The organism is Stygiolobus caldivivus (assembly GCF_019704315.1).
Taxonomy (GTDB): domain Archaea; phylum Thermoproteota; class Thermoprotei_A; order Sulfolobales; family Sulfolobaceae; genus Stygiolobus; species Stygiolobus caldivivus.
In genome coordinates this window covers 1,901,012-2,126,307 of the sequence record NZ_AP024597.1, presented here as the reverse complement: position 1 = coordinate 2,126,307, position 225,296 = coordinate 1,901,012, and the positions used below count along the sequence as shown (strand labels likewise).

The following is a 225,296-nucleotide window of genomic DNA, read 5'->3' as shown; positions in this document are numbered from 1 at the left end:
TTATCGGTAGTTCTACAGACTCCCTAATCACCTTCTTTACCTCTTCTAGGTCTCCTAAGTCGTCCCATTTTACGTCCGGCACACCGAAAGGCCTCTCCCCCAGTTTGTGCCTGGAGTACTTTTTAGCGAGGTTTTCGAACTTAATGACTGTAGAGATAGGTACTGAAGGTTTATAACCCTCCAGCACCGTAAGGAAGTCCTGGGTGGTTGGTGCCCTCCCCTCCCTTTCAGTCCTTATCATCACCTCTTCGACCACCTCCTTAATGTCGGCCGGGGACAGCCTGTTGCTCTTTTTAGCGAGGAGTTTACAGTCCACATTGAGCCCTTGTGTGTAGCCCCGCCATATCTCCTCTCTGGCGACCTCGTCCGGTAAGGGGACGTAAATTACCTCGTCAAACCTACCGGGCCTTAGTAAAGCCTCGTCGATTTCTTGGGGGAGGTTCGTAGTACCGACTACGAGAACCGGTATTTTGTTGTCATGGAGTTCCTGTAGCCTCATTAGTAGTATGTTGATCACCCTGTGGGTCACCTCGTGGACGTCTCCTTCCCTCTTCATTGTAAACCCGTCTATTTCGTCTATCATTACTACTGCAGGTGCATACACCTCTACCGTGTCAAAAAAGTTATTTACTAAGAACTCGCTCTCGCCGTACCACTTACTCAATACGTCCGTAGCCCTGAGCTCAAAGTAGTTCCACCTGAGTTTATTTGCCAACGCCTTCGCTATGCTCGTCTTACCAGTCCCGGGCGGGCCGAAGAGGATTACACCGTATGCTTTGCGTTTGTCTATGACGTACTTAGCTACTTCTTCCAACCTCTGCTTTACCTCCTCCATGTCGTATATTTGTTCCCACCTTATAGCAGGTATCATCGTCATCCTCTTCTGCAGTTGCTTTGTCTGTGACGACCCTACCCTCATCACCCTCATATAGTAAAGGAATATGAGGAGGGGGATTACGAAAAACATAACTTGTATCCCGAGTTCCAGTAGGCCTATATAGGTCGACAGCGGTGAGGGAGGTGAAGAAGTAGTCGTCGTATTACTATCCATAGTTAGATTATCGTGTCGGTGGGATAAAAATATGTCAGGAGGCCTTAAGGTCTATCCAAGTGTCCTTAACCCTCTGTCACTATGGGGTAAGACGAAGCGGTTGGCCCTCCGAAGAGAAATAACTGAGTGTGACTACCGATAAACCGCAAAATTTAACGGGGAGTGCTACACCTCGACATTGAGCTATAAAACCTCGTCTTGCTACTTAAGGTATATCAAGTCCTCATCACGTACCTTAGCTCTAGGGCGAGGTCCCTTTAATGCCCAGTTTACAACTTAGCAACTGCACTATGGGGGGTGTCCGCTAGTCTCTAGCTTACGGGCGTAGACCGATAGGGCAATTAAGATAAGCGGTACGGCTGGGGATAACGCCTTGTCGGGCTTTTAACGACAGTCTTATTACTTACTTGACCGGGGGTTTTATGTGGCCTCATGGTTTTGACCCTTGTAGGGGATAACAAAGGGTAGAGGCTTATGTCCCGTTTTGCCGTGTTTGCTTCACACCTCTTCGGGCTTCGCCACAATTTTTAAATTATACACCGCTAAGGACTAAAGGACAACGTTAATTCCCTTGCTTAACGATTTTTTTGGCCCTACACTAACGACACAGTTACCCTTTATTAACCGGCTTGTACATCTATATTTAAATACACGCTTAGTATGCGTACTCTCAGTCGCTTCAAAAGCACATTTACCGAGCCCTAAATTATTTGGGGGAGTACTTAACATAATTTTTAATGATGAATGACTTTGCTCCTGAGTAGTGAGGATAACGCAGGGGCTGAACCTTTTTCGTATACGTAGAAATCCTTTTTGTACTATTTCAAACCCTGTCCGTGGTAAGAGCGGCCCTCATTGTGATGTGGGCTATGCTCAAGATGGTGAAGGCGGTGGAGGTGCAAGCCCGTGCAGTTAGGCTCGAATGAGTCCCATGACCCGTTACAGCTAGGTGGTTGAGGACTAAACATTACGTTCAGCCACGATCGAAACGAAAGTGTAGGTAAAACGGCTTATAAATATGTTTTAAGAAAAACAGTTGGGTTTTTATTTTTTATTCCTTTTCCTTTTTATTCTTATTTTTTATTTATTTATCTTTAACTATAATTAATAAATAGGGAAAATATACATATTTTATAAAAAGAAAGGTGAAAAATAGGTCATGACTTAATAACTCCGGACTTTATTAAGTAATCCCCTATCTTAAACGAGATGAGCCCCATGACAGCACTCTCCACAAAATAAATGACCGTGAAAACTGCATAAGCTATCAGCAAATCGTTAAACGGTATAGTACCGTATAACCCTACCATAAGTATACCAAAGACCACACTGAGGATCCCCACCAGCCCACCTACTATAGTAGTGTTTGTCATTACTGCCTTTAATCCCCTGTACCCCACTACCCATGACACCAACTCATCTATTACACCCGCGACTACCAAGGTTGGGACCATAAAGAGTAGCCCGGTCAACGCGTAGAGTACGGCGTTAACCAATGTCAGGAATATTACGCTGAACTTCTTGTTCATAGCCTGAAGACCAATAGAGATCAGGATAAGCGGCACTGTTAGTGTCACTAACGGGTCTAAAAAGGAGCTTAATGCATATGCACCTACACTCAGCGCTAGCACCGCTGCAGAAGCGTAAGAGGCTACCGAGAACACTATACCGTATATGGCTGTCCTCCTATCTATATTTAATTTCCTACTTGCCATAATTTTACAATTAGCGTGCTCGAATTTAAAATTATATTATAGTAGTAGACTGAAAAACGACATTAAAAAGTTAAACAGTGTCAATATAGAACGTCCTAGAAAGACAAACCCACGCCGGGCCATACACAAACGTTTAAACGAACAATAATAGCGCGGGGTGACAAGCCCAGACCTTTTGGAGACCTACTAAAAACGTGGCAGGGCAGGAGGGCCCCAGCTTTCATTCACTGGAAAAACAGTGACCGCATACTGTTACACCAAATACTTATTTTTTAGTATATATACACAGTCTTGCGTTGGATCCCGAGGGCCCAGAAAAGGTTAACTTATACCATGCCGAGGAAATATGTTAAACACCTCTAGGTCTTACACATTATAACCACCCACTAAATAGGAGCAGCTAAGGTAAATCTAACAGAATATAAGGAATAAAGATAGAACGTTAACTGCGGATAGAAAAATATATATAGACAAGAAAGCCTAAATAAGATCGATGTCACTCAGAAAAGCCTTAAAGGCTAAAAGGAGCAAGAAAGGTTTAAGCGGTGCAGTAACTGCTCTAATCCTCGTGATCGCCAGCGTGATCATCGCCCTAGTCGTAGTAGGTTTCGCCTTCGGTCTATTCGGTGCTTTAGGCGGCACACCTACAGTCACACAAGTAGGGAGCGGGTCCATGGAAGGCGTGACCAATACTAACGGTCAACTCCAGTATTACCAAGCTACTTTCACACTACACACTAGCGGCCCGGTCTCAATAGAGAGTGTATCCCTAGTAGGCACATCTGACAGCGGGGTTGTTGAGGGCTCCACATCACTGACAGCTGGTGCTAACACAATAACCGTGACATTCCCTACCGGAAACGGGTTTAACCCACAGCCCGGTACCACATACCAGATAAGCGTTGGGCTGAGCGATGGTTCCACAGTTCAAGTAGCGGTACAATACACGGGCTACACCGTATTGTAATTTTAACTGTATCTTTACGTCGTGCAACAACAGAGATCCTTTTTCTCTATTCTACTCCATAATTCAGCTGACTTTTTTAACCTTAAATACTTAATACTCACCATTAAATATATGGAAACAATGAAAAAGAGGGCGTATGTCGAGGCCTTATCGGTAGTACTCCTCGCAGCCCTGAGCACTTTTTCAATACTATGGAAGACTATCTTATCACCGGGCTTAATATACGTAAGGGACTCCTACCCGCAACTCATAAGTACGCCACCACAGTTAGTCTCAGACGGCGTCATCAACCTCCTCTTCATAATGGACAACCCTGACCTGCCGGTCTACTTGTCCTCCTACTTCTTGTCCTCAGAAATAGTAGACAAGCTAAGTTACGCCTACCCGGTCTTTTTAGGATTCATCTCCATTTACTTCTCGGTAAAATACTTCGTCAGGAAGCTCACGGGTAAAGTAAACATCACGACCTACGTGGTATCCACCGTAACTGCGTTCATGTTCGTCGCCTCACCCTCGTTCATGTACTTCACTTACTGGTTAGACTACTCAACCTTTGTAGCCCTCTACCCGTCACTCTTAGCAACACTAGACTATGCCAGTACCAAGCCGGGGTACAAAAGCGCTATACTCCTCGCGCTGGTCGCCTCACTGACCACTACAGACCCCAGGGGGTTTGCTTACACCGCACTCACGGCCTTAGCGTTTGCCCTCTATAAGGTGAGGGACTACAAGTTCGTCAAGACCTTCCTCCTCGCTATACCTATATACTTCGGGCTGAACATAAGGACTTTCGTTAGCCTCTTCCTGCAGGGTAGCGTATATAACGGGCTGGGGACGTCCATCGAGGTACAGCAACTCTGGTTAAACTACTATACTTACCCGTTCCTATACAACTTGAGGGGAGTAGGCGTCTTCAGGCCCTTGGTCACCTTCTACTTTAACCAGTACATTTACTTGTTCTCTTTGTTACTACCCGCGTTCGTAGTCCTCGGTGTAGCGTACTACTTCGGTAAGCTGAGGAAAAGTTCAATACCTTTTATACTGTTAGTCTACATGGGGGTCGTAGTCGTCGAGTCTTCTACTATAACCCTTTTCGGCAAGACCTTTACCATGAACTTAGTGTACTTTATCAATAACGCCTTAATAAACACCCCAGCCTTCCCTTACATGTGGATATTCCTGCCCACATACGTCGAAGAGGTCATACCGGGGGCGCTCTTCCTCTTAGCAGGTACAGTAATGGGGGTCTTCATAGACGATGTATTCACACACCACAAAAAGTCCCAACTCTTGGCAGTCCTCTTCTTAGTGTTCATAGTCACCGCGCAACTCACCTCCTCTTTTACCTCATTTAACGGCGGTGACTATTCAGGGAACTATGTACCTTACCCGGTAGCCCCACCCCTTTACAAAGTGGCCTCATACCTCGAAGGACACGCCCAGGGGAAAGTAGCCTTATACGTCCAGCCCATAGTGTATGACGGGAAAATATACCCAGAAGAACCATTCGCCGGGCTACCGGGCGCAACATTATTACCTTTCTACAACACGACTAACGTAAGTACAGTCCTCTCATTTTACGGTGTACAGTTCGTAGTGACCAACGAGCCAGACCTCGTTAAGTTCTTCGGACACGTAGGGGGGTTTAAGGAGGTGTATTGCACAAACGGGATATACGTGTTCAAAAACACACAGTTCAGCGAAGAGTTCACCTCCCACGGTGTCTATATCCTGGCCTCATACCCAGAGAACTTGTCCCTGGTTCCGCCCCACACTGCAGTAGTCCCACCTTACGTCCACGTTCCCCCTAAATTCCTCGCGGGCGTAATAAACGGTGGGAAACAGTACTTACTATGGGACATCTACAACAACTACTCAGTGGAGGTACCCGTGCAGAGGTTAGGGGGCTTCTCATGTACCATCACGATCACGCCTTATTCGCAGTCTATCGTTAACACCTTCCCCGGTGCACCACTAATCCAAGTCTCACCTCCGGCTTCTGAAACAGTAGAGGTACCTTGGGGGAAAGGGTATTACTGCGTCATATTGTCTTACGTCCAATACCCCCAAGGTGGGGTGATCAGTGTAAGTAACGGGACGTATACTAAGGCTTTCTCTACTGTAGGGCCCCTGAGGGTAGTAGACTTAGGGGTTAAGGTGTACCTTAACGGTAAGTTGACGGTGTCCAGTAGCGGGTCTGGCGACGACTACCTGCTAGGGATAGAAGCAATACCTTATGAGTTGGCACAGCAGGATATACACCTTTCTCCACCACATGACGTAGAAGCGGTCTATTTCCCCGTCGCCAACGTCACCGTACCAAGCATCTCCTATAACATAGTCGCGGGAAAGGTAGTAAAGCCTAAAAACCCCGACCTCCTCCCCTTAATATTACTTAACTTTGCCGTCTTCCTTACGGTACTTTTTGAATACTTTAAACGCGAAAAGTAAGGGGACAGAAACAACCAGTAGCGAGGTAAAGACATCGTCAATTAACGGGTAACCGAACGCATAAGAGACCCTCCCTATACTCAAGTTGTTGCTCACTCTAGTGAGGCCCAGGGGGAAGTACAGCCCCTCGTTAGGGTTGATAATGCTCGAAGCTATGAGTACGTAAGTCGTGTTCCCTACCAACTCGCCGTTAGAACCGTACTGGAGGAAGACTATCTTATACGGTACACCGGTCTGGTTGACATAGTAGTAAGTCACCACTTGTACTCTTCCTTGGTATTGTACGTTTTTGTAGACATAATAGTTACCGTCTTTTCCCGAGAGGGTGAACTCACCAGCACGGTATACCGTACTATTACCCACACCGTTAAAGAGGTATAAAGAGGTGGGCTGTGACAAGTTATTATAGACTATTAGGGGGCCTATATACTCTGAGGCGTTTAAGTCTATGTTATAGTACTCAAAGCAGACAGTTCCGTTAGGGAATACTCTAGATATGTTCTCTATTACTAGCCCGTAGACGGTCTCACCGACAGTGTAAAAGTGTATAATCTGTTGGTATTCCACGAAGACCGGGTGGGTCAAAGAACCGTTATGGAGTAACAATACGGAAAATAGCACGAGGGGTAACATAATATAGAATGTTGATGTTTAGGTTTTTAATTTTACTCTAAACCGTCTTCGCCGTTATGTCGGCTGAGCTTGGAGGTTTTTAAGGTCTCCCGTAGCTAGTCCTGACCACCGTCCTTTTCACAGATTAACGTGGAGGCGAGACAGCAGCCGCTCTTCACGCACATAGGTTAGCGTTTTATCAAAACCCTCGCTACGGAATGTCTTTGCTGACCCGGTGTACGCTATTACATAGCCACGGATAGTGTTTGAGTCCTTAGGTATTTGATGCAAAACGGATGTAAGCGGTCTCGTAGTGTTCAGGTAGCTTTTATCGGAAAATCCTGACAAGGTTAGCGAACCGTGAAAACATTTTAAGAATTATGGCGATTAATTTTGGTATGACCAAGGGGAAGGTAAGGGGGGAGTACTACAAGGCACTTGAGGAGGCAGTCAACGAGGTAGTCCAGTCTTTCACTGGGGTAAGAAAGGACGTCGCAAGGAGGCTAGTGTTGGGAGCTGTCACGGGAGGGAACGCCACAGAGATAGCCCAAGAGGCGGGGACGCACTACGAGACCGTGCTGAAGGGGTTAGACAGCTAGTACAAGCTTGACCGAGGTAGTGAAGGACTTGGTGGGGGACCACCCTGTCCTCCTCATAGTGGACGACACCCACGACCACAAGCCCTACGCCAGAGCTATGCCGGTCTCAAGGGACGGGACACAAGCCTTCTACTGCAGGGCCCACAAGAAGTTCGAGCCCTCGACCCAGCTCCTTGTAATAGGGGTCAAGGACTTGACCAACAACGAGTTGTAGTCAACACCACCCCTTACGTACCTAGAAAGGTGGAGGAAGAGCTCAGGAGGAGGGGTGAGGAGGTGAAGTTCAAGACTAAGATCGACGCCTTCCTGGAGTTTTTGCCCTCCCTCGCTGGCTTTAACGTGAAGGCTATAGTCTTCGACTCGTGGTACGTGGACTCTAGGACTCTTTTGGAGAACATTGTGGGGGAGCTCAAGTCCAACGCACGGGTCGTCGAGGGTGGCAGGTCCGTGCCCGTTGGCGAGTTCCCCCAAGGGGAGTACCTCGTGGAGTACTTAGGCACTCCCATCAAGTTATTGGTAGTAGGCGGTTATAGAAGTCAAGGGAGGGGGTACTCCTCCTCGACCGACCTACACGACACACCAGAAGACGTCACCACGGCGTGGGGGGACCGTTGGGACATTGAAGCCCTCATAAGGGAGCTCGAATCGTTGGGGTTGGAGAGGGGTTCCTTCCTAACCTGGGTCAGGAACACGGGCTTCGTGGCCCTGAAGGCCCTCTCCCTCCTCGCGGTCCAGTGCTTCAAGTACTCCACGGGTCTGGACCTCGGAGCAAAGAGGTTGTCCAGGCTCATAAAAATTATCTACCGTGAAGCAGGTGGTATCAAAAAAACGTTCAGAAGGAAGAGAAAACCGTAAAGTGCTATTCAGGTTAACTTCTATTGCTACGGTTTTTGCAATAAAACCTTGATCCGTAATTCGCTCTACTTAACTCTTTCTCGACATCGGTAAACTCAGGCGGTTTATACATGACCCCTTTGCGATTATAACATATACTATGAGCCAAACCCCCTTCTATGACACGACAAAAGTTGCGGTGTAAGCTTAGGGTTCCGCTAATAAAGGTTTAAATGGAGGCTTTCAGGAACTCTTTAGTTGATCCTTGTAGCCCTTATAGTAGTCCCAATAAGTTAAGGTATTTAGTATAGGTCCTAATCACGTCTGGGACGAGTAAGTTTTACCATTTGACTATATACCCGGTATAGTGTTCATCTAAAAGTCACGTCAGCTGAACAATACAATGAAACGCTACGTATAACCCCTATACCTTATTTTATGTCTAGTTTTTGGGTTCTGAGCCCTTTAATCGTAGAATAATGTCACACGTCCAAGCCGGTAAAAATATGCCGACATAAGGTCTTAGGTAAAACGGCGGTATAGTTAAAAGTAAGACCGCCTCTAAGTTTAATCCTTTATACTTGTCATAGCACCGGTCGATACTATTTTGTAGTTTAGGTGCCTAAAGGAGTGTACCTCCCAGCCATAGCCCTCATAAAGCTAAGCCTAATAGCTACGACCTATTACTCCACATCTATTTCCTAAAAAGTAATATCAACACGATCAAAAACACGCCTATAAATATTATATACTTGTAGACCTCGAGCAACTTTTCTTGAGCCAAGACTAAAAAGTTAGATACACTATAAGTGACCACATTAGCCTTAGTATAAGTAGAGAGGAACTTTGGGATCACTACGCCCTTATTATAAAGGTTAGATAACCACAGTACCGCAGTAGTATTACCTACTAACCCCCCGCCTGCACCTATCTGTAGGGTCTGAAAACGACATATGACACCGGTCTTGTTGACCCAGATAATGTATATAAACTTGACTCCTTGTAACGCGTAGGCATCATAGTACACATAAAGCCCGTCTTCCGTACCGTTATATATCAGATCACTACCGTCTCTGTAAATCGCCACTTTACCTAACAGGCTCGGGCTGATATACATGAAGACCTTGGGATGCGAAGCATTATCGATAGACATTACCGGGGGAAGGTAAGAAGAAGTGTTCTCGTCATAGATCGTCGTGTTCACCAGCATGGAACCGTTAGGGAAAACCTTGACGACCTGCTGTAAGTAGAACTCGTAGATGTGGTAAACGGTACCGTTAGGGAAAACACTTGTCACAGTCTGGTTATATAGTAGGAAGTCACCCGGAGTAAAAGACGGGGAGAGGGAATAAGCTAAATGAGGTAAGAAAGGGAACGCTACGAAGAGGAGGGGGAACATTAAAAAAACAGATACTAACTTCGTGCCTATCAAACCCCTAGTGTGCTTAACCTGTGTAGCTTACAGCTACTTGTACAGTAGCACCGTCGCTTAAACCTAAGCTTATCTGGTATGTGCTACCGGGTTGTGGGGTAAACCCGTTTCCGCTAGGGAAAGACAATGTTATAGTGTTTGGACCAGCAGACAGAGTATAGGTAGCACCAGTAGCACTTACGTTAGTCCCTACTATGCTAGCTGACTCAATCTGTACGGTACCGGTCGAGTGTAACACTATAGTGGCAGTATAACCAGTACTGGGTGATCCAGTTAGTGACCCAGTCCCTACTTGTGTGACTGTGGGTGTCCCGCCTAAAGCACCGAATAAGCCGAAGGCGAAACCTACTACGACTAAGGCGATGATCACGCTGGCGATCACAAGGATTAGAGCAGTTACTGCACCGCTTAGACCTTTCTTGCTCCTTTTAGCCTTTAAGGCTTTTCTGAGTGACATCATGTTTTTCTCATACTAATAGGGGATGAATATCTATATAAATTTTTTGTTTATTTTTCACGTGATATCGTCTTATCCTTTTTTGGCAATGTTTAATAACTTTTACGTTGTGGGTTTAAACATCTATCCTAAATTTATATATAACTAAATGTTTAAATAGAAATATCCCTCTTTAAAAAGAGGCCTATTAGAGCACCCCTTAACTGAGAACTGTATGAGCCCCCCCCCCCCCCGCACTACCACGTATAACATTTATCGGAAAAATCGTAGCAGTAGAAGTTAACTTGTACACTACGTGACTACCCGTGTCAATTTTACGTTAAATACCTAAGGGCCCAAACACCGACCGTGGGTATGTAATAGCGCACGCAAGGTCAGCAAAGACATACCGCGGCGAGGGTTTTTTGCGTAAGACCATTTGCGTAAGACCACACCACTGTCATTTTTTATAATTATGACTTATGACGTTACATATTTTCTGTGGGGAGATAAAGGCGTCTTTCGCGAGTTTGCCTTAACCGGGAGGGCTAAAGTCCCCATACTAGGTCGTGATTGGAGGTATAGCCTTTATTCATAATAGTCTAGGGACGAGTCTTAACTTAAGGTATTAAAAGTGGGCTAAGTTACCGAGGCGACTAGGTACGCTATGTACCCACAGGCGTCATCCACCCTCCGCGTTTACTGTGGGAAAGGCTATAAAACGGCCGAAATAGAAGCGGCAAACGGGCTTCGCCGATATGTGGCTGGACGGCTTTTCCGTAACGGTTATAAAGAACCGAAAGCGGTAGCTGCGGCCGGTGAGTTAAGCGGTGTGGCTAACTGTTTGTCCCTACACTTCCATTTCGACTATTTACTAATCATGACCTAGTGGGGATGGGGGCTTAGTCCTCGACCGCTCGGCTGTAGAGGTCATGTGACTCCTTTAAGCCCAACGACATCGCCCACATTTGCGTAACCACCCTTAGGGCGTTACCCGCACCGGTGGGGGCGGGGACGACATTTTCGTAATGGAGCTCGACATAAAAAGTTATGATAGTCCCTATCAGCGTTAAAAAAAGACCCGGTGGGCGTTAAGCCAACCCCTCAGCTTATGTAGACTATTAAATAAAAAACAGAAATAAAAAAGGGAAAGGAAAGCCTTATTAACGTAAAATAGCCCACCCACAGCCCCGACACGGCCGCGTCTCAAAACCTTTTTTACCTCGGAGTCGCTTTACCACAAGATGTTTTACTTCTCCGTCTTGCTGTTAATAGCAGTATACATAACAGTGCTGTGGCTAGCTGTGAAGCTCGGCTACGGGGGGCTTGCGGAGCTCACACGGTACGGGGGGACCCGGCTGAAAGTAGACCCATTAGTGAAGCTGCTGGCCCTGCTTACCTTCTTTATCGTTTACAGTACTATAAGGTTGAAGTTTCATTCCGACACTTTGTTGGGGTTTGCCCTCCCCTTGTCCTTCCTCGCCCTCGGCGTTATAGCCCTCAGGGACAAGGTCAAGCCACTGTTGATGTACGTCGGCTTCTACGTGGTGGTCACGGCGTGGAGTACGATGAACACCATCTACTACCCCGGGCAGGGCTCACCAGTCCTCTATGTGTGGCCCCCTTTCATAGTGAAGGTGTTCCACTATTACCCTGTGGTCTCGTTACAGGACTTAATGATCGGCCTGTTGTTCGGCCTTAACGACCAGGTCATCTACATTACCATGCTGGGCTTCATCTTCATAAGTACTACGACGACTTCGGAGGTAATGAGGAGTTTCAGCAGGCTGAGGGTGCCGCTGGAGCTCACGCTTATCGTAGCTGTGTTCCTCAAGGCGATACCGCAAGCTCTGAGGCAGATGGACGACTCCTTTAAGTTGCAGTTAGTGAGGGGGTTGGGGTACAGGAAGAACGTGGTCCTAAGGCCCTTCTATTACATATATGCTATGTTGCTGGTGTTCCTCCCCGCGATAGTCTACCTGCTCAGGAACTCGAAGAGCCTGGCTATATCGCTGGACACTAGGGCTTTCAGGGCTATGAGGGGTAGGACGAGCGTGGTCAGGGAAGGGTTAACGTGGCTAGACGTCCTCCTATTAGCGATATGCGTTTTAGCCTTGGTGTTAGCCTACGTCCTCCAGTCGTGAGCCGGGCTTTTCCCGCGTCGACAGGGGCCTTCTTTGCCGTGGGGGCGTTTTGACGGTAAATGGCTTTTCGTGGAGGGTTTATCGGAGAGGAATTGACGGCTGGGTTGGGGTATTACCCCAAACATTAACGTGGGTACTTTACTTAATTTTTGCTGAACACTCAGAGTCCCGGCTCCCGACCGCGGAGTAGGTAATGGCCATACAAAGTTTAAGACACGCCGACGGGGGGGTCTTACGTAAGACACTGTCAGTGGTAAAGCTAGCTCCCTTACATATACTCAGTTAGCGTATCCTTAGTTGGACGCTAAAGGGGAGCTCCCGCCCTCCTGTGGCGTGTATACATACCGGCCTTAAGGTAACGTGGTGTCGCCCTTTAAAAACTGGCCGGGTATAAAACGTATTAGCCGAGCTGGTAATACAGACACGGCCGGTGCAGGAGCCGTTAACTCACCCGGGCTCAAAGCTCGACGGGGACTTGACCTCCTCTAACCCGTACTGGGAGTAGGGCAAAAAGTAAAGGGCGGGCTTTAGGCCTTTTAAAACACTTGGTGTATGTATTGGGGAAGGGGGCAAAAGTAGTATGGACATGAGCCCATAGATCCGAGGTATGGAGGGCCACTGACCCGTTCGTAATGTGGCTGTCCCCGCACTAGGTCGTGATGGGGGGGGGGGGGGAGTAAAATAGCCTAAATGGGGGCTAAGGCTGTCCGGTCGTGTACTTTCGATCCAGTCTAATTTTTAACTTAGTCTACTGATCTGAATAAATATGGGAGAGGACATCATAAATGAGATACTTAACAACCCACAGTTACTCTCATTACTCGCCGAGAAGGTCTACGGGAAGCTTAAAGACGAGCTGGTGATAAAGAAGCTGGAAGAGCTCACTGGGAGTGTCAAGTCGTTGCAAGAGGAGGTGAAGAGACACACTGTAGCAATTGAGTCACTAGGGACTACGGTAAACAAACACACGGAAACATTACAGGCACTGACAGAGACGGTAAAGACGCAAGGGGAAGCGATACAAAAACTCACCGAGACAGTACAGAAACACACAGAAGCAATAGCGTCACTACAACAAGAAGTCAAAGGACTACAACAAGAAGTAAAAAGACAAGGAGAAGCAATAGCCTCACTACAAGAGACAGTAGACAAACACACCAAAGCAATAGAAGCACTACAAGAGACAGTACAGAAACACACAGAAGCAATAGCGTCACTACAACAAGAAGTAAAAAGACAAGGAGAAGCAATAGCCTCACTACAAGAGACAGTAGACAAACACACCAAAGCAATAGAAGCACTACAAGAGACAGTACAGAAACACACAGAAGCAATAGCGTCACTACAACAAGAAGTAAAAAGACAAGGAGAAGCAATAAAAAGCCTGACAGAAACAGTCAACAAACACACAGAAGCCATCATATCACTACAGCAAGAAGTAAAAAGACAAGGAGAAGCAATAGCCTCACTACAAGAGGCAATACAGAAACGAGGAGAGGCTATTGAACGGCTCCAGAAGGCTGTTATCAAGCTCACTAGGAGGGTCGATAGGCTCGGTATAGAGCTAGGAGGCTTTACTAACCGTGCAGGAAAAGGTATAGAGAAAGCTATGTTACACCTCTATAAGAAGAGCCTTGAACTCCACGGTATAGACCCTAAGAAGGTCGTGCACGGGACTATGGTGGACGACGAAGGCATAATAGATAAGGGTAAGGAATTTGAGGTGGACTTCTATGAGACAAACGACCACGTCTACGTGTTCGAGATCAAAAACTTCGCAGATAAGGGGACGTACGACCAGGTCATAATCAGGAAGAAGCTGTTCTCCGCAAAGTACAAGGGCAAAGAAGTAAAGGTCTTCGTGGTAGCCAACTTCGTGGACAAAAAAGTCTGGAGGAAGCTCAAACAGGAGGGCGTGGAGGTCATAGCGTCCCACATCGTCTGAGTCATGCTGTACACCTATATAGAGCACTGCCCGGCCTAGCTCGACGGCGTATGCTAGGCCCTTACGAGTACCTAAAAGGGGTTGTAAGGGGGGGACTGAAATGTCCCTACTGCGGTCAAAAATAAGTCAGCTCATTTACAGCGTCCTTTAAGCCATATCAGACCGTAGCTTTTTTATGACGCAACTATTTTTAACTACTTCTCGATATTATCGTAACCAGTTTATGTTCATGTAGTATTACCCCGTGTCGTGTACCTGCCAGGGTTTGTTGAGAAATCACGATATCTCAGTGTCACCTTGAACACTCTCCTTAACACTAAAGCCTAATCTTACGTTAAATCTTTAAAATCTGAAAATTTAAACTAGAAAATATGGGATATTTTTTTTTTCATTCCTTTATTTATTTACTCATTCTATCTATAAATCAATAAGAGACAACACATAATATTACACTACGTAAGGGTTGACCGCGTACGGCCCCAATAGCGTGTACTTAGCAGGGCTAAAAGTAAGTAGAAATAAGGGTAAGTCAAGACACGGACGAACACTTCCACGGTTGCAAACACAGCCCCGCTATAGGCGGAAGCGTATGTAGCCTCTTAACCCTCTTCATAGCTCAGCACTCAAGACCCTAATCACCGGTCATGTATTTCCCGAGGTCATCACCTTATACTCCTTCCACTTGATCTTATCACCCTCCCTATATAAAACACCAATGTGGAGTAACTGCTTTACCACACTGTCAACCCTGTCGATTTCCTTCCCGTAGTTCTCCCTTACGAACTCACTTAACCTCAGCAGGTAAGGGGTACAGTAGGTCAACTCCTCGACGGCCATCGTAGTAAGTACCCTCTCCACCTCCTTAAGGCCCGAGACCACACAGAGCTCCTCCGGGCCCTTGACGCCCATTGCCAAGAGCTTCATCACTACTCCGCGGTGGAGCTTTTTCTCAGCTAAAGGTATACCCGCAGGGGGTACGCCGTATTTCAGGCTCATATAGAGGTCCCGTACTTCGTCGGTCTTCTTGTGCAGGGCTTTTAACACTCTGTACAAGGCAAACGCTATCCACCTAGCGTTAGACAGGACTTCCTCGATGTCCTTAGCTGTAAGCTTCTTACACACGTCCAGGATGTCCTCGCCGTTAGCCCACCTCCTGAGGAGCTCCTTGCCTTCATTACACCCCCTTAAAGCTTGCAACACTTCAGGGGAAGAGGATATGACAGAGAGGGGGTCAAAGTCGTCTACGTTTACCGGGAACCCCTTAAGGCTCGCCACGTCTATGTAGCTGAGTGCCACCGCCCTCCCTAGCTCGGTGAGGTAAACGCTACCCGCTTCTTCCCTTACCAAGTTCTCCTTCTCTAAAGTCGACAAAGCGGGGCTTACGTCACGGTCGTGGAACTTCAGGCTCCCCTTTACCACCTTATCGATTTCGTCCTTGCCCATCCCCTCCCCCCACGCGATCACCCCTAAGGCTAAGTTTTCCAGCGTGTAAGGGGTAGTGACTACGCCCCCGTTTACCTCCTTGGAGAAATACTTCTGCCTTATCCTTTCCATTTCCCTAGCGCTCTCGGCTATGACTATAGCATACCCTTCGTTGTCAAACCCCCTCCTGCCCGCCCTCCCCGCTATCTGTTTAAACTCTGAGGGGTCTAAGTCCCTCCACCCCTTAAACTCACCCTTTTCGTCACTCTCCGGCAAAGAGACGTCGTAGAAGATAGCAGCGTAGACGGGTAAGTTTACGCCCTGGCCCAGTGCGGTAGTCGAGACGAGTACTTTCACTTTATTGTTTGTGTAGTCGTTGAGGACTTTTTCCCTGGTCTCATAAGGTAGTCCTGAGTGGTAGGGCTGGGCCGGGACATCGAACTTGGTGAGGGTGTCTGCGAGCCTCTCGGCTGAGGCCCTGCTCTTTACGAAGACGAGGGCGTTCTTATTAATGGAAATGACCCAGTCTAAAATACCCAGCAGGAGGTCCAGCTTGACGTTTCTCAGCCCCCTCCTACCGAGGGAGAAGACCCTGTTGTCGTCGAAACACCTCATGACGTAGGGGTAGGCTATACACTCGTGTAGGGGTACGCTCCTCTTATCGTATTTCAATAGCGTAGCTGATAGCCACTTAGCGTACTTGTCCACGTCGGGTACTGTAGCACTCAGGGCGACGATAGGGACACTATTAGCCTTTGCCCAGAGTACTATGTTCTCGATAGCCAGCCCCCTGTCAGACTCCACGTTATGGACTTCGTCTACGATTATGAGGCTTACCCTCCTCAGCCACCTGTAGTTATGCCTTATGGTAGAGTCCAGCTTTTCGTAAGTCATAAGCAGGGCCTCAGCGTCTACGTTGGAGAGGTCTTCTTCATAGACGTCTGAGTCAACATATTTGGCCTTCCTCTTGTCCTTTATCGCTTTGTACACCTCCCTAGAGAGTGCCTTTAACGGGGAAGCGTAGACTACGACCTCATCAGTATTAGTGAGTAAGTGCTTGGCTATGTGGGTCTTCCCGGTACCCGTGGGGGCGGTGACCAAGTAGTTGTTACCGTAAGTGTAATTCTCAAAGAATATGTCGAAGAGTGACTTCTCCACATGTTATAGTATAAGGGGGTGTTAATAAGGTATATGGGCTAGGACCTTCAGGGACACGCCGAGACGGGCTGAAGACGGTGGTAAGGAGACTGTTATCGAGGACTGGAGGCGTCATAACCACTGTTAAGTAAGGGGTAGAAGGTAGGGCTACTATGACTAGTTAAACTACTGGTACTTGTTGAAAAATAGTGTAGCGTTACGCTAAAACCCTTCCGTCGGCATACTCTAAATAGGGGTGCAGTAGCTAAATTGATGACTTAAGCTTACTCCTGAGTATTTAACTAGGAGGAAAGGATAGCGAGGATGGAGTACACGTGTATACATGAGTGTCCAAGGTAAATTCAGCTGTCACAATTCTTCAATAAATACTAATCGTGGTAGTGGAGTATTACCCAAAAACTTACGTCTCTACACACACCTCGTTTTATATTAAATACTTTAGGACTCAGGGCTTGAGCTAAGAATTAGATAGTAGTGTACTGCTGATTAGCTAAGGTATATCAGACACAACTATTTTACGTAAATCGTTGGTCGGCTTTTCCCATGGTATCGTATTAAGCTATAAACCAGGGTGCAATATACCTTATCCCCCCCCCCCCCGGACTACGTGTGTGACAAGGGCTAAATATGCCGTGAGTACTGTGGAGATACCTTATAGCTCAATGGCGACACTCTTACTTTTCCGATAAATGTTACTAGAAATATATTTTGTCGTGTATTTAGATAAGTATACCTTCTTAATGATATACCGCGGGAAATGTTTATTATGCGGGAAGGGTATTACCACTACCTCAGCCCTGAGTCAGCCCTGAGGCACTTCAGGTCATGTGATAAGGTGAAAGAGGTACTTAGCGGAGAATTAGACGGGTTTATATTGCATATAAAGGACAATTATTTCCCCCAATACTGGCTGTACATAGCAGTCCCATCATCGCTTACCTTAGAAGACTTGGACAAGTTCCTCAGGGACATCTGGGTAGAGTGTTGCGGTCACCTGAGCGAGTTCGAGATAGGCGGTGAGAGCGTCAGCCCTGACGGAGAGGCGGACGAAATAACGGACAACTCGTTTGGAGACGACGAGGGAGTTATTACGGCAAAAGACAAACTCTCCGATATCTTACATAAGGGCCTTGAGTTCGGCTACACGTATGACTTCGGTATCAGTACAGAACTCACGCTACGTGTGGTAGACGGGGCTAAGTAGAAGGGCGAAAACATTTATATTTTAGGGAGGAACGATAGGCCTGAGTACGAGTGCGTCAGTTGCAGGGAAACCGGCGGAATACCTATGTTATGAGTGCTTAGAGTCAAGAAACGAGGTAGAGAGGTCGACTTACTGTAAAGAATGCCTGATAAAACATAAACGCAGGGACAGGAGTTCCGGGTTTATCCCGAACTCACCGAGGACCGGCATCTGCGGTTATGTCGGGAACCAGGATATGGAAAAGGCGACTGTATGACCCATCAAGTCCGGTGAGTCTTTACACATGTCTAAGGAGGAGTGACCGCTAGGAGGGACTAAACAGAGTAGAGTCAGGCGCAGGACTATCGATAATGACGAGGCTACTTACCAGTGACGTAAGCTACCAGCTCCCTTACGTCCTCTTTCAGCTTTCTCACTTCCTTTTCGCTTAAGCTCATTTCGTGAAAACCGTCTACGTGAAGTACCCACGCACTCCTCCACCAGTTGGCGACGCGCGGGTCCCTGCCCCGCAATAATCTGGAGGCCTTAAATAAGTTCCCGGCGTCCCACCTCCCCTTAGTCTGGACCTCTTTTATTACCTCTTTCAGGTCGTTCTCAACGACCAACAGCTTTACAGCCTCCTCAGCAGCCTTATAATACTTCTCACACGCTTGTACAATGTCACCCCTAGATAACAACTCATCAGCCTCACTTAGGAACCGTAAGATTAAATCCCTGCTTGGCTTTCTCAACTAACATCTTGATAGACCTTTTATAGTATTCTATTAAGTCTTTGTCTAAATACTCCCTCGCAGTAAACAGCACCACTGCTGAGGACCACATGTCTATTATATCGTCCCCGAGCTTATAAGACAGTTCTGTAACAGCGTCATTTAAGGACTTTGAGTCCCAACCTTGTTCTTTCACCTCTTTTATTACCTCTTTCAGGTCGTTCTCAACGACCAACAGCTTTACAGCCTCCTCAGCAGCCTTATAATACTTCTCACACGCTTGTACAATGTCACCCCTAGATAACAACTCATCAGCCTCTTCGTAATAGACTTCAGCACTTATACTTATCTCCATGTGATAAAGTAGGTAAAACGGGGATTAAACCTTTATAGTACACTCTCCCCGCCCACCGCCTATTAACGCTCTACAACGAAAAATAGTAAACGTTATTTGACAGCGGAGTCCGGTATTTCTCCTCTCCTCTTTTCTTCTTTTTTTGGTTTTTGGTATTATACACTGTAAACTCCGGATACTTTTTGGATAACGATTTAACCGCACTCTAATGTATAGGTATAAAATAAGGGCTAAACACATCACGGCAAACGGGTGAGGCAAACGGGGGAAATACCTACCCCTGAACCTTTGCTTGGAAAGGCCTTTAACAACGATAACGGGTTTCCGTGAAATTCCGGGTGTAACCTATGGCAGGGTAATATGTGACACTACGGGGTCGCTCAAGTTTCCATCGCAGATTAAAATCATCTCTCTCAAATTACTACAATTCTATGAATAGATAACCAGATGCGGGTTAGACATCCTATTTAATTAGAGTAAAGTTATAACCCCCTCGTTGTCCGCCTTACTAGCCTTTTTTGTAGTATTTAATTTTATCCGATGTGTATAATCAACAGTTAAAAAGCTCAATAAGATAAACTGAAAATGCAGCGGGTCTGTAAACGTTCCACACTACCTTCTAGCCCTCTCGCCTTTGGATAAAACATAAATAAGTAAGTAAAAACGGTCACCCAGCTATGGCAGTTGGTGAAGCCTCCCTTTCATCACTAATAAGTGCAATAAGCGCCGCGGTGGGGGCTAATATCACACTAACGACACAGCAAGAGCAGTGCCTCAAATACGGCCTAAGGAAATACTACCAACTCTTTGTCCAGAGGTCAAACCAAAAATACGGTGTCTACCCGGCATTAGCTTCAAGCGATAGAGTTCTAAAAGAGGCTTCCAACTCGCCTGAAAAAATCTTCAGGCAAGGGATAGTGGTACAGACCACAGATACTGGAGAATGGTACTATATCGGCGGGATATCAAAATACTGGACCTACGGGAATTTGATAGTATACCGAGGCGGGTCTAGGGCCACATCACAAGGCAAACTAACAAGGGGGTTAATAGATTCATTCGTGGAAAAGACCGGTGGGCTAGGTGTAGTACCACTATACAAGCAAAGAGTCTGGCCTATATGGTATAACTCAGAGAGGAAAGTCCCGCAAGTGTGGTATAACCCACCTCTACTCCAAGACTGTCAAGGCCGGTCCTCACTTTTATGGGACTCACTCTCCTCGATCGAAGTAGCATATTACGTAGCAGTGGTGTCAGAGGCACCGCGCTTACTTTTTGAGATTTTATCAAGAGGCGGTTCACTTACTTACTCGAGAGAGGGTGACTATAGCTTGTCCGCTGCAGCTAAAGACTACATCGATTCTGCTTCAGACACTTACCCTTTTATCTATTTTGCTACTGCTACAGCCCTTACCGTGGCACAAGCACTTAACCTTAAAGACTACCCTTCGTTTACGTTTAACGCCCCTACAGCAGAGGCCTTATCAGAGTGTAATGATATCATGCCACCTGGTGCGTGCGCCTTGTTGGGTGTACATGACCTCGTCAATTTTAACGATATTAATATTGGGGCCCCGGTGTTTAGCGTGATCTCGTGCGGTGACTCTTGTTCCCAGTTCGGGTTAATCGGGTTCGTCTCAGGGTACTCCGCGGTGAGCTTAAAGGAATTAAAAGTCCAGCCGCTCTATTTGAACGTTATCCCCCCTCCTTCAAGTTTTACTTCCGCTGCAATTAAGGAGTGGGCAGGGCGAGTAGGTATAACGGACTTGTTGCAGAAGTTACTTGAAGCGGGCGAGAAGTTTAGGAAGGCCGTTTCAGCCCTTTCCACCACTTTCCCGTGGTTCATCGCTACGGCCGCTTCCCTATATGTGGCTTGGGTCGAGGTCTCTTATGAGGAGGGTTTGAAGGAGGCTGAGGAGAGGGCAAAAGAGTTGAAGGAGATATATGAGAAAGTCGTAAACGAGTTAGCCGGTAAGCAGCCTCCAATGACTGAAAAACGGTCGTACAAAAAGTGGTATAAGTATAAGACAGTAGTCGAGAAGTGTGTGCAAGAAGTAATGGTAGACGACCCCGGCGCGACGTATGAAGAACTTGCAGACGAAACAGAACTGTGTATAGAATACTCACACGTTGAAGCTTACCCCCGGTTTTAACACAACCCTTGACAGTATTATAGCCGGTTAGCATGTATTGAAAAATCGTGACAACGCAATAATTACCCTAAATATTTACGTCTACGCTTATACTTGATTTTAGGTAAGATCATAGAAAATTTGGGTAATGGCGAAACATTAGCGGACAGAATAAAAGACGTTGAGGCTAAATACGACCAACTGGTTAGAGGAGTAGAGGGAGTAGGAAAAAGACCTTAACATTATTCCAAAAACTCCTGAGGAATCACAGAGTTGCCAGAAGGTCTAAGTTAAATCAAGAATAAATTACGGGCCTCGGTGGTACGATAATGAACGGTATAAAAAGATCAGAACCTTTTAGATTTCCGTGACTAGGTCCTTAAAGTAAGACCCGGACTATTTACCTTTTTTAAAGTAATACGAGATTTTATACTTGGTCACCTATAAATGACAAATGTAGTTCTAACTCAAAGCATATAATACCAGCATTGCGATAAACTTGCCCTTTGGTACTTGACCAAGTATAGTGTCCTTACTTGCTATTTCAGTCTAGGAATTTTTCACCACGTTCTTTCAACTGCACAACTGATATAGTAGTTATCACGTCTTTTAACTAACGCCGCAATAAAAGGTCGTAGGTAATAAGGCTTTCACACTTAGTGATAACAAGGGTCCGTGAGGTGGGGAGGAGTATTATGTTTACTCAACGAAAAAGGCTGAAAGCAATGAGAGGAGGGACCGTTACGTGGGTACTTTAGACAAGGTCGTTAAGGTAGATTGGGGGTATTAGGGGGGTACCCCCTAAGTAAGGTAGCCGGGCCCGGATTCGAACCGGGGTCCCAGGGGCCAAAGCCCTGGATACTTGGCCGCTATACTACCCGGCTAAGATCAAAATCATATACCTGATTTAAAAACCTTATTCCAAAGATCTACGACAAAAACTCAATAAGCTAATTAAAGGCCTCTAATACACTCTAGGTTATAAAGCTCCAACTCTTTATCCACATTGCACCGATACCGCCATTTACTTTAGCCTAACGGGGCGTTATCATAGGGCAGTATACCGAGACCGGTAGGCTCATAAGCCCTCACTGAGGACTTCTGTAGGCAGGAACGACCTTGGCTCTCTGGAACTATGGTTGGTGTATCTACGCCACCCTCTAGTGTTGCATGGGGTGCTTAAGAACAAACTCCTTACAGTAATTACCAGTGCGAACATTATAATGTAACCTGGTGGACGTTAGGGACTCAAAAAGGAATTAAAGCCTATACCACTATTAATGGAATTCAGGTAGGTACGGTACCAAATGCTAGTAATTACTATAATGCCAATATTTTCTATATTGCAGTCCATATACATTGTATCTATTTAGTAATTAGCATCCAACAACAGATTGCGGTACCATCTCTGACTTATCCTTCATCGGTTCCAGCTCTTTAACGAAAGGTTTTATAAAGTTTTTTTTTCTTTTTACTTCTGATAAAAAGAAGGCTACTGGCTATAGCTTGTGCCGTCCTCTTAGGTCTGAGTTTCTACTTACACTCTGTAGGCTACCGAGGTTAATTTACATTAATGCACCGCCTCCTAGACCTTTGGTAGTGGGATTTTGTCGTAGAAAAGGTTTGAAGTTGTCCCTACGCCATGGTATGCAAACCTATGGCCGGAATCTCTGACGACCAGAGTGGTGTTACTTCCTAATATTAGCCGTTCTATCAATAAGGAGTAAAATCCTAAAACAGTCGTTAACAAACCCACACTCTTCTTGTATCTTAATGAAAGTGGGCACTACTACTCTTCCTAACACTCCTAGTCCTACACGTCTTCTCAACATTCTACCGTTACGGTGGTGGAGGAGGCTACAGCTACTTTAAATAATTCCAGACCGTCATCGTCAGTCCTCATCTGCACAGACCGAGACCGTGGAAGATAGCAAGGGAAGCCCGGAAAACACACCCTAGCTCAACCCCCACATAAGCGTCTGCAATACCTACTATTTATAAGTCCTGCCCGACTAAGACTACACAACTAACAACGTGTACCTCCCGCTTAACACCTTTAACGTCACGTAAACGCCACCTTCCTCTTAGCGTCTTCAGCGAACAGCGGGAGTCACGGTAGTATAGTGCTGTAGCGTGAACTTCCCCTCAGGCTTTACGGGTAACTACGGGCCCCGAACCGCCTTACGACCCTTACGGCATAGCGGTCTGCTTGGAACACGGTACAATGCAATAATACCGCCTCTTCGTTTACTACAGTTTGCTTCGTACTGATTGCAAAAGCGTGAAAGGGGCGACCTAACGGTGACAAATAAGTTAAGCCACACCACTATACCGCACTTTAGGGTGCTAGGACACGTTCACAGTTATTATGAAAAGGGACTATAATATGAAGTGATACCCAATTTTAGTATCGTCAATTATTCCAGTCTAGGAGTTCTTATCGTAATGTTTTACTACACAACTGATATAGTAGTTATCACGTCTTTTAACCAACGCCGCAATAAAAGGTCGTAGGTAATAAGGCTTTCACACTTAGTGATAACAAGGGTCCGTGAGGTGGGGAGGAGTATTATGTTTACTCAACGAAGAAGGATAAGGACGGTCAGAAGAAGGACTGTTACGTCAGTACTTTATCTGAGGTCGTAAAAATAGTATTGGGGGGTTAAGGGGGTGTACCCCACAAAGGTAGCCGGGCCCGGATTCGAACCGGGGTCCCAGGGGCCAGAGCCCTGGTTAGGGGAAGACTCCCCTAAAACCCCTCGTAGTTCTATCATTACAAATACGTCAGTTATCACAAAGGACTTGGACTCGAGGCGTGATAAAAAGATTGAAAATTTACCGTCAGAAGCGGGACTAATTGCATTTTATAACGATTGTGTAAAGAAAGTAAGTAAAGAAACTTGTAAACAATATGTAAATTATCTTAGGAAACCTCTGGACGTAAACAATAAAGGCTCAGTGTTAGCCTGGAAGAAGTACTACAAGTGGAAAGGCGACCTGGACAAGTGGAAAGCTATCAAGACTAAGAAGAGCGGGGTAGACCTCAAAGTCCCAAGCGAGGCCGAAATTAAGGAGTGGCTTACGAAAGTGAAGGGGACTAAAGTAGAGACGTTATTTAAGCTTTTGTTGGAAAGCGGGATAAGGCTCACGGAAGCGGTCAAAGTCCTCAACGAGTACGACCCTAAGGACGAAATGAGTGAAAATTCATATTATATATATATATTGAACTGGAGTAGGGGCTCAAAACGCGTGTTTTACGTTTTCCATACCACGCCGTTACAAAGACAGGGCATTACGTATAATTACGCAAAGAAGGTGTTGCACCAGTTAGGCGTTGAGCCGAAATACTTGAGGAAATTCGTGGCGACAAAGCTCTTGGAGTTAGGAGTACCGGGTGAAATTGTAGACTTTATTGAGGGTAGGACTCCTAGTCAAATCCTCACAAAACATTACTTAGACCTATTAACATTGGCGAAAAAGTACTACCCGACCTACGTGAGTTGGTTGAAACAAATTGAATTTTTCTAACGCTTGGAAATGACGGGAAGTGCAACTCCTCAAAACCTTAACAATTTTTCAAAATTCAATAAGACAAAAATGGAGTTATCAAAAAGTATATAATTTCCGGAAAGGCTATATAGCTTATGGGGTCACACGAAAACACACACTCACAAATTATGGAGTATATCAAAAAGGACCCGGATTTGCAGAAGGCTATAGAGTTACTGAGGCGTGAGGGGAAGGTAACACGTGTGGCGCTACAGTTTGAGTTTGGTTGGAGTGAGTGGAAAGCACGGAAAGTGTATGAAGCTTTGCGTTACGTCTGTATGAAGGGTTTGGCATATCCCGTAAGTGAAGGGGTAGAACTGGTATGCCGTGCTTTCCACGGTGAGGTGAGGTTATTAGAACTTCATAGGGAACTGGACATGGAAATCGATGAAGAGGCCTCACAAGAGCGGGTGGAAGAGGAAGATTGGGAAGAAGAGGCTGAAGAAGGAGTTGAAGAGGAGTAAAAAATCACGGGTCACCTTTTGGCGCATGAGTGGGATAGAAAATTAGGCTTTCTTAACCCGTTTATAGCAAAGCGTGATTTCCCCGTCTTTGATTTCTGTATTAAGCACGAAATCGTCTTCTGGAGTTATCCCTAACGAGTCTACTATGTCTTTCGGTATTAACAAATAATATGTGGTATGTCCAGGTCTTCCGCCTTTATATACGCGTGGTTTCATAGTATCTATTTTGCGTATGCATTATATAAGCTTATTGTACGCAAAGCTTATAAACTCGTATGCAAAGTGTATAATTGGCGTATGCAAAATGAACGGAAAAGTCCAATTCGGGGAAAATTGGGTTAAGGTAAACGACTCTATTTTTTACACGACCCCTTACGGGGTACAAGTCCTAAAGGCGTGGTACGGACGTAAAAAGAGGTACGACATAGACGCGCCGGAAGAGTACATTATAGAGACGTTAGAGTACTTGGCTAAGGCGTTTAGCCTATTAAACCCACAAAACCGCGGTGAGGCTGAAAACTTCTTATCTATCTTAGAGGACGCCGACGCATATACGGACTTCAGGATTAAGGAAGTAATCGATAGGATATACGCAAACAGGAACGCCAACACGTGGGTGAGGGAGTTATGATAAGCCCGGATAAGGTGTTTGCTAACTTGGAGTCGGTACTGAACTCTAATGAGCAAATGTTAGTGAACAAGAGGGAAGTGGAAATAGTGTGGGCGGTCAGGGTGACCAATAAGACGGCAACGGGTTTTGCAAAAATCGATAACACGCTATTACCGTTTAGGGTGACCGTTGAAGACGGTGTGGGGGTCAGGATAGGCGATATCTCGTTTACGCTCAAGGAAAAGACGGTAGAGGTAGCGTTAGAGGAAATAGAGGCGGATAAGAGATGAGGGTACCCGTTTACGTCTCACACCGTGAACTTGAAGAGCTATGTAGGGCTGACGGCGAATACGCGATATGTGACGACTACAATACAGAGTATGAGTACACGGTAGACGAGGTAGAGTTTGAGAGAGCTGACTTAGAAGAAATTGTGGACGAGTACTTAGATGACGTTTTGGACATACTCCTAAAGGGCCACCGTGATAAGCTGATGAAGGCATTAGCAAAAACATGTTAGCTATACGTTACATATACACTACACATACAATATACATCTGTTAACAACTGTTTATACATACGCCATATATCTGTTAAAAGTATTAGCAACGGCGTAAACCCATCTAACAATATATATGGCTTTCTGTCTATCTCTCTCTTCACTCTCTCTATACACTATCTACATGTAATATCCACGTGTCTTAGTACGTTGACACTTAACGGTTATACCACACGATAAGGTTTAAAAGTGTTCAACGGGTAAACTACAGAATGGTGAGCAAAATGTCGAGTAAAACTATGGCTTTTGTAAGGCTAAAGGAAGAGGATAAGGCGGTAATAAAGAAAATTGCAGAATACTATGACGTCTCGGAATCTGACGCGGTAAAAATAGCGGTAAAGCATTTGGCTAAGGAGTTGGGACTCCTCTCTTCATAAGTTAATCCGTTTTTTCTCTTCTCGTCACATAATCGGAAAAAAGAGGCGATATGTGTGGTTAGTTTAAACTCTGTTAGACAGATTAAAAAACCTTCTTGCCCGTTTGGAAGGCACTGCTTTAGCGATAGCAGTGTTTGTGGAGATATAGGCAATTATGCTGAATGCCCGCAAAGAATTGAGGACAAAATCCACGTGGAAATGAAGGAAGGAGTATACAGAGGAGACGACCCCTATACGCTCTTCAGGAGGGTGAGGAAAGGTGAGTGAGAGACTGCAGTGGGCTAAGCGGTTTATTGAACACGGCTTTGCCATCTTCCCTATTGACCCTCAAAGCAAAAAAGCCGTGATTAAGGAGTGGGAGAAGTATAGCAGTCAACCGTTAAGTGAGGAAGAGAGGCAGAAGTTCCTAAAGATGGTTGAGGAAGGGCATAACTATGCAGTACCGGGCGGTCAGCACGGTCTGGTCGTTTTAGACTTTGAGGATAAGGAACTATTGAAGGCATGGATTAGTGAAAATGAGCTTAACAAACTGTGTAAAAACACGCTCTGTGTCAATACTCCCCACGGCGGTATTCACGTTTATGTTACCGCTGACGAAATTCCAGAGCATAAGTTTAACCCCGTATTTACCAAAGACGGGAAAGGGATAGCAGACTTACAGAGCTTCAAGAGTTATGTATTAGGACCCGAGTCTTGTATTAACCATAAGCAGTGTAACACTGATAAGTGTAAATGGAAAGGCCAAGACTACACCACGTGCTATACCCCTATTAACAATAACAAAATAATGAAGGCTGACCTCAAAGGCCTACTGAAGTTTTTGGCTGAAAAGGGTAAGAGGTTAGGGATTGAACTAAGCAGTTCAGCCCGCGCGTGGGTTAGTGGGGGTACAAGTAATGAGGTTGAGGATGACCTGGAAAAGCTCAAGGAAGAAATGGCTAAATACGACCGCTTTAAGGGTAAGACAGTTGAGGCGATAAGGGAAGAAGTCTGCAAAGAAATATCAAAGGAGTTAGAGGAACTGAAGGGGAAAGATGATAAGAAGAGTAAGAAATGGTCTACAATACTCACCACGGCTAAGTCAGTGGTCTGTGACGGGAAAACCTATGCCGATATAGGGATTGATAGGAGTAGAGGAGATTGGGCATTTTTCAGAGCGTTATTAACCCACGGTGTGACTAACCTGGAAGTTTTTGAACATCTCCTTCCTTCAGACAGTAAGGTCTTTGCACCAAAATGGGACAAGTACTATATCCACACTCTGAAGAAGGCGTGGGAGTTAAGTAAACCCGCACTAGAATTCCAGGCTAAAGCTAAGGGGAAGAAGGAGAAAGAGGCTAAGAAGATAGCAAAATCAATAATCACGGGCGCTATCCTTAGACTCCACAAAATCAAAACTTTCTACCAGGTCACGGGACATAACCAGGCAGTGATAGGGGTCTTCAAATGGGACAAGAAGAAAGGGGTCTACACGCCGTTTGACAAAGGGTTGAGGAAGGAGATAAGGGAAATAGCAGAGATGTTAGAAATAAGGTCGTTTGATAGGACATTAGCACAACTCAGCAAACGTGATGTCGACGACATATTTGACGAGATAAAGGACTTAACACTCACGCCGTTACCCAAAGAGCCATTAAGAATTGCCTTCAAGAACGGCACTCTGGAATGGACTGATAAAGGCATTATTTGGTATGACGCAAAAGAGAGGAGCCCTAAGGTTTATTCTTTCTACTACCTACCGTGGGAAGTCAAGTTTGAGGAAATTGAGAAGTTCATGAATAAGGAGATAACAGTAAAAGACATTGAGGAATTAGCATCACGGCTCTGCCCTAAGAACCTAGAGACCTTTAAGCAGTGGGTTGACGATAAATGGGTACTCCTATTTGAGGTTATAGGCTATACGTTCTACCCCGAAATTAAGCTCAGAAAAGCGTTTATGTTGGTAGGTTCCGGCGGTAACGGTAAATCGACGTATATCAACCTTATAAAAAAGATATTAGGAGATTATGCAGTCAGCATTTCGCCACGAGAGCTTTTTGACCCGCAAAATAGGTTTATCGTGGGGAACCTCTACCATAAATTAGCCAATGCGGTGGCCGAGTCAAAAAACTATACGATTGAGGACATGGACAGGTTCAAGAGGCTCACGGGCGGGGACTGGATAACTGCAGACGTGAAGTTCAAAGACCCGATAACGTTTAAGAGTATTGCGAAACTGGTCATTGCCTCAAATAATATGCCCGCAGTGAGGGACACAGACGATAAAGCGTTTTGGCATAGGTGGGTATTGGTAGAGTTCCCTCACGAGTTCAAAGACAACGACATATGGGTTGACAAAATATTCACTGAAGAGGAGATTAACGGGATAGTTACGACTTCAATAGTGGCAATATCACGGGTGTTCCAGGTGGGGCATTTCGACTTTGAGCAGAGTGAGAAAGAGGTCATGGACTTATGGCTATCACATATCGACAGTGTATATAGTTTTATGAAGACTTATGCTGAGAGGGGGATACTCACGGTTGACCCGAGAAACGGTGATTTGATAGTGGAGAAAAAGAAGCTGTACAAGATGTATAGGGGCTATTGCAGTGCAATGGGCTTTAGAGGGGTAGGGCCTAACTCCTTTTCGCGTAAGCTTAGGGAATATTTCAACATTTCGACAGACCGCAAAGTAGTAGGCTATGAGGACGGCAAACCAATAAGGAAAAAGTTCCTAGTGGGGATCGGGATAAACGAGTTAGAGGCTTATAGGCAATTAAACCACGAGGTGACTGTCGATGAGGTTAAGGTATTCCTAAATTATATTAAGGAAAACAATAACGTCATAAAGGAGTTTAGGGAAATAGTCCAAGACTTTGGGGACCGTGATAAGGCAAATAGGTTCATAAAGTTCTGCCAAGACCATAAGTTCTGTGAACCGAGAGGGGTAGAGGCTTTCGAAATTCATCTAGACTAACACGGCGTGCTTTGGATTTTTTGAAATTCAATTTTTCAACTGTCATGTACATTTTATGGCACGGTTTCCCAAAAAAATGTTATAATTTCTTTTCGTTTTGTACGCCGTGAGCGAAAAAATAATATAACAAAATTTTGGGAAATCGTGCCATAAGTAATCAGTCCCGTGATATTATTACTATGCTCTTGTTAAAATTCAATGCAAAAAATTGGATTTATCTAACGACCCCACACCGTGTCTAAGACCCCGTGATTTTTTGAATTTTTACCACTTACAGTGGGTGACGAAATCCAATTTTTCCCACAACTGAGGAGTTTTTATCACTTTCTTTCAAACCCACGCGTGGTATGATACTTATCACTCCTTAAATACCTACACGTGATAATTATAAACCGGGGGAAGGTATGGGTAATAAAGTTTTCACATTTGGTGATATCAGAATACGTGAGGTTAAGGGGAAGTATTATGTTTACATTATAGAGAAGTTTCAAGACGGTCAGAGGAGGGACCGTTACGTCGGTACTTTAGACAAGGTCGTTAAGGTAGCATTGGGGGTCTTAGGGGGTACCCCCCTAAGTAAGGTAGCCGGGCCCGGATTCGAACCGGGGTCCCAGGGGCCAGAGCCCTGGATCCTTGGCCGCTAGACTACCCGGCTAAGATATAATGATAAAACTCAGTCTAAAAAACTTTACCTGCAAAGGGACGCAAAAGAGGACGTAGTTGGGGGTTTGGGACTCTCCCGCTAAAGGTACCGAACCGGTTTTGCCCCCAGTTATCCCCGCAAACGGCCGCATGTACTGTTATTTTTAGTGATCATTAGCCTTTACGGCCTGCTATTCAGTAGAACGGGGTTCATATCGGACATCGGGTGCCAGACGCAAGTGGAGGTGACATTTGGTATAGGTGATCGAGGAGCCCACTGCTACTGTAATGACATTTTATACTGGTCAGGGCATAGAGGACGAGAGGCCCCATCCTAAAATCACCTTAAAGCTTCTAACGGGTAGGGAAAAGTCCTCGCTCTCCTGACTCTAACCGAGTATAAAAGCCGTACTTTTTAATTCTTGGTGACGGGATCAGGCGTATACAAGGTTTTATGAAAATAAAAAGGGAGCAGTAAAGGCTGAGAGGCCGTGCCGGCTCACCAAAACGCCTCAGGTCTTACTACCGCGGTATTCCTCGCCTATCCGGTTCCAGTTATTTTTCCTGGATCAACATTTTTCTAGCTAAAGTTGGGGTTTCAGTTAATGTTTTATTACCTACTATTACCATAGTCTTTTAGAAGGGTATAACTCCCTCAATACACTACTTTTAAGGGGCTCCGCCACACTTCGGAGTATATCGTTTTGTGTGACTTTTAATTTGTTATTTTTATATACTCTGTCAGGACTGAGGGTAAGGCCTTATTCTCTCCCTTAGTAATTTTCTAGCTCTACGCTAACTGCGTCGTTGCCCTTTATTAACTGACCGGGTATAATCACTCACAGCTACACTTTGTCAGACATTAAAGGGTAAAGGCCTTCCCGTCAATAGCCTCGATAGTTTTAAGTTAAATCGCCCTCTAAACTTGAGTGAGTACATTATAGTTATGTTTACACAAGTGGCTGTAAAGGGCTAAACATGATGTCCGTTTTGCTACACCGAACAAAGGCTTGCAAGAGTTTTTAATCTTACAAAAGAAAATACTATTTGTGTTTGACCAATTACTACAAATAATTCATTATATTGATCAAGACAAGTTAGTGGAGGCAGCTTCTAAACTCCTTGAGATGATAAAAGATAAAGAAGATGAGGACCTAATGAAGATAGGTGCGGAACTCGAAAAGGAGGTCAAAGAGTTAAGGGAAGAAAAGGGTTTATTAGACGCTATATCTCCCGCTTATATTACGGAGTTTAAACACCTTTTAGACGAGATGGAGGTTTTAAGGAAAAGGAAGATAAAGCTACTCTCCTTAGAAATTGTAAATAAGCTGAGCGGGAACAACTATTTAGTGAAAGAGCTTTTAATGCAAAAGAGGGCGGAAGTGAGGCCGCACACGTTTATATGAAATAATACATCTGGTTTTCTTCCGCACAAAGGAGCAGATATAAGTCGCGTCACTCTAAATGGAGCTACTTAGCAAAGGGACAAGGTGTGTTAAGGCTGGGCCTATGTATAAGGCTGTTGGGGAGCATAGACCCCCAATAACATGGCCCCCAATAATTTAATGTAAAATGTTTACGGTTTTTAAGGTCCTAAAGGGGTTATGTTTTTACCAGTTGAAAAATCGTGACATGGACATTGGCCTAAATAGTCTTCCCCCCCCCCCATACTTACACTTTTTATGTTAAGTACTGAGGGCGTTAGCTCTACTTATAATCTATACGGTGCCTGCTAGGTCTGTAAAAACACACCAAACATAAGGGCTTTAGATGAAATGCTACGTCTTCCTCATGACGTGAGTGTTTTATAGAGTTTTAGTGTGAAAACGAGAAGGATATCCGCTAGGCACTCACTAACTCCTTATTCACAATAAACGCGGACATGGCCTAGCGTCCTAGCGCGTAGCGGTGTGGCTCAACTTATTCGCCACCACTGGGTCGTCCCTTTCATGCTTTTGGGAAACTCCACGGTTGCAAACCCAAGCTGTTAGAGGCGAAGCATGTGGTGCCTATTATGAATAGGGTATAATCACGCGTGTGGTGTTGCCAAGTTGACGGTTTAAGCTCATAAGCCTTAAGTGCTTAGCACGAAACAGGTGTGAGTGTGTATATACGTTTTAAGTAATACTTTATTGACACGTTTTTTCAATAAATGGTACTGGGCTTCTCATAATTTGGCATAGAAAGACGTGTTCCCTTTTCTCCCAAAATTAAGGGTGGGGTATAGCGGACCCGGTGGGATTCGAACCCACGACCACCGGCTGTCACCCGGCCTCTTAGGAGGCCGGCGCTCTATCCTGGCTGAGCTACGGGTCCACACTAATTATTAGTGGTTCTGCTTAAAGGTTTTTCGGATTAGGAGGAAAACACGGGACTTTGATCGAACTTATTTTTAGGATATCACCTAACAAGTCGTAGACCTTATTGGCCTTCATGACGACCACGAAGTCGTTTGATACTACTACCTTACCGCTCACTATGACTTCCATATCCGCCTTTTTAGCAGTTATAGCGTTTACCCCTATCTTCCTTAGTTTATTTGACAGCTCCCCGCTCTTGCTCACTTGCGCGTCTAATACTATCTGAAAGGCTACCCGTTTAAAGGATAAGAACTCCGCTATGAGGACGATCGAGTCAAAGACTTCGTCCTTCTCTTTCCTTTTACCCAGGCCCAAGTCCCTCACGAGCCCGTCGTCACAGATAAAGACGTCATCGTTATAGATCGCCGAGAGTAAAGTAAGGGATATGTTATAACCGTCTACCATTACTTCTTCAGGGGCTTCGACCTTCTTTTGCCTTATTGCCTCGACCTCTTCGTCTGTGTGGGTACAGCGGTAGAGGAGTAGCCTCTCTTTCTTTGATAGGCCGTATCTGGCTGAGACTAGGTCAAGGGCGGGCTTCCTGTTATAACCCCTGTTTATTAAGAACTTGTAGTCCTCATAGGCCCTCTGCAATAGCTGATTTGACAGCATTGACTATGTTCTCCTCTGAGGAATTGATAGTGACGTTACCGTATGTCCCCTTACCCCCTCCTCTACCGCCCATATTCCTGAGCTTCTCTATGACCTTGTCTACCTTCATGTCTTTACTTACGCCTATCTCGACTACTTTACTGCCGCCCTTTGACGAGATAGCTAAAGCTACGGACCTCTGGGAAGAAGTTAACTTCCTCATTGCATCCCTTACCAGCTCTTCATCAGGGACGTCCCTTACGACGTATAGTATTATATCGCCTACTACCTCTTTCGTGGCTATCCTCTCTATTTCACTCAAGACCATACGTCTATAACTGCTCAGCAACTGGTCTTTCTTTTCGTCCTCTTCGACGAGCCTCTTAACCCTAGCCTCTAACTGTGACGGAGAAGTGCTTAAAGCCTTTGAGACCTCCTTAATTTTTTCTTCTTGGGATCTCGCGTACTGTGCTACTACGTCACCGGCTACATACTCAAGCCTTATTACACCGTCTTGTAGTTTTTCGACGTTTATTATTTTTAACGCGCCTATTTCGCTAGTATTAGCTAGGTGTGTCCCACCGCAACCTTCAATATCCCAGTCTTTGATCTCGATCAACCTTACGTCCGCACCTTCGGGTACTCCTCCGGCGTAAATCGAGACGCCGTACTTCATTTCCGCCTCTATCCTGTTTATTGTGAACGGCTTTACGGGTCTCCGGTCGTTTATGACGTAATTCGCTAAGTCTTCGATCCTCTTTATTTCCTCTTCAGTAGGCACCTTGTAGTGGGTGATATCCAGCCTCGCTTTTTGCGGTGTCTTTTCAGCCCCTGCTTGCCACACGTGTTCACCGAGGACTTTCCTAGCGGCTGATAAAATGACGTGAGTACCCGTGTGGTGCTTCATAATCCTATACCTCCTCTGCCAGTCTATTTCACCGTAGACAGTAGTACCCTCGGGGATGTTGACCTCTTTGTCCAAGATGTGGACTATATAGTCCCTGACTTTCTGGGTGTCAATGACTCTGTACTCCGTATCTCCTACCCTGATCACTCCCGTGTCCCCTACTTGGCCCCCACCCTCGGGGTAGAAAGTAGTCTGGTCTAGGACGAGGAAGTTCTTGTATGAGAGTAAGACTTTGCCCTGAAATGACCTCTGGTACTGGTCTTTATAGTATAGCCTTTCCGTAGGTGGTAGTTGGGGTTGTTTTCCCTCAATTACATTTATGAGGTCTTGTGGAAGTTTGTCTTTTTTTCCTCCTTTTATAGGGGCGGACTGGTGTCTCTTAGCTACTAGTGCGTAAAAGTTATGGGGTACTTGGACTTTAATGTCTTTATTTAACTTATGTGCTTCTTCAGCTACTATATCTGGAGGTATCCCGTTGGAGTCGTAAAGCCTTACAAGGTCTTCTACTGTTATTTCATTACCCTTCTTCACTAACGAAGATATCGCGGAAGTCGCCTTGCTCATAGTCTCCTCAAACCTTTCCTGTTCCAGTTGGACTACGTCGAGTATATAGTCTTTATTTTTCAGCATCTGGGGGAAGTCCTCTTTCCAATACTCTATCTGGTCTTTTACTAGCTCGTAGAGTTTGACATCGCTCCCTAGTAATTTTAGGACCCTCAGGGCACGCCTAATGAGCAACCTCCCCAAATACCCTTCACCGGAATTTGACGGGACCAACCCGTCCGCGAGCATTAGGGCTATCGTCTTGGTGTGGTCTAGTACCTGAAAGACCCTGGCGGCTCTCGTGAGTTCATTGTTAACGTAGTCCAGTTTTAACCCCATCTTCTTAGCTACTTCTTCTCTATGCCTTGCTATCGTCTCTGGCTTGTCCGGGTCTATTCTTCCAGCTAATATTGCAGCGGTTTTAAGTAGTTCGTCGTCTACTTTTGCGACACCGATTTTGTCAAAGAACTTATAGACTAAATTCCCGTAGATTGCGTGGAATGCTGTGGGCGTTTTTTGAGTAAACCACGCTATCCTTTCAACCCCGTACCCCGTGTCTACTATCTTAAGTTTTAGCGGTATGTATTCTTCTCCTCTTATTTCGTACTGCATAAACACTAGTGTGGCTAATTCTAGACCACCTATTGTGACTTCAAAGGAAGGCCCTGCGTTCCCTCCTCCTTCCCACCAAGACTCTTTGAAGTTCAATTGTTCCTCGGGGATGCCTATTTCTTGCGTGAAAAATTCCTTAGCTAACCTTACCGTTTCTTCTTTCCAGTAAACTTGCTTGTCCGGGTAGTTAAATGCGTGGTGGGCAGCCATTTCGAACGTGGTTAAGTGCCTGCCGAAAGTTATCCCCACGTTGTCTACGTCCTCGAGTCTAATGCAAGGCTGGGAAAGGACTAAGGGGTTTGCGGGTGGGGGTACGACCCCACTCGTGACAAAAGGTTGAAAGTCTACAATGCTGGCTATTGTGAGGTATAAGTCTTCCCTCCACCTCGCCAATACCGGCTTGGGTGGTATTATCGTGTGCCCGTTCCTTTCGAAGAACTTCAGGAACTTGTTTCTTGCTTCACCTACGGTGAGGGGTGGAGACTTTATGTCTAAGTCGAAGAAATAATAGTCCGTGCAAGGCACGTCAGCACATACTTCGCGTGTCTTGTCTTTTGCCCAAAACGGGGTAGAACACGATTTACATATTTTTCTTTCGTAATTATTAGATAAAAAGAAATTAAGCTTGTACTCACTTTCGTTTACTTTCATAGATAAAAATGGATTAGAAGGTGTTAAAAAGAGTTTTTATTACCCGAAGAGTGAGGACAGACCGCCACCGATCTCCTCTTCACTCGGCCCCTTCTTCTCCTCTTCCTCCTTCTTCTCCTCCTTCTTCTCAGCAGGCTGAGCAGCCTGAGCAGGTGCTGCGGCAGCCACGGCTACGGGCATCGCGGTAGCGTTCTTTAGGACCTCGTCTATGTTTACTTCTTTCAGCGCGGCTACTACAGCTTTTAGCCTTACGTCATCTACAGCTACTCCTGCAGCTGAAAGTACATTCTTCAGGTTGTCTTCATTTATCTCTTTTTTAGCTGAATGTAACAAGAGACTTGCGTAGATGTATTCCATACTGTATCAATCCTCTTTTACCGGTAAAGGAATATATAAAATTTTCATTACCCGAAGAGTGAGGACAGACCGCCACCGATCTCCTCTTCACTCGGCCCCTTCTTCTCCTCTTCCTCCTTCTTCTCCTCCTTCTTCTCAGCAGGCTGAGCAGCCTGAGCAGGTGCTTGTTGAGGGACTTGTATCCCTAAGTCTACTTTCCCGCTGATTGCACCAGCTAACGCATAGGCCTTAGTCATAGCTTTAGATATTACTGCCTGCACAGTCTCAGGGGTAATGTACGCTATCTCGGCAGCTAAAGATATAGCATTTCTTGCAGCCTTCTGTGCAGTAACCTTTAATACTTCGGGTTCTGGATAGGCGATTTCTACGGCAAGACTGAAAGCGTTAAAGTGGGCTTTCATCACTTCGTCCTTATATTCATCCAAGTTAATTTCTAGTTGTTCACCGGGGATAATTACTCCGCCTTCATAGGCTACTTTAATACTGAGCTTGATGTATACTGGCATTATCCCTAGTTTTTGTAGTATAGGGGCTGCCTCTGGTGGGATGGGGTCTCCGGGTTTAGCTATTACCGTGTCTTGCAGGACGTAGACTTTACCGTCTTGTACTTTGGTCTTTACTTTCAGTTTCCCGAAGGTACTGAGTATGGGGCCTGCAGGCATCCCGGTGTCTCCGGCGGGTATAACTACTTCTTCGTCTGCCTTATCTCCGGGCATCGCGTACCTCTTTAGTTTAAACTTAGCTAGAAAGAGGTGGAGCTCAAAGGGGTTCATATTAGTAAAGATATAAGCGTTAGAACCGGTTAGATAAGGCTTGAATTTGGACTCGTCCAGACCGGCTTTCTTTAATGCAAGTTCGAATAAACTGTTCTTCGTTACTTTAATTTCGGCCTTTCCCCTCAGTTTCTTTCTGATATCGTGGAGCTTATCCGCTGGGAAACCTTCAATATTTGCGATGACTATCGTAGGGTATTCCTTTAGTTTTTGGGTAAGTTCTTCTACTTCTTCTATTTTCCATTTCGGGATTTTGTGTTGTGTTACTACGGCCATTTTAATCACTTCAAGTTAACTTTTACCACTTTACCCATCGTGGTTTTTACATATATTGCTCTTAAATTAGCTTCTACTCTAGCTTTATTCTCGATAGTATTTAATACTGCTATCGCATTATCGGCTAGATCATCTGGCTTCATATCCTCTGTACCTATAAAAGCTTGTACGTGGGGTTGGTCTTTGGTTTTAACCAATGTAGACCTCTTAAACCTGTTTACGTATTCGGTAACGTCCGAAGAGTTGGGTAGGGGAACGGGGAACTTCCCCCTAGGTCCTAAAGCAGGTCCTATAATCCTACCGGCTAATGCCATTGAATCTTGGGCTATTAAGAACCAGTCGTTCTGCCTAGCTAGTTTCTTTACAGGCCTCTTCTGGCCTTGTAGTTTCTGTAGTTCTTCTTTAGTCAAGATCATGTTAGGGGACGCCCTTTTTACTGACTCCAGTTGCTCGAAGGAGGGTACTACAAGCACTCTTCTGGCTTTTGTAGGCGGTTTGGGTAGGGGGACTATTTCCCTCAGTTTCAGTTCTCCTTTTTTCATATCAACCCCTTTGAAGGTCACTATAATATCTACGCTCTGCGTAAAGCCTCTCTTAGGGTTGTTAGAGGGGTCGAGGGCTTGTTTTAATGCTTCTACTAAATTATTCCTTTCAACGAGCATAAAATCACCCTTCTACTTCATTCCATTTTTGTTCATATTTAGTTAATAAGTCATCGTATTTACCTTGTTCCACTTCCTTAACGAGTAGTTTGGGGTCTCTCCCCTCTACTGTTATACCGATAGACCTAGCTGTGCCCAGAATACTCTTGACTGCGGCCTTAAGGGTCTTAGAGGTTAACTGGGGTTTCTTCTTGACAGCTATGTCGATAATTTGATCCATTTTTAGGTTTCCTATCTTTTTGTGTTCAGGGTCACCTGAAGGGGCATCTGCACCTACTGCTTTTAACAGTAGAGAAGTAGTAGTTGGCACTCCTACTTTTATTTCGTATTTCTTAGTTGACGTATCAATTTCTATCGTTACTGGAACTGACATTCCTTTGAATTGGGACGTAGCCTCATTTATTTTCTTCACTACTTCTCCTACGTTTAGGCCTAGTTGTGATAGGGTTGGGCCTAATGGGGGGCCCGGTTTTGCGTTTCCTCCTTCTACTACGATTTTTATTGACTTTGTAGGCATAAGCTTATCACCTTACTTTTTAACAGGTTTCACCTGGTCAACGGGTACTGTAACCTGAAGTGGAAATGATGATTCTAAAATATTTAAAACTACTTCATTCTTTGCACTGTCTAACCTCTTTACTTCGGCCTGCATTCCCCTAAAGGGACCGCTGGTTATCTCTACTATTTCTCCTTCTTTTATAGTAGGTAGGGATACTGTCTTGGATACGAATTTAACGACGTCTTCTTTCTGGACTAACCCGTGGGCTACACCTTTGACGTGCCTGATACCGGTCACTACTAACTTAACGACATGAGGGCCGGAAGCCTCTACTATAACATAACCCTTCACACTAGGTGGTACGACAATTGAGTAAATTTCCTTTACGTTATTGGTTTTTATCCTCTCCTCGATCATAAGGGCGACATTTATTTCTTGTCCCGCGGTGACCCTAACAGCATAATAATTCCTGAATTTAGGAGCTTCCAATACGTCCACCTTAATGTACGAGGAGCGTAAAAGTTAACTGTATAATATATGAGAGCACCCCTACTACTGCTATAACGAGTAACGTGAGTTTTATACTATAACTTAGCATATCTTTATCTGGTTTTTTAGCAACACTGGTAATCAGCTTCCAGTCGTCCTTGAGTTTCCTGAGGGACTTATCAATTGACATATTTGAATATTTTGAAAGCGTGGTTTTAACTTTAACTACTGGAATATTCTCTTTATAAACCAGTCAGGACTAAACGGGATTAGGTTGTCGTAATCCTGACCTATACCCAAGTATATTACCGGTTTTTTCAGTTCATAAGCCAGTGACAATACGATACCGCCTTTTGCATCAGCGTCTACCTTAGTGAGTATTACAGCATCATATCCCACATTGTTTTCAAAATATTTTGCTTGTTCTAACGCGTCATTTCCCGCTAAAGAGTCTAGTACTAACACCCTTAAGTCAGGTTTAGAAATCCTCACTACCCTCTTTAGTTCCTCGACTAGGTCTGAGTCAACGTGCATCCTACCTGCAGTGTCTACTAGGACTACGTCAATACCCCTACTTTTAGCTGAAGAAATAGCGTCGAATGCAACAGCCGCGGGGTCTCCCCCGTATTTTCCTTTAACTAACGGTACTTCAAGTTTTTGAGCGTGGTAAGCTAATTGCTCTTGTGCGGCAGCCCTAAACGTGTCTGAGGCTGCAATTATAGAGCTTAAGCCTTGTTTCTTTAACATGTAAGCTACCTTAGCTATTGTGGTAGTTTTTCCTACTCCGTTTACCCCGAAGAAAACTATAACGTAGGGTTTCTTTCCTTTTTGCTTTATTTCTTCTATTAAATCGAAACCTCTGTTTTTTGTCAGGATTTCCTCTATCGATTTTTTTAGGGAGTCAAGTACTATTTTTTCTAGTTCTTCACTCCTACTTACCTTTTTTCCAACTAAAGAGTTCTTTAAGTCCTCTAGGATCTTCTCTGAGACTTCATATGATACGTCAGCTTCAAGTAATTGATAGCGGAACTCCTCTATCAGGTCAGTAATATCTTCTTCCTTTATGGTCTTATACCTGAGGAAATCGAAAAAGGAGAAGCGGGATTTCGGTTTTTCTTCTTTTTTCTGTTCTTCAACCGGTTTTTCTTCTGTTTTAGGCGGTGCGGTTTGCGGGAGTTGTTGAGGAGGCTGTAGGGGTTTAGGTTGCTCGTTTGCGTGTTTTTCCTCTGGTTGTTGGACTTTAGTAGGTTGCGCTACTTCAGCTGGTCTTGGTGCTTCCACATTAGGACTTGCTTGGACATTCTGTTTTTGGGCTTCCTGCTGCTGGGGCCCTTGTACGGGAGGTTGTTGGGGAGTTGGTTCACTTTTTTTCTCTTGCTCCCCCTCTTCTTTACCCGTTACTTTACCTAAAAAATTTGAAAAAGCTTTCTTTAATTTATCGAAACAAAATTATCCACCTTTCTGTGCTTGAGCTTGTATAGCCGATAGTACCTGCGCGAGTTGGTTATAAGCCTCAACTGACTTGGCTAGTTCATTTTGTAGAGCCTTAGAATAGTCTGTTAGTTCTTTTTCCTTATCATCGAGTAGCCTTTTCGCTGTCTGAGGGTCTACCTCAACAAAGTACTGCATGCCCAGGTGGACTATGACTTTTGTATTACCTATATTACTCACTCTAAACATTATGTTACCCTTTCTGTCTCCCAATAGGAGGTATTCCTGGTTTTGTTTTCCCAACTCATCAATAGCGTTTTTAGAAGATTTTACCGACTCTATGGAGTCAAGGACTTCAGCTAGCGTTTTTTGGAGTGTTTCTATATAATCTTTTAGCTCTACCGCTTGCTGGTAGATCGCCTCTAAATCTATCGCCATTTCTCCGCTTTCTTCTCTCCCGCTCATATCTCTCACAATATTATCTTTTCTAACTTTGCTAAATCTCTTGCTGTCTTGTCGTTTATCTCCTCTACTTTTACTTCTTTTATTTCCTCAATTTTTATGTTATACCTCTTTATTTTGTTCTTACCCCCAAAATCGCTGTATATTTTTTCTAGTGCTTGTTTTTCATTTAAGGCTCTTATATACCTTACAAATTTTTGTCTCGTAGGGAACTTTGCTTCGTTAAATAACGCTGTGCCTCTGACCATGAAAACTTTGATCTCAGACATCAATCATTAAATGCTCTTTGGATTCTTAAAATCTCTGGTCCGGTGGTTGACGAACCTACTAGAACTCCGTTCTTGTTTGCGACTAAGCCACTCCTTACGAAGACGCTTCCGAAGTTCACTGTCCCGGTATCAAGCCTAACCCTAAAAAACTCAGAAAGTTGGTTTAGCTCTTCGTCAGTTACATCTACATGGACGAGTCCAGCTTTATCTGTTACAACACCCACAGAACCTACTGTAATAATGTTAGCTATACTCCCTTTTCTTATAGCTTCTACTTGAATAATTTTCTTTATTTTTTCTACTTCTACATCACTTAACTCTTTATAAACAAGAGCTGCATGCGAATTCATTAATAATATGTTTCCTAATGCAGTAGGTTTAATGTCTAGGACTTCCACTCTCGCATCTTTAGCTTGTTGCTTTATACTCTGGTACTCTTCATCAGTTACTGTTTTAGGTAGAATAATGACGTCGTTATTGCCCGAGGTTAAAATACCTACTAGAACGCTTTTTGCGACTGTCGTCTGGATTATCTCAGTCTTTAGAATTTCCTGAATTTTATCTAGGACTTGCCTATCATCGATCTTAGGTAATATTGTATATTTATCGTTGGTAAAAATATATATACCTATATTGTCCGTTCCGAAAATTGAAAGTTTATCTACATTCATTCACTTTTAAGTGCGAGGGTAACTAAATATATCTTTTCCCCTACCTTTCTAACATTTATCCTTATTTTCCTTACGATCTTATCCCGACCGTTAACAGATACAGCCCTAGCCAATATAGGGTCTATAATTACTTTTTCAGCTCCGAAATGCCTCCTTACTGTGTACCTTATTATGTTAAGTGCCCTCCTGGTCCTTACCGTGCTCCTTCCCATAAACGCCCTTCTGAAATTAACTACCATTTCATAGTTATCTTTCTCTTTTTTAGTCTTCTTTTTCTGCTGTTGGGTCTTTTGTTCTTTCTTTTCCTCTTTTTTAGTTTCCTCTTGTTTTTTCTTCTCTTCTTGTTTAGTTTCAGTTTGTTGCTGTTCTGATTTCGCTTGTTGACTGTCTACTTGCTGTTTTACTTCTTGCTGTTGTGGAGCTTCTTGTTGTTGTGGAGCGTTCTGTTCAGCCATCTACTTACACCTTAAGGTTACTCCTTCTCCAGTTCCTTTTAAGGGGGTTAAATCTTATTTTGGCGTTTGTTTTTAAAACTACCCACGCAGGAATAGCTGAGTTACTTTTTATCGCCTTAGCTAACCTTAATTTTTTACCTAATGGCTTATGCTTGCTCATTTCCAACCCCTTTCTCTGATCGTTATTTTGAAATCTTTTTTAGTCTGAGAGGTAAGTTGGGCTAATATCTCCTTCAGTTCATCGTCAGTTATAGGAGCTTGGATCCTTCCCGCTTGTGCTAACGCAATGAGTTGGTTTTCAATTGCTTCAGCTATTTCGGGCTTAACAAGTTTTACGTTGGTTAACCTTTGTCTTGCCTCAGGCGTTAATATTGCCCTTAAAATTGCGTCTTTCCTAGCCTCAAGTTCAGCTTTCCTCTGCTGTTCTTCTAAAGCCCTTCTTTGCTGTTCTGCTGCCTTTCTTCTCAAAAGGTCTTGTAACTCTTCATCGTATTCATCACTCATGATTTATCACCTAATTTTAATCCAAATATTTTTTCAAATCTGTTCTTTTCTCCGCCAACTCTTTAAATATTTCGTATGATAATTTGTCCAAAATTGACCTCCCTTTAGGCGATAAGATCCTGCCTTTTTTAGTCCTTGAAACTAGGCCTGCTTTTTCAAGTTGACGGAATATAAGCCTATTAGCGTGCCCCGGAGCTTTAACCGAAATCGGAGGCCTGGTTCCCCTCCTTTTCATTCCCCCATAAATTCTTCTAGTCTCACCGACTCCTAAAGGTTGCTCTATATAAATTCTTCTAAGTAATGAGGCGGCCCTTATATACCACCAGTCCCCAGAATTATCGGGGGTCCTCTCCTTAAAGCTAGCTGTCTTAGCATACAGTGACCATTCCGCTGGTTGTACTTCTTTTACGTTCTCTTTTAAATACTCGCTCAACCTCTTAATGAGCTCGTCCGCTGGTACCATATTTACTGTTATCATACGTCTACTAATCACTCATTTAAGGTTTAAAAGTTAATCTTGCTTTCTAAATTCGAGGGTTAATGAGATTTTATATTGCAAATGAGGAATCGATATTAAAGGGGGAAATAACAGACATTTATTTTAACAGGACTCTGAAGACCCTTGAGCATTTAGGGCTCAAAGAAATAAAAGTCAGGATGGAAATACACTCTTACGGTCTTCCTAAGAATTACCAGTGGGCAGTGTTTACGGGATTGGAAGAGGTTCTAAACTTGCTCGAGGGTAAAGATGTTACAGTTTATTCTATGCCTGAAGGGACTTTGTTCAAAGAAGTTGAACCGGTTATGATTATTGAAGGGAACTACTTGGATTTTGGTGTATACGAAACAGCTCTCCTAGGTATCCTCAGGCACTATTCAACCATATCTACTAAAGCAGCTAGGATCAAAAAACTAGCTATGGACAAAACAGTCCTCTTCTTTGGGCTAAGGGCTCTCCATCCTGCGATAGCTCCAATGGTAGATAGGGCAGCCTATATTGGTGGGTGTGACGGGGTCTCTGGGGCTTTTAATGAAAAGACTATAGGTGTTATACCTTCTGGTACTATGCCCCACGCGTTAATGCTCTCGGTGGGGGATAATATAAAAGCGTGGAAGGCCTTTGATGAAGCTATGCCACCTGATGTAGCCAGGATAGTTCTAGTCGACACTTTTGAGGACGAAAGGACGGAAGCACTAAAAGCGGCCCAACTCCTTAGAGATAAGTTATATGGGATTAGACTCGATACGCCTTCGAGCAGGAGGGGTAATTTCAGGAAAATAATTCAAGAGGTTAAGTGGACTCTAAATATCAACGGTTTTAGTAACGTTAAGATCTTCGTTAGCGGTGGAATAGATGAAGATGATGTTATCCAGCTGCGGGATATTGTAGATGGATTTGGCGTAGGTACTAGTATAGCCGTACCGCCAGAAGGAGTGGATTTCAGTGCAGATATTGTAGAGAAATATGATCAAGGAAAATGGATACCGTTTACTAAAAGAGGTAAATGGCCCGGGGCTAAACAAGTATATAGGTGCGGTGATAACCCTGAGAGTGACGTTATAACTTTACTTGACTCTCAACCGCCTAATGCAGATTGTAAACCTTTATTGAAAAAAGTGATGGAGAAGGGGAAGATAGTTACTACTTTACCTACTGCAAAGGAAATAAGGGAGTACGTACTCGACCAGATAAAAAAGCTACCTGATTAATCTATAATGATCTCCTTGCTGTTCTCCAAGCTCCTATTGAATGCTATTTCTACTATAGGTTCCATTCTTCTAATAGCGTTATAAAGCCTTAAATTGACTGACCTGACCGCTATCAATATCCTATAGTCTTTTATGTTCGACGTAGAGTTTTCAATACTAGTTGCTTCATTAATTAGGACTCTCCTTAGTGTCCTTAACTCCTCCATAGTCTCGTTTATTAGCTTTGAGTCTTCTTTAGTGAGCACTTTCATTGTGTGATCGATAATTACAGTAGACTGTTCTATTAGGTCGAACATATTATTCCAATAGTTCTTGACTTCTTCAAGTTCTTGGGGAGTTAATGTCAACAAGTCCGTAGCTGCTTCGCTAATCTCATCCGCCGACTCTTCTATTGCCTTGATCAATATCCTATTCCCTATTAACTGGATCCTCTTGACTCCTATCATATAAGCAAGGCTACGGTTAGATTGGGAGAGTATTAATTGCCTTAAGGCTAAGTAGTAAAGTCTGTCGACCTCTTTTTCTAGTTCCACTGTCTCTTGGAGGAACGTCCTGCTCCCTTCTTTAATCCCTAGGCTAAGGTAATGGAGCATCTGCTTCAGGTTATTAATTAACCTGTTTAATAGGCTAGTCATAGTGTATTTGGTAGGGTCTAGGAACGATTGGATTTGGATATAGTCCACGTTTTGGACTGTTATTTCGTAACCGATTAGGCTCCTTACTGACTCTTTCAATTTCCTCAGAATGTCTTCACTGAACATTTTATCTTTACTTTCTATCTCTATTCTGTCAAAACCTAATATGTATAAACCGTATATTATTCTTGTTACTATTTCGGGCATTATGTTGTTTGACAGTATGACCTTTACTTCCCTTGAAGCGTTCTGTAATTTCATATTAGGTGGGTATACCTTTAGGCTACCGTCTTCATCTACCTCAAGGTATACACTTTCTCCTGGAGATAAACCTACTTCTTTGACCCACTCTGCAGGTAATGAGACCATAAGTGTTGATTTACCAAATTTCTGAACTCTACGAACCTCCATTTTTACTCACTGACCTATGTTATATATATTTGTAAAGTTTATAAAAGTAGTTTAAATGTGTATCAGATTATTTTAATCTCGGGTATTTTGCCATACTCTTTAAGGTAAATTTCTCCCTCACCACTCGACGGAATTATTCTAATACCATAAGGTCTTCTTTTAGTAAACTGTATAGCTATTGAGTCCTTGATAATTTTTTTGTATAATTCTAAGTCCCTGTTCACGGCGACCATATCAAGACCTGCCACACAGACAGAAGTCAGCGCCATGAGCTGAGATAATTTAAGAAAACCTTCCCTAACTCTTTCCATAAGGACATTGTCTTCAGCTACGGGTAACATAACTTCTGAAAAACCTATAGGAGTAACCTTCAATTTCCACACTAGATCGAATATTTTCCTATTTAAACTAGACACAGTAGAGAGATGCCCTAATGAGAACAATTTCTCACCACTTACGTCTTCTATTATCTTACCCACGCTTTCTTCCATCCATGGGGATAAAGACGCATCGATCCCTAAATACCGGAGCCCCATTTCCTTACCGGTCTTCTTTGTAAACTCATCCGCAAACGCGAGTGCCCTTTCAGCCCTATCGTCCGAGAACTCTTTCACATAAATTAATGAAGAGGAAAGTGAGTCGTTAATTGTATTAGCACTCCCTACGGGAAAGTAGGGAGTAGTGAGAAAATCGTCATTTATAAGGACTGCTATACGCGTTGCCATCTCGGGGTCTAATGAGTATATGAACTTGGCTACATCCTCTGCATACTTAGGATCGTTGAGCAGAACCGAGCCATAAAATGACTTATCAGTGGACAGTGTATCGACTATCTTTTCTAATTTATTTTTAGCCTTTAAATGGATGACAGAATAAATAATACCTTGTACTGAAGGGATTTGGCTTACCCACTTATCGACGCTCTCCACCTCAGGGGGGAAAGCTACTCTCTTGGTCCATACTATTTCTTCTTTTACTTGCTGGAAGTACTGAACGTATTTGACTAGGTTATCCGTACTGCCCGATACGAAGAAAATCGTAAGGGCCCTTAACTTCATATTGTTCATTTACATTTGACAAATATTTTAGTTTAGTGTAGCATGATCTATTTCTGATGCCTAAACTCACAATTTTACTGTCGAACAATAACCTAGATGCCCTATACCACGCACTTACTTTAGCTATATCCGCTAAAGCCCTTAGCTGGGATGTTAAAGTTTTCGTAGTATCACAAGCTGTAGCCATGTTTCTGAAGTCTTCAAAGCCTAAATTCGATATGCCCTTTTTTGCCAGACTTTACATTAAGTTACAGATGAAAAAGCTCAAAATTACTGACGCCGAAAAAATGTTAGACGAGGCAATTAAGGAAGGGGTAGAGTTTTACGTTGATGAGGTAGGACTTAAGGTAATAGGGGCTGGAAAAGAAGACCTTAAGGAAGGTGTTAAACTATCCGGGAGTATTACGTTTTTAACCGAGGCTAGAGAATCGGATGTGGTGTTGTCACTATGATAATTGATAGTGAAGATGTATGCCCCGTAGTACTAGTAAACGTTTTGAGGGCTTTTAGAGAAGCTAAAGACGGAGAGGAGATAATAGTTAAGACAAAATGGGAAGCTGCTGTAACGGAACTAGAAAAGTGGTGCAGAGAGACCAATAATGAATATCTAGGCTGGAGTAAAGAGGGAAATAAGTTCGTGATTAGGATGAAAGTTGTAAAGAGAGATAATAATGCTTAAATTTGACATTCAAATTAAACATAATTGGCGGTCAATATTGTGTCAAAGGAGTTCCATGTTTTCACAAATGCAATAGAACTAATGGAAGGGATGTGGCCTACTCCGTTACTTAAGTTAAGTATAGGGAAAAACGTGTGGGCAAAACTCGAATTTTACAACCCGCTGAGCCACAGTATTAAAGATAGGACAGCACTCTTTCTCTTCAAGGAGGCGCTAAAGAGAAAGACAGAGCATCTGGTAGAAGCGACTTCAGGAAATACTGGAATAGCACTATCTGCACTTTCCGCCGTCTATAACGTAAAATTTACGGTTTTTGTACCTTCTACCGCACCTTCAGTATTCCCAGTGATGATGAAGCTATTAGGCTCTGAAGTGGTCTCAGCAGGCTCATCCACCAATGACCTGCTCCCCTTGGTAAAGAGGTTGAGCGGATTTGGAGGATATACCCACCTTGACCAGTTTAATAACGAGATAAACGTAATGGCACATTATGAAACTACGGCTAAAGAAATAGACACGCAATGCCGAAATTCCGGGATAAACTTAAAGAGGATTATCGCTACGGCTGGTACTGCTGGTCACTTGGTCGGTATAGCTAAGTATTTTAAGGAAAAATATACTGACATAGAAATTATTGGTGTACACCCTGCAGAGGGAGAAAGGATCCCCGGGATAAAGAGGGTTACGCCAGATAATAACTTCTTTAAGATGGCTAAAGTAGATAGCCTAATAGACGTCTCTCTTAAGGAAGCCGTAGAAGGTGTAAAGGAAGTTGCAAGAAAGAACGGGATTTTGATAGGTCTAAGTTCTGGTGCTACTGTAGCTGCTTTTAAAAAATTAGGGCTAATAGACGACCCCGAGGCTACAGTGCTTATCTTTCCAGATGACGCGTTTAAGTACGTGAACGAACTCTCCCAATATACGTAAATAGTTTTTTAAGGAAATACTAATGAATATATACTCCGTGACCGAAGTAATATTAATTTTAAACAAAAATGGAGATATATTGGATTTTTCGCCTAGAGATATCAATATTAAAGAGATTTCGAAGCTCAAACAAGAAGAAGTTTACGATGACGGCGAATTAATAAGAATAAAAGCCGTAGTCTAAATCATAATGAGATTGGAGGACTTCTTCAGGGATATTTACGTACAGACGAAAATCGTCGCTGTAGAGGATAAAAAACTAGTGATGAAGTGCTATAACTCTTCAACTAGCTTTAAATGGTATTTTATATCTCCTTCTTTTAGAAATTACCCGTATAGTTCAGACCCTAGAGAGAGAATGAACAGGGAAATAAATTTTTTAACCTATAGATGGGACAGTATCAAAACCCCTAGGATAATAGATTTCGATCTAGAGCAAACTTGCTTATATAGAGAGTTTATAGATGGGGAAGAAATTAAGGAGATTGAGCAATTTGAGAAATTAGGTAAGGCAATTAAATATATACATGAACAAGGCTTCGTCATGGGAGATACAAAACTGGAAAACTTCATAGTATCTGAGGGTAGGATAACAGTGATTGATGCAGAACAGGCAATAACTTCAAACGATATATCTTATAGGAGTTGGGACCTGTTAGTCTTATCTTTTTCTATTGCATACACATTCATTAAAGACCCCCTTATGTTCGGGAAAGCTATAGACAGTGTTTATTCTAGTTATGGGCTGTCAAAAAACCAGGCAGAAGAACTTCTCGGGTTAAGATCAATAGGATTGATCAGCTTAATACCTTTTCTCCATTTCTCTACTTTTAGAAAAGTTATTGAGAAATACTTATAATCACACCTTGTGTACTATCTTTTGTTATTACTATTTCTTCATCGTTTATCCTAGTACCGCATGCAGGACACCTATAAAAATATCTCACGACCTTTTTTCCGTCGCTACTATTTTCAGCTTCACCTATAAAATCCATTCTAATATTACATCTAGGACATAATAGTTCCTTCATCCTAACTTATTAGGATTAAATCAAATAAAAAAGTAATGAAAGATAGATACGGGAGACCAATCGAAGACCTCAGAGTAACACTCACTCACGTGTGTAATTTCTCCTGCTTTTTCTGTCATATGGAAGGAGAAGGTAATAATGGGGAAGGGCTGAACGCTGACGAAATAGCACTAGTAGCCAAAATAGGAAAAGAGTTCGGGATTACCACAGTTAAGTTAACAGGGGGAGAACCTACATTAAGGAAAGACATATTTGAAATAATAAGCAAACTTAAGGAGGTAGGGATTAGCGAAGTGTCTATGACTACTAACGGGTTTATATTGGATAAAATTGCCGGAAAGCTGAAAGAAGCCGGGCTAGATAGAGTTAACATAAGCTTACACGCGTCTTCGCCCGGATTATTCAAGGAGATAACTGCCGTAGACGGTTTTGAAAAAGTAATAAGAGGGATAAGGGAATGTAATAGGGTAGGCCTAAAACCCGTTAAACTTAACTTTGTGGTCACTAAGAGGAACGTAAACGAAGTCTTTAATGTAATTGAATTGGCAGAAAATCTTGGAGTAGATGAAATACACTTAATCGAATTACACCCTGTAGGTCTAGGCAAAGACTCATTTAATTACCACATATCTCTGGATTCAATAGAAGAGATCCTAAAGAAAAAGGGTGAATTTTTAGGCACTAGGAATAAGCATAATAGGCCAAGATATAAGTACGGAAATATTAAGGTAGAAGTAGTTAAACCTTATGCAAATCCGTTCTTCTGTGCAGGATGTAATAGGGTTAGGCTGACGGTAGATGGTAAGCTAAAGACGTGCCTTTACAAAGAAGATAGGACAGTAGATATACTCGATATATTGCGTGGAGAGTATGATGAAGAGGAGAAAATAGAGGGATTAAGGAACGCATATAGGTTAGCTATATCAATAAGAGAGCCTAACTTTTTATTTAGAGTGGAAAAGGATGAGGTTGCACAAATTAGATAAGGTCATGGAAGAAGAAGGACTGCAGTGTAGTGTGGTATTAAGCGGTGCTACGATTTTTTATCTCACTGGGTATGATTATATTACTACCGATATAGGAAATGCCGTAGCACTGGTGTACTGTAACGGTATCCCTACATTGATAGTACCAGTCCTAGAGAAAAATAGGGCAGAGACAAAGGTAGGAGATAAGATAGAAGTACTTTCATATAGTTATACCTTGGCTGGTGATAAGATATTTAAAGGAAGTCTAATCGAAGCAATCACTAGTAGACTTGAACCTGACAAAAAAATAGGGGTCGACATTGTCAATTCCTCAAGCTCCTTTTATATTTCATTTAAAGATAAAGTGAGTAGTTTCGTTGATATTTCTAAAAAATTAGCCGTTATGAGGGCTATTAAAGAAGATGATGAGTTAGAACTAATAAAGAAGGCTGGGAATATAACCACGTCGGCGATGAGAATAGGTAGTGAAAAGATACAGAACTCAGGGATTACAGAGAGGGAAGTGGCAGGTTTGATAGATATGACAATGAGGAACGAAGGAGCTGAAGACTACGCTTTTCCCTCCATAGTAGCTTTTGGAGAGAACTCAGCTTTTCCTCACCATGTCCCAAGTGATAAAGTAATAAGGGATAACGACAATGCAGTCGTAGATATAGGGGCAAGATACCGTAACTACTGTTTTGATAGTACGAGGACTTTTATTAAAGGAAATTCTGATGAAATAAAGAAAATTTACGAGATAGTACTACAGGCACAATTGGAGGCTATTGATACAGTAAGGGAAGGAGTTAAGGCATCGGATGTGGACTTAACAGCTAGGAAAGTAATTGAAAGAGCCGGTTATGGGAAATACTTTGTTCACTCTACCGGGCACGGGGTCGGGATTGAAGTCCACGAATACCCTGCTATCTCGCCTGCTTCAAATGACATATTGAAAGAGAATATGGTCATTACCGTTGAGCCTGGGATATACATTAAAGGAAAATTTGGTATTAGAATCGAAGACACTATCATAGTTACGAAGAGGAAACCTATAGTCCTCGAAACAACTTATAAATATATGTAAATCTAGCTTTTTATACCTTAACAAATTTTTTTGAACCAAACTTTTTATTTCGACACACGCTATCAATCTATTGTTATGGAAGAAACCCTGAACCAAGAAAAGTTAGTAGAGGAAATAGCAAAAAGAGTAAGAGAGATAATTGAACTGCTTGGTGAAGACCCAGACAGAGAAGGACTGCAAGAGACACCAGTAAGAGTAGCTAAGGCACTACTAGAGATGACATCAGGGATAAGGACGCCTCAGCCTAATATTAAGGTGTTTTCATTAAAGGATAGGAGCAGGAGTAGTGAAGAGGATCAAATAGTACTTGTAAAGAACGTGTCTTTCTCTTCATTATGTGAGCACCATATGCTACCTTTCATAGGTAAGATACACGTTGCCTATGTAGTAGGACCTAGTGGAAAAGTGGCCGGGTTTAGTAAGATTATCAGGATAGTTAATTACTATGCATCAAGGTTACAAATACAAGAGAGATTAGTAGAACAAGTGGCCGATGCTATAATGTCAAGCGATATTGAGCCAAAAGGAGTAATGGTTATAGGAGACGCTATCCACATGTGTGCATACGTTAGAGGAGTAAAGGACAAAGAAGCAACACTGACCTCTGTAGCTACTAGAGGAGTATTTAAGAATAATGCGTCCTTGAGGAACTATGTTTTCAGACTCTTAGAGACATCAAAGAGATCAACTTTATTATAGGGAAGAGAAAATTTTTTATGTTAAATGAGTGAGAAAAACACTCTTAACAGTAATAGTAGTTATTCATTAATTTTAGAACTTATTAAAAAATACGGGGAGTTACGCCAATCAGATCTAGTAAGTTTATCTGGTATTTCTAAGAGTAGAGTGTCGGAAATTCTTACTGACTTAGAGAGAAAAGGTATTATCGAAAGGAAAAAGTTAGCTGGTAGAAACCTGGTGGTCAAGCTTTCACCTAAGAAGTTCCTGACCATAGGGATAATAAAAGCTGCAGAGTACCCGTTCATAGTACCGTTTATGAAAGTACTAAGAGAGAAGGGCTATCACGTAGAAGTGAGAGTTTACAGTAACGGTCTAGATGTTACAAAGGATTTGTCTTCTGGGAAAATAGATATAGCCCTTTCACCTGTTATAACTCAAATTCTATTCCAGAAGATCTTTAGTAACTTTAAAATTATTGCGGGGGGAGCTAAAGGAGGAGGGGCGATAATAGGGGATTACTCATGTAATACTATAGCTTCAACTTCATTATCTAGTATGGAGCTCTGGTCATTGCTTTATGACCCAGAGGCAACATTAGTAGAGTATTCGAGTCCAGATGATATGATAAACGCACTTGAGAGAAGAGAAGTAAAAAAGATATCGATTTGGGAACCTTATGCTACTATCTTAGCTAATGAGGGTTTCAGGATTATACACAGATTTGAACCTTTACACTGCTGTACACTTGCTATCAGAAATGACTTAGATCCCGAATTCTTTAGAGGTATTTATGAGCAAGCATTCACAAACTTTCTATCTCAAAAAGACAGATGGATCCAGGATTATTCAAACGTAGTTAATATAGATTACTAAATACTTAAAAAGTCAGCCGAAAATTACGTCTTCGATCCCTATCTCGATCTTAACGAAATAAGGAAAAATATGAGAAAAAGTGGCATATATCTACCTTAAACGTCTAGGTAGTAGTATATTTCCATGGGATGCGGGTATTGTTGCATTACTTTTGCTTCTTCTCTCTTTAAGTCTATATAAGCACTTAGAATGGACGAATTAAATACAGGCTTTAAGAACTCGGTGTCACTTTCTAATTCGTCTAACGCTTCGTCTAGCGACCTAGGCAGTTCTCTGATCCTTAACTGTTTCTTCTTCTCTTCACTCATATGATATATGTTCTCGTCTATTGGATCGCCGGGGTCTATCTTCTTCTTTATACCATCTAGTGCTGCCATGAGCATTGCTGAGAACCCTAGATACGGGTTAGATGAAGGGTCTGGTGGTCTATACTCTAACCTTTTAGCCTTCTCCATTCCTCTATAGTAAGCGGGTATCCTGATTGCTGCACTTCTGTTAGACTTACTCCACACCAAATAAACTGGGGCCTCATAGCCCGGAATAAGTCTCCTATAACTATTCGTGGTAGGAGATACAATTGCTGATAAAGCCCTTCCGTGCTCTAATAACCCACCTACGATATACCTGCCTATCTGGCTTAGTTCCGCATATTCATCATTAGGATCATACATTAAGTTTTTCTTCCCGTCTTTTGTCCACAGGCTAAAGTGAGTGTGCATCCCGGTTCCGTTATCTCCGTAAATAGGCTTGGGCATAAAAGTAGCTACCATGCCGTGTTTCGCTGCTACATTCTTGACAACGTACTTTAAGGTCTGAACTTTATCAGCTGTATCTACTAGAGTTGAGAACCTGAAATCTATCTCCCCTTGCCCTGCTGTGGCTACTTCGTGATGTGTAGCTTCAATATAAAACCCGAAATAGTCAACTAGAGTATTTATTGCTTCTAATCTTACATCCATCACTTGATCCACTGGTGGAGCAGGGTAGTAACCTTCTTTATATCTAATTATAAAACTTCCATTCTTGGACCAGGGAGCTTCTTTAGCGTAGACTTTATACCCAGTCCCGCTCTGCGGTAAAGACGCATCAAGCTCAACCTTATCGAATATAAAGAACTCTAATTCAGGACCAAAGAAGCTAGTATACCCTTCTGATTCTTGATGTTTCTCTGCTGTTTCTGCGATATTCCTCGGGTCTCTTTCAAACCTGCCCTTTCCGCCTCCCCAATGTACTTCAGTTATAACTCTAGCTACTCCGGGAGTCCAAGGTATAAGTGACATAGTTGTAGGAACCGGTCTTAGTACCATATCGCTTTCATAAATTGAAGTAAAGCCCTTTATACTACTTCCATCCAGTTTACCGAAACCTGTCTTAAATGATTCCTCTGAGAAGTCTGCTGAAGGAATAGTTATGTGTTGTAGTCTGCCAGGTAAGTCTGTGAACTGTAGGTCTACCCATTTAATATTATTTTTCTTTAAGAAATCCATTGCTTCTGAAGGCGTTTTAGGAAGTTCTGGCATATTGTCCACATATTCAATAAATCTGTTTAAAAAGATATTGCGTCATTTTATTAAAAGTTTTTAAAAGTTTATATACATTTCTTCATTACGAATTGTGTAAGTGTTAAAAATTAATTCATCAGTTTTAAAACACCATTCTCCATCCAATAACTCCTCTCAGCGAATTCAGCGTCAGATATATCTTGTGAAACAAATATTATGTTTACTCCTCTCTCTCTTGTAAGGCTTATATACTCGTTCATGAAATCCTTCTTATTATTGATATTAGCAAAAGATTCGTCAACAAGGATATACCTAGGAGATGAGAGAAGAGCCGTAACTAAGGAAAGCCTTTGCCTCATCCCTAAACTTAACTCTTTGGCTTTTTTCTTAAAGGTCTCTTCATTGAACGAAAGCAAGCCTCGTATTCTGTTGTCCTGCAAGACCTCATTGAGTTTATCTTTGTTTTTAATCCCCCATAACAAGTGTTTTTTCACTACCAAGTTAGGTAAATAACTTTCAGGGGTAACTAGCACTATTCTCCTTTTCCACGGGGGGTATTTTGTAACATCTTGATTATCAATTTTAATATAGCCTTCATCAGGTTCTAGAAAGCCAGCTATCAACTTAAGGAGTGTTGACTTACCACTACCGTTTTTGCCGAATATCGCTATTACTTTACTTTTCTCGTTAATTTCACTATCTAAGACAAAATTATTTAACTTTTTCTTAATTTTAACGTCAAGCATTTATATATTTCCTCACATAATCTTCTAGCATCTCCTCCTCTACAGCACCTATAATCTGGTCTGCTAACTTCCCATTGACAAATATTAAAGTAGTAGGGATGTTCATTACACCGTATTTATCGGCGGTCTTTGGGTTCTCGTCCACGTTAAGCCTGCCAAATGTGGCTTTATCCTTGTATTTGTCGGCAATTTTCTTAAATATAGGTTCATAAAGGTGGCACGGGGCACACCAAGGAGCCCAACAGTCGATAAAAACCACATTGTTTTTAGATAGGATATCATCTATGTTTGAATCGGTTATAGTAACAGTAACGTCCTGGGGGTTTATAACGTTCTTAGCTTTTTCTTCTAACTTCTTAGATAATTCTTTTACCAATTCATCGAGTTCACTCAAGCCTATCCACAATATCTATTCTCTTAAGCCTCTTATAAAATGCTACTTTACTATTTACGTAGTTTAATAGTTCGTTCTCTATGTCAGGTTTCTTCTCTTTTACAATTACTTTACCCACGGGCTGCTGTCCAGCAGTGCCCGCATCTTCTCCTACGACCTTAGCGTCAATAACAAGGGGATGGGACTTTAAGATAAGTTCTAGATCTCTAGGAAATATCGGATACCCTTTATATTTGATCATCCTCTTCTTTATACCTCTAAAGAATAGGAGCCCTCTCTCATCTGAAGTGACCAAATCACCGGTCTTTAACCAACCGTTGACAAACACCTTAGCTGTCTCATCAGCGTCCTTATAGCCGAGCATCAGCCAAGGTGCCTTAACCCACAGCTCGCCCACCTCACTCGGCTTAGCTTCATTTCCGTCTTCTTTTACTATCTTAATATCAACTTCTGGTAGCGGCTTTCCTATACTTATAACGTCTGCAAATTCTTGAGGCTGAAAAGTAAGGACGAACCCCTCGGTAAACCCGTATTGTTGGACTATGTTTTTACCGTATTTCTCTTTGAACTTATTTACCGTAGGTGGGAAGAGGGGTGCAGCCGTACTTACACATAATTCAAGGCTGCTTAGGTCAGCGTTTTCCAGTTCATTAAGAGCGTCATAAACCATAGGGACTGTGGATAGGTAATTGATGGAGTATTTTCCGACCGCTTGGACCATTTCATTAGCGTTAAACTTACGCATTATATACATACTGCCCCCAGCCTCTAACACCACTCCCAATACACTATTACCGAGTACATGAGCCAACGGAACAGTTAACACTCCCCTTACGTCTCTCAGTTTAGATACTCTATATAGAGAAAGAGCATTCAGCTCCATCCTTTTTGCACTATGTAGTACTTGCATAGTCCTTCCAGCTATGCCTGCGTAGTAATAAACTAGACCTACTTCAGTTTCGGTATAATCATAAGGTGGATTAAACACCTCATTCTTTTGGAGGGACTCTACTACCTTATAGCCTTCGAATGTTTTCCTTTCTCTTTCTATTATTTCTTTGTCAGCGACTACTATATCTGGAGCTGTATCTTCTAGGATAAACCTTAAATCTTCCGCTGATGTTAAGGGGTCTACAGCTACTACTTTAGCACCAGCCCAGAAAGAGGCTAGATAGGTAAGAGTAGATTCGACCGAGTTGAACATTATGTGGACTACAGTATCCCCAGCACTGATGGAAGACGCCCGCTTAGCTACTTCTTTAGCTGTTTGCTCGTATGTTAATTTATTATCGCCTTCTATCAGGAACGTCTGGTTTGGCTTCTCCCTATACCATTTATAAACTAGCTGAGCTAAGCTCATAACTGTCAAATATTAAGTGATCACAAATGATAAAAATTATTGGGTTATCCAGAATACATATAACTCTCCTCGACCTTGAGGGAAAATACGGAAGGATAGACGGGGGAGTAGGAGTAGCACTGAAATACCCGAAGATCGTGGTAAGTGAAGGTAATTGTAAAAAAGAAACTGAATTCCCTTTACCTTATCCCTTACCGGGCTATTGCGTACACGAAGACTATGAAGAACATATAGGGTTAGGCCACACCACACAATTCAGGCTAAGCCTAGCAAAATTATCTGCCGAATACAACCTAAAGAACGCTGATGTGGTAGAGTTAGCCAGAGCGGTGGGGAGGGGTGGGACTTCAGGAATAGGAGTTTATGCGTTTAAGTATGGTGGGTTTATTGTAGACGGCGGACATTCACTAAAAGTAAAAAAGGAAGTAGCTCCTTCTGACTTTTCTACTGCACCACCGCCCCCTCTTATTGCGAGGTATGATTTCCCTTGGTACATTTACGTTAATATCCCAGCTAGAGGGAGGAGGATCTTCGGAAAAGAAGAATTAGACGCATTTAAGAAAGAGGCGAAAGAGATAGACAAATTAGTTAGGGTCGTATATATGAAATTAATCCCCAACATAATAGAAAAAGACCTGGGAGAAGTATTAGAAAGCATTAAGTTAATTCAGCAGTTAGGGTTTAAAAGGGTCGAGGTGTCCTTACAGACAGAAGAGGTTAGGGAATTAATGAAAAAACTCGAAACTAAAGGATTTCCAGCAGGTATTTCTTCTTTCGGACCAGCCGTTTATACATTTGTAAGTAGTAGGACTGAGGGGGAAGAACTAGTGTCTTATTTTGGCGGTTTTATATCAGAACCTAATAATGAGGGGGCTAAAGTAGTTTGGTCGAAAGACTAGACTACGACGATTTCGTAATTGGGGAGCTGAAAAAAGTATACGGTACCAAACTCAACGAGCTTTTGAGCTCATTACTAGTCCCTAATTCACGACTTTACGTAAGAGTTAATACATTGAAGACCTCTACCAGTTCACTATCTGAAGAAATGCCCTTTCTGAGGCCTGATGAAGACTTCGAAGAAGCTATGTATGTAGAAGTAAGAGGTCCTAATAAAATAGTTGAGCACGATACAAAAGTAGTAGTAGACAAGAGGACGGCGGAAAGCGTTATGACAGGGGCTAACGTATATAGACCGGGGATTAAGAAAATCCTTGGAAACGGAAAGGAAGTCTCAGTAATAAGTGAAAACGGAGTACTAGTAGCGGAAGGAATATTGACCCCGGATGGTATGGTTAAAGTCACAAATACACTATATACAGCACCTCAACTTTCTGAATATGAGGGGCTTAAAAAGGGCTATTTCCTACTTCAAGGTAAAGCCTCGATGTACGTAGCACATATTTTAGACCCTCAGCCAAATGAACTAATAATAGATATGACCGCATACCCTGGCGGTAAACTCACCCACGTATTTCAACTCCAACCACGCAGCAGGGTAATTGGTTTTGACCATACTACAAAAAAGGTCGAGGAGTTGAAAAGAAGGCTAGATACGTTAGGAATGAAAGGTATTCAAGTATACAAGGCGGATTCACGTTACTTGTATGAGGACTTCCACTTACAGAATGTGGATAAAGTCCTGATAGACCCACCTTGCTCCGCCTTAGGTCTAAGGCCCAAAGTTTATGACAAAAAGAGAAAAGAGGATCTATTGAACTTAAGTTCATACCAAAGACAATTCATAAACTCAGCCTATAAGATACTTAAAAAGGATGGAGTGGTAGTCTATTCTACCTGTACGATGACCTCTTTAGAAAATGAAGACGTAGTCAATGACTCGAGGTTTGAGGTAGAAGAGGTCATAAGGTTCCACCCAATAGTACACGATATGACTGGGTTTTTTATTGCTAAACTGAGAAAGAGAAATTAGTATGCCGATTGAAGAATACATGGGCATAAAGCCCCGGGTTTCTGAGAAGACATACGTTCACCCTACAGCCTATATAATAGGAGACGTAGAAATAGGTGATCTAACTAGTATCTGGCATTACGTAGTAATCAGAGGTGATAATGATTCCATTAGGATAGGTAAAGAGAGTAACGTCCAAGAGAACACTTCAATCCATACGGACACAGGATATAAAGTAGAGATAGGTGATAGGGTGAGTATAGGCCATAATGCTGTAATCCACGGGGCCAAAATAAGTTCTAACGTAATAATAGGTATGGGTTCTATTTTACTTAACGGTTCTAAAATAGGTGAGTTCTCTATAATCGGTGCTGGGTCAGTGGTAACCCAAGGTAAGGAGATACCGCCTTACAGTATAGCTGTAGGTGTCCCAGCAAAGGTGATTAGAAAAGTAAGCGAAGAAGAAATAAGGTTAATTAATGAGAATGCCGAAGAGTATCTAAGACATACAAGGAGGTTTTTAAAACGTGAATAGAGATTTAAAGGCCCTAAAGTGGTTTTTTGACACACAAATTTTAAAGGACCCGTTTAAACCTGGCTATGCTACATTCAAGGTCACGTCCAGATGCAACTTGCATTGTACTTTCTGTTTACCTGCATATTATTCTGGGGAACTGGGTGAAGCGCCAACCGAAATAGTAAAGAAAATTATAGACAATATGAGGGACTCTTCAATAGTAGTCCTCTCCTTTGAAGGAGGAGAACCTACTATAAGACCGGATATATTAGAACTTTTAGAATATGCACACGACGGTTCGTTCTACGTTATGCTCACGACCAACGGGTACAGACTAAGCGATGAGGGCTTCCTCGCAAAGCTCGCTGACAGAATAGACTTCCTTCACTATTCAATAGACGAGTACCATTGGAATGTGAAAGCGTACGACACGTTATGTAAGTTTAGGGAATACGGACTAAAGGTAAACGTTCAGACAGTCGTGACTAGATATAACCTAAGTAAGTTAGAGGAAAAGGTAAAGAAAGTCCACGAATGCCGTTATAAAATAGTCATCCTTCCTGCCATTGACTACCCTACATCAAAGGTCAAATTGGCACCAGATCCAGAAGAACTATATAAGGTTTTATCAGATTTAAAGAAAAAATATGGGTCTACTCTAAATAACTCATGGGGATTTATAAAAGCGTTAAGAGGAGAAAAAGTAGCTGAAAAAGTGACGAGTTATGCTATAACCGTATATCCTAATGGCGACTTGCCCTATCCTGACGACATTAACGGAAAAATTGTAGGTAATTTGTCTAAGGAAAAACTGAACGATATTATGAAAAAACCGGTAGTTAAAGACTTACAAAGGTATATGCTCTCTAACCAGGCTAAGTTTGAGTACCTACACTTGCAGACTTCTACTTTTAACAGTCTAACAGATTTGCTGAGTTATGCGGCAGAAATGGCTAAGTGGAGGTTTTTAGGGAGAGGTTAGCCGAATATTTTTTTGTACATTTCCTCAATGTCTGTGTTGACCAAGTGAGTATATATCTGTGTCGTCCTTATGTCTTTATGACCCAGTAGCCTCTGGACTATGGGCAACGGGACACCTTTCCTTATAGCATTAGTAGCGAACGTATGCCTTAATATGTGAGGTCTAAGGTCGACCCCGAGCTTCTTTCCGAGCCTTTTTAATTTTCTATATAGAGCATAATAGGATAAGTCGAATAAACGGTCGTCTTTCTTGGGCCTATACTTCTCTAAATATACTAAGAGTAACTTAGCCGTCTTCTCCGTAAAGAAGACTACTCTGGTTTCACCGTTCTTAGTATTCCTAACTACTATACTTCTGTTACTCAGGTTAACATCAGATACCTTAACCGAAAGTAACTCTTTAGCACGTAAACCCGTGTCCAGTAGTAAGGAAATTATAAGCTTATCTCTAGTCCTTCTCAAGTTTTTCATAAGTACTTCTATCTGATCTTCGGTTAACGCCTTAACTTCTAACCTCCTTACCCTAGGAATAGTGGGTTTAACGTCTTTCCCCAACCATTTTAGGAACCTTAACACCGCGATCACATACAACCTAGCAGTTACTGTCTTTTTACGTCTCTTCTCGATACTGTTATCGGCAGATTTATCTCTAGTTTCTCGCCTCAAAATATTCATAATCCAAGAGTTGAGGTCGGCTGAAGTCACCTCTCTGGGATCTTTTTTAATAAAATCTAGAAAATCTTTTATAGCTATAGAATATATTCTTATGGTGTTATCACTCGCACCCGATATAGTTAGAGCGTTAATAAAGTCGTTGAACGGGTCGGGAGTATAAGGGTCAGCACTCCCTAACTGGAGTTTCATTACCTAATGTCTTTGTGAACTGAATTTTTAAAAAATAGGGCTTAAACTGGAGTAATATCATTTTTCAATAATTTTCCTTACATTTTTATCAAAAGGTGGATATATTACCCCTTTTTCGGTTATAATTGCTGTAATATATTTAGGCGGTGTCACATCGAAGACTGGGTTGAAAACCTTTACGTTTTCCGGTGCTATTGGGACCCCTCTAACAGTCCTGACTTCATCAGGATCTCTTTCCTCTATCTTTACATTATCTACCGAACTCTTCAGGTCGAAAGTGGACACGGGGGCAAGGACGTAAAAAGGTATACCCATTTCATGGGCTATTACAGCCTCTTTAAAGGTACCAATCTTATTGTATACATGACCATCAGCTAAGATCCTATCCGCACCTACCATAGCACTGTTAACCATTTTCTTATACATGACCAGACCTACAGCTGTGTCCGTGATTAGTGTTACCGGTATCCCTTCTTCCATCAGTTCGTAGACTGTTAACCTACTCCCTTGTAACCAAGGCCTCGTCTCAGGGGCTATCACGGATACGTCTATCCCGAGTATATGTGCGAGCTTAACCGGGGCTAGAGCCGTGCCTAACCCAGTACCTGTAGCAAGTCCCCCTGCGTTGCATTGGGTAAGGACTACATCTCCGGGGTTGAGCTTTTCGAGCCCATATAGCCCCATCTGTATTTCAGCTTCTAGCTCGTCATCAAAGATCTTATTAGCGTCTTTCTTTAGGAGGGTTATTAGTTCCTTGACGTCTTTAGCTTCACCCTTTTCTATATATTCTCTTGCTCGGTTTAGCATATATGACGTAGCCCAAGATAAATTAACAGCTGTTGGTCTAGCCTTATCCATTACCGATTTAGCGTCATGCATGAGTTTTATGACGTCGTTTAGGTTTTCAGCCCTTAAAACAGCTAATACCATCCCATAAGCAGCTGTTATACCTATTGCGGGTGCACCTCTGACTTTCATTAATCTTATTGCGTCTGCAACGTCTTCTGGAGTCCTTAGCTCAACAAATACCTTTTGAAAAGGTAGTACAGACTGATCAAGGACTGTTAGTTTGTTTTCATTATCATCCCATATTATTGGTTTAAGCTTCGGTTTGAACATCTCTTTAACTTCTTTTACCGATACCATCACTCACTAATCTGTCTTAAAATTAAAAAATTAGAAGTTAGTACCAGTATCCGCATAAGCCCCTTAATCTGGAAAATATAACGTCAGATACCTTTACTATAAAAGCTTCATTACCTTTAACTATCTTATAAAGCCCCTGCTTATTTTCACTGTCAGCTATGGGGACTACCATAATACCGCGGTCTCTGAGTTGCGCGTATAGGGCATAAGGAAAAGTGGGAGAAGCGGCCCAAACTACGATCTTATCGTAGGGTTTAGCTTTTTCATATCCAATACTCCCGTCACCTAATATTAAGTTAATAGCGTATCCTGAAAGGTTTGCCCTAGCTAACGAATAAGCTTCAATATCATATTCCATGGAATAGACATTTTCACCACCCACGACCTCAGCTATCAATGCGGTGTAGTAACCACTCCCAGTCCCTATCTCCAAGACTTTATCCCCGCTCCTTAATTGCAGGAGGTCTAACATCATTATACCTAGAGATAGTGCGGTAGTGTTGTAATTTTTCGTTATTGGTATTGCTTTATCTAAATAGTCTTTAGAGTAAGCTAAGGACTTAAACGGTTCGGGGATAAATTTAATTCTGTCTACTCTTTTAAACGCGTCAAGGAGTTCTTTAGAATTGATAAGCCGAGAAAAGTAGTTAAATACTTCTTCCTTTTCACTCACCGGAGTACCTTAGATAAATTTTCCCTAAGCTCGTTTATATTATTATCCGCATAAAACATTATAGGTATATCTTCCTTTAAGGCTGCTTTAAAACTAACAAGCAGCCATTGCCCTATATCAAAGTTTAAAGTCCTGTCTATAAGTGAATCTGAGATCCCGAAAGTCTCCGCTATTAACTGTCTGTCATAAGGCCTCGGGAGTGTGCTCACGAAATACGTATGGATTTGTTGCAGGACGTTCGTGTTTAGATACGCTAATCTTTGCGTACTAATTAGGGCATGGAGGTGATACTTTCTTCCGTGTCTTAATAACTTTTCTACAGCGAGTGAAGAGTACTCACTGTAGTCTTTCTGCCTAGACTCGAATGGTATAAATTCTTGTGCCTCATCTAGTACGAACAAAATTACGGGTGATGAAGAGAAAGACCTTTTCCTCCTAAGGAATACTTGATCAATGAGGAGAGAAACTACAAGCCTTGCGTCGTCCATATTAGGAGTTTCTACAATAAAAAGTCTGGGTGACAAAGGGTCTTGGTCAAGCAGTTCAATTGCTAGGTTTTCAACATCATATTCATCACTTTCAACCGGTTTTAGCTCGATATACGACTTAATTGCTGAAATAAAAGAGAAAATAGTAGCATTTTCCTTTACACCAGACTCTCTAGCTTTCATCTCTATTTCGTTTAGGGAGGAAATTACGTTTTCGTCAACAATATCATCTTTACTCAGTTTATTCTCTCGCATAAGTCTATCAAGTTCGTGAAGCAGCATCAAGAAAAATGGCTTCTGAGCTGTAGCAACGTATTTGTCCTCAGCCTGGCTCCTCACCATCTCGATCAGCATTCCATAGGTCAAGAAAGTGACCCCTTGAGGAGGTATGTATAATCTCCGCAATTTACCTTGACTAAACAGTTTTTCGAAAGCAGTCTTAAGCTGTTCCCGTTGATCCATGAGCTCTTCAGGGATTACATGAGTCCTTAGGAGCCTTTTCCCAGCATCAACTTGGTTATTAGGCAGTCTGTCGAGAGTTATCAGACGTGATTCGTAGGCTAGGAGTTGGTCTAAAAGTAATATACCGTACTCCATGGATACATCAACGATAATGACCTTAAGGTCTTTTATACTACTCAAGGCCTTTCTTATCAAAACAGAAGTTAAATTTGATTTCCCAGAACCTGTATAGGCAAAAACTCCTATATGATATTTTATAGCTTTTTCTATATTAAGCTTGAGTTCGACATTTTCGTTAATTAGTTTTCCGATACTCACCCCATTTTCATAGAATACAAACCTCTCAAACGTCTCTTGGGTAAAGAGCTTAACTTTTGACCCAAGTAAAGGGGGGATATATCCGCGTCTGAATTCTATGTCCCCATCAACTTTCATTACGTACCCTACTGGTGATGCAAAAACTTCTATCCATGCTTCCTTACTCTCCCATTTTTCTTCTACTCTCTTCATTATCTCCTCTCTTAACTCTGGAGGTACCGTGCCATCTAGGCTTACCATACCGTAATGTTGGGGAAAATAATCAGTAACCTCTAAAAGTAAGTAATAACCTCTCTTTATTGTCTCTACTGCCAAAAGTTTTCCAGCATCTATTGGACTATCACGTGAAAAGGGCATCTCGATAATAAAAACTCTAAAAGTTACTGAACCCCTACCGTCAGCCGTGGGCCTTGTGAATGATTTAATTTCTCTTAACCTTCCCTCTACCTCAGAGAAAATAATACTCACCTACCCCCTTCTATTCCTTTCCATTAGGCTGCGAAAAGCCCTATAACTAGGGTTTTTGTTCAAAAAGTTTAATATTCTACTTCCTTTATCTCGGTAATACTTAGCAACTTTATCAGCAAGATATAGGGGATAATTATATCCTAACGCTTCAGGTATGGGTTCCGTCCCGAGCACATAAAGGATATATAATATTTCACTCCACGGTAAGTTACTAGGAGTCTCTACCAGAAAAACCCACGAGATATTGACAAGTTTGAAATAAGCGCCCCTGATCTTACCCTTACTATAAGCTTCTATCAACCAAGGTTCTTCTTTATCTACATTGACATTTACTACTGAGGGGTCTTTTACTATCGCAATGACGTTATCCGGTACGTCTAGGTTGTCATAACTTAACTTCCTGTCCATGAGTATAATATCGACTTCGTTCCTGCTCTTTCTGGCTTCTTCGTACTCCATTTCCCTCATTGCTTCCTCAGGGCTACATTTCACGCAGATAGCTTCATCGTAGTTTATTTCGTCTATGACAAACGCTGAGTCTAGTATTTTTCCTTTTACTATTCCAAGCGTTATATAACCTGAATCACCTTCTCTAGTCTTTAGCTCGTGGAAACTACCATCTATTGCTTTAAAACTATACTGTTTATTTTGTATTCCTGGTAATGTGATAACCGTGGTCAAAACACCATTATCATTGATCACTGACGAGCTCACTCCTACAATTAGGATGTTACTAGCTAAAAAACTTAGAGAATATGGTATGAGCCAGAGCAAAATATCGGGACTATTAGGTGTTACCCAACCCGCTGTAAAACAGTACTTGGATGAAGATGAAAGTAAAGGGATTGAAAAGCTAAACGAAATGGGGATCTCTAGCGAAGAAGTCGCGTCTTTATTGAATACTCTCGTAGACCTCTTAACTAATAACGATGTAAAAGGAGCTATGTATTACCTGACCGATTTCGGCTTAAAGGAACTAAGTGAACTAAAACTTTGCAAATATCATAAAGAGAAGGATAAGTATATACCTCAAGACTGTGAAATTTGTAAAAACCTATATAGGACAAAAGAAGAAGACCAGATGGAAATAGCATTATCTATGGTTCAGAATACACTCGTGACACCCCTTATACCTGAAGTCTTGAGTAACTTGGCTTACGCTAGGCAAAACGCGAAAAGTGAGAACGATATTATTGCCGTAGCAGGGAGGATAACTAAAGTGATGGGCTTACCTACTCCTGCTTCTAGACCTATGTGGGGGGCAAGCAAGCACTTGTCTAAAATCTTACTAAATGTGATGATAAGGAACAGTGAGATTAGGTCGGTGATGAATATAAAATTCGATGATAAGGTAGACAAAGCAATAAAAAAAATGGGTTTAAAAGTAGCTTACATAGGACCTAAAGACTCAATAGTTTCTGACGACGAAATCGTCAACGACATATTGAGAGTTTATAGCCCAGAACTTGACTGTGTGGTACACCTGGGCGGAAAGGGAATAGAGGCAAACACTTATGTATTCGGGAAAGACCCAATAGAGGTAGTAAAAAAAGTTATAGAAATTGGAAGAGCTTACAGGGAGATAACCGAAAATTAATTAGGTGTTAGTAATACTAGTTGTAATTTTCAAATTATTTAAGTAGATGTTGTTGCTTATTTCTTTTCATGCCTGATCTAAGTGAAGTGGTTAAAATATTAGAAGAGGTAGAGCAAATAATAAAAACATCAGAAGTAAATGAAAAAGATAAGGAACTAGTCCAACTTATATTAATAAAAAATATGAATATTGAAGCTGAATTATATGCAAAGTATTTAAACGGAAACTCAAAATAAAAAATATTGTGAAATATGAAGCATACATAAATAAAATTGAAGGTGACGCTAAGTTTCTATCGGAAGATAACAACGTTATAGGGTTAACCCGTCACGTGATAGAAGAGTTAAGAAAAGTAGGTGTAAAGCCGAAGGCTTTTGTAAATTCTCTGTCTGAATTCGTAGAAGAAAAAACACCTTATTCCACTTCCTACACGAGCGGAGAGCATCGAATGATAGAACCGTGTAATTTAGGTACAATTTTTGAGCTTTGGATCCTAAAAGGAAACGATGAGATACATACCTTCGTAACTATAATTAACTACGGTGATACCGCGCAAGTGACTTTCAGTAAACCAGAGTTCTTCGACACAGCTATGTTGACTACTATGAAGAACATGCTAAGTATAAACTGTGTAAAAATAAATATGCCGTACCCGTACAAGTTTGCCGTCTTTGAAGCATTTAACGCCTTCAAGAAGTTATCTAATGTCAGCTTTGAGGGGATTGTCAGAGAAAGAATGATATCGATGGACGATAAGAAAAGAGGTTTGATCTGGCGTATAGAATCGCCTAATTTCGAATATTCAGCAAATTTAAAGATTCAATAAAGTTTTTAGCTACGGCTGAGACTAGTTTGAAAGATGACTCTTGAGCTTTATTAACGATCTTGAACTGAGATTTAGAGACCTAAATGAAGCACTATCTTTCGTCTTAGCTATTCTCTCCCTAGCTGTAGCATTTCTCTCACTGAACCCCTTATATTTCGGTATCTCGGTTCTGACAGCGACAACTGCAATAGTCCCACATGAGATAGCACACAGACAGAGTGCACGTAGTTATGGCTGTAACTCAAGGTTCGTATTAAGTTTTAAGGGATTTACTGTAACGCTACTTGTAAACTTGTTGAGCAGTATCCTTCATATAGGAATCCTGATCTTCGTATCAGGTTTCACCGCGATATTTTGCAGGTTTGGGTATATGGGCCAAGAACTTGAAGGAAAAACAGCCTTTTTCGGACCGCTAACAAATTTGATAATAGCCTTTTTAGCTTTAATAAGCCTCGGTTTTATACATAATGATTCGATAGTTGAAACTATTCTATCCCAGATATTTGCTTTTAACGCTTACGTAGCGTTCTTTAACTTAATCCCAATACCACCCCTAGACGGTTTTAAAGTATTTAGGTGGAACAAGACCGTATGGATAGCTGGAGTGCTGATATCGTTCGTGTTGACGTTCTTGTTCGTGTAACCTGTTTTATGCAGGAGTGGTTAAATGGATGGAAAGCTCTCCCTACCAGCTACAATAACAATAATGATCTTGGTAGGTATTGGATACGCTATAGGGCAAATACTGTATTTCCTGAACCCTTTCTATCTGGTCTTTCTTATCCAATATAACGAACTAATAATAGAATACCACTTTTACTGGGAACTAGTCACCTCAATTTTGGTAACACCAAGTGTAATAGATTTCTCGTTTAATGAAATAGCGCTATATCTAATCTACTACCTCTTTAGGTCTAAAGAAGGGAAAATAGAATTACTGATATTCTTCCTAACCGGTATATTTGGAAACATCTTATACCTACTAATATACCCTAATGGCTTACCTTCGGCTGGAGCATCAGGGGGGATATTTGGAATACTAGCTTTCTATGCACTTTATGAGTTCATGAAAGAAAGAGAAAAAGGAGGAATTATCCTCTTAGTTGCAGCACTATTATTAAGCGACTTCTTCCCTTTTCTTCAAGTTAATATACTAGCGCATATAGGGGGCACGCTCTCAGGGTTATTACTTTCTCTATTACTTTTTAAACTGAGACATGAACAAAGATCTATTACGTGAATATAATAGAATTAATATTATTCTTCATTGGACTTGCCATGTTCCCTTACGGGATATATGAGATATGGAAAGGAAGCGGAGATAGGGATATAAAACTGCTCTTAATAGGCATATCTATAACGCTTTATGTAGTAGAAACAATTTTAGCCTTCTGGTGAAATATTTTTCCTTGTTGATCATAGTAGTTTCAGGTACACCGGGTGTAGGTAAATCCACAGTAGCTAACGCCCTCGCCAAAAAACTTAATATTAAGTTAATCCACCTTTCTTCTTTTTTAATCCAAAATAAAGCGTATTCTGAATTCGATGAGAAAAGAGAGACCTACATTATTGATGAAGAGAAAACAGAACTGCTTGTGAACCAACTTCTCCTGAAAGAAAAAGATTTAGTAATAGAGACAATTTATCCAGCCTTGGTTACTAGGGCTGACAAAGTTATAGTCCTTCGTAGGAACCCATTAATACTCTACGAAGAGCTCAAAAAAAGGGGTTGGAACGAGTTAAAAGTAGCTGAAAACGTTGAGGCTGAAATATTAGGTATTGTAAGTAGAGAGGCTAGTGAAAGTTTTAGCAAAGTATGTGAGATAGACACTTCTAATAAAAGTTTGGACGAAATTCTTGATAAAATTGAAAAAGAAATGTGTGAGAAAATCGACTGGTTAGGAGATGAAAAAGTACAGTTATTACTCTTTGAATTAGATAAGGTTATTAGCAAAAACGAAGATTATGAAACTAGTGAATAGGATTTGAGTAGCGGAAATAACCCGTTCAGGATCTCTTCTCCACAACCTAGTAGACAGCCGAGAGACTTGAGAAAAACGGCACCACAGGCTCCTCAAGCTGCTGACCTGAAAATACAGATGAAAATGAAAACAGTTAAGTATAAAATAGCGGTATTAAGCGGAAAGGGAGGAGTAGGTAAGTCATTCGTTTCATCTAATCTTGCAATGGCGTTAGCTGCTGCAGGAAGAAGCGTAGGAATAGTTGATGTCGACTTTCACGGTCCCTCAGTCCCAAAGATGTTGGGAGTAAGAGGACAATACCTTACTGCTGATGATAAAGGAGATATAAACCCAGTCGTTGGACCTTTCGGTATAAAAGTTGTTTCAATAGATTTCCTCCTACCTAGAGATGATACACCAGTAGTATGGAGAGGAGCTATTAAACATACGGCAATTAAACAGTTTTTAGGAGATGTTAAGTGGGGAGAGCTTGATTACCTCATTATAGACATGCCACCTGGCACCGGAGATGAGGCTTTATCAGTTGCCCAATTAGTCCCGAACCTCACCGGGATGATAATAGTTACCATACCCTCTGAAGTATCCACACTAGCGGTTAAGAGGTCAATTACATTCGCAAAGACCATAAACGCGAAAATCTTAGGTGTAGTAGAGAATATGAGCTACTTCCTGTGTCCTAGCGATAACAAACCTTATTACATATTCGGAGAAGGAAAAGGAAAGAAAATGGCTGAGGAAATGGGTGTACCATTATTAGGGCAAATACCTTTAGACCCGGTGGTAGCACAAGCTAATGACTTAGGTGAACCCTTCTTCCTAAAATACCCTGACGACCCCGCATCAAAGGAGTTCATGAACATAGCTGAAAAAGTAATTCACGTGGTAGAACAAAACAGCAGTGATCAGCCTTCATAGAAAAACTTAAACTTCTTTGATTGATAGTCTGGTATTTTTTTCACCTTACCTTCCCTAGTTAGGTCAGCAAGCACTTCTCTAAATTCAATCATATTGAACTCTACTCCTTTGTCGATTAAAATATTTCTAATTTGAGTTGATGTCAAGCCCTCATTTTTATTATCTTTCAATACCTGAAGTATTACTGCCTTCAATTCCTCCTTATTCATACTACCGGATTATACAATAATTTAAAAATAATAAGTGTAAAGCTAAAATAGTAGTTAAGTTTAAAAAAATGAATATTAAATATAAAAGATGAAAGGTGTGAAAAAATGAGTATTGAAATTAATGAAAAAATTACGATTTTCAAAAGATTCCTCGCTGTAGCTTACGGTCTATCGGAGGCCGAAATTGATGCATTCTTAAAAATCCTTGAGAGCAAGGGAGGTAAAGACGTAGACACTATATCTGCTGAACTGGGGATAAGTAAAAGTAGGACTAGCTTAGTCTTAAAGAAACTTGCGGATGCTGGATTAATAGAAAAAGAAAAAGGAGGAAACAGCAGAGGTGGAAGACCTAAGTATATTTACAACGTAAGAAGAGAAGAACTTAAGGAAAAATTAGCGAAAAAAGCTGAGGATTTATGCAGAGAACTAAAAGCTGTTATTAGTATTTCTCTGACTTAGATATTTCTTTAAAAAAGGCGTCTCGTTAATCTTTTCTTTAGATAAATAATTTAAGAGAAGTCCTTCCGGTTTCTTTCTTAACCTTTTAACCCTTATTACCGTAGTAGGAGTAGCAATTAAATCTAAGGGGACATCATATGGTTCAACTGGTATTTCATCTACTATTTGGATGTCATGAACAGTAGTAACGACCGGCGTATACTCGTCGACTTTACCCAGTTCTCTCAGAATAGCGAATTCCAGTTCACTATACCCCTCACCCTTCCCTACTCTATCTCCCGTTAAAGTAACTGCCACGCTCCCTACTACTACCATATCTATTTTAGGGATACTATAGATATCTGCTACTTCACCGTACTTTGGGAAGCCAGAAATTTTAGACGCTGCCTTAAAATTCCCTATCTTAGCAGGGTCTAATAGATAAAAATCTCCTCTAAGCCTTGGTGTCGGGACTAAAACAATTTTCCCTGCCCTTAATGCAAGCTCCCTAAGGGGCCTCTGGGGAGAATCAGGGTTAATTTTTACGAATTTTGCCTCCTTAAACTCATCAGTCCTAGATAAATTCTCTGCGGCCTTTTCTGCCCCTTTAAAATTAGGTATTCTGCCAAAAACCGGCCTCGGGAATGCGGCTATATTCCTTTCTTCCATTAAACTCCATATCCTTTCCCTTATTTCAGACTTTGATTGCATATAAGGCACCTTGATAAAGGAAATATACTCCAAAGAATACTAACACAATAAGGGAGAAAAGCTTAACGTACAGCACGTAATTTTTACCGAATCTACTAATTACTGCAGGGAATAAGAAAATCCATATTAAAATCCCGAGAAAGAAGCCAGGAGCTATATATACGGAAAACTGGTCTAGCATTGAAATTCCGAAAGTCAACCACCAACCTATTTGGTAAGGGTTAACTATGGCCGTAGTTAAACCTTTTATGTAACTACCTTTTACAGTGACATTCATAACCTTAGCTTTCCAAACCCCATACGCAAGATATAACATATAAACTCCCCCTACTAAGTAAAAGATAAAGAGGTATTTTGAAGGAATTAAAGATTTAAAGAAAAAAGTCAGCAAGAAAAAGATAAAATCAGCCGTCATAGCCCCTGCCCCTACGCTTGTACCATGTAGTGGGGATTCTAACGACTCGTGTGCCATCATAGCATTTATAGGACCTGGAGGAGCAGCTATTGATAGACCCATCAAGGTTCCTATTAATACGATGTAAAGGGTGTCCATCAAACTAACTATTTATCAAGACCCTTTAAACTTAAAGCGATTACGGGCAAAAATAATTTGTTATAAGGGTTCACTTCTTTTTTAACCCCTACAGTTTTCTCTACCTAGTTAACACACGATAAATCTGGAAAAAGTTTATTTTAAGTGGTATTGGTCTAATCATTATGCAAAGTGAAATAGAAGAAAAAATCAAGTTGCTTTATGAACAAGGTTACTCTATAAGAAATATATCCTCTCTTACAGGGTTAAGCTACGGGAAAGTTAGAAATGTCTTAATTAAGTCTGGAGTAAAACTCAGGAACAATAAGGTTGATGAGAGTAAAATTATAGAGTTTGCAAAACAAGGTAAGAGTGCTAGGGCTATCAGTAAAGAACTCCATGTAAGTGAATCAACAGTCCTAAGAATATTGCAGAGACATAATTTAGGAAGGAGGGTCAGGAAACTAAATAGTGACGAAATAAAAATGATCGAAGAAATGTATAAGAGAGGCGAGTCTATATATAAAATTGCAAAACAGTTAGGAAAATCTACTAACCTAGTGGTCTACCACTTAAAAAAGATGGGATTATATAAATCTATTCATGAATCTTCTTCCACATCTCTCTAGCTAGCTCTCCCTCGTACTTGAACGTATTCACTAACTTTTTAGCTTCCTCCCTTTTATTTCTATGTTCTATAAGGAAGTCATTTAATTTCTCTACCAATATCGACTTTAACTCTCCGGTAAGCATCTTACCACTCCTATACTCCTCCTCAATCTTCTTTATCTTACTGTCATCAGGCTCAAAGAACATATACAGCCACTGAAAAGAGACGTCAATATCCGGGTTCCCACCGTACTTTCTGTGAAGCTCGATAGTGGGTTGGCCTCCTGAAAAAGCATACTTCATAATTTTATTCTTAACAGTCTCAGGGCCATCTGTTAAATAAATCGCAGATTCAGGCTGAGAAGAACTCATTTTACCCTCAGGCCCGGTCAAAGGGGGTAGAAACTTACTGTGAATTTGAGCTGCTTTATAATAGCCCAGGCTTTCTGCTATATCCCTCTGTAATCTCCAGTACGGGTCTTGGTCAATACCAGCTGGGATCAAACACCTCTTATGCTCAAACATTGTTGGGGCAATCTGTAATGCAGGATAAAAGATAATCCCTATGTTCGATGAAGTATCTAGACCGAAAGTAGCCCTTACTTCATTAAAAGTCAATTTTTTAGCTATTTTTATTGCAACAGGGTACATGTTTTTAATGTATTCAGTGTCCTGAAATATAAACGTCTTATCTGGGTCAAAACCTACAGCAATAATATCGAGGATATTGTCGTAAGCCCACTGCCTAGTTTGGTCTAATGAATAATCTAAATTCCTCATAAACTTTTCGTCATCAGTCAACTCTATATACACGTTAACCTTGAATTTATCTTGTAACCACTTAGTAAATATAAAGGGAATTAAGTGACCAATGTGCATACCTAAAGAAGGCGCTCTACCAGTGTAGAGGAAAAACCCTTTCCCCTCCTCATAATCTTTTAAAATTAGGTCGTAATCTCTGTGGGAAAAAAACACGTTGCGCCTCAGCATTACATGCAGTTCGTCGTTTATCAGCCTCCTTGTCTTTTCTTTCAATTCCTCAGTTAGTTTCTGAGTGCCAAACTGGACGATTAACTTGTCATAATCGACTTTCCCCTTGACCTCCCAAGGAGTCACGTTAAAGTCTTGTGCCATAAATAAATAGGGTTTAGATTAATATAAAAAGGATTAAATTAAAAGGGACGGATAAACTATCAACTTTATGTCTTCTGGTTCTGGACAATACCTGAAGCAGGTAACTCTGGGAATTGTTCCTTCATTCTCTGCTCTGCTACCATCGCTGCCTCGTCCAATATCTTTCTTGCCTCTGGCGAAGAAGCTACTCCAGCATTACTCACTCCGCCAAATTCACCCGCCTCAATTACTACTTCTTGTAGACCGTCACCTAACTCTGAGAGTTCTATGGATAGTTCAGGCATTACTCCTTTTAAGGTCCCCTTTAACTCGTTAATTACTCCCATTACTGGTATCAAGTTAACGTACACATCTCCTAACTCAGTCACGGTCTCCAGTCTCAAAGAGACTTGCTCTAAGGCTATCTGCGTAGTAAGTAGCTGTTTAGTAATTTTCCTTATTTCTGCGACCTCATTTGCATACATCGCTGCCCTCGTGTAGTCTTTTGACATCTGAGCCTCTACTACCCTTTCGAATAACGTCCTATCCCTCTCCTGCATCCTAGCAACATAAGCGTCAAGCCTACTTATCATAGACCTAACTCTATACTGTGCTTGTATTAACCTCATCTTCAAGGGGTCCTTGCTCTTGGGGATCTTTTGCTTCTCATTGCCATTCCACATTTTTTGGAACTCTTTACCCAACATGGGCAATTAATATATTAGCAACGAAAGATTTATAAAGGGGTTGACTAAATAATATGCCTTTAATAGGGTTTAAGTAAATAAGATCTGTTGGGATAGGTGTTGCCTACAGTTATTGATGATGACCCAGAAGTAGACATATTACTTGGAAAAGACCAACTTACAGTAATAATAGACTTAAGGGGAAGGGATAGTAATAAGCTCCTAGTAAAAGCCAATAAAAGGCAGCTTTATGTTTATGATAAAGAGACAAACAGCGTGATTAAAATAATATCACTGCCCACATATGTTGAGCCTGAAAGTATTAAATATGAAACTTACTACGGGACGTATATAGTCTCCTTAAAAAAAGTGAGGACTTATGAGTGAAATTTTTCCTCCTTCAAGCCCATTAAACAAAAAGTTATACCTCTTCGACTCGTACATTAGGGAGTTTGACGCAACAGTAGTAGACATAACCCAAGAAGGGATAGTCCTTGATAGGACAGCATTTTATCCAGGTGGTGGAGGGTTAGAGCCAGACAAAGGATTTATCCAAATAAATGGAAATAAATACGAAATTTTAGAAGTGAAAGAGATAAATGGGGAAATATACCACAAACTCAGTGATTATCAATTTTTTAAAACAAACGTGAAAATAAAAGGGGAAATAGACTGGGCTAGGAGGTACAGAATGATGCGACTTCACACTGCCTCACATATCATAGCTTCTATTGCATATACAAAATACGGTGCAAAAATAACCGGAGGGAACATCTCACCAGATTACGCTAAGGACGATTTCCCTATAGAGAGTAAAGAAATACTTCAAAAAATAGTTGAGGAAGCTAATGAGATAGCTAAACAGTCGATTCCCGTTAAAGTATATTTTCTGAGGAGAGATGAAGCCCTGAAAATCCCGGGGGTGGTAAAATTAGCCGAACGAATGCCGCCAGACCTTGAAGTATGGAGGATAGTAGAAATAGAAGGAATCGATATCCAAGCCGATGGCGGCCCTCACGTTAAAAATACCTCAGAAATCGGGGAAATATCGTTATTGAAGGTAGAAAATAAGGGAAAGAACAGAAAAAGGATATACTACACAGTGAAACCTTAAGCCCAAACATATTTTATACTCAATATAAACCTAACTCCGAAACCTGCTATTATCCCTATAAAGTTCATTACAGCAAGATAAAATGAGGACAAATGTACTGACGAGAAAAATAATAGAAAGAGCAAAGAAGTAAAACTAGCATAATGGACAAACAATATAACTAAAGCTATCACTACGGCATACTGTACCGCACCACCTATTATAGATGAAAAGTGGAACTTCAACATCCTTCCTATAAACGTGCCTACTCTTTCTCTTCTGAACGTCCATATATCGTTAAGTAGAAAATTAGAGAGTATTGAGACTTCTATAGCCAGAGCAAGAGATAACGCTATTGGTAGTACAGGTTTAAGTGCTAAAAGTATACCCTCGTTAACGATTGTCCCTATGCCACCCACAATGGAATATTTTATGATTTTTTCAAGCACATGTTTAAATCTTACATTACTATTTATAAAACTTTTCACTATTTAGAACTTCTGAAATAAGTCTTAACAAATATGGAGTACTGTTATTAATTGCGACTCTACCGTGGGTCTTCCTAAGCCCTATAAAACCTTCTGGCTCTCTAATCTGGTACCCAAGTGACCTCAACCTGAGGTTAAGAATAGAAGTTTCAATTGGAAATTCAACTAATACAAAACTAGTAGTAGTCCTATACCACCTAAAGGGAGAAGAAAACGAATCTATAAGGCTCTTTACATAAGAACGTGATAAGGATAGAAATTTCTTCAATTCCCTTGAGTCTATATTCGAAAATACATAGTATGAAATACTATTTATCCTCCATGGTGGAGCTCTCTTCTCGAGATCTCGTGACAAATACCCTATACTAAAACCTAATCTCAAACCTGGGACTGATAGGGACTTAGTAAAGGATGAAATTACAGTTAAATTCTTAAATTCTTCTGCAAGTTTGAAATTGTTTTCTAATGTACTTAAGTCTATAAAAGATTCGTCTAGGAATAACCTATTACCCCTTTGCAGGTACTCGATTATTTCCTCCTCCTTTATTGCGCTACCCGTAGGGTTCACCGGGTTACTGGTGACCACACACATTTCATCTAGAGGTAGATGGTACTCAAAGCGGTCTTCTAATTCTTTAGCGAAATAACTCTTTAACCTCTTATACTCAGAAAAATTTGGCTCAGGCACTGAGCAGGCTGGGAGCAGAGAAATAGCTTCCGAAGAACCGTTAAAGACTCCTACCAGCTCCGGATCCACACCGTAAATCTCCGCAACTAGCTCCTTAATATTTCGATAATCATCAACGGGGGGATAGTAAGTATAGACCTCTTTCCTTACAGCTTCCTCTATTAGTTCTCTTATAAAATCAGGGACTCCCAATGGGTTGAGGTTAACACTAAAGTCAATTATGTTTTCAGGACCTCCCCTTCCCCATCTAGTCCCGCCATGCCTCATAGTCCCTTCTCCCTTAGATATGTCTCAATTATATTTTTTTCAGCCCTCCTGAGGATCTCATCGAGGGTAGAAAGACTCACGTTTAATTTCTCAGCGAGTTTCTTGAGCGTTACTTTACGCGGATAATCGTAGTAACCAGCTTCTAGAGCGATCCTCACAATCTGCTCTTGCCTAGCAGTTATAACACTCTTAGACTTAGCTTTAACTACTTTTAAGACTTTGACATCGATCCTAGAATCTATGAACTCTCTTAGTAATTTTCTTAACTCCTGATACCCTTCCAGGACTAGCACCCAGACCAACGAATCGTGTATCCCATAACCTTGAATAATAGTATATTTAGATAAAATTTTACCAATTTCAGATTTTACCCTTAGTGTCCCTAAATATACATCTTTATCTACTTTGGTAAATAAATTTTGAAATTCCTGAGGAAAAGTCCCTTTTAATTCAATAAATAACTTAACCTCTTCATTATCTAATTTTATATCAAGAACGCTAAAAGAACTCTTACAATAAACTAAGTTTCTCGCCCATTCTTCTATAGGCGTTTGTAGTTGGACGTGGAGTAGCATCCCGAAATATTTAGGGGTTTAAAATATTTTAAACTAATTACAATTAGTAATCGGGGATTAGAATGGGTATAGATCCGAATTACAGAACGAGTAGGCAAGTCGTAGAAGAACATAGTGGGCATAAAGTATACGGGCCTGTCGAACCACCTAAAGTACTGGGAATTCACGGGACAATAGTAGGAGTAGATTTTGACTTGTGTATAGCAGACGGTTCGTGTATAAATGCTTGTCCCGTAAACGTATTCCAATGGCTAGACACGCCAGGGCACCCAGCATCGGAGAAAAAAGCAGACCCCGTTAATGAACAAGCTTGTATATTCTGCATGGCTTGCGTAAACGTATGCCCAGTAGCAGCAATAGATGTAAAGCCACCATAACATACTTTTTCTTCTTTTAACTAAGGACAAGAAACCACGAAATTAAATTCTTATATGAAATATATTAATGTTGTAAAATAAGTTATGTAAATATATCCAAGCAAAGAACTATATAAGTATGAATACCACCTCTATTATTTTTATTCTATACTTTCTTTCCTCCTCTTCTTTCTCCCTTACTCTATAATTAATATGTTTGATTCCGGATACCCCATCTTAGTAAGTATTTCCTTTACCCTATCCCTATGATCCCCTTGTAATTCTATTTTCCCATTTTTTACCGTTCCTCCAGCCGCTAATTTTGACTTAAGTTCAGAAGCTATCTTCTTGAGATCCGCATCAGTCCCATTTAACCCTTCTATTATCGTTACTTCTTTCCCATACCTTCTTTTTTCAACTTTTATTTTAATAAATTGTTCTTCTCTATTTAACTGCTCACATATATCTGGGGGTAATCCGCCACAGAGATCAGACATTCTCAGAAACTTTATTTTTAATACGGCTTTTTCAACTTTTCTGTTAACAGTTAGGTTTATATTTACGGATTTAAGATATGTTAAAGATGGCAAGGTATAGGTGCGGTAAATGTTGGAAAGAATTTGATGATACACAGCTTAAGGCACTACCAGGTGTAAGGTGCCCTTATTGTGGGTATAAAGTAATATTCATGGTTAGAAAACCCACAATAAAAGTAGTAAAAGCAATTTAGCCCCCCTTTATAAGCTTTGCAACAACTTTTTCAATAGACTCTCCCATCCCTTTCAGTTCTTCAAAGTCTCCCATCCATTTTAGAGCCCCGTTAGAAAGCACCATAGCCTTATCAGTTAACTTGTTTGCCACAGACATTATATGCGTAGAGACAATAAAAGTAGAGTCCCTTAAAGACTGAAAAAGGTCGATTACAAGGTCCTGTGTAGGGATGTCGAGGTAGTTTAATGGTTCATCAAGGAGTAAAATCTCTGGAGAATGGAGAATAGTCATAGCAATAGCCAATTTTTGCTTATTCCCTCTAGAAAGCTCAGCTGCTTTATATTTCCTGAATTTGTCCAACTCTAAAACTTCAATCAAATATTCCAGCCTTTTCTCGTCCTTGATACCCCTTAACACCATCATGAACCTCAAATTATCCTCTACAGACAAGGCAGGAAAAGGGTCTGCGTCCTCAGGTAAGTATCCTATACGCCTCTTAGAAGAAAGGGAAGTAGGATCATCACCCTTTATCTTAACTTCACCAGCGTCAGGTTTTATCAAGCCTGCAAGTATCTTCAGTGTCGTACTCTTTCCGGCACCGTTTGGACCTAAAAGGGCCCACTTTTCGCCGCACATTATCTTAAACGAAACTCCGTTTAACGCTATAGTGTCCCCGTACCTTTTGACTAAATCTCGAACACTAATACATTCCACAATATTTAAGTAGAAAACATAAAATAAAAATTGAGTTGTCGAACCGCATAAAATTTATTAAAAAATAAGGAAAGATGGGGAAAAAGTAAAAAAGTATGAGATACTACTGGCTGGGTATCTGGATCTTTAACTCCTGAGTTAACTCCTTATACCTATTCCTTACCGTAACTTCTGTGACCCCCGCTACTTGTGCTATCTCCTTCTGAGTACGCCTTTCGTCGTTTAACAAAGCCGCGATATAAATTGCTGCAGCAGCTAATCCCGCAGGGTCTTTACCAGCAGTGAGACCCATGTTCTTGGCCTTCTCTATTATTTCAGCCGCAGTCCTCATTGTAGCCCCGCTTAAGTTAAGCAAAGTCCCTATCCTCGTCACATAATCCTTGGGGTCGCTGACCGGGACGTCGATATCTAATTCCCTGAGTATTAGCCTATAACACCTAGCTACTTCCTTCCTATTAGCCTTTGTAAACTGCGCGATCTCGTCTAACGTCCTCGCCATTTTCATCCTCCTACACGCGGCGTAAATTGAGGCCGCTACTACGCTCTCTATTGACCTACCTCTAACTAGGCCTTTCTCTACAGCTTTCCTGTAAATTAGAGCAGCCTCATCCTTTACGGCCTTAGACAAATTGAGTAAGTTCCCTATCCTCTCAAGTTCATTCATAGCTTGTGCCAGGTTTCTATCGATAGACGACTGTATCCTGGCCCTTATCTGCCACTTCCTCCACCTGAGTACTTCCAACCTCCTCTTAGGGTCGAGGCTCCTGCCCATTGCGTCCTTATCCTTCCAATCTATGACCGTAGAAATACCCATATCGTGGATGGTCTGGTTAAGAGGACCGCCCACCCTACTCCTCTTCTCTTTCTCTTCAGGAGTGAATGCCCTCCATTCAGGACCTTGGTCAATAATCCTCTCCTCAATTACCTCTCCAGTCTCTGTACAAATATATTCTCCCCTTTCCTCGTCAAAAATAATCTTATCGGGTGGACAGATCGAGGAAGAAGGCTGGGCGTTAGCTTGCTTTTCTTCTACCATTAAATCACCACCAGATACACAAAAATTTAAAAACCCTTTAATGTATGACGATAGAAACATTTATAAACTTTTCGGTCTTAAAAAGTGCATAGATTCCGTTAAAAAATCAACTGATATAATCTATCATATGAAAGCTTTTATTGTAGGAATGAGTCTAACTTTTATTGGGATACTGTTTATAATTGCTAGTGCTGTTTCCACTACTAACATATCTAGTACTAACACCGGTTTTGCAGGCGTAATAATGTTAGGCCCTGTCCCAATAGTGATCGGTGCAGGTAACCCTTCAATAATGCCTATGATGTTCGCTTTTGCATTAGCGTTCACAATAATTGCATTACTCTTCTATTTGATACCCATACTACTTGCGAGGAAAGCTAAACAATGACCTAGTTTATCTATCCAGACAGAGTTTTTCCCGAAACGCACTGCATGAAATCTCAGAGTAAGCCCAGTTCCCTTGATATAAGGGCTCTATACACCATTTACCTTCTTTTAGTATTGTAACATAAAAAACGGAGTTAACAATAACTGGCTACTTATTGCTTATTTAACACCATACTTATTTTTAACCTACGACCTTATGTACATTAGGTTCAGATAAGTTACTAACATCAGCTAACGAGGTGTTAAAGGAGGTATTTACGGGGTTAAAAAGGAATAAATAGAATTACGATACTAGCTGAAGAAAGGGTAAAAGCGACCATTCCAGATCGGGAGATAGCTTAAAAAGTAGTAGGAGAAAGCGTCCAATGCGTAATAAATATAATTTACTTTATTAACAAAATTTTCATATGAAAGTAAATATACAAGCCCTAACAGTCAAGATAATGTTTTATATTGGCTACGTATAGGTCATATTATCCATTAAACCCCACATTAGAAATGTACATTAAGGGCTCTCATAGCCCAAATTTAGTAAGATTTCGAGGTTATTTGCACTTATATTTGATAAACTGGTTTATATTATCAGACTCTTTATAATTAAATGAACTTAATTCTAGATAGATAGGCATTATAACTTTTCGTTTTATATTACTATTATCGAATAAATAATCAGACAAGCTATTTTATTCAATTTTTAATTTCTACAGTTAAATTTCGGAATAATGAATTTGCGGTCTACGGAAAGAGCCAGCCAATTAAAAATTGAATAACTATAATCTACCGTTAAAGGAAGAGTTCAATGTATAGTTAGCATTCACATTGCTCTTATAAATTAATAGAGAATAGTCAGATTTTGTAACATTATAATTTAGGGTAATATTCTCTATATAGAACGTGTAATTATAACTAAACGATATATTAGTCCTGTTATTACTTATGTTCAGCAATTTAATATTTCCATGAGAAGGGATATACAAAAGGTATAAATAACCAATTGTCGTACCATTCGACGAGCTAACTTCCTTACTTTATATTAATCTTTTTCTAGTCTGCTTATTTTTCTCTGTTAATGAAGGAGTTATTTCAATTTTTCTCACAACAAAATTTGACGACTAGTGCATATCCTAAAAGCCTTTATATTTTTTTTTCAAAATTCAATGAGAATAATCAGCATATCCTTTTTTAATGTCCTTAACAAACATATACTTATGAGAATTGAAGATAAGGACGAGAAAGGTGAGGGTTATTTAGTTATTGAGAGTAAGGAAGATTTGGAAGAGTTTAGGAAAATGTTAATTGAAGCTTATTACGAGCTTAACCCCGACCGTAAACGTCCTTGTGAGACCCGATCTCCCAAATGAAAACTATGCAATTTTTTGTATCCATACTGTAAAGTATCCTTATATCTCCAGTAACCTCTATTGAAAACATATTATTACCATACATGTCTTTTCCTAACTTCTCTCTGGAGTACTTAACAGGGTCTTCTTTTAACAATTCTAGTTTATCAACAATTAGCATCAAATATTCTAAATTAGAAAATTCTCTAGCAACAAATCTAGCTAAATCTCTAGCTTCCTTAACTTTCCTCATCATGAACTTTATCTCCCACTTCTCACAAACCACGATAAAAGATATAGAAGAGAGATTTAAAAATCTTTCTATTTTCGTATATTATTTCATTAGAAATAATAATTAAATAAATAGTAAAATCGCCTATCCAAAAAGCTTAATCTCTTTTTCGGAAATGCCTAAGTCAGAAAAGTACTCCTTACATCTTGGATCACATAGATAGATTTTCATGACGAGAATGGAGAATGATCATGACAAGAAATTGAGTCTTCTTGATAGGTTAAACAATTATTATTCCCTTCATAAAAAAACCTAAATTACATCTCTACAAAGAGAGATGTAACGATGTTAGCCCTCACAATTATAGTGATTTTGCTTACGTTATTTAACTACAGACTTGTACTTTTCGACATAATAGCGATCTTAGGCTACTATTTCATGCCTAAATATGCTTTTCGATAATAACGGTATGTGGAGGATAACTTGAAATAAGATGAAGCTTTACTTTTTGTAGAAAGACGTTAAAGAGATCGACCTTATTGGTGATAATTTATACTTTTTGTTAAAAATGGCAAGATAGTTAAGATTGATGGGATTAGGGACACATATAGAATATTTATCGTTATAAAAACAAGATTTGAGCCCGATTAAAGTCATGGAATCCCAGTGTTTATTAAAAGCATCATTTGGCCGAGTAACCATAAAAGGAAGTAAACCCCTCCGAAAATTAGCATTATTTTTAATATAGGCCACACTACAGAGCCTTTCCTTGACGATTTCATTGTTTTCTTCTTTTGTTGTTTATAATACGATGGAGGACTCATTCCAGCGTTTTTAACCCACCACTCCTCATTTCTTTCCGCTATTTTTCTCTGATAATACTAGTATTTAGATAACTCCTTAAAGCGGCTATCATATAACAGCCTTTCATATAAGTTCATATCCGAATATTCTGGACTTGCATGAAGCGTTTCTTTCTCTTTCTTACTCACAATCATAAAAATGGTTATAGAATAAAAAATATTTTCACTTAAAGTTTAAGGGGTTTGTACTATATCTTGCCAGAATGCACTAAAATTCGTTGCTTGTAATGATGCATCTGCTGCTTGTCTATAACTCATTCCAGTGTTTAACCCTGTCTTTAACGCCTAAAGAACCTGAATTTAAAGTTATTTATTCTAAAACATAGAATACAGAATACGTAAAAAAGTTATAGCTTTGGAAGTTTATATTCAATTTAATGCTAACTAGCGTTAAAGTAGTGAGGAAGTATTATGCAATAAACTATGATAGGAGGATAGCTGCTGAAGCTGATTCAGAAGAAGAGATAGATAGGATTATGGAGGAAAAGGGTTACAAGAAGGGTACTTACGATATTTTGGTTTCAATAAAGTATGTGAAAAGTTAGGAGTTGGTAATGCCTCAAGTTGAAATACCTTTTGTTAAGGTAAACGATACATATTTACCATTATTGAAAGCTAAAATGGGGGATGCCCCAAGCTCAATAGAGAGTATTTAGTTTATGCACTTCCAGAGATTCATTTATACCGTTCATGAACTCTATAGAGAAGAAGTTTATCGATACGGGTTCGATAAAGCCTTTCTTCCCCTTCATCAGTAGTGAGGAGATAGTTGAAGAAAATGGCATATTTCTGGGCGTGAGCGGAACTGGAAATAAGATAATCTATAATCCTTACACAAAGATTAACTACAATATTGTAATTTTAGGAGAATCTGGCTCAGGGAAGTTAATGACTAATAAGGTCATCCAGAGGAGGTTCTATCAGATTCATCAGGACTGGCCCTTAATCGGCTTGGACCCAGAAAACGAATACGTCAAACCTCAAGTAGCAAGAGCATTAGGTGCAATTCCAGTCGAAATAGACCTAAAAGAGCTTGAAGCCTCTGGAGGGAAGCTCACAGCAGACGGACTACTCACCGCAATGCGTTACGCGTCAAGAAAAGTGTTTGGGCCGGCATCCAATCATAAAGCATAAAAGCGTAGTAAAGACAAAAAGTAGAATAATAGTGCAAAGGCAAACACTACAATACTTTGAATGTCTAGATTATGAATTTTCGGTTTATATTTCGATATAAAATAGACTGATGCAAGAATGTAACTTGCTATCATGAGTAAATAAGTTAAACCAGCTATGAGTGTTGGTAATTGAGATATTGAAACTACTGAAATATTAGCAATCATAATATAAGGTATTAATGAAAGGAAATAGACATTGTATTTAATTATTAGTCGATGTGTAAATAATATATCCGTAAATATATCCGTAATAATTATAATTATAAAAATTGGAAACTTCATTAGAATAATAAAGCTGATATCAGTTATAAAATATACAACTACTAATAACAAACCATATCTTCTAAATATTTTCTCATAATACTTGTCCATCATTAATCACCAGAAGCCATGCCATGGTGGTGAGTAGGGAGGCGATGGTGGAATTATTGAAGAGTGTGGTTGTTCATATAAGAAGTAACCAAAATTATAGTTTGGAACTAGTAATAATGTAAAGCTATTTGTAAATGGATAATACTCACCATTATAATACACGCCAGTCTCCCCATAGCTTCCAGCAGGAATACAACCACTCCAGAATAGTATATTAACTTTCTCGAATGATGTTGCATACAGTAGATATAACGTGTCAACTCCATTCTCGCTGTATGTCTCGAGAAGATATTTATATTGTATAGCATTATAAGTTATATACATACCTATAACTAAACCAATCATACCACCGGCAAGTCCACCTATTGGAGTTGCTAAAGAAGCTATTGTCTGAGCAATATCAGTAGCAGAAGTCTCTGAAACATTGCTTAAAACTAGTATTCCTTCTACATAGCCCCATGAATAGGAGCATACAAAATGAATAGGGTCTATGTTTATTGTCATTGGATCATTACTATTATTTGAGTATATCGTGATTTCATTATCATTTATAATTGCAGTAATATTATTATCATTTCCTACTATATTCATTGAACCACTCAATAATGTAATACTGTTTACGCCAGGGTCTTCTACAACGTAACCCGTTGCTTTAATTCCCCCGACATAACCGTTAAATGATATGTTGTACTCGTTATTACCTACTTCACTTTTAGTATAATTAAACCAGTAGAATTGTGTGGTTGTAGTCTTTCCTTCCGGTTCTATTCCCTTAATATTCATGTAAGTTCGTGTGATTTTAGCAACACTATCCATACCATTCGGTTCGGGAATATCAATTAAGGTTATATTATACGTAATCTTAACTAATATATCACCATCAAGGGTAGTATTTACTAAGGAAATAGTGTCAAATGTGTAATTATTATAACAAGCTTTCCCGAAATAAGTAAAAGTATAATTAGTATTATTCATAACAACCCAACCATTAGCATTAGATATTACATAACCACTATAATTACTAGTACTAAATGAGGATATATATTCTTGCGAAACGTCAAAATGTAAAATAACGTGGAAAAGTGATAGAGTACAATTTATAGGCTCAGTAGTGAGGTTAGTAGTAGAAGACGAACTGGCTAAAGCATTTACGTTTCCAATTCCCAAACCATTGAGTGTATATTCTATTGGTAATAGTAAATTGAGAAGAGTTATAATAATTATAGCCCTAATACTACGAGGCAAATAAAATCTATTTAAGAGAATATCTTTAAAGACTCTATACACAATAAAAATTGAGAAGAGTTAAAAAAAGGTTAACTATAATCAATTAGAGTGTAGAGCTTCCGGTATAAAAACCCTTTCCATCAAAAATCAAGCATAGTCCATACTACTTATGAAAAACAAGGCTCTTCTTATCACTCGTTAACATTGAACGGTTTATTATAGTACAGCACAGCCCAAGTAATAACAGCAAGCTTCCTAGCACAAGCAATAATCAACTTCTTACCCTTCAACCTACCCTTATGCTCCACACACTCTAAGATAAAAAGTTAAATATAATCAGTTAAAGCTACTCTCCTACTAATATTTTGCTATAGAATTATCACCAATTTTCCTCCCTTAATTAAGCACTTTCACAAATAAATGCTAACTGTTTAAGAAGACGTAAACTGCTACTCGATTACACTTTAAATAAGCCTTCAAATTGCATGAAAACCTTTGTTTAGAAGGCAACACATGCCTCTAATTTGGGTTCGTAACCGTGGGAAAAAATATCTTGTCCTTTAAAATCTCAGAAAGTAAGTTAATCTGATATTACAGCCCAATAGTAAACCTGGTTGTTCTGTGTTCTGCTACACAGCCTTATTGTGTAGTTATATAATTCGTCTTCATTTAATGCCTCATTACCGAGTTGGGAAATTGAATCTGCAACACATTCATCAACATAACTTAACAAATCATATTGGCGTGTTGAGTTTAGGTAATTCCTCACCCTATCTATCACGTTCTTAGCAGTATCAGCATACTTCCTAGCCTCATCATAAGTCCTCTCCCAATCCTCATACCAGATAACAATAGCAATAATTGCAGAAGCTACAGCAGCTGATAAACCCAGAGCTGATATTAGCGTAACCTCAGCCTTACTGGCACTAGAAACATACTTCTTACTTAGAGAAAGAATATCACCAACATCCAACATATTAGCATACTCCATGATAGAATCATCAGTATACTCACCACCAACAGTCTTAGGGCCGGGAACAAGAATCATAGATGTAAAGGTATACTCTCGAATACCTATGCAGAAATGAGATGTAGGCCCTCTTTGTGGCGCTATTTTTCATTAATTTAATTATACCATTCTCCAAGTCTACTTGCTCGACGCTTAGAGAATAAACTTCCCCCATCCTTAACCCTGTTTCAGCTAGAATGAGGAAGAACGTCTTCTATTCTCGCAATTTCGTCAGGGGCTAGAAACTGCAGCACTTTCTCTAGGACCTCTTTCGGGATCTCCCTCAACCCTTTCTTATATCGCCACCTTGTAGCTTTTGAAATTCCTAATTGTTCATACGTTATTTCCTTTTCTTCAGTTGCGTATGTAAATAATCGAATTTTCTGTTCATTTGTGAGCTTATCTATATCTATTATTGGCATATCATTAGTTTCCAGTCTGGGTTTAAGATGGTTTCCAGTTTTTCCTAGATGGTTTCCGACCTAAATCACCCCTCTTTCAATTTAAGGGAAAAGAAGTGCCGCGGCCGGGATTTGAACCCGGGTCACAGGCTCGAAAGGCCTGCATACTTACGGCGCGTAGAGCTTGACCGGGCTATACTACCGCGGCATTTATATTTTACTATCTAAGTCGGTTAAAAGATTTACGTAAACACTTATAAACATTCATCTTATAAATCACTGATTAATAACGTTGAAATAGTTGTCATTTTACAGATTATACAACAAATATGCTTAATAATTACATACCGTTTAATCTTTAAATCTTAAGAAAAGCGTGAGTTCCCTAAATCCTAACCGCGGTCTGTGCCCGGTGCCTTAACCTAAGATAGCCAAATCTTATAAAGGTATAAGCGGTTAAGCCTCAAGGTCACACTAAAGTCCCGCCTTAGTGTTTATTACAAACCGCTGTAACGATAAGCTCATTAGCCCTTATCACTGTAGGTACGGCTAAGAACACGCAGTGTATTTCTTGAATATACAAGATATTTCGTTAATTCCATCTAAAAAGTCCTTTACGCCTCTCTAAACTTTAATGCCGAGCACAGTACTGAGTTTGTGAGGCCCTTAGGGCTTATAAACTGTAAGCGGCCGTTTAGTATCGGAGTTAGCCGAGCTAGAGCCTCACCTAAATGGGTGTAGAGTTTACGATCAAAATTAACTAAAATGTTATTGGTGCAAAGTCAGGTCTACCTGCCTATTACCTCTAGTATAATTCACGGCTATGGGAGCCGTAAAAGAATATGACATGTAGAATAGTAAAATCACTGAGTATTATACCGTGCTTTTCTCCTATAAGCTAAGCTAGAATTTTTACTCAGTGAGGTTAAGTACCAGTAATGCTATAAAGTGTCTAGAAGTAAGCCCGTTTACGTGTATAGTGTATCGACAATGGTATGAGACGTTACAGGGGGCCTAAAAATTTCACTATAATTCTTTTTTTGATAAGAGATAAGCAAAGGGTAAGTAGTCCTAATTTTGTGACACCATTAGCGTGTTAAGGCCAATAAAGCCTTAGCTGTGCCAATCGTGTTAGTCGTAAACCTAATCAATAAAAACTCCCTTTTATACCCATGGGACGATGTAGCTTGGCGCTTAGTTTCCCGAATGTTCAACATAGGAATAGTTACACGTAAATCTTTTAAACGGCATAAAAAAGTATATAAATGCCGCGGTAGTATAGCCCGGTCAAGCTCTACGCGCCGTAAGTATGCAGGCCTCTCAAGCCTGTGGCCCGGGTTCAAATCCCGGCCGCGGCACATGGGGGATTCCCCCATACCCCCAATTCCATCTTTCATTTTTAGATATGATTCTACAACGTCAATTAAAGGACCTACGTAAGTTTCCCTTACGTCACCGTTCACGTTCTCTAGTTTGTAACATAATACCACCCTTTCCTCTCACGTATAATTATATCCCCGTATTTATAACGCGTCTTATCTCTCGTCATTTTCCGTTGCGTATTATGGTTGCCAAAACGCCTTTATAAGTATAGGCAACTTGTTAATTTTTGCCGTAATAACGCGTTGAGTTGAAAGAAGACGGCAAAGATCCCATTGCTTTACAAAAAATTCAATCTAGAAGCAGTTATTCTACTTTTCCTTGGTAATACTGAACTACTAGTAATACTAATAAAGTTTCTAGGTCTACGTCTGGGTTGTTGAAAAAAGTGAAGTACTAGAAGGGGCTGGCACTACAAAGGGCCGACCCTTAAGTCAGGGATCTCACCAACCTGATGGGCGTGGAGGAGCTCCTCCAATTCGTCGAAAATTATTTAGGAGGTGTATTGTCCTTGATAAAAACCTTTAAGTAGCGTTAAAGTAGAATAACTGCTAGTATAAGGTAAATGAGGGTAGTATAGGTTATGTTGCATTCCTTAGATAACTCAGTTCTCTTTTGTCTCCCTTTTTTAGCTAGATTTAGGAGGATCTGGATTTCAGGTTCTAACAACTTATCCATCTTTCCTCAATGTTCGATTATCGAATAATTTGGCTTAAACTTAATCTATCGATTATCGAATAAGGAAATAATGCCGTTATCAGAAACCGAAAGCAGAGCGTTATTAGAGCTCCTAAAGGAAAACGGACTGCCTATAAGTGAGCTACAAAAACGGTCTAGGATAAGTGGTAGTGTTATCGCAAAAATTATAGATTCCTTAAAGGAAAAGGGATTAGTTGAAGACAAATATGAATTAGAGGGAAGAACCAGAAAGAGGATTATCTATTTAACAGGCAAGGAAGAAAAGTAGCAGAGTTATTATATCAAATAGAAAATTATCTATCTAAGCCCAAGTAGGTTTCTTTTAAAATCTAGTCTATATTAACAAAACTCGGCTTTTAACAGAAGAGTGTACCAAAGGTGATGAGTTAAAAGAGAGATAAATAGAAAGTATTAAAAGTAGAAGCAAAGAATTGAATATATTGGTGTAAAAAGATGGCGAAAGTTGAAGAGGGTGTAATGATTATAGAAACAAAGGAAGAAGCTGAGAAGATATTGAAGGCTATAAGGAAAGAAAAAGTTGATGAAGAGCTTCTTAAGGAAGCGTCATCATTTAGAGGAAAAAGCATCCTGTCTAGCTCTTAACACGTTTTTATATAACGAGTAAAAGTAATTTGTGCCTCTCTTACTCTCATAAATCTTTTCGAATCCAAGCTTCTCGTAAAAGTCTTTAGCCGTTCTAGTATAAACTAAAAGCCCTATACAGCTATTCTCGATACAGTAGTTTAACGAGTACGGAATTACGAAACGTTTAACTAAAGCTGACCCTATACCCTTACCCTGATATTTCTTGTCTATCCCTAGTTGTCCTAAAAGTAACACGGGGAGCTTTTTGAAAGATATTTCGATTTCATGAGGGAGACCTCTATTAGTGAACTCCTCCTTTAACCCACTTATCATCTCATTTTTAGCCTCACCTGTAAATTCAAAGGAATAGCTAGAAAATGATACGAAACCTACTAGATCGTTACCGCAAACCAGAAGGAACGTATGGTTAATTCCTGCTAAGTAATGCCCTACTGCAAGCCTCCTTATGAAGTCATTCTGTTCTTCTTCACCACAATCAAACCTTTTAAACTTATCTAGAAAAGATGACTGAATTGTGTAAATGTTACAGTCCCCTAAAGGTGTCTGAATAGTTTTGTAAGGTCGTGGGTATTCATTCAATATCTACTCGATATGAGATGATAAACCAAATAAATAAATCTTGATATTCGAAAATCGATAATAGAATATTAAGGAAGATGATTTCCACTCAAATCTCCTCAAAAAGTTACGTAAAATGGGTTTCTGTTTTTTACACACTAAGAGAAGGAATCGTAGTAGCAGGAGTGATACGGCCGTTCGCAGGTCCATTGCGATTTTAGTTTGTCTTATTGAGCTATTTTAACTGTTAATACATTGAGTAAAACTAATACTAATAAAAAGCTAATAGGTGGGGGTAAGAGGGTTTATAACTTTAATTAGACAAGGAGTTCAAAGGGTATTTGGATCATTTATACATAGAATTATATTAATTCGACAGAGAGTATTTCAATTTGCAATGGAGACGTGAGCGAGCCCCGTTATCTCTTATAGGTAAACATTACATTACTTTTGAATTTATAGTGAAAAAGACTATATTCATAAGTATAAAACGTAGAGGTTCAAAAATAATACCGTTATGCAAAGGTTTTTAGTCATAAATAAGGATCAAGTTGACCTCCTTTTTGACCCGGCCAATGTTAAAATCTTCGAACTACTAATAAATGGCGATCTAAACCCGACACAGGCCTCCAAAAAATTAACAACCCATTAGTTTGGCGGAAGCCGAAGAAGGTGAAAGATAAAGGGCTTATGAAGTTGTAAAGGGCAAAAGAAAGGGGATTTTCAAAGCAAAATATTCTAGGGCTAAGGCTCTATACCTTACCCCGCTACTAGACCTAGAGATCCTATAGCCGTGGAAATTTACCAAAAAGTTTTGAAAACCCGTGAAAAGGTGCGGGGAAAATGAAGGAATTAAATGGTATACCGCCCGGTATAAACGCTGTGGACTATGTGGTCGTATTGGATACCATATTAAACTTCGAGACTATCCTCGAAAATGAAGATGAAGTAAGTGATATAATAGAAAAAACGAGGAATTTTCTCTTTTCATCTATGAAAGGGAATCTTAAATAAGCACGCGGTAATGTAATCATCATGAACAGCCTAATATTAGTCCTTGGCTTAATCTCCTTAATCATAGGTGTGGTGCCCCTCTTTCTGGTAAAGAGGAGTTTATTAGTCCTGGGAATTGCAGCTGCGGCGTATTTTTCAGCAATCATTACTAAACTAGTTATCCAGACATCTTTTCTACAGTTTTTCCAGACCCCTCAAATACCCACTTATCTCGCTTACGGGGCCCTAACTGCGATAACTGAACCGGGGTTTGCATACCTATTCGCTAGGTTTGTTAAACGGTACCCCCAGACTTACGGGGTATCCTTAGCCTTTTGGGAAAACGGGTTTTTAGTAGGCTTCCTCACAGTATTAAACGGTATATTACTTCCCCCTGATTTTAGTATATCCTCGCCCCTTTTAGCTGAACCGTTGGCAGTAATTATTTTAGGGAAGACAATGGACAGGTTGAGCTCTCTATTTCTCCACTACAGTTGGGGAGTTTGTGCGTACCTATCTTTCTGGAAAAAGGACGTGAAGTATATACTTTCTGTTGCACCCTTAGGCCTTTTAGACTCATTAACGGCATATATGAGCCTTGCACACGTTAGTAACTATTTAGAGATTTCATTCCCTGCCTTCATTGTAGGTGTTGTCGGGCTCTTGGTTACATCATACTACATGAAAAGGATGACTCCCATGCACCCCGGAGAGCTATAGGCTCACGTCAGCTCTGAACTATACTTGAGGGTCAGGGAGGCAATAGAAAGGTCGTTCATGTCTCCATTGCGAATTCAAAAATTAGTTCTAGAATTAGTATAATCTAGTGTAAAAATAGTTAATACAAGTCAAACATTATGTACATAATAAAACTATAAACTTCTATTCAAATCGCTCCAAAACGAAGTAGCATATCTCTTCCCTAAAGGGTTTCCCGTCCCTTTAGGTTCTCGTTTAAATAGCTTAATATTTACTGCCTCGCCTTCCATACCATCGCAGCTGTCTCCATAATTATCTTCGCGCCTAAGACTGACGTAATCCCAGACGGGTCATAAGGGGGAGATACTTCGACTACGTCGAAACCTACTACCCTTTTATCTATTATTAATGACATTATGTCAAGGACGGTAGTAGGGTCGAGCCCTTCAGGCTCGGGTGTCGCAACACCAGGTGCATAAGAGGGATCTATCCCGTCCATGTCATAGGTGATGTATATTTTTTGGCATTCCCTCAAGGACATTACGATCTTCTGGGCTACGTCCCTTACTCCGAGTAGTCTTATCTGCTTGGGGATGAAGTATAATATCCCTTTTGAATTAGCGTATTCTATCTCCTCTTTAGAGACAGCCCTAGTCCCTATCTCTATTATCTTTACACCTTCTTCTGATATCCTCCTCATCACACAAGCATGGTCATATTTATACCCCATGTAGTCGTCCCTTAGGTCTAGGTGGGCGTCGACACTTATTAAGCAGTCCGGCCTGATCCCTCTTGTAGTCCCTACTGTAACTGTGTGCTCTCCGCCTATTCCTATCACTACTTTGCCCTTTTCAGCGTAATAAGATACTACGTCACTTATCCTTCTTACGTTTTCCTCAGCATTCGAGGGGTGCATGACTACGTCTCCTACGTCGTTAAACCCCACTTCGCCCATGTCTATCCCGCTCCGTATAGAATAGAACTCTATAAACTGTGCCGCATCTCTTATCGCTGATGGGGCAAACCTGGAACCGGGCCTAAAACTGCTGGTTATGTCCATGGGTAGTCCTAAGACCACAAACGGAGATGAGGGTCTACTGAAGCCTGCGAAGGATCTTACGTTCTCGTTCAAAAATAATAGTCTAGTATCAGCCATGAGTAGAAGTTTTTTATCCCGTTTATATGCTTATCTCGTATGAGTGATCTCCAAACTAAGGTAATGGAACTTGCTAGAAGGAGGGGAATATTCTGGTCTTCTTATGAAATCTATGGCGGAGTAGCGGGGCTTTACGATATAGGGCCTATAGGGACTAGGATAAAGAATAGAATTGTAGAAACATGGAGGAAGTTCTTCATAAAAGACAACTCGGACTTCGTAGTAGAAATAGAGACCCCTTTAGTTACTCCCTATAAGGTACTGGAAGCCAGTGGTCACGTAGAAAATTTTACAGACCCGATAGTAGAGTGTACTAAGTGCCATAATGTTTATAGAGCTGACCACTTAATTGAGGAGGTTGCAAAGGTTAATGTTGAGGGTCTGAGTACATCTGAACTCGATAAGGTTATCAGAGAAAAGGGGATAAAATGTCCTAAATGTGGGGGTGAATTAGGGGAAGTCAGGCTGTTTAACCTCTTATTTGAGACCAATATTGGACCTTATAGTGGGAATAAAGGTTTCATAAGACCGGAGACCGCGCAGGGCATGTTTACGTCTTTTAAACGTGTTTATGAATCTTTCAGGCAAAGACTCCCTCTAGGCATCGCACAAGTGGGTAGGGTAGGGAGAAATGAGATCTCACCGCGTCAAGGGCTAATTAGGATGAGGGAGTTCACCATAATGGAGGTAGAGTTTTTCTTCGACCCGGAGTCACCTGGAGAAGTACCGTTAGATAGAGTAGAAGACTTGACGTTAAACATACTGAGGGGCGAGTCTAAAGTTAAAGGTGAGGGACCTTCCTCATATAAGCTCAGAGAAGCTGTAGAAGAAAAGGTAATACTGAGCCCTTGGATGGCTTACTGGATGGGTGTTGCCGCTAAATTTATTTCAGCCCTCGGGATACCATCTTCTTCGACATACTTTGAAGAGAAGCTACCCCATGAGAGGGCACATTATTCTAAACAGACATTCGACCAGATGGTCATTATAGGGGACGAAAAAGTAGAAATATCAGGACATGCTTATAGGTCAGACTACGACCTTTCTAGGCACATGAAATATAGCGGACAAGACCTTACCGTGTTTAAGAAATATGACTCACCGAAGATCGTTAAAAAGAAGACTGTTATAATCAACAGGGACGAATTAAATAAGGAGGGGAAGGAATTCGTAAAAACTTTTATGCAATTTATTAGCGGTAAGTCACCTGAAGAAATTGACGAGATGATAAATAAGGGTGTTAAGTTTAATGATAAGGACCTTTCTAAGTACGTGAAAGTGCTGGAAAGGGAAGAGAAAATAACGGGGGTCCATTTCATACCCCATGTCGTTGAGCCGTCTTTCGGAGTTGAAAGGTGCCTTTATTTGACAGTGCTAAATGCTTATAGGGAAAAGGAGGGGAGGGTGGTGTTATCTTTACCTAAGGGCCTTGCGCCCTATGATCTAGCTGTATTTCCACTTCTGGAAAAGGAAGAGCTGATAAAGAAAGCTAGGGAGATATACGAACACTTGAGAGAAAAATATGATGTAGTCTTTGATGATGTGGGTAGCATAGGGAAAAGGTATGCCAGAGTGGACGAGATTGGCGTGCCTTACTCAATTACTATAGACCCTACTACTTTGTCTGATAATACGGTAACGGTTAGGGATAGGGATAGCTGGAAGCAGATAAGGGTCGAAATCGAAAGGCTGGATGAGGTAATAGAAAAGTTGTTCAAAGGTGAAGAGTTTAATAAGTTAGGAAGAGTAGTTGATAATAATGAGTAAGGAGCATTCTGATAAAGTTGAGGGAAAGGAGGAAGAGAAAAAGGTAGACGTCAAGTCCCTTGTGAACATAATCCCTCCAGCTTCTGCACTTAAGAAGACGAAGCAACAAGTTAAAGAAAAAAGGGTTAAAATGAAGAAGAGGGCGGACATAGACCAAGGGGTTATATTAATGTCCTCAAAGCTAGCTTCGGAATTAAATATAAAGGACGAAGCAGAAGTATCAGTAAAAGGTAGGAGGAATAAGTTCAAAGTTATAGTACAAGACGGGTTGCCCGATAACGAGATCTGGGGTAACGACGCTGACATGTTAAAGTTAGGGTTGGAGGATAATAGTACAGTGAGTGTTAGGGCGGTCTGATGAACCAGAGCGAAATTGAGGTTGGTAGGGTCTTACTCCATTTCGAGCAAGTAGTAGAGGAGTACCATAACGTCCTAGACGAACTAGAAAACTATCTTATATTACCAGAGGTAGAAAGCGAGAAATTAGATAGATTACTTAGGAGATTAAGGAGAAATAGGAGACAGTTGCTTAACGGTATCCAGACTATAGTAGATAATATTAATGGCCTGAACGATAGTAAGATGAAGGAAGAAGCTTTAGGCCTTCTTAACTACTTCTATATAGTGGGGCTAAACGACGATGAAAACGTGTTGAAGAAAGCAAAAGAAATTGCACAGGGGTTGTCTGAAGAAATAGACAAGGATCTCGAAATAGTATCTAAAATACGTTCATTAATTTTGAAATTCGTTTATTAACCATGAGAGCATCACTATCTTAGCAATGGGTGTTCCTGAGCTTAACATTGAAGAGCAAATACAAACTATATCCAATTCTATATTAGACCAGCTTAGAATATTGTACCAGCAATTTACAGAATCTAACGTAAACCATATGCAGGCATATTCTAAAATAGACGGTATAAAATCGTCTGTAGAAGACTTGAGATATAAGGTCGGAGAATACGTATTAAAGGTAAGTGAAGGTTTACTGTACAGTAACTTGTACTTGGATGTAATCATGCAACTTGAGAAAGTTTCACAAAATATCGGGGCCGCTTCATATAGGTTTGGAGTGCTCAGCAATAAGGTTAAGAACCAAGACCAGACTCTTTTAACTCTAGCTGTTTCGATGGTAGAAAAGCTCATAGCTGCTACAACTAACATTATGGAGGCTGTGAGGCTCTTGTCTGTTAATGCAAAAAAGTCATCTGAAAAGGCTAGAAACGTGATAAAGATAGAGGAAGAAATAGATGATCTATATAGAAATTTTGAGTTAAAACTTTTTGAGAAACAAAATAGCGATATGGCTTTCTTGATGTTGAGTAAAGATATCGCAGATAGGCTGGAAGATTGTGCAGACCTACTGAGAGATGCAGCAAATGACCTTATGTATTTAAGTTTTTTAAGGGAATAGTAAATGCCACCGAGAGGGAAACTTATAAAGGACAAAGTCCTTGTAGAAGACGTTACTGATGCTAGGTCTATCTATTCGTTTGGATACTATGGTAAACCCCTAGATATTCTAAAGCCAAAGACCCCAGACGATATAAAGAGTCCGCTTATACTTTCTATAATAGAAGCGGTATATTTGTTGAAGAAGGGACTCATAGAAGTACAAGGGGATATTGACGGGAACGAGAAAAATCTCAGTTACGATGAATTATATAAAATTGGGGCGGATACGCTACCTAGGTTTGGTATACTATATTCAGTATATGAAGATTTGAGAGACAAGAACTATGTGGTCAGGTCTGGGATAAAATATGGGGCTGATTTTGCTGTATACACCATAGGTCCAGGTATCGAACATGCCCCCTACTTGGTCATAGCTTTAAAAGAAGACGAAGATATCTCGCCCAATGAAATATTAGGTTTCGGTAGGGTCTCTCACAGTACAAGGAAAGAGCTAATACTGGGAATAGTAAATCCAGTGACCAAGAATATAAGGTACATAATATTTAAATGGCTGAAAATCTAAATCTATTTTAAGTACTTGCGTTAAAAACTGGGTGATACACGGTTTGAGCGGAAGAGAACTAAGACGTGGCAAACAAGACTTTGGACTTGATGAGCCAAAACCTATGCCGTTAGGTGAAAAATGTAATTATTTATGCCCGTTCTTCAGATGTAATAAAAAAGCTCTAAACATACAGAAGAAATATATTAAAGGGACACCGCAAAAAGTAGGCTACTGCATGTGGGTAGGTGACGTGTGTATAACCGGTGAATGCCAATACGCATATTGTGAGAAAAGGGCATTACTTCCAGGGAATAAATGTGCATTTGCCGTTAACAAGAAAAACGGCGGTACAGAAGATATGGAAAAAGAACTAAAGCATGACGAGTATGACAACAAAGTGAAAGAGTTACTATCTAAGAAATACGGTCGCAGAGACCTTGACTTTGTGTAGAGTCTTCACCCCAATGTTTATAAATATTATTTTCTACTTCTAACATATCAAGGATTTTCCCAACTACAAAGTCAATTAAGTCTTGAATGTTTTTAGGATGATGGTAATAACCAGGAGAAGCTGGAAGTATTATCCCTCCTGCTTGTGCTACCTTTAGAGCGTTCTCCAGCTCTATAACTCCTAATGGAGTCTCTCTAAGTAACAAGACTAACCTACTTCTAGTCCTCAGAAAATTAAGTGCAGTCCTTACTAGTAAATTAGATGCTATCCCTGAAGCAATTTCTGCAAGTGTCCTAATACTACAAGGGACTATGGCCATTCCTATTGCCTTAACAGTATGGCTTGAGCTAGATGGAGGAGCCTCTATTTCATCTTCCATATAGACTGGGAAAGAAAACTCATTAATGTTTGACACGAGATCTATACCACATTCTTTCTCAGCTACTTTAATTGCACCTCTCGTTACTATTACTTCTGATTCAAAACCCATCTCTTTTATGACCTTTAGGAACCTTATTGCGTAAATAGTCCCGCTAGCTCCCGAAATCCCAGTTATAATAAGGTTTTTCTTTTCTCTCCCGTTTTCTGCTCTTGTCTCCTTAGCCATTCCCTCACCCACATATTATAACATTGTTTGCTACAAAATACCCAAGGTTTGTTATTACAGCATGTTTTTACGGTAATTGGGTCTCCGTGGATTATTTTACCGCACCAGCTACACCTCAACGTATTTACATGAGCGTCTAATTGCATTGGCATAATTTTATCTCGCGTTAGACTATATTAAATAAGTTTGTTATAATAATGGTATTTAAGTAAGTTAATAAGTAAGTTAATTGAGAGTGAAAGATCATGGAATCTGACTCGATCCAAATTAAATCGGTAGAGGAAAGCAAGATCAGTAAGTACATAATAGAATATACAATGAAAGACTGGCTTAATATAATTGAAAACGATGTGGTAATCGTTGGTGCTGGTCCGTCTGGAATGGCGGCTGCATATTATTTAGCTAAGGCCGGGTTAAAGACCGTAGTATTCGAACGGAGGCTTAGTTTCGGGGGCGGGATAGGCGGAGGGGCTATGTTGTTCCATAAGATTGTAATTGAGAGCCCTGCAGATGAGATCCTCAGGGAGATGGGCATTAATTTAGTTAAAGCCGAGGAAGGGGTATATATAGTTGATACCGCTGAGTTCATGGCTAAGTTAGCTTCATCAGCTATATCAGCCGGAGCTAAGATAATTCACGGGATAACTGTTGATGATGTTATATTTAGGGAAAACCCACTTAGAGTAGCAGGAGTTGCAGTAGAATGGACTGCCACCCAAATGGCAGGGCTTCACGTTGACCCTATATTTATTTCTGCAAAAGCAGTAGTAGACGCTACCGGACATGATGCCGAAGTAATTTCAGTGGCATCAAGAAAGATACCGGACTTAGGGATTGTTATCCCAGGTGAGAGGTCTGCGTACAGTGAGCTTGCTGAAAAGCTTACGGTAGAAAATACTGGAATGGTTGCACCTGGGTTATATGCTGCAGGAATGGCTGTTACCGAAGTGAAAAACTTACCCCGAATGGGGCCCATATTCGGGGCTATGGTTCTATCTGGAAAGAAAGTTGCCGAAGACATAATAAGGGATTTGCGTAACTCTTAAAGACTTGTTATTATATTTTTACTCCAATGTCTCAACAATTAAAGGTTAAGGTATCGGATAAAGCCGAAGGGATAGTAGAAAAGGACATCCAGAATAATGTTTTTAATAGGAGAGAACTTTATATAAAGATATATCATATAGGTTCTGGGACTCCATCTAGAAAAGAGATAATAAGCGCGTTATCAGCCATATACGGTGCTAAAGAAGACTTAATCGTGGTAAAGGACATAGAAACTGTCTACGGTGGAGGAATTAGCTATGTAAGAGTAAATATTTACAAGAATAAAGAAGACTTAGAGAAAATAGAGCCAAAACACTTAATAGGAAGAGATACGGGGCAAAAAGTAAAGAAAGGTGGTAAGAATGCCGCAAAACAAGGGTAATGAAGGAACCAAAGCTGTTGTAAGGACTTATTACGTTATTGAAGGAGATAAGGTCAAACTTAAAAATAAAAAGTGTCCTAGATGTGGAAGTATAATGGCACACCACATGAAACCAGTCGAGAGGTGGGCTTGCGGAAAGTGCGGGTATACGGAATTCATAGGTAAAGGGAGATGATCGTTTTAGGGATAGAAAGTACAGCACATACTTTTGGAGTAGGGATAGTAAAGGAAGATAAATCAGAAGTAAAGATTTTATCTAACGTTAAAGATACGTTTGTACCTAAAGAGGGAGGGATGAAACCCTCCGATTTAGGTAAACATCACTCTGAAAAAGCACCTGAGATAGTAAAACTTGCGTTAGATAAGGCAGGGATCTCAATAAATAACGTCGATTACATCGCCGTAGCATTAGGCCCTGGTATCGGTCCCGCTTTGAGAGTTGGAGCAACAGTAGCTAGGGCCCTAGCTTTAGCTTTTAATAAGAAACTTGTCCCCGTTAACCACGGGATTGCACACATAGAGATTGGGCGTTTTACTACAAATTCTGTAGACCCTCTAATTCTATATTTGTCTGGTGGGAACACAATTATTACAGTGTTTGTCGATGGTAAATACAGAGTATTTGGAGAGACTTTAGATATAGCGTTAGGAAATATGATGGACACATTCGTTAGGGAAGTAGGTCTAGCTCCTCCTTATGTAGTGAATGGTGTGCATCAAATAGATATCTGCGCAGAAAAGAGTGAAAACTATATTAAGTTACCTTATGTGGTCAAAGGACAAGATATATCTTATTCGGGTTTGCTTACTGCTGCATTGAAAGCTGTGAAGCAGGAAAAGCTAGAAGATGTGTGCTACAGTTTAAGGGAAAATGCGTTCGACATGCTATTAGAAGCAACAGAAAGGGCATTAGCATTAACGGCTAAAAAGGAGCTGTTAATAGTCGGAGGAGTAGCAGCTAGTGTGAGCTTAAAGGAAAAACTGAGGAGGCTTGAAGAGGAGTGGGAGATAAAAGTAAAAATAGTCCCACCAGAGTACTCGGGAGATAACGGTGCAATGATAGCATACACTGGGTTGCTAGCAGCTAAAATGGGTGTTACGATACCCATAGAGGATAGTAGAGTAAGACCTAGGTGGAGAATTGACAAAGTTGATATACCATGGAGGAGCTGAGAGAAATAAGAAGAGGAGCGGAAGCCATAATATACGAAGGCTATTTTGCGGGTATTCACGCGATATTTAAAAAAAGGATAAAGAAAAGTTATAGACACCCTCAATTGGATTACGAAATTAATAGCAGTAGGACTAAGCTTGAAGCTAGGTTAATTTATACTTCATTGGTTAATGGTGTAAATACCCCTGCTTTACTTCTTGTGGATCCGTCAGAGTTCCTAATAGTTATGGAATACTTAGAAGGGACAACTGTAAAGGAGTACCTACAGACCTATAGTGGAAATGAAAGAGGGCTAAGAGAACTAGGAGCACAAATGGGCGAGATCATCGGAAAACTCCATAAAATAGGTATATCACACGGTGACCCAAATACGAATAACCTAATTTTGACAAAAGACGGGCTATTTATAATAGACTTCGGCCTGGCCAAGAAGGCTGAGGATATAGAGGACCTAGCTGTAGATATTCATGTTTTTCTACGTTCTCTAGAAAGCACCCATAGTAAGTACCAAAAGGTTTTATTCGACAGCTTTCTGGAGGGGTATAAGCTTTTCGTAGACGCAGATAAAATATTAGAAAAAGTAAAAGAGATTAGGATGAGGGGGAGATACGTTGAAGAACGGAGAAAGAACAATAAGTAGTGCATTAAAGAACTCTATATTATTAGTAACTTCCAATGAAAATAAGTACAAGGAAATAGCAGAAATAGCTAAGGATTATAAAGTAGAATTAGAATGGTTGAAGATACCTAAACTTGAAATACAAGCAGATACATTAGAGGAAGTAGTTAGGTACTCCGCAATTGTTATATTTCAACTCGTAAAGAGACCTTTGATAGTTGAGGACAGCGGTTTATTCATTAAGTCACTAAATGATTTCCCTGGGCCCTACACTAATTACGTAAGGAGAAAATTAGGTTTAGAAGGTATTCTAAAACTCCTTGAAGGTAAGAACGATAGATCAGCTTACTTTAAAACCTCTTTGTGTTATATCGACGAGGCAAGGCAACTATTATTTAACGGAACTGTTAACGGAAGAATAAGCGATACGATAAGGGGAGAAAAAGGGTTTGGGTTTGATCCAATATTTATCCCAGAAGGGGAATCACGGACTTTTGCTGAAATGTCTACAGAGGAAAAAAATAGGTACTCGCATAGGTCTAAGGCTTTTAAAGCATTTTTAGAATATTATACAAATCAGTAATAGAGAAATATTAAGAATAGGGAAAAATTATTTATACCTTTTAGTTTCTTCTATACTTTCTTCATTTAGTTCCTTAAAGTATTTTTCATAAAAAGAGACCAAATAACTATAGTCACTCTCATCTAGATCTGGCATGTTTTCTACTGCAGTAAACTCTCTTAATTCTATTTCATTAGTTATATTAGGTATGACTGATGAAACTTTCTTATTGTATAAGATAAATTTAAGCGCAAGCTGAGAAAGTTTCATGTTCTTTTTCCTTGCAAATGGTATGAGATACTTAGAGATCTCTACTGCCCTATTTATCCAGTTTATATCTTTAAAATGTCTGTGTAGTTTAGGATCGTAAACTACAGGCCATTTATCTTCATTTAACGCGTCAGAAGCGTGAGGGACTCTGATAAAGTGGCCTATATCGTAATTGAGAAAGTCTATTCCAGGTTTGACTTCTATCAGGTTGTAAATATATTCTAACGATTCGTATCCCATCTTAATTGCGTCTAGTCCCTCTTCTCCCCAGCCTAAAGTGGGTCCTAATGCTACTCCGATCATTCTAACTTTACCGTCTTTCTTTAGGCTCGTTAGAAAGTCAAATACTTCCTTATTTCTTATATCGTTACCCTTAGGGTTATGCAGCATTAGTATGTCAATATAATCAGTCTTTAATCTTTCTAGACTTTGCCTAAAAGCAAAATCAAGGTAATCTAAGTTGTAATTTCCTATTGGCTTTTGTTTATTATAAAAATCTAGCCCGATTTTAGTAAGTATTATAACTCTATCTCTCTTAGTGGAAAAAATCTTCCCTAATATTTGTTCCCCTAATCCTTTCCCATATACGTCGGCTGTATCAAAGAAGTTTATGCCTAATTCGTACGCTTTTCTTAGTAACTCTTCTGCCTTATTTATGTTAGCTCCCCATTCATCTGTCACTATACTCCATAAGCCCAATCCTATTTCAGATACTTCAAGTGTATTATTTATGCGTCTTAGATTCATATTAATACCCTACTAAAAACAGATATAATTTTTGAGAGTAAAAAATGATAAATAGCTAATGTTAGTGAAAGTACCAGAAAAAGTCTTTGATGAAATTCTCTCAAAATTAAAATCTAGAGTATATGAGTATAATAGCAAGATAAAAGAATATGGTGTGTATTTAAAACCCTATCATTTGGTATATAAGGATGGGAGAAAATATGTATATATAGGTAAATATTGGTATAAGTTGGAAAAGTTCGGAGGGAGGCTCAAGTGGATTTACCTAGGCAAGGAAAAGCCCATTATGGAGATGCCTGACCCTCCAGAGATACCTGATTATACTATTATTAGGGACATTGATGGTGGGTACATAATTGATAAAAAAATTTTAGATGAGCTCAAAGGAAAGTAGGCTCTTAATGTCTTCTATTATTTTCTGTCTATTTTCACCATTTCTCACTAATGCAAGACCGTTAGTAATAGTTATGATGTCTTCAGTGTCTAATCTAATAAGTTCAGCTAGTGCCATAACAGTAACTGGCGTAAAGGGAGAACCCATAAATGCACTAAGGGCTGCTTTTCTCGCTTCAATTCTCGCAATTCTCTTAAAGTTGGCAAATGCGTAGTATACATCATCAGATGTTATGTTTTTACCGTAGGGAGACCTTGATAAAATATCTATGACCTCTTGTTTTGAGGTGGAGTTTGCAATATCTCTTATCATTTCCTTAGTCATTCTACATATAGATTCTACTTGTTCATGTAATTTATATGCTAGAAGGGCAGAATAATAATCCTTATAACCGCATATAATTTCTTTGGCTTTAGAGATCCAGTCCCCTTTGAATGTTTCAACAATTGATGATATTTTGTATATAAAATAATATTCTAAATAAGTGTTAACTTCTGAGGGGGTCTTATTATGTGACCTCTCTATTGCAAATTCTAATCCTTCTCTTTCTACACCATTCAGTGACGATACTACGTCTTCTAGAGACTGGGGCTTTAAATCTGACAAGTCCTTTAGTAAGTAAACCTGAAAGCTTAAACTCCGCGTTAAGGCCGAAGAAATAATAGCCTCGATATCGTCAAGTTCTATTAAGTATTTGTAGAGATCTATTATAGATGAAGATATCTTATTAGACAGTGTATAATTTCTTAAGGTCGATAATATTTGTAACGACCTGTTTTTCATGTAAATCTGGAAATCAGTGAGCGTCTGAGGTACTTCAGAAATAATTCCTTTCTCTTTTAATATATTAACTACATCTTTCCAGTTATCGGCTTCTAATAGTTCATTAACAGTCCCTGTTGTGAGGATCTGGCTTTTATATACGCGTGTTAGAGCAGTGGTATACGCAAGACTCATTTACTTATATACCTCCAAGAGTTTAGCAATTACGAAATCTACCGCTTTATTTACGTTTTTTTGTGCTTGTTTTTTTATTTTTTCTATTTCTTTTTCTCTTTCTTCGAAGTATTTTTTTGAAAGTTGTTGTATTTGAGATGAGTAGGTCTGGTCTATTTCCGTGAAGATTTGGGAGACTACTTGTTCCGCTACATTCCTAAATTGAGAGGAAAGGTTTTCCGCCATTAGTACTATTTTCTTACCATCCTCTGCAGTCCTCTTTTCTGTATCTTTTAATTGGTTCTCATATCTTACTATAAGGTTCGCATAAGTGGCTAGTTTTGAAGACATCCTGACTTATTTATTAATTAACTCCCTTTTATTGATTTCCTCGCCCTAATTATAAAACCTGTATGGACTACACCTATATTTTTAGGCCTTGTAGCGTTTTCTTTTACCTGATATTCTCTAACTATTAGTTCTTCAGCATGGATATCAACAAAGTCGAACTGCCTCATTTGTAATACTGATTTTTCTACTTGATTAACAGTTGGCACAAAAATCAGAATGCTACCTGAAGGTTTAAGAGAACTATAGGCATGGGGGATTGTTTTCCATGGATCAGGCATATCCAGAAAAATTGCATCAACGTCAGTCTCGTCTATCCCTTCTCGGATGTCTTTTATTTTGAAGTCGACTCTACTTTGGAGCCCCATAAAAGATATATTTCGTTTTGCGACTTCTTGCATATCTTCTCTAATATCATAGGTTATTACTTTTCCTTTATCTCCTACTACATATGCTAAAGATATTGTTAGAAACCCCGATCCAGTACCTGCTTCTACGACCTTATCACCTTCTTTAATTCCAGATACATAAATCATATATGAAATGTCTTTAGGATATAGTACTTGAGATGGTCTTCGTAAACCGTTGTATGCATCTAACGGTGTAGGTTTTAATAAATAAGCCTTTGAACCGGTGGATAGTGTTATTGATGAGCCGTACTCCAGTCCTTCCAGTTGTGATAGATCGATAGATCCCTTATCTGAGCCGAATTTTTTCCCTTTTTCCAACCTTACGAGGTATATTCTTTTTGGGTCAATCCATATAACTACCGTATCGCCTTCTTTTAATGGCATATCGAATTAAGAAAAGATTATTAAATTTAAAAATCAGCTCTGATGTCGGATTTCATCGATTCAAAAATACCAGCTTTCATCACATTTTATCCATTTTCTATCCACAGTTCTTTCCTAATAAAGTCATTTAGAGCAGCCCTAATTACTTCACTTCTTGAAGTATATCTTCCAGTATTTACTAACTCATCAATAGCTTCTAGGAACTGTTCAGGTAGCTTTACAGTTATTATTCTCATAATGGTCAATTAGCATTATTCTTGTCATACTATTTTTAAGCGTTATTCCCTTGTTTACTAGACCTTTCCCATAAATAGTTAAAGTAAACTTTTCCTATCTCTACAAAGTAGACGTGGGTAGAATAAAGCCCGAAGAGTACACCTTCAGATGATTTAATTATTAACATAATTGACCTATTCGTCACTACTCCGCTCCCAAACATTGACTCATTTACTTTAAAGTTAATAACGGGGGGGATTTCTCTAGGCCTAGTCAGTATTAACTTGACATCACTTTTATAAGCATTTGCCTCGAGAAGTTTCAATATTTCATCGTTTAATAATTCCTCGAAAGAAATAGCTAAATAGAATATAGTTGATTGCTCTTTTAGTATTTGCTGGAGCGTATTTTGCAGGCTCTCGGGAGGCAAAAGTATAATGTTATAAAGAGAGGGCTGAGACGAAAACAGTAGAGATAACGGAGTAATAACATCTTTCTCTATTTTCTCCACTGATTCTAGTATATTCTTTTTTACAGTAGACCAAACGTCAACTAAAGAATTTGCAGCAAACATTGCAGGTTTTTTACCTACTCTTTTCACCCAGCCTCTACTCTCTAATTTTGACAGAACAGGGTAAATTTTGGTATACGAAACTCCGAGATTGTCAGATAGCTCTTTGGCTGTCATTTTACCTTTCATTAAGAGTAGGAAATAAACTTTCAATTCATTCCTGCTTATTCCTAACCCTGAAGCTAACTTACTAATTCTTCCTATTATTTCGTCAATAGGTAGATCTTGATTCATCAAGTAACGTTTAATACTTACAAAATACTAACTTAAAATTAGTGGGAATTGGATGGGTGGTGCGAGTAAAAAACCAATTAGTAACATAGAGAAAAAATTGAAGAAACAACAAGAAGAAGTACAGAAAAAAGGCCAGAAGAAAACTTCTAAAACCGGAAAAGAAGTTACTTCAAAAGCTATTACAGTAGATAAAGACACTATAAATAAAGTCCAAGACGAGCTTAAAAGGGAGAAGATTATTACACCTTATGTGCTCGCTAATAAGATTAATGTTAACATTAGCGTAGCTAAGAAAATCCTAGAAGAGCTTGAGAGGCAAGGCATGATATCTCAGGCTGTCAAAAATAGAAGAACCGTAGTATATGTAACAAATTCATAAAATTTTATTATTTCCATCTGATAAAATAAACTTTTTTAATTATTATTCTTCTTCCTCTTCTTCTTTTTCTGCTTTATCTCCCTGACTTAACCTCTTCCTTTCTACTGATCTCATTTTCTTTATATTTTTACATAGACCTTGAAGAATTGTTTCGATGTTATTTATCTTACCTATGCGGTCTTTTGAACTTTCTTGCATTAGAACGGTAGTTTCTACATACAATACACTATCTTCTTCCTCTGCTTGTTTATAAATAAGGGAGTTAGTACTTGTCACAAAAGTTGGTGACGAACCAATTATATCTCCATTTTCGTCTTCTATTACTTCTCCCACTAATATATACGGTATTCCGTTCTCTAAAGTTCTCGTGATAGCTACATTCTTGACTACATCGTATCCCCTAGAGTAAGCTTTTATGGAACCTATAACTGCTGAGGCATTACCTAGGGCCAATACTCTATTTATTTCTGGTGAGAAAATGTCGTCCTCAGCTAATATTCCATACCTTTTATCAAGAGACATAAATACTGGTTCCTTACCCGACGATATTCCTAATCTTACGTCTCTCTCTGACACTATAACTTTTCTATATTTACCCACTATTTCTCCTTGAGGAGAAATAATTAGTGTTGTTAGAAAAACTTTAGGACCTGCTTGTTCTAGTATAGGTCCCGCTATTAAATGTATTTCGCCCTCTGTAGCCAGATTTATTAACGTATCTGTAATAGAACCGGGTATTTTTTCTGATAGATTTCTGATGATACTTTTTGACTTCTTGTCATTCTCATAGATCTCGAAAACATTACCTACCGGAAACAAAGAAGGGAGTATGACTAATTTCGCACCTCTTTCTTTAGCATCTTTGATTAACTTTCTAGCCTTCTCAATGTTAGCTTTTTTGCTGGCCTCTCTGAGTTTTAAATGCAACAGTCCTATAAGCATCAATATTCACCTTATTTCATTTATTTCGTCATATATTTGCTTTAGCACATTATCGTATCTTTCCTTTCCAGCCTCAATCATATCCATCAACTGAAGTAATTTTCTTGTTCTTTCTTCTGATACAAAATTACCGTACTTTTCATTTAAATACTTATTTACAGCTTTTCCTAATGAAGTAGGGATCATTTTCTTTGTTTTCTTGCTCTCTATAGCATAACGTCTTTTCAAAATAGTATTAATAATAGTAGCATAAGTGCTCGGTCTACCTATCTCTTTGTTTTTCATTTCTATGACCAAATCAGCTTGAGTATATAAGTTTACCTTGCTCCTTAAAAACGAGCCTTCCAAGGATAAACTAAAATCACACGGAAGATTGTCACATCCACTCTCTTTTAACCTGGGGAGTAAAGGCTTAGACAAGCGTCTCACAGGCTGGTAAATAAACTTTGTAATATTGCCAACTTGAATAGGTAAGGAGTATTCAGTAATTAATTCCATAGTATTTTGCTCTAATGGAATTATATTACCTTCGTCGTCCTTTATTTCAAATTTTATTACTTCTTTTCTGACTTTTAAGGGGATTAGTTGGCTAGAGATGAACCTCCTAAAAATTATATCATAAACCTTAAAGTGGTTTGAGGAAAGGGGTTTAGCTAATTCCAATTCACCGTCCTCGATCATTAATCTCAACTGATCCACATCTAATGGTTTCGTAGGTCTAATCCCCTCATGAGCTCCGCCTTCTCCCCAAGTCCTAGGCTTAAACACCTTATCGTATTCTTGACCTATAATTTGCTTAAGGTAGTTCTCAGCAATCGATATACCTACGTTTGAAATCCTGATACTATCAGTCCTGTGATATGTTATCAAACCTAACTCGAATAGATCCTGAGCTATTCTCATAGTATCAGGTGCTGAGAGGCCAAAAAACTGGTTGGAATCTGATAGTAGTGAATCTGTAGTGTATGGGGGTAGGGGGCCAAAATCCTCGATCACCTCACTGATCTCATTAAAAGTCACCGTAACTAAGTTGTTCTTTCTAACCCCTTCTTGCTTGGGAACGTAGAATGTGATGTCCTCTAGACCTTTTATCTTACCAAAATATACCCTACTTTTTGTCTTTTGGTATTCATCATACCTTTTTACTATCCAATTAAGTACTGGAGTCTGCACTCTCCCTGCACTAAGGTTTTTATTTTCCGAGCAGTCTGTATCTTTGTTATAATATTTACTCCTTGCTTTTTCTTTTTCTTCGGAGCAGTAAGTAGGCCAAAAATCTGTTTGTACTTTTTGTGAAAGTTTAAACCCTATCCATCTATCTTCTATCCTTCTTACTATTTGTGATTCAACTAAATTTACGTTAAATTCTCTGGGGTTAGATATAGCCTGTGTTATTGCTCTTCTAGTGACTTCATGGAATTCTGCTCTTTTTATATTATTGTTATATGGCCTCAATGCAAGATATAGATCCCATGCTATTTTTTCACCTTCTGTGTCCGGATCAGTACCTATTAATATTTCGTCTACCTCTAGTGCAAGTCGCCTTAAATTTTCTATTGTATAAGTCTTGTCCACTACTATTTCTGTACTACCGCATTTAGGACATGCAATTCCTTTTGTATAATCTGTAAATTGATGGCCATTTTTACACCTCTTGATAGTATTATAATATGGCAGAAATAATACAGAACCGTCCTGCCCTATCTTAACGTCTATACCATAGATACCTATATCATCTGTGGTAAGGTCATACACGTGGCCACCCGAAGCAGTAACCATTAAGACTTTATCTTCTAGAACGGTTTCATAAACCCGCAGGTTCCCTACTTGCCTAGTGCTAGGCCTAGAGAAGAAGTTAGATATTGTCTTTGCTTTATTGGGAGACTCGACTATAAATAGTACTGTCTTAACTTTAGCCAGTAATGGTTTTGCATCTCCTCCCTCCTTTTTTATTTTAAGTATCTTTTCCCTTTCATTATTTATATTATCTATAATATCTCGAATATCTGTATCCCCTATCTTCCATGAGCTTATATCAAGCTCTTTCCAGTTTATTTCATCTAAGATAAGCGAAATTTTTCTGTTAAAGATTTCGAAGAGGTTCTTATCATCTACTAATAAAATTGATAGACCTGTAGTCAGATCTCCCCCGTATATTCTAGAGGTTCTACCGCTTGCTTGTATATAAGTTAAATAATCAGGTATGAGTATATTACCATTAGATATTACGAAATCCCCTAGTTCGCTTATTTTCCTTAATATTTCTTCATTAGACAGGAAAGAGTTAACTACTTCATAAGCCTTATTTAGAATTTCGTCTTCTAATTTGCCTTCTCTAGCCTGTTGTGTTAACATAGCTATTGCTGCTGGTGATAATCTCCTTAGCTTACCTCTAACACGACCTGCTAACCTAATTAGATCCTGATCTTTCGTAATTAAAGCAATTATGCTTAAAATTCTACCTAATGTTACGAGGTTTATAGTCTCGCCTATTTTAAACTTAAATTTAGGAATACCCACAAATATAGCATATTTGATACGCCATGGTAAGTCGATACCTCTAACCAGAATTCCGTAATGCGTAGCTGAGCCTATTAGAACATCAATCTTCCCCTCTGCAAATTCTTCGATCTTTGACGTACTCGATGAAGTGATCAACGCTACATTCAACTCATCGGATAATTTCTCTGCTAGAAACTTAGCGTAATCTTGGCCTCTATCAACTGGAACAAATATTAAGCCTCCGCTACCCAATTTAGATAATATTTGCGTTAATAAGCTTATGACTTTGTCATCATCTACCGGTAATTCAGCATATGCATCTATTATCTTTCTCAGATATATGACGGAACTACCTGGTCGAAACCCCATTAATAAGGAGAAAATAGGGTTGCCTTTAGTCAATGTAGCGGAGGAAAAAACAACTGCCTTATTGCCTAAAATCCCCTTTCTTATTTTCTCTAGTTCAGAAAAGAGAACGTCAGCGTCCTTAACCTTCATTAATTCTTTAACTCTTGACATAGCTTCTTGGGAGAAGCCTATAAGCCTTAGTACGGATTGAGCACTCTTGCTTGATTTCAAGGCCGTATCTACATCATCGACAAACAAAAAATCGTATTTTATATTACTTAATTCTTCTATATGATCTATTATAAACCGGTTAGTTGAGATAAAAATGTCAAAGTCATTGGAATACAAGCTTTTGTTTAACTCTTGCTTTTGAGATTCTGTAAGGCCTGCGTGAAAGTAGATCACTTTAGAATCCAGATTGGATTTAGAGGAAAAAGTAGATAATTTGTCTATAGCTTGCCTCACAAGGCTTTTAGTAGGGAAGATAAGTATCGACTTTTTGCTCTTACTCGAATAGTATAAAGATGCTATTAAACCGAAAGTGGTTTTACCTAAACCTGGGGGAGCAATTATTGCAAAACTATCATTTTGCAAGAGCCTTAATATCCAGCTCTTCTGAGGACCGAAAGGCGGATAACCTATCGCTTTCAAAAATATATCGCTAAACACTTCAAATTCAGATAATATCTCATGGGCTTTAGTAAGCTTATCTAGCTTGCCTATTTTATTTAACGTATTTATTAACTCTTTTAAATTTGTGAACTCAACGTCATCATCCGATAAGCATCTAGTACATACTGAACCCTTGCTTAACCTAGATGCCGAAATAGCACCTCCACAGTTAGGACAGCTCGCCTTATATATAGATGGGGGAATATCAATCAAGTTTATACTCATTAACCACTAAATTAGTTAGGTATTTAAATATCTAATATTCGAGCCGTTAAGCGGACAGATAGTCTTATTTAAAACGGGATATATATTCTCACCACAGTATGAGCCAGGGTATAAAGTTTAAAGTAAGCGAAGCGAGGCAGAGAGATGTAGGGAAAAAAATTGCCAGGCTCTCAGAAAGGGCTATGGCTAGATTAGGAGTGCAATTTGGCGATTATATTGAAGTAGCCGGACCCAATGCGACAACGGTCCTCCAGGCTTTTCCTGCATCAGATGATATAGACGATGACGAGATAAGGATTGACGGATATGTTAGGAAAAACATTGGTGTAGGTATAGGAGATGAAGTCACGGTAAAGAAAGCTAATGTAACATCGGCAAATAAAGTAGTATTAGCTCCGACCCAACCTATACGCTTTGATTATAGTTTTGTTGAATATGTAAAAGATCAGCTTATTGATAAACCAGTCACTAAAGGGGACATAGTCCCTATTCCAGTTTATACTGGGATAGTAGAGCTCGTAGTAGTTAACACACAACCCTCAAATTACGTCTATGTAACGGCAGATACGAGTGTCGAGATTAAGGAAGAGCCCGTTAAAGAAGGCAGTATAAGCTTCCCTAGGGTTACATGGGAAGATATAGGAGATTTAGAAGAAGCCAAGCAGAAAATAAGGGAGATAGCAGAATGGCCAATGAGGCACCCAGAACTATTCCAGAGGTTAGGAATAGAACCGCCTAAGGGTATATTACTGTACGGACCACCTGGAGTAGGGAAGACATTACTAGCTAGAGCTTTGGCTAACGAGATCGGTGCATATTTTATAACAATAAATGGCCCAGAAATTATGAGTAAATTTTACGGGGAAAGCGAACAGAGGCTAAGAGAAATATTCCAGGAAGCAGAAAAGAACTCTCCTGCAATAATCTTCATTGACGAAATAGACGCAATAGCACCAAAAAGAGAAGAAGTAACAGGAGAAGTAGAGAAAAGAGTAGTGGCACAACTACTCACATTAATGGACGGAATAAAGGGGAGAGGAAAAGTAATCGTAATAGGTGCAACTAACAGACCCGATGATATCGACCCCGCACTGAGAAGACCGGGAAGGTTCGATAGAGAAATAGAAATAAGACCACCTGATACGAAGGGAAGAAAGGAGATTCTACAAGTCCATACAAGAAATATGCCTCTGGGAGAAGATGTGGATTTGGATAAACTAGCTGAAATGACATATGGATATACCGGAGCTGACTTAGCTGCTCTCGCTAAAGAAGCTGCAATATCAGCACTAAGGAGGTTTATCCAGGAAAAGAAACTGAATCTTGAACAGCAGACTATTCCAGCAGATATACTCAAGGAACTAAAAGTAACTATGCAAGATTTCTTAGATGCAATGAAAAGTATACAACCATCTCTATTGCGTGAAGTATATGTAGAAGTACCTAAAGTTAGATGGTCAGATATAGGGGGTCTTGATGACGTCAAACAACAGCTCAGAGAAGCTGCAGAGTGGCCACTAAGGTTCCCTGATTTATTTGTTAAGAGCGGAATAACACCGCCTAAGGGTATTTTGTTGTTTGGTCCACCCGGTACTGGTAAGACTATGCTAGCAAAAGCAGTAGCAACAGAAAGCGGAGCAAACTTCATAGCAGTAAGAGGACCAGAAGTACTATCAAAATGGGTAGGAGAAAGCGAAAAAGCAATAAGAGAAATATTCAGAAAAGCAAGACAAGCAGCACCCACAGTAATATTCTTCGACGAAATAGACGCAATAGCACCAATGAGAGGACTATCGGTTGATAGTGGGGTAACAGAAAGGATTGTAAACCAACTACTAGCAGAAATGGACGGTATTGAAAAATTGGAGAATGTAGTTGTTATTGCTGCTACTAATAGGCCTGATATATTAGACCCAGCACTACTAAGGCCCGGGAGATTCGACAGACTAATCTACGTACCACCACCAGACAAAAGAGCAAGACTAGAAATACTAAAAGTACACACCAAAAACGTACCTCTTGGACCTGACGTTAATTTGGAGGAAATTGCGGAGAAGACAGAAGGATATACTGGGGCCGATATCGAGGCTCTCGTTCGAGAAGCCACAATAAACGCTATGAGACAAGCCTATAGAGACTGTGATCAACAATCTAGGAGCGCTTGTCAAGGAAAAGAGAATACAGAAGAGTGCTATATGAAGAGCATGAGGGAGTGTATGAATAGCAAAGCTCAAGTAAAAGTGATGAAATCAGATTTTATGCAAGCCCTAGAAATAGTGAGACCTAGCATAACTCAGGCTGATATACAAAGATATGAAAGAATGGCTAAAGAATTAAAGAGGTCTATAGCATGAAACAATATAAAATTCTATTATTTATCGCAGATGGTCTAGGAGATAGACCGGTGAGCAAACTTGACTTTAAAACACCATTAGAGGCAGTTGACAAACCGAATTTTAGAGAATTGCTTAAGTCCTCCTTAGTAGGCCTTATGGATCCCATCTCACCCGGCGTAGTTGCAGGAAGCGATACATCACATTTATCTATATTCGGACTAGACCCGAAAAGGTACTATAAGGGGAGAGGAGCTTTTGAAGCCATAGGGGCTGGTGCAAGACTTAAGGGCGGAGATGTAGCTTTTAGGGGTAATTTTGCAACAGTAAACGATGATTTGATAATTAAAGATAGAAGAGCGGGAAGAAAAATAGAAGAGGCTGATGAATTAGTAAGAGAACTTAATGAAAAAATCAAGGAAATTGACGGAGTAGAAGTAAAGTTCTATCACGGGACAGAGCATAGAGTGGCGGTTGTTCTAAGTGGAAAAGGCATAAGCGATAAAATATCTGACACGGATCCACATGAAGTAGGTAAGAAAGTTTTAGAGAGTAAACCATTAACATCAACTGAAGAAGCTAAGAAAACAGCAGATATAGTCAATAAACTTACTAGGAGAGTGTATGAGGTCTTATCAGCGTCTACTTATAACAAACAGAGGGTGGAGAAAGGCGAATTACCGGCTAATATCATCCTATTGAGAGGTGCTGCAGAATATGAAGAATTACCCCCTTTTGAAAGCTATACGAAACTAAGGGCAGCTGCAGTATCTGCTACAGCATTAATTAAAGGAATTTGCGAGCAACTGGGGATGAAAGTCGTAACTCCTAAGGGGGCTACAGGTGGGCTTGATACCAATTATTTAGGTAAAGCGGAAGAGGCTGCTAGGTTACTAAGAGAGTATGACTTTGTATTTCTTCATTTAAAAGCTACTGATGCTGCGTCCCACGACGGTAACATAGAAGGTAAAAAGTATGCCATAGAAATGATGGACAAAATGTTAGGAAAGATACTTGATCAGTTTGGGAGTGAGTTGGTTATAGCCGTAACAGGAGACCATACTACACCGGTTGAGGTTAAAGAGCATACCGGCGATCCCGTTCCCTTTATGATATATATGCCTTATAACACTTTAGTATTTGACAGTGTAAGGGATTTCAATGAGAGAGAGGTGAGAAGAGGATCTCTAAGAATAAGAGGGCTAGATGTAATGAATATACTGCTTAACTACTCTAACCGTGCTGAAAAGTACGGTGCCTGATGAAGAAGCTCGAAAGGGCTGAAAGGTGATGAGCCCGCGCAGGACGGATTTTTGTTTTTTATTCTGATTTAGGATCACAACGTACTACTTTGAATTTAGTAAAAATTTCTAAGACCCTCTTTCGCATAAAGTTATCTATGACTAACGCCACTACACCAGCATTAGGTTGGCCATATAATACTATATCTCCGTTTCTCCCGTATATAACAGCTGGAATTACCAATAGGTCCTCCTCCCCTTCTACGTACAGTACCTTACCTCTACTTGTCTCTGATTTCAATAAACGCTCTATTTTCAGAATCGCGGATAACCTTATTAGCCCTGCCTCATTAACGACTCGTTCTGAAATTATCTCTTCTCCCACTTCAATTTTTCTCTTAGTTTTTCCATCTATAATGGGTAGAAAAGGGATAATATTATGACTTAATAAAGTCCTTGTTACTACGTCACCTACAGTAATTATCCTCGAACTTCCTCTAGCTCCAAGAAAATTGAATAGCTTATGATCATTTATAAAGAGAATACCATAAGGTTTTGCTAATTGATTTCGTAAATTATTGGGTAGGATGAAACAATAGTCTACTTGATAGTTATTGCGTATCTCCAAGGAGTAGATGCCCCGAATATTTTTCCTACCTCAGAATCTTGACTAATTATTATCACCATTCCGTTCCAATCCTCGCTAAACGAGGTAGAATTGCATAAAGGGCAAGTAGCTGTCTCTGGGGGTAATAGAGCTCTACAATTTTTGCACGCTTTGAAAATTTTCTTCTCTGGCATTATTTGCTCGCCCTAGAAAGTTCTTGGTTTATCCACTCTAACTTGCCTAAAAAAGGTTGTTTCATAGTCAAAGCTATTCTAGGCATTCTACCCCCACCTACGGATATACTAATTATCCTGGCCCTCACTCTATCACCCTTTTGGATAACCTTTTTAGACCTTTCCCCGATTAAAATCCCTCTATTTTGGTCGAATTTTAAGTTATCGTCGGTAATCTGAGAAATATGGACTAGACCGTCTACTGGACCAATATTAACATAAATACCATAGTTATCAACCTGATTTACTTCGCCCTCAACTACCTCATGCATTATAGGGCTATACACTAACATATTAAACTCAACCTCGTGATAGGTAGCACCATCACCAAATACTATATACCCTTCTTCACTAGCTTTAGCATTTAAAATTGCTAGGACTAACCCGATATCTTTTAGGACTTTTTCTTGGTATTCTTGCCTTAGTATCTGTATTGCTACATCATCAATTGGTTGTCCAAAGTAATCAGGGGGTATACGGACGATGCCTTTAGCCCTAATGAGTTTAAACATAGAGATATCAGACTAGATAATAAAACTAAGACTTATATTTTTACTCTTCTGTCTCAGGTATAAAACTTTTACACCCAATTTTATTGCTCTACGTTTAAGGTCAAGGTCATTTGTAAATAATGCCAAATCGTAATTCTTACAAATACTAAGTAGATGAGTATCAACGTCTAAGTCTTTATTGTCATCCTTTATCTCACTCCAGTAGTTTTTATATACTTCTAAATATTTAAGCGCCACTTGGACTTTCCTTTGCATCTTAGGGCCTCCATTCTGACCAATTTTTTTGAGTTCATTTATGACAGATGTGGTTATATAGAAAGTTGGCTTATAGTCTAAAAATTGAATAACTCGCTCAAATGGGTCGAATCGATCATAAACATAAAGTAAGATATTCGTGTCTACCAGGACTTTTAATAGCTGATCAGTCCCCATCCTACTAATCTCCATCTACCACCTATTTGTCTGCTTATAACTGCCCTTAATCCTTTATCCCATGCCACTATAGGTCTCTTTAATTCTACTTCTATTCTGTTTGCCTTTATTGATTTTATAACGCCTAAGGTAGTAGATGAACCTACTGTGATCATGATTGTTTCCTTAGGTTTTAAATTATCTACCTTTACTAGATCCTTGCTCCCGACCACTCTCTCAAGAAGTTGATAGTCTTCAATTGTCATTTCGAAAAGTACCGGTACATCATAATTAGCTTTAACTACTACACTACCTACTAAACTATCAGCTTTAACATATGAAGGGTCTAGTTCAGTTCCTATAGCCATTAATCCACCCGGTTTTGCTTCCTTAACTTCTAGATCTGAAAACCTAATAGATGTGACCTTAGAATATAGCGGTTCATATTCAGCTTTTCCACCGCCTTTTTCTATCCTTATTCCAGGTAAGACTTTTATTTCGTCACCAACTTCAATTTTACCTTGTATGACGCTCCCTCCAAGTACTCCACCTTTCAATTCATTATACGACGTACCTGGCTTATTTACATCAAAGCTTCTTATTACGAGCATTATTGGGGGTTTGCTTAGATCACGTTCTGGAGTAGGAATATATTTTTGTATAGCCTCGATCAATGCATCTATATTTATCTTATGAAGAGCGCTTACTGGAATTATAGGAGCCCCTTCAGCCCACGTACCTTTTAGAAATTCCTTTATTTGATTATACTGCTTTATAGCCTCTTCTTTAGATACTACATCAACTTTATTTTGTACTATTATTATGTTTTTTATGTTTATTATACCTAATGCAAAAAAATGTTCCCTAGTTTGAGGTTGTGGAAATGGTTCATTTGCAGCAACTACTAAAATGGCACCATCCATTAAAGCAGCTCCTGACAACATTGTCGCCATTAGGACTTCGTGACCTGGTGCATCTATAAATGATACCTTCCTTAAGAACTTAGGTTCTTCAGTACTTCCACAATGTGCACAGGAGGGTTCAGTAACATACGCATCAGGTAGGGGACAGTTCCCGCAAAGACCAACATTTGCTTCAGCATATCCAAGTTTTATCGTCATTCCTCTCTTTAATTCTTCTGAATGTTTCGAAGTCCAGACTCCGGTTATAGCTTGCACTAATGTGGTCTTACCATGATCTACATGACCTACTACGCCTATATTCACTTCTGGCTGAACTTGCGGCCAAGGCAAAAGTTTCTTCACCTAACTATTATAGTATTAATTTGTACTATTTCAGCAGTGATCATATTACCTCTAACGGTCTTCTTTTTCCTCATCCCACTTTCTGATGGATGGAAGCCAGGGGGAGAACTTAATAGGAGTTTCCTCTTAGCACCACCTTGGACATCGAAGCGCATAGGGAATCCAGAATTATCAGAACCGCCCGTTATCTTAAGCTTTAACGGAACTCCTGATATATTAATATCTACAATGTCTCCTATTTTCGCACTCATTACACTTGATATTTTAGACTGATCTATAGAAAGTTGGAAGGATTTGGTCCTATATGCTATTGCCTCAAACTCGTTCGAGCCAAATTTTTCTCCCATTTGTTGTGAAATCCAAACTTCGTTTTGAGGGACGGAATTATCTATTTCAACCTTAAAATGCCCTTTAATTTTTAATTTTTTATCTCCTTCCTGTTTCTCTATTTCAAGAGTGATAAACTGATCTATCCCTAAATCTTGTTTTATCTTATCACTTATTTTGGCTATTGGTATAGCCTTTCCGTCTTTTTCTCCTTGGTTAGACTGGACTTTTTCGGAAACCTTAACCTTTACCTTGGCTTCTTTGGGCTCTTTAGTTTGTGGATCAGATATGACAATCTTGAAGTCAGGCACTCTTTATCCCTTTTAGCTAAATCAAAACACAAGTATATAAAATCGAAGTTAATAATTTGTCACAATGATAGGTGTATTACTCGTTTTACACGGAAGCAAAGTTAATGAGTGGAAAGAGGTAGCAACGAAGTATGCTGAGCTCCTTAAAAGATATTTTTCGGTAGTGGAATACGGATTCATTGAATTCAACCAACCTAGTATAACAGAAGCTGCTGAGAGACTTGTAGAAAAAGGAGCCGATACTATAATAGTAGTTCCACTCCTTTTCGCGGCTGGAACTCACTTTAAAAGAGATATACCAAAACAATTAGAAGCAATTTCTGGCAAAGTGAAAATTATAGTAGCCGAACCTATAGGAGTTGATGAAAGAGTAGCCGAAGTATTAAAAGAGAGGATAGAAAAATCATTGAGCTCCTGAGACTAGTAGTTCCGCTTTTTCTGGTTCGTATCTCCATCCCTGTGGTAGCTTACCAGTTTCAACATAGTACCTTACTAATCTTCTTATCTTAGATTCAGTTTCTTCAAGACCTCTTTTGGCTTTTTTGTCCTTCGGATGCTCAAAGAGGTGCCTCCTAATATTAACTGCTTTTTTAATGAGATTGAATAAATCTTCAGGGATCTTCGGCGCCAAACCTTTTTCTTCTAATATTTTAACGACTTTCTTACTTGTTACTTGTTTAACTAAAGGGATACCGTACTGATCTCTTAATATTAAACCTATCATACTAGGTGGATAACCTTTCTTTGCTAACTCCTCTATTAAAAGCTCTACTTCCTCTCTGGTAAACCTGACCCACTTTGGGGCTCCAGTTCTTACTGGCCTAGTTGAGTGACTTTGACCATTAGCTCTTTTCTTGTTCACGACTTTCACCTGTTAAATAATGGCTTCAGAGTTGTAGTAGTATAACCCTTTCTTTTAAGTTCTTCTCTCACCACTAATGTGCCCTTTACCATGTTTTCCATTTTTTGATACGCTATAGACCTCGGTAAAAGTTTCAATCCACAATCAGGGTTAACCCATACCTTTTCAGGGCTAAAATGTTCTAAAAGCATCCTTAGATCATTAGCTACTTCTTCAGGAGATTCAACTCTTTTATTATGAACATCAATTACTCCTACTCCCAGTTCACCGTCCCATTTCTTAAAAAGCTTTATCGGCTCATAATTATAATTCTTCAGAGCTAGGTTTATCTGGTCTACTTTTAGCTTGTCAAGATAAGGTTCTAAGTAAGAATACTCGCCGTAACATACGTGCATAACTACTTTTACATTAATACCTTTTACGGACTCATTTACGGCTTCTATAGCCCACTCGACTTCATCTTTTCTAGTATGGATTGCGGGCTCGTCGACTTGGATCACATTTATTCCTGCTTCAACTAGTTTCTTCATTTCTACGTTAAGTACCTTAGCTAGATCAAACGCTAAGTCCCTCTTACTTTTATAATATTCATTATAAGACCATTCAGCAATAGTATAAGGACCAGTGATCGTAACTTTTATATGAGGAGTATAACTGTTCTCTTTAGCGAATTCAGCTTCTTCCAAGAGCATAGGCTCCTTATAGGTAATTTTACTTACCACTGAAGGCTTCCTATAGTAATGATCTCCCCATACTCTAACAAACCCGTAAAATCTAAATCCCCCTAGCCTCTCTGCGAAGAACTCTACCATTTCATCTCTCCTCATCTCACCATCTGTGGGAACTTCTATCCCAGCTTTCTGATGCTCTTTAAGTATAGTTATTACTGCATCGTTAAATGCCTCTTTCATTTCCTGGTCGTTTAGTTTACCTAGATGATATAACCTTATTGCTTCCCTTAACCACTTAGGTCTCGGGTAGCTACCAATAACAGTGGTAGGTAAAATCGGAAGTTCATTCATTTAGTATCATCTCCTTGGCTCTCTGTAAAATTTTAAACTTTCTCTTAACTATAAGCTCTGGTATTAGATCATTAAAAGTGGAGTTTCCAAGCAATAGCTTAGAAATCCCTTTCTCCTTAGCGTTGTTAATTATTCTCCTGATCGTAGAAATTTTATCTAGTTTTGTATTCCTCGAGTCTAATACTCCAAAATATACATTTTTGCCTAATGTAGCGTTATACAGCATACCTATCATAGGCTTATTATCTTCAGTTACATCAAATCCGTATACTTCAACAGGTATTTTAAAATACTCTTCTAGTACATCGAACTTAATGTTAAAGTATGTGATGATATGTTTCTCTTTACTGATTCCGTTTAACATTATATTATAATATTCTCTTATATTTTCTAATCTCTGTCTCCTAACTCTGTCTTGAAAGATATAAGGCTCATGGATCTCTATTGCATCATAGTATTTCTCAGTATCTTTGAGTAATAAGTTAACAATCACAGAATAGTCTTTCATCAGTTCCTCGGTTTTCCCCTTATAATACACATTCTTTGACATGTAAGAGAATGACAGAGGACCTAGAATCACTGCTTTTAATTTCTGGTTCTTCTCCACATTTTTCCTAGCAAGTTCAATATATTTAATGTAATCATTTGAATCTCTATATTCAAGCTTTGATTTAACTACCAAATGGCGATAGTAAAAGTTATTATCAAAGAATCTATCTAAAGCCCCCTTCTCTACCCCTTTAAGAAAAGAATAAGTTAAATCAGCTATGTCATCCCATTCAACCATACCGTCTGTTACATAATCTACCTTATACTCCGCCATCAAATTGAAAAAATCTCTTTGAAACTTGTTTATCTCATCTAATACCTTATCTTCCTCTATTTTTCCACTCCTAAACCTAGTTATTGTCTTGGCTATCCGTATAGGTCTAGGATAGCTTCCTATTAACGCTGTATAGATCTCCATCAAGATAGTTTAGGAGCAAGCAAATAAGTAACTTTCCCCCCTCCTTCCATGCCGAATTCCATTTGTAAAGGCTTTTGATCCGAAAAGGCTAACTTAATGTAATCTGTTAATTTAGTTAATTGTAGGACATTATCAATATACCCTATGTCATATGTTGCTGTAGCCTCCTTATTAAATTCAATATCCGCTAAGGCACCGGTTTCCTTTGTAAATTCATTTTCCACCTTGCTCTCTTCTCCACCTTTGACAACAACTTTCTCCTCTGTAGCCGATATAGTAACACTATCTTTACTAACTTGAGATATCTCACCTATAGTGGTTTTAAACCCCTTAGAGGATATAGACGCTCTAACATCAAACTCAAAATTTGCTTCTGGTACTTCCGGAGGTAATACTTGTATATTCCTTATGTTAAACACTCTATTTATAGCCCCAACAATAGTTAATTTTACAACCTCCTCATTATCAGCGTCTAATGATATAGCTTGTTTACCTTTTACTGCTTTCATTAACTTAGACATATACTGCGTGTTAAACCCAAATCTAAACTCATCTTGCACATCATACTCCTTAAACACCTCAGCCGGCAAATCTATGGATATTAAAGAAATCTTTGCCCTATCTACGGCAGTAAGTTTAATTCCTTCAGGTTTAATTTCAAATAAAGCTTCGTCAATGAGTTTGGTTAGTGTTTGTATAATCGCTTTTATGTCCCTTGCGTCATCATAATATACATGCATAATTTAAATTAACCCCATTGGCTCTTATTTTTTGTGTGATTTTCCCCCGTATAATCATTTCTTCAGATAGAAGTAATTCTGGAAAAACTGTAATAACTTCTGGGATAATCAGGGCTCTAACCAGAAAGTTCAAAGTAAGAGCGTATAAGGTTGGTCCCGATTTCATTGACCCTAAATACCTTAAAGTTGCAAGCTATGCACAAGCGATTAACTTAGACTTATGGTTAATGGGAGAGGACGGGGTGAGGAAAACACTGTTAAAATACGCTAAAGGGTTTGATATAGGGATATTAGAGGGCGTCATGGGACTATATGATGGAGTTGACTCAAATTATAGTACTTACGAGCTTTCGAAAGTCACCGAAACTCCAATAGTTGTAGTAATTAACTGTAGTAACTTAGCAAGTACAGCTGGAGCTATTGTTAAAGGCCTTAAAGAGTATGGAAATGCAAATGTAAGAGGAGTTATATTTAACCAAGTCGGGTCTATTACTCATTTAAATTATTGCAAGAGGGCTATTCCAGATGACATAACCGTATTAGGGCATATAAATTTTGATAAAAGCTTGACAATTCCGTCTAGGCATTTAGGACTATATACTACCGAAGATTTCAAGAAAGCAGAGGAAATAATACAATACACGTCCAAGCTTGTAGAAGAAAATATAGATTTAGATAAACTGATTGAAATTTCAAACGATGCTGGTGAACTAGAAGATGATATAGTAGAAGATTTGAACAGCGAGGAAAAAGGGGTAGCTTATGTAGCATTAGATCCAGCTTTCAATTTTTACTATGAAGCTAACTTTGATTTTTTAAGGAAAAAATATAGAATTGAGTACTTTAGCCCATTAAATAACGATTCGCCTAATACCTATGCCGACCTAATTTACATAGGTGGGGGGTACCCCGAATTACATCTTAGTGAACTAAGTAACTCATATCTGACTAAAGAGTGGATAAGAAAGAATTTGGAAAAAGGGGCTAAAATTCTGGGAGAATGTGGAGGCCTTATGTACCTATCGAAAGAACTAGTAGATACTGATGATAAGTCTTATAGGATGGTTGACATTTTCGATATCAGCATAAAAACAAAAGACAAACTTACAATAGGGTATACAGAATTAGAGCCAAAAATCCCTAATTTCCTTACTTCGAGGACTATTAGAGGACATGAATTCCACGTATCTAAACCGATAGATATAGGGAGAGATGTAAGGTTTGCGTTTAAAAATAAGATAGGAAAAGGCATATGGGATGGGAACGATGGAGCTATCGTACAGAATGGTATAGGCTTGTACTCCCATCTATATTTCTCAGGAGTTGGAGGCTTGCTGCCTCTTTAGCTCCATTCTCTTAACTCTGTTTAAAACGTCTACTAGCCTATCTATATCATTAGTATATAACCTTATTCTATAGGGTAATTTGGAGGTCTTTGAATCAATTTCCACATACTTTTTGTCCCTATTTTCTATTATTTCAGCGTTAACTAGATGCCTTGAATGAAGAAATACCCCACTCTTATCAGTTGATAGGATCCCTTTTTCCGTAACTTTATAGCTTGAAGGGGCCATAGCGTCCATCATCTGGATCTTTATTAACCTTCTATATACGAACATATTGAATAAATATAGAGCTTCAAAATATATTAAATATATGGCGAGTTTTTCATATTGCGTAACCCCGCCTACAATCTTCAGCAGGACATAGTCATAGAAGACGAATATTATTATAATGTATAGAATCATAATCCCGAACGATTTAAAGTTAGCCACTGCTAACTGTTGCATTTTTTGTACATACTCATTATCCTTTTGAATTAGATTTCCGGCGTTTTTCTCCTCAAATAGCGTATTAGATTTATAAATTTCACCCATATATTTTCTCTCCGCTAACATAGGATTACTCCTAGCCATCATAACACTTGAAATACCCATTATAACTATAATATAAAGTATGTAAACCGGTAGGAAGTATTGAGGATAAAGAGAAAGTACAAAAGACATTACTACCATTAGTACTTGGGAAACTACAATCATCTTCCAATTGTATGGATTAGGATAACCTTGGGGATAGTTGGACATGCTTATTCATACTCTATTGGAATGGGGTAATAAATATGTGTTGTAAAATGCTTACTATAATGACCCAGAGACTTACTATACTCTGTCTACTGGTGTTTATACTGTTATCATTCACTATGATCAATGTATTTAGTTATGAGACGTCTTGTACTTATTCTACGTCATTCCCTTCAATAGAAATAAAAATTATAATATTACAAGAATATTCTAGCAAAAGACTCAACATATCTTACAATGTCAATAATTTCGAAATAGAATTTAACATCACTCATAATACCTCTCGTCTTATTGAAAAAATGCCCAAAAATTTATATTACTTCCTAGATCAAAATACAAATTATACTGAAATTTCGATACCTTTTGACTCGCTTATACCTTACTTTTCAAATAACACTAGCTTATCTATTGTAGCTTATGACTTAACACAAAACCTCACTATAGTAATTCAGGCAGTACAAGAAATACCTAACATAACTCAAAGTACCACTCTCGAGCCTTCTCCCACAACTTCAGTTACCAAACCCGGTTTAATACTGTCTGGTGTTACTGCTTTCTTAATCGTTTCAATTATATCTATTTCTGTATTTATAATACTGAGATTGTTAAAAAGAAATTAGTAAATACGCTTAAATATTTAAGAAATATGTTATCCTAGACATGTTAGTTCCAAAAGGTGAAATCAGGAATAACCTCGAATCCGGATTACCAATACTAATCTACGATTTTGATGGAAGAGAAGAAGAAGTAGACATGGTATTTTATGCAGGAGCTGTTTCATGGAAGACCATAAATATATTGAGAAAAGACGCAGGCGGGCTCATCTGTTACGTCACTGGGTATACAGAAGCGAAAAAACTAGGATTAACATTCATGACAGAAATTGTTAAGGAAAAATATCCACAACTTTATAAGAGGCCACCCTACGGTGATGAACCTGCTTTTGCTCTGTGGGTGAATCACGTATCAACAAGGACAGGGATTAACGATGAAGATAGGGCTAAAACTATAAATAAATTACACGAGACGGTTAGTACCATAAAAAAGGATGAAAATGAAGCAAGGCAAAAGTTCTATAACGAATTCTATGCGCCAGGTCACGTGCCTATCTTAATTTCAAGGGGGCTAAAGAACAGAAAAGGACACACAGAATTAACCTCATCCTTATTGGAATACATAGGCTTGGAAATAAGCGGAGTTATTGCTGAAATGCTAGGCGACGGAAAGAGTCTCCCTAAAGATAAAGCATTACTATATGCTAAAAATAATGGTTTCTTGTTTATTGAAGGAAAGGAAATAGTAATGGAGGTAATGAAATGAGTACAAGAAAATACGGTGTGGTAGATACTACCTTTTCGAGAGTAGACATGGGAAAGATAGCTGTAAATGTAATACGAAAAGAGGATCCGGATGCTGAAGTAATAAGGTACACTGTACCCGGAATAAAGGACTTGCCAGTGGGTGCAAAAAAGTTGCTAGATCAAGGTTGCGACGGCGTTATAACTTTAGGTTGGGTGGGACGAACTATGCTGGATAAATATAGCTATTTAGCTACCAGCATAGGGCTAATAATGGTACAGATCCTTACGTCAAAACATGTCATAGACGTAACAGTCCACGAGGATGAAGCAGAAGATGAAGAAAAATTAGTAGAAATTGCCGAGGACAGAGCGTCAAAACACGCATTAAATTTGGTAACTCTGGTGAGAGACGGAGGATCAGCTTTAACTAAGTATGCTGGTAAAGGACTGAGACAGGGGTATAAACATGCAGGAGGACTCGAGGATTAAACTAGGTATAGTAGTAGCGGAATTTAACTACGATATAACTTATCTAATGTTACAGAGAGCGTTATCACATGCTAACTTTCTCGGTGCGGAAGTTAAGGTGGTGGTAAAAGTCCCGGGGAGCTATGATATGCCTGTCGTTGTAGCCGAACTTCTAAAAAGGGATGAAATAGATGCCGTAGTAACTTTAGGAGCAGTAATTAAAGGAGAAACTAAGCATGACGAAATAGTAGCAAGCCAAACTGCAAGAAAGCTTATGGACCTTTCTGTTGAATACGGTAAACCTGTAACTTTAGGAATTATAGGACACGGAGTTACTCACGAGCAAGCGGTAGAAAGGATCGAGGAGTACTCTACGAGAGCTGTAGAGTCAGCTATAAAGCTCGTTAAGAGAGTTAAGAAGTTGAAGGGGCTTCAGTTTAGCGGAGACACAACGGTGGTTATTGAGTGAAGACTATAAAGTTAATAATGGATGGATATAAGCAGTGGACCGAAAGTTTAGGTAATGATAGGGAGTGGAAGATTCAAGCTTTTCAACATTATTTTTCTTATATACTTTATACCAAGATAGCGGAAATCTGGGGGTATGTGATCCCTTTTCGTTACGATATCTATGTTATATTAAGCGACGGAATTAAAGAAAAACAGCTGTTATCGGCTGTACAGGATATAAAAACATACTCACCCACTGAAATAAGAATATGTAAAGGTTATAATAAAACTCCATTATTATCACTGTACTCTTGCGATGAAAAAATAGACCTCGATACGAGACCCGACGAGAAAGTATTAGTAGCACATTACGATGTAGACGGGATTACGAAAATGGGACTCAGAGAAGCCACTGAGAGAATAGAATTATTAAAGGAAAATGTTAGAGAGCTAGGTAAAAAATTAGGGTGTATAGAGCATTACTTCGGAGGAGATAATATGGGATTATTCTGCTCTGAAGACACAGCAGAGGAGCACATACTTACGTCGAGAGAATTAGAAGGAGTAAAAGTCGGAATAGGAATAGATATAAAAGCCAGAGATGCCCTGAGAAAAGCTACAGAAGCTCTGGAAATCATCAGAAAATACAGGGGTGAAAAATGGAAAGTTATAAGATAAATTTGGGAGGAGCACTCCTAGGTGAGGACCTAGAATATAGGGAAGAAATAAATATTGAATATGACATAGAAAAAGAGACCATAACTCATATAGGTAAAGGATTTGATAAGGACGGGATTGATTTAAGGAATTTTATAGCAGTCCCACCCCTGGTGAACTCTCATACACATACGGCGGATTTCACGTTCCCAGAAATCGGTGTGGACAAACCGTTAAAGGATTTAGTCGGAGACCCTAAGAGCGAAAAATACCGTTACTTTGAAATATATCAGAATAAAATTTCGGAAGGGATAAGAAATTTTCTAATTAATTCTAAAAATATTGGAGTCTTTACCGTAGTAGACTTCAGAGAACAGGGTATTAAAGGGGTAAAATTAGGCATTGAAGCCAGTAGTGGTATACGTGACTTTAACCATATTTTACTTGGAAGATTAGACACTTTCTCCATAGACGAACTAAGAGAATTGTATAATAGTGCTCACGGATACGGGTTACCGTCTATTAGTAGTAACTCGATCCCCGAATTGATAGATATCAGAAGGGTATTTTCCGACAAGATAAGGGCAGCCCATGTTTCGGAGACTAAGAAACATTACCTAAGGCATGACCTGGAGCAATTAATAAGCTATTATAAGCCTACGCTCCTTATCCACGGAACTAACCTAAGTAAGAATGATTTTAGTTTAATTAGAGAAATTCCCCTCGTAATTTGCCCTAGAAGTAACCTTTGGTTTTCAGTAGGAATACCAAAAATAGCTGACGCTATTGAAGAAGGAGTGGAGTTACTATTCGGTACTGATAACGGTGCATGGATTGATTATAACCTTTGGAAGGAAATTGAAGTTGCGTTACTTATAAGTAGAAGCCAAAAACCGTTATCAAACTTCGCAAAGCAAATACTAAAAGGGGCGACTATAACTGCCTATAAGGTGTTTAAGCTTAATTATGGGATTGAAGAGAGTAGAAAGTTCTTAATAGTACTTTTAAAAAAAGAGGAATTAGTTAGAGCTCATGACATTTATACTGCTATAGTAAAAAGGGGATCAAATCTAGTCACTTATAGTCTTGGTGCTACCCAAAATCTTAAGTGACCGCCTGAATCCGTAGATGCTTCACCCTTTAAAGGTACATTAGTTCCGAAACTTATTGTAACATCATCAGAAAATGATAGGGCCTTAAAAGCAGTTTTTAACACTTCAAGTTTATAGATTGACTTACTTTCAGATTCAACTGAGACTGACTTAAGGGGTTTATCTTGGACTAGTTTAGCTTTGTATACCCTATTATTTTCCTCTGCTGAAAACTCAATCCCATTGTCTTCGGTAGTACTCAGCTCTACTTCTTCCTCTGTAACTATACTGGCATCAGATAAAATCTTTTTCAGGATAGGTCCCTCAAGAGAAAATGAAACAGGTAACGAGACCTTAGGCTCCGTCAACTGCTGGACTTCTAGTTTTTCACCTTTAACATATATGTTACTTCTAAGCCCAGTCTTTTCATCCCTAAGCGTTATCTTTAGCCCGGCATCAGTCTCATCAATCATTACAGAAGTAGTTTTACTTTTAGCTTTCCCTAAAATTTTCTTAATTTCATTTATATTGACCTTTATCCCTAACGGCTTATCAATAGTATAATCCTCCAGATATTCTTTTGAAATCTGCATTATACCCATTATAGCCTTATCATCTGTGAGATAAAATGAATATATTGATTCTTCTGCAAAATTCAAAACTATATCATCAGCTATCTCATTCATACCAGCTAATAATGAGTAAAAGTCTTTCGCGTTAGAATAAATAACTTTAATCATTCTTCTTCCTCAGAAGATTTTTTTACTTTTACTTTTTTAGACTTTTTTGCCGCTTTTCTCTTTTTCTTATCCCTTGCGGTATAGCTGTTTTTAAGTTCTTCAAACATTTTCTTAGCTTCATCGATATTTATCTTACCTCCCAATAACTTATCCCAGATCTCTGTATTTTTCATTAGGAGCTCTATATCTGGTATAGTCATCGAGGCAAATTCCTCTTCTTCACCACTTTCACTAGTCTTTTCCTCTGACTCTTCCTCTTCTTTCGGTGCAATTTCCTCTTCTTCTAATTTCTCCTCTTCTTCTTTCTCCTCTTCTTCTTTACTTTCTTCCTCGTCCTCGTCAAACATGAACATCACCCTCGTAAAGCTGAACTAAATATACGAATCTCCCTAATAAATCTCTAGTCACAGACATCCCTCTAGGTAGCTTGGGAAAAGTCTCATAAAGAGTATAATACATTTCCAAATCTGCCCCACCGAAAAACTTACTGACATAATCAATCTCTCCAGGCTCGACAACGTTAAAGGCAAAGAACAAACCAGCATTAGGTATAATGTCTTTTAGATAGTCTATACTCTGCGATATTAATAAAAAGCCAAGCCCAAATTTCCTACCCTCTGCTAAAAGCCTCTCTATTAGTTGTTTTCCAGAATCTTTGCTCAAAAGGAACGGTGCTTCATCTATGATTATCATTCTTTCTAACTTAGAAGATTTTGAAGTATACATTAGACTCTGGATTGATTTAAGGATTGTCTCCATTATAATGTATTTTATTTCATTTGTTGGTACATTAGAGAAATCTAAGATGGCAGGACTAGAGAATAATATATTGAAGTCAAGGCTATTAGATAAAAATATCGTAGACGATAGGTATTGTATATAAGGTTCTAACGACTGATATTTGTTGATTTCCTGTGAACTTAAAGCGTTCTTCTTACGCCTCTCCAGAAGTAATAATACGTCCCTAAATGTTGGAGGAGGCTGTGACCAAGTAGTTGGATCGTCAGGGTCTATCCCCTTTTCAGCATAAGACTCTATAATAATGTTAGTCAACTCTATAACTTGAATATTACCTAAATTGAATAAGCTCTTTAGCATATACGTTATTTCTAGCGCCCTTTCCTTAGGACTTTTATTAAACAAACTAAGGGGGTTAACGGACACTCGGGAGACATCTATTCTTTTTACACCTTGTAAATAATACTCACCATGTAAATCAAATATCAGAAAGTTAGAAGCCATTTTTGAGACCATTAATTTAGCGAAACTAGATTTACCTGATCCACTTGTACCTACTACGACCACATTATAGTTTTTAGTGCTTGAAAAGTCTATACAGTAATTAAAGTCAACAGCTTGCCATTTGTATCGCTTTGAGCCACTAACCTTGATAACACTAGAGTCAATAAAACTGCCTTTACTTAATATACCACGTATTTTACCTATACATATCCCCTGATTATTGAGTCTGCCCTTAGGTGTTAGTGAGTAAGGGACGGAGAGCCACGATAATGCTAACAGAGGTAGATCATAATAGTCACCAAATAACGAGAACCCTATTACGTCCACGATACATCCAATAAGGAAGAAAAAATTACCGTAAAAGAATAGTAAATATAAAAATACTGTAGTAACTAAACCGATAATTACTACTTTAGGCTTGATCCTATACCCAAAAAGGGATAATTGTTCAATCCACGAATCAGATATGTTTCTCCTTATAAACCAACCTATAAACGACACAAAAAAAGCCGAGACAAAGTAGGTAGATGAAAGGGAAAATGTATCCAGGGAATACGAAAAGCTAAAAGATTGTCCTATAACTAGGGAATAGGAAAATAGGATAAATGGATAATATAGAATAGTAATAATAATCGAAGTAAATACAACTGCTATTAATATCCCGTCTACAAAGAATACGGCTAATAGCTCAGCGTATTCTGCAACCGGAGATAAATAGGTAGGAATTTGAACTAGTTGGGGAAACGCGTACTTGATAAAGATAAGCTCCAAAAATATGATCGTTGATACTATAGCATGTTTTTTAAGCATATTTTATTTTAAGCACCAAATTACATGATTTATTAGCTTCATGATAAACGTTTCTCAACAATTTCATCAGAAACTATACGAGTTAGGGTATAAGCGTCTTACTCCCATCCAAGAAAGAGCTATCCCGAAAATTTTAGAGGGAAAGAATACTCTAGTCATTGCCCCTACCGGGTTCGGCAAGACTGAAACCGCTGTATTCCCGGTCTTTTATGAGATATTAAAGGAGTCACCACCTAGAATTTCTGCTATATACATAACTCCTCTAAGGGCTCTAAACAGAGACATAGAAAATAGGCTGAAAAGGATAGGTGACGCTGTGGGAGTAAAAGTCTCGGTTAGACACGGAGATTCCTCGCAGTCCGAAAGAAGAAATGTGATAAAAACCCCTCCAGACCTCTTACTTACTACTCCTGAAACATTAATGTATTTAGTAGTAAATAAAGACATGAGGGAATTACTGAAAAATCTACAGTGGGTTATTATTGATGAACTACAAGAAATGCTAGATGAAAAAAGAGGATATGAGTTGCTTTTAGTTTTGGAACGTCTAAAGAGGCTTGCCCATAGACGAATACAGCTAATAGGTCTATCAGCTACAATAGGAGACGTAGAAGTAGCTAAGAAGTTCCTAGGAGAAGATGTTGAGGTCGTAAAAATCGACAAAAGAAAAGAGATGAAGATCTCTCTAGTTATTCCCAATATAAATGAAGAGATTATTGACCTATCTGTAAAAACGGGTCTAAACCCAGAGACACTTGCTAGGATAAAAAAACTAGAGGATATAATTAGAGAAGATAAGCCAGTTTTAATATTTACTAATGTAAGAGAAACAACTGAGTTTTTAGCCAATGAGTTATCTAAATTAACTAACCTAAAAATACTTACTCATCACGGCTCTCTGTCAAAGGAGATCAGAGTTGAAGCAGAAAGTAAATTTAGAAATGGGGAGATAGATGCACTAGTCGCTACCTCAAGCTTAGAACTCGGAATAGATATAGGATTGATAAACGCTGTAGTACAGTACATGTCACCTAGACAAGTAATTAGGCTAGTCCAGAGGATAGGAAGGAGTGGACATTCTCTAGATAGGGTATCCAAAGGATACCTCATACCTTCTGGTGACATATACGATATTCTAGAGTGCAAAAGTATATTAGACAGTTTAGGGGAAGGCTACTTAGAAAAACCCGTTATTGAACCAAAACCATATGATGTTATTGCTCATGAAATAGCCGGGTTAGTACTAGAGGGAGTTACTGACATAAAAGAGATCCATAAAATTATTACTTCCTCTTTTCTTTTCTCACAACTAACCGAAGAAGAGCTAGAAAGAATCCTTAGTATACTCGAAGCTGCAAGGATAATAAAGAGAGACAAGTCTATGCTATCACCTTCCTATAGAATATGGAGATATTATTACACTACAAATATGATCCCAGATTCTATTAGGGATTACCTAGTGATAGACCATGTAACCAATTCTAAGATCGGAACCCTAGACTACGAATTCGTTGCTACACTCGACGAGGACTCTATTATAGTCCTAGGAGGAAGACTTTGGAAAATCATCTCGATTGAAGAAAACAAAGTATATGTAGAACAGACCTCGCTTAAATCAGGAGTTCTACCCAGCTGGTTCGGAGAGTCTATTCCCGTAGAAAAGGAAGTAGCTAATAGGGTATATGAATACCTTGAAAAAATACAAAAAGGTGAGAATATCGACTTACCAGAAAGCGTAGTAGAAAGATTAAAGAGCTTAGTAGAAGAACAGCGGAATAGGGGGTACCCATTACCTTCGAGAGACACAGTCCTTGTTGAGATAAACGGCGACATACTAGTGGTTCATGTAGCCCTAGGGACTAGGGGGAACAACACACTAGGGGCTGTCCTATCCTTATTGCTCACTAATATTAAAGGAGTAAAAACTAACTTTAGGGCAGACGCTTATCACATTGCAGTAGCTTCAGTAGTACCTTTAACTGAAGAAGACGTAAGAAAGGCTGTTTTAACACTTAATTCCATAACTACTGAAGAGTTTAAGAACTTAATAGAACGGGCAATAAGGGAGAGCCCACAGTACAAATGGAAGCTCCTAATCGAAGCCGAAAGGTTCGGGGTAATCGATAAGGACAAGATCTCTGATTTACAGATCTCACAGACTGTCCTTAGAGCGTTCTCTGATACTGTAATAGGGGAAGAAGCTGTAAAGGAACTTTTGTATAAAAACTACGATATAACGGTTTTCGATTACCTAAAAGATTTCTCTTGGAAAATAATTCAAGTACCCAACTTCTCTCCTTTAGCTAAGGAATTCCTTAATAGGCTTCTAGTTCTATCCCACTCAGAAGATAAAGGAGCTATGCTGGAAATTTTTAAGAGGAAATTAAATAACTGCGAAGTGTGGATATCGTGCTTGTTGTGCGGGTGGAACAAAAAGTTTACGTCTAAAAACGCCCCTCAAAAATGTGAGAAATGCGGGTCGATCTTTTTAACAGTTATTGACGGGGACGAAGACCTTAAAATCCTCAAAAAAGCACGGGAAAACCAAAGGATGAGTAAGAAAGAGAGTAAGAGGCTAGAAACCCTTAGGAGTATAGCTTCTATGTATTCCACTTATAATAAATACGTGGCTATTGGCTTATGCGCGAGAGGAGTAGGGATCAATAATCTGGGGAAAGTCCTCAATAACCTTAAGGATAACGAGGATAAATTTTATGAGGCACTACTTAATGAAGAAAGAAAGTTTTTAAAGAATAGAAAATACTGGCAATAGGTTTAAATTCAGCCTTATTTTTTGATTCATAGGTAATCAGTATGCCGATAATAGAGGTAGGTAGGATTTGTGTTAAAACTAGAGGAAGAGAAGCTGGTAAAAAATGTGTAATTGTAGATATTATTGATGAAAACTACGTATTAGTAACTGGGCCAAAAGACGTAAATGGAGTAAAGAGGAGAAGAGTAAACATATTACACTTAGAACCTACAGACAAAAAAATAAATATTAACAAAGGAGCTAGTGATGATGATATAAAGAAAACTCTGCAAGAATCTGGACTTATGGATTACATGAAAGAATCTGTTAAGCCTAAAATACCTGTGATTTAGTATGTATAAATTTTTAGAAAAGATAGATTCTTTTTGTGGTTATATAAATAATTGGAGTATTATTCGAGACGCCCAGACCAATGACAAATACGGGTTTTATGCAGATAAGAGACCTATTGATATTTTGATAAAAAATTCTATCATAAACCTAGATAAGCCACCTGGACCTACGAGTCATGAAGTAGCATATTGGATAAAGAAAATGCTTAACCTAAATAAAGTAGGTCATGGGGGTACCCTAGAGCACGTATAACGTGCGGGGAGACCCCAAAGTTACAGGTGTATTACCAATAGGCTTAGAAAACGCGACTAAGTTAATGAACTTAGTGAGTAAATCTGGGAAAGAATATGTATGTGTAATGCAAGTACATTGCGACTATAAGATAGAAGAATTAAGGAACATTATTCAAGAGTTTATAGGAGAAATATATCAAAGACCCCCTGTTAGATCCTCTGTCAAAAGAAGGACTAGAAAAAAGAGGGTATATAACATAGAATTATTAGAAAGCGAAGGGAGATTAGTACTTATGAGGATCTCTTCAGAGCCAGGCACGTATATGAGAAAAATCTGTCACGACATTGGAATACTTTTAGGATGCGGAGCTCACATGAGAGAATTAAGGAGGACTAGGTCAGGTGTATTCAGTGAAGATAACAATTTAGTAACCCTTCACGAACTTTCGGAAGCTATTTATATGTATAAAAAATGTAATGATGAAAGCGACTTAAGGAGAGTGCTACTACCTATGGAGTTCGCGGTGTGCGGAATACCTAAAGTAGTGATCGATGATTATGCAGTTGACGCTATTACATACGGTGCTAATCTAAATGCCCCCGGTTTGATCGCCTTCCAAGAATTTAAGAGAGGTGAAGACGTAGCGGTAATGACCCTTAAAGGTGAACTTGTAGCAATAGGAGAGAGTTTAGTAACGAGTAATGAAATTAAAAACATGAAAAAAGGGGCAATAATAAAGCCCAAAAGAGTATTGATGGAGAGGGATATTTATCCTAAGGGATGGAAAAAGAATGAGAAGACATAAGGAAACGATTTTTGTAAATGATGTAGTTAACGGGATCCCATTATCGTTAGAGAGTTCTTATGGTTTATTTTCCAAAAATGAACTAGATTTAGGTACGAAAGTATTACTAGAAAACTTAATACTACCTGAAAAAGGGGTAGTGGCTGATGTCGGGTGTGGCTATGGACCTATTGGAATTTACGTGGCTCTCAAAAACCCGAACCTCAAAGTATATATGTTAGATATAGATGAAAGAGCTGTATATTACTCTATTAAGAATGTAAAGAAATATGGATTACAAGACAGAGTTAATGTAATTAGAAGTGACGTATTCGACAATTTGCCTAAAGACGTAAAATTTGACGCAATATTCTCCAATCCTCCTCTTAAGGCAGGGAAAAAATTTATTCAAAAATTAGCGTCAAGTAGCTACGACAAGTTAGCAGATGATGGTCTAATAGAACTAGTAGTATATAAAGGGGAGGAAAACGTAATCAACTTATTCAAGGAAAAGTTTGAACTAGCTGAAGTTTATAAAAGGGTTAAAGGTTATTCCCTAATAATAATTAGGAAAAAGCTAAGTTAAGTATTAAAGGGATAAAATAAAAGTAGATAAATGCCGGGGTGCCCGAGTGGTTAAGGGGCTGGCCTTGAGAGCCCTCTAAGGGAGCCAGTACGGGTCACCGTGCGCGGGTTCGAATCCCGCCCCCGGCGTCCCTAGAACTGTGAAATTAATTACTCTAGATTTAAGTAGGATAAGTAACATCTAAGTCTTTACTTGCTCCTAACTTAATACTAATAATGAAATCCGCGGTAAAACCATTTTTAACTTATATCTTTAAGGTTTAACTATACTGCAAATTATTCTACAAATATAATGTACAAAATGGAATAGCTGGTTTACTATAATATTCAAACTCAGTTCAATCAATCTTACTAATGAGGTTTTAAGCAATGTTGGGACCTCTGGAGACTCTGTATCACTGTAGCCCCAATCTTGGGGATCTCAACAGAGTGTCGCCCGGTCCCAACACAAACAATAACCATTAAACCTATAAATTCATTCTTCATTAATTATTATGCCGCCGTAGCTCAGCCCGGGAGAGCGCCCGGCTGAAGCCGTAGCACGCAGAGACCGGGTTGTCCGGGGTTCAAGTCCCCGCGGCGGCATCTTTATTCGCCATTTGCCTTATTAGTGACTTTTTATCCTTGTAGTGTAAGGTTGAGTAATTTCTTTTAAAAGAGATGAGCACTAGGGTCTCTAAGGCATCAGTCACAAATTAAAATGGGTTGTTGATCCATTGCAGTTTCTATTTGTCTTATTTGAGGTGGTATTTTAACTGTTAATTATACGTCAGTAAAATTAATACTAAAATGCTGGTAGCACGAGTAATTAGGATGTTATAACTTTAATTAAATAAAACGTTTGATACGTATTTGAATTATTTACACAAAGGATTATACTAATTCAATATAGGGTATTTCGATTTGTAATGGAAACGTGAGTGACCCAAAACTAAAGTTGCGGCCGCCGGGATTTGAACCCGGGATTACTGGCTTTCCTCTAGTTCATTGGAAGGCCAGCGTCCTAATCCAGACTAGACGACGGCCGCAATTTTAATTATGACAAAGCGGGATTTTAAAGTTGATGATGAAAAGAGGGTCGTGTGAAATGTGAGCTGTCGCTGGAAATGCTGATTTTACAATCCCTTTTTTCTATTTTTATATTTATATCTATATAAATTCTGTTTATTCACAAATTTATATAAAAATAGGCAAAAATATTTTTGTATAATATAGTTCTAATACTCTAATTGGTATGCGAGAATTACTCGATAAACCAGCAAATAAGCCGTTTGAATTTTATGCCGCATACTATCCACCTATATATGCCGGCTATAAAGCATTCGATATAGATGGTCTAGTTCAAGGGATAAGGAAAGTAGATGGGTTATCTATTTTCTATCACGTATTCCACCCATTGTTTTCAAGCCATGTAGTCCCAGAAGATATGGGGAATGACTTTGCCACATGGATCAGAGACGAATTAGGGGATAGACTTTTAGCCCAGGAAGTTTCAGATATAGAAGGAAAAGAGCCGAGAACAGTAGAAAATGTAAGGGAAGACTTAATCAAAATACTTTCAGAAGCTAAAGTTAATAGGAGTGCAAATAAGCCGTTTTACTTCATCACATGTAAACCGGTAATCTATAATACGGGTAAAATCGCCAAGAATCTGGCAGAACTGGTAGACATGTTAGCATCGATTAGCGTTAGGTCAATCGCATACCATTTCATATTTAAAAGAGTAATGGGATATGAAGATAAAAATGATTTCTCTAAATGGATAGAGGAAAATTATGGCCTAACTGATCTCTCTAAAAGACTCTCAGCCTTAGACCCTCAGACGTATACAGACGAGGAAATGTTGAGACAAGACCTATTAAAAATATTTGAACAGGAGGTGTTAGCTAAATGATAGAGAGGTTTGCAGAGATAATAGGTGAGAACGAGTTAGACAGTATATACAAAATAGCAGAGAAATTAAAAGGGATGTCGGTCCTTCATGTAAACTCAACGCCAGCCGGAGGCGGTGTGGCTGAAATCTTGAGTAAATTAGTCCCGCTGATGAGAGAACTGGGTATAAATACAGATTGGAAAGTAATAAGAGGTGATACAGAATTTTTCAAAGTAACAAAGTCCTTTCATAATTCCTTACAGAACGGTATAGGAGAACTACCACAGGGCGCGTTTGAAACCTACAAAAAATGGCAGGAAATAAATGGTAATGAACTCGATTTAGATTACGATATAATATTTATACATGACCCTCAACCCGCAGGTTTGATCAACTTTAAGAGGAAGGGGAAATGGATTTGGCGATGTCATATTGATATCTCTAATCCATACGAGCCTGTATGGAACTTTTTACGTGAATATATTCAGAAATATGAGTCAGTAATCGTGTCCTCTGCTGTATTTGCTAGAGACGATCTAAAGAATCCCCAATATATCATACCTCCATCAATAGATCCGTTAAGTATTAAAAATAGGGATATACCGGATATTACAGTAAAAAGGATCTTATATAAATTTGACTTGGACCCGGAGAGACCAATAATTACACAAATATCCAGGTTTGATAGGGCTAAGGACCCATTAGGCGTAATTAGGGCGTACAAACTCGTTAAAAAACACTCTGACGTTCAACTAGCTTATGTAGGTAGCCCCGCGTCTGATGACCCTGAAGGAGAAGAAGTGTATAAAGAAACCGTTCAGGCAGCAGGTAACGATAAAGATATTAAACTATTGGTCTTACCGCCTAACAGCGACCTTGAAGTTAATGCATTCCAGAGAGGTGCTACTGTGGTTATGCAGAAGTCAATAAAAGAAGGATTTGGGCTCACTGTAAGTGAAGCTTTATGGAAAAAGAAAGCTGTAATAGGCGGTAACACTGGAGGTATTCCGTTGCAGATAATCCACGGTATAAACGGATACTTGGTTAATACACCAGAGGAAGCTGCCCACTACGCATTATATTTAATAAGACAAAAGAGTATTAGAGAAAAATTAGGAGAAGCTGGAAGAGAGCATGTCAGAAGAAACTTCTTGATAACAAGAGAGCTTAGAGATTATCTAATGGTAGCTGCTCTCAGTCTAGGTTCGTAATTAAGAGTGAAAATACCTTATTTTTATAATCAATTTCTTATTAGCGTTAACATCATAGTTATAACAATGTATAGGATACTGTTGTTCAAGTTTACGTCAATTGACAACATAGTACTAAAAGAAGTCATTACGTACTTAAGGAGTAAAAATTTTGAAGCACACTCAATAACTGAAATAACTCACCTGAATGCCTCTATGTTTAATTGGAAAAAGTTACAATATGATGCTAAAAAAATCATGGACTATATTTATGAAAAATACTCTGGACTACCTTATGATTCAATAATAGGTATAGGATGTATTGATGCGTATACAGAAAACGAAGAGTACATACTTAGTTATTCTAAGGGAAAGATAAGCTTAATCTTTACATATAGATATAGAGATAATGACGGGGGGGCTGATTTAAGCAAATTCATAGAGAGGGTTAAAAAGGAAGTCCTTCATGGGGTAGGGCATACATTAGGATTAAAAGACTGCACTACGCCAAACTGCGTGATGAGAGAAGTGAAAAATTTAAAAGATATCGATAATAAAGGGCTAAATTTTTGCCCAAATTGTATGTATTTGCTAAATATCCACTACAAAAGTTAGCTCATAACCATTGTCTGTTTTGATAATATTCATCTCGTGGTATGTCATTGCTTTTACTACTGTTCTCCTTTCATGCTTTTCAGGGTTAAATCTTTCTCCCCACGCTATGGCTTTCAACTTTAAATTAGCTAGATCAATGTTTACGTTAAACCTTCCGAAGATCAGTAACTCAGAATCATAGTATACTAAAAGATTTTCTATCCATCTATACAATAGATTTTCTATGTCAATTCCATCTACTTCTATATCTCTGTTCTCTATAGGATCTATTTTAGACGTATCAGTCATCACTTCAAAAACGGCTAATGCTGCATTTTCAAATGCTTCATTTAAATCTTTTCCATATGCTTTTATCCCTACATCGGCTGTATGGTCGAAAAATTCATATTTTTTATTTACTGCCATAACCCAAGAGAATAAAAGGGAGAATAACTTTAACTTTAACTGATATTAAAATGGGAGGTAGACAAAGAACAACTATCTTTATGAACAAAGAGGTAAAGAAAGAAGGTAAAAAAGGCGTTACTACACAAACCGGCGGAAAATAAACTTCAAGGAAAGTATTATGGCAATTGAAAGTAAGATACCACTAATCAATATATATATATTTTTTTCATAAGTGTAAACTATTACTGAGTCTATCAATAACAGTACACCTACTATTTCGTATGACTTCAATTTAATATCACCTAACAATCAGTATAAATCTATAGGTAACGGTAACCTACTGCTATACCCGGATACCACATTCGCTAATCCCGCACTAAAGGCTAGTAAAAGGAATATATATATTGACGGGCCTAGTATTAAAGAAGTTATTAAGTGTGGCAGAACTTGTTGATAAAAGTATTCATATATATGAGGCTGATTACTAGATGGAATAGACGAATTGAGAGGATTAAGTCCCATGTTATCTAAGAACTGCGGTAAATAAGGTAAACCAACATAAAATACTATTGATGTACCTATCATTGCACCTCCTGCACTCCTACCTACTCTAAACGGAATTGCTAAAAATAATATTCCTAATGCAATGAAGATTCCAACATATTGATATATCAATGAAGAGACCGAAATTAAACCCTCAGTATATGTGATAATAGTTAGTAATATAGACATTAATTGACCTAGAGGTATTGTTAGAGCTAGATTAGCTTCAGTTAAAGCTAACGATGATATGAGGATTTTCAAGAATGCATATAGAACTTCTTCGAAGCTTAACACCTGATTAAGCCATTCTTCATAGGCTGGCCAACTAACACCCAACATTGTTAAAAGTTGTGTCATAAAAGATAAGACCGCGATGTATATACTATTCCAAATTATTACGTAAATTGAATCGGTTATTAGTCTTGGAGCCCATTTCTTTACTCCATATAGAGGAATAGGAAGGGCATAGATCAAAGAGCCTAAAAAATACGTCAGAGACGCAAGTAACTGAGAATAATATAGTATTTCAAAAACACTAAACATACTTTACACCTGCGATGCCACGTAGGAGATCAAATAAAATACGGTACTACCTATAGCCAAGAAAAACGCTGCGATGATTGCATCCTCAACAATATCCTGTCCTCCTCTTTTTATTCTGAAAATTGGTATTGGCGAACCTCTTAATGCCCAACCTACAGCCCATGCAAGTATAAATATGCTCCAACCTATTTCAGTTACAGTTCCTGTTAAATTAGTGATAAATGAAACTAACGTCATTTTCATTCATTAATTATTACTAATATTTTAGGATGAGTGAGTTAACCGAATTTGTTTCCCTCTTAAGTAATCTAAAATTATATCAGCTATAGAGTTTGGCGATATATTTTCTGTGTTTATAACTAGATCAAAAACTGTGAGATCAGACAGATCAATCCCGTAATATCTAAAAAAACGATCTTTATGGCTTTCTTCCCTTTTTATAATCTGATCTAGTGCTTCACTTTCCGGTATTTTATCCCTACTTGCAACCCTCCTAGCACGTGTAATTAATGGAGCAGTTAAGTAAACAGTTAAATCGGAAAAATTATGAAAGAGCCAACCAGCGATGTGAGATTCAATAACCAAGTTTTTATTATTTCCGCTAACTAAAGACAACAGTTCCATATCTATAGCTTTATCTATTTCAAAATCTTTCTCCGCCATTTTGTTAAGCTCTACTAAACTTACTCCCCTCTCCTCAGCTATCTTTCTAAACAACATCCCAGCAGAGATATACTCCACCGATAAAGTAGTAGAAAGAATTTTAGCAACAGAAGATTTACCGCTACCTGGTGGCCCGCTAATTATTATTATCATTAGTACCCTCTTAACGTATTTTTTATAAGTCTTTCAAGACACTTATGACATAAATAACCTCCAAAAGGTCTTTCAGGTCTTTTTTCGGTTTTACTGTACTTATAGACTTTATCTGTTTTTACCCCTCTTAAAGGTTCCTTACATATAGCGCAAACAGCTTCCGAAGTCTTCTTGTCTTCATAGTGGATCTTAGACTTACCCGAAGGAGTCCTAATATAAACCCGCCTTAGCGACCTTGATCTCTGCTGAGGGGAAGGCATATTTAATTCAACGTGTCTGTAGTTTATAAAACCTTTGGTCTCCTAAGTGATAACGGAGTAAATAGCAAAAACGAAAGTATATAGATAAATAGATTATTTATTTCAGGTTTACCATCAACAGGTGGAGTAAGAATACTTGCATAAGGAAACAGTGCATAAGGAGGAGTTATATAGTTTAAAACTAAAATCAAACCTACCATGTACACGATAATTACAGTGAACGATTGGAAGAACATATAATTCCTTAGCTTATTAGTGTAAGTTTGAACTTCTGTAGAAACTGCCCTCATAACCTTATTTCGTCTCTTGTTAGATGTTATCGAAGATAATCTATCTTCATATTTTCTTATCATACCTATAGCTTCAATCATTTTAGGACTTAAATAGAACTTGTACCAAAGGTAGAGAAGAAAATTAAACAAAAAAGAGATTAATACTATATAAATTATTGAAATAAACATTAATTCCTCACTTCATAGATCTAATTATCTCATTAGCAGCAATAGCTGGGTCTCCCTCAGCATTTATAACGATCTTTACAGTTGCGCCAACTAATACTGCAGACGCCATCGCTGCGTATCTCGCAAAATTAATAGTTTCTACAATAACCTTTTCATCGCTATAATCCGTTCTACTTCTTGACGTATCTCTTTTCTGTCGTTCTAGGATAATATTAGGATCTGCCTCTAGTAAAAATATTATTGAGGGGTTTATTTCTTCAATAACATATTTAGGTAAACCTGGCAAATAGCCAGAAGGTGTTTTGATTACAGCATGAGTATCAATGAATAACATGCCTTCTCCTCCTTCCTTAGCTTCTTTGGCAATTCCTCTAGCCGCATCGATTTGCAGTTGCTTCTGTCTATCTATTGGAAGTTTCCTCATTTCATCCCTGTTATTTACATATCCTAAACTTATCGCAGTTTTTAACATAAAATCTCCATAATTAATTATCTTGTTATTTATACCCTCATTGGAAAGAATCTCTTTAACCTTTTGTAAAACCGTAGTCTTACCAACACCCGGTATACCGGTTACTATTCCAATCTTCAATTCTTACTCACCTATAATTCTCTTTAACAAGGGGTACATCTCTAATGTCCTCTCATATGCTAATAAATTATAGTATTGAATAGCTATAGTTACAGCTAATAACAATCCTACACCTGTCCCATACACGCCTAGAAATGTTGCTAACACGGCTATTACTCCTACAATTAGAGAACTAAAGAAACCTAACGGATAAATATACTTTGCTAGTATAGACTCAATAATTTTCGGGTTATTTCTCATTCCGGGGATTTCCACTCCTGCTTCTACCATCTGCTGAGCTTGCGTAGCAGGATCTAATCCAGCAACGTCAATCCACAAAATGCCAAATACTATAGATAGAACGATAAATACAGCAGCATATATCGCAGCACCAACTGGGTCAATTACTAAAGCATAAACACTGTGTGGTACGTTAGCTGGCGGGAAGAAGAAAGCATTAGCTATATCGCTAAGTATAGACCCTGCAGTGGAAGAAACACCAGAAGCTATAGATGAAAATAACTCAAAATCAGCACCTAAGACACTGACAAAAATGACCGGTATACTGCTTACGTATAAGAAATTTAATGGAATCGTACTTCTTATACCCCTTAACCTGGGACTAGTAACTGGTATTTGAACGTTAATACTAGTAAGGTAGATAATCAGCAGAGTCAGACCAATAGTCGATATTAAACCCACCAAGTCTGGTTGGAAAGGTGTGGTAGTACTAGTATTTACTATTAGATTCAGTAAGTTCTTCCCAGAAACCACATACGATACTAAAGTTGGGAAGAAACCTACCGGTAAATCTTGGTTTTGAACACCTGCAATGCCAAACATATCCCAAAACATAATCTTTGCTACCCCAGCTAAGATAAACAAGCTTATCCCTGATCCGAGTCCCCAGCCCTTCTGTATCATTTCATCCAACAATAAGATCACATATGTAGCAGCTATCAACTGTACGGTAACTATTGTAGCCAAGAGTAAACTGTTAGTAGCTTTTGTAAATACATAACCGAAAAGTGCAGACTCAACTATTATAAATAGAAACGCTAAACCCTTTTCGGCCTCTGTAAACTTAATCTGATCTTCTTCATCAGCTAGATCCATCTCTATTAATCTTGAACCGACTAAAATTTGCATAATTAGACCAGAAGTTATTATAGGGCCTATACCTAATTGTGCTAACGTACCCTGAGATGATGCAAAAATAATTTGCTCAGCTAGGAAATTACTCAAGAAAGAGTTAGTAGTCGATATACCGTATAGAGGTATGGATGACATAACAAGATAAACAATAAGGGCAATAAAAGACCACATTAACTTTTGACTTAATGAAGGCTTCTGCTTGGGTTTAGTAACAGCAGGCAAATACTCCCCTAGCTTTTCTAAGAAGTCAACAAATCCCATTGCAATCTAAAAAGCCTTTATTCCTTTGAGGTTAATATAATTTCTCCTCCTAATTGTTTAATCTTTTCCATAGCCTTTTCTGTAGCATACTTAACCTTGATTATAACAGGCTGACTTAAAGTCCCACCACCAAGTAATTTATCGTAACCGTATTGCTCTAAATCTATAATATTCTTTCCTCCTTCACTTACCATCTTTAAAGTTCCATTATCGATGAGGTTCTGTAGCATTCTTAAATTAATTGAACTTACCAATTTAGACGTTGGATTCCTAAACCCATGCTTTCCGTACCACCCTTCACCATATTTAACTAGCCAAGACCATTTTTCCTTATGCATGCCAATTGCCCTTCCACCTTCTTTTCCTCTATCCCTATGCTGACCTTTTGTACCCCATCCGTGTGTCCTATATCCCCTATATTTCCTACTCTTTTTCTCCTTTCTCACAACCATTTTTTACACCATCCTTTTAATTAATTCATTAATCTTTTCTCCTCTATAACCAAACTCTCCCATAGAACCGTAAGGCCTATTCACCTTACCTTTAAACCCTCCTTTAGGTGGATGCAAAGTTATAGGTAACTTAAAGTAATCATCCAGTTTACTAAGTTTAACTTCACCGTCTTTTATTTTCTTTACAAATTCATTATATCCATTTATTTTTAGAACTTTAGTTATATATTCATCATTAACCTTTTCTCCGTTGACAGTCTTTAACTTTGAGAGTAGCAATTTTAATCCCTCATCGTTTAACTCACCCCAAGTTATATAAGGAGACACTAACTTCAGCATCCCTTCAAGAGCTTTATTCTTCGGATAGATCATCGCACTAAATCTCCTCTTTAACCTTAACATCTCTAAAGTATCTTGAATAAACCACGGTGTAACAGCCCAACCCCTTATCCTAACTACAGCCACAAGTTCAGTCATTTTTTCCTCCCCCAGTCGGTAGGTGTAACAAATTTGTAGGTATTATATAAAGCATTATACCCAGCTTTTATAAAGTTCTCAGCCGTATAAGTAGAACCCCTAGTACGTGACCATGCATCTCTAATTCCAGCATAAGTTAACAATGTCTTTAATGCAGGACCTACCACTAACCCTGTCCCTTTAGGTGCTGGTAATAAAAAGACCTCGACACTTCCTGCCTTTCCGTAAACTCTAAAGGGAAGGCTATGGGATTCTCCGCATGTACACTCCCAACTTCCGCATCCTCTCCTCACTGGGATAATGTTAAGCTTAGCATTTCTAACTGCTTTCTGTATAGCAACTCTCAGTTGCTTCGCTTTCCCTGTCCCAAAACTAACGTAGCCGTCCATGTTACCCATTACTATGAGGACTTTGTACCTAGAGATCTCTCCAGCATCCGTTTGCTTCTGGACAATCTTTATATCTAGTACTTCATACTTCAGTTTAGGTAGTAACATATCTACTATCTCAGGCTCAACTATAGGATAGTTCCTTTCGAATAATTCCTTCATAGATGTTATTTTGCCTTCTTTAACCATCTGGCCTATCTTTGTCCTCGGTTTCCATTCTTCAGGATTTAATACTGGAACCTCCTCAGCCATTATGAACCAACCTCCTTTATTTTCTTTAATACTTCCTCAAAATGTTGAGGAAGATTTTCAGGGGATAACCCCCTAGATAGATACCTTGAGAAAAGCTTTTTGTACAGATCTGGGTTCTCAGATTGGAGCTTTTTAGCATATTCAGCAATATGTTGACCTTTTATCCTGTCATCTATATCACCTAACTCGCCTATAGGTATTTCTAATCCCGCATCTATTCCACCCTTAATTGCCGCAAATACCCTTCCACCTTTAACCGGCACAAACAGTCCTATATCTGCAGCGACGTTCTTAACCCCAGCCTTCAAGGCCCTCAAACCTGCTAAATACCCAGTTAAATACACAGCAGGTGTATTGTTAGTATCGCCTTTCCAACCAAATTTCTTAGCTAATTCAATTGAATGAGCGACAGCTAACATCTCGTCTCCCTTAGGATTAAACTTAGCGATGCTAACTATCACATACTCGTTTGTTATCCTCGGGACAAACCTAATTACGTCGTTAACCACATATACATATCTCCTATAATAATTAGTTTTACCTTCCCTTCTTCTTCTAAATTTTACCTTATAATTTGGACCGTGTGCCATTTACTCCACCTTATAACCTAACTGGTTAAGAAAAGTTTTCACATCATTCAGACTTTTGAACGCGTTTCCCTTAGCTCGCCTATATGCTAACCTATAAGCCTTCTTATCAATCACGTTATTATCCCTAAGCCATTTTAAATACTTTCTTATCTTTCTAATTTTCGAGACCCATAACTCCTTTTTTCCTTGTCTTGCTCCAGCCTTACCTTTCCTACTCCCATGCTTACGCCTCTCCCCCCTTTTCCTCTTCTTCTCTTTCCTTTCTTTTAACCTACCGTTACTTATCCCCTTACGGTGCTCAATTTCTATCTTTCCATCTTTTATAAGTCTCTTTATATCTTTTCTAGTTAAAGCTTCTGAGATCTCATCTATATATTCAGGGTTAAACTTTACGTTATTCAAACCAGTCTTTTTTATCTGAGCTGCTAATCTTTTCTGTAATAGCATATCTGGCATCCTTATCACCTATTAGCTATACGAATACCTAATTCGTCAGCTCTCTTTAATAACTCTAACCTCTTTTTTAGTCCTAGGTTAGCCTTAATGATGACTATGACCTTATCCTTCTGATCCTTAACCCTTTCGAGCTCCTTCATAGAACTTATTAATATAGGCTTAAGACCAGAGGGATGGAGACCTTTAATCTCTTTAGGGCTCCCATAGCCTATCTTAACTTTAGGGGGATAACCTTTCAGCTCTAACCTCATCGCATTATCTATTCCTCTAGGTTTTCTCCATGTCTCTTGTCTTCCTATCCTGTAATATTTATCCCAATCGTATCTATAAAATTCAATTTTCTTGCTTCTAATCTGTCTTATTTCCTTTTTAATTTTGTATACTTCATTACTTTTCATGACCGATCACCTCTTTTTTATATATGTAAATACCATCTGAAAACACTCTTCTATCATATCCAGTTATTTTAGCAGCTCTCTCTATATTAGCAGCGGTCTGTGAAACATTGTAAATATCAGTACCTTCCACTTCTATATCTTCTCCCTTAACTGTTACCTTTACGCCGGGTAAGATCTTTGCTTTTCTTACATTTTTCTCGCCTATTAAGTTTGTAATCTGCACCTCATCCCCTACTACTTTTACTGTCATCGGGAAATGAGTGTAAATTATCTTTAAATAATACTTATATCCGTTTATAACACCAGTGAACATGTTATCTATATGGGCCTTAATTGAGTAAAATAGAGCTTTTTTCCTCCTATCTGCAAATGTAGCCTCCAAAATTATCTTATTATCCTCTTGCTTTATAACTATACCTTTAGCGTGACTGAAATCCCTCTTAATTTCACCCTTAGGCCCTTTTACACTTAATACAGTACCTTCTAACCTAACAGACACTTTTTCGGGAATTGTAATTTCGTCATACAAGTATATGGCTTTCATAACCTAACACCACCTGAAAGATTTAATACACATAACCTAGTGCTATTCCTCCTATTCTCTCTCTTAAAGCCTCTTTATGAGACATTACACCCTTAGATGTAGATATAATAAGTATACCGATCTCCTTAGAAGGTAAATATTTTCTAACATAGTCAGGTAAGGTTAGTAAGTCCTTATACGTCATAGGATATCTAGGTGTAATTGGACCACATTTATTAATTCTGCCTAATAGTTGGACGGTTATCTTACCAGATCTACCATCATCAATGTATTCAAACTCGCCCACATAACCTTCTTTTTGTAAGACCCTGAGGACGTTAATTATCAACTTAGATGCAGGCATTATTATTGCTTGTTTTTTCCTTCTTATTTCATTATTATATAGAGTAACTAATGCATTTGACAAAGGATTAATAGACGGCATACCCATCACCTAGTTTTCTTAAAACCCATACTATATGCTACCTCTCTAAAACACTGCCTACATAAGTATAAACCATATTTTTGAATAACAGAGTCCCTACTACCACATCTCTGACATATTTGAACCCCTCTACCGTACTTCCTCTCAGCCGGTGGCTTATACTTACCCATACCTCTCACCCTTCTATTATCGTGACATTAAAGTTTTGCTTTAGGAATTCCATTGCTTCTTCTTTAGTAACCCTATGCCTTTTTGGAACCCTCGTATATTTCCTCCTTCTTCTCATCACTCTATAACCTGGCCTTATTAAGGTTATAACCACATCCATACCGAAAATACCTACTTCTGGATCATATCTCGTACCGGGGATGAGAACATGCTCTGCTATTCCAAAACCAACGTTACCGTAGTTGTCAAAATTTGACGCTTTTATCCTATAATTAATAGCAGCTAGCGCTTTTTTCAGAAATTCTACCGCTTTTTCCCCTCTAAGCGTGACCTTTACTCCAATGGGGGCTCCTTTTCTTACTCCAAATTCCCTGATAGACTTTCTAGCTTTAGTATAAACGGGCTTAGCACCAGTCAGATCTTGGAGAAGCTGATATGCCTTTTGGAGCCTCTCTCCCGATTCACCTAATCCAATGTTCACTGTTACTTTGTCTAATACTACCCTTCTCATTACGTTTTTTTGAATTGCTTGCTCTTCTGTCACAGTTTCACCCCTACATTAGGATCTAATTCGGACTCTCCTAAAGCCATAACGTTGAGGAGATTGGTCTCGTACGTAGTGTTATTTACTTCTAACGTAATTATACTGTATACCCTTTTCTTGTACTTAGCCCATTGTATATTCTTTATTTTTCCTATAGTTCCCACGTTTTTTCCTCCCGTAATTATTGCATAATTACCCTCTTTAACTGAATAACTTTTGACAATGTTCTGAGTAGGCAACTCTATTTTTAAGGTATCTAAGGTCATAAAATTATAATCATTTACCTTATCCTTAGGTATTAGAATATTTCTTCCATCTTCAAGATTTAACTGCATACTCCCACTTTTTTGTGTGGTTTTATTTAAAATTCTAACAAACTTATATCTAGCATCTTCCTTAGTTATATTAACTACATCTAAAAATCTAACATTATTAGGAACCACCCTCACTCTTATATCAGCGGAAGGTATCTCAACAACATCCATCAGTCCTACAGGGTATTTATAGTCACGCCTAACCCTACCGTCTACTGAAACTTTTCCATCAAATATGATCCTCTTAGCTTCTCTCGTAGTCTCAGCAACTTTAAGATAGTATTTCAATAGTATCGCTAAAGGTATACTTTCGGATAATTTATGAGGACCGGCAGAAGCTCTAATAATCCATTTATATGCCTTCTTAGGGGCTTTCAAAAACCATGGAGCTTCAAACCTAGTAATATGAACCATGTTTAACTGCCCTCCTTTTTCTCCTCCTTCTTCTTAAAATAATCTTCCCTAGCTTTTCTTTTTCTATCTATCGACGATACCCTTTCTTTATCACTCGTATCTAGCTTAGTTATTATAACCTTTGAAGCATGTACCCAAACAAATACTGGAGTACCATCAGCTTTCTTCCTTGTTAGTCCTTCAATTGCTATCCTACCAGTTTTAGTATTTACATCAGCAACTTTACCTTCGTACCCTAAATGTTCACCCCTAAGAACCTTTACTGTATCTCCCTTTCTGATTGAAAGCCTCTTAATACCGTACTGTTTTGCCAGATCTTCTGCAAGCTTAGCAGTAAGCATCTTGTGTCTCAAATGCTTAGGAGCTTCCCTTAACATTTGCCTTTGCTTTGAAGGTCTCGAGGATACCATCTTCAAATCACCATCGTAGCAATACTAGCTACTTTAGGCCATCTTTCAGCTGCTTCTCTAGCTATGGGGCCTCTAATCTCTGTACCCTTAGGAGTACCATCTGGATTAACTATAACGACAGCATTATCCTCAAAAGAAATCCATGTGCCGTCTGGCCTTCTGAACGGCATTCTCTGTCTCACTATTACAGCCTTAAATTTCTGTTTTCTAACCTCAGGCGTACCTCTTTTTACGCTTACCATTACAAGATCCGCTATATTAGCAAAAGGCACTCTCCTCAGGACACCTCTATATCCATAAACTCCGATTATCATAGCCTCTTTAGCTCCGCTGTTATCAGCGACTACTACTCTACTATTATGCTGTAATGCGGGAGTGAACCCTTTCCTGCTTCCTAAAACATTCAGCTTCTCGGGCATTTACCTCACCTTGATTTTCCAAGTACTACAAACGAAACTGATTTAGCAATTGGTCTAGTTTCCCCAATAATAACTTTATCTCCTTCTTTAACATCAAGACAAGCAGGTATGTGAACGTGAATTTTGCTCTTACGTCTCTCGTACCTTTTATACTTAGTGTTATAATACAAATACTCTCTTTCTACCACTCCAGTTCTTGTAGCCCTAAATTTGGTTAGTATACCATCTAGGATTAATCCCCTTACTCTTAAACTCCCATGGAACGGACAGTTCTGATCATCACATAACTTTGAAGGAAGTTCTATTCCCTCTATTCCAACGCTTTTAGCTGCCTGACCTTTTTTACCCATCACATCCACCTTTTCTCAGGTTTACCTACTAATTTAATCCCTGATATCACAAAAAACCTCCCTTTAAAGTTTATCGCGTAAATTCCATTTTCTTTTAAGACCCTAACTCTCTTTCCATTATTCAAGTCAATAATAAAGGTCTTATATGTTTCATCTATTATAATTCCAGATTTATTAAGAAAAAACGAGTCCGGATAAAATAAAATAGTGACTTTAGCACCTATAAGATCCACTATTTCTTGGCCTCCGCCTTCTCTTCACTTGGAGACTTATTGATACCTCGTTTTTTCTCTGCTAAAATTGTCATTATTCTTGCTATATCTTTTCGTGTATTTCTAATTGATGCAGTATTCTTAAGAGTCCCTAGTCTTGACTCAGCTTTTAGCCTTAATAACTGTGATTGAAGTTCTTTTAATTGTTCCAATAACTCTTTAGTATCTTTGTCTTTCAGTTCCTTAGGATTTAACACCATGTCAACTACCACCCTTATTATCATCAATAAAACTTACATTAGTTACAGTAACTGTTCCTCCCTCTTCTCCTCCTCTAGGTCTCTCTCTTATTTCAATTTTATCAATACTCCTAATAGGCTTAGTTATAACTACCTCGACACCAAACACACCGGGTTTTAACATAGCTACTGCAATTGCTCTATCTACAATTTTTTCAAGTTGTTGACCACTCTTATATACAACACCTTCCTTGAGCTTCTCGTATTTAGCCCTTTCAGTAGTTAGCTTTCCGCTGACTACTACCTCAGCACCATATGCGCCTGCCTTCATAATCCTTCTAATAGTTATGAATGCAGCTCGCCTGAAATGATAGCCTTTTTCTAGAGCTATAGCCAGCCTAAACGCCATAACTCGTGCATTAAGTTCTGGGTTTTCAACCGTAGTAACGGTTATCTGAGGGTTTTCAAGACCGAATAGTTTTTCTAAAATTTGAGCCAGTTGTTTTATCGTCTTTCCTTGCTTACCTATAATAAAAGCTGGCCTACCTGCATATATGACTACTCTAGTTCCTATAGGAGTCTTTATGATATCTACCCCAGCATATTCAGCATTATAAAATTGTTTTGCTAGATACTCATCTACTTTTACCTTTACCATTGATTTTTGAAGGAAATATTTCTTTATTAAGACCATTTTCACTCTACCTCAGCTAAGACTACTTCTATGTGAGAAGTATACTTATACTTATGAGTAGCTCTACCGAACGCCCTAGGCAAGTATCTTTTTAACGTAACACCTCTATGAGCAGCTATATGAACAATCCTTACACTATCAATGTCTAGCCCTTTGCTTGTTGCATTATTCTCAGCATTCTGTAAAACTTTAAGAACGTATTTTACTGCCTTTTTAGGATATCTACCACTTTTTACTTTCCACTTTTCTGAAATGTTAGACTTATGAGAAGCTCCATGAGAATATCTCCAAAAAGGTAATGCTTCCTCTTCTCTCATTACCCTCTCCAAGAAGGCTTTGGCGTCTTTTAACCTCATACCTCTTATAGCTTTACACACGTTGTAGAGATCTCGCACTGATGAGTCAACATTCCTCATTACAGCTCTAGCAACCCTGTCTTCAGGTATAGACAATTGAGGGTATGACCAGTTCGGCATATTTCATCCCTTCATAGCTAGGAATAGGCTTGATCTGGTTGCTTTTAGTCCAGGCTCTCCATGCTCTACCTTCTTTGTGGTTATCGAGAATTCTCCCAAGTAATGACCTATCATCTCAGGCATAACTTGAAATTCAACATATTCCTTTCCGTTATATACAGCAAATCTCAATCCTACCATTTCAGGTAAAATTATCATATCCCTAACATGAGTCTTTATGACTTTATTATATTTTCCTTCTCTCGAATGTTTTCTAATTTTTTCCAAAAGTCTCCTTTGCCTATCAGAAAAACCTCTAACTAAAGATCTCCTTTGCCTCGAAGGTAAAAGCTTTATAAACTCGTCCATAGACATATTCAACAATTCATCTAACGATTTACCCCTATATTTGAATTTTTTCCATTCAGGTGGATATTCAATCGACACGTAAACACCCCACATCTATTTTTTAAAAGATAAATAAAAAATCATGCTCCTTCACGCCTTCCAGTTCTTCTAGCTGCTATATGCCCGACCTTCCTACCTGGCGGTGCATTCCTTGAAACTGTTGAGGGTCTGCTTACGCTCTGGTGTAATCCTCCGCCATGAGGGTGTGAAACAACGTTCATAGCTACTCCCCTAACATGAGGCCATTTTTTAGCTTTAACTTTATTCTTCCAGTAATTATTTCCCGCTTTTAGTAACGGTTTCTCAGTAACACCGCCACCAGCTATAATCCCTACAGTAGCCCTCGCAGAAGCAGTAACTTGAACTATCTTTTCTGAGGTAAGCTTCACTAATACCTTATCTCCGCTTCTTCCAATTATCGTAGCATACGCACCAGCCGATCTAGCAAATTTACCCCCATCTCCTCTGGTTTTTTCCACATTACAAACTACAGTTCCTTCAGGTAGATTACCTACTTCAACTATATTACCGTTACTCACTGGAGCGTTACTTCCTATCTGGATCACTTGTCCTACAGTAAGCCCTTGAACAGCTGGCGTATAAAAAGTCTCTCCTGAATCTAACTTTATTTTAGCAACCGGCGCGTTTACGCCAGGATTATGTAATATATCTATAACCTTACCTTTATGATCCCCTACTATATTAGGATACCTAGCGGCTCCTACTCTTCTCCAGCTCGGGCTCCTAAAGTTTATTCCTCCACGTCCAGCTCTCTGTTGAAGTAATTTCTTACCCATCTAAATCACCTTATAAAATACCCAACTTATGAGCTATTTCACTTGCATTAAATTCTTTCTTAAGTTTAACGTAAGCCTTTTTCTCTCCTAAAGGCGTAATTAAAGTATTGACCTTTTCTACTTTTACATTAAAAAGATTTTCTAACTCTTTCTTAATCTCGGCTTTTGTAGCATTTCTATCTACCAGTACGGTAAGCGTGTTCTGAGCCTCAAGTAGCTTTATCGCCTTTTCTGTGGCTAGGAACTCCTTAATTATCATGCTATCACTCTCCCTTGTAATCTTTTAGACAAGATATCGATAGCTGATTTCGTATATATTGTTAACCTACCTGGATGCCCGCCAGGGGCTAAATGAATGACACTTACGAGATTTGCAGATACGACATCTACTCCTTCGATATTCGAACCAGCTTGAATTAAAGGTGAATGAGCATTTGAAACTATTATAAGCGGACCTTTAGATCTTTTATATCTTCTTCCCCTCATCTTTCCTTTTCCAGATCTAATTCTAATCCTTTCTTTAACTCTTTCTATGTCTTCAGCAATACCTAACTTAGGAAATATTTCCTTATATAAAGACTTAGTTCTATCTACTTTTTCTAACTCGTCAGTAACAATTATTGGTAAATATGAGGCAGTGAACTTATGGCCCCTCATTGCTACAAAATCAGGAATAGTAGTAGCAGACAACGCGCTTATTATTGCCAATTTTTTCTCCTTTTCATTTACTTCTTCAACTATTCTTTTTTCTGGTGTAGGCGGAAAAGCTAATCTTCCACCAACAGTATTTGGTGCTAATGCAGCTTCTCCACTCTGCTTTACTCTGGGTACTCTAGCTAGTCCAAGATTTATTCCAAAGCTTAACGCAGAGGTTCTTCTACCTGCCATTGGATCTCTTCCTTTAGGCTGTAAAGATCTAGTGAACTCTGAGATGAAAACTCTCCTTATTAGATCTTTTCTTACAGGGTAACTGAAAAATTTTGGTAGCTCTATTTCTTCTATCTTATTACCTTGTAAATCGAGTACAGGTACCTTTTTTGATTCTAGTTCTATGTACATTTTTTCACCCTTGTTGACTTGCAAGATTTACATAAGTGATTTTAGGCGCGGATTGAGGGGACCACGTAGGCCTTATAGGATATCTAAGGAATAGAGGCCTTTTCTTACTTCCTAATGTAGACCCTTCAATAACTAAATATGTATTTTTAACTATCCCGTAATTTACGAATCCACCAGCAGGATTTATCTCTTTAGGATCATCTCCTATTTTAAGTACCCTTTTATTATACTCTGTCCTTCTGTGGAAGCCCATCTGACCTGGCTGAGGCGTATAACTCGGAGTGGAAATTGAAGGACCTCTGGCACCAATTTTTCTACTACCTTTCCTATGCTTATGCCATCTAGGTAGCTCGACTACACTATACCTCTTTATCACTCCTTGGAAACCTTTACCTTTAGTTACACCTATGATATCAATTAATTGTCCTTCTCTAAACACGTTTTTAACTTGGACTTCTTTACCAAGAACGGATAAGGCATAATCGAGTTGTTGCTTTATATTATTACCACCTCCTATCTGAATCTCCGCAACGTCTGGCTTCTTCTTTCCTAATGAAGGTATCAGATAGGGTTGAGTTACAGCTAGCACTCTTAATGCCACTATCTTTTGTATATTATTTGATATATTATCTAGTTTAGATTTCATTTTTTCCTTATCAATATTTAGCTTATTTATCTTTCTCTCGCTTAATATCTTCCTTACTTTTTCGTCTAACTCTCCCCAATATTCCGTTAAAACTGAAGGTTCGCCTTTAGAGTCAATATAGTACGCTCTCAGAGCGACTGGAATTATTGGAGGAGTTTCAATAATAGTGACCGGAACATAAATCTCTTTACCATAATTGGGGGATGTTTGCTTATCATCAATCATAAATATATGCGTCATTCCTACCTTGTAACCGATAAAGCCCAAAAGCTTCGGCTCATTAGACTGTATATACGGCCAGCTCTTAGGAGTCGGGAGGAATTCACTAGACCTCTTTCTGGGGCGCAAAGCTGCTGAACCACGTCTTGGCGAGGATAACTTACGATGACCCATTAAATTTCCCTCAGTCCCTCTTTCTTAAACCAATTAGCTTATAAGTGTAACTATCTATTTTGTGCCTAATAATTACTAAATATCATAACGATTTTAAGAAGTTTTTCATGCTATCAGCATCAGAGGAATCTATACCTTTGATCTAGCTGTTAATCTTATTGAAGTGATTTTTTATGTAATGTGTTATTTGTAGATAATATTATTGATAAAAGGCTTTTAATCGATGTCAGTGTATTTACTAAACAGCATCTTAGTTTCTTAAGGTAATTGAATTCCAAGCCTTTATGAATCCAGTATAAAGTTAAGTAAGGTTAAAGAGGCATATAGCGCTTCCTCAGCTCTTACGTCCTTTACCCCTTGCTTAGTGATGAAGTTTACGATAAGCCAATTAAACTCTATAAAATCCTTCAGTATACCATGCTTCGGGGGGCCGATCACTAAATAAATTCCCTTCTCCTCGTACGTCTTTTTAATCTTATCCTCTACTGTCCGCAAATTTACGCCAGACCTACTACCTAGAATTACATTATCAATTTTACTAAACTTTTCCAAGAACTTACTATAAGAAAGAACCTTATAGGCAAAACCCGAATAATAGGGGTAAAACGGGTAAGAACACACATCCTTGTTAAGACTGTCCGTAACTATAGCATACTTAGATTTAGGTACTTTATTAACAGCTAAACCTATATTTCCCTTTCTATTAATTCTAATCTCCCCTTCGACGAATTCAGGCGTTATTATATGTGAGGGAATATTAAGAGGCTGTAAGAGGCCTGCCTTAGATAGAGAATCCTTCTTGGGAATATATTTTTTCAAGTAAGGTGGTGTTAGTGCATATTCTGTAATGTCTCTAACAATATTCCACTTCTTTTTCTCCTCTTTAAACTCATATACCCAGATTACTTCACTCACTCTAAACTCAGCTAAAGCTCGTAATACATTAGATAGCTTAATTGTAATCTCTGCTAGAGTGCTCTCTACATCAAATATTGAGAGAAATAAGACAACTGAAAGTTTCTTTCTTCTAGGAAAAGGAAAAATCAAGCCTTACTTACTCCTATGGTGTATGTCTCGTCCTCTATCTCCCAGTCTTGGATTAAATTGCCCTTAACTTCTCCTATGACCACTTGTTTAGCTCTAGTCTCTTCTTTTATATAATTTAACCATTTCTGGATAGTAGACACTCTTTCTTCAGGAGCCTTTATACTTAAGTCGATATAATCGTTTACGTTAAGCGATAGTTCTTTTCTCATAAACTGGATCCTCCTTACGATATCTCTTATAATACCTTCTTCCTCTTCCTCTTTGCTGATTTCTTTGTTAATTACTATAACACCTTTACTAAACCTTGCTGACACATATCCAGGCTGAGTCTCCTCTACAATATTGACATGATTTACCTTGAGCTGTATAGGTTGGCCTTCAATTACGGCTTCGTGAACTCCCTTATTTATTATGTCGTTTGCTACGGCTTCACTATTTTCTTCAATATAGGAGACGACTTTAGAAGAGAGTCTCTTAAAGTCAGGGCCAATAGACCCTCTATTTGGTGATGCCTTTATTTTACTAAACCTCTTATATCCTTCTATGCCCTCTACCTTTACTTCCTTAGAGTTCAGCATAGATCTGAGTACATCAGTAATAGTACCAATTATTCTGCGATCTTGTTCAGATATTAAGAATACGAATGCTTCTTTAATGGGCCATCTTAGTTTAATTTCAGCTTTTGCCCTAGCGTTCAGTCCAGCTTCAGCTATTTCCTTTGCTAAGTCGAAAGCTTCTTCAATTTCCTTATTTATGAATTCCTCTTTAATTTCTGGAATTCTCTCCATACTTACAGAGTCTAAATTATCTACTACAAAGTCCTGATAAATCCTCTCAGCTATAAATGGCGTTATAGTAGACAGTAAAATTAACGAACCCTTAAGGGCTTGATATAACACGTAATACATGGCTATTTTATCAGGGTCATTTGCTTCATTCCATGCCCTCTTTCTCGTTAACCTTAAATAAAATCTACTTATATCTTCTGTTATAAACGAGGTTACCTTATTAGCTAATTCATGGACTTTATAGTCCTTCATAGATTCAGATACGTCTTTGAGCATCCTATAATATCTTGATAATAGCCACTTATCTTCTGGTTTCAGATACGGTTTTATAGACTCAAAAGAATACATTGTAGGATCAAAGTTATCAAGATTCATGTAAGTAGAAGCGAACACATAAACATTCCATATAATATTAAGATCTCTCTTAGTTAGTTCTAGGGATTTCCAAGAGAATTTAGCATCTTCCCACGTGGTGTTTCTGAGCAACCACAGCCTAAGGACATCTCTTCCGTGCTTTGTGACCACCTGAGAGGGTTCAACATAATTACCGAGGCTCTTATGCATTTCTCTACCTTGTTCATCTAGCATGAAACCGTGCACAAGGACTGACTTATATGGTGCTTTGTTTAACAATATAACTCCTGCTCTTAAAAGGCTGAAGAACCAGCCTCTCAATTGGTCATGTCCTTCTAGCACTAAATCTACTGGGCCTATTTCTTTCCATTTAGTCTCCCAGTCTTCTCCTAGACTTGCAAAGAATGCTACACCACTATCAAACCATACATCTGCAACATCAGGTACTCTTACGGCTTCTCCACCGCACTTATTGCATTTAACTTTTACATCGTCTATCCACGGCCTGTGAAGATCTTCTGGGACTTCACTAATAGCAACTTTCTTTAGTTCCTCTTTACTCCCTACAACTATCACATTGTTACATTTCTGACACACCCATATAGGTAATGGGGTACCCCAAAATCTTTGTCTACTTATAACCCAATCCCTTATCTCTCTGACCATATTCCCTATACGTGTTTTTCCCCACTCAGGTACCCAATTCACATTGTCTATTTCAGATAATAACTCCTGCTTTAGTTTTGACACACCTATAAACCATTGCTCTATTGCTCTTAATATAAGCGGGCTTTTACACCTCCAACAAACCGGGTATCTGTGAACTATCTTACCAGCGTGTAATAAGGCGTTCTTAGACTTTAAGTCGTTTATTATTTCTTCAGCTACACTCCTTACTGCCTTACCCTTATATTTCCCAGCGTCTTCAGTGTATATACCTTGGTCATTAACGAACATGAGGACAGGCATTCCATATTTTTTACCGATCTCAAAATCAATATCCCCATGCCCTGGTGCTGAATGAACTAAGCCGGTACCGTCGGTCAGTGTTACGTTCTCCCCTGCATCAACTACTTTATGATAACCATCAGCTTTAGCTTGTGCTGGAACAAGATCCCTCAGAGGGTGATCGTACTCTACACCTAATAGTTCCTCTCCTTTAAAAGTTCTAATAATCTTATAATCGGATATCTCGGCATCTTTCATAACATCTTTTACTCTATCCTTAGCTATGATCAATATCTCATTATTAACTTGTACTTCAGCATATTCGTAATCTTTGTTTATCATTACGAAAACATTAGCAGGAATGGTCCATGGTGTCGTAGTCCAGATTACTAAATACTTATTGGAAGAACCTTTTATCTTAAACTTTACGTATATAGATGGGTCTTCTAGGTCTTTATACTCTGAGACTTCATAGTCTGCCAGCGTAGTTTCGCATCTAGGACACCAATGAAGTACATGAACCCCCTTATATAATAAGCCCATTTCATACGCTTTCTTAACTACTGCCCATGAATTTGAGATATAAGTATTGTCCAACGTATAGTAAGGTTTGTCCCAGTCCATGAATACTCCCATATTCTTAAAGTTCTGTGTCAATGCGGAAGCGTTAGTAAGAGCTAGTTCCCTACACTTATTTACGAAATTAGCTACACCGATCTTTTCTATGATGTCAGATTTCTTTTGTACCCCAAGTTGTTTTTCAGTGGCGACTTCGATAGGTAACCCGTGTGTATCGTAGCCAGGCTGATCATAAGTACGATATCCCGCCAGCCTCTCATACCTCAATATACAGTCCTTAATTACCTTGTTCCATACGGTACCTATGTGGGGTATTGGGCTAGATGGGTATGGGGGTCCATCAATAAATAGAAATTTTCTAGGTAACTTATTATTTTCCTCTTTAAGTTTTTTATATATATTATTGGTGTTCCAATAGTTTAATATCTCTTCCTCGCTCTTTAAGGGGTCAAACTTTGAAGTTAAGGGTCTTATTTGACGCTGAGATAATTTACATCACCTTCACATGAATTATAAATAAACGTTATTTAAACATTAACTTAGATACTGAGAAATTACACTTACAATATCATCAGTAGTTGAATTTCCACCTACATCAGGAGTTAAGCTCTTCTTCTCTTGGTACACTTTGTATATAGCATTACGTAACGCATTAGCAGCCCTAATATATTTCTCTTCCTTAGAAAGGTCATACATTCTATCCAACATCATAGCTACGGACAGTAAAAACGCAGTAGGATTAGCTATATTCTTTCCAGCTATATCAAACGCTGCACCATGCACAGGCTCAAATAATGCTTTGTTATCTCCTATGTTTGCAGATGGAGAAATCCCTAGACTACCTGCTATCTGACCAGCCTCATCACTTAGTATATCACCATATACATTTTCAGTAACTATTACATCAAACATGCTGGGGTTTCTTACTAGATTAGCTGCAGCCGCATCCACATACATCTCTGAATAGTCAACTTTGCCTTTCAACACGCTTCTACATGCTTCGGCAAAAAGTCCGTCCGTAATTCTCATTACGTTCGACTTGTGTACACAAGTAACTTTCTTCTTACGCTTTAATGATTCATTTAAAGCGACTTGCGCTATTCTTACAGAAGCCTTCCATGTTATAACTTTCATCCCTATAGCTACACCCTCAGATGCTACATACTCAAAACCCTTGTATAAATCTTCTGTATTTTCTCTGACTACAAGTATATCTACATTTGCGTACTTACTTTCGACATTAGGTAGAGACTTTGCGGGTCTTAAATTAGCGTACATATCATACATTAACCGTAATTTAACTACAACATCTACTGCCGACTCTCCTACTGGACCTTTTAGTATCATATCCGCCTTATCTATAACTTTAAGGCTTTCCTTAGGTAAAGCGTCTCCGTATCTGGCTAAAGCTCTATCTCCTGCTTCTACTTCTATATAGTTTATTGGTAGAGAATATAACTCATTTAGTTTAGCTAAAATTGTTTTAGATTTAGAGACTATTTCTGGTCCTATACCATCTCCTTGGATTAAAGCTACTGTAAAGCTCATCATAATATGCATTATAAACTGATTTTTAACCCTTTAGCATTAATTCGCTCAATCAGATCCCTTACTATGTCGAGCTTATCGGGGGATAATCTGGCTATAGTTTTTATCTCATATTCTATTATAGATGAGTACTTCGCTAATTCTTCCTCGGAGAAAATGTCTAACCTTGTTATATGCACTAGTAAGTCAATTAAAAGAGCATCACCCCTACTGAATGCTCGATAGTCTGTACCATTATTAAGTAATTTAATAAAATTATATTTAAAAATAGAAAAATTATCTTTATTTTCGATTTCAATACACTCTGAAAGTATACTCAGCGAATTCTCTAGGTAAGGTATGTTATCATATTCTCGTTTTACTATCTCGACCTTATTTATAACATGGCTGTTAAACAGTAGTATATAAAATGTTTTAGGATCTAAAGAAATATTTACTATACATGATTTTTTTACTTTTAGATTTGCATAAGTTAAAGTATTCTTAAATATTTTAGAGAAAAAATCATCACCATGTCTTATTAATCCAATGGGGGCTAAATTTTCCGATATTCCAGCTGTTCCTAATATAATTTCAAAAACACCCTCATGAGGAAATACCTTATTTATATACTCACTCATTAGACTCATAAAATGGGAATATATGAGAAAGTAAAAGAGCTTTCAAGATTCGGTGAAATCATTGCGGGAGGGAAAAAAGAGAAGAAAATATTAAATGTAATTAAGTCGCAATTTGAGGATAAATTCGATGACATAAAGTTGTACTACCATGACGTCCTAAATTGGTCTAGTAGAGAAGCAGAAATACAGTGCGAAAGTAAAAAGGTTCCCGATGAATATTTTGCTGTATTACCCTATTCTCCTTCTGTCGATATAGAGACAAGTAACTATCGTATAATCTCATTAAATAGTCTTTCAGAATTGAGTATTAAGTACGCGAGAATAGCCAAGCTTTACGATCATGACACCGTACTTTTATTCACCCTTAATGATGACACAATAAGGAAGATCGTGCTTAAGAACAGACCTTTATTGCATAACAGCCCACAAACTCCACCATATATTCCGGCATTTTTTATCAATAAAAATACGCTAAATTATCTTAAAGGAAAATGTAGATTTTATATGAAGAATACGTTCATGGATTCTGTAGGATTCTCTATAGAAGGAATATCAAACGGCAAAAAAGATGAAAAAGTTTACGTAACTGCACATCACGATCATTGGTTCTATGGAGAACACGACGATTTAGTAGGAGTAGCTCTATTATCTGAGTTAAACCATGTTAGAGACTCAAATTATGAGATACATGCGATATCTTTTACAGCAGAAGAAAGCGGCTGTTATTTTGAGAGTTTCTCATGGGCATGTGGCTCTAAACAGTATGTGAAAAATAACAGAGAGAAACTAGAAAACACCAAATTGGTAATATCACTTGATAACATCTCCTCTAATAACCTATATTTATTCTATACACCCCTTACGACACCGCTTAAATATGAAGATGTTAAAGAAATCCCCTATCCTTCACCATATTCTGATAGTTATAGATTTCTAGAGATCAACGCTCCTACTATTTCCTTTCATTCACTCGATTATAAGTATTATCACTCTAATTTTGACGTGTTAAACAGAGAAGAAAGTGTATTGATTGAACAGAAAATACTATCGATTATACGAGATATATTAGAAAAATATCCAAGATTTTCTAATACAAAGATCGAGTTTATCAAAAAGGAACTACATAATTTACCAGTAGAGTTAAAGTCCATTTTAACCAATACCAGTATCACTAATAGATTTGCTGAGAAATTCATAGGACTGTATAAATCTATACTTTACCCTAATGGTAAAATAATTACATCGCTTTTTCACACTTTAAAAGGCATTAAAGAAAGTTATTACACAGAATATATGGCAATTGAAGACTTTAAAGAGTTAGAAAACATAGACTATTCTAGTAATAACTATACTTATTATATTCACAAACTGTATAAAGAGGAGATAGAAAGATACATCAAGCTTATTTCAGAAAATTATTAGAAAATCTCTTCTAATTCTTTAAGGCTTCTGACAACATAATCTGCATAGAGCTCAGCATGCTTAACTCTTCCATTCCTATCTACCAATATAGACCTTAGACCTGCCTTCCTTGAAGCTAAACAATCCTTAACTGGGTCATCGCCTACCATCACACATGAACTAGTGCTAAAACCAATTTTCTCACATGCGACTATAAAGGGCTCTACATTAGGTTTAGGCTTTATGTTGTTCTCTCCCCCTATAATTACTATATCTATATAAGAGATCAGCGGAAATTTAGCTAATCTGGATTTTTTATCTCCCCACTCGCCATCACTATTCGTGATTATACCTAATTTGAAACCTTTTCTCTTTAGATATTCAATTAGATCTAAGGCGTCTTCATATGGCGTGTTGTTAGAGGCGATACTCCAATAAATTTGCGTCCACTCGTACAGGTCTTCCATCTCAGCTTTAATACCTAGCTTGTCAAGAGAGCTCTGCCACCAGATCTTCCTATCGTAAATACCTTCTTCATCTAAAGCTTTAGAAGTCTCAAACACTATCCTTTTTATCTCGTCTTTTTGAATCTTCTTGGAGGGATAGTTTTCAGTTAAATAATTGTATATATCTTCAACGACCTTTTGTAAGGCTTCATTCGACTTCTCTTCAAAAGAAACTAAAGTGTTATCAAAATCAAAAAATATTGCCTTAGTACTTTTAAATATGTTAATCTCTTCCATATAAAATCACGATAAGAAATCTTCGACTTTAGGTAACTGCTTAGGCTTACCTTTTCTCTCTCTAATTTTCATAATAATGTCCGTTAGTAAACTATCTGGAACCGGAGCCCATCTGCTAAACTCTGTTCCCCAGAACGCTCTACCTGCGCTAGCTGCTCTTAATTCACTAGCTAATTCAAAGGATTCCGATACGGGTATTTCAGCAGTTATTCTTGCAACGTTTCCAGTTTGCGACATATCTAACACTTTACCTCTTTTCCTAGTAATAACGCCGGATACACTACCTACATACTCCATAGGTACCCTGATATCTAGCTTTTGTAATGGTTCTAGTAATGTTGGTTTAGCGGTGAGGAAGCCGGCAAATATTGCGTTCCTAACTGCTGGATATAATTGTGCAGGCCCTCTGTGTGCAGGGTCTTCATGAATTACAGCATCATGAAGAACTACTTTAACTCCCCTGACTGGTTCAAACGCTAATGGACCTTCTTTCATGGCTAACCTATAGCCTTGGATAATCGTATCCATAACTTCTCTTAAGTGCTGTACACCGCTGGTAGCATCTATAAAGACGTTTATGTTCTCATCTATTGCCACGATTTTCTTGGCTTCGTCGTAGTCCCATCCTGCACTATCTCTTAATATCTTGGCCATTTCCTTGTTTTCCATATCCTCTTTTATTGTACCGTTTGCTATTAGCTCAATAGTCTCATTGTTAAGTGGCTCTACACTAATATACAATTTATTATGTTTATTGGGCGACTTTCCTTCAAATATCTGGCTCTTTGCCCTAATGCTTTCCCTGTAGACTATTATAGGCGGTGTTGTAACTACATCAACGCCATAATTCTCTTTAAGTAATTGTAATGAGACCTCTAGGTGTAAGAATCCCATTCCCGAAAGTAAATACTCGCCAGTTTCTTCATTGATTTTTACTACCAAATTAGGGTCTTCTATACTCAGCTTCCTTAACGCGTCAATCATCTTTGTCAAATCTTTTGGATTCTTAGGCTCAACTGAGATTGTTACTACAGGCTCAGATACGTAATGTAAACTTTCGAATGAGCCTACGTTAGAGTCTTTGAACTTAATATCAACAGCCGTCTCTCCAGACCTTGCTGAATCTAAACCTAAAGCAGCAGCAATATTACCAGCTGGAATCTCCTCTGCTAACTCCCTTGTAGCTCCCATGTAGAGGCTTACTTGTAGTACTCTCTGCTGTTTCTTAGCGTTTACTAACCAAATCTCCTCTCCAGCTCTTAGAGTCCCTGAGAATACTCTACCAGTTGCGACCAAACCTGCATGAGGATCTACCTTCATGTCATTAATCATAAGTACTATAGGCCCATTAGGATCAGCATTAAGCATTGCTTTAGCTAACTCATTATCAAGATCTCCCTTCCATATCTTCGGGATCCTGTACTTTTGCGCGTCTCTTGGGTTAGGTACTAGCTTAATTACGGCATCTAACAAGGCTTCGTGTATTGGAGCCTTAGCACTTAGTTCTTCTATCTTAGATTTATCACCGCTAGAATAAGCAGTAACGACATCACTAAACTTTACTCCCTTTTTAGCAGCCATTGGCACAGTGAAGCCCCATTTATCTTTAGCTGAGCCAAAAACTACATTACCTAACTCTGGCCTTATTCTCCATTGTTCCTTAAATTCAGGTTCAGCGTACATCTCTATTAAATTATTTACCTCCATAATAAGATCTGTAAGTTTTTTCTGTACTTCTTGTGGGCTTAACTTTAATTCTTTTACGAGCCTATCAACTTTATTAATAAATAAAATAGGTCTTACTCTTTCTTCAAGACTCTGTCTCAATACTGTCTCTGTTTGAGTCATTACACCTTCAACTGAATCTACTACTACTATTGAACCATCTAAAATTCTGAGGCTTCTAGTTACCCTACCACTAAAATCCACGTGGCCTGGTGTGTCAATTAAATTAATCACGTAACCTTTGCCTTCAGCTTCATGATAGAGGCTAACGTTAGCTGCCTTCACTGTAATTCCTCTCTGTTGCTCAACGGACAGATAATCTAAAGCTAAAGCCTCTCCGGCGACTTTTTGCGATATTATACCAGATGCTGCTAGTAATGTATCACTAGTTGTGGTTTTACCGTGATCCACGTGAGCAATTATACCAATATTTCTAACTCTTGTTATATCTTTCATTAAAGACAGTACTTGTTCTACTGTCTTATAACGTGGCAAGGCTTAGATCACCGTATTTAGTTAGTAAGTAATGAGTTTGAATATTAAAGTGTATTGGGAGTCATAACTATGATAGTCAATACTTTTCTTACATTAGAAAGCTTATGGATTATTTCATTAATTAAATTTTTATTATAAGAAGTTACTTAATGTTATTATGAACAGTATAAATGAAAATGTATATGATGTAATTATAATAGGTGCAGGAGTTGCTGGACTGAGTGCAGCATTATATACTGCAAGACAAAAAATGAAAACACTAGTAGTATCAAAAGACCTCGGAGGTCAACTAACCTTAACTGAATTGATAGAAAATTATCCTGCTGTAGATTCGTCATCTGGAATAGGCCTTGCTCAGAAAATTGAAAAGCAAGCTAGACGATTTGGGGCTAATTTTATATATGGAGAAGAGATAAATAAAATAGAAAAAGAAGGGGATTTATTTATTATTAAAGGCATAAAAGGCGAATATAAAGCCAAGTCTTTGATTCTTGCTTTTGGTAAGACACCTAGAGAGCTACACGTTAAAGGTGAACAAGAGTTAAAGGGAAAAGGTGTGTCTTATTGTGCGATATGTGACGCTGCGTTTTTTAAAGATAAGCCTGCAGCTGTAGTCGGAGAAGGTGAACCTGGACTAGAGGCTATTGAATTACTTTCTAGATATGCTAAGCCAGCATACTATATCTCTAGATCAAACACATTAGTAGGCTCTGATGAAGAAATAGTTAAGAGTATAGTAAATAACAATAACATAAAATTGTATTTAGGATATACTGTGAGAGAAATTCAAGGAGATCAGAAAGTTTCAAAAATAATAATAAGCAGTATAAAAGATAATAAAACTGAAATTTTAGATGTAGATGGAGTAATAATTGAAATGGGATACGAGCTTAAAACTGATATTGTGAAGGGCTTAGTTAAACTAAATGAGAAAGGGGAAATAATAGTCGATGAACTGGGTAGAACAAGCAGTGAAGGAATATTCGCAGCTGGAGATGTTACTTCAACACCTTACAAACAAGCTGTAGTAGCAGCAGCTGAAGGAGTCAAAGCTGCACTATCAGCCTATAACTATCTGAGAGATAAGTCTGGATTACCGCCGGTTAATGTAGACTGGAAAGCCGAAAAGAAGAAATTTGCAGTACAATTCAGACTCTAGTCCTATAAAAAATCCAATATTCCCCTTGTTTTTTTATCCTGCTTAGAATTATTTTCTTCTACGCTTTTATATTTTGTGTGGAGTACCTTATAAATTTCTTCAGCCCTTTTTCTACTTCCTATCACTTTCTCTAATTCAGATACCGAAGCTTTACACACTTCTTCTATTGATCCAAACTTTTCTAATAACTTAGGAGCTAATTTAGATCCGACGTAAGGTAAAGACTCTATTACATATAATTGCATATCTCTCAGGTTTTCAAATTTTGGTTTATCATGTAAATTAATAACACCTTTCTGGTTATCTTGAGGACTAGAGAACGCTTTATCTGCTATTTTATACAGAATATAAGCGCTATCTCTTTTAGTCATTGAGTATATAACCTTTATATCTAAATCAAACACTGCTGAAATTATCGCAGCACTAATTGCATTCCATCTGTCGGTTATATTTTTTATATAGTCCAGTTTTCCTTCTATGAGTAAAACAGGTTTTTCATAAACCTCTTTTAGCCTAGATAGTTGATCAAAAAACCTTTTATCGAACACAGAAGAGACTAAATCAGTAACTGATTTCCGCTCTATTCCGATTTTTTCTGATATAACATAATCGGCTACACTTAAATTTTCTAGTACAACAACTGCACCTAATTCTCTAAGCAAGTCAGGGATTCCGCTTTCTTTTTCCCGATAATCAGCGTATATACGTAACACATTATAAAAAATCACTAAGATAACTACTTAAGCCTTTGGCACTCCGCCACCTTGTGGATAGTATTTAGCCATCAGCTCATTAACCTTCTTTTGTCTCTCTTCAAGTTGAGCCCTAAGTTTAGCTTCCTGATTTTGATATGTCCTTGACCTTAACTCTAAAATAGTCTTTTGCTCATCTAATTCTTTCTGGACATCGTCTTTATTTACTTTAACCAGTAAATTCCCGACCATTTTATAAACAGTGGCATCTGAAGGTAGCTGTGTTAACTCTTGTAACACTTTATTTACTTCTCTCAATTGATTATCTATAACACTTTTTTCTGTTAAAACCCTATTAAGCTGGTCTTGTAATTGCTGAAGCTTTACAATTTCAGCTTTTAACTCCGGGGGAATTCTTTCGGTCATTATTTTTCACCTTATTTAATGTCTCTATTATTGTGTATATCCAAGATATATAAGAGTTCATTATAGCTCTTCCCCTACTCAAAGAGTTGGCAACAATTAGTAAACTAGCATTATTTCTATCAATTTTAACTATTTTTTGATCTAACTGCTCAATAAGTATAGAATTAAATATAACCTTTTTTAGCTCGCCATCTACTTCATCAATTTTTATCTCAATTTGAACTTTCATCGTATATAAAACGAATTATCGGACCTAAAATGTTATTTTTATAATCAAGGAATTTTATCTCATATAATTTCTTAAAACGATCCCCTAATATCACGATTTTACCAGAAACATATGCATCACATTTAGACAGAGAATAATAACCCAGATCAATAAACATATGCCTGATTTCGTCATCATCAAGTGAGCCAATACACCCCCTCTTGATCCTCTCAGTTTTAACCTTATCATTACGTATTTCGTTTACTAAAGTTATACCAAAAATCCTTAACTTATATTTTATAGATGAAGTATAAAGATCATATACTACGAATGATGACGGGTTACCTTTTTTAATTCCGATTATAATAAGATATGAAGCCTGAAAAAGTCTAGCTTTGTAGATAATTGATTCTAAGTTTTGTCTACCTCTATTTATACGCTTTGAGAAAGGTATAACGTACTCAAGCTCATTTAAAAAAGATCTTACTCTTAAAGGTGCATCTCTTGAAGATGTTAGAATAACTCTAGTACGGGGTATAGGCAAGCCCCGCCCACTTTGCACCACATTTTTCACAATACCAAATACCAGAAGCTACTCTGACTACTTTGCCAGAAGTCTTACATACAGGGCACTGATAATCTTTATACCTCTTCTCCATTATTTCCTTCCATTTCTTCCTTAGGGAAGAACCGTATCTAGCGCCGAACCTGCCAGCTATTCCAGTAACCTTTCCCATATTTTCTCACATTTTAAAAGTTAAGATACTTTTTAAGTTCTTCGAATAAATACTGAGCGGCAGACCTACTAATGTTTTCCATCATATCTACGTCTTGCAATGTTAGGTTTCCACTAAAGTTTTTCTGCATTCCAACTATTCTGTTATCCCTAGTATATGATATAGAAAGTTTTACATCAGCTATACTTTCTTCATCTATATTAGGATCCACTATAATGTGGTTACCTATCTTAGCTGTAGTGACAGTAACTACCGGATAATTTATGGGTATAATATCTGTCTTCTCTTCTCTTACAACATGAATATTATCGCCATCCCCTTCTATTTTAGGTAATTTCGTATTGTATAGTGCGGCAACTGCAGCTAAAGTACAAGCATCAAGTATATTTCCATCGTAATTAAGAACGTATACATCAACCCATGCTGTCCATACTCTTTTGCCCGGAACTATCACTAATTTAGATAAATCTACAGCTTTTGAATCCCTTAGACTTCTATCTACTACTCTGGCCAATTCAATTGCGTTCTCGTCAGGAGGTCCAGGCTCAAAAGTCTCATAGGCTAACGGTAAAAGTTCTACGTTAACTACTAAGTTTCCTTGATTAGGCGTATCAGGAAAAGGCTCTTCCTCTTCTAACTTTACACCCGCTAGTACGGTAGTATCTCCCAGTTTAACTAGTGCCGAGCCTTCTGCTTTTTTAGCATATCCTAAAGTAATTGATAGTCGCCTATACTCATTTAGTTTCCTACCGTCAGTCCTAACTCCCCTTTCTAATGACGCTAATATACTCTCTTTTTTAACAATAGGTACAATGTTTTGATTAGACGGTGTAACAGACATGTTACTCCTCCTTGTATTCAGCGTATTTTTTCCTTAATGCCTCTTTTTGAAGATTATAAATTTCTGTTATACCCTTTTGTACTAATTCTAAGCCTTTCCTAAATTCGTCAGGCGTCATGTTACCATTCAGCTGGAGTAAAGCCACTTGACCTAAGGAAGGAAGCATAGCAACAGGCATATCAGCTTCGCCCCACATATCTTCTGGTTCATTAAGATCAAGAACTATTACTCCATCTGCTTTACCTACAGCTACTCCCGCTATCAGGTCTCTCATAGGAATACCCGCGTCTGCCAATGCCATTGACGCTGCCATCAAAGAAACTAGCCTGGTACCCGCGTCTGCTTGTAATACTTCCATAAAGACATCTATCACCGTTCTAGGAAATAATTCTGTTAAGACTGCTGATTCTAAAGCCTCTCTTATAACTTTTGATAACTCAATTTCACGTCTGCTCGGAGCTGGGTTTTTCCTTTCATCTGTAGAAAACGGCGTCATATGATATCTGACCCTCAAAGAAGCTCTGTCTGGTAATGCTAAATGCCTTGGATGCATCTCCTTTGGTCCATATACAGCAGCTAGTACTTTAGTATTACCCATTTCAAAGATAGCTGAACCGTCTGCGTTTTTTAGTACGCCTAATTCTATTTTAATAGGTCTCATTTCGTCTGGTCTTCTTCCGTCAGTCCTTAAACCGTTCTCAAGTATTAGCCTTGGCTTCTGCACTTGCATCATTTCTACTCCCACCTAATTTCTCTCTCAAATAAGCTCTTATTCTTTCTGTTAAGCCTTTTATATGAGATTCTGATTGGATTATATTAATAGCACTAACTAATGCTTCCTCGCTTAAGCTATTTGCACATTTTATCAAAATCCTTCCATTTTGAGCAACTTGAACATCACAACCGGTTTCTGATGTTAAAACTTCTAACATACTCTTATTCTTACCGATAACTCTTGGAACCTTAGCTGGTGATATTTCTACCACTACTCCAGATGAGACTCGACCAAGTCCTTTACCTTTAACAGTAAGAACCGGGTTAATAGTCCTATCAAAGGCCTCTACTTTAGCTATTACGTAATCTCCTATATTCAAGAAACGCCTTAGGTCTTCACCTGGGGTTATAGCCCTTCCAAGCAACGATGAAGCAGGTAGATAAGCTGAATAAAATGATTTGATATCAGCAACCCATCCATAAATTTCTATGTCTTCTATCAGTCCTAACACCGTATCTCCTATTCTAGGATAGTAATGCTGTCCTTCTAATGGGATAACTTCAAATACATTTCCTTCCTTAACACTTAAAAGGCCTGTTATCGCTGAATAATACTTATTCCCTATCTTGTAAAAATAAGGAGACCATGATACTTGTAAGTCACCCTCTGCGATTAAATCTCCTGGTGTCACAATAGATCTATCTTGGTAGAAAATTTTTGGAGCCGCATTTTCGACCACTTTACTTCACCTGCATAATCTTAACTTCGACTTCTCCTTTAGTTAGGGAATTAAGCTTATCTATCACTTCCTGTTGTGCTCCAGCTGGAATTTCTATCTCAGCAATTAACGTCCCGTCTCCTAACCAATTAGATTTCTTTACCTCTCCTAAGTTATGTAACTGCGATTTAACCTTAGAACTGTACTTCGGATCCACCTTTATTTCAATCAACGCCTTAGCAATTTTTATAGGGATAACTTTAGCAATCTCTCTTACCACCTGAAGAGCTTGTCCTTCTACGTCTTTATTAGGATCGATCTGCACCTTAGCTTGTTCCATTGCCATTTCTATTCTAGTTCTGGGGATTGGTAAATTAGTTTTTGGGTCTATAGCATTTCTGGCAATATAGTCTATTACTTGCTTCCTTTTATTTTCCAAAATTTCCTTTCTTTGTTCTGCTGTAAGAGGGATCTCACCCTTTAATATAATTTGTCTTGCTATTTCTTCGAAATCTGTAGTCCCAAAGACTTTCTTCAGAGAAGAAGGCGATGCTTTTAAACCTTTTTTTACATCCTTATATATTGTATCAGAGACAACTATATCAGACAAACTTACGCTTTTTCCGTTCCTTAAATCCATAGCTTCTTTAGGTCTTACTAAAATTTCAAATCGCTCTCCTCCGTGCTCGTACTTAGCAATAACCATTTCTTCTTTCTTTGTCATATATTTTTAAACGCCTCCTATAACTTCTGAAGAATAGATACCTTTTCTTCAACAGACATCTTTCTGAATACCCCCACATCTGTGGTAGCATATCCCAGTTCTACAGTAGAAGGCGTAAGTTTTTCTCCCGGTTTTAATGTTGATGCTAGGGCCCTAAGAGCAAGGAGTATTGTGTCTTCTACATTTAGATCTTCCTTATAGTTTTTCTCAAAATATTCAGTGGCTGTTGAACCACCTTGCCCTATAGCCACTGCATAGTAAGGCATAAATTGACCGCTAGGCTCAGTCATAAGAAGTTTAGGCACACCACCTTTATCAACTCCACCTATTATTAACGCTACTCCGAAAGGTCTTACCCCGCCGTGTTGAGTATATGCTTGTTTTATATCTGCAACTAATTTTGTAAGGTAGTCAATATTTATGGGTTCGTCATAAACCAGTCTATGCTGGAGTGCTTGAGACCTAGCATAATCAATAAGTATTCTTCCGTCAGATGCAAGCCCAGCGAAACTACACCCTACATGGTCATCAAGTAGGTAAACTTTTTCTATGTTATCAACATCCAATAATTGTGTAGCTTTCTTCTTTTCAGACAGTAGGACTACTGCTGACTTTGTCTTTACTCCCAAAGTAGTCCATCCTTTTCTCACTGCTTCAAACGCATAGTCTACTTGGTATAAAGACCCATCAGGAGAGAATATAGTTATAGCCCTATCATATCCCATTGCTGCAGGTCCAAATGCCAATTTTTTCTCCCAAATATGAGTTGATACTGTAGGTAAAAAAGTGTTATTCAGCTCGTCGCGTACACATCATGCTTACAGTCTGGGACGGCGTCATCATCTAATACCTATTAGCCTTTTAGCCTTTTTTAAACTTCCTGTTGTCCTTCTAGGAACTAGTAGCACTTCCTCACCATTTATCCTCTTTACTAAAGGAAGACTTGCAATTACAGCTTTATATCCTGCTCTTGTGGTAGAAATTACACCATAATTTTGATATACTAGAATTACTTTAGGATTAGATATTTCCAGCCAAATCTTCCCTCCTAATTCCCTAACTGCATCTCTAATTGCTAACTCTAACTCAGGTTGGGTATAGGCTTTGGGAATCATCTCAAATATAATATATCGCTTTACTCTGATATTTTTCTTAGCTTTAATTTTTTTAAAATAAATAATTCTAGCCTTTAATACATAGAAGCTGAGTATTATTAGCCAAGCAAATATTATGAGATCAATAAATATTTGTAGCATCATTTCTACCAAGTAGTAATAAGGGGTTATTATAAATCCACTTTAAGGCATCTCCTTCATTCGCGCCCAAGGTTACTAACAGCGAAAATTTTTCTAAAGGAGACCAGAGCTCATTAAACGTAGTTGCACATGAGGAGAAAATAGGATATTCAATCCACTTATTAAAATTAATAATTTTAAAAATTACATCTATTTCTAAGTTTTTTAATTGTACTTCTACTATTTTACCGTATTGCTTTATTAAATTTAAATTACTTTTTTTACTAAAAATTCGTATATTCTTTCTGTCAACGATTAAGGATTTAACGTGATAATTTTGTACAGAGTACCTTAGAGCCTCTGATGAAAGAGGCTTAACAAATAAAAATATCTTACTATCCTTTATCTTACGGATCTTCTTGGATAGATCTTCCTTTGAATCTGATTCTATTGTAACTCTGTAAATATTTTCACTTTTATCCTCTTCTGGTAATATCATATTATACCCTAACTTAACTGCATATTCTTTGAGCCTAGACGTTTTCACGCATGTCTCTACTAGCAAGGTTCTTCAACTCTTCTATTATTTCGTTGGAATTTCTGAAGTTTCTAAACGACACTATTAGTTTTACTACATCATCCCCATCTCTTAGGAAAATCTTATTTTCTTCTATTAATCTTTGCTTGTCAATTCTTAGGTGTAACTTTCCCTTATCGGTTCTTGACTGTAAGGTCGATACTAATAAAATTAGATCTACCTTATCTAATGAACTTAGTACTTTCTCAAATATGTTTTGTGCCTCTTTCCCCTTCATTTTATACTCTATTATTTCGATTTTATTACCGTAATGGCCTTGAACTATACTATCTTTAACTTCTGCGTTATTTAGGGAGAAAAAGGACTCTAATGAACTTAGAATTTTATTTCTATCTTCTGTTTCGTGACAGAATACTGAAATTGAAATAAAAGCTACCTTCATTTCCCAGGTATTTTGTCAAAATTCTGTAACCTATAGTACTTTGAACCTTCATGCCTTCTCTTTAATTCTCTTTCTTTTTCTTTCTTCTTCCACTTATGTGCTATTGTGCCTTTAAGACCTCTGCTCTTTCTCAGTCCTCTAGCTTTCTTTCCAGCACTTGTTAGCCCTCTAAATACTCTTCTCCTATTAGCGGAGTCTTGTAACCACTTTAAATTAGGATCTGCCTTGATAACTGGATGAGAAGGATCTACCATAATAATTTCGTAGTACTTATATAGACCATCTTCACCTACATAGTAACTTCCCAAGACTTCTAAGTTAGGGAACTTCCTTGCTGCCCTCTCTTCAGCTATCCACCTATATCCTTTGGACGGTGAATAACCATAAACACCCATTCTCTTAGGTCTTCTACCGCTATTAGGTCTAGGTTTATTCATACCTCCCCTTCTAACCCTAACTCGTACTACTACAAATCCTTGTTTAGCCTTATATCCTATTGCTCTAGCTCTGTTCAGCCTACTCGGCTTTTCAATTCTAACTACAGCTTCACTTTTTCTCCATTCAATGAGCCTTTTCCTCAACACGTTCCTTTTCCAGTCCTCCTTTTGCCACGTGCTCTCGATGTAACTATACATTGATGATGCCATTATTCTTCTACTCACTTAATAAACAACTAATTAATAAACTCATTTGTCCGATCATATCTTGAATGATAACTGTAGGACTGATAGGAAAAACGAACGTAGGAAAAAGCACCTTTTTTGCCGCTTCTACTATGCTAGAAGTGGAAATAGCAAATAGACCTTTTGTAACTATAGAGCCTAATGTTGGCATTGCATACGTAAAACAAATGTGCGTTCATAAAGAGTTTAACGTTAAATGTAATCCTAGAAACTCTGTATGTATCAACGATTATAGATTTATCCCAATCAAAATGGTAGACGTAGCCGGACTAATTCCAGGTGCTCATGAAGGAAGAGGATTAGGTAACAAGTTCCTCGATGATCTAAGAAAAGCAGACGTGCTAATTCACGTTATAGACGCAAGCGGAAGTACAGATGAGGAAGGAATCCCAGTAAAACCAGGTACTAGAGATCCAGAGGAAGACATAAGTTTCATCGAGAAAGAAATCGAAGAGTGGTTTTATTCTATAGTATCAAAAGATTGGCAAAAATTCGCAAGAACTACAGACTTATCGAATAAAGATCCCGTAGATGAACTACTCTCCAAACTTTCAGGGCTATCAATTAATAAATACCATATAATAGAGACTCTACGGCAAACTAAATTAGAAAACGTAAAACTAATGCAATGGAGTGAAGATGACTTACGTAATTTTAGCAAGAAGCTGAGAGAGATTTCTAAACCAATTGTGATAGCTGCTAACAAAGCTGATTTACCTGAAGCTAAGCAATTTATCCAAAAAATTACGAGAAAATATAAGTGGGTAATACCAACCAGTGCTGAGGCGGAATTAGCACTAAGGAAAGCATCAAAAAACGGGATAATAGAGTACATACCCGGTGAAAGAGAATTCAAAATAATAAAACCAATACCTCAAAAGCAAAAAGACGCCTTAGAATACATAAGGAAGAACGTACTGGAAGAATTTGGAAGCACCGGTGTTCAACAGACTGTTAATACAGCAGTTTTTGACGCTTTAGGGATGATAGTAGTCTATCCAGTAGAAGATGAGAAAAAACTAACAGATCATAATGGTAACATTTTACCCGATGCGATTCTTATCAAAAAAGGTTCTACGCCCAGAGATTTAGCTTTAGAAATACATAGTGAGCTAGCTAAAGGGTTCCTATACGCAATCAATGTAAGAAATAAGATGAGAGTGGGAGACGATTATAAGCTCCAGAACAATGACGTTATAAAAATAGTATCATCAACCGCTAAGGCTTAAAAAATTCCCCATAACCAACGTCCCTATTAACGACAGCGCCAGGGTATATCCTTGCGTAAGCTCCTATCTTAATTCCAGGTAGGATAGTCACATTTATACCAGTCCTTACATGCCCTCCGACGATTGCACCTAGCTTCTTTCTTCCACTGCCTATTTTTCTACCTTTAATATTTACTTTTACTTCATTCTCATCAAAACGTAAATTAGCTATTAGTGTCCCCGCTCCAAAATTTACATCCTCCGAGAGAATAGAATCGCCCACATAACTCAAATGAGGAACTTTAGTGCCTTCCATTAAAATACTCTCTTTTATCTCCACTGCATTACCAACCTTATTATTTTCAACTAGAACAGTATATGGCCTTATATATGAATTAGGACCAATAATGCTCCCTTTTCCTATATATACAGGACCTTCTATATATGTTCCCGATTTTATCTCTACGTCTCGTTCAATTATTACCTTCCCTTTAATCTTTACTCCGTCTTCTACTTTGCCATAATTCGAGCTAGACGATAAATTATCTAATACCCATTTGTTTACATCTAGTAAATTCCACGGTTTACCTATATCTAACCAAAAATCTCGATATCTAATCACTCTCACATCTTTTTCTTTTGCCATAAGGGTAATAGCATCTGTAAGCTCTAGCTCTCCCCTCTCAGAATTACTTATTTTATCTAAAAATGTGAAAATATCTGGTTCTAATTTGTAGATACCCCCGTTGATAATATTAGAGGGAGGATTGTCTGGCTTTTCTATAATTTTAGAGAGGTTCCCGTTATTTGTTACTAGGACTCCGTAATCCTTAGGATTCTTAACTTCTACACCTAAAATTGCATTTTTTTCACGTAATAACTCAGAAATTATAGACTTATTACCTAAAAATATATCTCCGTAAATTAATAGAAAATCTTCTTTAATGACAGATGAAACAGTTTTTAATGCTGCACCAGTACCTTTCCCTTCTTTTTGACAGACAAAAGAAACATTGTTTAAATTTTTCATAAAATAATCCTTATGTTGAGGGCTTATCACGACTACTACATCGTCTACGTATTTTCGTATCTCTTCTATAATATCTACGATTAAAGGTTTATTTAAGACTGGTATAAACGGTTTAGGACGAGTGTGGGTAATCGGTTCTAATCTTTCTCCTTTTCCTGCAGCCAATATTACAGCTTTCATAAAAAAATTAAGAAGCGGGTACTTTAATTACTTTAGTCTTTTCTACCTCTACTTTTCTCAATGGATATATCTTCTTAGCTTCTTGAAATATGTCATTAGCTAATTTTCCAAAGACTACATCTTGCACAAACTGATCAAAAGTGCTTTCAGCAGCTTTCTTTGTAATTGTATAAGCCATAACCCTTCTAATAGCCGTCTTCTGTGATCTATGAGCTCTATAAGTAGTAAGGGCTAGACCCTTTACCCTTACAATATAACCGTCTTGGGTTTTCACATCGATTATAGTATTTATTTTTGAACTTTTCCTCCTTATTAAAGACCTAATATAATCCCTAGATAATTCATGACCAGCGAACCTTGTAACTAGCCTTTCTCCTTCATTCCCGATTACTTTAAAGTATAAGTGTACGTAAACCATACTAAAATCGCCTGTTAAGTCATATAAAGTAGCTTCTACCTTTCTATTGAGGGTCTGTGAGATCTCAAACGCAGGTGTACTTCCCAGAGGTACTTCCCCAAATACTTTTGGTGATAGGATCGTAAACCACTTCTTAAGCTTCCATTTGTCCTTAATCGTCGAGCTAGCTTTTGATGACATGACTATCACATACTCTAAACAACCTTTATAAAAAATTTTCACTCTATTTCATCTACTTTCTTCCCCTCGGCTATACTGATCTTAACATAAATCTTCCTTAGCAACCTAACAATAGTTTTTGCCTCTATTTCACTTGAAACTCCCTTAAGCAAAACCCTCTTTAACACTACATACATGTATTCGTCGCCTTCACTACGTTTCAGACTATCAATAATTTTTCTAGAATATAGTTCCATTAACTTTATGGATTCATTTGAAATGTTTTCATTTTTTATCGAACTTGTCCTTAATTTATACACCTCATATAAAACTATGCTTACTGCATGTGAGAGATTTAACACTGGATATGCTGGGTTTCCCGGAATATGTAATAGAAAATCTGATTTAAATATTTCCTCTCTGGTTAGTCCCACGCTCTCTCTCCCGAAAATCAAGCCAATTTTTTTATCATCTGAAATGAATTTTCCTATTTCCCATGGTTTAATTGACCGCCGGAGAAGATCCCCTTCATTATCAGCTATACTTGAAGTGGCTATTTTTATATCGAGATCTTTAATAGCATCATCAAAGGCTGAAACTATCAAAGCCTTTTTTTCCAAGATATCTCTACCTTGTGCAGAGAAATTAATAGCCTCTTCCATCTTACATTTCGGATTTACTAAGTAAAATTCATCCACTTCAAAATTCTTTACTAATCTTGCAATAAACCCCACATTATATGAACCTTCTGGTTCCACTACTATGAGTCTAATCATCGTTCACCAGCTCCATACTAATAATAGTTTCGTATCCTATTGTAATCTCTTTTCTCTTCCCGATCTTATACTTACTAAAATAAGGTGACCCAAAAAGTTTGTCCAGGTCTGAAAGCGAGGAAAGGACGGTATATATTCTTTTAGCTTTAATAACTTTGAGAAATTTTTCTATAACTGTAACCCCATCTTTACCTCCCGACCAACTGTACTTAATCCATGAGTCATATTCCTCAAAAGGAAGATAAGGCGGATTAAATATAGCCACGTCATAAACTATATTCGGACGCAAACACGATAATAGATCACAATTAATAACCTCAAACCTATAAGGCTCAACCTTGTTTAGGTTTAATGTACAAAGTGTAGATTCTGAAGCAAAAGGGTTTATGTCTACAAATGTTACATTAGACGCACCTAGCATAATAGCATATAACCCTAAAAGTCCGCTACCTGAACCCATATCAAGGACTTTTTCCTTAGGTTTTATATTAATAATACTCATAAGTAATGTGGAGTCTTCTGCTGGTTCGTAAGTATTTTCATTTATACATAACCTATATCCAGCAACTTCAATAATTCTGTTACCTGCCATGGTTTGAAATCCCTGATTCGCTTATTTTCATTAGATCTTACTTTACAAAACTCACTTAAAGATGAGAGTTTTTTATTTTTATACGAACTTATACATCTAAGGGCTTCGTCAACATAGAAATTATAGCTCTTTATTCTTTCAAAAACGACTATCTGTGAAAATACCCGAGGCTTAGGATAGAATGACCTCGGTGAAATAATTTCCTTTGGAAATATTTTAAAGTGAAAATTTAATGTAAATGATATATAAGTCGGATCATTAATAACTTTATCGATAAAATCTTTCTGTAAAACTAAAACTAGCCTTTGGACCCCTGATAATTTTACCATAGTAGTCATAAAATCGAAAGTAATATAATAGGGTAAAGAAGAGACAACTTGCCCTCTTGAAAAAGGAGGGTTTACCGCATCTGCAATAACTAAATTGTACTTCATTAAAAAAGGAATTAAAGTCGGATCTAATTCTATTGTTAAATCGGGATTTAAAATAGAAGTTAAAGCCCCTTTTCCCCCTCCTATTTCTATTAGCGGTCTTTGGGAAAAATCTACGTAAGAAATTATTCTTTTTACAGTATTAACATCTACTAAAAAGTGTTGCCCTTTTTTAGCCATTTTTACCCAATTTCTCTAAATACCCTAAATAAACGAAATGCTCTATTGGTTTCCTTTTTTCCTCTAAAGGATAAACGAATAGGTAATACTTCTCTCCTCCTTGAAGTTCCTTAACTATTCTCTCAACTATTATACCCACCACATCTTTAATTCCTACTCTCTGCTCTATATCTTTCAAATCCTTAAACGGTTCTTTCTTACGCTCTTCTAAAATTGTTTTAAGTGTTTTCTTCCCTATATTAGGTAATAGTTCTAATGCGTGCAACCTCAATGTTAGAGGCTCTGATTTGTTAAAAAAGTCTGTAAATAATTGGGATTTACTTTCCACTATTAATCTGAGGACTTTAACAAGCTCGTCCTTAGCTACGGATGTTAAATCTTCATAAGTTATGTGAAAGTCGATCTTTAGGTGAGAATTATTTAACTCTAACTTTTGTTCTAGTTGAAATTCTTGGTAAGAGTTAATTGGAGAAGCTTCCATAAGCATAAAGTAATCCTCCCCTATTAATTGTAAAACTGGTTTACTTTTATGTATAGGGTGCTTATCTAGAGGATTACCTTCTCTCAAATAATCTAACACATATACTGTCTTCTCCATTCGCTCCTTAACTGGTCTTTTCCTTTGCATACATTGTATTATATAATTTTAAAAGTAAAAACCTCAACTCTCCATGTGGTTCTTAACTATTTCAATTATCTTTTGGACTTGTTCTGTAGTATAAGTTGTTGAAGTATCTGTGGCTAAAATTGTTCTGACTTCATCAATGGATTGTGGGCATAAACTAGCTATCATCGCCCTGAGCTCTTCCTTTTTAACAATATCTTTTAACTCTTCCATTATTTGTTCTGCTCCACTATCACCGCATTTAGAGACAGAGTTTAGATAATCAAAAGTCCTCTGAAGAAGGTTTGAAGAATTACCATTACTTATTATTTCTTGTAAATATTTTTTAGCAACAGAATAAGGAATATAATGTTCTTCTAACACTCGAAGAGAATATGACAAAAATTTTCACCTTTTAACGCCATTAAAGGGAGTTAGATGTTCAGGCCTCACTATAATTATTTTCTCTTTATCACCTAAAGTTACCTTAACTTCATATGATTTTCCTCTTTTCCCTACTATTACACCCACTCTTCCATGATATCTCCTATGAGGCATACCTTTATGAATTGAAGGATTTATCTTAATTGTTACGTACTCCCCTTGTCTATATTCATACATTAAGGCGCTTAAATGAGGGACTGCACCACGTTCTCTTACACTCTTTGTTAGTAATTTTCTCGTTCTTGTCCTATAACCTTTAGAGTGAGCAACCATAATATACTTACCCCTTAAAACTACAATCGGAGTATAAATTAAGATTTTTGCTTTCTACTATAATTCCTTATTAGCATATTTCAACGCCTAAACATGAGTATATAATAAATGTAACCTAAATTACATGGGAAAGAAATTTAAAGTTAGACATTATATCAAATATTTGCGCGGGGGTGCCCGAGCTGGTCAAAGGGGGCGGACTTAAGACTAGCGTTAAGTGATCCGCTGGCGTAGGCCTGCGTGGGTTCAAGTCCCACCCCCCGCACCCTTATAGCATATAAGGGTTGAGTAACGATCAAAACTAATTTCTTAAGCTTGATTTAAAATAAATTGTACTATTCCCATAATTACTACGCAACCTATAAGGTGTTTCCTAGTAGTAACAAGCAACAAAATAGAAGTTTAGTCTTAAGAGTAGCCTAAGCTTCATTATAAAAATTTGAATAGTATGGGCCCGCGGGGACTTGAACCCCGGACCACCCGGTCCCTCACAATTGGTTATGAGCCGGGCGCTCTACCGGGCTAAGCTACGGGCCCATAACATATTATTAGTGATAAAGAATCTTTTAAAAAAGTTATGGTTATTTTTATCAACAGATCCTAGCCGAGGATTGATCAACCTAGAAAACAAAACATTTATAAAATAATAAAATATAATTACTTTATTAGATGTATAGTATTTATATAGATAGAAATCTTAAAGTTATAGATAATAAATCTTATATAGGATAGTATAAATGATTATTATTACTAGAATTATACGCCATTACTATACTAAATTAACTTCAAGATAAAGGATATAAAATATTCTAGTAATTCCCTAGAACATTAAATATAAACTAAAGAGCTTTGCATTATGCGCTACCTAGCTAGTTCGTTATACTTAAATTATTCAGTGAAACATTATGCAACTGAGGAGAAAATATGGATTATAAAGTAAAAGACATTTCGCTATCTGAACAAGGTAAAAGACAGATAGAGTGGGCAGAGCTCCATATGCCTGCACTTATGGAAATTAGAAAGCAATTCGAAACAGACAAACCATTAAAGGGAGTTAGAATAAGCGCAGTCTTACATGTGACTAAAGAGACGGCAGTATTAGTTAAAACATTAAAAATAGGAGGAGCAGAAGTAGCTCTAGCTGGAAGCAATCCCTTGTCGACTCAAGATGATGTCGCTGCAGCACTGGCTGAAGAAGGTATTCATGTTTTTGCATGGAAAGGAGAGAACGAAAACGATTATTATAATAACATAAGAGAGATAATGAAATACGAACCCCATGTAGTTATGGACGATGGTGGGGATTTACACGCATATATCCATGAAAACTACTCCGGTAGGGTTTTAGGAGGAACGGAGGAGACTACTACTGGAGTAATTAGACTCAAAGCAATGGAAGAGGAGAAAGTACTAAAATACCCTGTAATAGCCGTTAACAACGCATTTACAAAGTACCTCTTTGATAACAGAATAGGTACAGGTCAGAGCACTATAGATGGCATACTGAGATCTACTAATATCCTCATTGCTGGCAAAGTTGCCGTTGTTGCAGGCTATGGATGGGTAGGTAGAGGAATAGCACAAAGGCTTAGAGGTATGGGAGCAAGAGTAATAGTGGTTGAAGTATCACCGTTGAGAGCTCTAGAGGCAGTAATGGATGGATTTGATGTATTACCTATGAATAAAGCTGCTGAAATAGGAGAAATATTTGTGACCGCTACTGGTAACATCAATGTAATCAATAAGGAACATTTTATCAGAATGAAAGACGGTGTAATCTTAGCCAATTCTGGACATTTTAATGTAGAAATTAACGTAAAAGGACTAAGAGAGATGGCAAAGCAAGTAAGAACTGTAAGACCATATTTAGAAGAATATACATTAAAAGATGGCAAAAGAATATACCTATTGGCTGAAGGAAGACTGGTTAACCTTGCAGCTGCTGAAGGACATCCTAGTGAGGTCATGGACTTAAGTTTCTCTAACCAAGCACTATCTGTTAAGTTCATAGTAGAAAATAAGGATAAGCTCGAGAATAGGGTGTACAACGTACCCCAAGAGATAGATGAGCTGGTAGCAAGGCTAAAGCTTAAAGGAATGGGAATAGAACTAGAACCAATGAGCAAAGAGCAAATAGAATATATGAAACAATGGCGCTATGGCACATAGGATTTTGTGTTTTCTGTTTTCATTTTAGTATTATAAGCTTAGCAACTTCTCTAATTCTTTAAATACAGATGGATCTCCTAAAACGAATAACGATTGACCTGGTTTCACCTCAGTGTCTTTATCAAAATACGGATCTATCTGGCCATCTCTTAAAATTGCTATAGGGACTACCTTTGACGGCAGATCCTTTAATTTTATTACTTTCTTAACGTCGAATATACCAATAGAATACTCACGTTCTTTTCTCGAATATATTATCCCTGCAAAAGAGTCTGAAAGCGACGCAAAAGCTAGCATCCTCCCCATAATATCTTCATAAGGTATAACTACATCAGCTCCTGCAGTTTTCATTATATCGGTCATAGATATGTCCTTTACCATTGTAACAACTTTTAAGGGCGGATTTAACTTTTGAACTTTTAAAGTAATAAGAAGAGTCTCGGAGTCATCGTCCATAGCTATTATTGCGGATGCTGCGTTTTTAATTCCGGCATTAATTAGATTATTTTCATCTTTAGGATCTCCTAGAATCACGTTTTCTGCTTTTAGTTCTTCATAAATACTCTTAGATGATGTCAAAACTACATAATCTTTATCTAACTGCTGTAATTTTTTAGTGGCAGACACTATACTTTCAGAATTCCCTATAAGTACTATATGGTTGATCATATGTCGACCTCTCCATCTAGCACGGGCATCTATCCACGTATTCTTACTTACTAATGTTCCAATTAGAGATTGTACCATAGACGCAAATAAACCTACCGTAAATAGAATTAAGATAGTAAGAAATATTTTCTCTTCGCTGGGCATCGTATTAATATCTGGGGCATAAAGTCCTACGGTAGTTATAACATTTACAGCAGCATATATAGCAGAGACCCAGTCTAATTTCTGGTAATATACGAAAACTAAAGCTATTGTATATACTACAATAGATAGTGTAATAAGTTGTGGATAAATCTTTCTAACGATAGAATATGGAGCGGCTATTATTTCAAGTAAGCGTAAAATATAACGATTCCAGAGAGTAGTCTTGTTCATCGATATATCATAAAAAAGATCTAACATAACATAATCTTAAGTTTAAAAGTGGGCCCGCTGGGACTTGAACCCAGGACCTCCGCCTTACTTAGCGGGGGCTTGTAAGGGCGGCGTCCTAACCAGGCTAGACGACGGGCCCAGAGTACGAGATCATTTTTGGTTTTACTCTTTTTTAAATTCTTCTCCACTTAACATGTACGATATTAGAGCCAAAGAAGCTACCGGCGGCACTTCACCTTTAAATAGAGGTAACTTGTAAGTTTCTCCAAAACTTTGCTCTATTTTAGTAAAGCCGGCTTCTATACCTGGAAAAACTAACATTATTCTCTTCTTACTTTTTATCACATCTGGAGAAAAATCCCTATCAAATTGTTGGGAAATTAGTATAGTAGAATCTGGCACAAAAAGCTCTATTGCATCTTTAAGATCAGGTAAGACTAGAAAGGTCTTATTCATTCTATAAGCTAGTTTACTTGCTTCTGGGACTCCAGCTTGCGCTGCAACTCCACCTATCTTAGTTACTATAACGTACTTAATATCTAAATTAAAGGCAAATTTTACAAAATCTATTAATTTTTGAACACTACTTACATTATGCAGTACTACGAATATTTCAGGCATAATATTCACTCATAATTTGTCGTGCTATTGCAGTAGATAAGGCTACTGGTACAGCTTCTCCTACTTGATTATATTGCTCATCCTTATTGCCTAGAAATACGTGAAAGTCTGGATAACTCATTAGCCTCGCTTGTTCCCTAACAGTTAAAAATCTGCTTTCATAAGGGTGTATAAATTTCGAATTCCCTAATACTGTAGGAGCTAGTTTGTTGGGATTAAGCCTTATATATAATGGTATATTTCTACCAGAACTTCCTCTGAACATAGTTATATAATCGTCAATTTCAGTTTTAGCAAGATCTTTCATTTTTCTTTCATTAACCTCTTGGATTTCATGGTTAGGGATAGCATTTACCATTTTTGGATCTGATAGGTCATTAATAGCGTCCCATACCGTAGTTCGGCGTTTTAATTTAGGTGGATTTAAGGGAATATTAGATATAAATACTCTAGTCCTTTTTGACGGATTTCCATAATCCTCTGCTTTTAAATAGTTAAAAAATATTTTTTCATAGCCTACTCTACGAAATTCTAATTTAATTGCTTCTCTAAGGCTTTCCGTATTAGCTATTGAAGGTACATTCTCCATTACAAATATTTTAGGAGACAACTCACCTACCATCCTTATGTATTCTAAAGTCAACTCACCTCTTTCATCAAGATATAACCTGTCTAAGGGTTCCCTCATTCTGAGAGGATTTGCACCCGTATAAGGTTCGCAAGGTGGGCTTCCTATAACAATTTGTATATCATCGCCAACTAGATATCTGATATCCTTGCCTGTCAAATTTCTTATATCATCTTCAACTACTATAGTGTGAGGAAAATTTAAAGAGTAAGTCCTAGCAGCAGCATGATTTATGTCTACAGCTAGTCTTATAATGAATCCAGCTTTTCTGAAGCCTAGAGAAAAGCCTCCTGCCCCTGAAAATAGGTCAATTATTGTTATTCTTCCCACGTTTAGTCTCTTTTTCTATCTCTTCCTCTAACTGTTTAATTTTTTGCTCTAAGAATTGTCTTGCTTTTTCTGACTCATAGTACTGTAGCGGGCTTCCGCATTTTGGACACTTAAACTCATTTTCTAACGCCTCGTCCATATTGTACTTTATATTATCTTGAGGGCAAAAATAGAAAAGAGAATCCTTTTCTTGCTCGTACCTTATTTTAAGCTTATCTAATATCATCCTTTTCCTATTCAACAACACGTCATTTATTTGATCCAAGTTTACCCTCCAATAGTATATAAACAAACTAGAATCCTTATCTTTTGTTTTTCTACTAGTTACGAAACCTTGTTCAGATAGTAAATATAGTTTTTTTCTTACTTCGTTAGGTTTAACGTTTAACTCTTTTGCTAATTCTTCATCTGTGATTTCAGATCTCTTTTTAAGTAAATACTTAAGCAAATCTGCCGCATCTTCTCCTACTAATTCCTTTGCTAATTCAAGTATTAATGCGTCAGTTTTTTCACTCATTTTTCACCACCTTTTTACCTCTCTCTTTAGGAATAATTGTGAGTTTTGCATCACTAAATGATATATTTAGTTCTTCACCCTTATATATTCTGTCCAAGAAGATAGCTAACGCAGAAACTTCCGAATGAGGCTGATTACCTACAGCTATATTATAGTCAGAATTATAATAATACCACCCTTCTACTTTTTCTGACCCTACTATTACTAATAAAGGAGAATTAATTTGATCAAAGTCAGAAAGCTTATTTATGATATTAATGCCATACATCGTGAGATGAACTACTTTACCTCCTCGTTCTTTCCAGCTCTTAACCAAAGTCTTAGGATTTGATACAAACTCTATATTAAAATACGATTTTCCTCCCCATTGATCTAGAACATTATATATTGACTTTAATAGTTGATTATCCTCTCCCTCTATAAAGATACCTCTTGCTCCAAAAGCTCTAGCTACTAAAGCAACGTGAGTTGTAATTCTTTTATCCCTAAAGGGTCTATGTCCCAATCTCAAAACATAAATATCCTTAAGCTCTATGCCCATATAATCTGAGCTAATCTCTCTCTTAAATAGTTAAGATTAATACCTTTTAATGCTGATACTGGGATTATATCTTCAACGGGAGCATATGTTTCTTCAGCAATTTTCTTTACTAAAGATATTTTATTTTCTACTTCTTCGGGCTTAACTAAATCAACTTTATTTAATACGATCAGCATTGGTTTCCCAGAAATTCCTAGTTCTCGCAGAACTTTCATAGAACTCGTAAGCATTTCGATAAGCGTTATGTCGTCAATTGATGCGTCTAAGACAAGAACTAATATGTCAGCATATTTTGCCTCAGATAATGTTACAAAAAAGGCTTCCACTATTTGGGGAGGGATACCTCTAATGAAACCCACTGTATCAATCAGCAATACTTTCTCCTTTTTTCCGTCAATTCTTACCGGAATAGAATAACGTTTAGGTGAGGTCGTAGTAAACATTGAAGAATCGACTTTCTGTTTTAACCCGGTTAGCGCGTTAAAGAGAGTCGTCTTACCTGCATTAGTATAACCAACAATAGCTATTTTCTTAAAGTCGTTTTTCTTAATCTGTTCTTCTTTTACCTTACGTAATTGCTCCAATTCTTGCCTTATCTTGACAATTCTTCTTTGATATAGTCTTATTGCTGCTTCTACACCATAAACTCCTGCACCTAGAGGACCTTGTTGCTCAGTGATCTTAGTTTTCTTATACATATCTTTTATAATCGGTAGTTCATAACGCAACTTTGCCAATTCTATTTGGAGTTTAGCTTCTTTAGAACCTGCATGAAGTGCAAATATCTCTAGTAGTAACATGACTTTATCTAAAATTTTTTTAGATGGAAGCTCCTTATATAATCCTATAAAATGCCTTGATTTAAGCAAATCAAAAATTATTATAGCTTCTATTGTATCATCCTTTTTGATTTGTTCTAATTTATCTTTTTGGAGATAAAAAATAGGGTTAGGCTTTCTAGGTGTAGGATAAACTTTATAAATTTCATAAAGTGCCGATTCAGCTAATGCTATAGCCTCGTCTTCATATTCTTCACCTACAAACAATACGGCTTTCAACTTTTACCCTCTCTTATGTGGGCAACGTCGCCTAAGGTGAGATTAAAATCAGTCTCCTCCTCTTCTTCTCCTCCTTCTTCTACGGGAACTAATAGTTTAACTCCAAGTAGTTTTTCTAGTTGTTTAGCTTGCTGAATAGTAGGCTTTAACTTACCACTTTCAAATCGTTTTATTATATTTTCAGAGACCTTTAATTGTAGAGCTAGTTGCTGCTGTGTAAGCTTTAGTCTCTCTCTGGCTTCTTTTATTAACTTATAATAATCGTCTACTACTTCTAGCTCCACTTCGTTGTTTACTTTTGGCATTGACGGTTTTATACTTTTCTTAGATTGTGGTTTTTTGGGTAAATCGGTAATTTTTGCACTTTTTTTGATCCTTGCATAACATGCGGGACATACCGTAATAATACTCCCTTCAAATAATACGGTTATTCCGTTACCTCTTATAGGTGAACCACATAATTCACAGTATTTTATTGCCTGACTTTGCATAGGATCTATACACAATATCCACTCTTAAACATTTTTAGGGTTTTTAATCAATAATAATACTGAGGTCAGTTGTCAGGAGAAATTGATAGCTATAAGGCTCGCAATTACTCAAATAATAATGATGATGCAATAGTGAGGCTTCTTGAGGAAAAAATAGAATCTTTGACTAAGGAATTAGAAAAGCTGAGACAGGATTTGAATTGGTACAAAGGAGAATTAGAAAAATTATTAGCGCCACCTTACATTGAAGCTACTGTATTGGACATATTACCAGATGGAAGAGTAGTTGTGAGGAGTTCTTCAGGCCCAAATCTAGTTGTAAATGTGGCCTCGGCAATAGATATTAAAAAAATAAAACCTGGGACATCTGTAGCCTTAACCCAAAGAGGATCTGCCATAGTTGAAATCCTGCCGAACAGAGAAGATATAATCGTAAAATCATTCGAAGTAGTAGAAAGACCCAACATTCATTACTCTGATATAGGAGGTCTTGAAACACAGATACAAGAGCTAAAAGAGGTCGTAGAGATCCCACTAAAAAACCCAGAGTTATTCAGAGAAATAGGAATTGAACCACCTAAAGGGGTATTACTGTACGGACCACCTGGTACTGGTAAGACAATGCTAGCTAAGGCTGTAGCTACTGAAAGTAATGCAACATTCATTCAAGTAGTGGCGTCAGAATTTGCACAAAAATTTGTAGGAGAAGGTGCGAGAATTGTAAGAGAAGTCTTCGAATTAGCTAGAAGAAAAGCACCGTCTATTGTGTTTATTGACGAAATAGATGCTATCGGAGCTAAAAGAATAGATTTAGGTACTAGTGGAGAGAGAGAAGTACAAAGGACATTAATGCAACTTTTAGCTGAAATAGACGGATTCAAGCCCCTTGATAACGTAAAAATAATAGCTGCTACTAACAGAATCGACATCTTAGACCCGGCATTATTGAGGCCAGGCAGGTTTGATAGGCTAATAGAAGTACCGTTACCAGACGTTAAAGGCAGAGAAGAAATATTTAAAATATACTTATCAAAAATGAAAATAGACTCTAGTATTAATTATAATGAATTAGCTAAATTGACAGAAGGGCTAAGTGGAGCTGACATTAAAAATATATGTACAGAAGCTGGGTATAATGCAATTAGAGATGGAAGAAAATATATAACATATAAGGATATTACTGTAGCAATAGATAAAGTAAAGAAGAGTAGGTTTAAAAATAAAATACCAGAGAGACATGAAAAATACACATGATTAACTTAACTGAGGCTAAAGCTGCATCAGAATCCGAAATTAAATTACTTAAAGCGATAGCATTGTATCAGTTTTCGCCTGAAATTTCAGAATGTTTATTTCCTCCTAATGAAAAGTTTTTTATTCAATATTCTGCTTCTACTGGTAAAATCAGAAACATACTTGATTCAAATTATAGACTTTTCTTAGTTCTTAGAGCTCAAGATTATCTGTTCTCGCTAACTGAAATTAGCGCCTTGATCGTTAAAAAGTGTAGCCAAAAACCTAAATTTAGATTTGTAGTACAAAACGATATCTCGCAATTCATTAGAGATGGAAGAAATGTATTTTGTAAATTTGTACTTGATGCCGATAATAACATAAGAGCTGGTGACGAAGTTCTAGTAGTAAACGAAGATGACGAGTTGCTCGCTATAGGTAGAGCAAGAGTCTCTGGAGAGGAAGTAAAACAATATAAAAGGGGTGTTGCTGTAATTGTTAAGAGGGAGATAAAAGATGAATATTAAGATTGTACTTAAAGGAATTAGCGAGGAACAATTAAGAGGGGCTAATTTCATCACTGGATTTAGAACCTTAGGAGAAGTAGGATATATAGCAACAAGGTATATAGCCCTGAAACTCGGAATGAGAAGAGTTGGGTTCGTGCTTACAAAATATCTACGTGACGTAACATTTTTAGATGAATACGGAATAGCAACTCCTTTTGAGCTGTTTTATGATGAAAAAAATCACCTTCTAGTATTGCTAAGCCATTTGCTACCATTACAAAGAGAGGCAAACGAGTTTTCCGAAACAGTTATTAAATGGCTTAAAAAGCTTGATGTTTCTAACGTAATTTTGATAGGAGGTCTTGATAGGAGATATAAAACTTCTAATACTAATTTACGATGGCTTAGGACTTCAAAAAGCCAGCTAAACCTTAATTATCCCCTAATCGAGAAACAACTATTAATGATAGGACCTCTTGCATTATTTACTATTTATTCAGAAATTGAAGATTTGCCTGCAACTGTCTTATTACCTTATGCAGATAGAGATAGAATAGATCCGGCAGCGGCGGCTATTGCAGTAGATGAGATAAGTAAACTGCTTAACATAAAGATAGATGTAGGAGAATTATATGAAGACGCTAAAAAGATAGAAGAAGAATTACAAAAGCAATTAGAGTTGATCCAAAAAGAGCTCAATAGGAACGTCTCTGGTAGAGTTTATATGTAACTTTTCGCATTTTATTACAGAAATAGAACTTATATTATCTCTCATATCATACAAGAAATCCTTTAGTTTCTTCCTTTCTTGTTCTATGATTTCATCATCTATTATTGTAGGCGTTTCATACTGTGAATACGGAAAAGAATTTTTAAGCTCAATAGGAATAGGTCCATAAAACGGATTAAGCAAGTAAACTTCTACTTCAGAATTAATATCATCATAGTACCCATCCTCACATGTTATCACAACTCTCTTTTTATGGTTTGCACTTTTATCAGCCTTATGAATAATCTTCTCCCTTAATAATCTTTCATGCCTTTTTATTTCAGGCCTCGCTAATGAGTCTTTATTATACAAAAAAACACCTTTTATTTCACCTTTAGTTCGTGGGTCGAATTTTTCTAGGTAATCTGCATATTTAAGAACTGATTTAAAAGCATCATATACTCTGGGATGAGAAAACGCCTTTTGTTGTAAATATTCAAATAATCTGCCTTCCTTTATGGATTGCTTTATCGCGTTGATCTCTTCTTTAATTACATAAAGATTATGGATCGCAAGTAGCCTTGTCCTATCTTTCTGTTCCATCTCTTGTAAATCTTTTGGCGTATACTTAGAGCAGACCGGGCAAGAACAAGGGAAATATTCTAGCTCCTCTAATCTGTATACCCTATCTCTGGTAATATATCTATTATCACGGGCATATAATATATATGATGCTGAATCGAAAGAGTCTACTCCTAAAGCTACAGCAAAAGGCATTATATGGGGCAGACCCCCTCCAAATAAGTGAAATGCTTTTCCCCTAGTAACATTAGACTTTGCCGTGTATATCATATCTATTAGAGGCACGTATTCGTATCTTTGCATTAAAACTGTAGGACTCCCTAGAGCTAACATCTTGAACTCATCAAACTGAAATGAGTACTTCGCTGAATATGCTAACAAGTCAAGAAACCTTCCTCCCTGAATCGGGTATACCCAGATAATTTGATCTGATGAAGATCTAACGTGAGGTAACGACTCATTTATCCTGCGTAAGGTTTCATCTACTGAAAGTTTTGCATCCGATTCGTTTTTCACATCACCAGTAGGCACGTCTAAAATTACAGCGATATCTGGTTTTATCTCTAATTCATATTCTACGATTTCCTTGTTAGAAATACTTATCTCCCCATATTGTAAAATTTGGTATGCACCCGAATCAGTCATTATTATTCCATTAAAACTGAAGTAGTCGTGTATGTGAGATTTAATGTTAAGATTTTTCTTTACTAAATAAGCGTTGGTTATTATGTTATTAAACCCAACTTTTTTTATATCTTCTACGGTTATCTCAGATTTAACAGGATTAATTACAGGGAAAAAAGTTGGTGTTTCAATATTACCGTGTAATGTACTTAGAATCCCTATCCTTCCTGCTAAGTCTTCTTCTTTTATTTCAAATTCTCCTACCATTTTACGTTCCTTTTTTCTTCTTTTCTATATAACTATTATATATATCATAAACCTTTTGAGCTAGAGGACCACTCCCCTCTACCCCATTTTCAGATACCTTTATTTTATCTAAAATAGTTACTATACCAGCCTCTTCATATACTTTAATATCTACAGATCTAATATTCAGTTCTTTAGATACCAAATCGGCAAACTCTCTAGGATCGAAGATTGGTGCATTCTTAACTAAAATCTCTGTTACCAGTGAGCCGTTTATGATCACTTTATAATAACTATTATTCTCATTATCTTTAGCATTAGTTAACGATATCATGAAAGGGGTCAATTCAAAAGAACTTAAGACCCCGGAATATGTTTTGTTATTGGATAGTTTTACTATAATAGTTTTATCGATTAAAGTATTCAAATCTCCACTTATTCTCCTACTACTCATATGCATACGTATCACAAAATGGTTAATAATATTTAATACAGCATTTCAATTAGAGATATGCAATCTATCCAGCCAGGTAAGGTGTCCTTGTTATGTAAGGTCAATAGAATTGAACAAGGGAGTTTGAAAAACTTATTAATATTGAAATTAGAATGCGAAGATAACATATTAATCGAATCAGATATAGTAGAAGAGATAAACCTATTCAGGGAAGGAGAAAATGTGAGAGTAGAGATTTCAAGAGAAAAACCTAGCTATACAGAAAAAGATTTTTGTGCACACGGCTACTTATTCTATGAGAAAACCCAAGAAGATGGATCTACGTTAGACCAGATTTCTCTTTACGGGCTAATAGTTAAGATATCTTCTAAGGGTAAAGGGTTAATAATGGATAATATGTTCAAAATGATGGATCATGTTTATTACTGTATAAAGAAATCATAATTTTTGTTAACATTCAAAAGTATAAACAATGAATATAAACAATGAGTTTTTATTATTCAATTACCCTTATGAACTCTTCATGAATTCCATCTTTCTTTATTGTTAATAGGTCTATTCCATCGCCAGATGTTACATCCCTTTCAATTGACGCTCTCATAGCTTTAATCACTATCTCTTTTGCTTTATCTAATGTTAAATCTGGTTTATACTCACTCTCTAATACACCTATGGCTATTCTAGCTCCTGATCCTACAGCTGCATAAACATCTTCTATTAAAGAACCTACTGGATCTAGAATATACATTTTAGGGCCATTCTCGTCAAATCCACCGAACAATAGCTCAGAAATATATGGCATCCACTTGTTCTGATATAGTATTACAGATAGTAGTTGAGCTGCGGCTTTAGTGCTTATTTTCCTATTATTATACATTTCATAATATCGTATTTCTACATCCATAATTCGCGATAATGTCTGCACATCTCCTATTATCCCAGCACCAGCTATTCCGAAACGTCCTATTTTGAAGACTTTCTTTGCTGACCTACTTAATACGAAATTTCCGTAGCTTAACCTTCTTTCTCCTGCAAGGATAATTCCGTCATTTAATTGGATACCTAAAGCAGTTGCAGGTAATTCCTCCATTAAAATAACCCTATTCATCAAATCCTTTTTATCACTTAAATTATTTGCTTAACATACTCCTCTATACTGTTTTCTGGGATCGAGAGCTGAGATTTATTTTCTAGGTTTTTAATAGTTATCTTTTTTTCTTCTAATTCTTTCTTACCTATTATCACTATAAATGAATATCCCTCTTCTAAATATGAAGGGATAAGTTTAGATATGGACTGCTCCTTAAGGTTTAGGGATACTATTAAACCTAACTCCCTTAACTTGTGCAATACTTTAATTCCATATGATATCATATCTTTTTCACTGCTGTTTCTATTATCGTTAGTAGAGATAATAATTAAAACACCTTTTTTTGGGCTTTGTAATTTATCTACACTATCTAGTACTAATGCGGTCCTTTCAACCCCGATGGCAAACCCTATAGCTGGTGTATCATTACCTCCATATAGCCTAACTAAACTGTCATATCTTCCTCCTCCTGCTATACTAAAAGGAACCTTATAATGCTTAACCTCAAAGATCAAGCCCGTATAATAAGCTAGACCTCTTACAAATCCTAAATCTATGTTTACTTTAATATTGAAATCAGATATAATTCTACTAATTGCTTTTATCTTATCTATTTCTTCGGTTAACTCTAAATTTTCGTACTTTGAAACTTCACTCAGTACCGTGTCTAAAGAATCTATTTTTACTTGATTTTGTTCAAGCAGAAAGTTTATTAGATCTGTATATAGTGTACCTTTTAATTCTCTTAAAGCCTCTTCCCTTTTCCCTTTATCTATTAGATGAAGTATGTGTTCTTGTTTAGCTTCATCAAGATTTATCTTATTGAAAATTTTTCTATAAATTGCTATGTTATTTATTTTAATTTCTATATCTTTAGAGAGGCCTAAAGAGGAATATATTTGAAGCAATAAGTCAACCACCTCTATGTCCGCTAAGATACTATTAGAACCTATTAATTCTATTCCGGCTTGCCTAAATTCTCTAAATCTACCAAATTGAGGTTCATCATATCTATAAACTGTACCTATATAGAATAGTCTTACCGGCTTTGGAAGGTGTTGCATTTTATTTAAATATGCCCTGACTACACTAGGAGTAAACTCGGGTCTTAACGCTATTTCTCTTTCAGCTTTATCTTTGAAAACATACATTGTATTCCTAAGCTCTTCACCGCCTTTCATAGAAAATAATTCAAATTCTTCTACTACGGGAGTGTATATTTCTGAATACCCTGCACTATTTACAATTTTCCTAAAGGTATCTTCAATAAATTTAATCTTCTCTAATTCTTTGCCATAATAATCTTTCATTCCTCTTAGAGGTTCATAAGATACCAATTTTCATTCCCCTTTCTTATTTAGCTTTATTTCTGATAAGAAATAATAACTGACATCACCATATTTATCAACTATAGCAATAACGCTTTCTTTATCTATTTTAGAGGAAAATGATACGAAATCTTCTATTTCTCTAATATTAACTTTATTATTTTCATTTATTGTTTTTATTATATATTTTCTATTCCCAGACTCTAAATAGATATATTTTCCTGAAATCCTACCTTTTTTTCCTCTTTGTTTTAAATCATTAATAACTATAAATTTATCAATATCATTATTTTCTGCCATCTGAGTCAGTATTCTTACTTTTAAAACGAATTAAAAAGTATATGTAGTAGCCTTTATCTTTTTATGGAGTGTCCTTATTGTAAAAATAAAGACTTGATCTGGGATTATAAGAACGGTATTATAGTATGCAGTAGTTGCGGTTCGGTAATAGACCAGATATTTGAACAATATGAAAATGCCGTGGATGAACCAGTTAATGTAGCTAATTATAAGTCTGTGTATGAACCATTTATCCTTAAGTCTTTATCTATTAAAAATAGAACCGATGCGATCGTCAATAAAAATATAAAAAGGAACCGTCTTGGCAAATTAAAAAGATCTGTAGAGGAAAAATTCATATTTTATAATGGTAGTGTCGTTAGAGAATCCTCCATTATACCCCTAAAATACATTGAAAATAACGAGAAATTATTAATTATCTACGACCTTATTGAAAGATTTCCACAATTCAGAGATAAACATATAAAATATAAAGTAGCATTAACGTTCTACTTCTATGATAAATCTTTATTCAACAAAGTGCAACATAATCTAGGAATTAGTAAGAAATATTTCGAAAAAATTTTATCTAAAGTATCTACGAGAGAAAGGATTTTAATAAAAAATAAAATAGAAGAGCTACTCTTTCAGAGAGAAATAACGGTTCCAACAGAACTTTTATAGGCAAATAGTTAGGGTTAATTGGAAAGAAAAATTTTTATATAACCTCTTCTAATGGGAAAACGAACAGGTGATAAAGGAAATGTCATCCACAGCTACTGTAGCTACTACTCCAGAAGGTATTCCAGTTATAATATTAAAGGAAGGCTCAAGTAGGACTTATGGAAAAGAAGCCCTTAGAATTAACATTGCAGCAGTAAAAGCTGTAGAAGAAGCGCTTAAGACAACATACGGACCAAGAGGAATGGATAAGATGCTGGTAGATAGCCTTGGAGATATAACAATTACAAACGATGGAGCTACAATTTTAGATAAGATGGATTTACAGCACCCAGCAGCTAAACTTTTAGTTCAAATAGCTAAAGGGCAAGACGAGGAAACAGCTGACGGTACAAAGACAGCTGTGATTTTTTCAGGAGAATTAGTTAAGAAAGCAGAAGAACTATTATACAAAGAAATACACCCTACCATAATTGTAAGCGGATTTAAGAAAGCAGAAGAACAAGCACTAAAAACAATCCAAGAGATAGCCACAAATATATCTATAAATGATACAGACGTGTTAAGAAAGGTAGCTATGACATCCTTATACAGCAAAGCAGTAGCAGGAGCCAGAGAATATTTATCAGACATTGTAGTGAAAGCCGTCACACAAGTAGCAGAATTAAGAGGTAATAAGTGGTACGTTGATTTAGATAATATACAGATTGTTAAGAAACACGGTGGCAGTATTAACGATACTCAAATAGTATATGGTATAGTGGTCGATAAAGAAGTAGTACACCCTGGTATGCCAAAGAGAATAGAAAATGCTAAGATTGCATTGCTTGATGCTTCATTAGAAGTAGAGAAACCTGAACTTGATGCAGAAATTAGAATAAATGATCCTACCCAAATGCAAAAGTTCCTTGAGGAAGAGGAAAACTTACTAAGGGAGAAGGTCGAAAAGATCGCACAAACTGGTGCTAATGTCGTTATATGCCAGAAGGGTATTGATGAAGTAGCTCAACACTATTTAGCCAAAAAAGGAATCCTAGCTGTAAGGAGGGCAAAGAAGAGTGATCTTGAAAAGCTAGCAAGAGCTACAGGCGGTAGAGTAGTCTCTAATATAGATGAATTAACGGCCCAAGATTTAGGTTATGCTGCATTGGTAGAGGAAAGGAAAGTAGGAGAAGATAAAATGGTATTTGTAGAAGGCGCAAAGAATCCAAAGGCTGTAAGTATATTAATTAGAGGAGGTCTGGAGAGAGTAGTTGACGAGACAGAGAGAGCACTAAGAGATGCATTAGGTACTGTAGCAGATGTGATAAGAGATGGTAGGGCTGTAGCAGGTGGAGGAGCAGTCGAAATTGAAATAGCTAAAAGACTGAGGAAGTATGCACCACAAGTAGGAGGAAAGGAGCAATTAGCAATTGAAGCATATGCTAACGCATTAGAAAGTTTAGTTATGATACTAATTGAAAACGGTGGATATGACCCAATAGACCTTATAGTAAAGTTAAGAAGTGCTCATGAAAATGAGGCAAATAAGTGGGTAGGAATTAACGTATACACTGGACAGATAGAAGATATGTGGAAATTAGGAGTAATAGAACCTGCACTAGTTAAGATGAATGCAATAAAAGCAGCTACGGAAGCATCAACACTTATACTTAGGATTGATGACTTGATATCTGCAGGTAAGAAGAGCGAAAGCAAAGGAGGAGAAAAGGGAGGAGAAAATAAGCCCTCAGAAGAAGACTAACCAATTTTTTTAATTTTTACTAACATATTTTTTCGTATATTCGGAGAAATGAAAATAGCCTCACCTAAGTCTAATTTATCTAATACATTATATAGTTCTTTATCAAGACCTATGGAATCAGAAATTATTTTTTTATCTAAATTAGACTTAATTGAATGAATTATTTTTATGCTAGTATTTTTCATGACCTCTGGATCTAAACTAGATGGAGACTGTGAAATAATACAAAGGCCAATGTTAAACTTTCTTATTTCTTGCAGTGCTCTTTTGAGAATTTCATTATTGCCATTAAAATAGTTTTGAGCCTCTTCTACTATTATTACAGTCTTTCTATTAGGATCCTTTAGTCTTTGATAATATTCAAATAAAAATTTCATGATGTACAGTGAATAAAGTCGACGCAGCTTAATATTGTATATAGAACTTAGATCTATTATATTTCCTCCTATTAACCTTTCTCCTAAATCAATAAAAGAATATCCTCCATCTATCGAGAAGAGCCTTCTACCTTGTGGAGTGGTCAAGATATAAAGCTTTCTACCTAATGCAAACTTAATATCCCTTATCATATAAGATTCTGAGTTGATAGCTTCAAGGATTAATTTAAGCGACGTCGAGTCAAGCCTTCTTATCCTCTTCAATTGTTCTAAAACTAAATACATGAGGAAAGTCTGTGGCTCGGTTAACTCTAAAGCATCCTTAGTTATTTCAATAATATCTTCCGTATCTTGTTCTTCATACGCAATGGGATTTAAAGGTATAATAGAGTCCTTTCCGTAGTACTTAAAATCCGGTAAATAATTCTTGTATTCACCATGCCAATCTAAAACTATAACATTAAATCCCTTCTTAAATAATTCTCTAGCTATAACTGAAGCCGTATTAGTCTTTCCGCTACCGGTAGCACCAAAAATTGCGATATGCTTAAAGACATCAGATGATATAAATCCTACTGGTATCTGATAGTTATCTACAGTAGTTCCTATTTGGACGTCAAAATTATAATCTAGGAATTCTGTCTGTTCTATCCCGAATTTCTTATAAAAAATGTAGCCTCCGAATAATACCCCTCCCATAACTTTAGGAAAAGGCAAAAATAAATCATTATTTATGGCTACTGCTTCTAAAGAAACATGAGGAGCTATGCTTTCTATTATATTCTTTAAATTTATAGTATTTATGATGAATTCTTCCTCATTAAATTCCTTATCCACTTCTTGGTAAAATATAAATCCACTACCTGGTAATGGGTCTAAAGTGGTTAAAATAGCTACTTTTACTTTACGATCTTTTTGCCTTTTTATAATATCTACAGCTTGGGCTATCTCTTTCGTATAGTCTACTTGTTGTCCCGACCCTTCTTTTCCTACTATTTTAAAGGAAATATAAACGAATTCTTTAGAGTTATATTTAATCCTATTAATTGAACCCTTTAATTCTGATGTAACCATTATATCTTTTACTTTCTGATAAATATTCAGTCTACTAAATAAAAATGCAAAAAAGGCAAATATAATAATCACTATTAGAACCTCGTACATTGAAAAGCTAAGTAAATGGAGAGATGAAACTAAGAGTAAGAATCCTATTACCATAAGAAATAGTGAGAATACTCTACTATTCATAATTAAATACTATAAAAATTAAGAGAGCCACTCCATCGAATGTATTGCATTCTTAGACAACGCTATTCTGTCCTCATTTGTAAGTCCCTTCTGATAGAGTATAAGATTGTCTTGATCATTATTACAACATACGATTTGATATAGGGCTTCTGCTTTCTCATTTTCTAGTCTTGCTCTGGAAGTTGCATCTTTAATATTTTTTTCATGAGTCAAAAGAAGGAGGAATAAAAGGGATGGGGATTTAAACTTTTTGTTTATTTTATCTTTTGTAAGTAAGTAATGAAATAACTCGCATGCATGAATTATTTCTATATCAGGTGGTATATAGGATAAAACTTGAGATACACACTTACCATCATATCCTATTAATGACTTAAAATCTATTGAAGAGTTAATTATTTTAAAAACTTTAATTATTATCCTAACCACCATGATTTATAGGGATAATTTCTATTAAATCGTTATCCTTAATTACGTGGTTCTTGAGAAGTCTATAGTCTTTCCCGTTTACCAGTATTATATATCCAGATTTTATATTACCTACTTTATTATCATAGATTATATTCTTATTATTATCTATTTTCTTTATTATTTCTTGGATCGTATATTCCCCATCGTAAGTGATTTTTTCAAACCCGTAAGTCGTTACCAGAGGGCCCCTCAGAACTACAGTCAGGGGCATTTCTATTCTTCACTTTCCTCTTCTATTACTTCCTCTTTACTTGCTTGCTCTTTGCTTAGTTTAGCGTACCTAGTCAAATACCCAGCTATCCTGTTTTTCACTTTCTTAGATTGTACATCTACGTAAGCGTCGACTAATTTCTTGTTAGAAGAAAAATCTGGGCTAACTTGGTCTTTAAACTTTTCATATAATTCTTTTGCTACTCTTTTTATATCCTTGGTATAAACATTTCCCATTATTATTACCTCCAAATAAATACTGAATAGGAAAGAAAAAGTTAATCTTGTGACTCCCCTGCAGATTTGCCCTTCGTATAAACGCTTTCTTTTGTTTTATACATATCAGATTCCTTCTTAAACCTTGGTTTAAGTTTCTCTTGGATTAGAGGTAATGTTGTGTACTCCATCTCCGTCGGTTCTAATCTGTGAGGCATAAATGGACCATGCCTTCTCATATAATCGGCTATAACACTGGCTAGTCTTCTTGATTCATCAAAGGCAGGATCATCAAATAAGTCGCTTGGACCTACTAACTTTCCGTTTTTCACGTTAAAACCTAATCCTATTAACCTTGGCGGTCCATCGAACCTGGTAGCCCTAGCATCCCTTTGAGATACTGGCATTAAAGGCCCATAATGGCTACCTCTCATCCAACCTGGTACAAGATGTGGAAAAGTAAAGGCTTCTAATGCCTCTCCGAGTGCTGGTAAGCCGTGTTGTAATCTCACTATTGTAACGGGATCATCTTTTCCTACATATTTTCCTGCGATCAAATTTAATCTTTCTATTGCTACTACTGAAGCTAATAGGTTATCGTCATTTCTATATATTCTCCTTATTACGTATCTAGCTGGTGTTCCAATTAATGCTAATAAATCATATAACTCTTGAGGTGCAGTTAAAGTTACAGCTTCTCCTTCATAAACGTCTAATACTTCAAACTTAAATCCGTTATGCATCGTAGGATCTATTACTAATCCTGGAGTATTGAAAGGATCTGCAAACATCTTATAAAGAGGTAAGTTAAATGCACCAGGCTCTGTTTTATCTGCCATGAATATTGCTATTGGTTCTGAAACTCTTTCTTCAATTTCCATCTCTGCAACTCCTGGTCCTAATCCTCTTACGTTACCTGAGAAAGAATCGGATAATAAGTCCTGACCAGCTGCATATAATCCTAAATCTCTTGCTACTTCAGCTGCTTTTTTAAAGGCATTCCATGCAGTTTCATGAACTTTGGGATCTAGTTCACCTCTATTATGAGTCATTATTAGCTGTAAATCATCGCCAACATGAGTTATATAATAGTCAATTAGAACCCCTTGTGCTTTGGCTTCAGCCAATACCTTACTAGCAGCAGCCATAGTGTCAGGATGTACTACGTGATGTCCAGCTAAGCTACCTATATCAGCTTTTATAACACTTATAGTAGTTTTCATCAAGCCTAAATACTTAAACAATATAAAAAATTTTACGTATTACTTTCCTCTCTAACTATTTTCATAGAATAATATTCATTATTTTCTTTCTGAATTCTATCTAAATAACTCCCAGGCTTATTCACCCTTGGCCTCCCGCTATCCATATCTCTTCTGAACGTTATTCCTAATTCCTTAAGAAACTCGTTCATTCCTGAACTTAAACTTTGAGGTTTCTTAGCATAGCCCTTTAACCCAGGGGCACCAGTGAAAACCATTACTCTATCTGCAATATAATCGTGTAAAGCTAAATCATGATCTACCATAAATGTTACACTCTTTCTCTCTCTAGTTACCCTCTTTATCGCTTTTGCCACGATATAACGTTCTTCTACATCTAAATACGATGAAGGTTCGTCTATAACATATACGTCTGCTTCTTTCGCTAATGATGCAGTGACGTATAATTTTTGTAATTCTCCTCCGCTTAAGTCTATTACTTTAGACTCTAAAATTCTATGTAAATTAAGTCTTTTTACAACTTCTTCAAAAAACCAATTAGAGCTCGATAAAACGTCCTTCCTTACGCTTTCTAGGAACTCTTGGACTGTCCCATCATAATTAGGTGCTATTCTTTGAGGCTTATATGATAGGGATAAACCTTCTGTCAAAACCTGCCCCTCATCAGGTTTTATTTCCGAGACTAAAATTCTCATAAATGTTGTTTTTCCTATTCCGTTAGGCCCTACAATACCAATTACTTCTCCTTCTCTAGCATAACCCTCTTCAACTTCTAGGCTAAATCCATCTAATTTCTTAGAGAGTCCGGTCCATATAACCTTAGGTTGAGCATTGGCCGTTAAATCAAGATCTGTAAGTTCTTTTAAATTAAACTTAATCTCATCTGATCTAATTTGCATATTTTCAGCGGGTAAATATCCCTTGAGAAAGTTATTAATACCAACCCTACTAGTATACGTTTTTGATACACGTCCATAAACAGAACTCTTACCATAAATTATATTTATTAAGTCGGTGAGATAATCTAATACAATTAAATCATGCTCAACCACAACGACGTATTTCCCTTTAGTTAGTTCTCTTATAGAATTAGCCATATTTATCCTTTCCCTAATATCTAGATATGATGAAGGTTCATCGAATAGATAAACGTCTGCTTCTCTGAGGAGTGCAGCCGCAACTAGAAGTTTTTGTAATTCTCCTCCACTCAAATATCTGACATCTTTTGTCCACATAGGAGAAAGATTTAATAAGGATTTAACCTCGTCTATTTTACCCCTATCGTCTACCTTAGTTAATAGCTCGTTTACCGTTCCTTTTAGGAATTTACTAGCATATTCAACGTACTGAATTTTATGAATAATTTTTAACTTCCCACTGTATAATAAACTAAAGTAATCATACAGCTCTTTACCCTTAAATCGATCTAGTACTTGTTCTTTTGTTAGTTTAGCTTGTGGATCACCAAAATTAGGCACGAGCTCTCCGCTTAAAATACGTAGTATTGTAGATTTACCTGTACTATTTTTTCCCAAAAGGCCGATTACATATCCTCTTTTAGGAGTAATTATTCCAAACAATTTAAAACCATTAACCTTATATCTATGGATTTCTTCTTCTCCGAATTCATCTGGTAAATTAACTATATCTATAGCTCCAAAAGGACACTTTTTAATACATATTCCGCATCCGATACATGTTTCCTCGTAAATAACTGGTTTTCCTTTTACTATATCCGATAGCTCTATGGCTTTGCTTCCTGATTTATTTATTGGACAAAATGCCACGCATTCTATATTACATTTATCGGGCTTACAGTAATCATAATTTAAAACAGCTACTCGCAAAGAAGTTCCCCGCATAAACTTAGATTAGAACAATAAAAAATTATGAAAATCTTACCACTCTTCCTCTTCCCAGTCTTCCTCTTCCTCCCAATCCTCTTCCTCATCAAATTCGTCAAAATCTTCCTCCCAATCCTCTTCAAATACCAATCTATTCACCAAATCATCAGACTTACAATACCCTTAAAAAATTACCTATTTGCTTCAAGAGCGGAGTGATTCAAGTATCTTATACAAGTTTATTACTAAACGCCTTTTCGATTGCCTTTTGTTTCAATAAAATGATAACTTAACGGTTTAATTATAAACTTGAGTAATATTAATTTATGAAAAAGTGAGCAGGAAGGATAATAAGGAGATAATTTCAACCATGTAGAATACTTTACATGCACTAAGTTATTTATACACATGGTCATCCTAATTCAGGAAATGATATTATAATTCGTAATGAGCATATGAGCGACACCAAGTTTACATGTTATCAGCTATTGTAAATTCTATTGTGAAGAAGGTTAGTATGTACTCCGCTTCAACTTATTAACTTCATCTTAATAATACTATCTGGGCCCGTAGCTTAGCCAGGATAGAGCGCTGGCCTCCGGATCTGATAGAGAAAGCCAGAGGTCCCGGGTTCAAATCCCGGCGGGCCCGTTATTTTTGATAATAAAGTAAATAATGGACAAGCTTCTGCTTAGCTAATACATCTAAGTTATCTCTATTATATTCTAAAAATATAGGCTTTGTGAGATGTCTATACTTTCTAGATTGATATTGAATATTTGTAATTAATCCTCTAGTTATTTCTTTCTTCTGTTTTTCCCCGTGAAACTTATATCCACATTTTTTACACCTAAAACCTTTATCTCTACCTATAGATTCCGTAGAACCATTACACTTTGGACATCTAGGATTAGAAAAAGTATAGGCATCTAAACTTAATATAGTCATATTCTCTGCCTCTAGTATCCTTCCATATATCGAGGAAGGTTTTAAAGAACCGGTAACGATAATTTCATCCCCTTGCTTCAACAATTTAGACGCTTCATTTAACTCCCCGGTTTCCTTGTAGAAGATTATTGCTTCCTGATCTTCGCTGATCACGACCACATCACCTCCACGTAGGATTTTTACAGTTGCCACCTTAATCAAGGATCTGAACGTCTGATAGTACGTGCCTTTTTCGCCTATAATATGGTCATCTGTACCTTGGTTTGTTTTGAATATCATAGCTCCGTTAATTCTGTTCAGAACCTTAATTTCCTCTAATGCTGATGCAAGGACGTAAGGATCCGTACCTCTAACTCCGTATAGTACAGGGTCGTTTCCATGGGATATAATTTGAACTTCCTTTTTCACATAGTCATAATTCGAAAACACATACGGAAAGTGCCGTTCATCGAACTTAATTACTGTTTCCTCATCAACTTGTCTAGATTCACTATCATTCTTATATGTAAGCAATTCATAAGTAAACCCTTTTTTATCTGGATTAAATCCTAAAGACGCTATACTACCTATTATCCCTCGTTCTCCCCTTGTAATTATCCCGTATTTCTCGGAAACTTTTTTAGCTAAATCTAACGGGATTATGTCTCTTACTGCCTTCTCATAGAAACTTTCAAGCTTTGATAAATTACTTAAATAGGTTATCGCTATTCCAGGTTTTCTGTTAAACTTAGTATAATTAGATACATATTCTACGTATTCAAGTGACTTCTGCCATACTATTTCAGCTAATTCTGATATCTCTATATTAGCCCTTATTGTTAACCTAACGCTAGCATTTCCTCTAGTTTTCCAAGGGATATTGGGGTTTAACCTAACAAGATAGGGAAAATCCGTAAAAACAACGTTATATTTTTCTTTTAAATATCTCATTAGAAGAACGGAAAAATGAGTAGTGCATCCAGCAATAGGAGAGTCATGATCATCAATGCCTATTATTATTTCTTCACTATACTCTTCCCTTCTACTACTATCATCGTTAATGTCGATCTCACCTTAGGAAGTTTTCTTACGGTGTTAGTAACAAAATCTTTTAATTTATCTAACGAGTCAGCTTCTACTTTGGCTACAATATCATATACCCCGTAGACCACATGAACTTCTGTTATTTCTTTCATATTTTTTAATTTATCAAATACTTCTTCTTCTCCTCCGGCGTCTGTGTTAATGAGAACTATCGCAGATGCCAATTTTAAACCCAAGAAGGTTTATTAGAAATAAAGTTATAATAACTTTATGACAATTAATGAACATATTCATTATAGATTATAACCAAGATGACCCTAAGAAATGCACAGGTAAAAAATTAATACGCTTAGGTTTAGCTAAGTTAACTAGAACGGAAAAAGGGATAGTGCTGAACCCTTATTCCAATATTACTCTCTCAATAGATGATAAGGAAATAGCCTTGAGAAACGGTATTACGGCTATTGACGCATCTTGGAATATTATTTCACAAAATTCCTTGGCAAAAAGGAATAACCATAGAAGGTTACCAATTTTGTTTGCTGGAAATCCAACGCATTATGCTATAGCATATAAACTTTCTACACTTGAGGCTCTTGCTGCATCATTATATATCTTAGACGAGGTTAAGGAAGCTATAAAATTACTGAATACCATAAAATGGGGACATACTTTCTTAGAACTGAACAGAGAACTTTTAGAGTCATATAGAGGTAAGAAGGAAAAAGAGATACTTGAAATAGAGAAAGAAATATTAGATAAAATTCTAAGGGAGCCTACCAATAACCCGGCTTCTGTACATAGAGGGAATCTGACTTAGCGTCAAGAGGAGGATTAGATCCCCTACTCATCTCCTCCTCTACTTGCTCCAAGGAGGTCAGCCGTTTCAACCAGCATAATGGATCTCGCCACCTTAACCCAGTCTCCCAGATTAAGGTTTGGCTCATTTTCATTTTCCATTATGCTGGTCCGTTTCTGTTCTGTTGCCAAGGGCACTACCCTTGTCTTATACGACTCCTTTAGGGATCGGGAGGCCGGAGTTTCCTCAGGGTATATTACCCCGTATCCCCCTGGTAGGCTCCCGATCAAGTTATACAGGTGGGGGAATTAAAACTGATGCTAATATGACCCCAGCTATTATCACAATAGATATAATAATCAATACAGTTGGGGATACTTTTACTTTCTCTTTCTCCTCTTCATAATACCTAATTAGACCGGCCATGGACACTAAAGGCACAGTTTCTTTCTTTCTTTTCTTACTGGAAGGCATATTAGCTTCTCCTCATACTCTTAATCCCTTTTATAATTTTTAAGGCTTTCTCAGAGTCTTGTTCAATTATATTTCCAGTAACTATTATGTCAGCACCGGCATTAGCTAGTAATTTACCGCTTTCTTCATCTCTTATTCCTCCGCCTACAATAACTATAGCACCATTAACATTATTCTTGACTACTTTAACTGCTATAGGGTCTACTGTTTTTGGAGCTCCTGAACCAGCTTCTAAATAAATATACTCCATACCCATATACCGTGCCATAAGAGAATAAGCTAGTATTAACTCTACGTTATCATAAGGTATTACCCTAGCCTTCCCAACATGTGCAGCTGTACCCCCGTGCCCTATTATCAGATAGGCTGTAGGTAAAACTTCTAAGCCTAATTTCTTTATTATAGGAGCTGCTACTAATTGTGCACCGACAACATAATATAAATCGTCTGAATTTAATAATGACATAAACAAAATAGCATCTGCTTTACTAGAAATTAAGTTCACGTTACTGGGAAAAATAATAGTTGGCAATCCGAATTCTTCCAAAGTAGATATAATCCTATCCAATTTTTCTTGAGATACTCCTAGAGTACCTCCTATCAAAAACCCGTCGGTCCCAGCCTCAACCAGTTTCTTCCCTATAGTATAGACCTGACTTTCATCAACCTTATCTGGGTCAAATAATGAAAGATGTATAACTTTACCTTCATCAACTAATTCCCTAATGTAATTCTTCACTTTCCCCTTCATTCTCATCTTCTTTCTTCTCCTCATTATTACTTGTTGAGATTTCAATCTTTCCCTCATAATATAAATCTATGAATTTACCATACGCATTTGCTTGGTCATAGACAGGCGGAACTTCAAATTCAGCTTGTAGACCGCAACTACCACACCTAACTTTAGCTTTTCCATCCTTAATCGTAATACTAAGTGCAACCTTTCCACATCTAGGACATTCAAATATATCAGGTATTTTTGGTTTTGGCCTTTGAAGCAGTAGCTTTCTTTTTTTCCTTCTTCCTCCCACTCTTACTCTCACCACCTATTCTTATCCTAATTCCAGTATTAAATACTTCTACAAAAGTAACATATATTATACCCGCAATTAAAGTACCTAGCACTCCTAAATACGCTACCTCTAACGATGATATAGCCAAGACTTAAAACCTCATTTAGTAACTAGTTTTCTTAGTATAAATGACTTATCCATAGTATAGATCTCAAATATCAGCTCCCTAAGTGTTGTAAAATCCACCACTATGTTTCTAATTTTATCTTTAGCTAATGCTAATTGTAATGCTTGTAGATGATAACACCTTGAAGTAGGTCTAGTTAAACGATCTATATTACGTTTCTTGGGTCGTAGAAGCACTCTATAATAAAAATCCGGACATGAGCAATAGTTTTCTGACATTATATAATCCTTGTTTTTACCTAGAAATACATATATACTAAAAGTAGAATCTGATAGTATAACTCGGATTATCCTATTCTCTACTAAAGCTGCCTCCTTAGCTTTAATAGTAAAATAGCTCACGTTATGAAATACTATCCCAGTATAAATATATAAACATATAAACTATCTTAATCCACACCTTTTAATTCTCTGCGTAAGGAGAATAAAGTGGACCGGCCGGGATTTGAACCCGGGACCTCTCGGAGTTTGGCTCAGTGATGCCAACCGAGCACTCTTCCAGGCTGAGCTACCGGCCCATTATGTAGATAACAAAAAACAATAATTAAAACTTTCTTTCCTTTATCCGTGTATTCTTGACTGAAACTTTTATGTATATCATCACAGGCACCCCTCTGTTTCCACTGGACACAACTTATACTTTATTAAATTAGGACAAAATTAGTAAAATAAATTATAATTATACAAAAGGTAATTTTAAGGACAAGTACAAGTCAAATGATAACCTGTATTAATTGGTCTTCATATTTCCAGTGGAAATAGAGGGGGAGGCAATATTCATAATACACTGAGTTTCCAGTGGAAATAGAGGGGTGTTAAACTGGGGAGTCAAAGGTTAAAAGATGTTTTTGTGAATATGAAAAATTAAATGAGCGACATTATCGATGAGGTCTTATCGACACTAGGACGAGGTAAGATCTTTAGGGCACGGGAACTGTTATTACCTGATTACGTCCCGGAAACGTTACCACATAGAGAAAATCAAATACGTAAAATAGTCGAGATATTAGCTCCTTTAGCCAGGTCGGAAAAACCGAGTAATATATTTATTTATGGGTTAACGGGTACAGGTAAAACTGCTGTAACTAAGTTTGTCCTAAAAAACCTGTATAAGAGGTTCTCATCTAATTTTATTTATATTTATGTCAATACTAGGCAAAGTGATACCCCATATAGGATACTAGCTGACATATTAGAAAGTTTAAACAGTAAGGTTCCTTTTACAGGCTTATCTACAGCTGAATTATTCAGACGGTTAATAAGAAAATTAAACGAGGTTAATCCAATTGTTATAATAGTCTTGGACGAAATAGACGCAATGGTAAAAAAACATGGTGATGATATACTATATAGATTTACTAGGGCTAATAATGAATTAAATAAGAGTAAAATATCACTAATCGGAATCACAAACGATGTTAAATTTGTTGAAACGTTAGATCCAAGAGTTAAGAGCAGTTTAGGAGAGGAAGAAATAGTTTTTCCTCCTTACAACGCAGAAGAACTAGAGGATATATTAAAACAGAGAGCTAAGTTAGCCCTTAATGAGAATGCGATTAAGGATGATGTAATAAAGCTATGTGCAGCTTTAGCTGCCAGGGATCATGGGGACGCTAGAAGGGCTCTGGATTTATTAAGGGTAGCGGGAGAGATAGCTGAACGAGAAGGGAAAGATCAGATAACTACTTCGGATGTAGAGAAGGCTAGAGTCGAAATAGAAAGAGACAGGGTTTATGAAATTTTGTCAACTCTCCCATTTCATTCGAAGCTAGTTTTAATTGCTATTTTAAAGGGTTTAAGGGATAAGTCCACATTAACGACTGGCGAGGTGTATGAGGCATACTTGAAGCTTGCTAATAAAATGGGTGTTGAAAGTGTTACTCAACGTAGAGTGAGCGATATTTTAAATGAACTTGATATGGTCGGGATTATAACTGCTAAAGTAGTAAATAGGGGGAGATACGGTAAGACTAAAGAGATCAGTCTTGCCGTTAGTGAAGATATAATTCTTAAAGCTATAGTTGAAAGTGATGAAAGAATTGCTAGTATGTGGAATTGATGACGGGTATTTTCCGTTAGCTTTCAAGGGTAAGAAAGGAAGTACAATTTTGTTATCAGCTAAATACAATAAGTCTAAACTTAGTTCCGTTAATTTTGACAGAATCTTGGTAGATGGTAATGATGCCACAGCAATAATACTTCGAATAGTGGATGAATGTGATATTGTCTTAACTGATGGAGTCACGTTCGGTGGATTTAATTACATAGATCCGCAAGAATTACAGACTAACGGTATTCACTATATCATATTTTATTCTCAAATACCTGAGATTAATGAAGTAGAAAGGGCTTTAACTAAATATTTCAGTGATGACGAGAAGAGGGTAAATATAATCTTGCAAGTAATGAGGAACTTGGTAAAACTACCTACAAAGAAAGGAGAAGTGTATGTTAAGGCAAATATACCTGAAAGTGACGTAATTAAGGTGGTTAGCTACTATCAATTCTATGCAAAGCAACCTGAGCCTTTAAGGTCAGCTCACATAATAGCAAGCAGTCTATCAAGATTTCTCATAAATAAAAAGCTATTGACATAACTCAGTTTCTTGTAATGTTTTGGACAGTTTTATTCTTTCCTCTCTTTCTTTTAGTCTCTCTTCGAATATCATTTTTTCTTTATCAGTAGCAGGTGTTATTTTTTGAATAGGCTTAGGTTTAGCGTTCTCATCAATTGCTACGAAAGAAAATACGGTTCTCGTGACTAACCTCTTTTCACCTGTATAATGGTTTATTGCAAAGACCTTAGCACCTACATCAAGAGAAGTAGTCCCAGTATACTCAATTGCACCTTGAATTTCTAAAATATCACCTATTCTAACTGGAGATAAGAAGTTTGCAGCACCAGCACTTCCAGTGAACACATTACCTTTGCTATATAGTTTTGCTACTATAGCTAAGGCCTCGTCTAGCATTGTGTACATTTTACCTGCGTATAGAATACCATTTCCGAATCCATGTTCAGGGTATATAGTCCTTATGTAACTCCTCCCAAATGACATATTTGGTAAGAGGTCTTCTTGGTCTAACATATCTTTTCTCTTCTTTTCTATCCTTTTTTCTCTTCTTTTATTAGCTTCATCATCGGAACCTATCTTTACGGGTAATTTTCTAGGTCTTCCATTTTCATCTACTGCTACGTAAGTGGTTAATCCTAGTGCACCTAGTTCTTCTTTATCCTCTCTTTTTATACACGCTTTCACTTTAATTTCTACTGAACTTTCCCACCCTGCAGTTACCTCAGCGACTACTCTTACTACATCACCTACTCTAGCGGGTTTGAATAAATATAGATAATCTACCGATGCTAATAAATAATTTCCGCGACTTACATTAGACATTAAGAGCCCACTAGTATCGATTAACCAATTCATATATATTCCGCCGTGTAAACTTCCAAAATGATTAGCATGCCACGGGAAAACATTATAATAGGTTTCAAGCCTATACATATTACGTACCCCAAATTCTTACTGTAGCCTATATATTTAAGGATTAAGATAAGCCAGCGATAGACCTGAGTCTTTCATCACCCTTAATTTCATGTATATAATTTGAAACCTCAGTAGGTACTAGTTTTTCCCACTCATTATTATTCTCTATCATCAATCTTCTTATATAGGTAGAATTGTAAATTTTTCTATCATAGGGTGGGGGTTCTAATATTTCATATTTAGCTTCTTTAAACAACCTTAATACGAGAGGATTTCTGCTGATTATTAGATCAAAATTGGGAGAAAAGGATTTAACATGGTATACCCAGACGCTATTCATCAGAATATCGGGTATAGGTATAAAATAGATGGTAGATAGGTCAATATTATTACCTTCTAACGTCCTTCTTATCATTTCTATCCTTTCTCCAGCAGTAAACGGGTTTGAAAGAGTGTGGCTTTCTTGAGCGCTTCCTATAACGATGATTAATTCATCTACTCTTTCCAACGCCCATTTAATAACCTGGAAATGACCTAGATGGAATGGTTGGAATCTGCCTGGATAGAGACCTCTACGCAGATCTCATCACCTTCTCTCAATCCGAGAATATTAAATGCACTCCCCTTATTAATACCGATCTCAATAAACGAGTAACCGTTTTTATATACTAGTATTTCCTGTGATTTACTTTCCCCAAATGTCCTAACCTGGTGCACGTCTATTTCTTTTCCTTTAAATAGCAGTTTACCCCTCTTGCCTAAAGACAAGTCGTTATCTATTCTTATTGATGTGGCTATGTTCCCGAAATGATCTACATAAATGACTTTACCGCAGGCTTTAATTTTATCGTCTGATAATTCCTCCAAGCTATAGTCAAATGAAAGCTTTACTAAATCTGTAATTTTCTCCCCAAATGTTTCTAGGTCTACATTTAAGGAAAGCAGTGTAGCACTAATTGCAAAAATATCTCTACCGTGAAAAGTATTTGATATCTTCTTAGATAAGTATACTCTAGGATTAGTAATTGCTATTATTTCCTTTATTCCGTCTTCGTTAGATGCCGGGTACAAAACTCCATTATCAGGTCCCACAAAGAAGTAATTATTAGTCTTAATAATTATAGGTTTTCTGGATGTACCTACACCGGGGTCTATTACTGTGAGGAATATCGTTCCTTTCTTAAAGTATCTATACGAAGTATATAGGAGATAAGCCCCACCGTATATACTAAATTCTCTAGCGTTAGGTGTTATATACGTTATCTCTACTTCCGGGTTATTTCGTTTTATTACGGCTTCCATTACTCCGTTATAGTTATCGGATATACCAAAGTCAGTTAGGATTGCTATCTGCTTTCTCATTTTTCTCCACCAATAGTTCTAAGTATGATTTCAGAGTTTGTTCTCCTTTTATTTGGTTTTCTCTAATAAATGACGATACAAAGTCTAACAGTTCTTTCTCGTCTACGTCAATTCCTTCTATTTCTAAGAAGTTGCCTAAACCTTTGACATTATCCAAGGATATAGTATAAGAGCTTACTTTGAAATTCCACCTAGTTTTTTCTAATTCTATTACTTTTTTGAATCCTAATTTTTGTAATATTGTGTCCATATCTTCTAAACTGGAGACCTGAACATTTATCTCAAGTCTTGATTTACTTTGGGACGAGAGTTTAGGTCCTTTATATGTAAGCTCTATTCTATTGTTATTTTTCCTTATCCTCAAGGCTTCATCAGTAAATCTGAAATCTCTAACTGGGCTATTATAGTATATATCTTTTTGATTCTCTTCATTAATAAATGTATACTTGCTTTTAAATTCCGTTAAAAGTGTTTCTAACGACGGACTAAATAATTTTATTTTTACTTCCCTTTCTATGTGTGTCATCAGGAAATGAATGTAGAGGAGTATATTAAAAAGTATGATAGACTTTTTGATGTCTCACCTTCTTTTAAGGCTAAGCAATTTGCCGAAAAATATAATTTTCTAGACTATATGATAGAAAGATATATCCATATGTTTCAGGGAGAACTAGAGGACTTTTTATATCATTGCAGTATTCCTTTAGTGAAAAGTATACGATGTAATGACCTGTTAATTAACTGTGAAAAATTGACAGAAAGGATGCGAAATAAAGGTTTCGAATTGCAAAAAGTGGACTGGTTACTCCATGGTTATCGAGTGGTAACTGTTCCTAAGTCTCCATCTTTAGGGGCTACATTAGAGTATTTATCAGGGTTTTATTATATTCAGGGATTAGCCTCGATGGTTCCTCCGTATGTGTTATCACCTAACGAGAATGATGTAGTCTTAGATATGGCTGCTTCACCGGGGAGTAAAACTACTCAGATATCACAACTAATGGGAAATAAAGGTCTAATCTTAGCTGTAGAAAAATCTAGGGAGAGGATTAAAACCTTGTTGTCCAACATTAATAGAATGAAGGCAAAAAATGTAATATTACTTAGGACAGACTCAAAGAATTTAGTTAATTCTTCGCTAAAATTTTCTAAGATCTTGTTAGATGCTCCTTGTAGTGGAGAAGGCCTGATACCTGAAGATCCCAGTAGGAAAACAAAAACTACTATATCAGATTTAAGGAGATTCTTTGTAGAGCAGCTACTAATGGTTAATTCGGCTTATCAACTCTTGGACGATGGAGGCACTTTAGTGTACTCTACTTGTAGTATTGCACCAGAAGAAGACGAAGCTGTAGTTAATTTTGCAATAGAGGAACTAGGAATGGAAGTAGAGAAGATAGAAGGTTATCCTGCTGATGACGGAATAGAAGAATTTATGCAGGTGAAGTTTAATCCTGAAGTTAAGAAATGCATAAGATTTTATCCTCACAAGTCATATACTGAGGGATTTTTCGTTTGCAAACTAAGAAAAAAATAGAATATAAGAAAATTTCACTTAACGAGTTCCTTCATATCGTTTCATCGCTATTAAAAGAATATAACTGTATCGAGGACATTTTTTCTTATTTATTTCAGGATAAATTATTATTTGAATTTATTTCTGCCTTTATTCAAATTGAAGTTATAGATAAAAATAGTAAGGTTGATGAGATTCTAAATAAATTAAAGCAGATCAACTTATATCCTTATTCTATTGGGGAGCCTATAATAAAAATTAAAAAAGGTAAGGTCTATCCTTTATTACCTATAGCGGATTACCTTAGATTAGCTTGTAAAAATAAAATTTATCTAAAAGATAGAAAAGTAATAGAGAAATTAACTTATGGAAAAAATGCTACCTTAGGTATTAACGATATTCTAGCCTCAGAAAAATTAATAGATAAAGGCAAATATTTAATATATGATATTGACGATATTTTCATATGCTTTTCAATGATTAAATTAAAGAACGAACGTGTAGAGATAATACCTGATTTAGATATAGGATGGTATTTAAGAGAGGGGAAATAATGTTTATTAGTATCAGTTAGAAGTGTATAGTTTAGATTTTACATTTCGGTGGTGTAATATATGTCAACGAATGGTGATGGAAAGAAGGTAAAGAGCCTTTCAGACTTACCTGGAGTAGGGCAAAGTATTCTTAATAAACTAGTTGAAGCTGGGTATTCTACTCTAGAATCGGTAGCCGTAGCATCTCCACAAGATCTAAGCGTAGCTGCGGGCATACCTCAAACTACTGCACAAAGAATAATAAAAGAAGCAAGAGATGCGCTTGACATTAGGTTCAAGACTGCACTAGAAGTTAAAAAGGAGAGAATGAATACAAAGAAAATTACTACAAGTAGTCAGGCTCTAGATGGATTATTGGGAGGAGGAATAGAAACAAGAACAATGACAGAATTTTTTGGTGAATTCGGTTCAGGTAAAACCCAGTTATGCCACCAGTTAAGTGTTAATGTACAGCTTCCGCCAGAAAAAGGTGGTTTGAATGGTAAAGCTGTTTATATTGATACTGAAGGTACATTTAGATGGGAAAGAATTGAAGCTATGTCAAAATCAGTAGGTCTTGATCCAGACACTGCTATGAATAACATTTACTATATGAGGGCTATAAACTCCGATCACCAGATGGCGATAGTTGAGGATTTACAAGAGTTGATTGTAAAGGATCCAGCGATCAAACTAGTAATAGTGGACTCAGTTACGTCTCATTTTAGGGCTGAATACCCTGGCAGAGAGAACTTAGCAGTTAGACAACAGAAAATGAACAAGCACTTGCATCAATTGGTCAGGTTAGCTGAAATGTATGATTTAGCTACTATAATAACTAACCAAGTAATGGCAAGACCTGATATGTTTTACGGAGATCCAACAGTAGCTGTAGGTGGCCATACACTTTATCACGTCCCGGGCATAAGAATTCAGATTAAGAAAAGTAGGGGGAATAAGAGAATCGCGAGGGTTGTAGACGCTCCGCACTTGCCAGAAGGAGAGGTAGTGTTTGCGATAACAGAAGAAGGCGTAAGGGATGCCGAAGAGTGATAAAGTAAAAAGAGATTTAATTTTATTCTATGTTCTTATTAGTTAGGTAATTATGGACGTATTGTGGGCTCCTTGGAGGTCAAAATATATTTTAGAAGCTTCTAAAAAGAAGGACGATACTTGTATTTTCTGCGAATTTCCTAAATCTAATAATGATAAAGGGCATTTAATTGTATTTAGGGCTAAGTATAATTTTGTAATACTTAACGCATATCCATATAACCCAGGGCATATAATGGTAGTTCCGTATAGGCATGTGAGTAGTTTAGAACTATTATCAGAAGAAGAGTCATCTGAGATGTTTTTTATAATAAAGAGATCATTAAAAGTGTTAAGAAAAGTATATTCACCAGATGGGTTTAACATAGGGGCTAACATAGGCAGAGTAGCGGGTGCTGGTATTGATCAACACGTACATGTGCATATAGTTCCTAGATGGAATGGAGACGCTAATTTTATGCCGGTTATAGGTAACATAAAAGTACTTCCTGAACTCTTAGAAGATACGTATAATAAGTTATATGTTGAATTTAATAGTAAGGATGAGGCCTTCGATCTCTGAACAATGATGATGGCAGGGTTTCCCTGAATGTCATGGTTAAATTACTATAATGAAATAATTAAGACTAAGGAGTTAATAAAAGACTATATTCATGAGACTCCGCTGGACTATTCATCTACTTTATCTAATCTTTTAAGTGCTAAAGTATATCTTAAGATGGAAAATCTACAGAAGACCGGTTCGTTTAAAGTTAGGGGAGCTTTTTCCAAGCTAATAAGGTTATCTAATGAAGAAAAAGCTAGGGGAGTTATAGCAGTATCCGCTGGGAATCACGCGCAAGGCGTAGCTTATGCTGCGAAAGCACTTGGAATTAAGGCGACTATTGTGATGCCCGAAACTGCTCCAATTTCTAAATATCTAGCAACTAAATCGTATGGTGCTAATGTCGTATTGTATGGGAAATTTCTTCATGAAGGAATGAAAAAAGCTGAGGAAATTATTAGAGAAACTGGGGCCATAATGGTTCATCCTTATGGTGATTTAAATGTGATATTAGGGCAAGGGACGCTAGGATTAGAGCTACTAGATTTAAAACCGGACATAGTGATCGTCCCTATAGGTGGAGGAGGGCTTATCTCAGGGGTTTCAATTGCGATTAAATCTAAACTACCAAGCGTGAAAATCATAGGAGTTCAATCTTCGGCCTCTCCCTCATTAAAAGTATCAAAGGATTTAGGTAGATTAGTAGAAATAGAACCTTCTTTTTCAATAGCGGACGGGATATTAGTTAAATCTCCCTCTAAATTAACTTATGAAATAGTTAAGGAGCTAGTTGATGATATAGTATTGGTTGATGATGAAGAAATAGCGAATGCAATCATGTTCCTCCTTGAAAGGAACAAGACAATAGCGGAAGGAGCTGGAGCGTCTACAGTAGCTGCGTTGCTTTCGGGAAAGATAGACGGAAAAGGAAAGAAGATGGTGGCGGTAATAAGTGGAGGAAACATAGATTTATCACTATTAGCTAGAATAATAGATAAAATGCTGTATAAATCTAAAAGAATAGTAAAAGTAAAAGTTCTAGTACCTGATAAACCGGGCTACTTAAATAAAGTATTAAGTAGAATAGCTCAAATAAGAGGAAATGTAATTGATGTTATTCACGATAGAATTAGTAGTGATGTGAAGCCTGGATATACAAAGATTTACGTTATGTTTGAAATACCTTCTGGCGATGCTCTATCAGATTTTTTGTATAGCTTAGCTTTAGACGGTATAGAAGCTAAGTTAGTCGAATAAAAACTACTAAAATAGATAACTGTAAATATTTTGTTAAACATTTAAGAAAGTTCTAACTATATCTACCCGATAAGGTTAGCTTTAACTTTTTAAGAGGGATTTAATGAATGAGTAATGATCCAAATGGAATTTACTTCCTAGGTCCTAAAGGTAGTTTTTCAAACGAAGTAGCGGATATGTTAGAAGGTAACAAAGTTCCGTTAAAAACAATCTCGGAGATATTTCAAAAAGTGGAAAATGAAGATAATGTAATAGGTATAGTACCAATAGAAAATAGCTTAGAAGGCCCTGTTCACGAGACATTAGATAACTTATATAAATACGATAAAATTTATGTTAACTCCTATGTAGAGAAAGAGATTAAACTAGTCCTAGCTGTGAATAATTCTATAAATAAGATAGAGGATATAAAAAGAGTTTACTCCCATAATCATGCACTTCAAGAGGCCAAAGCTGCATTGCAAAGATTAAATCTTATGAATATTATCCCAGTAGAGAGTACATCAGCAGCAGCCCTATATGCGTCTAAGGATAGAGAAGCCGCTGCTATATGTTCTCAATATGCTGCTTCTCTATACGGATTAAGGATTTTAATGAATAATATTCAAGATAACTTAAATATTACTAGATTTATAATAATATCAAAGAAAATTACTATTAACGGAGATAGGACAATGATATTTTTTAACGTACCCCACAAGCCTGGTTCATTGTATAAAGCATTAGAAAAATTCTACAAATATAACGTTAATTTGACAATGATATATTCAAGGCCTCTTAAAGTTATACCTTGGCAATATTACTTTTACATAGAATTTGAAGGAGAACTAAATGATATTAGGATCAAAAATTTAATAGAAGAACTAAGAAATGTTGTTACTAATATTAAAGTTAAAGGTTCTTACTTTAAATTACAATTCCAGGCTTTAGATTTTCTAAGCTGAATAGTAACATATAACTTTTTGCATTAGTTATAGATAGCGCTTTTCTAGCCACTTCTGAAATAATTTCTTTGTTTCTAGCGTGGATCATTGCGTAACATAAATAATCCCAACTAGTATTAGATTCCCTTAAGACCACATGTGTTGCTTCTCTCAACTTAGATGCAATGTTATAACATGATGATTCTAGATCTTCAGAATTTATTAGCATCATTGCGTTCTCTGTTATTCCTACTTTTTCTCCGTTTATTGTGGCTCCATAGTCTTTGATTACCCCTTTATCATACAATTCTTTTATAAGCTCTACAAGTTCGCTCTCCTTCAGATTAAATTTTTCAGAGATTTTTTGAAACGGTCTTTCAATTATCGGTAGTGGATAAGAAAGCTCTCTTAAGAGCTCCTTTTGAATTCCTAATTCTTCCGCTGTAGGTATTTTCTCATGAATTGGTTGATTTTCTGCATATGATACTCCACGAATTACGTCATATTTAACACTTAGTTTTAATGATTTTTTAGAGTATAATATTACATAATCTTTACATCCCACCTCTGCCATTAACTCCGCAATTTTCCTATTCAACAGTTCTCTATTTTCAGCCTTAAGTACATACCATACGTTATACTTAGGGTGATTTCTTATGAAATTATGTGTTAAATCTTTTATTCCAAGCGCTATCTTTCTAAATTTTTCTAGGTTTTCTGGAGGAATATCCGAAGCTATAAGAGCACTTTCCATCCCCTTAGCTCTAAAGCTTACGTACATCCCAATTCTCTTAATTACCTCTTTATCAACTAATTCTTTGACAGTGTTTACCACATCATTTTCATTAATTCCTAGCCTCTCTCCAATTACTCTGAAAGGTCTTTCGTCAAACGGGAAATTATACTCTAGTTCCATAATAATTTTATAAGCATTTTCGCTTAGTGTGGTCATACAACATTATAATACTGATTAAGATATAAAAAACCATTTTACTATTTTTAAATTTAATAAAGGCACACACTTATTATAAAAATTCTAATTTAAAGACCTAACTTTCTCGCTATTCCTTTTGCTGCTAAAATACCCGTTGCAGCAGCTATATTGATCCCTCTTGATAATCCTACTCCATCTCCAGCTACAAATAGGTTGTCTACTACTGTCTCCATGTTACTATCTACTACTGCTTTCATACTATAATATTTAATTTCAGGAGCATACAGAAGTGTGTTAGACGAATATAGACCAGGTGCAATGTTGTCTAATCTCTCCAGTCCTTCAATTAGATTACTTACTACTCTGTAAGGAAGTCCCATACTAATATCACCTGGAGTAACGTCTTTCAGCGTTGGTTTAACAGTAGATCTATTAATTCTCTCCCAAGTACTTCTCCTGCCTTTTTCAAAATCTATTAATCTCTGGATTATTGGCTTCTCACCACCCAATCTAGTCATTAATTTAGCTATACTTTTTCCGTATTCTATCGTATCTTCTAACGGATCTGATAATTTTATAGTAGTTAAAAAGGCAAAATTCGTATTATTGCTCTTTCTATCAGCAAAAGTTTGCCCGTTTACTCCTATAGTGCCATCATCATATACTTCTTTCATAATATATCCTCTTGGATTGACACAGAAAGTCCTGACCTTATCATCGTACTTTTTAGAATACAGTACTACTTTAGGATCCCAAACGGCTGAGGTCAGATCCTCCATCACGAATGCTTCAACTTCTACCCTAACTCCGATATCTAAAGGCCCAGGTACCATATCAACGCCTAGGTTTCTAGCTTGTTCTAAGAACCATTTTGCACCTGCTCTACCGGGGGCAACAAGTAATGTTTTTGTTTCAATTTCATTCTTCTTATTTGTCTTAAGTACGAAATGATCCGCTCTCTTTTGAATTTCTATGACCTCGGTTAGTTCTTCTATTTTCACACTATTTTTCTCTATATAATTCAATATATTTTCTATTACTAAGGGGGTCTTATCTGTACCTATATGCCTTTGTCTTATAGGTATAAATTCTGCTCCTACCTTTGCTGCCCTTCTCTGAATTTCTTTTACTTTTTCCATGTTTGGTTCAAAGAACCTATCTTTAGGGGCACCGAATTTTACTAGTACCTCGTCAACATAATCTATTAGCTCTTGTGCCTTATCCCAGCTCCTTAATATTTCATGTAACTCTCCGCCAATATCTGGCCTAAGATTGATTATCCCGCTGCTATAGGTTCCTGCACCACCAATTCCATACGTAATGTTACATGGTTCACAAAACGTACATTTCTCTTTTGGAGTCAAAAGAGGACAGGTCCTTTTTAAAGGTCTTGTGCCTTTATCTATCAGGAGAACTTTTAGGTCTTTAGCACTCTCAGAGGTCTTCAGATTAGCTAATTCATACGCTGCAAATAAACCCGCTGGTCCTGCCCCTACTATAACTACATCATAAATCAACTACGTTCACCTACCTATCTTTTCATTTCTCATATCTATAGTATCTAGAGCATCTTCACCCGTCCCAATCAGAGTTACAGGTGTTTTTAACTCCGCCTCTATTTGATCAATCCAATTCTTTGCTTCTCTAGGTAATTTTTCATACTCACGAACTCCTTTAGCTCCTTTAAATAATGCATCAATTTTAGTTATAGCAACTTGTGTCGCAGAGCTGATCCTTATAGCTTCTTTTGCTAATTTAACATTAAAAGGTGCACTTCTCCTCTTTCTCCCAGTTACAGTAGCAGTCTCAGAAATACCCATTTTTTCAGCTTCTTCCCATGTTATTTCTCCCTCTAATGGACCCTCTCCTACTCTTGTTACGTATGACTTAAATACAATTAATATATCGTCTACATATTTAGGACCTATTCCTAACTCACTTAAAACTCCAGAAGATGTAGTATTCCTACTAGTAACGTAAGGGTATTCACCGTGATATAAACTTAGATAATGGCCTTGAGTCCCCTCTACTAGAACAGTTTCATCTTTCTCGAGTTTATCTAGAACCAGATCAGGAATTCGACTTAGATAAGGTCTTAGTTCTATAAAGTCTTTAGCTAGTCTTAATTTCCTTAGAATTCTTTTTGCTTCAGCATATCCGACACCTTGTCCGGTGCTTCCTATTACCTTCATCAAATATTCATCCTTTCTTTCGTCCTCTATTTCGTTTTGTGTAATAATACCTACGTGTTCATCTATTAAGAGCCTTTCTAGACTTTCGGTCTCTTTAGCTTCATTTAAAAGGAGGTCAACTGAGGTAAGGGCACCTGGTGCTAGCGCAAGTTTAGTAGATTTGTTTACAAATGCAGATGGGATAATCCTAACTTTCCATTGCTTCCCCATATATGTTACAGTATGGCCCGCATTTATTGATCCAGTTCTAACAGCTAATTGCGGTGAATCCTTTAAACCTAAATATGCACAGATCTTCCCTTTTCCTTCATCCCCAAAAAATCCTCCTACCAGAATAGTTAACATTAAACACCGTTTTGATAAATGTCGTTATATAATATTTAAATATTTCCCACGTATATCTATAATTATAATTCTGTCCCTAATCATCGAGTTTAAAAATAAGTATAGCGTGAATCTATAATTATAAAATAAGCTTATGTTATGTGGTAATTAAACCAAGGAGGTTCTTTGTAGTAGCCTCTTTTATCTCAAGAGCTATTCTTCTACCCAAGCTTAATGGTTTACCAAAATATAATTTAGAATATTGACTTCCTATGCCCATATGTGCGTTAGTCCCTCCACCAATCCTTGGGGCTACATCAAATACCACTAAATCTAGTTCTGGAGTAACCATTAGCTGTAATGTAAAAGGCCCTATAATACCGGGCGGTTCTAATTTCTCTGACGCTCCCACGAAAGAGTAGCCTATTTCGAAGATCTTTTCTAGTAAACTCTCTCTAATAGTAGCTGGCTCATGACCTACTTCTATAAAGCGTGGTAACTTATTTAACTTAATCTGTATATCTGCTGGCAGACGGTAGAACGAGTCCCAGTCGCTCTGAATCCTACGATCTATGCTAAGGAGTTCTACTCTATTATAAATAGGCGAATAGAAATAGTTAATATTAAAATGAGCTCCAAGCACGTACTCTTCAATAATCATTGACTTAATGCTTTCATCGTCTATTATCCCTCTTTTTCTTAATTCTAGGATTTTATTATCAAAATCCTCTTGGTTTACAGCTATGAAAAATCCTCTTTCTACACGTCTTTTAGCTTCTGGTAGTTTGACCAGTACGGGCCTATCTATGTTATCGGGTCTTAAAATTCCAGGTCTTTTAATCTTAGCCTCGTCTAGCAATTTATAATAATTCTTTTCTCCACTTCTTTCCTCCCACCTCAGCATTTTTCTATTTCCAAAAAATTTAGTCTTCATGTTTTCTAGATTATCATACCCTACGTAAACAGCTAAACTTCTATTAGGAACGATAATCGCGTTTTCATTAGTAAGCATTGAATCAATTTTATCTGAGGCTATTTCCTTAAAATCATCAAGTATTATGCACTTATCTACTATTCTTTTAAATTCCTTGTAAGGTCTTTCTCTCCCTTTTTTACATAACGCGATCGTTTCAAACCCTTCGTCTTTAGCTCCGTCAAATACGTCTAATGCCGAATGACTTGCTAGTGCCGCTATTTTCATTACGTTAGCACCTCGTTTAATTTCCCTTCATTAATAGCAATTTTGATCTCTCTACTTATTCTACGTCCTACGCTCATTGGTTCATCCCAATAGAGCCAACTATAAGGGCTACCATATATATATAGATTTGTTCCGGCGACTATTCTCCCCGAGAACTCGAAAACGGAGATTTCGCCACTATCTTTAACTACTGACTCTAAACAAAAGGGCCCAATCATCCCTGGTGGGACTTTCTCCTTGACGGTATTTACGAAAGACATAGCGTAATCAAATACTTTAGGCAGTAGGCTCTCTCTCGCTACTGCTGGTAAATTTCCCACTACGACAAAAGTTGGTTCGACTTCGAGATCGGTAAATGGAATACGCTTTAGTCCATCAACGTTAGTTTCGTATCTTATATCAATTCCAGTTATCTCGAGTCTGTCCATTATCGGGCTATAGAAAAATTGGAAATACATAGGAACTCCTATGACATATTCTTGTATTATTACGTCTTCCTCGTTGTCAATTATCTTAGTAGATACTAATTTCTTTAATCCTTCTTTAACTTCGGCCTTATTTCTTGCTATAAAATAACCTTTTCCTCCTTTTGCACCAGGTAGCTTAACGATAACCATTCGATCTACGTCCTCTGGATTCTCAAAATCCATAGGTGTAGGAATGTTAGACATTTTTAGTAAGCTCATTTTCTTTTTTTGGTTAGCTTCCCATTCAAACAAGTTCCTATTCCCAAAGATTTTTGTCTTAATTTTCTTTACCCTTTCACTCCCTATATACTCCACCAGGCTACCGTGAGGTATAAGGATACCATTTTCTACGTAATTATTAATTAAATTAACTGCTTCATCTTCATTGTTATAACCAATTACCTTATCAATAAAGGGGAACTGTGAATAAAATTTAACTCTGTTTTCTGGTGTAATTTGTATTGACTTAAACCCTTCTTTCTTAGCCCCGTGGAGAATCTGTAATGAAGAATGGCTCCCAATTGTTAAAATTGTGTCCATTTCAATATACGAAGGCTTAATACGGTAATAAATTTCTTCTTAAATCATGAGTAATGAAATATGTGTCTTTGAATGGAGATATGGAAGTAGAGAAATGAGAGAATTATTTTCGAGAAAAAACATATTAAGAACGATGGCAGAAGTAGAGGTAGCCCTACTGTATGGATTAGCCAAGGTAGGGATCTGTACTGAAAATGAAGCTAAAAAAGTAGAACAAATAATAGATAAGATAGACGTGGAACAAGTTAATGAATTAGAGAAAAAACTGGGTCACGACGTAATGGCACTAACTGTTCATCTAGCCGAGCTCTC

The 225,296-nt window shown here is 38.0% G+C and carries 274 protein-coding genes, 13 tRNA genes, 1 other RNA gene and 5 pseudogenes (2 of these 293 running past the window's edge); 109 read left to right on the top strand and 184 right to left on the bottom strand.

What is annotated here, in order from left to right; all coding sequences use genetic code 11:
• Together KN1_RS10545 and KN1_RS10540 are read right to left on the bottom strand one after the other, a co-directional pair.
• Positions 1-1,051, bottom strand: the 5' portion of a protein-coding gene (locus KN1_RS10545) for an AAA family ATPase (protein ID WP_221287488.1). 725 nt of this gene lie to the left of the window's left edge; only the first 1,051 of its 1,776 coding nucleotides appear in the window; it begins with the start codon at positions 1,049-1,051; its stop codon lies off the left edge, out of view.
• A 1,157-nt stretch (positions 1,052-2,208) separates the two neighbouring features.
• Positions 2,209-2,766, bottom strand: coding sequence for an SPW repeat protein (locus KN1_RS10540; protein ID WP_221287487.1), 558 nt, complete (start codon positions 2,764-2,766; stop codon positions 2,209-2,211).
• 493 nt (positions 2,767-3,259) lie between these two features.
• Here KN1_RS10540 and KN1_RS10535 point away from each other — a divergent pair, with 493 nt between their 5' ends.
• Together KN1_RS10535 and KN1_RS10530 are read left to right on the top strand one after the other, a co-directional pair.
• Positions 3,260-3,733 carry a DUF973 family protein gene (locus KN1_RS10535; RefSeq protein WP_221287486.1) on the top strand — a complete coding sequence of 158 codons (474 nt, stop codon included), beginning with the start codon at positions 3,260-3,262 and terminating at the stop codon, positions 3,731-3,733.
• Between the two features lie 111 nt (positions 3,734-3,844).
• Complete coding sequence (locus KN1_RS10530; protein WP_221287485.1) at positions 3,845-6,184, top strand: hypothetical protein; 2,340 nt, start codon at positions 3,845-3,847, stop codon at positions 6,182-6,184.
• On the opposite strand, the gene KN1_RS10525 is transcribed toward KN1_RS10530, so the two are convergent.
• Complete coding sequence (locus KN1_RS10525) at positions 6,125-6,817, bottom strand: hypothetical protein (protein WP_221287484.1); 693 nt, start codon at positions 6,815-6,817, stop codon at positions 6,125-6,127. The two genes, KN1_RS10530 and KN1_RS10525, sit on opposite strands and share 60 nt — an antisense overlap.
• 377 nt (positions 6,818-7,194) lie before the next feature.
• On the opposite strand from KN1_RS10525, the pseudogene KN1_RS10520 reads away from it, so the two are divergent.
• Positions 7,195-8,250 (top strand): annotated as a pseudogene (locus KN1_RS10520) (ISNCY family transposase).
• 673 nt (positions 8,251-8,923) lie between these two features.
• Here the strand turns inward: KN1_RS10520 and KN1_RS10515 are convergent.
• Together KN1_RS10515 and KN1_RS10510 are read right to left on the bottom strand one after the other, a co-directional pair.
• Complete coding sequence (locus KN1_RS10515) at positions 8,924-9,661, bottom strand: hypothetical protein (protein WP_221287482.1); 738 nt, start codon at positions 9,659-9,661, stop codon at positions 8,924-8,926.
• Between the two features lie 13 nt (positions 9,662-9,674).
• Positions 9,675-10,121 carry a DUF973 family protein gene (locus KN1_RS10510; protein WP_225905658.1) on the bottom strand — a complete coding sequence of 149 codons (447 nt, stop codon included), beginning with the start codon at positions 10,119-10,121 and terminating at the stop codon, positions 9,675-9,677.
• A 1,220-nt stretch (positions 10,122-11,341) separates the two neighbouring features.
• On the opposite strand from KN1_RS10510, the gene KN1_RS10505 reads away from it, so the two are divergent.
• Both KN1_RS10505 and KN1_RS10500 read left to right on the top strand, forming a co-directional pair.
• Complete coding sequence (locus tag KN1_RS10505; RefSeq protein WP_221287481.1) at positions 11,342-12,241, top strand: energy-coupling factor transporter transmembrane component T family protein; 900 nt, start codon at positions 11,342-11,344, stop codon at positions 12,239-12,241.
• Positions 12,242-13,364: 1,123 nt separating this feature from the next.
• Positions 13,365-14,186, top strand: a complete 822-nt coding sequence (locus tag KN1_RS10500) for a hypothetical protein (RefSeq protein ID WP_420857167.1) — start codon at positions 13,365-13,367, stop codon at positions 14,184-14,186.
• A gap of 642 nt (positions 14,187-14,828) precedes the next feature.
• Here the strand turns inward: KN1_RS10500 and KN1_RS10495 are convergent.
• On the bottom strand, positions 14,829-16,766 hold the full coding sequence (locus KN1_RS10495; protein ID WP_225905657.1) for a DEAD/DEAH box helicase: 1,938 nt from the start codon (positions 16,764-16,766) through the stop codon (positions 14,829-14,831).
• A 766-nt stretch (positions 16,767-17,532) separates the two neighbouring features.
• Here KN1_RS10495 and KN1_RS14790 point away from each other — a divergent pair.
• Positions 17,533-17,970 carry an IS1096 element passenger TnpR family protein gene (locus tag KN1_RS14790; protein ID WP_225905656.1) on the top strand — a complete coding sequence of 146 codons (438 nt, stop codon included), beginning with the start codon at positions 17,533-17,535 and terminating at the stop codon, positions 17,968-17,970.
• 359 nt (positions 17,971-18,329) lie between these two features.
• Here KN1_RS14790 and KN1_RS10485 read toward each other — a convergent pair whose 3' ends face one another.
• Entirely contained in the window at positions 18,330-18,701 is a 372-nt protein-coding gene (locus KN1_RS10485; protein ID WP_221287479.1) for a PaREP1 family protein, read from the bottom strand.
• Positions 18,658-19,035, bottom strand: coding sequence for a PaREP1 family protein (locus KN1_RS10480; RefSeq protein ID WP_221287478.1), 378 nt, complete (start codon positions 19,033-19,035; stop codon positions 18,658-18,660). The genes KN1_RS10485 and KN1_RS10480 overlap by 44 nt, the downstream gene beginning before the upstream one ends.
• 677 nt (positions 19,036-19,712) lie before the next feature.
• On the opposite strand from KN1_RS10480, the gene KN1_RS10475 reads away from it, so the two are divergent.
• Positions 19,713-21,188, top strand: coding sequence for a hypothetical protein (locus KN1_RS10475; RefSeq protein ID WP_221287477.1), 1,476 nt, complete (start codon positions 19,713-19,715; stop codon positions 21,186-21,188).
• A gap of 790 nt (positions 21,189-21,978) precedes the next feature.
• Here KN1_RS10475 and KN1_RS10465 read toward each other — a convergent pair.
• Positions 21,979-22,051, bottom strand: a tRNA-Gln gene (locus KN1_RS10465).
• A 1,786-nt stretch (positions 22,052-23,837) separates the two neighbouring features.
• Here KN1_RS10465 and KN1_RS10455 point away from each other — a divergent pair.
• Positions 23,838-24,695 (top strand): integrase, encoded by an 858-nt coding sequence (locus tag KN1_RS10455; RefSeq protein ID WP_221287476.1) that lies wholly within the window; start codon positions 23,838-23,840, stop codon positions 24,693-24,695.
• A 116-nt stretch (positions 24,696-24,811) separates the two neighbouring features.
• A complete protein-coding gene (locus KN1_RS10450) occupies positions 24,812-25,180 on the top strand; it encodes a hypothetical protein (protein WP_221287475.1) in 369 nt (122 codons plus the stop codon).
• 42 nt (positions 25,181-25,222) lie between these two features.
• Here the strand turns inward: KN1_RS10450 and KN1_RS10445 are convergent, their stop codons facing one another.
• Entirely contained in the window at positions 25,223-25,396 is a 174-nt protein-coding gene (locus tag KN1_RS10445) for an AbrB/MazE/SpoVT family DNA-binding domain-containing protein (RefSeq protein WP_221287474.1), read from the bottom strand.
• Positions 25,397-25,484: 88 nt separating this feature from the next.
• Here KN1_RS10445 and KN1_RS10440 point away from each other — a divergent pair, with 88 nt between their 5' ends.
• The 7 genes and pseudogenes from KN1_RS10440 to KN1_RS10410 all read left to right on the top strand — a co-directional run.
• The gene (locus KN1_RS10440; protein ID WP_221287473.1) at positions 25,485-25,811 is read left to right on the top strand and encodes a hypothetical protein; all 327 of its coding nucleotides are present in this window, start codon (positions 25,485-25,487) and stop codon (positions 25,809-25,811) included.
• On the top strand, positions 25,808-26,080 hold the full coding sequence (locus KN1_RS10435; protein ID WP_221287472.1) for a hypothetical protein: 273 nt from the start codon (positions 25,808-25,810) through the stop codon (positions 26,078-26,080). Before KN1_RS10440 ends, KN1_RS10435 begins: the two co-directional genes overlap by 4 nt.
• A complete protein-coding gene (locus KN1_RS10430) occupies positions 26,077-26,310 on the top strand; it encodes a hypothetical protein (RefSeq protein ID WP_221287471.1) in 234 nt (77 codons plus the stop codon). The genes KN1_RS10435 and KN1_RS10430 overlap by 4 nt, the downstream gene beginning before the upstream one ends.
• Before the next feature lie 263 nt (positions 26,311-26,573).
• Entirely contained in the window at positions 26,574-26,726 is a 153-nt protein-coding gene (locus tag KN1_RS10425; RefSeq protein WP_225905655.1) for a ribbon-helix-helix domain-containing protein, read from the top strand.
• Positions 26,727-26,780: 54 nt separating this feature from the next.
• Positions 26,781-26,993, top strand: coding sequence for a CopG family transcriptional regulator (locus tag KN1_RS10420; protein WP_225905654.1), 213 nt, complete (start codon positions 26,781-26,783; stop codon positions 26,991-26,993).
• Complete coding sequence (locus tag KN1_RS10415; RefSeq protein WP_221287469.1) at positions 26,986-29,685, top strand: phage/plasmid primase, P4 family; 2,700 nt, start codon at positions 26,986-26,988, stop codon at positions 29,683-29,685. Before KN1_RS10420 ends, KN1_RS10415 begins: the two co-directional genes overlap by 8 nt.
• A 404-nt stretch (positions 29,686-30,089) precedes the next feature.
• Positions 30,090-30,290, top strand: a pseudogene (locus tag KN1_RS10410) (putative integrase); the annotation flags it as partial.
• Here the strand turns inward: KN1_RS10410 and KN1_RS10405 are convergent.
• Positions 30,268-30,340: transfer RNA gene (locus tag KN1_RS10405), tRNA-Gln, on the bottom strand. The pseudogene KN1_RS10410 and the gene KN1_RS10405 overlap by 23 nt on opposite strands.
• A 248-nt stretch (positions 30,341-30,588) precedes the next feature.
• Between KN1_RS10405 and KN1_RS14980 the strand changes: the two genes are divergently transcribed.
• Positions 30,589-30,714 carry a hypothetical protein gene (locus KN1_RS14980; RefSeq protein ID WP_258712507.1) on the top strand — a complete coding sequence of 42 codons (126 nt, stop codon included), beginning with the start codon at positions 30,589-30,591 and terminating at the stop codon, positions 30,712-30,714.
• A gap of 662 nt (positions 30,715-31,376) precedes the next feature.
• Complete coding sequence (locus tag KN1_RS10400) at positions 31,377-31,733, top strand: hypothetical protein (protein ID WP_221287468.1); 357 nt, start codon at positions 31,377-31,379, stop codon at positions 31,731-31,733.
• Positions 31,734-32,554: 821 nt separating this feature from the next.
• On the opposite strand, the gene KN1_RS10395 is transcribed toward KN1_RS10400, so the two are convergent.
• From KN1_RS10395 to KN1_RS10315, 17 genes are all read right to left on the bottom strand, one after another.
• Positions 32,555-32,643 (bottom strand) — tRNA-Arg (locus tag KN1_RS10395).
• A gap of 23 nt (positions 32,644-32,666) precedes the next feature.
• The gene (locus KN1_RS10390; protein WP_221287467.1) at positions 32,667-33,299 is read right to left on the bottom strand and encodes a DUF434 domain-containing protein; all 633 of its coding nucleotides are present in this window, start codon (positions 33,297-33,299) and stop codon (positions 32,667-32,669) included.
• Positions 33,265-35,991 carry an alanine--tRNA ligase gene (alaS, locus tag KN1_RS10385; protein ID WP_221287466.1) on the bottom strand — a complete coding sequence of 909 codons (2,727 nt, stop codon included), beginning with the start codon at positions 35,989-35,991 and terminating at the stop codon, positions 33,265-33,267. Before alaS ends, KN1_RS10390 begins: the two co-directional genes overlap by 35 nt.
• Positions 35,992-36,030: 39 nt before the next feature.
• Positions 36,031-36,348 (bottom strand): 50S ribosomal protein P1, encoded by a 318-nt coding sequence (gene rpl12p / locus KN1_RS10380; RefSeq protein WP_221287465.1) that lies wholly within the window; start codon positions 36,346-36,348, stop codon positions 36,031-36,033.
• Positions 36,349-36,395: 47 nt separating this feature from the next.
• A complete protein-coding gene (locus tag KN1_RS10375) occupies positions 36,396-37,406 on the bottom strand; it encodes a 50S ribosomal protein L10 (RefSeq protein ID WP_221287464.1) in 1,011 nt (336 codons plus the stop codon).
• Entirely contained in the window at positions 37,403-38,059 is a 657-nt protein-coding gene (locus KN1_RS10370; RefSeq protein ID WP_221287463.1) for a 50S ribosomal protein L1, read from the bottom strand. Before KN1_RS10370 ends, KN1_RS10375 begins: the two co-directional genes overlap by 4 nt.
• Positions 38,060-38,063: 4 nt before the next feature.
• Entirely contained in the window at positions 38,064-38,576 is a 513-nt protein-coding gene (locus KN1_RS10365) for a 50S ribosomal protein L11 (protein ID WP_221287462.1), read from the bottom strand.
• 12 nt (positions 38,577-38,588) lie between these two features.
• Complete coding sequence (locus KN1_RS10360; protein ID WP_221287461.1) at positions 38,589-39,047, bottom strand: transcription elongation factor Spt5; 459 nt, start codon at positions 39,045-39,047, stop codon at positions 38,589-38,591.
• A 10-nt stretch (positions 39,048-39,057) separates the two neighbouring features.
• Entirely contained in the window at positions 39,058-39,237 is a 180-nt protein-coding gene (locus tag KN1_RS10355; RefSeq protein ID WP_221287460.1) for a SecE/sec61-gamma family protein translocase subunit, read from the bottom strand.
• A gap of 35 nt (positions 39,238-39,272) precedes the next feature.
• The gene (gene ftsY / locus KN1_RS10350) at positions 39,273-40,328 is read right to left on the bottom strand and encodes a signal recognition particle-docking protein FtsY (RefSeq protein ID WP_221287459.1); all 1,056 of its coding nucleotides are present in this window, start codon (positions 40,326-40,328) and stop codon (positions 39,273-39,275) included.
• A gap of 168 nt (positions 40,329-40,496) precedes the next feature.
• A complete protein-coding gene (gene pfdA / locus KN1_RS10345) occupies positions 40,497-40,943 on the bottom strand; it encodes a prefoldin subunit alpha (RefSeq protein ID WP_221287458.1) in 447 nt (148 codons plus the stop codon).
• Positions 40,944-40,948: 5 nt separating this feature from the next.
• Positions 40,949-41,209, bottom strand: a complete 261-nt coding sequence (gene rpl18a / locus KN1_RS10340) for a 50S ribosomal protein L18Ae (RefSeq protein ID WP_221287457.1) — start codon at positions 41,207-41,209, stop codon at positions 40,949-40,951.
• Positions 41,209-41,880, bottom strand: coding sequence for a translation initiation factor IF-6 (locus KN1_RS10335; protein ID WP_221287456.1), 672 nt, complete (start codon positions 41,878-41,880; stop codon positions 41,209-41,211). Before KN1_RS10335 ends, rpl18a begins: the two co-directional genes overlap by 1 nt.
• Positions 41,877-42,119, bottom strand: a complete 243-nt coding sequence (locus KN1_RS14785; RefSeq protein ID WP_225905826.1) for a 50S ribosomal protein L31e — start codon at positions 42,117-42,119, stop codon at positions 41,877-41,879. Before KN1_RS14785 ends, KN1_RS10335 begins: the two co-directional genes overlap by 4 nt.
• A gap of 220 nt (positions 42,120-42,339) precedes the next feature.
• A complete protein-coding gene (locus KN1_RS10325) occupies positions 42,340-42,495 on the bottom strand; it encodes a 50S ribosomal protein L39e (protein ID WP_221287454.1) in 156 nt (51 codons plus the stop codon).
• A complete protein-coding gene (locus tag KN1_RS10320; protein ID WP_221287453.1) occupies positions 42,492-42,839 on the bottom strand; it encodes a DNA-binding protein in 348 nt (115 codons plus the stop codon). The genes KN1_RS10325 and KN1_RS10320 overlap by 4 nt, the downstream gene beginning before the upstream one ends.
• 16 nt (positions 42,840-42,855) lie before the next feature.
• Positions 42,856-43,317 carry a 30S ribosomal protein S19e gene (locus KN1_RS10315; protein WP_221287452.1) on the bottom strand — a complete coding sequence of 154 codons (462 nt, stop codon included), beginning with the start codon at positions 43,315-43,317 and terminating at the stop codon, positions 42,856-42,858.
• 62 nt (positions 43,318-43,379) lie between these two features.
• Here KN1_RS10315 and KN1_RS10310 point away from each other — a divergent pair, with 62 nt between their 5' ends.
• On the top strand, positions 43,380-44,549 hold the full coding sequence (locus tag KN1_RS10310) for a nicotinate phosphoribosyltransferase (RefSeq protein ID WP_221287451.1): 1,170 nt from the start codon (positions 43,380-43,382) through the stop codon (positions 44,547-44,549).
• Here the strand turns inward: KN1_RS10310 and KN1_RS10305 are convergent.
• Both KN1_RS10305 and KN1_RS10300 read right to left on the bottom strand, forming a co-directional pair.
• A complete protein-coding gene (locus KN1_RS10305; RefSeq protein WP_221287450.1) occupies positions 44,546-45,595 on the bottom strand; it encodes a phosphate signaling complex PhoU family protein in 1,050 nt (349 codons plus the stop codon). The two genes, KN1_RS10310 and KN1_RS10305, sit on opposite strands and share 4 nt — an antisense overlap.
• Positions 45,596-45,657: 62 nt before the next feature.
• A complete protein-coding gene (locus KN1_RS10300) occupies positions 45,658-46,653 on the bottom strand; it encodes a DUF711 family protein (RefSeq protein ID WP_221287449.1) in 996 nt (331 codons plus the stop codon).
• 56 nt (positions 46,654-46,709) lie between these two features.
• Here KN1_RS10300 and KN1_RS10295 point away from each other — a divergent pair, with 56 nt between their 5' ends.
• From KN1_RS10295 to KN1_RS10275, 5 genes are read left to right on the top strand one after another with little or no spacing between them, the layout of a single operon-like run.
• The gene (locus KN1_RS10295; RefSeq protein WP_221287448.1) at positions 46,710-47,105 is read left to right on the top strand and encodes a DsrE family protein; all 396 of its coding nucleotides are present in this window, start codon (positions 46,710-46,712) and stop codon (positions 47,103-47,105) included.
• Positions 47,102-47,332: a sulfurtransferase TusA family protein gene (locus KN1_RS10290; protein ID WP_221287447.1), complete on the top strand. Its 231-nt coding sequence runs from the start codon at positions 47,102-47,104 to the stop codon at positions 47,330-47,332. Before KN1_RS10295 ends, KN1_RS10290 begins: the two co-directional genes overlap by 4 nt.
• Before the next feature lie 39 nt (positions 47,333-47,371).
• Complete coding sequence (locus KN1_RS10285; protein WP_221290680.1) at positions 47,372-48,259, top strand: cysteine synthase family protein; 888 nt, start codon at positions 47,372-47,374, stop codon at positions 48,257-48,259.
• 22 nt (positions 48,260-48,281) lie between these two features.
• Positions 48,282-48,443, top strand: coding sequence for a hypothetical protein (locus KN1_RS10280; RefSeq protein WP_221290834.1), 162 nt, complete (start codon positions 48,282-48,284; stop codon positions 48,441-48,443).
• Positions 48,444-48,449: 6 nt separating this feature from the next.
• Positions 48,450-49,118, top strand: coding sequence for a BUD32 family EKC/KEOPS complex subunit (locus tag KN1_RS10275; RefSeq protein WP_221287446.1), 669 nt, complete (start codon positions 48,450-48,452; stop codon positions 49,116-49,118).
• On the opposite strand, the gene KN1_RS10270 is transcribed toward KN1_RS10275, so the two are convergent.
• Positions 49,099-49,290 carry a hypothetical protein gene (locus KN1_RS10270; RefSeq protein WP_221287445.1) on the bottom strand — a complete coding sequence of 64 codons (192 nt, stop codon included), beginning with the start codon at positions 49,288-49,290 and terminating at the stop codon, positions 49,099-49,101. The genes KN1_RS10275 and KN1_RS10270 overlap by 20 nt on opposite strands.
• A gap of 35 nt (positions 49,291-49,325) precedes the next feature.
• Between KN1_RS10270 and moaA the strand changes: the two genes are divergently transcribed.
• The 4 genes from moaA to KN1_RS10250 all read left to right on the top strand — a co-directional run bounded on the left by moaA (position 49,326) and on the right by KN1_RS10250 (position 52,899).
• A complete protein-coding gene (gene moaA, locus KN1_RS10265) occupies positions 49,326-50,276 on the top strand; it encodes a GTP 3',8-cyclase MoaA (protein ID WP_221287444.1) in 951 nt (316 codons plus the stop codon).
• A complete protein-coding gene (locus KN1_RS10260) occupies positions 50,254-51,345 on the top strand; it encodes a M24 family metallopeptidase (protein ID WP_221287443.1) in 1,092 nt (363 codons plus the stop codon). The genes moaA and KN1_RS10260 overlap by 23 nt, the downstream gene beginning before the upstream one ends.
• A 75-nt stretch (positions 51,346-51,420) precedes the next feature.
• A complete protein-coding gene (gene folE / locus KN1_RS10255; RefSeq protein ID WP_221287442.1) occupies positions 51,421-52,044 on the top strand; it encodes a GTP cyclohydrolase I FolE in 624 nt (207 codons plus the stop codon).
• Between the two features lie 24 nt (positions 52,045-52,068).
• A complete protein-coding gene (locus KN1_RS10250) occupies positions 52,069-52,899 on the top strand; it encodes a DUF7343 domain-containing protein (RefSeq protein WP_225905653.1) in 831 nt (276 codons plus the stop codon).
• 95 nt (positions 52,900-52,994) lie between these two features.
• On the opposite strand, the gene glnA is transcribed toward KN1_RS10250, so the two are convergent.
• From glnA to KN1_RS10230, 4 genes are all read right to left on the bottom strand, one after another.
• Positions 52,995-54,419 (bottom strand): type I glutamate--ammonia ligase, encoded by a 1,425-nt coding sequence (gene glnA, locus KN1_RS10245; RefSeq protein WP_221287441.1) that lies wholly within the window; start codon positions 54,417-54,419, stop codon positions 52,995-52,997.
• Between the two features lie 110 nt (positions 54,420-54,529).
• A complete protein-coding gene (locus KN1_RS10240; protein WP_221287440.1) occupies positions 54,530-55,147 on the bottom strand; it encodes an ATP-binding cassette domain-containing protein in 618 nt (205 codons plus the stop codon).
• Positions 55,140-55,541, bottom strand: coding sequence for a thioredoxin (gene trxA / locus KN1_RS10235; protein ID WP_221287439.1), 402 nt, complete (start codon positions 55,539-55,541; stop codon positions 55,140-55,142). The genes KN1_RS10240 and trxA overlap by 8 nt, the downstream gene beginning before the upstream one ends.
• Entirely contained in the window at positions 55,534-56,901 is a 1,368-nt protein-coding gene (locus tag KN1_RS10230; RefSeq protein WP_221287438.1) for a class I adenylate-forming enzyme family protein, read from the bottom strand. The genes trxA and KN1_RS10230 overlap by 8 nt, the downstream gene beginning before the upstream one ends.
• Before the next feature lie 26 nt (positions 56,902-56,927).
• Here KN1_RS10230 and KN1_RS10225 point away from each other — a divergent pair, with 26 nt between their 5' ends.
• From KN1_RS10225 to KN1_RS10210, 4 genes are read left to right on the top strand one after another with little or no spacing between them, the layout of a single operon-like run.
• A complete protein-coding gene (locus tag KN1_RS10225) occupies positions 56,928-57,800 on the top strand; it encodes a beta-ribofuranosylaminobenzene 5'-phosphate synthase family protein (RefSeq protein ID WP_221287437.1) in 873 nt (290 codons plus the stop codon).
• Between the two features lie 26 nt (positions 57,801-57,826).
• Positions 57,827-58,831, top strand: coding sequence for a methyltransferase domain-containing protein (locus KN1_RS10220; protein ID WP_221290679.1), 1,005 nt, complete (start codon positions 57,827-57,829; stop codon positions 58,829-58,831).
• A gap of 1 nt (position 58,832) precedes the next feature.
• Entirely contained in the window at positions 58,833-59,345 is a 513-nt protein-coding gene (locus KN1_RS10215; protein ID WP_221287436.1) for a gamma carbonic anhydrase family protein, read from the top strand.
• The gene (locus KN1_RS10210; RefSeq protein WP_221287435.1) at positions 59,338-60,309 is read left to right on the top strand and encodes a radical SAM protein; all 972 of its coding nucleotides are present in this window, start codon (positions 59,338-59,340) and stop codon (positions 60,307-60,309) included. Before KN1_RS10215 ends, KN1_RS10210 begins: the two co-directional genes overlap by 8 nt.
• Here the strand turns inward: KN1_RS10210 and xerA are convergent.
• Genes xerA through KN1_RS10185 form a run of 5 tightly spaced genes read right to left on the bottom strand, consistent with a single transcriptional unit; the run spans position 60,306 to position 65,429 of the window.
• On the bottom strand, positions 60,306-61,172 hold the full coding sequence (gene xerA / locus KN1_RS10205) for a site-specific tyrosine recombinase/integron integrase (RefSeq protein WP_221287434.1): 867 nt from the start codon (positions 61,170-61,172) through the stop codon (positions 60,306-60,308). The two genes, KN1_RS10210 and xerA, sit on opposite strands and share 4 nt — an antisense overlap.
• A gap of 57 nt (positions 61,173-61,229) precedes the next feature.
• The gene (locus KN1_RS10200; RefSeq protein ID WP_221287433.1) at positions 61,230-62,318 is read right to left on the bottom strand and encodes an S-methyl-5-thioribose-1-phosphate isomerase; all 1,089 of its coding nucleotides are present in this window, start codon (positions 62,316-62,318) and stop codon (positions 61,230-61,232) included.
• Between the two features lie 37 nt (positions 62,319-62,355).
• A complete protein-coding gene (locus tag KN1_RS10195; RefSeq protein ID WP_221287432.1) occupies positions 62,356-62,991 on the bottom strand; it encodes a protein-L-isoaspartate O-methyltransferase family protein in 636 nt (211 codons plus the stop codon).
• A complete protein-coding gene (locus tag KN1_RS10190; RefSeq protein WP_225905652.1) occupies positions 62,988-64,727 on the bottom strand; it encodes an ATP-binding protein in 1,740 nt (579 codons plus the stop codon). Before KN1_RS10190 ends, KN1_RS10195 begins: the two co-directional genes overlap by 4 nt.
• Positions 64,728-65,429, bottom strand: coding sequence for a DNA double-strand break repair nuclease NurA (locus tag KN1_RS10185; protein ID WP_225905651.1), 702 nt, complete (start codon positions 65,427-65,429; stop codon positions 64,728-64,730).
• Between KN1_RS10185 and KN1_RS10180 the strand changes: the two genes are divergently transcribed.
• The 8 genes from KN1_RS10180 (at position 65,401) to KN1_RS10145 (ending at position 70,047) form a co-directional block, all read left to right on the top strand.
• Positions 65,401-66,324, top strand: coding sequence for a thiamine-phosphate synthase family protein (locus KN1_RS10180; RefSeq protein ID WP_221287431.1), 924 nt, complete (start codon positions 65,401-65,403; stop codon positions 66,322-66,324). The genes KN1_RS10185 and KN1_RS10180 overlap by 29 nt on opposite strands.
• Positions 66,325-66,392: 68 nt before the next feature.
• Complete coding sequence (locus tag KN1_RS10175) at positions 66,393-66,560, top strand: hypothetical protein (RefSeq protein ID WP_221287430.1); 168 nt, start codon at positions 66,393-66,395, stop codon at positions 66,558-66,560.
• An 8-nt stretch (positions 66,561-66,568) separates the two neighbouring features.
• A complete protein-coding gene (locus KN1_RS10170) occupies positions 66,569-67,150 on the top strand; it encodes a hypothetical protein (RefSeq protein ID WP_221287429.1) in 582 nt (193 codons plus the stop codon).
• A 40-nt stretch (positions 67,151-67,190) separates the two neighbouring features.
• The gene (locus tag KN1_RS10165; protein WP_221287428.1) at positions 67,191-67,793 is read left to right on the top strand and encodes a zinc metalloprotease; all 603 of its coding nucleotides are present in this window, start codon (positions 67,191-67,193) and stop codon (positions 67,791-67,793) included.
• Positions 67,794-67,817: 24 nt separating this feature from the next.
• A complete protein-coding gene (locus KN1_RS10160; protein ID WP_221287427.1) occupies positions 67,818-68,390 on the top strand; it encodes a rhomboid family intramembrane serine protease in 573 nt (190 codons plus the stop codon).
• Positions 68,387-68,548, top strand: coding sequence for a hypothetical protein (locus tag KN1_RS10155; protein ID WP_221287426.1), 162 nt, complete (start codon positions 68,387-68,389; stop codon positions 68,546-68,548). Before KN1_RS10160 ends, KN1_RS10155 begins: the two co-directional genes overlap by 4 nt.
• A gap of 14 nt (positions 68,549-68,562) precedes the next feature.
• A complete protein-coding gene (locus tag KN1_RS10150) occupies positions 68,563-69,132 on the top strand; it encodes an adenylate kinase family protein (RefSeq protein WP_221290676.1) in 570 nt (189 codons plus the stop codon).
• 3 nt (positions 69,133-69,135) lie between these two features.
• Positions 69,136-70,047, top strand: a complete 912-nt coding sequence (locus KN1_RS10145; protein WP_221287425.1) for an Mrp/NBP35 family ATP-binding protein — start codon at positions 69,136-69,138, stop codon at positions 70,045-70,047.
• Here the strand turns inward: KN1_RS10145 and KN1_RS10140 are convergent.
• Positions 70,035-70,256, bottom strand: coding sequence for a hypothetical protein (locus KN1_RS10140; RefSeq protein ID WP_221287424.1), 222 nt, complete (start codon positions 70,254-70,256; stop codon positions 70,035-70,037). The genes KN1_RS10145 and KN1_RS10140 overlap by 13 nt on opposite strands.
• A gap of 105 nt (positions 70,257-70,361) precedes the next feature.
• Here KN1_RS10140 and KN1_RS10135 point away from each other — a divergent pair, with 105 nt between their 5' ends.
• On the top strand, positions 70,362-70,715 hold the full coding sequence (locus KN1_RS10135) for a helix-turn-helix domain-containing protein (protein ID WP_221287423.1): 354 nt from the start codon (positions 70,362-70,364) through the stop codon (positions 70,713-70,715).
• Here the strand turns inward: KN1_RS10135 and KN1_RS10130 are convergent.
• Both KN1_RS10130 and KN1_RS10125 read right to left on the bottom strand, forming a co-directional pair.
• Complete coding sequence (locus KN1_RS10130; RefSeq protein ID WP_221287422.1) at positions 70,683-71,405, bottom strand: 5-formyltetrahydrofolate cyclo-ligase; 723 nt, start codon at positions 71,403-71,405, stop codon at positions 70,683-70,685. The two genes, KN1_RS10135 and KN1_RS10130, sit on opposite strands and share 33 nt — an antisense overlap.
• Positions 71,389-71,958, bottom strand: a complete 570-nt coding sequence (locus KN1_RS10125) for a LysE family transporter (RefSeq protein WP_221287421.1) — start codon at positions 71,956-71,958, stop codon at positions 71,389-71,391. The genes KN1_RS10130 and KN1_RS10125 overlap by 17 nt, the downstream gene beginning before the upstream one ends.
• 161 nt (positions 71,959-72,119) lie before the next feature.
• Here KN1_RS10125 and cbp1 point away from each other — a divergent pair, with 161 nt between their 5' ends.
• Complete coding sequence (cbp1, locus tag KN1_RS10120; RefSeq protein ID WP_221290675.1) at positions 72,120-72,566, top strand: CRISPR DNA repeat-binding protein Cbp1; 447 nt, start codon at positions 72,120-72,122, stop codon at positions 72,564-72,566.
• Here cbp1 and KN1_RS10115 read toward each other — a convergent pair.
• Both KN1_RS10115 and cdvB1/B2 read right to left on the bottom strand, forming a co-directional pair.
• A complete protein-coding gene (locus tag KN1_RS10115; RefSeq protein WP_221287420.1) occupies positions 72,535-73,680 on the bottom strand; it encodes a tryptophan--tRNA ligase in 1,146 nt (381 codons plus the stop codon). The two genes, cbp1 and KN1_RS10115, sit on opposite strands and share 32 nt — an antisense overlap.
• Before the next feature lie 65 nt (positions 73,681-73,745).
• Positions 73,746-74,366: a cell division protein CdvB1/B2 gene (gene cdvB1/B2 / locus KN1_RS10110; RefSeq protein WP_221287419.1), complete on the bottom strand. Its 621-nt coding sequence runs from the start codon at positions 74,364-74,366 to the stop codon at positions 73,746-73,748.
• Positions 74,367-74,465: 99 nt separating this feature from the next.
• Between cdvB1/B2 and KN1_RS10105 the strand changes: the two genes are divergently transcribed.
• Both KN1_RS10105 and alaXM read left to right on the top strand, forming a co-directional pair.
• Complete coding sequence (locus tag KN1_RS10105; RefSeq protein ID WP_221287418.1) at positions 74,466-74,732, top strand: hypothetical protein; 267 nt, start codon at positions 74,466-74,468, stop codon at positions 74,730-74,732.
• Complete coding sequence (gene alaXM, locus KN1_RS10100) at positions 74,725-75,459, top strand: alanyl-tRNA editing protein AlaXM (RefSeq protein ID WP_221287417.1); 735 nt, start codon at positions 74,725-74,727, stop codon at positions 75,457-75,459. The genes KN1_RS10105 and alaXM overlap by 8 nt, the downstream gene beginning before the upstream one ends.
• Here alaXM and KN1_RS10095 read toward each other — a convergent pair.
• Genes KN1_RS10095 through KN1_RS10085 form a run of 3 tightly spaced genes read right to left on the bottom strand, consistent with a single transcriptional unit; the run spans position 75,456 to position 77,456 of the window.
• Positions 75,456-75,887, bottom strand: a complete 432-nt coding sequence (locus KN1_RS10095) for a GtrA family protein (protein ID WP_221287416.1) — start codon at positions 75,885-75,887, stop codon at positions 75,456-75,458. The genes alaXM and KN1_RS10095 overlap by 4 nt on opposite strands.
• Before the next feature lie 19 nt (positions 75,888-75,906).
• Positions 75,907-76,881 (bottom strand): aminotransferase class I/II-fold pyridoxal phosphate-dependent enzyme, encoded by a 975-nt coding sequence (locus tag KN1_RS10090; protein ID WP_221287415.1) that lies wholly within the window; start codon positions 76,879-76,881, stop codon positions 75,907-75,909.
• Positions 76,878-77,456, bottom strand: a complete 579-nt coding sequence (locus KN1_RS10085) for a helix-turn-helix domain-containing protein (RefSeq protein ID WP_221287414.1) — start codon at positions 77,454-77,456, stop codon at positions 76,878-76,880. The genes KN1_RS10090 and KN1_RS10085 overlap by 4 nt, the downstream gene beginning before the upstream one ends.
• A 62-nt stretch (positions 77,457-77,518) precedes the next feature.
• Between KN1_RS10085 and zfx1 the strand changes: the two genes are divergently transcribed.
• A complete protein-coding gene (gene zfx1, locus KN1_RS10080; protein ID WP_221287413.1) occupies positions 77,519-77,833 on the top strand; it encodes a zinc-containing ferredoxin Zfx1 in 315 nt (104 codons plus the stop codon).
• Between the two features lie 176 nt (positions 77,834-78,009).
• On the opposite strand, the gene yciH is transcribed toward zfx1, so the two are convergent.
• Positions 78,010-78,309, bottom strand: coding sequence for a stress response translation initiation inhibitor YciH (gene yciH / locus KN1_RS10075; protein WP_221290674.1), 300 nt, complete (start codon positions 78,307-78,309; stop codon positions 78,010-78,012).
• 86 nt (positions 78,310-78,395) lie between these two features.
• On the opposite strand from yciH, the gene KN1_RS10070 reads away from it, so the two are divergent.
• The gene (locus KN1_RS10070; protein WP_221287412.1) at positions 78,396-78,542 is read left to right on the top strand and encodes a DNA-directed RNA polymerase subunit P; all 147 of its coding nucleotides are present in this window, start codon (positions 78,396-78,398) and stop codon (positions 78,540-78,542) included.
• Here the strand turns inward: KN1_RS10070 and KN1_RS10065 are convergent.
• Positions 78,539-79,237, bottom strand: a complete 699-nt coding sequence (locus KN1_RS10065; protein ID WP_221287411.1) for an ABC transporter ATP-binding protein — start codon at positions 79,235-79,237, stop codon at positions 78,539-78,541. The two genes, KN1_RS10070 and KN1_RS10065, sit on opposite strands and share 4 nt — an antisense overlap.
• A gap of 103 nt (positions 79,238-79,340) precedes the next feature.
• Positions 79,341-80,273: a transcription initiation factor IIB gene (locus KN1_RS10060; RefSeq protein ID WP_221287410.1), complete on the bottom strand. Its 933-nt coding sequence runs from the start codon at positions 80,271-80,273 to the stop codon at positions 79,341-79,343.
• 40 nt (positions 80,274-80,313) lie between these two features.
• On the opposite strand from KN1_RS10060, the gene KN1_RS10055 reads away from it, so the two are divergent.
• The gene (locus KN1_RS10055) at positions 80,314-80,661 is read left to right on the top strand and encodes a TIGR00304 family membrane protein (RefSeq protein WP_225905650.1); all 348 of its coding nucleotides are present in this window, start codon (positions 80,314-80,316) and stop codon (positions 80,659-80,661) included.
• Between the two features lie 1,313 nt (positions 80,662-81,974).
• Here the strand turns inward: KN1_RS10055 and KN1_RS10050 are convergent.
• Positions 81,975-82,256, bottom strand: a complete 282-nt coding sequence (locus KN1_RS10050; RefSeq protein ID WP_221290670.1) for a type II toxin-antitoxin system RelE family toxin — start codon at positions 82,254-82,256, stop codon at positions 81,975-81,977.
• 1,216 nt (positions 82,257-83,472) lie between these two features.
• Between KN1_RS10050 and KN1_RS10045 the strand changes: the two genes are divergently transcribed.
• Positions 83,473-83,640: a hypothetical protein gene (locus tag KN1_RS10045; protein ID WP_221287409.1), complete on the top strand. Its 168-nt coding sequence runs from the start codon at positions 83,473-83,475 to the stop codon at positions 83,638-83,640.
• A 145-nt stretch (positions 83,641-83,785) separates the two neighbouring features.
• Positions 83,786-84,229 (top strand): hypothetical protein, encoded by a 444-nt coding sequence (locus KN1_RS10035; RefSeq protein ID WP_221287408.1) that lies wholly within the window; start codon positions 83,786-83,788, stop codon positions 84,227-84,229.
• A 419-nt stretch (positions 84,230-84,648) separates the two neighbouring features.
• Here KN1_RS10035 and KN1_RS10030 read toward each other — a convergent pair whose 3' ends face one another.
• From KN1_RS10030 to KN1_RS10010, 6 genes and pseudogenes are all read right to left on the bottom strand, one after another.
• A complete protein-coding gene (locus KN1_RS10030) occupies positions 84,649-85,929 on the bottom strand; it encodes a hypothetical protein (RefSeq protein ID WP_221287407.1) in 1,281 nt (426 codons plus the stop codon).
• 131 nt (positions 85,930-86,060) lie between these two features.
• Positions 86,061-86,174 (bottom strand): annotated as a pseudogene (locus tag KN1_RS10025) (IS110 family transposase); the annotation flags it as partial.
• Positions 86,175-86,449: 275 nt separating this feature from the next.
• Positions 86,450-86,917: a hypothetical protein gene (locus KN1_RS10020; protein WP_221287406.1), complete on the bottom strand. Its 468-nt coding sequence runs from the start codon at positions 86,915-86,917 to the stop codon at positions 86,450-86,452.
• On the bottom strand, positions 86,895-87,053 hold the full coding sequence (locus tag KN1_RS14780; protein WP_258712505.1) for a hypothetical protein: 159 nt from the start codon (positions 87,051-87,053) through the stop codon (positions 86,895-86,897). Before KN1_RS14780 ends, KN1_RS10020 begins: the two co-directional genes overlap by 23 nt.
• A gap of 13 nt (positions 87,054-87,066) precedes the next feature.
• Entirely contained in the window at positions 87,067-87,300 is a 234-nt protein-coding gene (locus KN1_RS14775; protein WP_225905649.1) for a hypothetical protein, read from the bottom strand.
• A gap of 96 nt (positions 87,301-87,396) precedes the next feature.
• Positions 87,397-87,487 (bottom strand) — tRNA-Glu (locus tag KN1_RS10010).
• Between the two features lie 1,059 nt (positions 87,488-88,546).
• Between KN1_RS10010 and KN1_RS10005 the strand changes: the two genes are divergently transcribed.
• Positions 88,547-88,637 (top strand) — tRNA-Glu (locus tag KN1_RS10005).
• 33 nt (positions 88,638-88,670) lie between these two features.
• Here KN1_RS10005 and KN1_RS15040 read toward each other — a convergent pair.
• Positions 88,671-88,769, bottom strand: a pseudogene (locus KN1_RS15040) (putative integrase); the annotation flags it as partial.
• Between the two features lie 424 nt (positions 88,770-89,193).
• Complete coding sequence (locus KN1_RS09995) at positions 89,194-89,337, bottom strand: hypothetical protein (protein ID WP_225905648.1); 144 nt, start codon at positions 89,335-89,337, stop codon at positions 89,194-89,196.
• Between the two features lie 70 nt (positions 89,338-89,407).
• Here KN1_RS09995 and KN1_RS09990 point away from each other — a divergent pair, with 70 nt between their 5' ends.
• Complete coding sequence (locus KN1_RS09990) at positions 89,408-89,626, top strand: MarR family transcriptional regulator (RefSeq protein WP_225905647.1); 219 nt, start codon at positions 89,408-89,410, stop codon at positions 89,624-89,626.
• 185 nt (positions 89,627-89,811) lie between these two features.
• Positions 89,812-89,961 carry a hypothetical protein gene (locus KN1_RS09985; protein ID WP_221287405.1) on the top strand — a complete coding sequence of 50 codons (150 nt, stop codon included), beginning with the start codon at positions 89,812-89,814 and terminating at the stop codon, positions 89,959-89,961.
• On the opposite strand, the gene KN1_RS09980 is transcribed toward KN1_RS09985, so the two are convergent.
• Positions 89,926-90,543, bottom strand: a complete 618-nt coding sequence (locus KN1_RS09980; RefSeq protein WP_221287404.1) for a GNAT family N-acetyltransferase — start codon at positions 90,541-90,543, stop codon at positions 89,926-89,928. The two genes, KN1_RS09985 and KN1_RS09980, sit on opposite strands and share 36 nt — an antisense overlap.
• Positions 90,544-91,365: 822 nt before the next feature.
• Here KN1_RS09980 and KN1_RS09975 point away from each other — a divergent pair.
• The gene (locus tag KN1_RS09975; RefSeq protein WP_221287403.1) at positions 91,366-91,536 is read left to right on the top strand and encodes a hypothetical protein; all 171 of its coding nucleotides are present in this window, start codon (positions 91,366-91,368) and stop codon (positions 91,534-91,536) included.
• A gap of 21 nt (positions 91,537-91,557) precedes the next feature.
• Complete coding sequence (locus tag KN1_RS09970) at positions 91,558-92,235, top strand: hypothetical protein (protein WP_221287402.1); 678 nt, start codon at positions 91,558-91,560, stop codon at positions 92,233-92,235.
• 250 nt (positions 92,236-92,485) lie between these two features.
• On the opposite strand, the gene speB is transcribed toward KN1_RS09970, so the two are convergent.
• A complete protein-coding gene (gene speB, locus KN1_RS09965) occupies positions 92,486-93,370 on the bottom strand; it encodes an agmatinase (RefSeq protein ID WP_221287401.1) in 885 nt (294 codons plus the stop codon).
• 39 nt (positions 93,371-93,409) lie between these two features.
• On the opposite strand from speB, the gene glyS reads away from it, so the two are divergent.
• The 6 genes from glyS (at position 93,410) to KN1_RS09935 (ending at position 97,548) form a co-directional block, all read left to right on the top strand.
• Positions 93,410-95,137 (top strand): glycine--tRNA ligase, encoded by a 1,728-nt coding sequence (glyS, locus tag KN1_RS09960; RefSeq protein WP_221287400.1) that lies wholly within the window; start codon positions 93,410-93,412, stop codon positions 95,135-95,137.
• Positions 95,130-95,495, top strand: a complete 366-nt coding sequence (locus KN1_RS09955; RefSeq protein WP_221287399.1) for a hypothetical protein — start codon at positions 95,130-95,132, stop codon at positions 95,493-95,495. Before glyS ends, KN1_RS09955 begins: the two co-directional genes overlap by 8 nt.
• Complete coding sequence (locus KN1_RS09950) at positions 95,495-95,893, top strand: hypothetical protein (RefSeq protein WP_221287398.1); 399 nt, start codon at positions 95,495-95,497, stop codon at positions 95,891-95,893. Before KN1_RS09955 ends, KN1_RS09950 begins: the two co-directional genes overlap by 1 nt.
• Positions 95,894-95,918: 25 nt before the next feature.
• Entirely contained in the window at positions 95,919-96,551 is a 633-nt protein-coding gene (locus tag KN1_RS09945) for a DUF47 family protein (protein ID WP_221287397.1), read from the top strand.
• A 3-nt stretch (positions 96,552-96,554) separates the two neighbouring features.
• Positions 96,555-97,115 carry a tRNA-intron lyase gene (gene endA / locus KN1_RS09940; protein ID WP_221287396.1) on the top strand — a complete coding sequence of 187 codons (561 nt, stop codon included), beginning with the start codon at positions 96,555-96,557 and terminating at the stop codon, positions 97,113-97,115.
• A 103-nt stretch (positions 97,116-97,218) separates the two neighbouring features.
• Positions 97,219-97,548: a hypothetical protein gene (locus KN1_RS09935; RefSeq protein ID WP_221290668.1), complete on the top strand. Its 330-nt coding sequence runs from the start codon at positions 97,219-97,221 to the stop codon at positions 97,546-97,548.
• Here KN1_RS09935 and KN1_RS09930 read toward each other — a convergent pair.
• Both KN1_RS09930 and KN1_RS15130 read right to left on the bottom strand, forming a co-directional pair.
• On the bottom strand, positions 97,511-98,155 hold the full coding sequence (locus tag KN1_RS09930; protein ID WP_221287395.1) for a UbiX family flavin prenyltransferase: 645 nt from the start codon (positions 98,153-98,155) through the stop codon (positions 97,511-97,513). The two genes, KN1_RS09935 and KN1_RS09930, sit on opposite strands and share 38 nt — an antisense overlap.
• Positions 98,101-98,301 (bottom strand): TRASH domain-containing protein, encoded by a 201-nt coding sequence (locus KN1_RS15130; protein ID WP_225905824.1) that lies wholly within the window; start codon positions 98,299-98,301, stop codon positions 98,101-98,103. The genes KN1_RS09930 and KN1_RS15130 overlap by 55 nt, the downstream gene beginning before the upstream one ends.
• Before the next feature lie 99 nt (positions 98,302-98,400).
• Here KN1_RS15130 and KN1_RS09920 point away from each other — a divergent pair, with 99 nt between their 5' ends.
• From KN1_RS09920 to KN1_RS09895, 6 genes are read left to right on the top strand one after another with little or no spacing between them, the layout of a single operon-like run.
• A complete protein-coding gene (locus KN1_RS09920; protein WP_221287393.1) occupies positions 98,401-99,201 on the top strand; it encodes a sulfide-dependent adenosine diphosphate thiazole synthase in 801 nt (266 codons plus the stop codon).
• 26 nt (positions 99,202-99,227) lie between these two features.
• Complete coding sequence (locus KN1_RS09915; protein WP_221287392.1) at positions 99,228-99,584, top strand: 30S ribosomal protein S24e; 357 nt, start codon at positions 99,228-99,230, stop codon at positions 99,582-99,584.
• Positions 99,565-99,759 carry a 30S ribosomal protein S27ae gene (locus tag KN1_RS09910; RefSeq protein ID WP_221287391.1) on the top strand — a complete coding sequence of 65 codons (195 nt, stop codon included), beginning with the start codon at positions 99,565-99,567 and terminating at the stop codon, positions 99,757-99,759. The genes KN1_RS09915 and KN1_RS09910 overlap by 20 nt, the downstream gene beginning before the upstream one ends.
• Positions 99,756-100,757, top strand: coding sequence for a KEOPS complex N(6)-L-threonylcarbamoyladenine synthase Kae1 (kae1, locus tag KN1_RS09905; RefSeq protein ID WP_221287390.1), 1,002 nt, complete (start codon positions 99,756-99,758; stop codon positions 100,755-100,757). Before KN1_RS09910 ends, kae1 begins: the two co-directional genes overlap by 4 nt.
• Positions 100,745-101,398: a Kae1-associated kinase Bud32 gene (locus tag KN1_RS09900; protein WP_221287389.1), complete on the top strand. Its 654-nt coding sequence runs from the start codon at positions 100,745-100,747 to the stop codon at positions 101,396-101,398. Before kae1 ends, KN1_RS09900 begins: the two co-directional genes overlap by 13 nt.
• On the top strand, positions 101,391-101,960 hold the full coding sequence (locus KN1_RS09895; RefSeq protein ID WP_420857166.1) for an XTP/dITP diphosphatase: 570 nt from the start codon (positions 101,391-101,393) through the stop codon (positions 101,958-101,960). The genes KN1_RS09900 and KN1_RS09895 overlap by 8 nt, the downstream gene beginning before the upstream one ends.
• Positions 101,961-101,987: 27 nt before the next feature.
• On the opposite strand, the gene KN1_RS09890 is transcribed toward KN1_RS09895, so the two are convergent.
• The gene (locus tag KN1_RS09890; RefSeq protein ID WP_221287388.1) at positions 101,988-102,956 is read right to left on the bottom strand and encodes an aldo/keto reductase; all 969 of its coding nucleotides are present in this window, start codon (positions 102,954-102,956) and stop codon (positions 101,988-101,990) included.
• 58 nt (positions 102,957-103,014) lie between these two features.
• Between KN1_RS09890 and ubp the strand changes: the two genes are divergently transcribed.
• Complete coding sequence (ubp, locus tag KN1_RS09885; RefSeq protein ID WP_221287387.1) at positions 103,015-103,350, top strand: UBP family nucleoid-associated protein; 336 nt, start codon at positions 103,015-103,017, stop codon at positions 103,348-103,350.
• Here ubp and KN1_RS09880 read toward each other — a convergent pair.
• The 5 genes from KN1_RS09880 to KN1_RS09860 form a co-directional block, all read right to left on the bottom strand.
• Positions 103,327-104,307 (bottom strand): V0D/AC39 family V-type ATPase subunit, encoded by a 981-nt coding sequence (locus KN1_RS09880; RefSeq protein WP_221287386.1) that lies wholly within the window; start codon positions 104,305-104,307, stop codon positions 103,327-103,329. The two genes, ubp and KN1_RS09880, sit on opposite strands and share 24 nt — an antisense overlap.
• Positions 104,308-104,637, bottom strand: coding sequence for a hypothetical protein (locus KN1_RS09875; protein WP_221287385.1), 330 nt, complete (start codon positions 104,635-104,637; stop codon positions 104,308-104,310).
• 17 nt (positions 104,638-104,654) lie between these two features.
• Positions 104,655-105,428, bottom strand: coding sequence for a tRNA (adenine-N1)-methyltransferase (locus KN1_RS09870; RefSeq protein WP_221287384.1), 774 nt, complete (start codon positions 105,426-105,428; stop codon positions 104,655-104,657).
• A gap of 86 nt (positions 105,429-105,514) precedes the next feature.
• Positions 105,515-105,664, bottom strand: coding sequence for a ribbon-helix-helix domain-containing protein (locus tag KN1_RS09865; RefSeq protein ID WP_156007926.1), 150 nt, complete (start codon positions 105,662-105,664; stop codon positions 105,515-105,517).
• Positions 105,665-105,699: 35 nt separating this feature from the next.
• Positions 105,700-106,449 carry a TrmB family transcriptional regulator gene (locus tag KN1_RS09860; protein ID WP_221287383.1) on the bottom strand — a complete coding sequence of 250 codons (750 nt, stop codon included), beginning with the start codon at positions 106,447-106,449 and terminating at the stop codon, positions 105,700-105,702.
• A gap of 52 nt (positions 106,450-106,501) precedes the next feature.
• Here KN1_RS09860 and KN1_RS09855 point away from each other — a divergent pair, with 52 nt between their 5' ends.
• Positions 106,502-106,828, top strand: a complete 327-nt coding sequence (locus KN1_RS09855; RefSeq protein ID WP_221287382.1) for a 30S ribosomal protein S25e — start codon at positions 106,502-106,504, stop codon at positions 106,826-106,828.
• Positions 106,829-106,870: 42 nt separating this feature from the next.
• Here the strand turns inward: KN1_RS09855 and KN1_RS09850 are convergent, their stop codons facing one another.
• Together KN1_RS09850 and rgy are read right to left on the bottom strand one after the other, a co-directional pair.
• Positions 106,871-107,770 (bottom strand): carbon-nitrogen hydrolase family protein, encoded by a 900-nt coding sequence (locus KN1_RS09850; protein ID WP_221287381.1) that lies wholly within the window; start codon positions 107,768-107,770, stop codon positions 106,871-106,873.
• Between the two features lie 6 nt (positions 107,771-107,776).
• Positions 107,777-111,517: a reverse gyrase gene (gene rgy, locus KN1_RS09845; RefSeq protein ID WP_221287380.1), complete on the bottom strand. Its 3,741-nt coding sequence runs from the start codon at positions 111,515-111,517 to the stop codon at positions 107,777-107,779.
• Positions 111,518-111,615: 98 nt separating this feature from the next.
• Between rgy and KN1_RS09840 the strand changes: the two genes are divergently transcribed.
• Positions 111,616-113,871 carry a CDC48 family AAA ATPase gene (locus KN1_RS09840; RefSeq protein ID WP_221287379.1) on the top strand — a complete coding sequence of 752 codons (2,256 nt, stop codon included), beginning with the start codon at positions 111,616-111,618 and terminating at the stop codon, positions 113,869-113,871.
• Positions 113,868-115,112: a 2,3-bisphosphoglycerate-independent phosphoglycerate mutase gene (locus KN1_RS09835; protein WP_221287378.1), complete on the top strand. Its 1,245-nt coding sequence runs from the start codon at positions 113,868-113,870 to the stop codon at positions 115,110-115,112. The genes KN1_RS09840 and KN1_RS09835 overlap by 4 nt, the downstream gene beginning before the upstream one ends.
• A 58-nt stretch (positions 115,113-115,170) precedes the next feature.
• Here KN1_RS09835 and KN1_RS09830 read toward each other — a convergent pair whose 3' ends face one another.
• The 6 genes from KN1_RS09830 to KN1_RS09805 are packed head-to-tail and all read right to left on the bottom strand — an operon-like array spanning position 115,171 to position 118,757.
• A complete protein-coding gene (locus KN1_RS09830; RefSeq protein WP_221287377.1) occupies positions 115,171-115,719 on the bottom strand; it encodes a GTP-dependent dephospho-CoA kinase family protein in 549 nt (182 codons plus the stop codon).
• Entirely contained in the window at positions 115,692-115,892 is a 201-nt protein-coding gene (spt4, locus tag KN1_RS09825) for a transcription elongation factor subunit Spt4 (protein WP_221287376.1), read from the bottom strand. The genes KN1_RS09830 and spt4 overlap by 28 nt, the downstream gene beginning before the upstream one ends.
• Entirely contained in the window at positions 115,892-116,443 is a 552-nt protein-coding gene (locus tag KN1_RS09820) for a DNA-directed RNA polymerase (protein WP_221287375.1), read from the bottom strand. The genes spt4 and KN1_RS09820 overlap by 1 nt, the downstream gene beginning before the upstream one ends.
• A 12-nt stretch (positions 116,444-116,455) precedes the next feature.
• The gene (locus tag KN1_RS09815; protein ID WP_225905645.1) at positions 116,456-116,890 is read right to left on the bottom strand and encodes a type II toxin-antitoxin system VapC family toxin; all 435 of its coding nucleotides are present in this window, start codon (positions 116,888-116,890) and stop codon (positions 116,456-116,458) included.
• Entirely contained in the window at positions 116,854-118,107 is a 1,254-nt protein-coding gene (locus KN1_RS09810; protein ID WP_221287374.1) for a translation initiation factor IF-2 subunit gamma, read from the bottom strand. The genes KN1_RS09815 and KN1_RS09810 overlap by 37 nt, the downstream gene beginning before the upstream one ends.
• A gap of 8 nt (positions 118,108-118,115) precedes the next feature.
• The gene (locus KN1_RS09805) at positions 118,116-118,757 is read right to left on the bottom strand and encodes a 30S ribosomal protein S6e (protein ID WP_221287373.1); all 642 of its coding nucleotides are present in this window, start codon (positions 118,755-118,757) and stop codon (positions 118,116-118,118) included.
• Between the two features lie 64 nt (positions 118,758-118,821).
• Here KN1_RS09805 and KN1_RS09800 point away from each other — a divergent pair, with 64 nt between their 5' ends.
• On the top strand, positions 118,822-119,175 hold the full coding sequence (locus tag KN1_RS09800; RefSeq protein ID WP_221287372.1) for a CbiX/SirB N-terminal domain-containing protein: 354 nt from the start codon (positions 118,822-118,824) through the stop codon (positions 119,173-119,175).
• Here the strand turns inward: KN1_RS09800 and KN1_RS09795 are convergent.
• The 4 genes from KN1_RS09795 to pcn are packed head-to-tail and all read right to left on the bottom strand — an operon-like array spanning position 119,161 to position 122,348.
• Positions 119,161-119,619 (bottom strand): 30S ribosomal protein S15, encoded by a 459-nt coding sequence (locus KN1_RS09795; RefSeq protein ID WP_221287371.1) that lies wholly within the window; start codon positions 119,617-119,619, stop codon positions 119,161-119,163. The two genes, KN1_RS09800 and KN1_RS09795, sit on opposite strands and share 15 nt — an antisense overlap.
• A 5-nt stretch (positions 119,620-119,624) precedes the next feature.
• Positions 119,625-120,641 carry a methionine synthase gene (locus tag KN1_RS09790; RefSeq protein ID WP_221287370.1) on the bottom strand — a complete coding sequence of 339 codons (1,017 nt, stop codon included), beginning with the start codon at positions 120,639-120,641 and terminating at the stop codon, positions 119,625-119,627.
• The gene (locus KN1_RS09785) at positions 120,634-121,608 is read right to left on the bottom strand and encodes a uroporphyrinogen decarboxylase/cobalamine-independent methonine synthase family protein (RefSeq protein ID WP_221287369.1); all 975 of its coding nucleotides are present in this window, start codon (positions 121,606-121,608) and stop codon (positions 120,634-120,636) included. Before KN1_RS09785 ends, KN1_RS09790 begins: the two co-directional genes overlap by 8 nt.
• Entirely contained in the window at positions 121,608-122,348 is a 741-nt protein-coding gene (gene pcn, locus KN1_RS09780) for a proliferating cell nuclear antigen (pcna) (RefSeq protein WP_221287368.1), read from the bottom strand. The genes KN1_RS09785 and pcn overlap by 1 nt, the downstream gene beginning before the upstream one ends.
• 35 nt (positions 122,349-122,383) lie before the next feature.
• On the opposite strand from pcn, the gene KN1_RS09775 reads away from it, so the two are divergent.
• A complete protein-coding gene (locus KN1_RS09775; protein WP_221287367.1) occupies positions 122,384-123,694 on the top strand; it encodes a cobyrinic acid a,c-diamide synthase CobB in 1,311 nt (436 codons plus the stop codon).
• Here the strand turns inward: KN1_RS09775 and KN1_RS09770 are convergent.
• On the bottom strand, positions 123,665-124,432 hold the full coding sequence (locus tag KN1_RS09770) for a DUF2208 domain-containing protein (protein WP_221287366.1): 768 nt from the start codon (positions 124,430-124,432) through the stop codon (positions 123,665-123,667). The genes KN1_RS09775 and KN1_RS09770 overlap by 30 nt on opposite strands.
• A gap of 657 nt (positions 124,433-125,089) precedes the next feature.
• Between KN1_RS09770 and KN1_RS09765 the strand changes: the two genes are divergently transcribed.
• From KN1_RS09765 to KN1_RS09745, 5 genes are read left to right on the top strand one after another with little or no spacing between them, the layout of a single operon-like run.
• The gene (locus tag KN1_RS09765; RefSeq protein WP_221287365.1) at positions 125,090-125,749 is read left to right on the top strand and encodes a 3,4-dihydroxy-2-butanone-4-phosphate synthase; all 660 of its coding nucleotides are present in this window, start codon (positions 125,090-125,092) and stop codon (positions 125,747-125,749) included.
• Positions 125,746-126,219 carry a riboflavin synthase gene (gene ribC, locus KN1_RS09760; RefSeq protein ID WP_221287364.1) on the top strand — a complete coding sequence of 158 codons (474 nt, stop codon included), beginning with the start codon at positions 125,746-125,748 and terminating at the stop codon, positions 126,217-126,219. The genes KN1_RS09765 and ribC overlap by 4 nt, the downstream gene beginning before the upstream one ends.
• On the top strand, positions 126,197-126,667 hold the full coding sequence (ribH, locus tag KN1_RS09755) for a 6,7-dimethyl-8-ribityllumazine synthase (RefSeq protein ID WP_221287363.1): 471 nt from the start codon (positions 126,197-126,199) through the stop codon (positions 126,665-126,667). Before ribC ends, ribH begins: the two co-directional genes overlap by 23 nt.
• A complete protein-coding gene (locus tag KN1_RS09750) occupies positions 126,664-127,326 on the top strand; it encodes a GTP cyclohydrolase IIa (RefSeq protein WP_221287362.1) in 663 nt (220 codons plus the stop codon). The genes ribH and KN1_RS09750 overlap by 4 nt, the downstream gene beginning before the upstream one ends.
• Entirely contained in the window at positions 127,308-128,417 is a 1,110-nt protein-coding gene (locus tag KN1_RS09745) for an amidohydrolase family protein (RefSeq protein WP_221287361.1), read from the top strand. Before KN1_RS09750 ends, KN1_RS09745 begins: the two co-directional genes overlap by 19 nt.
• On the opposite strand, the gene KN1_RS09740 is transcribed toward KN1_RS09745, so the two are convergent.
• From KN1_RS09740 to KN1_RS09730, 3 genes are read right to left on the bottom strand one after another with little or no spacing between them, the layout of a single operon-like run.
• Positions 128,384-129,136: a DNA polymerase sliding clamp gene (locus KN1_RS09740; RefSeq protein ID WP_221287360.1), complete on the bottom strand. Its 753-nt coding sequence runs from the start codon at positions 129,134-129,136 to the stop codon at positions 128,384-128,386. The genes KN1_RS09745 and KN1_RS09740 overlap by 34 nt on opposite strands.
• A complete protein-coding gene (locus KN1_RS09735; RefSeq protein ID WP_221287359.1) occupies positions 129,133-129,483 on the bottom strand; it encodes an RNA polymerase Rpo13 in 351 nt (116 codons plus the stop codon). The genes KN1_RS09740 and KN1_RS09735 overlap by 4 nt, the downstream gene beginning before the upstream one ends.
• Positions 129,476-131,188, bottom strand: coding sequence for an ATP-binding protein (locus KN1_RS09730; protein ID WP_221287358.1), 1,713 nt, complete (start codon positions 131,186-131,188; stop codon positions 129,476-129,478). Before KN1_RS09730 ends, KN1_RS09735 begins: the two co-directional genes overlap by 8 nt.
• A 40-nt stretch (positions 131,189-131,228) precedes the next feature.
• On the opposite strand from KN1_RS09730, the gene KN1_RS09725 reads away from it, so the two are divergent.
• From KN1_RS09725 to KN1_RS09695, 7 genes are all read left to right on the top strand, one after another.
• The gene (locus KN1_RS09725) at positions 131,229-133,961 is read left to right on the top strand and encodes a DEAD/DEAH box helicase (RefSeq protein WP_221287357.1); all 2,733 of its coding nucleotides are present in this window, start codon (positions 131,229-131,231) and stop codon (positions 133,959-133,961) included.
• Positions 133,962-134,002: 41 nt separating this feature from the next.
• The gene (locus KN1_RS09720) at positions 134,003-134,293 is read left to right on the top strand and encodes a 50S ribosomal protein L14e (RefSeq protein WP_221287356.1); all 291 of its coding nucleotides are present in this window, start codon (positions 134,003-134,005) and stop codon (positions 134,291-134,293) included.
• A gap of 1 nt (position 134,294) precedes the next feature.
• Positions 134,295-134,546 (top strand): tRNA pseudouridine synthase A, encoded by a 252-nt coding sequence (locus KN1_RS09715; protein ID WP_221287355.1) that lies wholly within the window; start codon positions 134,295-134,297, stop codon positions 134,544-134,546.
• 64 nt (positions 134,547-134,610) lie between these two features.
• Complete coding sequence (locus KN1_RS09710) at positions 134,611-135,333, top strand: RNA-guided pseudouridylation complex pseudouridine synthase subunit Cbf5 (RefSeq protein ID WP_221290664.1); 723 nt, start codon at positions 134,611-134,613, stop codon at positions 135,331-135,333.
• Positions 135,320-135,898, top strand: a complete 579-nt coding sequence (locus KN1_RS09705; RefSeq protein WP_221287354.1) for a class I SAM-dependent methyltransferase — start codon at positions 135,320-135,322, stop codon at positions 135,896-135,898. Before KN1_RS09710 ends, KN1_RS09705 begins: the two co-directional genes overlap by 14 nt.
• A 32-nt stretch (positions 135,899-135,930) precedes the next feature.
• Positions 135,931-136,026, top strand: a tRNA-Ser gene (locus KN1_RS09700).
• Between the two features lie 367 nt (positions 136,027-136,393).
• Positions 136,394-136,482 (top strand) — tRNA-Phe (locus KN1_RS09695).
• A 353-nt stretch (positions 136,483-136,835) separates the two neighbouring features.
• On the opposite strand, the gene KN1_RS09690 is transcribed toward KN1_RS09695, so the two are convergent.
• A tRNA-Gly gene (locus KN1_RS09690) sits at positions 136,836-136,925 on the bottom strand.
• A 206-nt stretch (positions 136,926-137,131) separates the two neighbouring features.
• Here KN1_RS09690 and KN1_RS09685 point away from each other — a divergent pair.
• The 3 genes from KN1_RS09685 to KN1_RS09675 all read left to right on the top strand — a co-directional run bounded on the left by KN1_RS09685 (position 137,132) and on the right by KN1_RS09675 (position 139,575).
• Entirely contained in the window at positions 137,132-137,791 is a 660-nt protein-coding gene (locus tag KN1_RS09685) for a DUF5752 family protein (protein WP_221287353.1), read from the top strand.
• A complete protein-coding gene (locus KN1_RS09680) occupies positions 137,788-138,981 on the top strand; it encodes a glycosyltransferase (protein ID WP_221287352.1) in 1,194 nt (397 codons plus the stop codon). The genes KN1_RS09685 and KN1_RS09680 overlap by 4 nt, the downstream gene beginning before the upstream one ends.
• 66 nt (positions 138,982-139,047) lie before the next feature.
• A complete protein-coding gene (locus KN1_RS09675) occupies positions 139,048-139,575 on the top strand; it encodes an archaemetzincin (RefSeq protein WP_221287351.1) in 528 nt (175 codons plus the stop codon).
• Here KN1_RS09675 and KN1_RS09670 read toward each other — a convergent pair.
• The 35 genes from KN1_RS09670 to KN1_RS09500 all read right to left on the bottom strand — a co-directional run bounded on the left by KN1_RS09670 (position 139,552) and on the right by KN1_RS09500 (position 161,969).
• On the bottom strand, positions 139,552-139,980 hold the full coding sequence (locus KN1_RS09670) for an archease (protein WP_221287350.1): 429 nt from the start codon (positions 139,978-139,980) through the stop codon (positions 139,552-139,554). The two genes, KN1_RS09675 and KN1_RS09670, sit on opposite strands and share 24 nt — an antisense overlap.
• A 291-nt stretch (positions 139,981-140,271) precedes the next feature.
• Entirely contained in the window at positions 140,272-141,048 is a 777-nt protein-coding gene (gene cedA / locus KN1_RS09665; RefSeq protein ID WP_221287349.1) for a DNA import protein CedA, read from the bottom strand.
• 3 nt (positions 141,049-141,051) lie between these two features.
• On the bottom strand, positions 141,052-141,285 hold the full coding sequence (gene cedA1, locus KN1_RS09660; protein WP_221287348.1) for a DNA import protein CedA1: 234 nt from the start codon (positions 141,283-141,285) through the stop codon (positions 141,052-141,054).
• A gap of 27 nt (positions 141,286-141,312) precedes the next feature.
• The gene (gene cmk / locus KN1_RS09655; protein WP_221287347.1) at positions 141,313-141,864 is read right to left on the bottom strand and encodes a (d)CMP kinase; all 552 of its coding nucleotides are present in this window, start codon (positions 141,862-141,864) and stop codon (positions 141,313-141,315) included.
• Positions 141,864-142,124: a 50S ribosomal protein L34e gene (locus KN1_RS09650; RefSeq protein ID WP_221287346.1), complete on the bottom strand. Its 261-nt coding sequence runs from the start codon at positions 142,122-142,124 to the stop codon at positions 141,864-141,866. Before KN1_RS09650 ends, cmk begins: the two co-directional genes overlap by 1 nt.
• A gap of 23 nt (positions 142,125-142,147) precedes the next feature.
• Positions 142,148-142,546 carry a hypothetical protein gene (locus KN1_RS09645; RefSeq protein WP_225905643.1) on the bottom strand — a complete coding sequence of 133 codons (399 nt, stop codon included), beginning with the start codon at positions 142,544-142,546 and terminating at the stop codon, positions 142,148-142,150.
• Positions 142,547-142,592: 46 nt separating this feature from the next.
• Positions 142,593-143,177 (bottom strand): adenylate kinase, encoded by a 585-nt coding sequence (locus KN1_RS09640; RefSeq protein ID WP_221287344.1) that lies wholly within the window; start codon positions 143,175-143,177, stop codon positions 142,593-142,595.
• 3 nt (positions 143,178-143,180) lie between these two features.
• Positions 143,181-144,572, bottom strand: a complete 1,392-nt coding sequence (gene secY, locus KN1_RS09635; protein WP_221287343.1) for a preprotein translocase subunit SecY — start codon at positions 144,570-144,572, stop codon at positions 143,181-143,183.
• A gap of 17 nt (positions 144,573-144,589) precedes the next feature.
• Positions 144,590-145,024 carry an uL15 family ribosomal protein gene (locus tag KN1_RS09630; RefSeq protein ID WP_221287342.1) on the bottom strand — a complete coding sequence of 145 codons (435 nt, stop codon included), beginning with the start codon at positions 145,022-145,024 and terminating at the stop codon, positions 144,590-144,592.
• 3 nt (positions 145,025-145,027) lie between these two features.
• A complete protein-coding gene (locus tag KN1_RS09625; protein ID WP_221287341.1) occupies positions 145,028-145,501 on the bottom strand; it encodes a 50S ribosomal protein L30 in 474 nt (157 codons plus the stop codon).
• On the bottom strand, positions 145,498-146,142 hold the full coding sequence (locus tag KN1_RS09620) for a 30S ribosomal protein S5 (RefSeq protein ID WP_221287340.1): 645 nt from the start codon (positions 146,140-146,142) through the stop codon (positions 145,498-145,500). The genes KN1_RS09625 and KN1_RS09620 overlap by 4 nt, the downstream gene beginning before the upstream one ends.
• Positions 146,142-146,732, bottom strand: coding sequence for a 50S ribosomal protein L18 (locus KN1_RS09615; protein ID WP_221287339.1), 591 nt, complete (start codon positions 146,730-146,732; stop codon positions 146,142-146,144). The genes KN1_RS09620 and KN1_RS09615 overlap by 1 nt, the downstream gene beginning before the upstream one ends.
• A complete protein-coding gene (locus KN1_RS09610) occupies positions 146,733-147,188 on the bottom strand; it encodes a 50S ribosomal protein L19e (protein WP_221287338.1) in 456 nt (151 codons plus the stop codon). It abuts the gene before it with no gap.
• Between the two features lie 5 nt (positions 147,189-147,193).
• On the bottom strand, positions 147,194-147,586 hold the full coding sequence (locus tag KN1_RS09605; protein ID WP_221287337.1) for a 50S ribosomal protein L32e: 393 nt from the start codon (positions 147,584-147,586) through the stop codon (positions 147,194-147,196).
• Complete coding sequence (locus KN1_RS09600) at positions 147,576-148,130, bottom strand: 50S ribosomal protein L6 (protein ID WP_221287336.1); 555 nt, start codon at positions 148,128-148,130, stop codon at positions 147,576-147,578. Before KN1_RS09600 ends, KN1_RS09605 begins: the two co-directional genes overlap by 11 nt.
• 22 nt (positions 148,131-148,152) lie before the next feature.
• Positions 148,153-148,554, bottom strand: coding sequence for a 30S ribosomal protein S8 (locus KN1_RS09595; RefSeq protein ID WP_221287335.1), 402 nt, complete (start codon positions 148,552-148,554; stop codon positions 148,153-148,155).
• A gap of 5 nt (positions 148,555-148,559) precedes the next feature.
• Positions 148,560-148,724 (bottom strand): 30S ribosomal protein S14, encoded by a 165-nt coding sequence (locus KN1_RS09590; protein WP_221287334.1) that lies wholly within the window; start codon positions 148,722-148,724, stop codon positions 148,560-148,562.
• A gap of 5 nt (positions 148,725-148,729) precedes the next feature.
• The gene (locus KN1_RS09585) at positions 148,730-149,233 is read right to left on the bottom strand and encodes a 50S ribosomal protein L5 (RefSeq protein ID WP_420857165.1); all 504 of its coding nucleotides are present in this window, start codon (positions 149,231-149,233) and stop codon (positions 148,730-148,732) included.
• A gap of 29 nt (positions 149,234-149,262) precedes the next feature.
• The gene (locus KN1_RS09580; RefSeq protein WP_221287332.1) at positions 149,263-149,994 is read right to left on the bottom strand and encodes a 30S ribosomal protein S4e; all 732 of its coding nucleotides are present in this window, start codon (positions 149,992-149,994) and stop codon (positions 149,263-149,265) included.
• A 2-nt stretch (positions 149,995-149,996) separates the two neighbouring features.
• Positions 149,997-150,404: a 50S ribosomal protein L24 gene (gene rplX, locus KN1_RS09575; RefSeq protein ID WP_221287331.1), complete on the bottom strand. Its 408-nt coding sequence runs from the start codon at positions 150,402-150,404 to the stop codon at positions 149,997-149,999.
• A 2-nt stretch (positions 150,405-150,406) separates the two neighbouring features.
• Positions 150,407-150,823, bottom strand: coding sequence for a 50S ribosomal protein L14 (locus KN1_RS09570; protein WP_221287330.1), 417 nt, complete (start codon positions 150,821-150,823; stop codon positions 150,407-150,409).
• 5 nt (positions 150,824-150,828) lie between these two features.
• The gene (locus tag KN1_RS09565) at positions 150,829-151,173 is read right to left on the bottom strand and encodes a 30S ribosomal protein S17 (protein WP_221287329.1); all 345 of its coding nucleotides are present in this window, start codon (positions 151,171-151,173) and stop codon (positions 150,829-150,831) included.
• A complete protein-coding gene (locus KN1_RS09560) occupies positions 151,173-151,406 on the bottom strand; it encodes a ribonuclease P protein subunit (RefSeq protein WP_221287328.1) in 234 nt (77 codons plus the stop codon). Before KN1_RS09560 ends, KN1_RS09565 begins: the two co-directional genes overlap by 1 nt.
• On the bottom strand, positions 151,406-151,645 hold the full coding sequence (gene rpmC / locus KN1_RS09555) for a 50S ribosomal protein L29 (protein ID WP_221290663.1): 240 nt from the start codon (positions 151,643-151,645) through the stop codon (positions 151,406-151,408). Before rpmC ends, KN1_RS09560 begins: the two co-directional genes overlap by 1 nt.
• Before the next feature lies 1 nt (position 151,646).
• Positions 151,647-152,318 carry a 30S ribosomal protein S3 gene (locus KN1_RS09550; RefSeq protein ID WP_221287327.1) on the bottom strand — a complete coding sequence of 224 codons (672 nt, stop codon included), beginning with the start codon at positions 152,316-152,318 and terminating at the stop codon, positions 151,647-151,649.
• Between the two features lie 2 nt (positions 152,319-152,320).
• Positions 152,321-152,794 carry a 50S ribosomal protein L22 gene (locus tag KN1_RS09545; protein WP_221287326.1) on the bottom strand — a complete coding sequence of 158 codons (474 nt, stop codon included), beginning with the start codon at positions 152,792-152,794 and terminating at the stop codon, positions 152,321-152,323.
• A 3-nt stretch (positions 152,795-152,797) separates the two neighbouring features.
• On the bottom strand, positions 152,798-153,220 hold the full coding sequence (locus tag KN1_RS09540) for a 30S ribosomal protein S19 (protein ID WP_221287325.1): 423 nt from the start codon (positions 153,218-153,220) through the stop codon (positions 152,798-152,800).
• Between the two features lie 41 nt (positions 153,221-153,261).
• Positions 153,262-153,978, bottom strand: coding sequence for a 50S ribosomal protein L2 (locus KN1_RS09535; RefSeq protein WP_221287324.1), 717 nt, complete (start codon positions 153,976-153,978; stop codon positions 153,262-153,264).
• 10 nt (positions 153,979-153,988) lie between these two features.
• On the bottom strand, positions 153,989-154,237 hold the full coding sequence (locus tag KN1_RS09530) for a 50S ribosomal protein L23 (protein WP_221287323.1): 249 nt from the start codon (positions 154,235-154,237) through the stop codon (positions 153,989-153,991).
• Positions 154,234-155,037 (bottom strand): 50S ribosomal protein L4, encoded by an 804-nt coding sequence (rpl4p, locus tag KN1_RS09525; RefSeq protein WP_221287322.1) that lies wholly within the window; start codon positions 155,035-155,037, stop codon positions 154,234-154,236. The genes KN1_RS09530 and rpl4p overlap by 4 nt, the downstream gene beginning before the upstream one ends.
• Before the next feature lie 4 nt (positions 155,038-155,041).
• Positions 155,042-156,076 (bottom strand): 50S ribosomal protein L3, encoded by a 1,035-nt coding sequence (locus KN1_RS09520; protein WP_221287321.1) that lies wholly within the window; start codon positions 156,074-156,076, stop codon positions 155,042-155,044.
• A 282-nt stretch (positions 156,077-156,358) separates the two neighbouring features.
• Entirely contained in the window at positions 156,359-157,123 is a 765-nt protein-coding gene (locus KN1_RS09515) for a putative RNA uridine N3 methyltransferase (RefSeq protein WP_225905642.1), read from the bottom strand.
• Entirely contained in the window at positions 157,120-160,266 is a 3,147-nt protein-coding gene (gene ileS, locus KN1_RS09510) for an isoleucine--tRNA ligase (RefSeq protein ID WP_221290659.1), read from the bottom strand. The genes KN1_RS09515 and ileS overlap by 4 nt, the downstream gene beginning before the upstream one ends.
• Before the next feature lie 60 nt (positions 160,267-160,326).
• Positions 160,327-161,340, bottom strand: a complete 1,014-nt coding sequence (gene leuB, locus KN1_RS09505) for a 3-isopropylmalate dehydrogenase (RefSeq protein ID WP_221290657.1) — start codon at positions 161,338-161,340, stop codon at positions 160,327-160,329.
• An 11-nt stretch (positions 161,341-161,351) separates the two neighbouring features.
• Positions 161,352-161,969, bottom strand: coding sequence for a DUF447 domain-containing protein (locus tag KN1_RS09500; protein WP_221287320.1), 618 nt, complete (start codon positions 161,967-161,969; stop codon positions 161,352-161,354).
• A 3-nt stretch (positions 161,970-161,972) separates the two neighbouring features.
• On the opposite strand from KN1_RS09500, the gene KN1_RS09495 reads away from it, so the two are divergent.
• The gene (locus KN1_RS09495; RefSeq protein WP_221287319.1) at positions 161,973-163,382 is read left to right on the top strand and encodes a M28 family peptidase; all 1,410 of its coding nucleotides are present in this window, start codon (positions 161,973-161,975) and stop codon (positions 163,380-163,382) included.
• Here KN1_RS09495 and KN1_RS09490 read toward each other — a convergent pair.
• Entirely contained in the window at positions 163,379-164,104 is a 726-nt protein-coding gene (locus KN1_RS09490) for an HAD family hydrolase (RefSeq protein ID WP_221287318.1), read from the bottom strand. The two genes, KN1_RS09495 and KN1_RS09490, sit on opposite strands and share 4 nt — an antisense overlap.
• Positions 164,105-164,110: 6 nt before the next feature.
• Complete coding sequence (locus KN1_RS09485; protein WP_221287317.1) at positions 164,111-166,324, bottom strand: elongation factor EF-2; 2,214 nt, start codon at positions 166,322-166,324, stop codon at positions 164,111-164,113.
• Between the two features lie 157 nt (positions 166,325-166,481).
• On the opposite strand from KN1_RS09485, the gene KN1_RS09480 reads away from it, so the two are divergent.
• Positions 166,482-167,483, top strand: coding sequence for an NAD(P)/FAD-dependent oxidoreductase (locus KN1_RS09480; RefSeq protein WP_221287316.1), 1,002 nt, complete (start codon positions 166,482-166,484; stop codon positions 167,481-167,483).
• A gap of 2 nt (positions 167,484-167,485) precedes the next feature.
• Here KN1_RS09480 and xpf read toward each other — a convergent pair whose 3' ends face one another.
• The 14 genes from xpf to KN1_RS09410 all read right to left on the bottom strand — a co-directional run bounded on the left by xpf (position 167,486) and on the right by KN1_RS09410 (position 175,406).
• Positions 167,486-168,196 carry a 3'-flap repair endonuclease Xpf gene (gene xpf / locus KN1_RS09475; protein WP_221287315.1) on the bottom strand — a complete coding sequence of 237 codons (711 nt, stop codon included), beginning with the start codon at positions 168,194-168,196 and terminating at the stop codon, positions 167,486-167,488.
• 27 nt (positions 168,197-168,223) lie between these two features.
• Positions 168,224-168,601, bottom strand: a complete 378-nt coding sequence (locus KN1_RS09470; protein WP_221287314.1) for a prefoldin subunit beta — start codon at positions 168,599-168,601, stop codon at positions 168,224-168,226.
• Positions 168,567-168,830 carry a hypothetical protein gene (locus KN1_RS09465; protein WP_221287313.1) on the bottom strand — a complete coding sequence of 88 codons (264 nt, stop codon included), beginning with the start codon at positions 168,828-168,830 and terminating at the stop codon, positions 168,567-168,569. Before KN1_RS09465 ends, KN1_RS09470 begins: the two co-directional genes overlap by 35 nt.
• Positions 168,814-169,353, bottom strand: coding sequence for a Brix domain-containing protein (locus tag KN1_RS09460; protein ID WP_225905641.1), 540 nt, complete (start codon positions 169,351-169,353; stop codon positions 168,814-168,816). The genes KN1_RS09465 and KN1_RS09460 overlap by 17 nt, the downstream gene beginning before the upstream one ends.
• On the bottom strand, positions 169,334-169,546 hold the full coding sequence (locus KN1_RS09455) for a 50S ribosomal protein L37ae (protein ID WP_221287312.1): 213 nt from the start codon (positions 169,544-169,546) through the stop codon (positions 169,334-169,336). The genes KN1_RS09460 and KN1_RS09455 overlap by 20 nt, the downstream gene beginning before the upstream one ends.
• 13 nt (positions 169,547-169,559) lie before the next feature.
• The gene (rrp42, locus tag KN1_RS09450; protein WP_221287311.1) at positions 169,560-170,387 is read right to left on the bottom strand and encodes an exosome complex protein Rrp42; all 828 of its coding nucleotides are present in this window, start codon (positions 170,385-170,387) and stop codon (positions 169,560-169,562) included.
• Position 170,388: 1 nt separating this feature from the next.
• Positions 170,389-171,120 carry an exosome complex exonuclease Rrp41 gene (rrp41, locus tag KN1_RS09445; RefSeq protein WP_221287310.1) on the bottom strand — a complete coding sequence of 244 codons (732 nt, stop codon included), beginning with the start codon at positions 171,118-171,120 and terminating at the stop codon, positions 170,389-170,391.
• Positions 171,086-171,841 carry an exosome complex RNA-binding protein Rrp4 gene (gene rrp4, locus KN1_RS09440; RefSeq protein ID WP_221287309.1) on the bottom strand — a complete coding sequence of 252 codons (756 nt, stop codon included), beginning with the start codon at positions 171,839-171,841 and terminating at the stop codon, positions 171,086-171,088. The genes rrp41 and rrp4 overlap by 35 nt, the downstream gene beginning before the upstream one ends.
• Before the next feature lies 1 nt (position 171,842).
• A complete protein-coding gene (locus KN1_RS09435) occupies positions 171,843-172,544 on the bottom strand; it encodes a ribosome assembly factor SBDS (RefSeq protein ID WP_221287308.1) in 702 nt (233 codons plus the stop codon).
• Positions 172,545-172,561: 17 nt separating this feature from the next.
• Positions 172,562-173,290 carry an archaeal proteasome endopeptidase complex subunit alpha gene (gene psmA, locus KN1_RS09430; protein ID WP_221287307.1) on the bottom strand — a complete coding sequence of 243 codons (729 nt, stop codon included), beginning with the start codon at positions 173,288-173,290 and terminating at the stop codon, positions 172,562-172,564.
• Between the two features lie 93 nt (positions 173,291-173,383).
• On the bottom strand, positions 173,384-173,803 hold the full coding sequence (locus tag KN1_RS09425; RefSeq protein WP_221287306.1) for an Rpp14/Pop5 family protein: 420 nt from the start codon (positions 173,801-173,803) through the stop codon (positions 173,384-173,386).
• Complete coding sequence (locus KN1_RS09420; RefSeq protein ID WP_221287305.1) at positions 173,781-174,344, bottom strand: hypothetical protein; 564 nt, start codon at positions 174,342-174,344, stop codon at positions 173,781-173,783. The genes KN1_RS09425 and KN1_RS09420 overlap by 23 nt, the downstream gene beginning before the upstream one ends.
• The gene (locus KN1_RS09415; protein ID WP_221287304.1) at positions 174,313-174,759 is read right to left on the bottom strand and encodes an RNA-binding domain-containing protein; all 447 of its coding nucleotides are present in this window, start codon (positions 174,757-174,759) and stop codon (positions 174,313-174,315) included. Before KN1_RS09415 ends, KN1_RS09420 begins: the two co-directional genes overlap by 32 nt.
• On the bottom strand, positions 174,756-175,406 hold the full coding sequence (locus tag KN1_RS09410) for a 50S ribosomal protein L15e (RefSeq protein WP_221290654.1): 651 nt from the start codon (positions 175,404-175,406) through the stop codon (positions 174,756-174,758). Before KN1_RS09410 ends, KN1_RS09415 begins: the two co-directional genes overlap by 4 nt.
• A 62-nt stretch (positions 175,407-175,468) precedes the next feature.
• Between KN1_RS09410 and KN1_RS09405 the strand changes: the two genes are divergently transcribed.
• Complete coding sequence (locus tag KN1_RS09405; RefSeq protein ID WP_221287303.1) at positions 175,469-176,671, top strand: redox-regulated ATPase YchF; 1,203 nt, start codon at positions 175,469-175,471, stop codon at positions 176,669-176,671.
• Here the strand turns inward: KN1_RS09405 and spn are convergent.
• From spn to KN1_RS09365, 8 genes are read right to left on the bottom strand one after another with little or no spacing between them, the layout of a single operon-like run.
• The gene (spn, locus tag KN1_RS09400; RefSeq protein WP_221287302.1) at positions 176,661-177,860 is read right to left on the bottom strand and encodes a bifunctional sugar-1-phosphate nucleotidylyltransferase/acetyltransferase; all 1,200 of its coding nucleotides are present in this window, start codon (positions 177,858-177,860) and stop codon (positions 176,661-176,663) included. The genes KN1_RS09405 and spn overlap by 11 nt on opposite strands.
• 7 nt (positions 177,861-177,867) lie before the next feature.
• A complete protein-coding gene (locus tag KN1_RS09395; protein WP_221287301.1) occupies positions 177,868-178,458 on the bottom strand; it encodes a 30S ribosomal protein S3ae in 591 nt (196 codons plus the stop codon).
• 38 nt (positions 178,459-178,496) lie between these two features.
• On the bottom strand, positions 178,497-179,213 hold the full coding sequence (trmJ, locus tag KN1_RS09390) for a tRNA (cytidine-2'-O-)-methyltransferase TrmJ (protein WP_221287300.1): 717 nt from the start codon (positions 179,211-179,213) through the stop codon (positions 178,497-178,499).
• Complete coding sequence (locus KN1_RS09385; protein WP_221287299.1) at positions 179,206-179,805, bottom strand: HemK2/MTQ2 family protein methyltransferase; 600 nt, start codon at positions 179,803-179,805, stop codon at positions 179,206-179,208. Before KN1_RS09385 ends, trmJ begins: the two co-directional genes overlap by 8 nt.
• Positions 179,757-180,416: a 16S ribosomal RNA methyltransferase A gene (locus KN1_RS09380; protein ID WP_221287298.1), complete on the bottom strand. Its 660-nt coding sequence runs from the start codon at positions 180,414-180,416 to the stop codon at positions 179,757-179,759. The genes KN1_RS09385 and KN1_RS09380 overlap by 49 nt, the downstream gene beginning before the upstream one ends.
• Positions 180,409-181,044: a DUF655 domain-containing protein gene (locus KN1_RS09375; RefSeq protein WP_221287297.1), complete on the bottom strand. Its 636-nt coding sequence runs from the start codon at positions 181,042-181,044 to the stop codon at positions 180,409-180,411. The genes KN1_RS09380 and KN1_RS09375 overlap by 8 nt, the downstream gene beginning before the upstream one ends.
• 33 nt (positions 181,045-181,077) lie before the next feature.
• Positions 181,078-181,404 carry a DNA-directed RNA polymerase subunit F gene (locus tag KN1_RS09370; RefSeq protein ID WP_258712504.1) on the bottom strand — a complete coding sequence of 109 codons (327 nt, stop codon included), beginning with the start codon at positions 181,402-181,404 and terminating at the stop codon, positions 181,078-181,080.
• A 24-nt stretch (positions 181,405-181,428) separates the two neighbouring features.
• On the bottom strand, positions 181,429-181,737 hold the full coding sequence (locus KN1_RS09365; RefSeq protein WP_221287295.1) for a 50S ribosomal protein L21e: 309 nt from the start codon (positions 181,735-181,737) through the stop codon (positions 181,429-181,431).
• 167 nt (positions 181,738-181,904) lie between these two features.
• Between KN1_RS09365 and KN1_RS09360 the strand changes: the two genes are divergently transcribed.
• Positions 181,905-182,002: transfer RNA gene (locus KN1_RS09360), tRNA-Leu, on the top strand.
• Positions 182,003-182,186: 184 nt separating this feature from the next.
• Here the strand turns inward: KN1_RS09360 and KN1_RS09355 are convergent.
• A tRNA-Ile gene (locus KN1_RS09355) sits at positions 182,187-182,274 on the bottom strand.
• Positions 182,275-182,661: 387 nt separating this feature from the next.
• Here KN1_RS09355 and ahcY point away from each other — a divergent pair.
• Entirely contained in the window at positions 182,662-183,906 is a 1,245-nt protein-coding gene (gene ahcY / locus KN1_RS09350; RefSeq protein WP_221287294.1) for an adenosylhomocysteinase, read from the top strand.
• A gap of 30 nt (positions 183,907-183,936) precedes the next feature.
• Here ahcY and KN1_RS09345 read toward each other — a convergent pair whose 3' ends face one another.
• The 8 genes from KN1_RS09345 to KN1_RS09310 form a co-directional block, all read right to left on the bottom strand.
• Positions 183,937-184,950 (bottom strand): potassium channel family protein, encoded by a 1,014-nt coding sequence (locus KN1_RS09345; protein WP_221290653.1) that lies wholly within the window; start codon positions 184,948-184,950, stop codon positions 183,937-183,939.
• Between the two features lie 49 nt (positions 184,951-184,999).
• Positions 185,000-185,089: transfer RNA gene (locus KN1_RS09340), tRNA-Val, on the bottom strand.
• A gap of 23 nt (positions 185,090-185,112) precedes the next feature.
• Positions 185,113-185,571, bottom strand: a complete 459-nt coding sequence (locus tag KN1_RS09335) for a RecB-family nuclease (protein ID WP_221287293.1) — start codon at positions 185,569-185,571, stop codon at positions 185,113-185,115.
• Entirely contained in the window at positions 185,564-186,529 is a 966-nt protein-coding gene (locus KN1_RS09330; protein WP_221287292.1) for a DNA cytosine methyltransferase, read from the bottom strand. Before KN1_RS09330 ends, KN1_RS09335 begins: the two co-directional genes overlap by 8 nt.
• A complete protein-coding gene (locus tag KN1_RS09325) occupies positions 186,507-187,022 on the bottom strand; it encodes an HTH domain-containing protein (protein WP_275946075.1) in 516 nt (171 codons plus the stop codon). The genes KN1_RS09330 and KN1_RS09325 overlap by 23 nt, the downstream gene beginning before the upstream one ends.
• 16 nt (positions 187,023-187,038) lie before the next feature.
• On the bottom strand, positions 187,039-187,521 hold the full coding sequence (locus KN1_RS09320; protein WP_338057088.1) for a tRNA methyltransferase: 483 nt from the start codon (positions 187,519-187,521) through the stop codon (positions 187,039-187,041).
• A gap of 56 nt (positions 187,522-187,577) precedes the next feature.
• Entirely contained in the window at positions 187,578-188,645 is a 1,068-nt protein-coding gene (gene hflX / locus KN1_RS09315) for a GTPase HflX (protein ID WP_221287289.1), read from the bottom strand.
• Complete coding sequence (locus KN1_RS09310) at positions 188,642-189,136, bottom strand: multiprotein bridging factor aMBF1 (RefSeq protein WP_221287288.1); 495 nt, start codon at positions 189,134-189,136, stop codon at positions 188,642-188,644. The genes hflX and KN1_RS09310 overlap by 4 nt, the downstream gene beginning before the upstream one ends.
• A gap of 81 nt (positions 189,137-189,217) precedes the next feature.
• Between KN1_RS09310 and KN1_RS09305 the strand changes: the two genes are divergently transcribed.
• The 3 genes from KN1_RS09305 to KN1_RS09295 are packed head-to-tail and all read left to right on the top strand — an operon-like array spanning position 189,218 to position 191,608.
• A complete protein-coding gene (locus KN1_RS09305) occupies positions 189,218-190,390 on the top strand; it encodes a proteasome-activating nucleotidase (protein ID WP_420857164.1) in 1,173 nt (390 codons plus the stop codon).
• Positions 190,387-190,896 (top strand): PUA domain-containing protein, encoded by a 510-nt coding sequence (locus KN1_RS09300; protein WP_221287286.1) that lies wholly within the window; start codon positions 190,387-190,389, stop codon positions 190,894-190,896. Before KN1_RS09305 ends, KN1_RS09300 begins: the two co-directional genes overlap by 4 nt.
• Positions 190,886-191,608: a proteasome assembly chaperone family protein gene (locus KN1_RS09295; RefSeq protein WP_221287285.1), complete on the top strand. Its 723-nt coding sequence runs from the start codon at positions 190,886-190,888 to the stop codon at positions 191,606-191,608. The genes KN1_RS09300 and KN1_RS09295 overlap by 11 nt, the downstream gene beginning before the upstream one ends.
• On the opposite strand, the gene tgtA is transcribed toward KN1_RS09295, so the two are convergent.
• Both tgtA and KN1_RS09285 read right to left on the bottom strand, forming a co-directional pair.
• The gene (gene tgtA / locus KN1_RS09290) at positions 191,552-193,060 is read right to left on the bottom strand and encodes a tRNA guanosine(15) transglycosylase TgtA (RefSeq protein ID WP_221287284.1); all 1,509 of its coding nucleotides are present in this window, start codon (positions 193,058-193,060) and stop codon (positions 191,552-191,554) included. The genes KN1_RS09295 and tgtA overlap by 57 nt on opposite strands.
• Before the next feature lies 1 nt (position 193,061).
• Positions 193,062-193,493: an Lsm family RNA-binding protein gene (locus tag KN1_RS09285; protein ID WP_221287283.1), complete on the bottom strand. Its 432-nt coding sequence runs from the start codon at positions 193,491-193,493 to the stop codon at positions 193,062-193,064.
• A gap of 57 nt (positions 193,494-193,550) precedes the next feature.
• Here KN1_RS09285 and KN1_RS09280 point away from each other — a divergent pair, with 57 nt between their 5' ends.
• Positions 193,551-193,937, top strand: a complete 387-nt coding sequence (locus tag KN1_RS09280; RefSeq protein WP_221287282.1) for a DNA-directed RNA polymerase subunit G — start codon at positions 193,551-193,553, stop codon at positions 193,935-193,937.
• A 52-nt stretch (positions 193,938-193,989) separates the two neighbouring features.
• Here the strand turns inward: KN1_RS09280 and psmB are convergent, their stop codons facing one another.
• From psmB to KN1_RS09265, 3 genes are read right to left on the bottom strand one after another with little or no spacing between them, the layout of a single operon-like run.
• Positions 193,990-194,583: an archaeal proteasome endopeptidase complex subunit beta gene (psmB, locus tag KN1_RS09275; RefSeq protein ID WP_221290651.1), complete on the bottom strand. Its 594-nt coding sequence runs from the start codon at positions 194,581-194,583 to the stop codon at positions 193,990-193,992.
• 35 nt (positions 194,584-194,618) lie between these two features.
• Positions 194,619-195,920: a histidine--tRNA ligase gene (hisS, locus tag KN1_RS09270; protein WP_221287281.1), complete on the bottom strand. Its 1,302-nt coding sequence runs from the start codon at positions 195,918-195,920 to the stop codon at positions 194,619-194,621.
• 3 nt (positions 195,921-195,923) lie between these two features.
• The gene (locus tag KN1_RS09265) at positions 195,924-196,211 is read right to left on the bottom strand and encodes a ribonuclease BN (RefSeq protein ID WP_221287280.1); all 288 of its coding nucleotides are present in this window, start codon (positions 196,209-196,211) and stop codon (positions 195,924-195,926) included.
• A 63-nt stretch (positions 196,212-196,274) separates the two neighbouring features.
• On the opposite strand from KN1_RS09265, the gene KN1_RS09260 reads away from it, so the two are divergent.
• Both KN1_RS09260 and thsB read left to right on the top strand, forming a co-directional pair.
• Positions 196,275-196,874: a TFIIB-type zinc ribbon-containing protein gene (locus tag KN1_RS09260; protein WP_221287279.1), complete on the top strand. Its 600-nt coding sequence runs from the start codon at positions 196,275-196,277 to the stop codon at positions 196,872-196,874.
• A gap of 79 nt (positions 196,875-196,953) precedes the next feature.
• Positions 196,954-198,615 (top strand): thermosome subunit beta, encoded by a 1,662-nt coding sequence (gene thsB / locus KN1_RS09255; RefSeq protein ID WP_221290650.1) that lies wholly within the window; start codon positions 196,954-196,956, stop codon positions 198,613-198,615.
• Here thsB and KN1_RS09250 read toward each other — a convergent pair.
• The 6 genes from KN1_RS09250 to KN1_RS09225 are packed head-to-tail and all read right to left on the bottom strand — an operon-like array spanning position 198,612 to position 204,222.
• Complete coding sequence (locus KN1_RS09250) at positions 198,612-200,210, bottom strand: DNA-translocating ATPase CedD (RefSeq protein ID WP_225905640.1); 1,599 nt, start codon at positions 200,208-200,210, stop codon at positions 198,612-198,614. The genes thsB and KN1_RS09250 overlap by 4 nt on opposite strands.
• Positions 200,211-200,258: 48 nt before the next feature.
• Positions 200,259-200,672: a hypothetical protein gene (locus KN1_RS09245; protein ID WP_221287277.1), complete on the bottom strand. Its 414-nt coding sequence runs from the start codon at positions 200,670-200,672 to the stop codon at positions 200,259-200,261.
• Positions 200,662-200,922 (bottom strand): Urm1-like protein, encoded by a 261-nt coding sequence (gene urm1 / locus KN1_RS09240; protein ID WP_221287276.1) that lies wholly within the window; start codon positions 200,920-200,922, stop codon positions 200,662-200,664. Before urm1 ends, KN1_RS09245 begins: the two co-directional genes overlap by 11 nt.
• Positions 200,923-200,924: 2 nt before the next feature.
• Positions 200,925-201,158, bottom strand: coding sequence for a 30S ribosomal protein S17e (locus KN1_RS09235; protein WP_221287275.1), 234 nt, complete (start codon positions 201,156-201,158; stop codon positions 200,925-200,927).
• 41 nt (positions 201,159-201,199) lie between these two features.
• Positions 201,200-202,360, bottom strand: coding sequence for a fructose-1,6-bisphosphate aldolase/phosphatase (gene fbp, locus KN1_RS09230; protein ID WP_221287274.1), 1,161 nt, complete (start codon positions 202,358-202,360; stop codon positions 201,200-201,202).
• Positions 202,361-202,392: 32 nt separating this feature from the next.
• The gene (locus tag KN1_RS09225; RefSeq protein ID WP_221287273.1) at positions 202,393-204,222 is read right to left on the bottom strand and encodes a ribosome biogenesis/translation initiation ATPase RLI; all 1,830 of its coding nucleotides are present in this window, start codon (positions 204,220-204,222) and stop codon (positions 202,393-202,395) included.
• A 545-nt stretch (positions 204,223-204,767) separates the two neighbouring features.
• Between KN1_RS09225 and KN1_RS09220 the strand changes: the two genes are divergently transcribed.
• A tRNA-Arg gene (locus tag KN1_RS09220) sits at positions 204,768-204,855 on the top strand.
• On the opposite strand, the gene KN1_RS09215 is transcribed toward KN1_RS09220, so the two are convergent.
• Entirely contained in the window at positions 204,856-206,118 is a 1,263-nt protein-coding gene (locus tag KN1_RS09215; protein WP_420857163.1) for a TiaS agmantine-binding domain-containing protein, read from the bottom strand.
• A 29-nt stretch (positions 206,119-206,147) separates the two neighbouring features.
• Positions 206,148-206,399, bottom strand: coding sequence for an Lrp/AsnC ligand binding domain-containing protein (locus KN1_RS09210; RefSeq protein WP_221290648.1), 252 nt, complete (start codon positions 206,397-206,399; stop codon positions 206,148-206,150).
• 56 nt (positions 206,400-206,455) lie between these two features.
• Between KN1_RS09210 and KN1_RS09205 the strand changes: the two are divergent.
• Positions 206,456-206,950 (top strand): annotated as a pseudogene (locus KN1_RS09205) (DUF367 family protein); the annotation flags it as partial.
• Here KN1_RS09205 and rnpB read toward each other — a convergent pair.
• The 7 genes from rnpB to KN1_RS09170 form a co-directional block, all read right to left on the bottom strand.
• Positions 206,946-207,258, bottom strand: an RNA gene (gene rnpB / locus KN1_RS09200) — RNase P RNA component. The pseudogene KN1_RS09205 and the gene rnpB overlap by 5 nt on opposite strands.
• Positions 207,259-207,265: 7 nt before the next feature.
• On the bottom strand, positions 207,266-207,448 hold the full coding sequence (locus tag KN1_RS09195; protein ID WP_221287271.1) for a preprotein translocase subunit Sec61beta: 183 nt from the start codon (positions 207,446-207,448) through the stop codon (positions 207,266-207,268).
• A gap of 1 nt (position 207,449) precedes the next feature.
• Positions 207,450-208,205, bottom strand: coding sequence for a phosphoglycerol geranylgeranyltransferase (locus tag KN1_RS09190; protein WP_221287270.1), 756 nt, complete (start codon positions 208,203-208,205; stop codon positions 207,450-207,452).
• The gene (locus KN1_RS09185; protein WP_221287269.1) at positions 208,171-208,479 is read right to left on the bottom strand and encodes a transcription elongation factor; all 309 of its coding nucleotides are present in this window, start codon (positions 208,477-208,479) and stop codon (positions 208,171-208,173) included. The genes KN1_RS09190 and KN1_RS09185 overlap by 35 nt, the downstream gene beginning before the upstream one ends.
• Positions 208,418-208,609: a hypothetical protein gene (locus KN1_RS09180; RefSeq protein ID WP_221290832.1), complete on the bottom strand. Its 192-nt coding sequence runs from the start codon at positions 208,607-208,609 to the stop codon at positions 208,418-208,420. Before KN1_RS09180 ends, KN1_RS09185 begins: the two co-directional genes overlap by 62 nt.
• An 11-nt stretch (positions 208,610-208,620) precedes the next feature.
• Positions 208,621-208,989 (bottom strand): hypothetical protein, encoded by a 369-nt coding sequence (locus KN1_RS09175; RefSeq protein ID WP_221287268.1) that lies wholly within the window; start codon positions 208,987-208,989, stop codon positions 208,621-208,623.
• 88 nt (positions 208,990-209,077) lie between these two features.
• A tRNA-Ala gene (locus KN1_RS09170) sits at positions 209,078-209,165 on the bottom strand.
• 350 nt (positions 209,166-209,515) lie between these two features.
• Here KN1_RS09170 and KN1_RS09165 point away from each other — a divergent pair.
• Both KN1_RS09165 and KN1_RS09160 read left to right on the top strand, forming a co-directional pair.
• Complete coding sequence (locus KN1_RS09165; RefSeq protein ID WP_221287267.1) at positions 209,516-210,706, top strand: Cdc6/Cdc18 family protein; 1,191 nt, start codon at positions 209,516-209,518, stop codon at positions 210,704-210,706.
• On the top strand, positions 210,678-211,244 hold the full coding sequence (locus KN1_RS09160) for an endonuclease dU (protein ID WP_221287266.1): 567 nt from the start codon (positions 210,678-210,680) through the stop codon (positions 211,242-211,244). Before KN1_RS09165 ends, KN1_RS09160 begins: the two co-directional genes overlap by 29 nt.
• Here the strand turns inward: KN1_RS09160 and KN1_RS09155 are convergent.
• Genes KN1_RS09155 through cyaB form a run of 4 tightly spaced genes read right to left on the bottom strand, consistent with a single transcriptional unit; the run spans position 211,233 to position 214,026 of the window.
• Positions 211,233-212,156 (bottom strand): acyl-CoA thioesterase, encoded by a 924-nt coding sequence (locus KN1_RS09155; RefSeq protein WP_221287265.1) that lies wholly within the window; start codon positions 212,154-212,156, stop codon positions 211,233-211,235. The two genes, KN1_RS09160 and KN1_RS09155, sit on opposite strands and share 12 nt — an antisense overlap.
• A gap of 43 nt (positions 212,157-212,199) precedes the next feature.
• On the bottom strand, positions 212,200-212,718 hold the full coding sequence (locus KN1_RS09150; RefSeq protein WP_221290647.1) for a nicotinamide-nucleotide adenylyltransferase: 519 nt from the start codon (positions 212,716-212,718) through the stop codon (positions 212,200-212,202).
• A complete protein-coding gene (locus KN1_RS09145) occupies positions 212,673-213,500 on the bottom strand; it encodes an SAM hydrolase/SAM-dependent halogenase family protein (RefSeq protein ID WP_221287264.1) in 828 nt (275 codons plus the stop codon). The genes KN1_RS09150 and KN1_RS09145 overlap by 46 nt, the downstream gene beginning before the upstream one ends.
• Positions 213,472-214,026 (bottom strand): class IV adenylate cyclase, encoded by a 555-nt coding sequence (gene cyaB, locus KN1_RS09140; RefSeq protein WP_221287263.1) that lies wholly within the window; start codon positions 214,024-214,026, stop codon positions 213,472-213,474. The genes KN1_RS09145 and cyaB overlap by 29 nt, the downstream gene beginning before the upstream one ends.
• A gap of 6 nt (positions 214,027-214,032) precedes the next feature.
• On the opposite strand from cyaB, the gene KN1_RS09135 reads away from it, so the two are divergent.
• The 6 genes from KN1_RS09135 (at position 214,033) to KN1_RS09110 (ending at position 219,347) form a co-directional block, all read left to right on the top strand.
• On the top strand, positions 214,033-215,037 hold the full coding sequence (locus tag KN1_RS09135) for an NOL1/NOP2/sun family putative RNA methylase (protein ID WP_221287262.1): 1,005 nt from the start codon (positions 214,033-214,035) through the stop codon (positions 215,035-215,037).
• Positions 215,016-215,570, top strand: coding sequence for a hypothetical protein (locus KN1_RS09130; RefSeq protein WP_225905639.1), 555 nt, complete (start codon positions 215,016-215,018; stop codon positions 215,568-215,570). Before KN1_RS09135 ends, KN1_RS09130 begins: the two co-directional genes overlap by 22 nt.
• 60 nt (positions 215,571-215,630) lie before the next feature.
• Positions 215,631-216,602, top strand: coding sequence for a DNA repair and recombination protein RadA (radA, locus tag KN1_RS09125; protein WP_221287261.1), 972 nt, complete (start codon positions 215,631-215,633; stop codon positions 216,600-216,602).
• Between the two features lie 52 nt (positions 216,603-216,654).
• Positions 216,655-217,164 carry an HIT family protein gene (locus KN1_RS09120; RefSeq protein ID WP_221287260.1) on the top strand — a complete coding sequence of 170 codons (510 nt, stop codon included), beginning with the start codon at positions 216,655-216,657 and terminating at the stop codon, positions 217,162-217,164.
• 27 nt (positions 217,165-217,191) lie between these two features.
• Complete coding sequence (gene ilvA, locus KN1_RS09115; RefSeq protein WP_221287259.1) at positions 217,192-218,403, top strand: threonine ammonia-lyase; 1,212 nt, start codon at positions 217,192-217,194, stop codon at positions 218,401-218,403.
• A 107-nt stretch (positions 218,404-218,510) separates the two neighbouring features.
• A complete protein-coding gene (locus tag KN1_RS09110; protein ID WP_221287258.1) occupies positions 218,511-219,347 on the top strand; it encodes a prephenate dehydratase in 837 nt (278 codons plus the stop codon).
• On the opposite strand, the gene KN1_RS09105 is transcribed toward KN1_RS09110, so the two are convergent.
• From KN1_RS09105 to KN1_RS09085, 5 genes are all read right to left on the bottom strand, one after another.
• Positions 219,310-220,278 carry an Lrp/AsnC family transcriptional regulator gene (locus KN1_RS09105; RefSeq protein WP_225905638.1) on the bottom strand — a complete coding sequence of 323 codons (969 nt, stop codon included), beginning with the start codon at positions 220,276-220,278 and terminating at the stop codon, positions 219,310-219,312. The genes KN1_RS09110 and KN1_RS09105 overlap by 38 nt on opposite strands.
• Before the next feature lie 89 nt (positions 220,279-220,367).
• Entirely contained in the window at positions 220,368-221,777 is a 1,410-nt protein-coding gene (locus tag KN1_RS09100) for an NAD(P)/FAD-dependent oxidoreductase (protein ID WP_221287257.1), read from the bottom strand.
• Positions 221,778-221,783: 6 nt separating this feature from the next.
• Positions 221,784-222,797: an adenylosuccinate synthetase gene (locus KN1_RS09095; RefSeq protein ID WP_221287256.1), complete on the bottom strand. Its 1,014-nt coding sequence runs from the start codon at positions 222,795-222,797 to the stop codon at positions 221,784-221,786.
• 136 nt (positions 222,798-222,933) lie between these two features.
• Entirely contained in the window at positions 222,934-223,977 is a 1,044-nt protein-coding gene (locus KN1_RS09090) for a formate--phosphoribosylaminoimidazolecarboxamide ligase family protein (RefSeq protein WP_221287255.1), read from the bottom strand.
• Positions 223,977-224,984, bottom strand: coding sequence for a formate--phosphoribosylaminoimidazolecarboxamide ligase (locus KN1_RS09085; RefSeq protein WP_221287254.1), 1,008 nt, complete (start codon positions 224,982-224,984; stop codon positions 223,977-223,979). The genes KN1_RS09090 and KN1_RS09085 overlap by 1 nt, the downstream gene beginning before the upstream one ends.
• A gap of 46 nt (positions 224,985-225,030) precedes the next feature.
• Between KN1_RS09085 and purB the strand changes: the two genes are divergently transcribed.
• A protein-coding gene (purB, locus tag KN1_RS09080) for an adenylosuccinate lyase (RefSeq protein ID WP_221287253.1) crosses the window boundary here: on the top strand, positions 225,031-225,296 show its beginning. Its footprint extends 1,084 nt past the window's final position; only the first 266 of its 1,350 coding nucleotides appear in the window; its start codon is at positions 225,031-225,033; its stop codon lies beyond the right edge, outside the window.

Coding starts and splice junctions, on each gene's coding strand:
- KN1_RS10540 (WP_221287487.1), bottom strand. CDS start 2,766: ATGGCAAGTAGGAAATTAAATATAGATAGGAGGACAGCCATATACGGT.
- KN1_RS10535 (WP_221287486.1), top strand. CDS start 3,260: ATGTCACTCAGAAAAGCCTTAAAGGCTAAAAGGAGCAAGAAAGGTTTA.
- KN1_RS10530 (WP_221287485.1), top strand. CDS start 3,845: ATGGAAACAATGAAAAAGAGGGCGTATGTCGAGGCCTTATCGGTAGTA.
- KN1_RS10525 (WP_221287484.1), bottom strand. CDS start 6,817: ATGTTACCCCTCGTGCTATTTTCCGTATTGTTACTCCATAACGGTTCT.
- KN1_RS10510 (WP_225905658.1), bottom strand. CDS start 10,121: ATGATGTCACTCAGAAAAGCCTTAAAGGCTAAAAGGAGCAAGAAAGGT.
- KN1_RS10505 (WP_221287481.1), top strand. CDS start 11,342: ATGTTTTACTTCTCCGTCTTGCTGTTAATAGCAGTATACATAACAGTG.
- KN1_RS14790 (WP_225905656.1), top strand. CDS start 17,533: ATGCGGGAAGGGTATTACCACTACCTCAGCCCTGAGTCAGCCCTGAGG.
- KN1_RS10480 (WP_221287478.1), bottom strand. CDS start 19,035: ATGGAGATAAGTATAAGTGCTGAAGTCTATTACGAAGAGGCTGATGAG.
- KN1_RS10475 (WP_221287477.1), top strand. CDS start 19,713: ATGGCAGTTGGTGAAGCCTCCCTTTCATCACTAATAAGTGCAATAAGC.
- KN1_RS10450 (WP_221287475.1), top strand. CDS start 24,812: ATGGGGTCACACGAAAACACACACTCACAAATTATGGAGTATATCAAA.
- KN1_RS10445 (WP_221287474.1), bottom strand. CDS start 25,396: ATGAAACCACGCGTATATAAAGGCGGAAGACCTGGACATACCACATAT.
- KN1_RS10440 (WP_221287473.1), top strand. CDS start 25,485: ATGAACGGAAAAGTCCAATTCGGGGAAAATTGGGTTAAGGTAAACGAC.
- KN1_RS10435 (WP_221287472.1), top strand. CDS start 25,808: ATGATAAGCCCGGATAAGGTGTTTGCTAACTTGGAGTCGGTACTGAAC.
- KN1_RS10430 (WP_221287471.1), top strand. CDS start 26,077: ATGAGGGTACCCGTTTACGTCTCACACCGTGAACTTGAAGAGCTATGT.
- KN1_RS10425 (WP_225905655.1), top strand. CDS start 26,574: ATGTCGAGTAAAACTATGGCTTTTGTAAGGCTAAAGGAAGAGGATAAG.
- KN1_RS10390 (WP_221287467.1), bottom strand. CDS start 33,299: ATGCTGTCAAATCAGCTATTGCAGAGGGCCTATGAGGACTACAAGTTC.
- alaS (WP_221287466.1), bottom strand. CDS start 35,991: ATGAAAGTAAACGAAAGTGAGTACAAGCTTAATTTCTTTTTATCTAAT.
- rpl12p (WP_221287465.1), bottom strand. CDS start 36,348: ATGGAATACATCTACGCAAGTCTCTTGTTACATTCAGCTAAAAAAGAG.
- KN1_RS10370 (WP_221287463.1), bottom strand. CDS start 38,059: ATGCTCGTTGAAAGGAATAATTTAGTAGAAGCATTAAAACAAGCCCTC.
- KN1_RS10365 (WP_221287462.1), bottom strand. CDS start 38,576: ATGCCTACAAAGTCAATAAAAATCGTAGTAGAAGGAGGAAACGCAAAA.
- KN1_RS10355 (WP_221287460.1), bottom strand. CDS start 39,237: ATGTCAATTGATAAGTCCCTCAGGAAACTCAAGGACGACTGGAAGCTG.
- pfdA (WP_221287458.1), bottom strand. CDS start 40,943: ATGAGCGGGAGAGAAGAAAGCGGAGAAATGGCGATAGATTTAGAGGCG.
- rpl18a (WP_221287457.1), bottom strand. CDS start 41,209: ATGTCTGAGATCAAAGTTTTCATGGTCAGAGGCACAGCGTTATTTAAC.
- KN1_RS10335 (WP_221287456.1), bottom strand. CDS start 41,880: ATGAATGTAGATAAACTTTCAATTTTCGGAACGGACAATATAGGTATA.
- KN1_RS14785 (WP_225905826.1), bottom strand. CDS start 42,119: ATGGTAGTTAATTTCAGAAGGGCGTTTATGGGAAGGAGCACGGTAAGG.
- KN1_RS10325 (WP_221287454.1), bottom strand. CDS start 42,495: ATGAGCAAGCATAAGCCATTAGGTAAAAAATTAAGGTTAGCTAAGGCG.
- KN1_RS10320 (WP_221287453.1), bottom strand. CDS start 42,839: ATGAGTGATGAATACGATGAAGAGTTACAAGACCTTTTGAGAAGAAAG.
- KN1_RS10315 (WP_221287452.1), bottom strand. CDS start 43,317: ATGATAACAGTAAATATGGTACCAGCGGACGAGCTCATTAAGAGGTTG.
- KN1_RS10310 (WP_221287451.1), top strand. CDS start 43,380: ATGAGATTTTATATTGCAAATGAGGAATCGATATTAAAGGGGGAAATA.
- KN1_RS10305 (WP_221287450.1), bottom strand. CDS start 45,595: ATGGAGGTTCGTAGAGTTCAGAAATTTGGTAAATCAACACTTATGGTC.
- KN1_RS10300 (WP_221287449.1), bottom strand. CDS start 46,653: ATGAAGTTAAGGGCCCTTACGATTTTCTTCGTATCGGGCAGTACGGAT.
- KN1_RS10295 (WP_221287448.1), top strand. CDS start 46,710: ATGCCTAAACTCACAATTTTACTGTCGAACAATAACCTAGATGCCCTA.
- KN1_RS10290 (WP_221287447.1), top strand. CDS start 47,102: ATGATAATTGATAGTGAAGATGTATGCCCCGTAGTACTAGTAAACGTT.
- KN1_RS10280 (WP_221290834.1), top strand. CDS start 48,282: ATGAATATATACTCCGTGACCGAAGTAATATTAATTTTAAACAAAAAT.
- KN1_RS10275 (WP_221287446.1), top strand. CDS start 48,450: ATGAGATTGGAGGACTTCTTCAGGGATATTTACGTACAGACGAAAATC.
- KN1_RS10270 (WP_221287445.1), bottom strand. CDS start 49,290: ATGAAGGAACTATTATGTCCTAGATGTAATATTAGAATGGATTTTATA.
- moaA (WP_221287444.1), top strand. CDS start 49,326: ATGAAAGATAGATACGGGAGACCAATCGAAGACCTCAGAGTAACACTC.
- KN1_RS10260 (WP_221287443.1), top strand. CDS start 50,254: ATGAGGTTGCACAAATTAGATAAGGTCATGGAAGAAGAAGGACTGCAG.
- folE (WP_221287442.1), top strand. CDS start 51,421: ATGGAAGAAACCCTGAACCAAGAAAAGTTAGTAGAGGAAATAGCAAAA.
- KN1_RS10250 (WP_225905653.1), top strand. CDS start 52,069: ATGAGTGAGAAAAACACTCTTAACAGTAATAGTAGTTATTCATTAATT.
- glnA (WP_221287441.1), bottom strand. CDS start 54,419: ATGCCAGAACTTCCTAAAACGCCTTCAGAAGCAATGGATTTCTTAAAG.
- KN1_RS10240 (WP_221287440.1), bottom strand. CDS start 55,147: ATGCTTGACGTTAAAATTAAGAAAAAGTTAAATAATTTTGTCTTAGAT.
- KN1_RS10230 (WP_221287438.1), bottom strand. CDS start 56,901: ATGAGCTTAGCTCAGCTAGTTTATAAATGGTATAGGGAGAAGCCAAAC.
- KN1_RS10225 (WP_221287437.1), top strand. CDS start 56,928: ATGATAAAAATTATTGGGTTATCCAGAATACATATAACTCTCCTCGAC.
- KN1_RS10215 (WP_221287436.1), top strand. CDS start 58,833: ATGCCGATTGAAGAATACATGGGCATAAAGCCCCGGGTTTCTGAGAAG.
- xerA (WP_221287434.1), bottom strand. CDS start 61,172: ATGAAACTCCAGTTAGGGAGTGCTGACCCTTATACTCCCGACCCGTTC.
- KN1_RS10200 (WP_221287433.1), bottom strand. CDS start 62,318: ATGGTATCGGTAAAAGAAGTTAAAGAGATGTTCAAACCGAAGCTTAAA.
- KN1_RS10175 (WP_221287430.1), top strand. CDS start 66,393: ATGCCTGATCTAAGTGAAGTGGTTAAAATATTAGAAGAGGTAGAGCAA.
- KN1_RS10160 (WP_221287427.1), top strand. CDS start 67,818: ATGGATGGAAAGCTCTCCCTACCAGCTACAATAACAATAATGATCTTG.
- KN1_RS10140 (WP_221287424.1), bottom strand. CDS start 70,256: ATGAATAAGGAGGAATTGAAGGCAGTAATACTTCAGGTATTGAAAGAT.
- KN1_RS10135 (WP_221287423.1), top strand. CDS start 70,362: ATGAGTATTGAAATTAATGAAAAAATTACGATTTTCAAAAGATTCCTC.
- KN1_RS10130 (WP_221287422.1), bottom strand. CDS start 71,405: ATGCAATCAAAGTCTGAAATAAGGGAAAGGATATGGAGTTTAATGGAA.
- KN1_RS10125 (WP_221287421.1), bottom strand. CDS start 71,958: ATGGACACCCTTTACATCGTATTAATAGGAACCTTGATGGGTCTATCA.
- KN1_RS10115 (WP_221287420.1), bottom strand. CDS start 73,680: ATGGCACAAGACTTTAACGTGACTCCTTGGGAGGTCAAGGGGAAAGTC.
- cdvB1/B2 (WP_221287419.1), bottom strand. CDS start 74,366: ATGTTGGGTAAAGAGTTCCAAAAAATGTGGAATGGCAATGAGAAGCAA.
- alaXM (WP_221287417.1), top strand. CDS start 74,725: ATGAGTGAAATTTTTCCTCCTTCAAGCCCATTAAACAAAAAGTTATAC.
- KN1_RS10090 (WP_221287415.1), bottom strand. CDS start 76,881: ATGAGGCATGGCGGGACTAGATGGGGAAGGGGAGGTCCTGAAAACATA.
- KN1_RS10085 (WP_221287414.1), bottom strand. CDS start 77,456: ATGCTACTCCACGTCCAACTACAAACGCCTATAGAAGAATGGGCGAGA.
- zfx1 (WP_221287413.1), top strand. CDS start 77,519: ATGGGTATAGATCCGAATTACAGAACGAGTAGGCAAGTCGTAGAAGAA.
- yciH (WP_221290674.1), bottom strand. CDS start 78,309: ATGTCTGATCTCTGTGGCGGATTACCCCCAGATATATGTGAGCAGTTA.
- KN1_RS10070 (WP_221287412.1), top strand. CDS start 78,396: ATGGCAAGGTATAGGTGCGGTAAATGTTGGAAAGAATTTGATGATACA.
- KN1_RS10060 (WP_221287410.1), bottom strand. CDS start 80,273: ATGGTAGAAGAAAAGCAAGCTAACGCCCAGCCTTCTTCCTCGATCTGT.
- KN1_RS10055 (WP_225905650.1), top strand. CDS start 80,314: ATGTATGACGATAGAAACATTTATAAACTTTTCGGTCTTAAAAAGTGC.
- KN1_RS10050 (WP_221290670.1), bottom strand. CDS start 82,256: ATGATGAGGAAAGTTAAGGAAGCTAGAGATTTAGCTAGATTTGTTGCT.
- KN1_RS10045 (WP_221287409.1), top strand. CDS start 83,473: ATGCTAACTAGCGTTAAAGTAGTGAGGAAGTATTATGCAATAAACTAT.
- KN1_RS10035 (WP_221287408.1), top strand. CDS start 83,786: ATGAACTCTATAGAGAAGAAGTTTATCGATACGGGTTCGATAAAGCCT.
- KN1_RS10020 (WP_221287406.1), bottom strand. CDS start 86,917: ATGATTCTTGTTCCCGGCCCTAAGACTGTTGGTGGTGAGTATACTGAT.
- KN1_RS14780 (WP_258712505.1), bottom strand. CDS start 87,053: ATGGGGGAAGTTTATTCTCTAAGCGTCGAGCAAGTAGACTTGGAGAAT.
- KN1_RS14775 (WP_225905649.1), bottom strand. CDS start 87,300: ATGCCAATAATAGATATAGATAAGCTCACAAATGAACAGAAAATTCGA.
- KN1_RS09995 (WP_225905648.1), bottom strand. CDS start 89,337: ATGGATAAGTTGTTAGAACCTGAAATCCAGATCCTCCTAAATCTAGCT.
- KN1_RS09990 (WP_225905647.1), top strand. CDS start 89,408: ATGCCGTTATCAGAAACCGAAAGCAGAGCGTTATTAGAGCTCCTAAAG.
- KN1_RS09985 (WP_221287405.1), top strand. CDS start 89,812: ATGGCGAAAGTTGAAGAGGGTGTAATGATTATAGAAACAAAGGAAGAA.
- KN1_RS09975 (WP_221287403.1), top strand. CDS start 91,366: ATGAAGGAATTAAATGGTATACCGCCCGGTATAAACGCTGTGGACTAT.
- KN1_RS09970 (WP_221287402.1), top strand. CDS start 91,558: ATGAACAGCCTAATATTAGTCCTTGGCTTAATCTCCTTAATCATAGGT.
- speB (WP_221287401.1), bottom strand. CDS start 93,370: ATGGCTGATACTAGACTATTATTTTTGAACGAGAACGTAAGATCCTTC.
- glyS (WP_221287400.1), top strand. CDS start 93,410: ATGAGTGATCTCCAAACTAAGGTAATGGAACTTGCTAGAAGGAGGGGA.
- KN1_RS09955 (WP_221287399.1), top strand. CDS start 95,130: ATGAGTAAGGAGCATTCTGATAAAGTTGAGGGAAAGGAGGAAGAGAAA.
- KN1_RS09950 (WP_221287398.1), top strand. CDS start 95,495: ATGAACCAGAGCGAAATTGAGGTTGGTAGGGTCTTACTCCATTTCGAG.
- KN1_RS09945 (WP_221287397.1), top strand. CDS start 95,919: ATGGGTGTTCCTGAGCTTAACATTGAAGAGCAAATACAAACTATATCC.
- endA (WP_221287396.1), top strand. CDS start 96,555: ATGCCACCGAGAGGGAAACTTATAAAGGACAAAGTCCTTGTAGAAGAC.
- KN1_RS09935 (WP_221290668.1), top strand. CDS start 97,219: ATGCCGTTAGGTGAAAAATGTAATTATTTATGCCCGTTCTTCAGATGT.
- KN1_RS09930 (WP_221287395.1), bottom strand. CDS start 98,155: ATGGCTAAGGAGACAAGAGCAGAAAACGGGAGAGAAAAGAAAAACCTT.
- KN1_RS15130 (WP_225905824.1), bottom strand. CDS start 98,301: ATGCAATTAGACGCTCATGTAAATACGTTGAGGTGTAGCTGGTGCGGT.
- KN1_RS09920 (WP_221287393.1), top strand. CDS start 98,401: ATGGAATCTGACTCGATCCAAATTAAATCGGTAGAGGAAAGCAAGATC.
- KN1_RS09915 (WP_221287392.1), top strand. CDS start 99,228: ATGTCTCAACAATTAAAGGTTAAGGTATCGGATAAAGCCGAAGGGATA.
- KN1_RS09910 (WP_221287391.1), top strand. CDS start 99,565: ATGCCGCAAAACAAGGGTAATGAAGGAACCAAAGCTGTTGTAAGGACT.
- kae1 (WP_221287390.1), top strand. CDS start 99,756: ATGATCGTTTTAGGGATAGAAAGTACAGCACATACTTTTGGAGTAGGG.
- KN1_RS09900 (WP_221287389.1), top strand. CDS start 100,745: ATGGAGGAGCTGAGAGAAATAAGAAGAGGAGCGGAAGCCATAATATAC.
- KN1_RS09890 (WP_221287388.1), bottom strand. CDS start 102,956: ATGAATCTAAGACGCATAAATAATACACTTGAAGTATCTGAAATAGGA.
- ubp (WP_221287387.1), top strand. CDS start 103,015: ATGTTAGTGAAAGTACCAGAAAAAGTCTTTGATGAAATTCTCTCAAAA.
- KN1_RS09880 (WP_221287386.1), bottom strand. CDS start 104,307: ATGAGTCTTGCGTATACCACTGCTCTAACACGCGTATATAAAAGCCAG.
- KN1_RS09875 (WP_221287385.1), bottom strand. CDS start 104,637: ATGTCTTCAAAACTAGCCACTTATGCGAACCTTATAGTAAGATATGAG.
- KN1_RS09870 (WP_221287384.1), bottom strand. CDS start 105,428: ATGCCATTAAAAGAAGGCGATACGGTAGTTATATGGATTGACCCAAAA.
- KN1_RS09865 (WP_156007926.1), bottom strand. CDS start 105,664: ATGAGAATAATAACTGTAAAGCTACCTGAACAGTTCCTAGAAGCTATT.
- KN1_RS09860 (WP_221287383.1), bottom strand. CDS start 106,449: ATGAATCAAGATCTACCTATTGACGAAATAATAGGAAGAATTAGTAAG.
- KN1_RS09855 (WP_221287382.1), top strand. CDS start 106,502: ATGGGTGGTGCGAGTAAAAAACCAATTAGTAACATAGAGAAAAAATTG.
- KN1_RS09850 (WP_221287381.1), bottom strand. CDS start 107,770: ATGCTTATAGGACTGTTGCATTTAAAACTCAGAGAGGCCAGCAAAAAA.
- rgy (WP_221287380.1), bottom strand. CDS start 111,517: ATGAGTATAAACTTGATTGATATTCCCCCATCTATATATAAGGCGAGC.
- KN1_RS09840 (WP_221287379.1), top strand. CDS start 111,616: ATGAGCCAGGGTATAAAGTTTAAAGTAAGCGAAGCGAGGCAGAGAGAT.
- KN1_RS09835 (WP_221287378.1), top strand. CDS start 113,868: ATGAAACAATATAAAATTCTATTATTTATCGCAGATGGTCTAGGAGAT.
- spt4 (WP_221287376.1), bottom strand. CDS start 115,892: ATGCCAGAGAAGAAAATTTTCAAAGCGTGCAAAAATTGTAGAGCTCTA.
- KN1_RS09820 (WP_221287375.1), bottom strand. CDS start 116,443: ATGTTTAAACTCATTAGGGCTAAAGGCATCGTCCGTATACCCCCTGAT.
- KN1_RS09815 (WP_225905645.1), bottom strand. CDS start 116,890: ATGGAGATTAGTAGGATGGGGACTGATCAGCTATTAAAAGTCCTGGTA.
- KN1_RS09800 (WP_221287372.1), top strand. CDS start 118,822: ATGATAGGTGTATTACTCGTTTTACACGGAAGCAAAGTTAATGAGTGG.
- KN1_RS09790 (WP_221287370.1), bottom strand. CDS start 120,641: ATGAATGAACTTCCGATTTTACCTACCACTGTTATTGGTAGCTACCCG.
- KN1_RS09785 (WP_221287369.1), bottom strand. CDS start 121,608: ATGGAGATCTATACAGCGTTAATAGGAAGCTATCCTAGACCTATACGG.
- pcn (WP_221287368.1), bottom strand. CDS start 122,348: ATGCATGTATATTATGATGACGCAAGGGACATAAAAGCGATTATACAA.
- KN1_RS09770 (WP_221287366.1), bottom strand. CDS start 124,432: ATGTCCAACTATCCCCAAGGTTATCCTAATCCATACAATTGGAAGATG.
- KN1_RS09765 (WP_221287365.1), top strand. CDS start 125,090: ATGTTAGTTCCAAAAGGTGAAATCAGGAATAACCTCGAATCCGGATTA.
- ribC (WP_221287364.1), top strand. CDS start 125,746: ATGAGTACAAGAAAATACGGTGTGGTAGATACTACCTTTTCGAGAGTA.
- ribH (WP_221287363.1), top strand. CDS start 126,197: ATGCAGGAGGACTCGAGGATTAAACTAGGTATAGTAGTAGCGGAATTT.
- KN1_RS09745 (WP_221287361.1), top strand. CDS start 127,308: ATGGAAAGTTATAAGATAAATTTGGGAGGAGCACTCCTAGGTGAGGAC.
- KN1_RS09740 (WP_221287360.1), bottom strand. CDS start 129,136: ATGATTAAAGTTATTTATTCTAACGCGAAAGACTTTTACTCATTATTA.
- KN1_RS09735 (WP_221287359.1), bottom strand. CDS start 129,483: ATGTTTGACGAGGACGAGGAAGAAAGTAAAGAAGAAGAGGAGAAAGAA.
- KN1_RS09730 (WP_221287358.1), bottom strand. CDS start 131,188: ATGCTTAAAAAACATGCTATAGTATCAACGATCATATTTTTGGAGCTT.
- KN1_RS09725 (WP_221287357.1), top strand. CDS start 131,229: ATGATAAACGTTTCTCAACAATTTCATCAGAAACTATACGAGTTAGGG.
- KN1_RS09720 (WP_221287356.1), top strand. CDS start 134,003: ATGCCGATAATAGAGGTAGGTAGGATTTGTGTTAAAACTAGAGGAAGA.
- KN1_RS09715 (WP_221287355.1), top strand. CDS start 134,295: ATGTATAAATTTTTAGAAAAGATAGATTCTTTTTGTGGTTATATAAAT.
- KN1_RS09710 (WP_221290664.1), top strand. CDS start 134,611: ATGAACTTAGTGAGTAAATCTGGGAAAGAATATGTATGTGTAATGCAA.
- KN1_RS09705 (WP_221287354.1), top strand. CDS start 135,320: ATGAGAAGACATAAGGAAACGATTTTTGTAAATGATGTAGTTAACGGG.
- KN1_RS09685 (WP_221287353.1), top strand. CDS start 137,132: ATGCGAGAATTACTCGATAAACCAGCAAATAAGCCGTTTGAATTTTAT.
- KN1_RS09680 (WP_221287352.1), top strand. CDS start 137,788: ATGATAGAGAGGTTTGCAGAGATAATAGGTGAGAACGAGTTAGACAGT.
- KN1_RS09675 (WP_221287351.1), top strand. CDS start 139,048: ATGTATAGGATACTGTTGTTCAAGTTTACGTCAATTGACAACATAGTA.
- KN1_RS09670 (WP_221287350.1), bottom strand. CDS start 139,980: ATGGCAGTAAATAAAAAATATGAATTTTTCGACCATACAGCCGATGTA.
- cedA (WP_221287349.1), bottom strand. CDS start 141,048: ATGTTTAGTGTTTTTGAAATACTATATTATTCTCAGTTACTTGCGTCT.
- cedA1 (WP_221287348.1), bottom strand. CDS start 141,285: ATGACGTTAGTTTCATTTATCACTAATTTAACAGGAACTGTAACTGAA.
- cmk (WP_221287347.1), bottom strand. CDS start 141,864: ATGATAATAATAATTAGCGGGCCACCAGGTAGCGGTAAATCTTCTGTT.
- KN1_RS09650 (WP_221287346.1), bottom strand. CDS start 142,124: ATGCCTTCCCCTCAGCAGAGATCAAGGTCGCTAAGGCGGGTTTATATT.
- secY (WP_221287343.1), bottom strand. CDS start 144,572: ATGGGATTTGTTGACTTCTTAGAAAAGCTAGGGGAGTATTTGCCTGCT.
- KN1_RS09630 (WP_221287342.1), bottom strand. CDS start 145,024: ATGGTTGTGAGAAAGGAGAAAAAGAGTAGGAAATATAGGGGATATAGG.
- KN1_RS09625 (WP_221287341.1), bottom strand. CDS start 145,501: ATGACTGAACTTGTGGCTGTAGTTAGGATAAGGGGTTGGGCTGTTACA.
- KN1_RS09620 (WP_221287340.1), bottom strand. CDS start 146,142: ATGGCTGAGGAGGTTCCAGTATTAAATCCTGAAGAATGGAAACCGAGG.
- KN1_RS09615 (WP_221287339.1), bottom strand. CDS start 146,732: ATGGCACACGGTCCAAATTATAAGGTAAAATTTAGAAGAAGAAGGGAA.
- KN1_RS09610 (WP_221287338.1), bottom strand. CDS start 147,188: ATGCCAGATATGCTATTACAGAAAAGATTAGCAGCTCAGATAAAAAAG.
- KN1_RS09605 (WP_221287337.1), bottom strand. CDS start 147,586: ATGAAAAGTAATGAAGTATACAAAATTAAAAAGGAAATAAGACAGATT.
- KN1_RS09600 (WP_221287336.1), bottom strand. CDS start 148,130: ATGAAAGCCATATACTTGTATGACGAAATTACAATTCCCGAAAAAGTG.
- KN1_RS09595 (WP_221287335.1), bottom strand. CDS start 148,554: ATGCCGTCTATTAATCCTTTGTCAAATGCATTAGTTACTCTATATAAT.
- KN1_RS09590 (WP_221287334.1), bottom strand. CDS start 148,724: ATGGGTAAGTATAAGCCACCGGCTGAGAGGAAGTACGGTAGAGGGGTT.
- KN1_RS09585 (WP_420857165.1), bottom strand. CDS start 149,233: ATGAGAAGGGTAGTATTAGACAAAGTAACAGTGAACATTGGATTAGGT.
- KN1_RS09580 (WP_221287332.1), bottom strand. CDS start 149,994: ATGGTTCATATTACTAGGTTTGAAGCTCCATGGTTTTTGAAAGCCCCT.
- rplX (WP_221287331.1), bottom strand. CDS start 150,404: ATGGTATCCTCGAGACCTTCAAAGCAAAGGCAAATGTTAAGGGAAGCT.
- KN1_RS09570 (WP_221287330.1), bottom strand. CDS start 150,823: ATGCCCGAGAAGCTGAATGTTTTAGGAAGCAGGAAAGGGTTCACTCCC.
- KN1_RS09565 (WP_221287329.1), bottom strand. CDS start 151,173: ATGGGTAAAAAAGGTCAGGCAGCTAAAAGCGTTGGAATAGAGGGAATA.
- rpmC (WP_221290663.1), bottom strand. CDS start 151,645: ATGGTGTTAAATCCTAAGGAACTGAAAGACAAAGATACTAAAGAGTTA.
- KN1_RS09550 (WP_221287327.1), bottom strand. CDS start 152,318: ATGGTCTTAATAAAGAAATATTTCCTTCAAAAATCAATGGTAAAGGTA.
- KN1_RS09545 (WP_221287326.1), bottom strand. CDS start 152,794: ATGCCGAACTGGTCATACCCTCAATTGTCTATACCTGAAGACAGGGTT.
- KN1_RS09535 (WP_221287324.1), bottom strand. CDS start 153,978: ATGGGTAAGAAATTACTTCAACAGAGAGCTGGACGTGGAGGAATAAAC.
- KN1_RS09530 (WP_221287323.1), bottom strand. CDS start 154,237: ATGATAATTAAGGAGTTCCTAGCCACAGAAAAGGCGATAAAGCTACTT.
- rpl4p (WP_221287322.1), bottom strand. CDS start 155,037: ATGTACATAGAACTAGAATCAAAAAAGGTACCTGTACTCGATTTACAA.
- KN1_RS09520 (WP_221287321.1), bottom strand. CDS start 156,076: ATGGGTCATCGTAAGTTATCCTCGCCAAGACGTGGTTCAGCAGCTTTG.
- leuB (WP_221290657.1), bottom strand. CDS start 161,340: ATGAGCTTTACAGTAGCTTTAATCCAAGGAGATGGTATAGGACCAGAA.
- KN1_RS09500 (WP_221287320.1), bottom strand. CDS start 161,969: ATGAGTCTAATGAGTGAGTATATAAATAAGGTATTTCCTCATGAGGGT.
- KN1_RS09495 (WP_221287319.1), top strand. CDS start 161,973: ATGGGAATATATGAGAAAGTAAAAGAGCTTTCAAGATTCGGTGAAATC.
- KN1_RS09490 (WP_221287318.1), bottom strand. CDS start 164,104: ATGGAAGAGATTAACATATTTAAAAGTACTAAGGCAATATTTTTTGAT.
- KN1_RS09480 (WP_221287316.1), top strand. CDS start 166,482: ATGAACAGTATAAATGAAAATGTATATGATGTAATTATAATAGGTGCA.
- KN1_RS09470 (WP_221287314.1), bottom strand. CDS start 168,601: ATGACCGAAAGAATTCCCCCGGAGTTAAAAGCTGAAATTGTAAAGCTT.
- KN1_RS09465 (WP_221287313.1), bottom strand. CDS start 168,830: ATGAAAGTTCAAATTGAGATAAAAATTGATGAAGTAGATGGCGAGCTA.
- KN1_RS09455 (WP_221287312.1), bottom strand. CDS start 169,546: ATGGGAAAGGTTACTGGAATAGCTGGCAGGTTCGGCGCTAGATACGGT.
- rrp42 (WP_221287311.1), bottom strand. CDS start 170,387: ATGTCTGTTACACCGTCTAATCAAAACATTGTACCTATTGTTAAAAAA.
- rrp41 (WP_221287310.1), bottom strand. CDS start 171,120: ATGATGCAAGTGCAGAAGCCAAGGCTAATACTTGAGAACGGTTTAAGG.
- KN1_RS09435 (WP_221287308.1), bottom strand. CDS start 172,544: ATGACAAAGAAAGAAGAAATGGTTATTGCTAAGTACGAGCACGGAGGA.
- KN1_RS09425 (WP_221287306.1), bottom strand. CDS start 173,803: ATGATGCTACAAATATTTATTGATCTCATAATATTTGCTTGGCTAATA.
- KN1_RS09415 (WP_221287304.1), bottom strand. CDS start 174,759: ATGAAGGTAGCTTTTATTTCAATTTCAGTATTCTGTCACGAAACAGAA.
- KN1_RS09410 (WP_221290654.1), bottom strand. CDS start 175,406: ATGGCATCATCAATGTATAGTTACATCGAGAGCACGTGGCAAAAGGAG.
- KN1_RS09405 (WP_221287303.1), top strand. CDS start 175,469: ATGATAACTGTAGGACTGATAGGAAAAACGAACGTAGGAAAAAGCACC.
- spn (WP_221287302.1), bottom strand. CDS start 177,860: ATGAAAGCTGTAATATTGGCTGCAGGAAAAGGAGAAAGATTAGAACCG.
- KN1_RS09395 (WP_221287301.1), bottom strand. CDS start 178,458: ATGTCATCAAAAGCTAGCTCGACGATTAAGGACAAATGGAAGCTTAAG.
- trmJ (WP_221287300.1), bottom strand. CDS start 179,213: ATGATTAGACTCATAGTAGTGGAACCAGAAGGTTCATATAATGTGGGG.
- KN1_RS09385 (WP_221287299.1), bottom strand. CDS start 179,805: ATGGCAGGTAACAGAATTATTGAAGTTGCTGGATATAGGTTATGTATA.
- KN1_RS09380 (WP_221287298.1), bottom strand. CDS start 180,416: ATGGCTAAAAAAGGGCAACACTTTTTAGTAGATGTTAATACTGTAAAA.
- KN1_RS09375 (WP_221287297.1), bottom strand. CDS start 181,044: ATGCAAAGGAAAAGACCAGTTAAGGAGCGAATGGAGAAGACAGTATAT.
- KN1_RS09365 (WP_221287295.1), bottom strand. CDS start 181,737: ATGGTTGCTCACTCTAAAGGTTATAGGACAAGAACGAGAAAATTACTA.
- ahcY (WP_221287294.1), top strand. CDS start 182,662: ATGGATTATAAAGTAAAAGACATTTCGCTATCTGAACAAGGTAAAAGA.
- KN1_RS09345 (WP_221290653.1), bottom strand. CDS start 184,950: ATGAACAAGACTACTCTCTGGAATCGTTATATTTTACGCTTACTTGAA.
- KN1_RS09335 (WP_221287293.1), bottom strand. CDS start 185,571: ATGCCTGAAATATTCGTAGTACTGCATAATGTAAGTAGTGTTCAAAAA.
- KN1_RS09310 (WP_221287288.1), bottom strand. CDS start 189,136: ATGCAAAGTCAGGCAATAAAATACTGTGAATTATGTGGTTCACCTATA.
- KN1_RS09300 (WP_221287286.1), top strand. CDS start 190,387: ATGATTAACTTAACTGAGGCTAAAGCTGCATCAGAATCCGAAATTAAA.
- KN1_RS09295 (WP_221287285.1), top strand. CDS start 190,886: ATGAATATTAAGATTGTACTTAAAGGAATTAGCGAGGAACAATTAAGA.
- tgtA (WP_221287284.1), bottom strand. CDS start 193,060: ATGGTAGGAGAATTTGAAATAAAAGAAGAAGACTTAGCAGGAAGGATA.
- KN1_RS09285 (WP_221287283.1), bottom strand. CDS start 193,493: ATGAGTAGTAGGAGAATAAGTGGAGATTTGAATACTTTAATCGATAAA.
- KN1_RS09280 (WP_221287282.1), top strand. CDS start 193,551: ATGCAATCTATCCAGCCAGGTAAGGTGTCCTTGTTATGTAAGGTCAAT.
- psmB (WP_221290651.1), bottom strand. CDS start 194,583: ATGGAGGAATTACCTGCAACTGCTTTAGGTATCCAATTAAATGACGGA.
- KN1_RS09265 (WP_221287280.1), bottom strand. CDS start 196,211: ATGGCAGAAAATAATGATATTGATAAATTTATAGTTATTAATGATTTA.
- KN1_RS09260 (WP_221287279.1), top strand. CDS start 196,275: ATGGAGTGTCCTTATTGTAAAAATAAAGACTTGATCTGGGATTATAAG.
- thsB (WP_221290650.1), top strand. CDS start 196,954: ATGTCATCCACAGCTACTGTAGCTACTACTCCAGAAGGTATTCCAGTT.
- KN1_RS09250 (WP_225905640.1), bottom strand. CDS start 200,210: ATGGTAATAGGATTCTTACTCTTAGTTTCATCTCTCCATTTACTTAGC.
- KN1_RS09245 (WP_221287277.1), bottom strand. CDS start 200,672: ATGGTGGTTAGGATAATAATTAAAGTTTTTAAAATAATTAACTCTTCA.
- urm1 (WP_221287276.1), bottom strand. CDS start 200,922: ATGCCCCTGACTGTAGTTCTGAGGGGCCCTCTGGTAACGACTTACGGG.
- KN1_RS09235 (WP_221287275.1), bottom strand. CDS start 201,158: ATGGGAAATGTTTATACCAAGGATATAAAAAGAGTAGCAAAAGAATTA.
- fbp (WP_221287274.1), bottom strand. CDS start 202,360: ATGAAAACTACTATAAGTGTTATAAAAGCTGATATAGGTAGCTTAGCT.
- KN1_RS09225 (WP_221287273.1), bottom strand. CDS start 204,222: ATGCGGGGAACTTCTTTGCGAGTAGCTGTTTTAAATTATGATTACTGT.
- KN1_RS09195 (WP_221287271.1), bottom strand. CDS start 207,448: ATGCCTTCCAGTAAGAAAAGAAAGAAAGAAACTGTGCCTTTAGTGTCC.
- KN1_RS09190 (WP_221287270.1), bottom strand. CDS start 208,205: ATGAGAATGAAGGGGAAAGTGAAGAATTACATTAGGGAATTAGTTGAT.
- KN1_RS09165 (WP_221287267.1), top strand. CDS start 209,516: ATGAGCGACATTATCGATGAGGTCTTATCGACACTAGGACGAGGTAAG.
- KN1_RS09160 (WP_221287266.1), top strand. CDS start 210,678: ATGAAAGAATTGCTAGTATGTGGAATTGATGACGGGTATTTTCCGTTA.
- KN1_RS09155 (WP_221287265.1), bottom strand. CDS start 212,156: ATGTATAGGCTTGAAACCTATTATAATGTTTTCCCGTGGCATGCTAAT.
- KN1_RS09145 (WP_221287264.1), bottom strand. CDS start 213,500: ATGAGAAAGCAGATAGCAATCCTAACTGACTTTGGTATATCCGATAAC.
- cyaB (WP_221287263.1), bottom strand. CDS start 214,026: ATGACACACATAGAAAGGGAAGTAAAAATAAAATTATTTAGTCCGTCG.
- KN1_RS09135 (WP_221287262.1), top strand. CDS start 214,033: ATGAATGTAGAGGAGTATATTAAAAAGTATGATAGACTTTTTGATGTC.
- radA (WP_221287261.1), top strand. CDS start 215,631: ATGTCAACGAATGGTGATGGAAAGAAGGTAAAGAGCCTTTCAGACTTA.
- KN1_RS09120 (WP_221287260.1), top strand. CDS start 216,655: ATGGACGTATTGTGGGCTCCTTGGAGGTCAAAATATATTTTAGAAGCT.
- ilvA (WP_221287259.1), top strand. CDS start 217,192: ATGTCATGGTTAAATTACTATAATGAAATAATTAAGACTAAGGAGTTA.
- KN1_RS09110 (WP_221287258.1), top strand. CDS start 218,511: ATGAGTAATGATCCAAATGGAATTTACTTCCTAGGTCCTAAAGGTAGT.
- KN1_RS09105 (WP_225905638.1), bottom strand. CDS start 220,278: ATGACCACACTAAGCGAAAATGCTTATAAAATTATTATGGAACTAGAG.
- KN1_RS09095 (WP_221287256.1), bottom strand. CDS start 222,797: ATGTTAACTATTCTGGTAGGAGGATTTTTTGGGGATGAAGGAAAAGGG.
- KN1_RS09090 (WP_221287255.1), bottom strand. CDS start 223,977: ATGAAAATAGCGGCACTAGCAAGTCATTCGGCATTAGACGTATTTGAC.
- KN1_RS09085 (WP_221287254.1), bottom strand. CDS start 224,984: ATGGACACAATTTTAACAATTGGGAGCCATTCTTCATTACAGATTCTC.